Below are 226,066 nucleotides of genomic sequence, written 5' to 3' on the forward strand. Positions count from 1 at the left end.
CCACCCTGGACGCCGAGGGCTGGAAAGGTCTGCTGGGCTTCGCCGCCCGCGCGGCGGCCATCACCTGCTCCCGCGCCGGCGCGGAACCGCCGTACGCGTCCGAACTGGTGGCCCCGTAGCCCGCGTTGAGCCGTCCACCGGCCGCGCGCGGGGCCCGAGCGGCCGTTCCGTCCGACGAGCGGTGCCCCGTGGGGAGTTCCCACGGGGCACCGTGTCGTTCGGGGCGTGCCTCTGTGTCAGGCCTTGCGCGCCCGGGTGGACTTCTTCGCGGGTGCCGCCTTCTTCGTGGCACCGGCCGCCTTCTTGGCCGCCGTGTTGTTGACGGTCTTCACGGCCTTGGCCGTCGCCGTCTTCTTCGCCGTCGAGCCGGCGGCGACCGTCTTCGCGGCCGCTCTGCGCGGGGCCTTCACGGAGGGCGCATCGCTGATGCGGTCGGCGCCGAGGATCTCGCGCAGGAACTTGCCGGTGTGGCTGGTCGAGACCCCCGCGACCTCCTCGGGCGTGCCCTCGGCGACCACGAGACCGCCGCCCGCGCCGCCTTCGGGTCCCATGTCGACGACCCAGTCGGCGGTCTTGATGACGTCGAGGTTGTGCTCGATGACGATGACCGTGTTGCCCTTGTCGACCAGGCCGCCGAGAACCGTGAGCAGCTTGCTGATGTCCTCGAAGTGCAGACCGGTGGTCGGCTCGTCCAGCACATAGACCGTGCGTCCGGTGGACCGCTTCTGCAACTCGCTGGCGAGCTTCACACGCTGCGCCTCACCACCGGAGAGGGTGGTCGCCGACTGGCCGAGGCGGACGTAACCGAGGCCGACGTCGTTCAGCGTCCTGAGGTGGCGGGAGATCGCCGGGACCGCCTCGAAGAAGTGCATGGCCTCCTCGATCGGCATGTTCAGGACCTCGGCGATGGACTTGCCCTTGTAGTGGACCTCCAGGGTCTCCCGGTTGTAGCGGGCGCCGTGGCAGACCTCGCACGGGACGTAGACGTCCGGGAGGAAGTTCATCTCGATCTTGATCGTGCCGTCGCCCGCGCAGTTCTCGCAGCGACCGCCCTTGACGTTGAAGGAGAAGCGCCCGGGCAGGTAGCCCCGCACCTTCGCCTCGGTCGTCTCGGCGAACAGCTTGCGGATGTGGTCGAAGACGCCCGTGTACGTCGCCGGGTTCGACCGCGGGGTGCGGCCGATGGGCGACTGGTCGACGTGCACGACCTTGTCGACGAGGTCGTCGCCGTCCACACGCGTGTGACGTCCGGGGACGTTGCGCGCACCGTTCAGTTCGCGCGCCAGGTGCGTGTAGAGGATGTCGTTGACCAGCGTCGACTTTCCGGAGCCGGACACGCCCGTGACGGCCGTGAACACGCCGAGCGGGAAGGAGACGTCGATGTCCTGGAGGTTGTTCTCCCGGGCGCCGTGCACCGTGAGCCGCCGGGACGGGTCGCGCGGGCGCCGGATGTCGGGCAACGGGATGGACTTCTTGCCCGACAGGTACTGGCCGGTCTGCGACTCGTCGTTGGCGAGCAGTTCCTTCAGGGAGCCGCTGTGCACGACCTTGCCGCCGTGCTCGCCCGCGCCCGGGCCGATGTCGACGACCCAGTCGGCGACCTTGATGGTGTCCTCGTCGTGCTCGACGACGATGAGCGTGTTGCCCATGTCGCGCAGCCGGACCAGGGTCTCGATCAGCCGGTGGTTGTCGCGCTGGTGCAGGCCGATGGAGGGCTCGTCGAGCACGTACAGGACGCCGACGAGTCCGGAACCGATCTGGGTGGCCAGCCGGATGCGCTGGGCCTCGCCGCCGGAGAGCGTGCCGGCCGCGCGGTTCAGCGAGAGGTAGTCCAGGCCGACGTCGACCAGGAACCGCAGCCGCTCGTTGACCTCCTTCAGGACCCGCTCGGCGATCTTCTTGTCACGGGCGTCGAGCCTGAGCTCCCGCAGGAAGTCCGCGCAGTCGCTGATCGACATCGCGGAGATCTCGGCGATCGACCTGTCCATGATCGTGACCGCGAGGACGACCGGCTTGAGGCGGGTGCCCTGACAGGTCGGGCACGGCACCTCGCGCATATAGCCCTCGAAGCGCTCCCGGCTGGCGTCGCTCTCGGCCTCGCTGTGGCGGCGCTTCACGAACGGGACGGCGCCTTCGAACGGCGTCGTGTACACCCGCTCGCGCCCGTAGCGGTTGCGGTAGCGGACCTCGATCTGCGTCTTGTGGCCGTAGAGCAGGGCCTTCTTGGCGCGCTGCGGCAGACCGGCGAAGGGGATGTCCGTCCGGAATCCCAGGGCGTCCGCGAGCGCGCCGATGAGGCGGCCGAAGTAGTCCTTGGTGTGCCCGTGCGACCAGGGGTGGATGGCGCCCTCGTCGAGGGACTTGTCCTCGTCCGGGACGATCAGCTCGGGGTCGACCTCCATGCGGGTGCCGATGCCCGTGCACTCGGGGCAGGCGCCGAAGGGCGAGTTGAAGGAGAAGGAACGAGGTTCCAGCTCCTCGAAGGAGAGATCGTCGTACGGGCAGTACAGGTGCTCCGAGTACATGCGCTCGCGCTCGGGGTCGTCCTCGGGGAGGTCGACGAAGTCGAGCACGACCATGCCGCCCGAGAGGCCGAGCGCGGTCTCCACCGAGTCGGTGAGCCGGCGCTTGGCGGAGTCCTTCACCGTGAGGCGGTCGACGACCACCTCGATGGTGTGCTTCTCCTGCTTCTTCAGCGTCGGCGGGCTGGACAGCTGGATCGTCTCGCCGTCCACCCGGGCGCGGCTGTAGCCCTTGGTCTGGAGGTCGGCGAAGAGGTCGACGAACTCCCCCTTGCGCTCCCGCACGAGCGGCGACAGCACCTGGAAGCGGCTTCCCTCGGGCAGCTCCAGGACCTTGTCGACGACGGCCTGGGGCGACTGGCGCGAGATCGGGCGGCCGCACTCGGGGCAGTGCGGCTTGCCGATGCGCGCGAAGAGCAGACGCAGGTAGTCGTAGACCTCGGTGATCGTGCCGACCGTCGAGCGCGGATTGCGCGAGGTCGACTTCTGGTCGATGGAGACCGCCGGCGAAAGTCCTTCGATGAAGTCGACGTCCGGCTTGTCCATCTGCCCGAGGAACTGCCGTGCGTACGAGGAGAGCGACTCCACGTAACGGCGCTGGCCCTCGGCGAAGATCGTGTCGAAGGCCAGCGAGGACTTGCCCGACCCCGACAGGCCCGTGAAGACGATGAGCGAGTCGCGTGGCAGGTCGAGCGAGACATTCTTCAGGTTGTGCTCGCGCGCGCCACGGACGATGAGACGGTCGGCCACGCCGGTCCGCACCTTTCTTGAGAGAAGCGACAGGGGCGGGGCCCCCGTGCTTTTTCAGACTAGGGGGAGCCACTGACAACGCCGGTCGGATTCCACGGTTCATAACAATCCCGGGCCATCCAGCATGCCCGACGCCGCACTCGACCCTATAGCACGCACATTCGATTTGCGGGTCCGGTCCACTTCCTTCACCCGAAGGAGTGGCACAGTTAGGGTCGGGCCATGATTGATCACGCGCGTGACCTGGCGTCTGTACGTGACGCGACCGACCGGCTGCTGCACGCAGCCGCCACCATGGACAACGCAGCGATGGAAGCTCCGTCACGGCTGCCCGGCTGGAATCGCGGCCACGTCCTCGCCCATCTGTCCCGCAACGCGGACGCGCTCGTGAACGCTCTGCAGGGGCGCCCCATGTACGTCTCCGCCGAGGCCAGGGACACCGACATCGAACGGGACGCCCCGCGTGCCCTGGACGTCCAGCTCGACGACCTGCGGCAGAGCTGCGCCCGCTTCCAGGAGGCCGGCGCCGAGCCCGCGGACTGGTCGCGCACGGTCGAGCTGCGCAACGGGGTCACGGACTCGGCGGCCCGGGTGCCGTTCCGGCGGTGGGTGGAGGTCGAACTGCACCACGTCGACCTGGGAATCGGATACGAGCTGGAGCATCTGCCGGCGGAGTTCGTGGAGCGGGAGGTCGACTTCCTCACCGAGCGGTTCGCGGACCATCCCGCGGTCCCCGGCATCAGCCTGACCGCCCTGGAGGACCCCGGCAGGCTCGTCTGGACCACCGGTCGCAAGGACGCCGGGCCCGTCACCGTGACGGGTCGGTCACACGCGCTGCTCGGCTGGCTCGCGGGACGCACCCGGGGCGAAGGACTGACCGTCGTGGACGAAGGTGTGGCGCTGCCCGTACTGCCCGCGCTGTGATCTCGTCGGTAGGCTGACAGCCATGACGTACAGCGGAACGGTGACGGTCGGCGGCCCGGCGGACGTGCACGAGCTGAAGGACCTGATGATCACCAAGATCGCGGTCGGCCCGATGGACAACAACGCCTATCTGCTGCGCTGCCGGGCCACCGACGAGCAGTTGCTGATCGACGCGGCCAACGACGCGCACACCCTGCTCGGCTCGATCGGCGACGACGGCATCGCGTCCGTGGTCACCACGCACCGCCACGCCGACCACTGGCAGGCGCTCGCCGAGGTGGTGGCGGCCACGGGCGCGCGGACGTACGCGGGCCGGGACGACGCCGAGGGCATTCCCGTCCCGACCGACGTCCCGGTCGCCGACGGCGACACGATCCGTGTGGGGCAGGTGGAACTCACCGCCCGCCACCTGGTGGGGCACACCCCGGGCTCGATCGCCCTCGTCTACGACGACCCGCACGGGCACCCGCACGTGTTCACCGGCGACTGCCTGTTCCCGGGCGGCGTGGGCAACACGCACAAGGACCCGAAGGCCTTCGCCAGCCTGATCCACGACGTCGAGACGAAGATCTTCGACGCGCTTCCGGACGAGACCTGGGTCTACCCCGGGCACGGCAACGACACCACGCTGGGCGACGAGCGTCCGCATCTGCCGGAGTGGCACGAGCGGGGGTGGTGAGCGCCGGGTGGTGAACGCGGGAGCCCGCGCGCCGAGCCTGCTTCGACACATCGCGTGAAGAGCAGGCTCACGCGCCCCGTGTGAACCGTTCGCACGCACCGATGCCGCGCGTGCGCTCCCCGGCCGCACGGCCTCGCGGTCAACTGGAGCCAGCCCGCGCGGGATGACGGCTCCTACGCGGTACGGGTCGCCGGTCCCTCTCTCCCGCCCTCGACCGGCGGCCCCGGCCGTCGCGGTCCCGACGACTCAGGCTTCCGCCCGTGCCGCGCCCGCGAGCGTCGCCACCCGCTCCACCGCGAACGCGTATCCCTGCACCCCGCATCCCGCGATGACACCGTCGGCGCGAAGAGACACGTACGAGTGGTGACGGAACTGCTCGCGCTGGTGGATGTTGGAGATGTGCACCTCCACCACCGGCAGTCCGTCGCAGGTGTTGAGTGCGTCGAGAATCGCGACGGACGTGTGCGAGTAGGCCGCCGGGTTGATCACGACACCGGCGTGGTTCAGCCGCGCCTCCTGGATCCAGTCGACCAGTTCGCCCTCGTGGTTGGACTGCCGGAAGTCCACCGTGGCGCCGTACGCCGCCGCCGTCTTCACGCACAGCGCCTCGATGTCCGCGAGCGTGTCCGAACCGTAGATCTCCGGCTGGCGCTGCCCCAGCAGGTTCAGGTTGGGGCCGTTGAGCACCATGATCGGGGCGTCGGCGAGAGTGCGGGGCACGGTTCCTCCGGTCCGTTCGGGTCTGCCGGCCCTTGAGGGGGACCGTGTCTCGGCCCCCGGTTTATCACGGTGCACCGGACGGACGCGGACCGTACCCTCCGGCCATGACGCGAACCGTCCACCCGCCCAAGCTCGTGCCCGGCGACCGAGTCGCCGTCGTCTCGCCCTCCGCCGGGCTCCCCGCCCTCTTCCCGCGCCCGTACGAGCTGGGACTCCATCGACTGCGCACCGTTTTCGGCCTGGAACCCGTCGAGTATCCGGCCACCCGGAAGATGGGCGCGACCCCCGGGGAGCGCGCCGACGACCTCCACGCGGCGTTCGCCGATCCGGCCGTGAAGGCCGTGTTCGCCTCGATCGGCGGCGACGACCAGATCACGGTACTGCCCCTGCTCGACCGGGAGTTGATACGCACTCACCCCAAGCCGTTCTTCGGGTACAGCGACAACACCAACCTGCACGCCTTCCTGTGGAACACCGGCGTGGTGAGCTATCACGGCGGTTCCGTCATGGTCGAACTGGGCCGTCCCGGGGCGATGGCACCGCTCACCGCGGAGTCGCTGAGGGCCGCCCTCTTCACCACCGGACCGTACGAGGTGAAGCCGGCCGGGTTCTGGACGGACAAGGCGCGGGACTGGGCGGATCCGGCCACCTTCGAGGCGGAACCGGAGACCCGGCGCGGCTCGGGCTGGACCTGGGTGAACGCCGACCGGGTGGTCGAGGGACGCAGTTGGGGAGGTTGTCTGGAGATCATCGGCCGGCTGCTCATGGCCGACCGGGAAGTCTCGCACGATCCGGCGGTCCACGACGGCGGAGTACTCTTCCTGGAGACGTCCGAGGACATGCCGAGCAGCGACGAGGTCTTCCACACCCTGCGCAACATGGGTGAGCGCGGGCTGCTCCAGCGCTTCTCCGCGCTGCTCATGGGCCGGCCGAAGGCCTGGTCGTTCGAGCGTCCCAACAGTTCCGAGGAAGGCGCCCGTTACGCGGCGGAACAGCGGGCGGCGGTACTGCGTGCCCTGAAGATGTACGCCCCCGACACCATGGCGGTGTTCGACGTGGATCTCGGGCACACCGATCCGCAGGTGATCCTCCCCTATGGAGGCGTGATCCGTGTGGACGGCCCCGCCCGGCGCATCATCGTCACCTACTGACCCGACCGGTACCCCGGGCGCACGCCCGTCCCGGGCGCCACATGCGCCGAGCCCCCGCACGCCCCCGTAACCCTTGATCACGGTGGGTAGTTGTCGCGGCATGCATGTTGCACGCAGCGTGAAAACCCCGTCCATGCTCCGGCTCGCGGCGGCCTCGCTGGCCGGGACGGCCGTCGAGTTCTACGACTTCTTCGTCTACGGGACCGCGGCCGCCCTGGTCCTGGGCCCCCTGTTCTTCCCGACACTCTCCCCGGTGACGGGCACGCTGGCGGCGCTCGGTACCTTCGCGGCCGGATTCGTGGCGCGACCGCTCGGTTCCATACTGTTCGGTCACCTCGGTGACCGGCGCGGGCGGCGGCCGGTCCTCGTGGCGTCACTGCTGCTGACCGGAGCCGCCACGGTGGCGGTCGGTTGCCTGCCCACGTACGGAACCATCGGCACGGCGGCTCCCCTGCTCCTTCTGGTTCTTCGCTTTCTCCAAGGCCTGGGGCTCGGCGGTGAGTGGGGCGGTGCGGTCCTGCTGGCCGTGGAGCATGCTCCGGCCGGGCGCCGGGTGCTGTGGTCGAGCTTTCCGCAGATGGGCCCCTCGCTCGGGTTCGTGCTGGCCAACGGTGTGATGCTGGGGCTTTCCGCGACGTTGTCGCAGACGCAGTTCGCAGCCTGGGGCTGGCGGATTCCGTTCTGGGCGGCAGGCGTGCTCGCGGTGGCGGGTCTGTGGCTGCGCGGCTCGCTCGCGGAGAGCCCGCTCTTCCTGGAACTCCACGACCGGGCGCGTGTGCCGTTCGCCGAGGTGGTGCGCGGCCACTGGCGGCTCGTCCTGCTGACGGCCGGCGCGCTCGCGGTGGGGTACGCCGTCTTCTACACCGTGACGACCTGGTCCCTGGTCTTCGCGACGGAACGGCTCGGCGTGAGCCGTACGGTCCTGCTGGCCTGTGTCCTCGCCACCGTGGTGGTGCAGGGTGCCGTCACTCCGTTCCTGGCACTTCTGGGGGACCGCTACGGACGGCGACCGCTGTGCCTCACGGGGTGCACGGGCGTCGTCGTGTGGATGTTCCCGATGATCGCTCTGCTGTCGACCCGCAAGCCGGCGCTGATGTTCCTGGGGTTCCTCGGGGCGATGCTCTCCTTCATCACGATGTTCGCCGTGGTCGCCGCATATCTCCCGGAGTTGTACGAGCCCCGGGTGCGCTGCACGGGTGCGGCGGTGGGCTACAACCTAGGTGGCGTCCTCGGCGGCGCCCTCACCCCGATCGTGGCCACCGCGCTCACCGGACACGCCGGCCGGGTGCCCTGGGGCGTCGCTGCCTATCTGACGACCATGGGCCTCGTCAGCCTGGGTTGCTTCGCTCTGCTGCCGGAGACCCGTCCCGTGCCGGTCGCGGTCGCGGAGCCCGCTCCCGGCTGATCCGCCGGGGGGGGACGGCGCACGGGACGCGGGCCGTCAGCGATCCGGAGACGAGGCCCGCGGGTGCCGGCGAGCGCACGTGAGGGGCGCCCGGCTGTGTGCCGCGCACCCCACACGTGTTGTGCCCGACCGGCGCGGGTCAGGCCTCGATGCTGTGTTTCCGGGTCTTGTCGTCGTCCTTCCCCGCCGCCTCGACCGCTTGCTGCCTCCTGGTGGCCAGCAGGCTGGTGATCGTCGTGACGATCAGAACGGCACAGATCACGCCCAGCGAGGCCGGGATGGAGATCTCGGGGACATGGACCCCCGCCTCGTGGAGAGCGTGCAGCACCAGCTTGACGCCGATGAAGCCCAGGATGACCGACAGACCGTACGAGAGGTGCACCAGCTTCTTGAGCAGGCCACCGATGAGGAAGTACAGCTGCCTCAGACCCATCAGCGCGAACGCGTTGGCCGTGAAGACGATGTAGGGGTCCTGCGTCAGGCCGAAGATCGCGGGGATGGAGTCGAGGGCGAAAAGCACGTCGGTGGTACCGATCGCGAGCATCACGACAAGCATCGGCGTCATGACCCGCTTGCCGTTCTGCGTGATCCACAGCTTGGTGCCGTGATAGCGGTCGGCCACACCGAAGCGGCGCTCGGCGGCCTTCAGCAGCCTGTTCTCCTCGTACTCCTCGTCCTCCTCCTCGGCCCTGGCCTCCTGGATCAGCTTCCAGGCGGTCCAGATCAGGAAGGCGCCGAAGAGGAAGAAGACCCAGGAGAAGGACGCGAGGATCGCGGCTCCCGCGGCGATGAAGACGGCCCGCAGCACCAGGGCGATGAGGACACCGACCAGCAGCACGCGCTGCTGGTACTGCGAGGGCACCGCGAACTTCGCCATGATCAGGACGAAGACGAAGAGATTGTCGACGCTCAGCGACTTCTCGGTGATGAATCCGGCGAAGAACTCTCCGGCCGGCTGACCGCCGCCGAAGACGAGCAGCCCCACACCGAAGAGACCGGCGAGAGTGATCCAGACGATCGTCCAGATGCCGGCTTCCTTGATCGACACATCGTGCGGTTTGCGGCCGATGAAGAAATCGGCCGCGATCAGGGCGGCGAGGCCCACGATCGTCAGGACCCACAGGGTCAGGGATACATTCACTGCGCCTCCGGCAGTACGTCACGGCATAGGTCAGCGTCGTCGCTACCGGAGGTCTCTTCCACCCGCGGGGCGCCGGACGCTCGACGCGCCCGGAGCCTGCGGGCCGACGCCCCGGGATCTGGCCGGATCCGGACTGACGGGTACGCCGCAGCAGGTAGGGAGTACTCCCCTCCGTGTGAACGAGAGTACCCGAATCACCAAGGAACGGTAAAGCGATTGGTAAAAGAAGATCCAAATACCCAGCTCAGGGCGGCTTTACTTACTCTTGGTGAAGAGTCGGTCCCGGATCAGCGATCCCTGCGGCGCGCTTCGGCGACCTGGTCGAGCACCTGGTCGAGCACCTGGCTGCCCCGCGGGACACGCGGCGGCTCGTACGTCCAGGCGTGGCCGACCCAGGGGTCCGCAAGGTGGTCGTCGGGCACCGGCGACAGCCTCAGCAGCGAACGCCACAGCGGGTCGAGCAGCGGTCCGTAGGCGGCCGCGTCCTCCCGGTCGGCGACCATCATCAGATGGACGCCCACGGACGGGCCCTCGTCCGCGAGATAGCGCAGCCGGGTCACGGCCCGGTCGTCGAAACCGTGCGGGAAGTCGTTGACGATCAGCAGTTGTTCGGCCGTGTCCAGGCCAGGTGGCAAGGCGTCAGCTGCACCGCCGCGCACCGCCATCTGCACCAGGTCGACGCGCTCCGTGAGCCTGGTCAGCACGTCGGCCACGCTCGCCGGACCGACGGCCGGCGGGGCGGGGAGCACACCCGACCGCACGAGGGGAGTGAGTGAGCGCGCAGCCGAACCCGCAGGGTCGATGACGTGCACCACGAACTCGCCCGCCGGGTACACGGCGAGCAGCCGTGCCGCGTGCGCCACCGCCACGTCCATGGCCAGACGGCGCAGTTCGTCCTGGTCCACGAGCTCGTCGAGTTGGCCCGAGCGGCCGCTGTCGATCCACAGCCCCCGCTCCAGCGGAAGCCTGATCAGCATGGGGATGCGCAGGTTCTCGCTCTCGGGCAGGTGCAGATCGCCGAGGCGCAGGGCCATGGGGATTTCCATCGGCACCCGGTACCCGTGCCAGACCGGGTTGTCCCAGCGCGCGAACGCCGCGGGCAGGGCGGGCTCGACGACGTCGGACTCGGCGATGAGCTGGGTCAGATCACGGTCGAGGGCGGCTCTGGCCTGGCTGACGAGCTCGGTGTGCTTCGTCTGGGCCGCCTCGCGTGCGACGTGGCCCTGCCCGCCTATACGGCTGCGCGGATCGGACAGGACCTTGTCCAGTTCCTGCTCCATGCGCGAGTCGGCGAAGTCGACGGCGCTGCGGTAGGCGGCCACCGTACGTGCCAGGTCCTCGAACATGCCCCACACCTGGTTGTACAGGCGCTCCTCCATGGACCAGCCGGTCGCGGCGCCCGCGACGGGCTGTGCGGGCTGTCCGGGGTCCGCGGGCGGTGCGGTGGGAGCGGGCGGGGGCGGCGCCCCGGCCGCCCGACCGGGGTGTGTGTAGTTGATCGAGGCGCCCTGCGCGGCGGGCGGCGCAACCGGGCTCGCCGCGCCGGTGACGTCGTACGGGGATCCGTGCTGCGGTGCGCCGGGCGCGCCCTGCTGCGGCGGCACGGTGCCGGAGGCGCCCTGGGATCCCGCGGGGGCCGGCGTCTGCAACGCGCGGTCGCCCTCGGGCAGGCGCGGCGGGGGTGGCGCCACCGAACGGGCCAGGCCCTGCACCACCGCGTCGTTGATACCGCTCGCGAGTTGCGCGGCCCCGGCCAGCCCCTGGTCCGCGAGCAGCGCGGCGAGCCCGCCCGCGTACCCCTGGCCGACGGCACGCACCTTCCAGGAGTCCTGCCTGCGGTAGAGCTCCAGGGCGATGACGGCCGACTCGGAGTCCAGCCCCGTGATCGTGTAGCTGGCGACCTCGGACCCGTCGAGTCCCGTGACCGCGACGAAGGGGGCGGCGACGGCGCCGAACCGCACCGGGCCGCCGGTCCCGGTCGGCAGGGCGAGCAGCACGTCCACCCGGTGCACGCTCTCCGGGAGGGCGTCCAGATCGAACGCGAGGCGATGATCGGCCGCCGCCTGCTTGGAGACCTCAAGGCCGGGCAGCGTGGGCGCGCCCGGGTGGGCCACCCATTCGGTGCCGCGCACCTTGCCCTGCGCGTCGCTGAGCGTCGCCCCCGCCAGCACCGGCTCGCCGGCCGACACCCGGATCTCGAGTCGGGCCTGGGGAAGCGGGTGGTTCTGCCCCCGGACGAGCTCGGCCGTCATCGCCTTGTCCCCCTACGTCGCTTGGTGTCCTGGTGCCCGGCCGGCTACAGGTGCGGAACGATCGACGGCATCAGGTCCTGGAAGGTACGGCCGTTGGCAGGGGTGCCGAGAGCCGTCATCGTCCAGCCCGCGCCCGCCCGGTGCACCTTCGCCATGATCTGTGCCGTGTACGCGCCTCCGCCCGCGAGGGTGTAGCGCGCGAGCTCCTGGCCGCTGGACTCGTCGACCAGGCGGCAGAACGCGTTCTGCACCTCCTGGAAGGTCTGGCCCGTGAAGGAGTTCACGGTGAAGACGATCTGGTCGATGTGGACCGGGACGCGCGCCAGGTCGACGAGGATGGCCTCGTCGTCACCGCCCTGGCCCACACCTCCGACGAGGTTGTCACCGGTGTGCCGCACGGAGCCGTCGTCGCTCACGAGGTGCTGGAAGAAGACCACGTCCACGGGCCGCTTGTCCGCGAACAGCACGGCGGACGCGTCGAGGTCGATCTCCCGGGTGCGCGAACCGAAGAGCCCGCGCCGGGGGGCTGCCTGCCAGCCGAGCCCCATACGCACCGCGGTCAGCGTGCCTCCGTCGTTCTTCTGCAGACTGATGGCCTGACCCTTGGTCAAGTTGACGGTCACGCGCTGTTCCCCTCTCGAGCGGTCCCCTGTTGGCCGCGGACTCCGCGGATGTCCAGAACCCTACGCAGCGGCACTGACACTGCCGAACCCCCGACCGCGCTTTGTGTCGGTGTTGCAACACAGCGCGCGGATCCGGGGGTCCGGCAGGTCAGCGGGATCGTCAGGCGATGCCGGCCTCCTTCATCTGACGCAGTTCCTTCTTCATCTCGGAGACCTCGTCGCGGAGCCGGGCCGCGATCTCGAACTGCAGGTCCGCGGCGGCGGCCCGCATGCGTTCCGTCAACTCCTCGATCTGCGCGGAGAGTTCGACCCCGGGGCGGTCGGTCGGGACCGTCCCCTTCGCCTTGCCCCTGCCCTTGGCCGCCTTCGCGCCCTTCGCCGCCTGACTGCCGAGCGAGGGGACGGGAGCCTTGGCGCCCTTGCCGTCCTTCGTCTTGCGGTAGCCGGTGCCGAGCAGCTGCTCCGTGTCGACGTCCTCCCGCGCGATCTGCGCCACGATGTCGTTGATCTTCTTGCGCAACGGCTGCGGGTCGATGCCGTTCGCCGTGTTGTACGCGACCTGCTTCTCCCGACGGCGGTTGGTCTCGTCGATGGCCTTCTCCATCGCCGGGGTGATCTTGTCGGCGTACATGTGGACCTGTCCGGAGACATTGCGCGCGGCACGGCCGATGGTCTGGATGAGGGAGGTGCCCGAGCGCAGGAAGCCCTCCTTGTCGGCGTCGAGGATCGCCACCAGGGAGACCTCGGGCAGGTCGAGACCCTCCCTGAGGAGGTTGATACCGACCAGGACGTCGTACTCGCCGGACCTGAGCTCGCGCAGCAGCTCGACGCGTCGCAGCGTGTCCACGTCGCTGTGCAGATAGCGCACCTGGATGCCCATCTCCAGAAAGTAGTCGGTGAGATCCTCCGCCATCTTCTTGGTGAGCGTGGTCACCAGGACGCGCTCGTCCTTCTCGGTACGCTTGCGGATCTCGTGGACGAGGTCGTCGATCTGGCCCTCGGTGGGCTTGACCACGACCTCCGGGTCGACGAGGCCGGTGGGGCGGATGATCTGCTCGACCTGGCCGTCCGAGCGCGAGAGCTCGTACTGCCCGGGGGTCGCCGACAGGTACACCGTCTGACCGATGCGCCCCTGGAACTCCTCCCACTTCAGCGGTCGGTTGTCCAGGGCGGACGGCAGGCGGAAGCCGTGCTCGACGAGCGTGCGCTTGCGGGAGGCGTCGCCCTCGTACATTGCTCCGATCTGGGGCACGGTGACGTGCGACTCGTCGATGACGAGCAGGAAGTCCTCCGGGAAGTAGTCGAGCAGCGTGTTCGGCGGGGTGCCGGGCAGGCGGTCGTCGAAGTGCATCGAGTAGTTCTCCACACCGGAGCAGGTCCCGATCTGGCGGAGCATCTCGATGTCGTACGTCGTCCGCATGCGCAGCCGCTGGGCCTCCAGCAGCTTGCCCTGCTTCTCCAGCTCCGCGAGGCGCTCCTCCAGCTCCTTCTCGATGCCGTTGATCGCCCGCTCCATGCGCTCGGGACCGGCGATGTAGTGGGAGGCGGGGAAGACGTACAGCTGCTGCTCGTCGCTGACGATCTCACCGGTGAGCGGATGGAGGGTGGAGAGGGCCTCGATCTCGTCGCCGAACATCTCGATCCGAACGGCCAGCTCCTCGTACACCGGGAAGATCTCGATGGTGTCGCCGCGCACCCGGAAGGTGCCTCGGCTGAACGCCACGTCGTTGCGCGTGTACTGGATGTCGACGAAGCGACGCAGCAGCTGGTCGCGGTCGATCTCGTCGCCGACCTTGAGGCTGACCATGCGGTCCACGTACTCCTGGGGAGTACCGAGGCCGTAGATGCAGGAGACGGAGGCGACCACGACCACGTCCCGGCGGGTCAGCAGCGAGTTGGTCGCGGAGTGCCGCAGGCGCTCCACCTCCTCGTTGATCGAGGAGTCCTTCTCGATGTACGTGTCCGACTGCGGAACGTACGCCTCGGGCTGGTAGTAGTCGTAGTACGAGACGAAGTACTCGACCGCGTTGTTCGGCAGGAGCTCGCGGAACTCGTTGGCCAGTTGGGCGGCCAGTGTCTTGTTCGGCGCCATCACCAGGGTGGGGCGCTGGAGCTTCTCGATCATCCACGCCGTGGTGGCGGACTTGCCTGTGCCGGTCGCGCCGAGCAGGACGACATCCTTCTCGCCTGCCTGGATGCGCTTTTCCAGCTCGGCGATGGCCGTCGGCTGGTCGCCGCTGGGCCGGTAGGGGCTGACGACCTCGATGGGCGCCACCGTGCGTTCGATCTGTGAAACGGGCCGCATGCCATCCACCGTACGACCCCCCACTGACAACGGGGACCGGTCAGCGTCTCTGCGCCGTGCGGTAGCCGCGCTGACCGGCGCGCTCGGGGCTGCGCAGCAGCGTACGCCGTCCGGTGTCCTCCAACTCTGGATGGGCCGGGATCCCGGGCTTGCGCTCGACCGGCTTCCAGACGGGCTTGCCCATGACGATCAGCGGGTCGAACATCACGACGACGCCGGCCAGGCACAGGAAGAGGAGCGGGCCGATCATCAGCGGGGCCAGCAACGCGGCGGGGGATTCACCGGCCGGAGCATGGGGGGAGGTGTGCATGTGGACACGGAGCGCGGCCATGCCCGTGTAGTGCATTCCGCTGACCGCGAACCCCATGACGAGACTCGCGCCGATGCTCCACAGAAAGCCGCGGGCCTGGCCTGCCGCCCAGAGCGCCGCGGTCGCCGCGACGACCGCTATGACGACCGAGGCGGTGACGGTGAGCGTGTTGTACCCGAGCACTCCGTTGAGCCGCATCCCCGCCATGCCCAGGTAGTGCATGGAGGCGATCCCGAGACCGGTGATCGTGCCGCCCGTGAAGAGGGCCACCCCGGTGGCCCCGCGGTAGCCCACGATGAAGACCCCGACGCCGACCATGACGATGGCGACGGCCAGGCTCGCGAAGGTGATCCCCCGGTCGTAGTGGATCGGGGTCTCTTCGACGCTGAAGCCCATCATCGCTACGAAGTGCATGGTCCATACGCCGGAGCCGATGGCAGCGGCTCCCAGGGCGAGCCACCCGACCCGCCAGGACCGGGCGACCAGCATCGATCTGGCGGTGCAGCGCAGACCGAGCGCGCCGCCGAGGCAGGCCATGAGGTACGCCACCACAGGTGTGACGAGTCCGTAGCTGAAGCCGTCGACGGTGTTCTGCATGCGTGACTGCCCCTCCGCCCTGATGCGTCCTGAATCCGGAAATGCCCCCCATCCCCAGAACCGCGACGAACGGTCAGGGCTGCTGAGGCAGAGCGTAAGACCCCCACCGGAACGGTCGAACGATATTCCGGCAAAGAATCACGGTGCTAACGCACTTGTGCGGCCCTTGTGCTCACCCTTGGGCAACTCCAGGCAATCTGTGGCCATCCTGCGCCCATCCTCCTTGACTCTCTGCTGTCACTCTGGTGCTGTCTGTGATCACACGACATGAGGAGCACGCATGCACGCGCGCGTTGCCGCCGCCACGACCACCGCCTTCTTCGGACTCGGCGTGGCCATACTGCCGACTCCGCATGCCGGTGCGACCGGCGGCGACGGACCGGTCGTCGTCGCGCATCGCGGAGCCTCCGCCTACGCACCCGAGAACACCCTGGCGGCCGTGGACCGGGCGGCCGCCATGGGCATCGACTGGGTCGAGAACGACGTCCAGCGCACCAAGGACGGCCGGCTCGTCGTCATCCACGACGCGACGCTGAACCGCACGACCGACGTCAAGCGGCTCTACCCGCACCGGGCGCCCTGGCGGGTGAAGGACTTCACCGCGGCGGAAATCGCGCGCCTGGACGCCGGCAGCTGGTTCGGCCGCCGGTACGCGGGAGCGCGCGTGCCGACGCTGCGGCAGTACCTGGAACGCGTGTCGCGCAACCACCAGAAGCTCGTGCTGGAGATCAAGAATCCGCAGCTGTATCCGGGGATCGAGCGCCAGACCCTCGATCTGCTGAACAACGAGGGCTGGCTGGACGGCGACCACCTCGGGCGCCGGCTCGTAGTCCAGAGCTTCAGCGCCGACAGTGTGCGCAGGGTCCACCGGCTGCGGCCGGGAATCAGGACGGCGTACCTGGGCACGCCCCGGACGGCGGAGCTGCCGGCGTACGCGCGGTTCGCCGACCAGATCAACTCGGCGTACTCGGGACTCTCGCCCCGCTACGTCTCGGCGGTCCATGCGCTGAAGGGCCCGCACGGCGCACCGGTGAAGGTCTTCGCCTGGATCGTGAACAGCGGCGGCGACGCCGAACGGCTGACCGGCTACGGAGTGGACGGACTGATCACGAACGTCCCGGACGTGGTGCGCAGAGCGGTCACCGCATCCTGATCCCGCCGCCCGGGTGCGAACAGGGCCGCAGTCCGTACCCGGGGCGTTGTCAGTGCCGCGCCGTACGGTGGACGCATGGACAGCCATGGGCAGTACGAGCAGCAGCCGGCGTGGGCCGTCGTCGCCACCGACATCGGTCCGCTGCTGCTGGCCGCCACGCGCGACGGGCTGGTGAACGTGGTGTTCCACGCGACCGACCCCGTGCGCGACAGAGCACTGGAAAGGCTCGGGTCCCGGCTCGGCACGGAGCCGGTCGAGGACCCCGGTTCACCGCTCCTGGCCGAGGCGATACGCCAGGTGGCGGCCTACTTCAAGGGTGAGCGGCGCGGCTTCGAGCTGCCGCTGGACTGGTCCCTGACCACCGGATTCAACCGCCAGGTACTGCGCGAACTGGCTTCCGGCGTCCCGTACGGCACGGTGGTGGGGTACGGCGATCTGGCCCACCGGATCGGACAGCCGGGCGCGGCCCAGGCCGTGGGAGTGGCGATGGGCTCGAACCCGCTGCCGGTGGTGGTGCCGTGCCATCGCGTGGTCGAGAGCGACGGTGGCATCGGTGGTTTCGGTGGTGGCCTGGAGACCAAGCGGCAGCTTCTGGCACTCGAAGGGGTGCTGCCCGAGCCGCTGTTCTGAGCGGGGCCCGCTCGGACCCGGAAGCACCCGTCCGCTACGCGTAGTGCCGTGCCTCGAGGACATTGCCGTCCGGGTCGCGGAAGTAGAAGCTGCGCCGGGCCGCGCCCCGGGCACCGAAGGAGTCGTACGAGAAGTCCGAGACGGGAACGGACAGCGCCTCCAGGCGCGCCCGCAGGGTGTCGAAGGCCGCCTCCCCGTGCAGGGACAGGCACACGTGGTTCACCGGATGCCCGGCGCTCCCGTCGGCCCCTGGCAGCATCTTCATCGACGTCGCGAGCGACAGCGGCGCGAGGTCGATGATGCTCTCCTCATTGAGCCGCACCGAGGGGAACGGCACTTTTGCGGCGATGAACTCCGCGAGCCTGAGGGGTTCCAGACCGACCGCCTGCTCGTAGAAGGAGGCGGCGGCGACCGGATCCCGGACCCACAGGACGACATGGTCGAGACGTGGCGAGCTGTCCGTCATGCCCCCAGGCTGGTGTGCTCTGTCTCGGCTTTCAAGGGTTTGGGAGCGTGTGCCGCCCGCCAGAGATGAGGCAGGACCGGAAGACAGGAGGCAGGCCCGTGCTGATGGTGTCCGAAGAGGTACGGGAGGCGCTCGCCGCGCGCCGGCCCGTGGTGGCCCTGGAATCGACGATCATCGCGCACGGGCTGCCCCGCCCGCGCAATCTCCAGGTCGCCCTGGAACTGGAGGACGCCGTCCGGCAGGAGGGCGCGGTACCCGCCACGATCGCCGTCCTGGACGGCCGCGCCCATGTCGGCCTGGACAAACAGCAGGTCGAACGGGTCGCGAACGAGGACGGGATCCGCAAACTGGGGCACCGCGATCTGGCACTCGCGGCGGCGACGCAAGCGAGCGGGGCGACGACCGTATCCGCGACGGCGTCGCTGGCCGCCCTCGCCGGGATCCGGGTGTTCGCCACGGGTGGGCTCGGCGGGGTGCACCGCGAGTGGACGGTCACCCAGGACGAGTCCGCCGATCTGGGGCTGCTGGCTCGGACCAGGATCACCGTGGTCTGCGCCGGTGTGAAGTCGATCCTGGATGTGCCGGCGACGCTGCAGCGACTGGAGACCCTGGGGGTGGCGGTGGCCGGCTACCGCACCGACCGCTTCCCGGGCTTCTACCTGTCGGACTCGGGTCACACGGTCGACTGGAGCCTGGAGTCGCCGGCCCAGGTGGCGGAGGTCATGCGCGCCCAGGACACGCTCCGCGGCCCGCAGTCGGCGCTCGTCGTCGCCAATCCGGTGCCGCGGGAGGAGCAGCTCGATCCCTCTCTCCATGCCCGGGTGCTCGCCGACGCACTGCAGGCGTGCGAGGAGGCGGGCATCACCGGGCAGGCGGTCACGCCGTTCCTGCTCGACCATCTGGTACGGCACACCGACGGCGCCTCGCTGAGCGCCAATCTGGCGGCGGTGCGGGGGAACGTACGGCTCGCCGCTCGGATCGCGGCGGCCTGGGCGGAGGCGTGAGCGGGGCGCTTCTCGTCATCGGGGACGTGGTCACGGACGTCGTCGCCCGCCATCGCGGTCCGCTCGCAACGGGTACGGACACGGCCGCCTCCATCCGGACACTGCCGGGTGGCGCGGGCGCGAACGTGGCGTGCTGGGCAGCCCATTGGGGCAGTCCCGATGTGCGGCTGCTCGGCCGGGTCGGTGCCGACGCGGCCGCCTGGCACGAACGCGAACTGACGGCGGCGGGCGTACGGCCCCACCTCGTCGTCGACGCCGAGGCCCCCACGGGGACGGTGATCTGCCTGGTGGACGCGGGTGCCTCGGCGGAGCGCACGTTCCTCACGGACAGCGGAGCGTCGCTGCGGCTGGCGCCCGACGACTGGTCGGACGCGTTGCTCGACGGGGTGGCCCGACTGCATCTTTCGGGCTATCTGCTCTTCTCCGGGCCGAGCAGGGCGCTGGCGGCTGTGGCGCTCGACGCGGCACGGTCGCGGGACGTACCGGTGAGCCTGGATCCGGCGTCGGCTGGGTTTCTCACCGAGTCGGGAGTGGACACCTTCCTGGCGTTCGCCGAGGGGCTCGATGTGCTGCTGCCGAGCCGGGACGAGGCGTGCCTGCTGACCGGGCTGCCCGACCCGGAGGACGCGGCGGCCAAGCTGAGCCGTCAGGTCCCCCTGGTGGTCGCCAAGCAGGGTGCACAGGGTGCCCTGGTCGCCGCGTCGGGAGCGGTGCGGGCCCGGGTCCCGGCCGTTCCCGTCTCCCCGCGCGACACGACCGGGGCAGGTGACGCGTTCACCGGGGCCTTCCTGGCGGCACTGCTCGCGGGGGCGGAACCGGAGGAGGCGGCCGAGCAGGGGTGCAGGGCCGGAGCCCTGGCGGTGACGACGGTGGGAGGACGCCCACCGGCGCGGACGCCGTAGGAGCCGCTCGCTCGCGCAGGTCCCCTCCCCTACTCCCCCTTGCGTCCCCAGGCCGAGATCATCGGGGACGTCGCCAGATCCATCGTGCCGGAGGCGACATGGGACAGATGGCGGTCGATCTCCTCGTCCGTGGCAAGGCCGGCGGCGACGAGCCGTTCGCGGATCTGACGGACGGTCGCGGCTTCGAGGGCCGTGCAGGCGGGCGAGGCGACGGGGAAGTACGCGTCGGCCTCCACCCGCCGCAGGCCCGCCTCACGGAGCAGACGCGGGAGTCTGCGGCCGTACGACAGGTCGGCGCCGCGCTCGGCGAGGAGGGCGCGGAAGCCCGTGCGCAGGCGGTTGGCGAGCTCCTGTTCGGGACCGTACTCGTCCGGGCAGAGCAGGGGCTGCAGCGCCGGGTCGGCGTCCTCGATCAGGATCCGTCCGCCCGGGCGCAATGCGTCGATCATCGACCGCAACGCCCGCTCCCGGTCCGGGACGTGGACCAGGACGAGCCGGGAGTGGACGAGGTCGAAACCGGCCCCCGGCGGGTCCTCCGCGCCCACGTCATGGGTGCGGACCTCGATCGGGGGGCGGGCGGCCGACACCGCCCACGAGGTGTCGACATCGGTCGCGACGACCTTCCCGGTGGGGCCGACCTTCTTGGCGAGCCAGGAGATCACCGAGGTGCCGCCTGCTCCAACCTCCCAGCAGCGCCAGCCGGGTCCGATACCGAGATCCTCGATGTGACGGAACGTCGTGGGGTCGAACAGGGTGGAGAGCGCGTCGAAGCGCCGGCCCGCCTCGGCCTGCTGGTTGTCGAGGAGATACCCGTCGGTTGGCGTCATGGTGACATCGTCCCAGGCGGGCCGACTGTTCGTGCGGGGAGACGCTCCGGCGGGCCCGCACACGACACTCGCACGAGTGTGCTGTCACCCTGCCGCACCGGACGGATCCCGCAACCCTCGCACCGAAACGGAACGTTCCATTCCCACAGGCTTCCCCGCCGCTCGAGACGGACTGGCAGACTGGCCCGCGAAGGCGCAGAGCGCGACGCGAGGAGATCCACGCAAGGAGATCCAGAATGTCCATGGCAGGGAATCTGCGGAAGGTCACAGGCCTCGACAGGGTCGGCGGCCTCCGCAAGGCGGCGCGGTTGGGGCGGCGCCACGGCCGCGTCGACCTGAGCCATCCCGCCCGGTCACCGCTGGGCTCCGCGGTGGTGAAGTGCGTGACGTACGAGGACGGCGTGCGGGTTCCCGGTGGTGGCGATCTGGTCGAGGACGTGGAGCGGCTGCGCAAGAGCGAGGACGGTTTCGTCTGGCTCGGGCTGCACGAGCCGACGGACGACGAGTTCGCGGGCATCGCCGAGCTCTTCGATCTGCACCCGCTGGCCGTCGAGGACGCGGTGGAGGCACACCAGCGACCCAAGCTGGAGCGTTACGGGGACACGCTGTTCGCGGTCTTCAAGACGGTCTGCTACGTGGAGCACAAGGAACTGACCGCGACCAGCGAGATCGTGAACACCGGCGAGATCATGGTGTTCATCGGCCCTGCCTTCGTCATCACGGTGCGGCACGGCCGGCACGGCTCGCTGGGTCCCTTGCGCGAGGAGCTGGAGGCGCACCCCCACCGGCTCGCCAAGGGACCCGCGGCGGTACTGCACGCGATCGCCGACCATGTCGTGGACGACTATCTGAGCGTCACGGACGCGGTGCAGGAGGACATCGACCAGGTCGAGATGGACGTCTTCGCCGACAACGGCGCTCGGCTCGATCCGGGGCGCATCTACCAGCTCAAGCGCGAACTGCTCGAGCTGAAGCGGGCGGTGGTCCCCTTGGGCCGCCCCCTCCAGGAACTCTCCACCCGCCCGACCCGGGTGATCGACCCGGAGATACAGACGTACTTCCGGGACGTCTCGGACCACCAGCTGCGCGCCACCGAGCAGATAGCCGCGTTCGACGAACTGCTCAACTCGATCCTCCAGGCCCACCTCGCGCAGGTGAGTGTCGCCCAGAACGCGGACATGCGCAGGATCACGGCCTGGGCCGCCCTCATCGCCGTGCCCACCATGCTCACAGGCGTCTACGGCACGAACTTCACGTACATGCCCGAACTGCACTGGAGAATCGGCTATCCGCTGGTGATGGCCGTGATAGCCGTCGGCTGTTTCGCCCTGTACCGCGGGTTCAAGCGCAACGGCTGGCTGTAGGAGGCCGGATCAGCGCACCGTGGCCCTCGAGTAGACGGTCTCCACCCAGGTGGCGAGCTGATCGTCGGTCAGGTGCTGGGCGAGGTCCGACTCGCTGATCATGCCGACGAGACGCTTGTTCTCGATGACGGGGAGCCGGCGGATCTGGTACTCCTCCATGGCCGTGAGCACGTCGCCGACGTCGGCGCTCGCCTCGATCCAGCGTGGCGTGCCCTGAGCCATGTCGGCCGCGGTCACACGTGAGGGGTCGCGGCCCATGGCCACGCAGCCGACGACGATGTCGCGGTCGGTGAGGATGCCGCAGAGCCGCTCGTTCTCGTCACTGATGGGCAGCGCACCGACGTTGAGTTCGCGCATCAACTGGGCGGCTCGGTCCAGGGTCTCGTGTGCGGGGATCCACTGGGCACCACGGTGCATGATGTCTCCGGCAGTGGTCATGGGACACCTCCGATGCCGGACGGCCGGCGCGGCACGGGACGCACCGCATGTCCCGACGCCTTCATTGTCGCCGTCTTCCCGGGCCGACGCACCCGGAGCACCGGGGCGGCAGGGCGCCTCGGCCGCCGGACGCAGGATCACGCCGACGACCGGGAGATCGGGCCGCGGAGCGCACGGTCTTCCGCGGGACGACGCGGATGATCACTGGGGGCCTTGTCGTCCTTCTCCGAACGGTTCAGCCGTTCCACGCGGGGTGCCGCGGGTCGTCGGCGCGGATGAGTACAACGGCGGCGGCACCCGGATCGGTCTCCGCCTCGTAGCGCTCGAAAGCGGGAAGCGTCCACTGCTCCGGCTCCGGGGTCCGCCGCCGGAGCGCGCCGGGCGAGAGAAGGACGTGGACGCTCAGGTCGAAGGGGAACCAGTGGCGCAGGAGGAGGGGGCCATGGAGCAGCAGCAACCCGCCCGGCGGGAGCGGGACATAGGGGCTGCGGGTGGCGCGGTCGGCGACCGGGTCCCACAGATCGGGCAGCACGCGTCCGTCGCCGCCCGGTTCGAGCGGGCCGAACACCTCGCGCCACACAGCGCCGGTGTCGAGCCAGCCGTCGTAATAGGAGTCCGGGTCCTGATGGCCGTGCTCGAGGCGGACGGACGCCGGGCGCAGAAAGCCCTCCGTGCCGACGACGAGCGAGGGCCGGCCCCGTATGCCCAGCACGTCGGAGACCCGCTGGGCCAGATCTCCGGGACGCGCCGCCGGGGCGCCGTCGAAAGCGATGCGCAGCCAGGGGCTGCCGTCGGCGGACTTCAGGTCGAGCAGCCGGTCGGCGAGAAGGTCGCCGAGCCGTTCCCAGGTGATCGCTTCGAGTCGCACAGGGCCCATGATGCCGCGTCGCGAGCACGAACCCGCTGCTCGGCCCCAGGGGATGAACCGCGCAGCTGCCTGTCGACGGGCTCGGCACGGCTCCGGGCCCGCGCGGATCACCCGTCGCGCTCCGCTCGCCCGCCCCCCGGAACGGCAGGGTCCGAGGGCGCCCCGGCCGGGCCTGCCGGGAGCGGCCCGGTCCGGCGTGGTCGGGTGGCGGACGGGTGGGGAATGAAGCGGATATGAGGCCGACCCCAACTCCTCCGCCCTGGGCAGGACTTCTCGTGATCCAGCCGCTCAAACGACGGCACTGCGCCGGGTGCCGGAGAGGGCCGCTGCCCCTGCTGGTGCTGGAGGATGGTGCGCCACGCTGCCTGGACTGCGCGGACCTCGGGCATCTGGTGTTCCTGCCGCGGGGCGACACCGCGCTGACGCGGAGGTCCCGGGAGGCGAGCACGCTCTCGGCGGTGGTGGTGCGCTTCGACCGGCGCCGTGGCCGCTACGAGCGGCAGGGGCTGCTCGTCGAGGAGGAGGCACTCGCACGGGCCGAGGAGCGGTGCCTGGCGGACGCGGAGGCTCGGCGCAGACGCAGGGTGCGGAACGCCCGGCGGCGGGCCGCTCAGGACGAGGTGTTCACGGAGGCGTTGGCCGACGAGATCCGGCGGCTCTTTCCCGGGTGCCCGGCCGATCGGGCCCAGGCGATCGCGGCGCATGCGTCGGTGCGCGGAAGCGGGCGGGTGGGGCGCAGTGCGGCGGGGCGGACGCTGTCGCAGGAGGCGGTCACGGCGGCGGTGCGGGCGTCCGTGCGGCACACGGAGACGCCGTACGACACGCTCCTGATGGACGGGGTGCCGCGGGCCGAGGCGCGGCGGCGCATCGCGAACGGCGTGGAGTCGGTACTGCGTGGGTGGCGACTGCGGCAGGTGGCGTGATGCGGGCGCGGGCGGCGGGACAGCCGGGGCATGCCGGCAGGTTGATCCAAGCAGGTCCGGGACGAGTCGGCGCAGGGCGTTCGGCGTCTCCTGACCGCCGGGCGGAGGGTGTGCGGGTGAGGCGGGTTTGCGTGCGCACGCGCAAGGTCACCGATCTCGTGCTCGTATTCACTTCCGGTGACGGGGTGCGTGGGGAAGGATCTCAGCGTCCGGGGGACCGATGGGGGAGTTGACATGATCGATGGGCCGTATTTCGCACTGACCGTGCTCGGGGTGCTGGGGACCGGTCTGGTGGCGGGGGTGTGCTTCGCGTTCTCGGCGTTCGTGATGCGGGGCCTCGGCTCGCTGCCCCCGGCACGTGGAGCCGCCGCGATGAACGCGATCAACAGGGCCGCGACAACACCGGCGTTCATGATCCTGTTCATGGGCGCGGCGCTGCTGAGCGCCGTGCTCGCCGTGGTCACGTTCGTGCTGTGGCCCGAGGGCACCGTGGAACTGCTGGTGGGCAGCGCCCTCTATCTGGTCGGTGTGTTCGCGGTGACCGCCGCGGCGAACGTCCCTCGCAACGGCGCGCTGCTGCGGATGGACCCGGACGCCCCTGAAACGGCCGTGTACTGGCGCAGCTACGTGCGGGAGTGGACCCTGTGGAACCACGTCCGCACCGTCGCGTCGGCCGGGGCCGCCTTGTCCTATCTCCTCGCCCTCACCTGAGCCACGGCACCGGCCCCGCCTGCCGGCGACTGCCGGGGGGCAGCCGGGCCGGTGGCGTCGTATCGTGGCACGAAACCGCCCCGTACGCGTGTGCAAGGGAGACGGCCATGGCCGATCCCAAGGGTTTTATGACCACACCCCGCGAGGAATGGCCCCGGCGGCCCGTCGAGGAGCGGGTGCGGGACTGGAACGAGGTGTACGTGCCGGGTGCGCTGCTGCCGATCATCAGCCGGCAGGCGAACCGGTGCATGGACTGCGGGATCCCGTTCTGCCACGAGGCGTGCCCACTCGGGAATCTGATCCCCGAGTGGAACGATCTCGTCTCACGGGAGGACTGGCGGGCCGCGAGCGACCGGCTGCACGCAACGAACAACTTTCCCGAGTTCACCGGGCGGTTGTGTCCTGCCCCTTGCGAGGCAGGGTGCGTGCTCGCCATCAACCAGCCCGCGGTCACCATCAAGAACGTGGAGGTGGCGATAGCGGACCGGGCCTGGCAGGAGGGGTTCGCCCCGCCGCGTCCGCCCGACCGGCTGTCCGGGCGCACCGTCGCGGTCGTCGGATCGGGGCCGGCGGGGCTCGCGGCGGCCCAGCAGCTCACGCGGGCCGGTCACACCGTGGCGGTGTACGAGCGTGCCGACCAGGTCGGGGGGCTGCTGCGGTACGGGATACCAGCGTTCAAGATGGAGAAGCGGCACTTGAACCGCCGTCTGGAGCAGATGCGCGCCGAGGGGACGAAGTTCCGCACGTCGACGGTCGTCGGCAGGGACATCGGGGCCGCGGAGCTACGGGCACGCTACGACGCCGTGGTGCTCGCGACGGGCGCCACGGCCTGGCGCGAACTCGATGTGCCGGGCCGGGAGTTGGCAGGCATCCATCAGGCGATGGAGTATCTGCCGCTGGCAGACCGCGTGTGCGAGGGGGATCTGGAGGTCTCCCCGCTGTCGGCGGCCGGGAAGCATGTCGTGATCGTGGGTGGCGGTGACACCGGGGCGGACTGCCTCGGGACCGCGGTGCGCGAGGCGGCCGCCTCGGTGACCCAGCTGGACATCTACCCGCTGCCGGAGGCCGAGCGGGACGAGGACACCGAGCCCTGGCCGACCTATCCGAAGATCTATCGGCTGTCGGCAGCCCACGAAGAGGCGCGGGAGCTGCGGACGGCGCCCGCGGCGGTCGCGGACGCGCGGCTGTTCGCGGCGTCGACGCTGCGCTTCACGGGAGACCCCGACGGTCATGTGCAGGCGCTGCAACTGGTCGAGGTGGACGAGCGGCGCCGCCCGCTGCCGGGAACGGAGCGGACGCTCCCCGCCGACCTGGTGCTGCTCGCGCTGGGGTTCTCGGGACCCGATCGCGGGGACGGGCTGATCGACCAGCTCGGCATCGCGCTCGACCCACGCGGCACGATCGTTCGGGACGACGAGTTCGCCACCAACGTGCCCGGGGTGTACGCCGCCGGGGACGCCGCGCGCGGACAGTCGCTGATCGTGTGGGCGATCGCGGAGGGACGGGCGGCCGCGGCCGCGGTGGACCGCAGGCTGAGCGAGGGCGCGTCGCACCTGCCGGCGCCGATCGGACCGTACGACAAGCCGATGAGGGCGTGAAGGTGCCGTAGGGACGGGCCGGCCACCCATCGGCGGCGCCGGCCGGACGTCGACGGACAGGACGTCGAGACGTACCGCGCCGAGGGGGTGGACGACGGTGTCGGTGAACCGCTCCGCCGCTGCCGTTCCCGTCGCGGCGGCCGGGCAACCACTGCCCCGCCCCACGTGCCCCAGGCCGAGGGCCTGGGGAACGGCGGCTGTGAGGCGCCCGGCGGACCCCTCACAGCCGACGCAGTCGCCCACGGTCCCCGCAGTGCCCTCGTCGGCTACGGCTTGCGGCCCACCGCTCCATAGCCGGGGATGACCCCGTCGTCCTGTCCGGGCACCGCCTCGCCGAGCTCCGGGTGCCATTTGTGGACCACCTCGACGCCGGGTTCGACGAGGTCGAGTCCGTCGAAGAAGTGCGAGAACTCGTCCCGGGAGCGGAGCGCCAGCGTGACGCCGACCGCCTTGAGCTTCGCGATCGCCGCCGCGGACTCCTCCGGGGTGAAGTCGGCGGTGGCATGGGTCATCATCAGAAAGCTGCCGGACGGCAGTTCGGCCAGCAGCCGGTCGACCAGGTCGTGCGCCCCGTCCTCGTCCGAGATGAAGTGCAGGAGTGCGACCAGGGAGAGTGCCACCGGCTGCCGGAAGTCCAGCACCTTCCTGGCCCCTTCGAGGATGGTGCCGGGGTCGCGCACGTCCGCCTGCAGGTACTCGGTCGCCCCCGCGGGCGTACTGCGCAGCAGGGCCGCCGCGTGAGCCAGCACGATCGGGTCGTTGTCGCAGTAGACGACGCGCACGTCCGGCGCGACCTGCTGGGCGAGCTGGTGCAGGTTCGGCTCGGTCGGGATGCCCGTGCCGATGTCCAGGAACTGCCGCACGCCGTTCTGCGCCAGCCAACGGGTGGCGCGGTGCATGAACGCGCGGTTGACCCGTGCCATCACCGGCACCCGTGGGTCCAGGGCGAGCATCTGCCGCCCCATCTCCTCGTCGACGGGGTAGTTGTCCTTCCCGCCGAGGTACCAGTCGTACATGCGCGCGGGATGCGGCCTGCTCGTGTCGATGACGACGGCGTCCTGGGCGGGATCCTGCCCGGTCATGAGGAACTCCGTAAGTCCGTGGGAAGGTCAGTGATCAATTCAGTGCCAAGTCAGTGGTGGGATGAACAACTGCGCTGAGCAACACATGAGTCATGAGAGCAGGAAGTCGGCCACCCCCGCCTTGGCTCCCTCGATGAACGCGGTCATCTCGGCGGATGTGTAGATCAGTGCGGGTCCGTCCGGGTCGGTCGACTGACGGACGGCGATCCGGCCGTCAGCGAGCTTCATCGCCTCCAGGCAGTTGCCGCCGTTGCCTCCACTCCACGGCTTGTGCCAGCCTTCACTGCCCAGTTCGCGGGCGGGCATGCCGTTGTAGACGCGTTTGCGCGGCGTGTTGCGATCCATTACAGCTCCTTGCGGAGATCCTCGAGGATCTCCTTCGTGCGTTGTGCAGTAGCGGCGTGAGCCGCCATGCGGTCCATGACCTCGAGGTGGGTCGCCACCTCGGTACGCGCGTCCAGGTAGACGGCGCCGGTCAGGTACTCGCTGTAGACCATGTCCGGCAGTTCTGACATGGCAAATCGGAACAGGACGAAAGGCCCGTACGTGCCCGGATGCGGGCCCGAGGCGAACTCGAGCACCTGCAGGGTCACGTGCGGCAGGGCCATGACCTCCAGCAGCCGTTCGACCTGGGCGCGCATGACCTCGGCACCCACGACCGGACGACGCAGCGCCGTCTCGTCCATCACGGCCCAGACACGAGGCCCGTTCTCACGTGTCAACAACTCCTGGCGCTGCATACGCAGTGCCACATGGCCCTCGATGTCCTCGGGGCTGGTCTGCCCGATGGCACCCGACTTCAGGACTCCCCGGGCGTAGTCCTCGGTCTGCATGATGCCGGGCACGAAGTGCGGTTCGTACTGCCGGATGAGCGCGGCGGCGCCCTCCAGGCTGACGTACATCGAGAACCAGCCCGGCAGGATGTCGTGGAACCGCTGCCACCAGCCCGGCTTGTTGGAGTCCTCGGCCAGCTGGACGAAGGCCTCGGCCTCCTCGTCGCTCACGCCGTACGACTTCAGCAGCAGCTGGAGGTACGGGATCTTCAGGGCGACCTCGGCCATCTCCATACGGCGGACGGTGGCGGGCGCGACCCGGAGGATGCGCGCGGCCTCCTCCCGCTTGAGGCCCGCCCGTTCCCGCAGGTCCAGCAGACGTCGGCCGAGGACGACCTGACCGACCGTCGGCGCCGACCGCGGTTCACTCACCTCGCACCTCTTCCCGTCCTTCTGTGTTCTGACAGCACCGACGGCGCTGCTCGAAACCTTTCGGCACCGTTGCGCACCGTATCCACGCCGACACCGATGCTGCGCGAACCCACGACGCGGGCACCGGACTCATGAGCCCGGGTGACAGATCCCAACAGGCGTCGCTCGAAGTGCTGTTGCGAGCAGTGTGCCATGCAGCTTCGCGCAGTCACACTGCACTCTGCAATTTTCAGAGTGACTCTTGCCAAGTGTTCACGGCGGGGCGATAGTGGCAAGCGTGATTCCGCCCGCGCCGTTAGGAACAGACGCCACCGCAGACCGGTTCGGACCGGTCGGCGCCACAGGGGTGCGCCCCGGCGCGGCAGCCGAGCGCCGGTTCCGCTTCGAACTGGCCGCCCACCCCGGGTCCGTCGCGCGGGCCCGGCAGCTGACGCGGGCCCGTCTGACCGGCTGGGCCGTGTGCGAGGACACGTGCGACACGGCCGCGTTGGTGGTCTCCGAGCTGGTGACCAACGCGATCGTGCACACCGCGGGTGAACGCGTCGTCTGCGAACTGCGCGACGAGGACCAAGTGGTGCGGATCGCCGTACAGGACGAGGGATGCGCTCCCGGCGAGCCGCACCCCTCTCCTGAGCGCCCCGAGGAGGAGCACGGGAGGGGACTGCTTCTCGTCGCGGCCCTGTGCCGGGCATGGGGAGCCCAGGAAGCGGGGTCAGGGCTCCTGGTCTGGGCCGAGCTCGCACGGGAGGCCGGGCAACCGGCGCCCGACGAGCACTCCCGTCCGGCACAGCCGGCCCGGGACCTGTCGTGTTCCGGCGGCAGGTCCCGGGCGCCCGAGGACCGGGCGGTGCACTACGACCTCGGCTGGAGTCCCAGGAAGCCGCCCACGGGCGGCGAACCGCGGTCCGACCTCGGCTGGAGCGCGAGGCGGCCCCCGGCCGACGGCCGGGGTTCCGAAGCCGAGGCGTCCTGGGGATCGGGGACCGAATGGGTGTGAGTGGTGTGCGGGCCGCCGGGCCCTTGACCACGCGTGTCCTGACCCTGGACTCGCTGGTCCGCCTCAAGCGCGCGCAGCGGATGCCAGAAGCGGCGTCCGGGCGGATCCCCCTGCCCGACGGCATGACGGTTCCGCTCGGCTGCGACGCGGTGGTCGCGCCCTCCCGCTACGGACCCCTGCTGCTTCCCCGGCTCCCCCGGGTGGGCTGTGTGTACGCCGACCGGGCCGACTGGTGGTGGATCGTGCCCTGCGACTCCGATGTCGCACTGGAGTGGCCGGCGCCCGCACGGTATGTGCCGGGTGCGCTCGTCCCGGACGCGCCGGACACCCCCGAGCTCATCCACCGTCCGAAGGACGATGTGCCGTACACCCCGCCGATCCCGCTCTATCTGGCACTGTGCCGGGTCACGGGCACCACTCCGGCGTGGTCGCGCCCGCTCAGCGCCTGACCGCAGGACCGCAGTTCCGTCCGATCGCCACTCATGACGACGGTCTCCCGTCAAAGCGGTCGGGCTGCCGCCCTCCCCGTAGGACCTCGACCCGGCCGCGCGCCGGGAAGACGTGACGCGGGGCAGACGCCAGGCCGGCAGGGGCCGGTGGCCGCGTTCGGCACCCGGGCCGGCCACGAAGGCGAGGATCCCCGCACGGGCGGGCCCGGACCGCGGCGGGCGACTACTTGACCCTGTCCATCCCGGGCACGATCACCAGGAACGCGTCCGTCGCGAGGTCCATGACGACCTCTGCGGGCTGGCCCTCCAGGCGGCGCGCCTGCGCGAACTCCTCCGCGGGCCACGAGCCACGCGGCCCACCGGCCGGAAACCGCTCAAGCACCGTTCGCCCGTTCACCTTGCACCTCCTTGCAACGCCGTCCCTCGGCGTGCCGATCACGGTCGGCTTATGGAGTTAAACGTGAACGCCCTCATGAACAGCTCGTGAAGTGACAGTACTGAGACACATTTGACACTCGGTCACCACGAATGTGCGGTGAATCGCCTGAAATAGACCTCTTTGCCACGCGGTGACGAGCGCCGGATACTCGCCCTCCAACAGCCATGCGAACGCTCGGTACACCGGGACACCGGCCCGGTCGGGGACGGTCAGGTGTCGTACTCCTGGATCCGTCCGCCGTGACCGCGGTCGACGAGCGCGGGCAGCCGCTGCGTCAACTCGCCCACTGTCGCGGACACATCGACGGTCAGCAGCTCGCGGTCGCGCATCAGCACACACCCGTCGACGATCGTGGTGCTGACGTCCGACGCACGGACGCTGTGCACAAGAGTGGCTGCGAGGTCGTGGACGGGCTGGGTGTGCGGTCCGGTCAGATCCACCAGCACGATGTCGGCGCGGTGGCCCGGCGCGATCCTTCCGATGCGGTCGCCGAGCCCCACGGCCCGTGCACTCTGCAACGTGGCGTGGTGCAGGGCCTGCCGGGAGGTCAGCCAGCGCGGATCGCCCTCGGCCGACTTCTGCGCGAGGGAGGTGAGCGCCATGGACTCCCACACGTCCAGCGAGTTGTTCGAGGCGGCGCCGTCCGTGGCGAGGCCCACCGGGACACCGATGGCCCCCAGGGCCCGCACCGGTGTGGTCGTGGGCCAGGCGAACTTGAGATAACCGCGCGGCGCCGTCGCCACGGCCACACGTGCGTGCGCCCGCTCCAGCACGGGCAGGTCCCGGTCCAGGATGCCGGTGCCGTGTGCGATCAGCACGTCCGTGTCGAGGAGTCCGGCGGTCTCCAGGATCTCGACGGGGGTACGTCCGTACCGCGCCAGGCTGGTCTCGGTCTGTTCGAGGTTCTCGGCCGCGTGGATGTGTACGGGCAGACCGTGCTCGCGGGCGAGCTCGGCGGTGGCCGCGAGGTCCGCGTCGCCGACGGTGTAGGGAGCGTGCGGGGCGAGCGCTGTGGTGATGCGTCCGCCTGCGGTCCCCCGGTGCCTCAGCGCGAACTCCAATGACGTCCGGCGGCCCTGTGCGCCCTGGCTGGAGAAGAACGCCTCACCCAGATGGGCGCGGAGTCCGGAGTCGACGACGGCGGAGGCGACGGCCTCCATCGAGAAGTAGTGGTCGGCGAAGCACGTGACACCGGCGCGGATCATCTCCGCGCAGGCGAGGCGCGCCCCCAACTCCACATCCCTGGCAGTGAGGTTGGACTCGATGGGCCAGACGTAGTCGTTGAACCACTCCCCCACCGGCAGATCCTCGGCGATGCCGCGCAGGGCGGCCATCGGGGAGTGGGTGTGGCAGTTGATCAGACCGGGCAGCGCCACCTGCCCACGTGCGTCGATGCACTCGAGGGCGGGCAGGTCCCGGGTGTCCGAGGCGGGTGTCACCGACACGACTGCCCCGTCCCGTACGACGATCGCGGCGTCCTCCGCAAAGCCGATCCGCTCCTGGTCGTCGTGCACGAGGACGGTGCATCCGGTGATGACGAGGTCGGACGGAGGCGACGGCCGATCGGCCGGAGTCGACGTCATCCCGTCACCGTACGACGCGGTCGTATCCCTGGGCGACATGGACCACGCATCCCGCCACCGCCCTGTTCCCTCGCCGGATCCGCGCGCACTCTGGCAGCGGCACAGCCCGCCACCCGGCCTCCGGAAGGAACCCGGCATGCTCCTCGGCACCTGGAACCTGGAGAACCTGTACCGGCCCGGAGGCCCGTACGCCCCAAGGACAAGGCCGCGTACGAGACCAAGCTGGCCGCCCTTGCCGCGGTGATCACGGAACTGGACCCGACGCTGCTCGGGGTCCAGGAGGTCGGGGACCCGGAGGCGCTCGAGGACCTTGCCGGGATGCTGGGCGGCCGGTGGCACGTCACGGTCTCCCGCCATCCCGACGACCGCGGCATCCGGGTCGGCTTCCTCAGCCGTTCGCTGCCGCGGGTGCTCGCCGACACGAACGAGTTCCCCGGACGGCTGCTCCCCGTGCAGGCCGACGACGAGGGGACGACCGCGGCACACGCCGGCCGTGGCCTGCTGGCGGTGGAGGTCGCAGTCGAGGGAGTGACCCTGAAGGCCGCGGTGGCCCATCTGAAGTCCAAGCTGCTGTCCTGTCCGGGCGGCCGGTTCCAGCCGCGCGACGAGGGCGAGCGGGCCCGCTGCGCCGCGTACGCCCTCTACCGGCGTGCCGCCGAGGCGACGCCCCTCCGCGCACTCGCCGACGAGTTGCTCGCGGGCGGGGGCGACAGAGACGACGTCGCCGTACTGGGCGACATGAACGACGAGGTGCAGGCGGCCACCACCCAGATCCTGCTGGGCCCGCCCGGCTCCGAGATCGGCACCCCCGGGTACGAGCACCGGGACCGCGGCGACGCGCAGCGCCTGTGGGACGTGGCGCCGCTCATCCCCGCGGAGCAGCGCTACTCACGCATCACCTCGGGGCGACGCGAACTGATCGACCACATGCTGGTGAGCCACCGAATGGTGCACCGGCTGACGGCGGCGGGCGCCGGCCTGCCGGGCGACAACGCCCCGCGTCTGCCGTCGGTCGGCGCCGACCCGGGCGAGCGGCGGGGGCACCGGGTTCGGACCACGCACCGGTGTGGGTGCGCCTGGACTCGTGAGAGCGGCCGGACCGCGAGGGGCACCCCGATCGGCTCCCTGCCTCCGGTGCCCGGCCGTCCACGCCGTTCGGCGCGCGGTTCCGGTCACGGCGGGGCGTGAGACGTCGTCATGTCGTCGGGACACCCGGTGCGGGCGGCTTCGGCGGTGTGGAACGAAGCCTGGAAGCGGCGTCCCCGGCAGACACAACACCCCGAGCATGTACGGCGGTCCGGGCCTGCGGGAACGGGAGCGGGCCCGAGGGCGTAGCCGGCCCCCGGGCCCTGGAATGCCGCCCATATGGGCACGCCGGCACGCTTGAGGACCCAGGTCAGTCGTCATGTCGCCGCGTCCTGCCTTTGGACCATCGCGCATCGAGCTGCGCGAGCTGGACTTGAACCAGCACTTCGACGTCCCGGGGCCTGGGCCCGGTCGATCCGGCGATCGGCGGCGAATGCTGAGTCTGGAGCAAGAGTCTGAGATTGATCGCGGTCTGCCTCTGCCAATTGGGCTACCGCGGCAGGTAGTTGTGCCGCGGGGAGGACTCGAACCTCCACTGGGACCGCGTCGTCACGACAAGCTTCAGCTTCAGCTTGCGCTCCTCGCGCACCCCGGCCGTCGTTCGTGATGGCCGGGGAGTTCTTGAGGCTACCCGAACAGATAGCCGAACACGGCGTCCCCGACACGCTGGTCGACGACGTCCGCTCCGTTCGCCTCCTCCCGGGCGAACTTGACGGCCTGCTGCAGCCTCTCGACCCGGTCCAGCAGCTCGTTCACACGGCGGGCCGGCAGGGCTCCGGAGAACTTCACCGTCGTCCAGTACCCGACGGGCACGTCCTCGTAGTACACCTCGACCTGTGCCGGGTGCTTCTCGGTGGCCTCCGCCTTCACATGGTTGCGGGGCACCTTCTTCGTGCGCAGCGTCCGCACCGGCTCGGTCTTCCACGCGTCGGTGGACGGGTCCTGCACCCAGGACTCGGAGGCGTCGAGGAGCGGCAGCTTGCGGACGAAGGTGTTGAGGTCGACGAGCTGCTTCTCCAGGAAGAGCAGATAGGCCACGGGAACGTCCGCGACGAGCACCCGCCCGTCCACCTTCACGTCCGCCCTGGCGGTGCAGTTGGCCCAGTCCTTCGTGGCGGTGACGTCGAACAGTCGCGTGAGCGTCTCCGCGGTCCGCCGCAGCACGTCCTCCGCCTGCACCTGGACTCGCGTCGACTCGGGCGGCAACTGCTCGCCCTCTTCGTCCTTCGGCTGGTACGTACGCGAGATGCCGGCCAGCAACGCGGGCTTCTGCAGCCCGTGGTGGGCGGCGGTCAGGTCCTGGTGCGACTTGGACTTGATGCCCTTCTCGACTGCGATGATCTGATTGAGTTTCGCCACGCCCGCGACGGTAGCAGCGTCAACTGAGGTCATTCGAAGGATTTTCCGACGGCGGAGTCCTTCGCGGAGGACAGGGCGTCCGCGAAGAGCTCCCCGGCCGTCCCGATGCCCTCGGCGAGTCTGCCGGGGTGTGCGCCCAGACCCGCCACGATCCCGTCGACGCCCCGCAGTCCCGCCCGCTCCAGCAGCAGTTTCTCGTTGGTGACCCACTCCCCCCTGGCCGCGAGCACGGCGTGGGCGGTCTGTGTCGCGGCCAGCGCCAGGGCGCCGGCCACCTCGGTGAGGCGGCCCTTCGGGGCATGCGCGGCCTTCGCGTACGAGAGCGTGGCACCTGCCGTGCCGTACCAGCGTTCCGGCGCGGAGGCCCGCAGTTTCGGCGGATAGGTGTCCGGGCGGTCGAGCGTGCCCCGCAGTACACGGTTGATCGCCAGCTCGGCCACGACCAGGTAGCTCGGGATGCCGGCGAGGTGGAAGAGCAGCGGCTCCACATGGAAGCGGCCGGCCTCGGCCTCGGCCCACTCGTGCTCCACCACGTCGAGATCGCGGTAGTGGACGTCGACGCGGCGGCCGTCGATGGTCAGCCAGGCGCCGCCGTTGAACACTCCCCCGCCCCAGTCTCCGATCCCGCTGACCTCGCCGGGCCAGCCGACGGCCCGCAGAGCGGCCGGGTCGAACGTCCGGCCCCGGTAGTACACGGCCAGGTCCCAGTCGCTGTCCGGGCGGTGGGTGCCCTGCGCGCGGGATCCGCCGAGGGCGACGGCCCCGACTCCGGGAAGGGCGGCGAGGCGGTCGGCCACCTCGTCGAGGAACGCCTGCTCGTCCACCGGTCTCCCCTCGTCATGGGCACGGAAGGCCCACCGTAGCCCGCAGGCGACCCTGCGTCCGCCGGTTTCGACGGGGCCGGGGCGTCCGTGCGGGCGCGGAAATCGGGATGCGGTGACCGAGCCGAACACGCATCATCGGCGGGTTGTCGTCGGACCGGCGCACGGCCGGTCCGGACCGGTCCTCGACCCCGGGAGCTCTCATGCCGAAACGCATCACCGTGCCCTCCCTGTTTCCCCCGCCCCGCTATGCGCACGCCTCCGTCGTGGAGGCGGGAACCCGGCTCGCGTTCCTCGCCGGCGCGGTACCCCTCGACGCCGACGGAAAGCTCATCGGCGAGGGCGATCCCGTACGGCAGGCCCGGCAGGTGCTCGCCAACCTCGACGAGCAACTGCGCGCGGCCGGCAGCGACCTGGAACACGTCGTGTCGACGGACGTCTACGTGGTGAGCAGCGAGCCCGCCGTGCTCTCCGCGGTCTGGGACGTCGTCGAGGCCTCGGCGCTCAGCACCGGGCCGCATTCGTCGACCCTCATCGGCGTGGCCTGCCTCGGCTACACGGGACAGCTTGTGGAGATCACGGCGACGGCCGTCATCCCCGGAGAGGTCGAGGGGGCCGACGCCTAGCACGCCGTGTCTCGTACCGGAGGTCTCGCGCCGTGCCTCCCGGCCGGTTCTAGGGTTCGGTCGGCAGGCCCGCCGCCTCGGCCGCCGTCCGCAGCACGTCCCGCAGCATCTCGGGGGTGAGCAGTCCCGTGAAGGTGTTGCGCTGGCTGACGTGGAAACAGCCGAAGAGGTCCAGTCCGTCCAGCTGGACCCGGGCCCCGTGCCGGAACACGGGCCGTGGACGGGGCACCGCAAGGCCTGCCTCCGCGAGTGCGGTCAGGGTCGACTGCCACCCGAAGGCGCCGAGCGCGACCACGGATCTCAGGGACGGGCGCAGCAGCCGCAGCTCCTCTACGAGCCATGGCCTGCAGGTGTCCCGTTCCGCGGGGGTCGGCTTGTTCTCGGGCGGTGCGCAGTGCACCGGCGAGGTGACCCGTACTCCGTACAGCTCCAGGCCGTCGTCGGCGGACACGGATGTGGGCTGGGACGCCAGCCCCACGTCGTGCATTGCCGCGTACAGCACGTCTCCGGACCGGTCCCCGGTGAACATGCGCCCGGTCCGGTTTCCGCCGTGGGCGGCGGGAGCGAGGCCGACCACGAGCATCCGGGCGTCGTGCGGTCCGAAACCCGGCACCGGCCGGCCCCAGTACGTCCAGTCGGCGAACGCGACGCGCTTGGTGCGGGCCACCTCCTCCCGCCATGCGACCAGGCGAGGGCAGGCACGGCATCCCGTGATCCGATCGTCCAGCCGGGCGAGACTGCTGAGGTCCATGACTCCACGGTAGGACGTGCCGGTACGGGCCCGGACCCGAGGCGCCCCGTTCGGAAATGCCGTGCGGTCCACGCAGCTCAGGGGACTAAGGTCGGGACCATGGCTTCTGTACGTGCGGACGACGACAGGACGGGCCGGACGGTCGCGGACCGGGAGTCCGGGGTCGGCCTGGACCGCGAGGCGGAGGACCGGCGGGACACCGGCACGAGCGGGACGAGCCGTGCATCCGACGCATCGGGCCCGGAGGACACGGGCCACGGCGCCGCGGGCGGGCAGGCCATGGATGCGAAGACCGCCTCCGCGGTGGCGGCCGCGAAGGCGGCCGGGCCGTCCAACGGCGAGAGTGTGCGCATCGACAGCTGGATCTGGTCCGTGCGGCTCGTGAAGACCCGCTCGATCGGCGCCGACGCCTGCAAGGGCGGCCATGTGCGGGTGAACGGTGAGCGTGTGAAGCCCGCGTACGCCGTCCGCGTCGGCGACGAGGTGCGCCTGCGGCACGAGGGCCGGGAGCGGATCGTCGTCGTCAAGCAGCTGATCCGCAAACGGGTCGGAGCCCCGGTGGCCGTCCAGTGCTACATCGACAACAGCCCGCCCTCGCCGCCCCGCGAGGCGGTGGCCCCGGCCGGCATCCGCGACCGCGGCGCGGGGCGCCCCACCAAGCGCGACCGCCGCGAGATGGAACGCCTTCGCGGCCTCGGAGCGGCACCCGGCGGCTTCGCCGAGGCTCTTCGGACACAGGGCCAGGGCCGGTCGCAGAACCGATCGGCCGGCCGGCGCCCGTCCGAAGGCCGCGGCCGGGCGGACGACCAGGGCGGCGCCGAGGGGCTGTGAGAGCGGGCCACGGAGCGTGGACCGCACCAGGGAGCGAGGCGGCGGGCCGTGCCGGGGCGGTCCGGCCCGGATGTCCCTCTCGCACCGGCACATGAGCGGCCGCAGGCTCGGGGCGGTCATGCCCCGTGTCGTACGGGACGGAGCAGCTCGGCCGTGCGGTGGCGGCGGGCCCAGGCGATCAGGATCAACGGGACGAGCAGCATCAGCGGGGTAGCCGCGTTCTGGCCGTCGAAGACCGTGAGCTGCACGATGAAGGCACCTACCATCAGCGCGGACAGCGCCACCGCCGCGACCGACGACAGCACCGGGATCAGCAGCGCGATCGCCCCGGCCAGTTCCAGTGCGCCGATGATGTACATCCCCGTGCTTCCCCAGCCGATCCTGTCGAAGGACTCGGCGGCCGACGGATGCGCGATCAGTTTGGGCAGCGCGCTCGCGACTGCGTAGAAGAGCGCGAGCGCGATCTGCAGCGCGTACAGGGAGATCTCGGCACGACGGCCGCGGCTGCGCCCGTGGTCCGTGGAGGGGACGGCGGAAGCGGCACGGGGTGCGGTGGTCCCGGACATGGGGTGCTCCTCGGTGATCAGGTGCTCGGTGCTGTCACAGAGGCAGACCCGTGTGCTTGCCACAACTCATCGCCGTCCGCCGCCGTGTTTCCCGGAGACCTCATCCGCCTGCCGCATCCATCGGCACCGCCCGCACCCATATCCGGTCCTCGGTCAGATACCGGTCCACCCTCAGCCCGGCCTCTTCGAGCGCCTCCTCGAAGACCTCTCTGCTCAGCGGCCGGGCCAGGAAGGTCTGCGTCCAGGCCGCGTCGGGGAACTCGTACTCCGCGCGCACCGAGTTGACTCCGTCACCGACCGGCTGCGAGGACACGATCCGCACGGTGAAGCCGCTCGGATCGACACGCTCACGTGGAGTGTCGGTGTGGTAGTCCTCCCCCTCGCGCTGGATCAGCACACACCCGCCGGGCGCCACATGCCGGACGCACGCCCTCAGCAGTCCCCGACGCACCTCCACGTCCCCGGCGTGCACCAGGAACGAGGCGAGCATCACCACGTCGAACGTCTCGTCCAGCTCGAGGGCCTCGATCGGGCTGCAGAGCGTACGCGCGCCACGCACTCGTTCCAGCATCTCCGGTGACTCGTCCACCGCCGTGACCCTGAAGCCGCGCTCCAGCAGCGGATGAGTCATCCGGCCGACCCCGCTGCCCAGCTCCAGGATGCGCGCGCCCCCGGGCACCGCCGCGGAGATGATGTCCGGCTCGTCCCCGATCGGCAGCCGTGAGTACAGCTCGACCGCGCAGCCGTCGGGTGTGATCGCGCCCGGGCCCGTGCCCCCGTAACCGTCCCGCATCGTCACCTTCATGCCCGTCCAACGGACCGCGCTGCGCGCCCCGTTCCCTCAACCCCCTCACTCGATAGAGTGAATGTTCGGGGATGGAACGCATGACCGGGCCGGTCAGAGCACGAACCAGCCGTGCCCCCCGTACCAGTGCCCGCCCGCCCTCAGATGGTCCACCACGGCCCGCTCGACACTGCTCCGTCGCGGCAGGTCCGCCACCGGCAGTTCGGGGTCACCGAAGACGAACCCGACGGGCACGCCGTCGTCCGGCGTCGTCTCCTGGTGCGTGAGCTCGAAGCGGTCCTGGAAGCGGATGATGTTCGAGTCGGCCGGGAGATGGTGCCTGAGCTGCGGGTCCAGCAGCCAGGAGTGGCAGACCGCGATCTCGTACGGCTCCTCGGGGAAGTGCTCGGCGAAGAAGGCACGGGCGAGTGCCAGCGACCGCTCGCAGGCGGAGGGCGTGAGCGGGCCGCGGAAGTCGGGTATGTGCACGCTCAGACACGGGTCCCCGGGCCCCGGTCTCCCGCCCGAGGCCGCGACCGCCTCCCCCGTGCGCTGCCCGAGCCGAGCGCGCTGATACTGCAGCCGTCCCAGCTGGAACAGCTCCCCGTGGAAGTACAGCGCCGTCCACCACGGGAACAGCAGCCCGCCCGTGCCGCGCCGCCGACGGTGCACGGCCATCTGCCGGCCGAGGTCGGCGAGCGTACGGCGGGAGACGTCCTCCGGGACGCCGCGCCCACGGTGGTAGGCGCGCACATGCGGCAGAGCCGCGACGAAGACGTACACATGGAAGAGCCGCCCGAGCGGTCCCGCCGACTCCGGGAACGACGGGGGCTCCCAGCCCTTCCCGATCTCCCCCATGTCCCGCACGAAGCGGGCGGCGCACCGCGCCAGCAGGGCCATCGCCTCGTCGTCCTGCGCGAGCCGGCTCCGGAGCGCGACGAGGTCGTTGATGTCCTCGTGGGGCACCGACAGATCGAGCAGCACGTCGGGCAGCTCGTCCGCGTGAGGCAGCACGGCCTCGCCGGGAGCGTCCTCCTCGCTCTCGAGATCCCTCAGCCACTCGGCGAGCCTCGCGTCCGCCCGCAGCGCCTTCAGCAGCACCATCGCCCCTCCCCCGGGGACCGGTCCCGCGCGCTCCGCGCGATCCATGGGATCCGGTCACCGTTCCCTGGTGAACGTGCACGACGAAGGGTACTTGTCCTGGTGGGAGTAGTGATGTGAATGCGTACGGGCAGTGAGCCGGCGACAGCGCGCAGTGCGCTGCGGGCACGCTTCTGGCTGAGCGTGTGGGGTCTGGTCTGGGCGACCTTCGGAACGATCGCCTTCGCCCTGGTGGGCCGGCCCGGCTGGGCGGCCGCGTGCGGTGTCCTGTGGCTGGTCGTCGCCGTGGACCTGGCCGTGATCCTGCACCACATGCACCAGGGCCCTCACTGGCAGCCGGGCCGCGACGTCCCGCCCTACACTCCGCCGGACCACCGACGGTAGCGGGCCCCGGGGAAGCCCGGGCGCCCACCGAGCGACGACTCGCCGAAGGCGGCGAGCCCGCTACGAGTCGAAGCGTGCCGCCTTCAGGTACTGCGGGTTCGGGTCCAGGGCCGCCGCCAGCCGGAAGTGCCGCTTCGCCTCCTCCGGCCGCGCCTGGCGCTCATAGGTGCGGGCCAGCGCGAAGTGCGCGAAGGCGTTGTCCGGCTCACGCTCCAGCACGATGCTGAACTCCAGCTCGGCGGGACGCAGTTGCGCGGCGGCGAAGAAGGCACGCGCACGCAGCAGCCGCGCGGCGGTGTTCTCCGGATGAGCGGCGATCACGCCGTCGAGCAGTTTCACCGCGCCCCGCGGGTCCCGCGCGGCGAGCAGCTGCTCGGCGGCGCGGAAGTCGATCACATGTGTCTCCGGAGTACGTCCGGTCGGATCGCTGTTCTCGGGCACGGCAAAGTCCTTCCCTTACTGCACCGGTTCAACGCCCCCGATGGTGACCGCTATTCCTGTGAGCGTTGCGCCCTGCGCACGAGATCCACCCATACGTCCCTTACGCTCCGCTCCAGCCGAGGCAGATCCACATCGTTGTCGATCACGATGTCCGCGATCTCCAGACGCTTGTCCCGTGTCGCCTGCGCGGCCATGCGCGCGCGTGCGTCCTCCTCGGTCATGCCCCGCAGTCGCACCAGCCGGTCGAGCTGGGTGGCGGGGCTCGCGTCGACGACGACCACGACGTCGTACAGCGGGGCGAGCGCGTTCTCGGCGAGGAGGGGGACGTCGTGCACGACGACGGCGTCCTCGGGCGCGGCGGCCTCCAGCTCCCGGGAGCGGGCGCCCACCAGGGGGTGCACGATCGCGTTCAGGACGGCGAGCTTCTCCGGGTCGGCGAACACGACGGAGCCGAGCTTGGGCCGGTCCAGGCTGCCGTCCGGCGCGAGGACGCCCGCGCCGAAGGCGTCGGCGACCGCGGCCAGGCCCGGGGTTCCGGGCGCGACGACCTCGCGCGCGATACGGTCCGCGTCGATCAGCACGGCCCCGCACTCCACGAGCAGTCGCGACACCTCGCTCTTGCCGGCTCCGATACCGCCGGTCAGACCCACCTTCAGCATGACGGGAAGCCTACGGCCTGCCACCGACGGCCGGCAGGACAGGTCCCCGCGTTCAGCCGTCGCCCTCGCGTTCCGCCAGGAAGCGCTCGAATTCCTGCCCGATCTCGTCCGCGGACGGGATCTCGACGGGTTCGGCGAGCATGTTGCCGCGGGTCTCGGCCCCCGCTGCGGCGTCGTACTGGTGCTCGAGGCCCTGCACGAGTGCGACCAGTTCCTCGTCGCCCTCCTGGATCTGCCGGTCGATCTCCGTCTGCGTGCGGTAGGCGTCCGTGCGCAGGGTGTGCGCGACGGTCGGCAGGACGAGCCCGGTCGCGGCGGTGATGGCCTCCAGGACCGTCAGCGCGGCGTCCGGGTAGGGAGAGCGGGCGATGTAGTGGGGCACATGGGCCGCGACGCCCAGGACATCGTGTCCCGCCTGCATCAGCCGGTACTCGAGCAGGGACTCGGCGCTGCCGGGCACCTGCGCCTCGTCGAACGGGCTGCTGTGCCCCGGAACGAGGTCGGTGCGGTTGCCGTGCGGGGTGAGGCCCACCGGGCGGGTGTGCGGCACGCCCATGGGGATCCCGTGGAAGCTCACGGACAGACGGACGCCGAGCCGCTCCACGATCTGCCGGACTGCGCCGGCGAAGCGCTCCCATTCGACGTCGGGCTCGGGACCCGACAGCAGCAGGAAGGGCGCTCCGGTGGCGTCCTGGACGAGGCGCACCTCGATCGAGGGCTCCTCGTAGCCGGCCCAGCGGTCGCGCTTGAAGGTGAGCAGCGGACGGCGGGCGCGGTAGTCGACGAGCCGGTCGTGGTCGAAGCGGGCCACGACCTGGTGGGGCAGCGAGTCGAGGAGCCGGTCGACGATCTGGTCGCCGGTCTCACCCGCGTCGATGTAGCCGTCGAAGTGGTAGAGCATGACCAATCCGGCCGACTCCTGGGCGAGCGCCATGTCGACGACGGCCAGGCCCTTCGGCTCCCATGCGTACAAACCCTGCGGATCAAGCACGTAGACCGCTCCTCCTCGTGTTCGCCGTGGTCAACGCCCCGGGGGACACGGGCATTCCCGTATCCCCCGGGAGCGTCACGCCATGGCGCTCCGGCCGGGCCGGATCGCCGCGGCGGCGGGTCGACTCAGGAGGCGAGGACGCGCTGGTGCAGTTCCGTGACGACCTTGCGCGCCGAGGAGATCGCCCCGTGCTGCCAGGCGTCCAGGTAGCTCAGGTAGTCACCGGCGAAGTACACGTTGCCCTGCGGCTTGTTGAGCGGTGCGTACGCCGGGGCGTCGGGGCCGCCGGGCATGGAGTGCCAGGCGCCCTCGAGATGCGGGACGAGCTTCCACTGGTGGGAGAAGGAGGCGGCCAGTTCGGTGCGGTACTTGTCTCCGTGGATCATGACGCCCTGGGCCACGGCGCGTTCCAGGCGTTCGGCCGGGGTGAGCGCCGAGTACACCTCGGAGTGGGCACCCGTGTTGTAGTAGCCGATGATCAGACCGCGGTCGCCGAGATGGCCGTAGGAGGGGTACCAGATGTGGTCCAGGTCCATGTCGGTCTCGGTGATGCCACCGAAGATCCTGAAGTCCTTCTCCCACCAGCGGCTCCTGTACTCGAGGCCGATCTTCGAGGCGTAGGAGGGCTTCACCGCGAGGAGCGCGGTCTGCACCTCGGGACCGAGGTTGTGCGGTGTCCTCGCGAGCAGGTGCGGGGCCACGGTGGCGACACAGTAGTCGGCCTTGACCACCCGGGTGCGGCCGTGCTGGGTGTAGGTGACACGGACGCCGTCACCGGTGTTCCTGATGTCGGTGACCGCCGCCCCGGTCCGGATCCGCTCCTGGCCGATGGCACGGGCGAAGGCCTCGGGTATCCGGTCCATGCCGCCGACCGGCTGGAACATCAGCATCGCCTGGTCGTAGCCGAACTCGAAGGAGAAGTAGCGGCCCACGTTGGAGGCGAAGACCTCGGACAGGGTGGGGACACCGCCGAGTTCGTCGCCGGGGGTGCCGGAGGCGCCCGGATCCACGGTGAAGCCGCGGTGCTCGGTTCCCGCGTACGTGTAGTCGGCACCGAGGGAGCCGTAGCTCTTGAGGAAGGTGAGCAGCCGCTCCTTGTCGTCGGCCGTCAACTCGCCGTCGAGGGCGCCGGCGTTGGTGGCCTTGGAGAGCAGTTCGGATACGTAGCCGTAGACGTCGGCCTTCGCGGTCCGGTACCGGACCGGTGCCGCCATGCCTCTGCCCGGGTTGTAGATGAGGGCGCTGGCGTTGGAGTTGGTGAACACCTCGACGGGCACGCCCAGTTCACGGCAGTAGTCGAGGGTGACCATCCACTGGGCGAGCCGGGCGGGGCCCGCGTTCATGTACTGGCCCTTGCTGAAACGGGCCGTCTGCTCGACGCCGTTGATGTCCGTGAGGCTGTCACCGCCACGGACGGTGAGGTTGCGGCCGCCGACGCGGTCGCGGGCTTCGAGGACCGTACAGTCGTAGCCGGCCTTGCCCAGCTCGTACGCGCAGGTGAGACCGGCGATGCCGGCTCCGATGACGACGACCTCGGCGGGTCTGCCGGATCGCCCCTGAAGGGTGAAGTCGCTGCGGCGGGGCGCCTGGAACGGCGCCTCCTTCTCGGCCGCGTAGGCGGCGGTGGGGGCGAGGCCCAGCGCCCCCATGGTGGCGAACATGGCGCCGGCGCCGCCGGTGAGACCGACGTTCCTCAGGAACGCCCGCCGACTCGTTCCCGACCCGTGCTGAGGCTGTGCCATGGAATGGGCTCCCCTTCCGATCTTGAACGAAGACCGGGGAAGCCTGGCAGTGGGCGGTTACGGCCCATCGGTTGCCGGTGTAACCCACACGTTTCTGCAGAGTCCAGTACGGCCTGTCCGGCGATCGGGCGGACGCCTGCACCAAGGGCCCGCACCCTGAACGGGTGCGGGCCCTTGGCTATCGGCTAGGCAGCCTCAGCGGTGAGCGTCAGCTCTGGCCGCCGGCCAGCTTCTCGCGCAGAGCGGCAAGCGCCTCGTCCGAGGCGAGCGCACCGGAGGTGTCGCTGCCCTCGGAGGAGTACGAACCGCCGGTCGCGGCCGGAGCGGCGGCCTCGCCACCCTCGGCGGCAGCGGCGGCGTCCGCCTCGCGGGACTTGATGACCTGCTGCTGGTGCTGCTCGAAGCGCTGCTGCGCCTCGGCGTACTGGCGCTCCCACTCCTCGCGCTGCTTCTCGTAGCCCTCGAGCCAGTCGTTGGTCTCGGGGTCGAAGCCCTCGGGGTAGATGTAGTTGCCCTGGTCGTCGTAGGACGCGGCCATGCCGTACAGGGTCGGGTCGAACTCGACCGAGGCCGGGTCGGCACCGAAGGACTCGTTGGCCTGCTTCAGCGAGAGGCTGATGCGACGGCGCTCGAGGTCGATGTCGATGACCTTGACGAAGATCTCGTCGTTGACCTGGACGACCTGCTCCGGGATCTCCACGTGGCGCTCGGCCAGCTCGGAGATGTGGACCAGGCCCTCGATGCCCTCGTCCACGCGGACGAACGCACCGAACGGAACCAGTTTCGTGACCTTACCGGGCACGACCTGGCCGATCTGGTGGGTGCGGGCGAACTGCTGCCACGGGTCTTCCTGGGTCGCCTTCAGCGAGAGGGAGACACGCTCGCGGTCCATGTCGACGTCGAGGACCTCGACGGTGACCTCCTGGCCCACCTCGACGACCTCGGACGGGTGGTCGATGTGCTTCCAGGACAGCTCGGAGACGTGGACCAGACCGTCGACGCCACCCAGGTCCACGAAGGCACCGAAGTTGACGATCGAGGAGACCACACCGGAGCGGACCTGACCCTTCTGGAGGGTCGTGAGGAACGTCTGGCGGACCTCGGACTGGGTCTGCTCCAGCCAGGCACGGCGGGACAGGACCACGTTGTTGCGGTTCTTGTCCAGCTCGATGATCTTCGCCTCGAGCTCCTTGCCGACGTACGGCTGGAGGTCGCGGACACGGCGCATCTCGACCAGCGAGGCCGGGAGGAAGCCGCGGAGGCCGATGTCGAGGATGAGACCACCCTTGACGACCTCGATGACGGTACCGGTGACGATGCCGTCCTCTTCCTTGATCTTCTCGATGGTGCCCCAGGCACGCTCGTACTGGGCGCGCTTCTTCGAGAGGATCAGGCGGCCTTCCTTGTCCTCCTTCTGGAGGACCAGGGCCTCGATCTCGTCGCCGACGGCAACGACCTCGTTCGGGTCGACGTCGTGCTTGATCGAGAGCTCGCGGCTCGGGATGACACCTTCGGTCTTGTAACCGATGTCGAGCAGGACCTCGTCCCGGTCGACCTTCACGATGACGCCGTCGACGATGTCGCCGTCGTTGAAGTACTTGATCGTCTCGTCGATCGCGGCGAGGAAGGCTTCCTCGTTACCGATGTCGTTGACCGCTACCTGCGGGGTGGTGGCGGTGGTCTCGGTGCTGCTCGTCATGTGGGAAAGGGCTCCGGTACGGACATTGAAGTCGTAGGCACTGCTTACGCCGGGAGCCCGTTTCGCTCTGTAGAAGCCGGACAGCCAAGGAAGCGCCACCTTTTAAGGACACCGGGTGCCCGGTGGCGCCTCGAGAACCGAGGGGACATACAACAGATGCGAGCGCAGCCTGCTCCGTCTGAGGCGCGCAGGCCCGCAGCGCAACTTGTAGCATACGGGGGCAGCCGGACAGGGTCAATGCGCGAAGGCGCACACCCGGGGCAGACAGCCGCATTTCCGGCACAATCCCCACGCGACACCGGCGTGTACCGGACTACGCCACCAGGTCACACGGGCCGGAGACGCATCGCCGGTGACACCGCGCGACGGGTTGGACGGAAGAGTACGACGAGGGAGCCGATCATCCAAGAGTCCGAACAGTTCGAGCCGGAAGCCACCCGACGCACGGCGGGTGTCACCGAGAGCGCCCGGGCCAACCGGGGCTGGTGGGACCGGAACGCGGACGAATACCAGATCGAACACGGCACGTTCCTCGGCGACGACCGCTTCGTGTGGTGCCCCGAGGGCCTCGACGAGGTCGAGGCCGAACTGCTCGGCCGACCGGACGACCTCAAGGGCAAGGACATCCTGGAGATCGGCGCCGGCGCTGCGCAGTGCTCGCGCTGGCTGGCCGGCCAGGGCGCGCGTCCGGTGGCGCTCGACCTCTCGCACCGGCAGCTCCAGCACGCCCTGCGCATCGGCGGCTCCGTCCCCCTGGTCCAGGCCGACGCCGCCGTCCTGCCCTTCCGGGACGCCTCCTTCGACCTGGCGTGTTCCGCCTACGGGGCGCTGCCGTTCGTCGCGGACCCCGTCCTGGTCCTGCGGGAGGTGCACCGGGTACTGCGTCCCGGCGGCCGCTTCGTGTTCTCCGTGACCCACCCGATCCGCTGGGCGTTCCCGGACGAGCCGGGGCCCGAGGGTCTGTCGGTGTCCGCCTCGTACTTCGACCGCACGCCGTACGTGGAGCAGGACGACGAGAGCCGTGCGGTGTACGTGGAGCATCACCGCACGCTCGGCGACCGGGTGCGGGACATCACGGCGTCCGGTTTCCGGCTCGTCGATCTGGTGGAGCCGGAATGGCCCGCCTGGAACACCTCGGAGTGGGGCGGCTGGTCGCCGCTGCGCGGCGGTCTGATCCCGGGGACGGCGATATTCGTGTGCCAGCGGGGCTGAGCGGGCGGTTCCGGCCAATCCGCGACGAGGGCGGCCGTTCGCGTATGCCCGCGTCGCGGGCAGGGCACAAACGACATGTCGACACGTCGCCCTCGGGGCTGCGGCGTGCGGCGCCATGCGTGGTGGGGGTATGCGCATGCACATCTGCCCGGTCTGCGAGCGGAGCGACAGGATCACGAGGCTCCGCGCCCACTGGAGTGCCCTGCCGCCGCAGGGGCGGGCCGCGGCGCCGCACCTCGCCCGTCCCTCGCTGGACGACGAGCGGTGGGCGGGACCCGTCGGGCTGCTGACCGTGGGCTGCGCCCTGCTGGTCTCCGAGGCATGGCTGGGGTACGTCGGGGTGGCCGGCGGAGGCGTCTGGCTGGTGTCGCTGCGCGACAAGGCGGCCCAGACCGCGAGGCGACGCGCCGAATGGCGCAGAAAGCTGTTCTGCCACCGCTGCGAGCACGTCTTCCTCCCCTGATGCGCCCGCCTGGAACACTGGTGCGGTGATCCGCCACGACGCTCTCGACCGTCTGCCCGTGCGCTCCGCCGTCCCCGCGCTCCGGGACGCGCTGGACGGCCACGGCGCGGCGGTGCTGTGCGCGCCGCCCGGCACCGGGAAGACGACGCTCGTGCCGCTGGTCCTCGCCGGACTGGTCGGCGACGGCCCGGCGCGCCGCGTCGTGGTCGCGGAGCCCCGGCGGATCGCCGCGCGCGCCGCGGCACGGCGGATGGCGTGGCTGCTCGGCGAGAACGCCGGGGACAGCGTCGGCCACACCGTCCGCGGCGAACGGGTGGTGGGGCGGCACACGCGCGTGGAGGTCGTCACGACCGGAGTGCTGCTGCAGCGGCTGCAACGCGACCAGGAGCTGGCGGGCGTCGACGTCGTCGTGCTGGACGAGTGCCACGAGCGGCACCTGGACGCCGACACGGTCGCCGCGTTCCTGCTGGACGTACGAGAGACGCTGCGGCCGGAGCTGCGGCTGGTGGCCGCCTCCGCGACGACGGACGCGCGGGGCTGGGCCGGGCTGCTGGGCGGGGCTCCGGTGGTCGAGGCGGAGGGCGTGTCGTACCCCGTCGAGGTGGTGTGGGCGCCTCCCGCGCGCCCCCTGCGGCCGCCGCACGGGCTGCGCGTGGACCCGGCGCTGCTCGCCCATGTCGCGTCGCTGGTGCGGCGGGCACTCGCGGAGTGCGAAGGCGACGTGCTGTGCTTCCTGCCGGGCGTGGGTGAGATCGCACGCGTGGCGGGGCATCTGGGCGACCTGGGCGGCATCGAGGTGCTCCAGGTGCACGGGCGGGCGCCGGCCGCCGTGCAGGACGCCGTGCTGTCCCCCGGAGCCGGGCGGCGGGTGGTGCTGGCGACCGCCGTCGCGGAGTCGTCGCTGACCGTGCCCGGCGTACGGGTGGTCGTGGACTGCGGACTCACCCGGGAACCGCGAGTGGACCACGCGCGCGGGCTGAGTGCGCTGACGACGGTACGCGCCTCGCAGGCCACGGGCGGACAGCGCGCGGGCCGGGCAGGGCGCGAGGCCCCGGGCCGGGTGTACCGGTGCTGGTCCGAGGCGGAGGACACACGGCTCCCCCGCTTCCCCGCCCCGGAGATCCGGCTGGCTGATCTGACGGCCTTCGCGTTGCAGGCGGCCTGCTGGGGCGATCCGGACGCGTCCGGGCTCGCGCTGCTGGATCCGCCTCCGGGCGGGGCGATGGCGGCGGCGAGGTCGGTCCTGGCGGCCATCGGCGCCGTGGATCCCGAGGGGCGGGCCACGGATCGGGGCGCGCGGATGTCCCGCCTCGGTCTGCATCCGCGGCTCGCCCGGGCACTGCTGGACGCCGCCCCGGAGGTCGGTCCGGAGCGGGCGGCCGAGGTGGTCGCCCTGCTGAGCGAGGAGCCGCCGCGGGAATACGGGGACGACCTGGCGGCGGCGTGGCGGACGGCGCGCCGCGGAGGTGACGCGTACGCGGCGCGCTGGCGGGAGGAGGCGCGCCGGCTGCGGGCCGCGGCGGACGCACCGCGGCGGACGGACACGGACGGCGCGACGAGGGCGCAGGACGACCAGGTGGCCGGTCTTGTCGCCGCCCTCGCCTTCCCCGAGCGGCTCGCCCGGGCCGACGGCGGCTCGTTCCTGATGGTGAACGGCACGCGTGCCGAGCCGGCGGCCGGCTCGCATCTGCGCGGCGCGCCGTGGCTCGCCGTGGCCGTCGCCGACCGGCCCCTCCAAGCGGGGCACGCACGCGTACGGCACGCCGCGGTGGTGGACGAGCACGTGGCCTGCCGCGCCGCCGCCGCTCTGCACACCACGGACGACGAGGTGCACTGGACCGGCGGGGATGTCGTCGCCCGGCATGTCGAGCGGCTCGGGGCGGTCGAGCTGACGGTGCGGCCCCTGCGGGAGACCGCTCCGGCCCTGGTGCGGGATGCCCTTCTCGAAGGGCTGCGGCAGGAGGGGTTCGGGCTGCTGCACTGGTCGCCCGGCGCCCGGCTGCTGCGGCAGCGTCTCGCCTTTCTGCGGCTGCACCTGGGTGCGCCCTGGCCGGAGGTCACCGACGACGCGCTCCACGCGCGCGTGGACGAATGGCTCGAGCCCGAGCTGAGCCGCGCGCGGCGACGCGCCGATCTTGCGCGGATCGACGCCGCAGGGGCCCTCGCCCGGCTGCTGCCCTGGGCCACCGGTGAGGCCGCCCGGCTCGACGAGCTCGCCCCCGAGCGGATCACCGTCCCGAGCGGGTCCGCGATACGCGTCGACTACGCGGACCCCGAGCGGCCCGTCCTCGCCGTGAAGTTGCAGGAGATGTTCGGGCTGCAGGACTCACCGGAGATCGCCGGGGTCCCCGTGCTGGTGCATCTGCTCTCCCCCGCCGGACGCCCCGCTGCCGTCACCGCGGACCTCGCCTCCTTCTGGCGGGACGGCTACCGCGCCGTACGGGCGGAACTGCGGGGCCGCTACCCCAAGCACCCCTGGCCGGAGGACCCGGCCGGTGCGGAACCGACCCGGCACACCAACGCGCGGCTCAGGCGGTGACCGGATCGGGCTCCCGCGCCCTGCCGGGCGCGGCCTCCCCGGGCGCCGGCCACGGGCCTCGACCAGGAGGGACAGCGACAGCAGGCAGACGCCGAGGACGAGGAAGCCCCACGGCAGACGGGACGTCAGCATCAGCACGAGCGTGCGGTTGTGCTTGACGAGGGCGACCGTCGACCTGATGTAGTCCGCGCGCATCTTCACATGGCCCGCGAACGCCGTGACCTTGGCGCGGCCTCCGAGGAGCGTGCCGCCGCGCAGTTCCTCCTTGTGAATCTCCTCGCCGTAGACGGGCGCGCCGGTCACGGCTCCACCCAGAACCTGCGGACCGTGGTGTACCAGCGCGTCGTGCCGGTCTTCGCGACCGATTCGGGGGTGATGCCCCGCACAGGCATGGCCTTGGGGAAGGGGACCTTCGTCCAGGGGATGGTCTGCTCGAAGTGGTAGACCTTCACGCCCCGGAAGGTCCGTGTGGCCTTGTAGTGGATGGGCGCCGTGATGCGTGCCTGCGCGTCGAAGTACTCGTAGTCCCTCTTCTGCGTCAGGAACGGCCACTTGAACTCGATGCCGTCGCGGCGGACGGGATCGCCGTCGACCGACTCGCCGGTCGCGTGCACGGGTTCCTGGGTGTGCGCGTCGAAGATGTAGCGCTCGGGGATCCGGGAGACCATCTTGCCGTCGGGACCCTGCACATAGGACAGGCCGTCCCAGACCACCACGTCCCGGCCGGCCGACTTCTCGATCTTCTTTCCGGCCTCCACATCGCCCTTCAGGGTCTGCACGATGGTGACCTCGGGGACCGTGCGGGACGTCATGGTGCCGTAGTCGAGAAGGGTGGCGTTCCTCGCCTGAAGGACCATGTCCTGGTACTGGTTCGCCGGGACCTCGGCCAGACGCGGAAAGGCGTACCAGCGCAGCAGTGGGGACAGCGCCGTGCAGAACACGGCGAGGGCGAGCAGGATCAAGCCGGCCTTGCGGCGCATCTCGTCGTCCTCCCTGTGCGTGCGGGTGCGGCTGTACGGGCCCGTGCGACCCGGCTTCCGGTCCCGCGCGTCATGGATGGCTGGGGACCGTCGTCAGCAGCGGTTTCGGCGACGTCTTCCCGGTGGGCGCGCCCAGGGCGGTCAGTGTGAACACCAGGGCGAGCGCGGCGGCGAGACCGATCCCCGCCGCGATGAGGGCGCGCATACGGGCCTCCCCGCGACCTTAGCTGATACATCGTCAGGTCCGGCACCGTAGCAACGGTCGCGCGAGATGAGAACAGGTCGTACCTATGAGGGCGGCGCCCCACCAACACGGTGGGGCGCCGCCCTCATAGGTACGACCTGAGCCTATGCGCTGGGACTGGCCGACGGGGTGGAGGTTGCCGCCGCTACGTCCAGTTCGACCGTCACGGTGGCCCCGCCCGCGGTGGTGATGCGAAGCAGGAAGGTGCCGGCCGTGTCGTCGGCGTAGAGCTTCGGGAGCTTCAGCAGACCGTCCGCGTCGGTCGTCAGGCCCGTGAGGGTGCGCACGGTCTTGCCGTCCGCGTCCTTGAAGTAGGGGCCCTTGTCGTTCTCGGTCGGGTCGTCGGCCGACTTGACGAGCGTCGCGGTGGCCGCGACACCGTCCGCGACGGCCCCCTTGTACGTGGCCTTCACCTCGACCTGGTCCGCGAACTCGCCACCGGGGGTACAGGTGAGGGGGGTGTCACCGGTGCGGGCAACGGCGTCCGCCTGGCGTTCGGTGACGGTCACCGGGAAGTCGACACCGGTGGCCGTGCGGCCCGCGACGACGGCGCCGACCTTGAAGTCGCCCGTCCTCGCGCCCGCCACGAGGGCGGGCGCGGTTGCCTTGCCCGCGCTGTCGGTGACGACGGCCGCCACGCGCTCGCCGCCCGCGAAGGTGGAGTCCGTGTCACCGCTGATCGTGAAGCGCACCCGGACCTTCGGCACGGCCTTGCCCGCCTTGGTCACGGCCTTCACCACGATCCTCTGCCCGAACGTGTCGCCCGCCATGGCGGAGAGCGTCCCGGTCCCGCCGTCCGCCAGGTGGTCGACGGTGTCGGTCGGGGTCGGCGACGTCGACGGGGGCTTCGGCTTGCCCGGAAGGGACGGACTAGGGCCGGTGGAGCTCCCCTTGCCCGGCTTGCCGGGGGCGTCGTCGGTCTTCCTCGGCTTCGGGTGAGTACCGGGCTTGCCGTCGCTGCGGTGCGAGGGCAGTGTGCCGGTGCCGTCCGGGATCGAGTGGGTGCCCTTGAGGTAGTACTCGTACCAGGACAGAACGGTGTCGAGGTAGTCCTGCGAGTTGTTGTAGCCGAGTATCGCCGCGTTCATGTCGGACTGGACCCCGAGGTCGCGGTCGAAGCGGCAGAGGTAGTGCGCGGCGGCGAGGGCGGCGTCGTAGACGTTGTTCGGGTCCTCGACTCCGTCGCCGTTGCCGTCGCGGCCCGCCCACGCCCATGTCGAGGGGATGAACTGCATGGGTCCGACCGCGCGGTCGTAGCGGCTGTCACCGTCGTAGACACCGTTGTCGGTGTCCGTGATGTGCGCGAAGCCGTTGCCGTCGAGGACGGGGCCGAGGATCTTCGAGTACGTCGTCCCGTCGGCGTCGACCCGGCCGCCACGGGCCTGGCCGGATTCCACCTTGCCGATGGCGGCGAGGAGTTGCCAGGGCAGATTGCAACCCGGCTTCGACTCGCGGACTTCGGCGGCCGCCTGCTTGTAGGCGTCGAGGACGGTGGCGGGTATGCCCGTCTCCGAGACCCCGGTGACGCCGGTGGCCGCTCCGGCGCTCGGGCTGGGCGACGCGGTGGGGCTGTTGAGCGGCGGGAGGTCGGTGAAGTAGCCGCTGTTGCCCGTCGCCGAGCCGTCGCTGCTTCCGCCGTCGACGGCCTCGGACGTGGCCTGGGCCCCGTTGGGCTTCTTGCCCTGGTCCTCGGTGGCCACACCGGGAGCCTGGGACGCCGCCAGAGCCGCGACCGCGGCCGCGGCCACAGCGGTGGTTGCCGCCCCCTTGCGCAGCCGTCGGCCGAAATGCGCCGCCATTGAGTGAACCCCTCCCGTCGACGACCCCACGGACGTTCGATCGCGTTGTGTGCATTCGACCACGCGCCCGGCGCGGTGACCATGTGACCCTACGACAACTTGAGTCGCCCGGACACCCGTTGGCGCCCGGTTTTCACCAGTTGGTCACGTCCGGTTCGGCGGGGCGTACGAGCAGGACGGAGCGCCCCACCCGTTTCATGCGTACCTCATACTGGACGTCCGTGATCACCGGGTGGTTGTACCCGGGCGACGACTGCCGCGGGGGGCCTCACGTGCCGTTCACTCTCAGTCATGCGGCGGCGGTGCTGCCCGCCGTGCGGGCCGACGGGTCGGGCCGCGGACGGCTGGTGCCCGCGGCCCTCTTCGCGGGCTCGTTCGCGCCCGACTTGACCTATTACGCGGCGAGCGCGGTGTCCGGGGGGATGGAGTTCGGTGACGTCACCCACTCGTTCGCCGGGGTGTTCACGGTCGATGTACTCATCGCGTGGGTTCTGGTGGGGGCGTGGCTGGCCCTGCGGGAACCGCTGGTGGCGCTGCTGCCGCCGGCTCGGCAGGGGCGAATCGCGGCGCTGGTGCGCTGCGGCACACCGCGGCGAGGGCTCTCGTTTCCCGTGGCCCTGTGGTGGTACGTCTCCGCCGTGCTGGGCGCGCTGACGCATGTCGTGTGGGACGCGTTCACCCATCACGACCGCTGGGGGGTGCAGTTGTTCCCCGTGCTGGGGCGGCAGATCGCGGATGCCCCGTTGTACTGGTACCTGCAGTACGGGAGTTCGGCGGTCGCGGCGGTGGTGATCGCGGTCTTCGTGGCGGTCGCGCTGCGTCGGGTGACGGCCGACCCCTCCGCGCTGTCGCGGGTGCCGGCGCTGTCCTGGGCCGACCGGTGGCTCGCGGGAGCGGTCATCGGTGGGTGTGCGGCGGCCGGGGCCGCACAGCGGGCCTCACGGTGGTGGGCCTACTGGGGTGCGACGGCGAAGCCGTGGGAGTTGATCCCGGCGGTCTGCTTCGGCGCGGGCGCGGGTCTCGTCGTCGGGCTGGCGCTCTACACGGTGATGGTCAGGGCGCGTCGTCGTCCGGGCCCTGCCGACCGGGCAGCGGCTCGTAGGGAGCAGGCCCGCCCGGTGTCCCGCTGACCGGCTCGCCGGGTCCGGGGGCGACACGGGAGCGGCGGGCGGCGGCGAGTGCCCGCAGCAGGTCCCGGACCACGGCGAGGACGGCACGCAGGCGCGAGCCGGCCGCGTACTGCTCGGGCGGCCCGGGGCGGCCGGCCGCGTGGTCGCAGGCCGGGCCGGTATCACCCGGCGGTCCCACGAGGGCACCGGGACAGGAGGCGATCGCCGTGCGGACGGTCCGGATGCCCTCCGACACCCTGGTGGTGAACGCGGCGGCGCGCTCGGCGAGGCCAGGTCGGGGCAGACGTGCGGTACTCGCGCCGGGCGCACGGGCGGCGGTCGGGTGCAGGAGAGCGGCGCATACGAATGCCCCTCGGATCGCCGCCCGGCGGGGAAGCGGACGTATACCCATGGGGCATCCTTACGCCCGCGCGGGCGCGGGCGCCGCTTGGCGGGGGCCACGGGAGTGAGGGGCCGGACGGGGCTCCCCGGCGCGTCCACCGGCCCAGATGCGGCACACCCATCGCCCCGCCCCTGGACCGGCACGTACGCCGACCCTGACCGGCGCACCGCCGGATCACCTCCGGGGTCGTCCACCGCCGCGGCGGCCGGCGGGCCCCGGCGGCCGGCCGAAACACGGCCCCGGCCGGCTGTTCCGTGCCGTCAGGGGCCGCCGGGCCCCGGCCGGGTCCCAGTGCTGGCCGCTCGCGGGGCCCGGTCGGTGGCTAGTGCGCCGCCGACTCCCAGTCCTCACCGGATCCCACGGACACATCGAGGGGCGCCCTGAGATGGACCGCGTCCGCCATCTCACGGCGGACGACCTCCTCCACCCGGGCGCGCTCGCCCGGAGCGATCTCCAGCACGATTTCGTCGTGCACCTGGAGGAGCATGCGGGACTTGAGGCCGGCGTCCTGCAGCGCGCTGTCCACCTTCAGCATGGCGATCTTGACGATGTCCGCGGCCGTGCCCTGGATCGGGGCGTTCAGAGCCATCCGCTCCGCCGTCTCCCGGCGCTGGCGGTTGTCGCTGTTCAGGTCGGGCAGGTAGCGGCGGCGCCCGAAGAGGGTCTCCGTGTACCCGGTGGCCCTCGCCTCGTCGACGACACGGCGCAGATAGTCCCGTACCCCGCCGAACCGCTCGAAGTACGTGTCCATCAGGCCACGGGCCTCCGCCGCCTCGATGTTCAGCTGCTGGGACAGGCCGAACGCCGACAGGCCGTACGCCAGGCCGTAGGACATCGCCTTGATCTTGCGCCGCATCTCCGCGTCCACCCCGTCGCGGCCCACGCCGAACACCTGGGAGGCGACCGTGGTGTGCAGGTCCTCGCCGGAGGTGAACGCCTGGATCAGGCCCTCGTCCTCGGACAGGTGCGCCATCACCCGCAGCTCGATCTGGCTGTAGTCCGCCGTCATCAGCGACTCGAAGCCCTCGCCGACGACGAAGCCGCGGCGGATCGCCCGGCCCTCGTCCGTGCGCACGGGGATGTTCTGCAGGTTCGGGTCCGTCGACGACAGCCGGCCGGTCGCCGCGACCGTCTGGTTGAACGTGGTGTGGATCCGGCCGTCCGCCGCGATCGTCTTGATCAGGCCCTCGACCGTGACGCGCAGCTTGGCCTGCTCACGGTGACGCAGCATGATCACCGGCAGTTCGTTGTCCGTCTGGGCGGCGAGCCAGGCCAGGGCGTCCGCGTCCGTCGTGTAGCCCGTCTTGGTCTTCTTGGTCCTGGGCAGGGCCAGTTCACCGAAGAGGACCTCCTGGAGCTGCTTGGGCGAGCCCAGGTTGAACTCGTGCCCGGCCGCCGCGTGCGCCTCCTTCACCGCCTGCTGGACGGCGCCCCCGAACATCTGCTCCATGGCCTCCAGATGCGTGCGGTCCGCGGCGATGCCGTGCCGCTCCATGCGCGCCAGCAGCGCCGAGACGGGCAGCTCCATGTCGCGCAGCAGGTCCGCGGCACCGACCTCGCTCAGCTTCTCCTCGAAGGCCCGGCCGAGGTCGAGGACCGCGCGGGCCTGGATCATCAGCGCCTCGGCCTCGGCGCCGTCGTCCGTGCCGAAGGCGAGCTGCCCGTCGGCCGTCGCGGCCGGCTCCAGCTCGCGACCCAGATACTCCAGCGACAGCGCGTCCAGCGCGAAGGAGCGACGGCCCGGCTTGACGAGGTACGCGGCGAGCGCCGTGTCCATGGCCACGCCCCGCAGGGTCCAGCCGTGCTCGGGGAAGACCCGCATCGCGCCCTTGGCGCTGTGCAGCACCTTGGGGCCGGCCGGGTCGGCGAGCCAGGCGGCGAACGCCTTCTCGTCCTCCTCGTCCAGTTGCGCCGGGTCGAACCAGGCCGCCGCCCCGTCGGCCGCGGCCAGCGCGATCTCCGCGACCGCACCGGTGCCGAGGGCCCACGAGTCGACCGTGGCCACACCGAGCGGCTGCCCGGCGTGCCGCTCGAGCCACGGCTTCAGCTCGCCCGCGCCCAGGACCGAGCCGTCCAGTTCGACACCGCCGGCCGCGACGGGGGTCGCCTCGGCCTCCTCGGCGCCGGGGTCGACGGCGAAGAGCCGCTCGCGCAGCGAGGGGTTCCTGATCTCCAGGGTGTCGAGGACCATCGCGACGGCCTTGCGGTCGTACGGCGCGCGCTCCAGGTCGGTGACCGCCTTCTCCAGCGCCACGCCCCGCTCCAGCTCGGTGAGGCGGCGGTTGAGCTTCACCGACTCCAGGTGGTCGCGCAGGTTCTGCCCGGCCTTGCCCTTGACCTCCTCCACGCGCTCCACCAGTTCCGCGAACGAGCCGAACTGGTTGATCCACTTCGCGGCCGTCTTCTCGCCGACGCCCGGGATGCCCGGGAGGTTGTCCGACGGGTCGCCGCGCAGCGCCGCGAAGTCCGGGTACTGCGCGGGCGTCAGCCCGTACTTCTCGAAGACCTTCTCAGGAGTGAACCGGGTCAGCTCCGAGACGCCCTTCGTCGGGTACAGCACCGTGATGTCCTCGGTGACCAGCTGGAAGGAGTCGCGGTCGCCGGTGACGATCAGCACCTCGAAGCCCTCGGCCTCGGCCTGGGTGGCGAGCGTGGCGATCACGTCGTCCGCCTCGTACCCCTCGACGGCGAAGCGCGGGGCGTGCATCGTGTCCAGCAGTTCGCCGATCAGCTCGACCTGGCCCTTGAACTCGTCCGGGGTCTTCGAGCGGTTCGCCTTGTACTCCGTGAACTCCTCGGAGCGCCAGGTCTTGCGCGACACGTCGAACGCCACCGCGAAGTGCGTGGGCGCCTCGTCGCGCAGCGTGTTCGCCAGCATCGACGCGAAGCCGTAGATCGCGTTCGTCGGCTGGCCGGTCGCGGTCGTGAAGTTCTCCGCGGGCAGCGCGAAGAACGCGCGGTAGGCCAGTGAGTGCCCGTCCATGAGCATCAGCCGCGGTCGGCCGCCGCCGGAGGTCTTCTCGGTCTTCTTCGATGCTGTTTCTGCCACGCACCCGATCCTGCCACGCCCCGCTGACACTCGGACCCGCCCGCGGGCGCCTCCGGTCCGGCGAGCGCCGCGTCCCGGGTGCAGGCCGCCCCGTCGCGGTGCGGGAACCGGTCCCGGCCCGGCGCGGTCGTGCGCGGCCGAACGGCACCCCCGCCGGGCCGCTGCCGGTCGCAGCGGGCGGCCGCACCGGTCGCACGCCGGGACGGATCGGACGGTGCCTGCGGAGACGACGCAGCGGCACGCGGTCACGCGGCCGCACAACGTCACGAACACCGCGAAATCGCACCCCATGACCCGCCGCGCGCGGGCCCGCCCTCCGCACGACCGGGCTGCGCTCCCCGTCACCGCAGCGTGCGAGGATCGGAGGCGTACCTCACACGTGCATGCGAAGGGGAGGGCCGAGATGGCCAGCAAGCCGCCCAAGGGTGACCCGGTCCAGGACGCGCCGCAGGTCGCCGGACCGCAGCACGCCGCGGCGGGGCTGCCCGCGATCGGACACACCCTGCGTGTGGCGCAGCAGCAGATGGGTGTGCGCCGCACGGCACTCACCCTGCTGCGCGTCAACCAGAAGGACGGCTTCGACTGCCCCGGCTGCGCCTGGCCCGAGCCCGACCACCGGCACACCGCGGAGTTCTGCGAGAACGGCGCGAAGGCGGTCGCCGAGGAGGCCACCCTGCGCCGGGTCACCCCGGACTTCTTCGCCGCGCACCCGGTCGCCGACCTCGCCTCGCGCAGCGGCTACTGGCTGGGCCAGCAGGGGCGCCTGACGCATCCCATGTACCTGCCCGAAGGCGCGGACCACTACGAACCGGTCTCCTGGGAGCGCGCCTTCGACATCGTCGCCGAGGAGATCAAGTCGCTCTCGTCGCCCGACGAGGCCGTCTTCTACACCTCGGGCCGCACCAGCAACGAGGCGGCGTTCCTCTACCAGCTCTTCGCCCGCGAGCTGGGCACGAACAACCTGCCCGACTGCTCGAACATGTGCCACGAGTCCTCCGGTTCCGCGCTCTCCGAGACGATCGGCATCGGTAAGGGCAGCGTGCTGCTCGAGGACCTCTACAAGGCGGATCTGATCATCGTCGCCGGGCAGAATCCCGGCACCAACCACCCGCGCATGCTCTCGGCGCTGGAGAAGGCGAAGGCGGGCGGCGCGAGGATCATCAGCGTCAACCCGCTGCCCGAGGCGGGCCTGGAGCGCTTCAAGAACCCGCAGACCCCTCAGGGCATGCTCAAGGGCGCGGCGCTGACCGACCTGTTCCTGCAGATCCGCATCGGTGGCGACCAGGCGCTGTTCCGCCTGCTCAACAAGCTGATCCTCCAGACCGACGGAGCGGTCGACGAGGAGTTCGTCAGCGAACACACCCATGGCTTCGAGAAGTTCGCCGAGGCCGCCCGCGAAGCCGACTGGGACGACACGCTCACGGCGACCGGTCTCACCCGTGAGGAGATCGAGAAGGCCCTCGGGATGGTCCTCGCCTCCGAGCGCACCATCGTCTGCTGGGCCATGGGCCTCACCCAGCACAAGCACTCGGTCCCCACCATCCGGGAGATCGTCAACTTCCTGCTGCTGCGCGGCAACATCGGACGCCCGGGCGCGGGCGTGTGCCCGGTGCGCGGTCACTCGAACGTGCAAGGCGACCGGACCATGGGCATCTTCGAGCGCCCGGCGCCCGCCTTCCTGGACGCGCTGGAGAAGGAGTTCGGCTTCGCGCCGCCGCGTGAGCACGGCTACGACGTCGTCCGGGCCATCCGTGCCCTGCGCGACGGCGAGGCGAAGGTGTTCTTCGCGATGGGCGGCAACTTCGTGTCCGCCTCCCCCGACACCGATGTGACCGAAGCGGCCATGCGCCGTGCCCGGCTCACCGTGCATGTGTCGACCAAGCTGAACCGCTCGCACACCGTCACCGGTGCGCGCGCCCTGATCCTGCCCACCCTCGGCCGCACCGAGCTCGATCTTCAGGGCAGCGGCGAGCAGTTCGTGACCGTCGAGGACTCCATGGGCATGGTGCACGCCTCCCGGGGCCGTCTGGAGCCCGCGAGCGGCCATCTGCTGTCCGAGCCGGCCATCGTGTGCCGCCTGGCCCGCCGGGTGCTGGGTGAGGACAGCACGGTCCCCTGGGAGGAGTTCGAGAAGGACTACGCGACCGTCCGCGACCGCATCGCACGCGTGATCCCCGGCTTCGAGGACTTCAACGCGCGCGTGGCCCACCCGGGCGGTTTCGCTCTCCCGCACGCACCGCGCGACGAGCGCCGCTTCCCCACCGCCACCGGCAAGGCCAACTTCACCGCCGCCCCGGTGGAGTTCCCCGAGCTGCCCGAGGGCCGGCTCCTGCTGCAGACCCTGCGCTCGCACGACCAGTACAACACCACCATCTACGGCCTCGACGACCGCTACCGCGGTATCAGGAACGGCCGCCGTGTGGTCCTCGTCCATCCCGAGGACGCCCGCGCACTGGGCGTGGCGGACGGCTCGTACGTGGATCTGGTCGGCGAGTGGAAGGACGGCGTCGAGCGGCGCGCCCCCGGCTTCCGCGTGGTGCACTACCCCACCGCCCGGGGCTGCGCGGCCGCCTACTACCCGGAGACCAATGTCCTGGTCCCGCTGGACGCCACCGCGGACACGAGCAACACCCCCGCCAGCAAGTCCGTCGTCGTCCGCCTGGAACAATCGGCGACCGACTGAGCGTTTGCTCAGCCACAGCCGAGCGACCGACCCGACGAACGGAGCAGTACCCCATGGGCGAGCAGCACACCGTGAAGTTCCCGCAAGAGATCATCGACGAGTACGCCGCCCTCGGCGTCGACCTGCCCGCCCTCTTCTCCGCAGGCCACCTCGGCACCCGCATGGGCGTCCAGATCATCGAGGCCTCGCCGGAGCGGGTGGTCGGCACCATGCCGGTGGAGGGCAACACCCAGCCGTACGGACTGCTGCACGGCGGCGCCTCCGCCGTGCTCGCCGAGACCCTCGGTTCGGTGGGCTCCATGCTGCACGGCGGCAGCTCCAAGATCGCCGTCGGCGTCGACCTGAACTGCACGCACCACCGCGGAGTGCGCTCCGGCCTGGTCACCGGTGTCGCCTCCCCCGTCCACCGGGGGCGCTCGACCGCTACGTACGAGATCGTGATCAGCGACGAGGAGGGCAAGCGCGTGTGCACCGCCCGGCTGACCTGTCTGCTGCGCGATGTGAACCCGGGCGACGGGGCCCAGGTCCGCTCGGCGGGCTGATCCGCCGAGCCGGTGTCCGCAGCGCCGTTGATCCTGGGCCGGCCGCGTCCTAGCGTCATGACATGGCAACGGGAGGAGTTCCCCGGCCGGGGGTGACCGCGCTGGGGCTGGCGCTCGGACTCGCGCTCCTGGCGGGCGGATCGGTGACCGCCTGCGACAACTCGGGCTCCGGCGGCGGGAGAAGCCCGGGGCGGGCCGGCGTCTCGCCGTCGCCGCGGACCACGCCCGCCCAGGAGCTGTGCGCACGGGTCGTCGGGTACTGGTCGCGCAAGGTGCTGGACAGCGACACGTACGGCGACTACCAGACGATGGGGCTGTCCAACGGGCAGTACGAGATCCTGCGGTCCGTCGTGGACGCCGCGCGAGCCGTGAAACGGCGTCAGGGCGCCGAGGCCGCCGATCAGTTGATCGACCGCCGGGCGCACGAGGGCTGCGCCGACTGGTACCGCACCGGCGGTCCGAGCAACGGACCGTGGCAATGAGCGGCATCGGGCCGGTCGAGCCGGGTGAGGACACAAGCGCCTGGGACGCCCCCGAGCCGGCCAGCTCGCTGCTGCACGATCCGCCGCGCGGACGGCTCGCGCGGCTGTACGACCGGCACCGCCGCGTCGCCCTCACGGCCGCCGCGATCGCCGCCCTCCTCGCGGGCGGCGGCTACCTCTACGCCACACGACCGCGGCAACCCCCGCCCCCACCACCGCCGTACCCCTCCCAGGTGGTCGAGGTCGCCTATCTGAGCTCCGCGGCCACACCCCCGGGCGCCCCGCCCAGGAGCTTCAGCTTCGGTGTGGTGCTGCGCGTGGAGTCCGGGCCGCCCGTGACCGTGAGCCGGATAGCCCAGCCCTATGCCGGTCTTTCCGTCACCTCGCTGCCGCGCCCCCCTTTCCGCACAAAGGCGGGTTCGGCTCGCAAAGTTGTCATCACCATGCATGTGACCGAATGCGGAAAAGTGCCCGAAGAGGCCGGGCTGCCTTTCCTGGACGTAACTCTGCGTAATACGCGCGCAATGCAGGTGCAGAGTTTCATCCTGGGGCCGCGCTATGCGCAAGCGCTCTCGAGTGCCGTGCGTGTCGCCTGCGACGACGATTCCGGGTAATCACCAAAACCGCCGACACTCCTGAACTCAGCGGCGCACGTCCTGCGGGTTCTCACTATGCGGACCGGGCGAATCAGTCGGAATTCTGCTGTTCCACCCGTCCAGTACCGCTCTGCATTACCTCGTGTCATAACAAGAGCGTCACAGCCTTGGTCAGACCCTCCTCGCCGTTCCCCGCCCACGCTTAGAGTCACGGCCAGTCACCGCGCGGTCTGAATGTCACTTCGGCCCAGCGCTCGACTCGGCCACTTCCAGGGGGGAGGGCCGTGCCAGGGAAAGGACTGATCGTGCGTCAACGTTCGCTCATCGCCATCACCGCCGCGCTGGCGGCGGGAGCACTGACCCTCACCGCCTGCGGCTCGCGCGACAACGGCAAGAGCTCGGACTCCGGCAGCGGTGGTGGCACCACCGTCACCATCGGCGTCGACGCGCCACTGACCGGCGACCTGTCCGCGCTGGGCCTGGGCATCAAGAACTCCGTGGACCTGGCGGCCAAGACCGCCAACAAGCAGAACTACGTCAAGGGTGTCACCTTCAAGATCGAGGCCCTCGACGACCAGGCACAGCCCTCCTCGGGCCAGCAGAACGCCAGCAAGCTCGTCGCCGACAACGGCGTCCTCGGTGTCGTCGGCCCGCTGAACTCCTCCGTCGCCGAGTCCATGCAGAAGGTCTTCGACGACGCCAAGCTGGTCGAGGTCTCCCCGGCCAACACCAACCCGGCCCTCACCCAGGGCCCGGACTGGCAGAAGACGAAGGCCCGGACGTACAAGTCCTACTTCCGCACCGCGACCACGGACGCCATCCAGGGCCCGTTCGCCGCGCAGTACGTCTACAACGACTCCAAGAAGAAGAAGGTCTTCGTCATCGACGACAAGAAGACCTACGGCGCGGGCCTCGCCGCCACCTTCACCGAGGAGTTCAAGAAGCTCGGCGGCACGGTCGTCGGCACCGAGCACATCAACCCCGACACCAAGGACTTCTCCGCGGTCGCCACCAAGGTCAAGAACTCGGGCGCCGAAGTCGTCTACTACGGCGGCGAGTACCCGCAGGCCGGCCCGCTCAGCAAGCAGATCAAGGCCACCGGCGCCAAGGTCCCGGTCGTGGGCGGCGACGGCATCTTCGACCCGACGTTCATCAAGCTGGCCGGCGCCAACAGCACCGGCGACCTCGCCACCTCGGTCGGCGCCCCGGTCGAACAGCTCCCCTCCGCCAAGGAGTTCGTGGCGAACTACAAGGAGGCCGGCTACAAGGAGGAGTACGCCGCGTACGGCGGTTACTCCTACGACTCCGCCTGGGCGATCATCGAGGCCGTCAAGAAGGTCGTCGAGGACAACGGCGGCAAGCTCCCCTCCGACGCCCGCGCGAAGGTCACCGCCGCCATGCAGAACGTCTCCTTCGACGGTGTGACCGGCAAGGTCTCCTTCGACGAGTTCGGTGACGCGACCAACAAGCAGCTCACCGTGTACGCCGTCGAGAACGGTGCCTGGAAGCCGGTGAAGTCGGGTACCTACACCGGCTGATCCACACCCGCACCGCTCACGAGCCGCGCGGGGCGCTGTTCCACAGGCGCCCCGCGCGGACTCGCATCCGGCCACATCCGTCGAACATCCGAAAGTCTCGGAGGACATGCGGTGAACGAACTGCCGCAGCAGCTGGTCAACGGCCTGCTACTAGGAGCCATGTACGGGCTGGTCGCCATCGGCTACACAATGGTCTATGGCATCGTCCAGCTCATCAACTTCGCGCATGGCGAGATCTTCATGACCGGCGCCTTCGGCGCCCTCACGGTCTACGCGTACGTACTGCCCGATGGCACTTCCATGTGGGTCGCCCTGCCACTGATGCTCATCGGGGCCGTCCTGGTCGCCGTCGTCGTCGCGGTGGGAGCGGAACGATTCGCCTACCGCCCCCTGCGCAACGCGCCACGACTTGCCCCGCTCATCACGGCCATCGGTCTCTCCCTCGCCCTGCAGCAGGCGGTCTGGGCCTGGTACCCCGAAGCCAAGTCCGCCCGGACCTTCCCGCAGATCGACGGAGGCCCCTTCCACCTCGGCAACGTCACCATCCAGACGGGTGACATCTTCCTCCTTGCCGCGGCCCCCATCAGCATGGCCGTCCTCGCCTACTTCGTCATGAAGACACGCACCGGACGCGGCATGCAGGCCACCGCCCAGGACCCGGACACCGCCAAGCTCATGGGCGTCAACACCGACCGCATCATCGTGATCGCCTTCGCCCTCGGCGCCGTCTTCGCCGCCGTCGGCGGCGTCGCCTACGGCCTCAAGTACGGCCAGGTCGACTTCCGCATGGGCTTCATCCTCGGCCTCAAGGCGTTCACCGCGGCCGTCCTCGGCGGCATCGGCAACATCTACGGGGCCATGATCGGCGGCGTCGTCCTCGGCATCGCCGAAACCCTGGCGACCGCGTACATCGCCGACCTCCCGGGCATGGAGAAGTTCGGCAGCCAGTCCTGGGCAGACGTCTGGGCGTTCGTACTCCTCATTCTCGTGCTCCTGCTCAGGCCACAAGGTCTGCTCGGTGAGCGCGTCGCGGACAGGGCGTGACACCGATGACCACACAGACCACCGCTCCCGACACCCCGAGCGCCCCTGCCCCCGGCGCCCCGTCCGGCCTCGTCGCCATCCCGCCCCACATCGGCCGCGCCCTCGCCACCGCGGGCGGCGCGCTCACCATCGTCTCGACGTTCCTCGCCTGGACGTGGACCACCGACTTCCCCGGCGACCTCACCGTCTACGGCTACCCCGGCGGCCTGCAGGTCCTCGTACTCATCGGCGGCGTCCTCACCACCCTGTTCGGCCTCGCCTCCTACGGCGTCAGGGGGTTGCGCTGGCTCGCCCCCGCCGGCGCCGACGGGGCCCTCAAGTTCGCCGCCCTCACCACCTTCGCCACCGCCTGGTACACGGTCCTGTCCATCAGCATCGAACTCGGCGGACTCGTCAACCTCGAGCCCGGCGGCTACATCGTGGCGGTCACCAGCCTCGCGGCGTTCCTCGGCGCCCTCGCGCTGCCCTTCGAGCGGCCCGAACCCGACCCCATCGACCCCGACGACACCTCCTGGGAGCACTTCAAGCACCAGGCGTCCCACCGGTGGACGACGGTCAGAGCCGCCTTCGCCTCCGGCTCCCCCCGCCCCGTGGCCAAACTGCCCGCCTACGTCGAGATACTGATCATCGTCGCGATCCTGGCCCTGGGCCTGGCCGTCTTCACCTACGGCATCGGCACCGAGTACGACGAACTCTTCGTCGGCTTCCTCATCACCGCGGGCTTCGGCTTCGCCGCCCTCGCCAAGGCGGGCCTGATCAGCCAGGCCTCCGAACTCACCTCCCGGCACCAGAACATCACCATCTGCGGCGCGTTCGTCGCGGCGGCGCTGTTCCCCTTCACCCAGACCAGCGACCAGTACGCGACCCTCGGCGTCTACATCCTCATCTTCGCCACCGTCGCCCTCGGCCTGAACATCGTCGTCGGCCTCGCCGGCCTCCTCGACCTCGGTTACGTCGCCTTCCTCGGCGTCGGCGCCTACGCCGCGGCCCTGGTCTCCGGATCCCCCAACTCGCCCTTCGGCGTGCACTTCCCCTTCTGGGCCGCCGTCCTCATCGGCGCCGCCGCCTCGCTCGTCTTCGGCGTCCTCATCGGCGCCCCCACCCTCCGTCTGCGCGGTGACTACCTCGCCATCGTCACGCTCGGCTTCGGTGAGATCTTCCGCATCACGGCGAACAACCTCGACGGCACCTCAGGACCCGATCTCACCAACGGCTCCAACGGCATCGCGTCGATCCCGAACCTCGACATCCTCGGCCTGGACTTCGGCGCCCAGCACGACGTCGGCGGCTTCACCATCGGACGCTTCGCCAACTACTTCTTCCTGATGCTGATCATCACCGCCGTCGTCGTGCTCGTCTTCCGGCGCAGCGGCAACTCGCGCATCGGACGCGCCTGGGTGGCCATCCGCGAGGACGAGACCGCCGCCCTCGCCATGGGCATCAACGGCTTCCGGGTCAAGCTCATCGCCTTCGCCGTCGGCGCCTCGCTCGCCGGCCTCGCCGGCACCGTCCAGGCCCATGTGACCTACACCGTGACGCCCGAGCAGTACCTCTTCGCCGGCGCCATCCCGCCCAACTCGGCCTTCCTGCTCGCCGCGGTCGTCCTCGGCGGCATGGGCACCATCAGCGGCCCGCTCATCGGCGCCGCACTGCTCTTCCTCATCCCGAACAAGCTCCAGTTCCTCGGCGACTACCAGCTCTTCGCCTTCGGTGTCGCCCTCATCCTGCTGATGCGCTTCAGGCCGGAGGGCCTCATCCCGAACCGGCGCCGCCAACTGGAATTCCACGAAGAGGCGGAAGCGCCCACAGTCCTCGGCAAGACAGGGGCCTGACCACCATGACCACCGACACCACCACCAAGGACGCCACGCCGGACGCCACCGCACCCGGCCAGGTCGTACTGGACGCACGCGGCGTCACCATGCGCTTCGGCGGCCTCACCGCCGTACGCAACGTCGACCTCACCGTCAACAGCGGCGAGATCGTCGGACTCATCGGCCCCAACGGCGCCGGCAAGACGACCTTCTTCAACTGCCTCACCGGCCTCTACGTCCCCACCGAGGGCGAAGTCCGCTACAAGGGCAACGTCCTGCCGCCCAAGTCCTTCAAGGTCACCGCCGCCGGCATCGCCCGCACCTTCCAGAACATCCGTCTCTTCTCCAACATGACGGTCCTGGAGAACGTGCTGGTCGGACGCCACACCCGCACCAAGGAAGGCTTCTGGTCCGCCGTCCTGCGCGGCCCCGGCTTCCACCGCGCCGAAGCGGCCTCCCGCGAACGGGCCATGGAACTCCTCGAGTTCGTCGGACTCGCCGCCAAGGCCGAACACCTCGCCCGCAACCTGCCCTACGGCGAACAGCGCAAGCTCGAGATCGCCCGCGCCCTCGCCAGCGAACCCGGACTCCTGCTCCTCGACGAGCCCACCGCCGGCATGAACCCGCAGGAGACCCGGACCACCGAGGAACTGGTCTTCGCGATCCGCGACAAGGGCATCGCCGTCCTCGTCATCGAGCACGACATGCGCTTCATCTTCAACCTCTGCGACCGCGTCGCCGTCCTCGTCCAGGGCGAGAAGCTCGTCGAGGGCGACAGCGCGACCGTCCAGGGCGACGAACGCGTCATCGCCGCCTACCTCGGCGAACCCTTCGAGGACGCCCCCGGCGACGCGGAGGTCGCCGAGGTGGAGGCCGCCGAGGCGCAGGCCGAAGCCCAGACGGACGCCGCGCCGGGCAAGGAGAACGACCGATGACCGCACTGCTCGAAGTCGAGGACCTCCGGGTCGCCTACGGCAAGATCGAAGCCGTCAAGGGCATCTCCTTCAAGGTCGAGGCCGGCGAGGTCGTCACCCTCATCGGCACCAACGGCGCCGGCAAGACCACCACCCTGCGCACCCTCTCCGGCCTTCTCAGGCCGGTGGGCGGCCAGATCAAGTTCCAGGGCAGATCGCTCAAGAAGACCCCGGCCCACCAGGTCGTCTCCCTGGGACTCGCCCACTCCCCCGAGGGGCGGCACATCTTCCCCCGCATGACCATCGAGGACAACCTGCGCCTCGGCGCGTTCCTGCGCTCCGACAAGCAGGCCATCGACAAGGACATGCAGCGGGCCTACGACCTCTTCCCCATCCTCGGGGAACGCAGGAAGCAGGCGGCCGGCACCCTGTCCGGCGGTGAACAGCAGATGCTCGCGATGGGCCGGGCCCTGATGTCCCAGCCGAAACTGCTCATGCTCGACGAACCCTCCATGGGTCTCTCCCCGATCATGATGCAGAAGATCATGGCGACCATCGCCGAACTGAAGGCCCAGGGCACGACGATCCTCCTCGTCGAGCAGAACGCCCAGGCGGCGTTGTCGCTCGCCGACCACGGCCATGTGATGGAGGTCGGCAACATCGTCCTCTCCGGCACCGGCCAGGACCTGCTGCACGACGAATCCGTGCGCAAGGCCTACCTCGGCGAGGACTGAGCCCTTCCCGGCACGTGTCTGAGGCCCGCGCCCCTCCTCGGGGCGCGGGCCTCACACACGAATACCGGGACTCAGCCCTTCGCGGCCTTCTTCTCATCGGCGTCCTGGATGACGGCCTCCGCGACCTGCTGCATCGACATACGGCGATCCATGGACGTCTTCTGGATCCAGCGGAAGGCGGCGGGCTCGGTCAGCCCGTACTCCGTCTGCAGGATCGACTTCGCCCGGTCGACCAGCTTCCGGGTCTCCAGCCGCAGCGTGAGGTCCGCGACCTCCTTCTCCAGCGTCTTGAGCTCGTTGAACCGGGAGACCGCCATCTCGATCGCCGGGACCACGTCACTCTTGCTGAACGGCTTCACCAGATACGCCATCGCACCCGCGTCCCGGGCGCGCTCGACGAGGTCGCGCTGCGAGAACGCGGTCAGCATGAGGACCGGGGCGATGCGCTCCTCGGCGATCTTCTCGGCCGCCGAGATGCCGTCGAGCTTCGGCATCTTCACATCGAGGATCACCAGATCGGGCTTGTGCTCACGGGCCAGCTCGACGGCCTGCTCACCGTCACCGGCCTCACCGACGACGTGGTAGCCCTCCTCCTCGAGCATCTCTTTGAGGTCGAGCCGGATGAGCGCCTCGTCCTCGGCGATGACGACACGGGTCGTCAGCGGAGGCACGTGCGACTTGTCGTCGTCGGCAACGGGCTGGGGCGACTCGGGGGAGGTCACTCGGGCTCCTTGTCCAGGGCAGGCAGGTACTGCTCCCAAGAGCCTACCTAGCTGCGGTAGGGTGGTCAGGCAGCGGGTCGAGAGTGACCTTCGATTCGCCGGGCCCCGGTAGCCCAATTGGCAGCAGGCAATGGATTCAAAACCCATACAGTGTCGGTTCGAGTCCGACCCGGGGCACCTTTCCTTCGGTTCCAAGGTCGGAATCCACGAGCGGATGTCCACGTTCTCGTGAATATCCGCTATTCCTCTGTGTGGCCATGAGAAGTCGCTCAGGGTGGCCTCATGTACGACATGGGCACACGTAAGGGAGCCCTGGCTCTGGTCGCCCAGGGGCACAGCCTGAACTCCGTCAGCAAGGAAACCGGGATTTCCCGGTATGCGATCCGCTCCTGGCAGACACGCATCGAACCCGGCCCACGCGCGAGCAGCCCCTGCCCGAGCTGCCAGGACGGTCCCGGTGCCCCGGAAAACCCTGCGGCGTACGCCTACCTGCTCGGCCTCTATCTCGGCGACGGATGCATCAGCTCCCACCGCAGAGGCGTCTACTTCCTGCGCGTCGTCCTGGACAGCGCCTGGCCGGGCATCATCGACGCGTGTGAGGAGGCGATGCGCGCGGTGCGGCCGTCGAACAGCGTCGTCCGCGTCCGGAAACAGGGGTGCGTGGCGGTGAGCACTTCCAGCAAACACTGGCCCTGCCTCTTCCCCCAGCACGGTCCGGGCAAGAAGCACGAGCGCCGGATCGTCCTCGAACCCTGGCAGCAGGACATCGTCGACGCCCACCCCTGGGATCTGGTCCGGGGCCTGATCCACTCCGACGGCTGCCGCACCATCAACCGGACGGCCCGTCTCGTCGACGGTGAACGCAGGGCTTACGAGATCCGAGGTACTTCTTCACCAATCTGTCCCGTGACATCGTCCGGCTCTTCACGGACACCCTGGACCGAGTGGGCGTCGAGTGGCGGCAGGCGAACCCGCGCAACATCTCCGTCGCGCGCAAGGCCTCCGTCGCGCTTCTCGATGTTCACGTCGGCCCCAAGCACTGACCGCGTGAAAGGGCCCCTCGGCGGGAGGGGCCCCGGTGTGCGGGTCGGCTACTTGGGGCTGTCGTCCTCGCCGATGTGGTGCACCCGCACCATGTTCGTCGAGCCCGAGACCCCGGGCGGGGAGCCCGCCGTGATGACCACGATGTCGCCCCGCCGGCAGCGGCCGTACTTCAGCAGCAGCTCGTCGACCTGGTCGACCATCGCGTCGGTGGAGTCGACGTGCGGCCCGAGGAAGGTCTCCACGCCCCAGGTCAGGTTGAGCTGGGAGCGCGTGGCCGGCTCGGGGGTGAAGGCGAGCAGGGGGATCGGGGAGCGGTAGCGGGAGAGCCGGCGGACGGTGTCGCCGGACTGGGTGAAGGCGACCAGGAACTTGGCGCCGAGGAAGTCGCCGATCTCCGCCGCCGCACGGGCGACGGCTCCGCCCTGGGTCCGGGGCTTGTTGCTCTCGGTGAGCGGCGGGAGGCCCTTGGCGAGGATGTCCTCTTCGGCGGCCTCCACGATGCGGGCCATCGTCCTGACCGTCTCGACGGGGTAGTTGCCGACGCTGGTCTCGCCGGAGAGCATGACGGCGTCGGTGCCGTCGATCACCGCGTTCGCGACGTCGGAGGCCTCCGCCCTGGTGGGGCGGGAGTTCTCGATCATCGAGTCGAGCATCTGGGTGGCGACGATGACCGGCTTGGCGTTGCGCTTGGCGAGCTTGATCGCGCGCTTCTGGACGATCGGGACCTGTTCGAGGGGCATTTCCACGCCGAGGTCGCCACGGGCGACCATGATGCCGTCGAAGGCGGCGACGATCTCGTCGATGTTCTCGACGGCCTGCGGCTTCTCGACCTTGGCGATCACGGGAAGGCGGCGGCCTTCCTCGTCCATGATGCGGTGGACGTCCCTGATGTCCCTGCCGCTGCGGACGAAGGAGAGTGCGATGACGTCGCAGCCGGTGCGCAGCGCCCAGCGCAGGTCGTCCTCGTCCTTCTTGGAGAGTGCGGGGACGGAGACGGCGACGCCGGGGAGGTTGAGGCCCTTGTGGTCGGAGATCATGCCGCCTTCGATGACGACGGTGTGGACCCGGGGGCCGTCGACGGCCGTGACCTCCAGGCACACCTTGCCGTCGTCGACCAGGATGCGCTCACCGGTGGTGACGTCGCCGGCCAGTCCGGCGTAGGTGGTTCCGCAGGTCTGGCGGTCACCCTCGACGCCGTCCTCGACGGTGATCGTGAAGACGTCGCCGCGTTCAAGGAGTACGGGGCCTTCGACGAATCGTCCGAGTCTGATCTTCGGGCCCTGAAGGTCGGCGAGGATTCCGACGCTGCGGCCGGTCTCGTCGGCGGCCTTTCGCACGCGCTGGTAGCGCTCCTCGTGTTCGGCGTAGCTGCCGTGGCTGAGGTTGAAGCGGGCGACGTCCATTCCGGCGTCGACCAGGGCCTTGATCTGGTCGTACGAGTCGGTGGCGGGGCCCAATGTACAGACGATCTTTGCTCGGCGCATGGTTCGAGCCTAGGCCTTACCCGTCGGTAGAGAATTGGTCCGGCGTGACTACTCAACAACCTTTAAGTGAAGCGCTATTGACAAGTGTTGAATTGTGCGGTGCTGCGCTCCGATGAGCATCCCGGAGAGAAATGCAGAGGCCGAATTCGGGCAGACCGCGAATTCTCGTCACTTCTCGTCACTGCGGGTGACGAGGATTGTCCACCGTCGCGGTGGCGCCATCGTGAACCGGGCGTCGATACGGGCGTGGATGTGCCGGCGCCCGGATTCGAGCGCGAGGGGGTCGGGGCCGCCCGCGGCTTCCGTGGCGTCAGGAGCCGCCTGGCTCATGGACCGGGTGGCGAGTGCTGCGGTGTTGCGGCGGGTGAGGCCGTCGAGGGCGGTGCGCCGGTCGGTGCCGCGGGCCGTGACGGTGATGTCGACGCGGGCGACCTCCGGGTCGATTTCGATGTGGCTTCTCCGCGGACTGCGATGCGCGCGGCGTCGGGGGTGCCCTAGGGGGCGGCGAGCGGCTGAGGTTGGGTTCCACTCTGTCATCGCACGGTTTCCGAGGGGGGCATGTACCGGTCATCAGATCGCAACCTGCGGGGGCTGTTGCGACACGTCATGCGCAAGTCAGAATCTACGCGCGTCGTTGACCAATTCCGAAGGAGAGCGAGACATGCCGTTGAACCGCCGGAAGTTCCTGAAGAGATCCGCCGCGACGGGGGCGGGCGTGGCACTGTCCGGGGCCGCGGCGGCTCCGGCGGCTCAGGCCGCGCCTGCGGCGAAGGGCCCCAAGCGGTACTCGCTGACGGTGATGGGCACCACCGATCTGCACGGGCATGTCTTCAACTGGGACTACTTCAAGGACGCGGAGTACACCGACAAGGCGGGCAACTCGCAGGGACTGGCCCGGATCTCGACCCTGGTCGACCAGGTCCGCGAGGAGAAGGGCCGCTGCAACACGCTGCTGCTCGACGCCGGTGACACGATCCAGGGCACCCCGCTGACGTACTACTACGCGAAGGTCGACCCGATCACGGCCAAGCACGGTCCGGTGCACCCGATGGCGCAGGCCATGAACGCGATCGGGTACGACGCGGTGGCGCTCGGGAACCACGAGTTCAACTACGGCATCGAGACGCTGCGGAAGTTCGAGTCGCAGTGCCGCTTCCCGCTGCTCGGCGCCAACGCGCTGGACGCCAGGACGCAGAAGCCGGCCTTCCCTCCGTACTTCATGAAGAAGTTCCATGTGCCGGGCGCGCCGCCGGTGAAGGTCGCGGTCCTCGGTCTGACCAACCCCGGCATCGCGATCTGGGACAAGGCCTATGTGCAGGGCAAGCTGACGTTCCCGGGCCTGGAGGAGCAGGCGGCCAAGTGGGTGCCGAAGCTGAGGTCGATGGGCGCGGACGTGGTCGTCGTGTCGGCGCACTCCGGCACCTCGGGCACGTCGTCGTACGGTGACCAGCTGCCCTATGTGGAGGACGCGGCCGCCAATGTGGCCCGGCAGGTGCCGGGTATCGACGCGATCCTCGTGGGGCACGCGCACCAGGAGATCCCGGAGCTGAAGGTCACCAACGAGCGGACGGGCAGGACGGTCGTGCTGTCGGAGCCGCTGTGCTTCGCCGAGCGCCTGACGCTGTTCGACATCGCGCTGGTCTTCGAGAAGGGGAAGTGGCAGGTCGAGTCGGTTGCCGCGTCGCTGCGGAACTCCAGCACGGTCACCGACGACCCGAAGATCACCAGGCTGCTCGCCGACGAGCACGCGAAGGTCGTCGCGTACGTCAACCAGGTCGTCGGCAAGGCGACCGAGACGTTGACGACGGTGGAGGCCCGCTACAAGGACGCCCCGATCATCGACCTGATCAACAAGGTCCAGGAGGACGTGGTCAAGGCGGCGCTCGCGGGCACGGAGTACGCCGCCCTGCCGGTGATCTCGCAGGCGTCGCCGTTCTCGCGCACCTCGCAGATCCCGGCCGGCAATGTGACGATCCGGGACCTGTCGGGCCTGTACGTGTACGACAACACGCTGGTCGCCAAGTTGATGACGGGTGCTCAGGTCCGGGCGTACCTGGAGTACTCGGCGGAGTACTTCGTGCAGACGGCCGCCGGCGCGCCGGTGGACGTGGAGAAGCTGACCAACGCGAACGGCCGTCCGGACTACAACTACGACTATGTGTCGGGGCTGCAGTACGAGATCGACATCGCCCAGGCCGCGGGTTCGCGCATCAAGAACCTGACCTACGGCGGTGCCGCGCTGGACGACGCACAGCAGTTCGTCTTCGCGGTGAACAACTACCGTGCCAACGGCGGGGGTGCCTTCCCGCACGTGGCCTCGGCCAAGGAGCTGTGGTCGGAGTCGACGGAGATCCGGACCCGGATCGCGGAGTGGGCGACCACGAAGGGTGTTCTGGACCCGAAGGACTTCGCTTCGGCGGACTGGCGGCTCACCCGGGACGGAGTGCCGCTCTTCTGACACTTCGGCAGTGGCAGCGCGACGGCGCCGGTGGCGGTCTGTGCCCCGGCGCCGTCGGCGTGCGGGCCCTCGCCGGCCGCCCTAGCGTCCGTCGCCCAGCGGGGTGAGGTCCATGGGGCGCCGGGTCGGCGGGATCAGGCCCGGCTGCCGGAGTCCGAAGGTGGTGAAGGCGGTGCGCCGGGGCAGGGGGTAGGGCTCCCTGCCGGTCAGGGAGTTGAGGATGGTGGCGCTGCGCCACGCGGCGAGGCCGAGGTCGGGGGTGCCGACTCCGTGGGTGTGGAGTTCGGCGTTCTGGACGTACACGGAGCCGGTGACGGCGCGGTCGAGGACCAGGCGGAACCGGTCGTCGATGCGGGGGCGTCCGCTGCCGTCGCGGCTGAGCCGGTGTTCCAGTCCGGCGAGGATGCGGCCGAGGGGCCGTTCGCGGTAGCCGGTGGCGAGGACCACGGCGTCGGTGGCGAGCCGCGAGCGGGTGTTCTGCTGGACGTGTTCGAGATGGAGTTCGATCCGGCTGGGGGCGGCGCGCCCGGCGGTGCGGACGTGGACGCCGGGTGTGAGGACGGCGTCGGGCCAGCCGCCCTGGAGGGTGCGGCGGTAGAGCTCGTCGTGGATGGCGGCGATGGTGTCGGCGTCGATGCCCTTGTGGAGCTGCCACTGGGCGGAGACGAGACCGTCGCGCACGGGTTCGGCGAGCGCGTGGAAGTAGCGCGTGTAGTCGGGGGTGAAGTGCTCCAGGCCGAGTTTGGAGTACTCCATGGGGGCGAAGGCCTCGGTCCGGGCGAGCCAGTGGATCCGCTCCCGGCCGACGGGGCGGTGGCGCAGGAGGTCGAGGAAGACCTCGGCGCCGGACTGGCCCGCTCCGACGACGGTGATGTGGTCGGCGGCTAGGAAGGCCGTGCGGTGCCGCAGGTACTCCGCGGCGTGGATGACGGGTGTCCCGGGGGCTTCGACGAGGGGTCGCAGGGGTTCGGGCACATACGGTTCGGTGCCGACGCCGAGGACGATGTTGCGCGTGCGGGTGCGGCCGAGGGCTTCGCCCGCGCCGTCCTTGCCGAGCCGGGTGTAGTCGACCTCGAAGACCTTGTCGGCGCCGTTCCAGCGGACGGCGTCGACCTGGTGGCCGAAGTGCAGTTCGGGGAGGTTGCCGGAGACCCAGCGGCAGTAGGCGTCGTACTCGGCGCGCTGGATGTGGAAGCGTTCGGCGAAGTAGAAGGGGAAGAGCCGGTCGCAGCTCTTGAGGTAGTTGAGGAAGGACCAGGGGCTGGCGGGGTCGGCGAGGGTCACCAGGTCGGCCAGGAAGGGGACCTGGAGGGTGGCACCGTCGATGAGGAGACCGGGGTGCCAGTCGAAGCCGGGGCGCTGCTCGTAGAACGCGGTGTCGAGTTCGGCGAGCGGGTGGGCGAGGGCGGCGAGGGAGAGGTTGAACGGGCCGATGCCGATGCCGACCAGGTCGCGGGGCGCTGGGGGCTCGTGGTGTGGGGGGGTGGTCATCGGGGCGTGCTTCCTTCCACCAGGTTCAGGAGTGCGGCTAGATCGCCGGGCCGGGTGTGGGGGTTGAGGAGGGTGGCCTTGAGCCAGAGTCGGCCGCCCAGCCGGGCGCGGCCGAGGACGGCACGGCCGTCGTGAAGGAGGGTGCGGCGCACCGCGGCGACGGTGTCGTCGGAGACCGCCGCGGGCCTGAACAGTACGGTGCTGATGGGGGGCGGGGCGTAGAGCTCGAAGGCGGGGTGCGCCCGGACGAGGTCGGCGAACTCCTGTGCGTGGGCGCAGACGTGGTCGACGAGGGTGCCCAGTCCGCTGCGGCCGAGAGTCTTGAGGGTGACGGCGATCTTGAGGATGTCCGGGCGCCGGGTGGTGCGCAGGGAGCGTCCGAGCAGGTCGGGCAGCCCGGCGTCGGTGTCGTCGTCGGCGTTGAGGTAGTCGGCGCGATGCCGCAGGGTGTGCAGGTCGCCGGGGTCGCGGACGGCGAGAAGTCCGGCGGCGACGGGCTGCCAGCCGAGTTTGTGCAGGTCGAGGGTGAGGGTGTCGGCCCGCTCGAGGCCGGCGAGCCGGGTGCGGTGGAGGTCGCTGAAGAGCAGTCCGCCTCCGTAGGCGCCGTCGATGTGCAGGCGGGCACCGTGCGCGGCGCACACGTCGGCGATCTCCGGCAGCGGGTCGATGAGCCCGGCGTCGGTGGTGCCCGCGGTGGCGGCGACGAGCAGGGGCCCGGAGAGGCCGGTGAGCGCGGCATCGAGGGCCTCCGCCTGCAGGATGCCGTCCGCGGCGGGGACGACGACGGGTTCGGGCAGCCCGAGGAGCCAGGTGGCACGCCTCAGGGAGTGGTGGGCTCCGGCGCCGCAGACGAGCCGGACTTTGCCGAGGATCTCCCGGGCGAGGAGCAGGGCCAGTTGGTTGGACTCGGTGCCGCCGGTGGTGACCAGGGAGTCGGCGGCGCCCGCCTCCTGGGCGAGGGCCCGCGTCACCAGTGCTTCGAGGGCTGAGGCGGCGGGTGCCTGGTCCCAGGAGTCGAGCGAGGGGTTGAGCGCGCTGGCGGCCAGGTCGGCGGCGGCGGCGACCGCGAGGGGCGGGCAGTGCAGGTGGGCGGCGCACAGGGGGTCGGCGGGGTCGGCGGCGCCTGCGGCGAGGGCGCGTACGACTGTTCGGACGGCGTCCGGGTCTCCCTTGGCCGGCAGTACGTCGCCCACGGCGTCGCGCAGCCGGGCGGCGACCGCTTCGGGTCCGCCCGCGGGCAGGGGTCCGCCCCGGGCCCGGGTGCCGTCCTCGATGGCGTCGAGGACGGCACCGAGCAGTGGCCGCAGGGCGTGCGGACCATCTGGTCCTGAGGCGAGGGGCGGCAGGCTCATGGGACGTCCTCCAGGCGCGGGGGTTGCCCAAGCCTGCACGCGCAAAGGCTGGTCCGGCCCGAAGAGCACAACGATCCGACCCGAAAGGGGGTACTGCCCTGGCGGGGAAGTGCCCGGGGATGGCATATGCGCCGCCGGCCGGCGTCCGTCCGTGGGCGCCGGCCCGCGGACGGCCCGATCACGCCTCGCGGATGCGCAACGCCCTGGCCAGGTCGTCCAGTTCATCGGCGATCTTCCGGTGCAGGGCCGGGACGAGATCTGCCTCGTGCAGGCACTGCTCGCCCCGGCGCAGGGTGTCCGCGTCGACCGCGTAGCGGGGGAAGGCCCAGCGGCCCGCCGCGGTGGCGATGGCCGGTCCCCGGCGGGCGGCGACGGCGGGTGCGTCGGTCCAGTAGCGGTCGACGTACTCCTCGACGAGGTCGGCCTGTTCGGGCTGCCAGAAGCCCTGTGCGGTGGCGGTGAACAGGTAGTTGGACAGCTCGTCGGTGGCGAACATCGCCTCCCAGGCCCGCCGCTTGGCGTCGGCGTCGGGCAGGGCGGCGCGGCAACGGGCCGCGCCCTCCCGGCCGGTGGCGCTTGGGTCGTGGGCGAGCTCGGCGGCGATCGCCGTCTCGTCCACGGCGCCGAGGACGGCGAGGCGGGCGAGGATGCGCCAGCGCAGTTCGGGGTCGAGTTCGGGTCCGCCGGGTACGGTGCCCTCGGCCAGCCAGGCGGCGATGGTGTCGGGGTGGGCGGCGGAGTCGATGAAGTGCCGTACGGCGATCAGGCGCAGCCCGGAGTGGGAGCCGTCCTCGGTGCGGCGGATGAGGTCGCGGCACAGCGCGCTGAGGGTGGCGAGGGCGGCGGCCCGGTCCAGGACGGTGCCCGCCTGCTCGCGCGGGGCCGGTGTGAAGGCGGGCAGGTAGCGGTCGGTGACGTGGCCGGCGGCGAAGGCGAGGACGCCTTCGACGAGGGCCAGGTCGGTTTCGTGGGGCAGGTGGGCCCGGGCGGTCTCCAGGTAGGCGCCGGCGGGCAGGTCCCCGTCGCGCACGGCGTCGCGCAGGGCGTTCCACACGACCGCGCGGGTGAGCGGGTCGGGCAGCCTGGACAGGGCGTCCCGGACGGTCTCGAAGGACTCGGGGTCGAAGCGGACCTTGGCGTAGGTGAGGTCGCCGTCGTTGACCAGGATCAGGGCGGGGCGCTTGCCGAGGGGCTGCGGGGCCGTCTGCGGGATGTCCAGGGCGAGCCGCTCGCGCAGGGCGAGGCCGTCACCGTCGCCGACGGTCTGGTCGTACAGGCCGACGGCGATGTGGTGCGGCCGGCTGCCGTCGTGGTCGACGGTGAGGGAGCAGGTGCCGTCGTCGCTCCGGGTGAGGCGCGGGGTGAGGGTGTCGACGCCGGTGGTGCGCAGCCAGGCGTCGGCCCAGGCGTGCACGTCGCGATCGGTCGCGTCGGCGAGGGAGTCGATGAAGTCGGCGAGGGTGGCGTTGCCGAAGCGGTGGCGGGCGAAATGGTTGTTGATGCCCGCGAGGAAGTCCTTCTCACCGAGCCAGGCCACCAGCTGGCGCAGGGCGGAGGCGCCCTTGGCGTAGGAGATGCCGTCGAAGTTGAGGAGCGCGGAGGCGGTGTCCTCGACCGCTTCGGGGGCCACCGGGTGGGTGGAGGGGCGCTGGTCGGCGTCGTAGCCCCAGGCCTTGCGGGTGACGCCGAAGTCGGTCCAGGTGTCGGTGAAGCGGGTGGCTTCGGTGAGGGTCTGGTAGCCCATGTACTCGGCGAAGGACTCGTTCAGCCAGATGTCGTCCCACCAGCGCAGGGTGACGAGGTCGCCGAACCACATGTGGGCCATCTCGTGGGCGACGACCATGGCGCGGGTCTGGCGCTGGGTGTCGGTGACGGCGGAGCGGTAGACGAACTCGTCGCGGAAGGTGACGAGTCCGGGGTTCTCCATGGCACCGGCGTTGAATTCGGGGACGAACGCCTGGTCGTAGGAGTCGAAGGGGTACGGCTCGTCGAACTTCTCGTGGTAGCGGTCGAAGCACTGGCGGGTGATCTCGAAGAGCTCGTCCGCGTCGGTGTCGAGATGGGGGGCGAGGGAGCGTCGGCAGTGGATGCCGAAGGGCAGTCCGCGGTGTTCGGTGTGCACGGAGTGCCAGGGTCCGGCGGCGACGGCGACCAGGTAGGTGGAGATCAGCGGCGTCGCGGCGGCGCGCCAGGTGCCGTCGTCCTGCTGGGTGGTGACCCCGTTGGCGAGGACGCTCCAGCCCTCGGGTGCACTGACGGTGAGGTCGAAGACGGCCTTGAGGTCGGGCTGGTCGAAGGCGGCGAACACCCGCTGGACGTCGTCCATGAACAGCTGGGTGTAGACATAGGTCTCGCCGTCGGTGGGGTCGGTGAAGCGGTGCATGCCCTCGCCGGTGCGCGAGTAGCGCATGGAGGCGTCGATGCGCAGTTCGTGCTCGCCCGCGGTGAGGTCCTTCAGCGGCAGCCGGTTCTCGGCGAGCGTCTCGGGGTCGAGGGGGTGTCCGTCCAGCGTCGCGGAGCGCAGTTCGGCGGGCTTGAGCTCGACGAAGGTGTCCGCGGCCTTCTGGTCCCCGCCCACCGAGAAGCGGATGACGGTACGGGAGTCGAAGGTCTCGTCGCCGCGGGTCAGGTCGAGTGCGATCTCGTAGCGGTGGACGTCGAGGAGCCGGGCACGGGTCTGCGCTTCGTCGCGCGTCAGTACGGACATGGGGGACATGCTGCCCGATGCCGCCGACGGGGCACAGGGGCAGTCCGGTACCGGCGTCATGTCCGCCGCTCGTACCGCTCCTCCGGGGTGCCGGAGTCCGGTTCGCCCGCGGGGTCCTCCCGCTGGCCCGGGAGGCGTGAGCCCGGGTGGGACAGGGCGGTCGCCCGGGGCGCGACGCACTCCTCGAGCCGGGCCCGCAGGACGCGCACCTCCTGTTCCAGGCTCTGGAAGCGCTGGTGACTGTCGTAGAGGTAGCGGACCTTGGTCCGCAGGGTCCAGGGGTCGACGGGTTTCATCATCAGGTCGGCGACGCCGAGCCCGAAGGCGGCGGAGGCGAGTTCGGTGTCGGGGCCGAAGCCGGTCAGCAGGATGATCGGGATGTGCTGGGTCTGTGCCACGCGCCGCATGTAGCGCACGACGTCGAGGCCGCTGACCTTGGGCATGTGCACATCGAGAAGAAGCAGTCCGACCCTGCCGCGCAGGACCTCCTTGAGGGCGTCGTCGCCGCTGGTGGCGCGGGCCAGCCGGTAGCCCAGCGGGGCGAGGGTGCTCTCCAGCGCGTACAGCGTGTCCTCATGGTCGTCGACAATGAGAATCCTGGCATCAGACGGCATGGCCCGACGTCCCCTCGCTTGGACAACCAGCATATGCCCGAACCGTCTTACCCCGCGTACCTTTGACCTGACAAAGAGTCACCCGACCGACCGGCCACGATACGCCCGGTCGGCCCACAAGGGGGGCCATTCAGCACCAAGTGCCCGGTGGGGTGCCTGACGTCACTCGCCCGAGGAGTCGGTGGGGTCGGTGGTGACGCCGGCGTCGTCCGCGATGCGCTCATGGTGGCGGATGACCTCGGCGATGATGAAGTTGAGAAGCTTCTCGGCGAACGCGGGGTCGAGCTTGGCGTTCTCCGCGAGCCTGCGCAGCCGGGCGATCTGGGCGGCCTCGCGGGCCGGGTCGGCGGGCGGCAACTGGTGGGCGGCCTTGAGATGGCCGACCTGCTGGGTGCACTTGAAGCGCTCAGCGAGCATGTACACGACGGCGGCGTCGATGTTGTCGATGCTGTCGCGTAGCCGGACGAGCTCGGCGCGGACGGCCGGGGCGACGTCGGCGGCGGTGTGGCGGGTGTTCATGGCCGACCACCCTACGGGGCGGGCGCCCGCCGGACAGTTCCCGTCCGCAGTGCGGATCGCCGCGGCGGCGCGGTCTCCGCGTCCGGACATGTCCGGAGGTCGGGCGCCCGCGGCCGGGACCGGCCGCGGGCGCCTTCGTGTCCGCCGGGGACGGTCACAGGGGCCGGTTCACAGGCCGGACGCGGCCCGGGCTATGTCGGCGGCGAACGTCGAGACCTCGGTGTAGACGCCGGGGTAGCCGGCCCGTGCGCAGCCTTCGCCCCAGCTGACGATCCCGACCTGGAGGTACGCGCCGGTGTCGTCCTTGCGGAACATGGGCCCGCCGGAGTCGCCCTGGCAGGTGTCGACGCCGCCCTGCGGGAATCCGGCGCAGATCTCCTCACCGGGCACGAGATCACTGCCGTAGGCCTGCCGGCAGGTGGCGTCGTCGACGAAGGGGACCGTGGCCTTGAGCAGATAGCGCTGCTGGCCGCCGCCTTCCCGGGCCGCGCCCCAGCCGGCGACGGTGAAGTCACCGCGGTTGTAGGCGGTGGTCGTGGCGATCTTGAGGGTGGGCAGGTCGATGGGCTGGGCGAGTTTGATCAGCGCCCAGTCCCTGCCCTTGCCGTTGTAGCCGGGGGCCTGCAGCACCTTCGTCGATCTCACCTTGACCGCGCTGCCGCTCTGCAGGTCGACGACGCCGGCGGTGGCGGTGATGGAGGTGGTGCTGCCCGAGCCGTCCACGCAGTGCGCGGCGGTCAGCACCACGTTCTTGGCGTACAGGGCGCCGCCGCAGCCCATGGACAGCCGCACCATGAACGGGAACTCGCCCTGGGCGGCACGGGTGCCGCCGACGACGGGCCGGGGAGCCGCCTGCGCGGCCGACGGCTGGAGCGAGAGGGCGGCGAGCACGACGGTGAGGGCCGCGAGTGCTCTTGTGAGGCCGCCTGTCTTCTTCAGGAACTTCAACGTCTTTCCTTCCGTGGGGGGTTGGCCGCAGGACGGCAGCACATCAGTACCTGACATGCTCCCGCCAAAGCCTGACGCCATGGTCGGAGAGCCGGGCAGGCGGGACAAGAACCGGTTTCCGGCCACCGCGCGGCGCGGCACGGGCGCCGTCGGCGCGCACACGCCCACCACCGGGAGGAGGCACGCCTACAGTGGAGTCAGTGCTGGCGCCTTCAGGGGGTACGGACGTGGCGAACGGCGGCCCGGTCGAGCACGGATTTCCGCATCTGGACACGGTGCGGGCGGCGATCACCGCGTTGTACAAGCGACTCTCGTACGACACCGTCCGCAGCTTCGCGGTCAGCGTGCCCCCCGCCGACGTGGCGTTCTCCGACCAGGACGACCTGCACCTGGGCGCTCAGCGCGTGGCACACGAACTGGTGCGGCACTACGGACTGCCGGACGCACGTATGATCATCAGCTTTCGCGAGATGACCCATGCCGCGTACGTGGAACTGACCGCGGGCCCGGAGTACTTCATCGAGCTGAACGACCGGTTCCGCGCCCACCGCAGGGACATCGGCGCCGCCCTCGCGCACGAGGTGATGCACGTCTTTCTGCACCGCCTCGATCTGGCCTTCCACGGCACGCGCGACAACGAGATCCTCACCGACACCGCGGCGGCCTACCTGGGGGCGGGCTGGCTGCTCCTCGACGCCTACCGCGAGGACGCGGCCTCGTCGCAGAAGCTCGGCTATCTGACCCCGGAGGAGTTCGGCTACGTCCTCGCCAAGCGGGCGCTGCTGTTCGGGGAGGACCCGGCGATCTGGTTCACCAGCCCGCAGGCGTACACGGCGTACACCAAGGGTCTGGCCCAGGCCCGCCGCGACGAGCAGCAGCCGCCGCTCACGGCGGCCGGCTGGGCGGGCCGCCGCCGCTACGCCAAGGACCGCCGCTACGCCCAGGACCACTGCGACCCCGGCGCGCATCCGGGCGCGCCGTACTCCTTCAGCACGGCCGGCCGGGGCCCGCTGAGCGTCTCCTTCCCCTGCCCGACCTGCCATCAGCGCATCAGAGTGCCCGTGCAGGGGCGGGTGCGGGCGCGCTGCGGGCTGTGCCGGACGGTGCTCGAGTGCGACACCTGAGACGCGGCGAGCACCCATCGGCACCCGCAAGACGGCTTCGAGGTGGCGCGGAACACCTCAAATGTCTTTGCCCGGGGCGCCGTGGACAGGCGAGGGTCGATACATGGACACGCACGAACCGCCGGAGCTGATCACGGCGGTGCACGAAGGAGACGAGGACACGGTCGTACGGCTGCTGCGCTCGGGCGCGAGCCCGGAGTCGGCGGACGCGGAGGGCCAAACGGCCCTGTACCTGGCGTCGGTGGGCGACGCACCGGGCATCGTACGGCTGCTGCTGGCGGCCGGCGCCGACCCCGACCGCCTCAGCGCGGACGCCGACGCACCGCTGTGCGGCGCAGCCTGCGGGGGCCACACCGAGGTCGTACAGGCACTGCTGGCGGCCGGGGCGACGGCGGATCTGGAGGAGGAGTACGGGTTCCGGGCGCTGACGTGGGCGGTGCAACTGGGGCATGCCGACATCGTCCGGGCGCTGCTCGCCGCGGGCGCGGACCCCGACCTGCCCGGCCCCGGGGGCCGGCCGCCGCTGGTGGCGGCCGCCCGGCGGGGCTCCCCGGACTGCGTGCAGGCGCTGCTGACCCACGGGGCGCGGGCCCGGCGGGAAGCACTCGCCGAGGCGCGGCGCTGGTTGCGGCTGGACGTCGCGGCGGAGCTCCGTGCGGGCCTCGAGACGACGCACGGACCCGGCCACGCGTACGACACGCGCCGCTTCGAACAGGAGCCCGGCACGGTGACCGTCGAGGTCACGCTCCTGCGTGACGGGCGGCCCGTTGCGGGGAACGACCAGCAGACCGGACACGCCGTCATAGTGGGCCTCCTGGCGGGCGGGCCCGGCACGACCGAGGGGTGACGGGCAGCGCCTCCCCTCGGAATCGGCCGCGAAACCCCGCGGCACACCGGTCCGTCCACCGGGGGTGCCGTCAGGAACGGACTCCGCGGATGCGCTGTCCCGCCCCGTACACGGCCGTCGGCACCTCGGCGTCCTTCAGCAGTTCCCGCGCCGTCCGCCCCGCCTCCTCCGGGGTCCGGCGCACTCCCCCGTCGGCGCTCGGACCCCGCCGCCACCCCTCCATGACCGTGATCCGCCCACCCTCGACCTCGAAGACCCGGCCGGTGACCCCGGCACTCACGGCGCAGCCGAGCCAGACGACCAGGGGCGAGACGTTCTCGGGGGCCATCGCGTCGAAGCCCGTGCCGGGCGCGGCCATCGTCCGGGCGAACGTGCGCTCGGTCATCCGGGTGCGCGCAGCGGGCGCGATGGCGTTGACCTGCACGCCGTACGGCCCGAGTTCCTCCGCCGCGACCAGCGTCAGAGCGAGGACGCCCGCCTTGGCCGCGCTGTAGTTCCCCTGTCCCACGGCACCCAGCAGTCCGGCGCCGCTGCTGGTGTTGACGACACGGGCACACGGGGTGCGCCCGGCCTTGGCCTCGGCCCGCCAGTGCGCCGCCGCATGTCTCAACGGCAGGAAGTGGCCCTTGAGATGGACCCGCACGACCGTGTCCCAGTCGTCCTCACCGAGGTTGACCAGCATCCGGTCGCGCAGGAACCCGGCGTTGTTGACGAGGGCGTCGAGTCGCCCGTAGGTCTCCAGCGCCGTCGTCACCAGCGACGCGGCACCCTCGTCGGTCGCGATGTCGCCGTGGTGCGCGACGGCCTCGCCGCCTGCCTGACGGATCTCGTCGACCACACGCCCGGCCGGGCTGCCGGCACCGGGCGCGCCGTCGAGTCCGACTCCCAGGTCGTTGACGACGACCTTCGCGCCCTCGGCGGCGAACGCGAGGGCGTGGGCACGGCCGAGACCACGGCCCGCACCGGTGACGATCACTGCTCGGCCGTCGGCGATACCCCGCACGTCGTGTCCTCTCGTCCGAGTGTTCCGTTCGTGCCGCTCCTGTTGACGGATCGACTTGTCGTCAAGTCGTCGCTGTCCGGTCGGCCCCGAGCCGGTGGCCCCTGTGCCGATGTCCCCGAGGTGCCGGGCCTGTTCGCGGCCGCCGCGTCCAGGAACGCCGGCCGCTCCCCTCCCCCGTGGACGAGAAGGCTCGCGCCGGTGATGTACGCGGCGGCGTCCGAGGCCAGGAAGACGGCGGCCCGGCCCACGTCGGACGGCTCGGCGAGCCGCTCCAGCGGAACGGTGCGCGCGACGGCCGCGACACCGTCCTCCCCGCCGTAGTGCAGGGACGACGACTCGGTGCGGACCATCCCGACGACGAGCGTGTTGACACGGACCTCCGGCGCCCACTCCACCGCCATGGACCGGGCCAGACTCTCCAGCCCCGCCTTGGCCGCCCCGTACGCGGCGGTGCCCGGCGAGGGCCGGCCGCCGCTGACGCTGCCTATCATCACCACGGCTCCCCGGGTGCGCCTGAGGTGCTCGTACGCAGCGAGCGAGACGGTCAGCGGCGCGACGAGATTGAGCTCGAGGACGCGGGCGTGCCGTTCGGGGCCTGCGTCGGCGAGCGGCCGGTACGGGGCGCCGCCCGCGTTGTTGACCAGGACGTCGACGCGGGGCAGCGCGTCGAAGAAGTCCCGGACGGCCGCCGGGTCGCATACGTCGAGCGGGGCGAACTCGGCCCCTTCGAGCGGGTTTCGGGGGGCCTGCGGGCACACACCACGACGGCGGCACCGGCGTCGAGGAACGCCCGGGCGATACCGGCCCCGATGCCTCGGGTGCCGCCCGTGACGACGGCGGTCCTGCCGTGCAGACTCCCGGCGGTCCCCTCGGGCGAGTTGTCCATAGGGCCTCCCGTCGGATTGCGCGGACTGCTAGCTTCGAAGAGCACCTAACAAACGTTTGGTGGAAAGGTAGCTGATGTGCCCATGGGTGTCTCCACCTCTCGCCCGGAAATCGGGGTAGCGGTCGTCACGGCCGACTTCCCGCCGGTGAACGCACTGCCGGTGACCGGCTGGTTCGACCTGGCCCACGCCGTGCGGTCGGCGGGCCACGACCCGGAGGTCCGCTGCGTCGTCCTGGCCGCGGAGGGCCGCGGGTTCAACGCGGGTGTGGACATCAAGGAGATACAGGCCGAGGGCCACGGTGCGCTGATCGGTGCCAACCGCGGGTGCTTCGAGGCGTTCGCCGCGGTGTACGAGTGCGAGGTCCCGGTCGTGGCGGCGGTCCAGGGGTTCTGCCTGGGCGGCGGGATAGGGCTCGTGGGCAATGCGGACACCGTCGTGGCGAGCGAGGACGCCGTCTTCGGGCTGCCGGAGCTGGACCGCGGGGCGCTCGGCGCGGCGACGCATCTGGCGCGCCTCGTCCCCCCGCATCTGATGCGGGCCCTGTACTTCACCTCACGCACGGCGACGGCGGCCGAGCTGCACGCGCACGGCTCGGTGTGGCGGGTGGTGCCCAGGGACGCGCTGCGCGCGGCCGCCCTGGAGCTGGCCCGGGAGATCGCCGCCAAGGACGGCGGGCTGCTCCGTCTCGCCAAGGCGGCCATCAACGGCATCGACCCGGTGGATGTGCGCCGCAGCTACCGCTTCGAACAGGGCTTCACGTTCGAGGCGCAGCTCGGCGGTACGGCAGCCCGTGTCCGGGACGCCTTCGGCAAGGAGGACGCATGAGGGACAAGACGATGACCGCCGACGAGGTGGTCTCCCGGCTGGAGAGCGGCATGACCCTCGGCATCGGCGGCTGGGGGTCGCGCCGCAAACCGATGGCCCTGGTGCGGGCACTGCTGCGCTCCCCGGTCACCGACCTCACGGTCGTCTCGTACGGCGGCCCGGACGTCGGCATGCTCGCTGCGGCGGGCCGCATCCGCACTCTGGTCGCCGCGTTCGTCACCCTCGACACGATCCCGCTGGAACCGCACTACCGCGCGGCCCGGGAGAGCGGTGCGCTGGAGCTGCTGGAGGTCGACGAGGCGATGTTCATGTGGGGTCTGCAGGCCGCGGCGAACAGGCTGCCGTTCGTGCCGGTGCGGGCGGGTATCGGTTCGGACGTGATGAGGGCCGCCCCGAGTCTGCGGACGGTCACCTCCCCGTATGCGGGCCGATGGCCGTCGACGGTCGGGGGCGCGGGCGCCGTCCCGGCCCGGCAGGAGGAGTTCGTCGCCATGCCCGCGCTGCGGATGGACGCCGCCCTGGTCCACGTCAACCGCGCGGACCGGCTGGGCAACGGTCAGGACGTCCTCCACGGCGGCCGGGTCCACTCCCGCACGCGCCACCAGCGCTTTCAGCACATGCGCGCCCAGGTCGGCCGGATGGACCCCGCTCAGCCCGCCCCGGCGCCGCCCGACGGGCGTGCGGACCGCTTCGACGATGTAGGCCTCGGCCATGTCGACTCCCTCGCGACGGACGGTGGTTCACAGAGCGCTACTCACGGACGGCGATCCCGTCGAGCACCATCGACAGGTACTGCCGGGCGATCTCCTCGGGGCTGTGGTGTCCGCCGGGGCGGTACCAGGACGCGGCGACCCACACCGTGTCGCGCACGAACCGGTAGGTCAGCCGGACGTCGAGGTCGCTGCGGAACGTCCGGGCGGCGACCCCCCGCTCCAGCGTCGACAGCCATGCCTTCTCGAACTTGCGCTGCGACTCCGCGAGGAACGTGAACCGTTCCTGCGCCACGAGTTGCCGGGACTCCTTCTGGTAGATCGCGACGGCCGCGCGGTGCCGGTCGATCTCCCGGAAGGACTCCGTCACCAGCGCTTCCAGGGTCTCGCGCGGACCGAGTGCGGCGGCGAGGACGCTGTCGTAGCCGTCCCAGAGCTCGTCGAGGAACGTGCGCAGGATCTCCTCCAGCATCGACTCCTTGGAGTCGAAGTGGTAGTAGAGGCTCCCCGCGAGCATCCCGGCATGGTCCGCGATCTTGCGTACGGTGGTGGCGTTGTAGCCCTGCTCGGCGAAGACCTCGGCGGCGGTGTCGAGGAGTTCGCGGCGGCGGGCGGGCGCGGCGGTCACCTGGGGCTTCTTCTTGGTCGGCACGGACCCATTGTGATCCCGGCGGCAGGCCGGCACCGCACCCCTCCAGGGTCTGTCGTTCGGATCAGGTCGGCTGGGAGGGACCGCGCCTTTCGGCCGACGCCGGCATGGTCCGAACGACAGGCCCTAGGCATGCTGACTGCTGACGGCGACGATCTCGCCGGTCATGTAGGAGGAGTAGCCGGACGCCAGGAACACGATCACATTGGCGACCTCCCACGGCTCCGCGTACCGCCCGAAGGCCTCCCGCGCGGTCAGTTCCTCGAGCAGTACGGGCGTGGTCACCTTCGCCAGGTGCGGATGCATGGCGAGGCTCGGCGCGACCGCGTTGACCCGCACCCCGTAGGCGGCGGCCTCGATCGCGGCGCACCGGGTCAGGGCCATCACGCCCGCCTTCGCGGCGGCATAGTGCGCCTGCCCGGACTGGGCGCGCCAGCCGACCACGGAGGCGTTGTTGACGATGACGCCGGCACTCGTCTCCTTCATGGCGCGCAGGGCGGCCCGGACACAGCGGAACGTGCCGCCCAGGGTCACGTCGAGCACCTTCGACCACTGCTCGTCGGTCATGTCGACGAGGGACGCCGTGCCGCCGAGGCCGGCGTTGTTGACCACGATGTCGAGCCGTCCGTGCAGCCGGGCGGCCTTCTCGAACAGGGCGTGCACCTGGGCCTCGTCCGTGACGTCGCAGGCGGCCGCGGCCACGGCGTCCCCGAACTCCCGGCTCAGCTCCGCCTCGTGTTCCTCGAGCCGGCGCACATGCGCGTCGCTGATCAGTACGCGAGCACCCTCCTCCAGGAACCGGCGCGCGGTCGCTCCCCCGATGCCCTCACCGGCCGCCGCGGTGATCACGGCGGTGCGTCCCTCCAGCAGCCCGTGAGCGGCCACGTAGGACGGACTCTCGACGCCTGTCATGGGTCCACGCTAACCTACCAAACACTTGTTAGGGAAGCCCGTCTTCGAAGGGTGCCGCCGTGGACCTCGCCCACTCCCCCGCCGACGAGGCATTCCGCGCCGAGGCCCGGTCCTGGCTCGCCGCGCACGTACCGACGGCCCCGCTCCCCTCCCTGGAGACCGAGGAGGGGTTCGCCGCCCATCGCGCCTGGGAGGCCGAACTGGCCGCCGACCGCTGGTCGGTGGTCTCATGGCCGACCGCGTACGGCGGACGGGACGCGGGGCTCGTACGGTGGCTGATCTTCGAGGAGGAGTACTACGCGGCGGGCGCGCCGGGCCGGGTCGGCCAGAACGGCATCAACCTGCTGGCGCCGACCCTGTTCGACCACGGCACCGAGGAGCAGCGCGCCCGTGTGCTCCCCGCGATGGCCACCGGCGAGGTGGTCTGGGCACAGGCGTGGTCGGAGCCGGAGGCGGGATCGGACCTGGCCTCCCTGACCTCCGGGGCCGTGCGCACGGAGGGAGGCTGGCTGCTGCGCGGCCGGAAGACGTGGTCGTCGCGGGCGGCCTTCGCCGACCGTGCTTTCGGGCTGTTCCGCAGCGATCCGCGGCCCGCGAAGCCCCATCAGGGTCTCATCCACCTCATGTTCGACCTGCGTGCACCGGGGGTGACGGTACGGCCGGTCGGCCGTCTCGACGGTCGGCCCGCCTTCGCCGACCTCTTCCTGGACGACGTCTCGTGCCCGACCGGGACGTGATCGGTGAGCCGGGCCAGGGCTGGCGGGTCGCCATGGCCACGGCGGAAAACGAGCGCGGGCTCACCCTGCGCTCGCCCGGCCGCTTCCTCGCCGCCGCCGACCGGCTGCTGGACCTGTGGCGGGCCGAGGGCAGCCCGGCATGGGCCCGCGACCGGGTCGCCGACGCCCTGATCGGGGCCCGCGCCTACCAGTTGTTCACCTATGCGGGGGCCTCCCGGGCGCTGGAGGGCGAGCCGATGGGCCCGGAGTCCAGCCTGAACAAGGTCTTCTGGTCCGAGTACGACATCGCCCTGCACGAGACGGCGCTCGATCTGCTGGGCGCGGAGGGCGAGTCGGCGCACGGCGACTGGGCCGAGGGCTATGTCTTCTCGCTCGCGGGCCCCATCTACGCCGGCACGAACGAGATCCAGCGCGACATCATCGCCGAGCGCCTGCTCGGCCTCCCGAAGGGCCGCCGCTGATGCGCTTTCTGCCCACCGCCGAGCAGCGTGCCTTCGCCCTTTCGCTGGACGCGCTGCTGACCGCCGCCGGCACCCCGTCGGTCGTACGCTCCTGGAGCGCCGGGGACCACGCACCGGGGCGGGCGCTGTGGTCCCGGATAGCGCGGACGGGGGTCTTTGAGCTGGCCGTTCCGGAGGCGTACGAAGGCGTGGGCCCGCTGCCCGTCGAACTGGCGATGGCCTTCGTGGAGCTGGGGCGCCATGCGGTGCCGGGCCCCGTGGTGGAGACGGTGCTGGCGGCGGCGCTGCTCGCGGATGTGCCCGAGCAGGCACGGCGGTTGCTGCCGGGACTGTGCTCGGGCAGGACCGTGGCCACGGTGGGCGCGCCGTACGCACTGGACGGGGACGTCGCGGACGTCGTGCTCGCGCTCCGGGGCCAGCAGGTGTGGCTCGCCCCCGGCTGCCGGCCGGGGACGCGGACATCGCTGGACCCGGCCCCCCGGCTCGCCACCCCACTGTCCGGTGGCGAACCGCTGGCCGGCGCGGCTCCCGCGCGGGCCCTTGCCTGGGCGCGACTCGCCACGGCCGCGCAGTCCCTCGGGGTGGGCCTCGCGCTCCTGGCCCGAACCGTCGCGTATGTCGGGCAACGTGTCCAGTTCGGCGTGCCCATAGGCGCGTTCCAGGCTTCAAGCACCGGCTGGCGGACACGAGGATCGCCCTGGAGTTCGCACGGCCGCTGGTCTTCGGGGCGGCCCTGACGATGGCCCCGGCGGACGTCGCCGCCGCCAAGGTCGCGGCGGGCGAGGCCGCGTACGCGGCCGCCCGGACCGCACTGCAACTGCACGGCGCGATCGGCTACACCGCCGAGTACGACCTCTCCCTGTGGCTGACCAAGGCGCGCGCGCTGCGCACTGCGTGGGGTACCCCGGCCGAGTGCCGCGCCGTCGTCCTCAGCGGGGCCCGCCCCCGCCGCTGAGGGCCGCCCCCGTCCGTGTGGTCACCTCACGATGCCCTTGGCCCGCGCCTTGGTCAGCCACTTGGGGAACTCGCCCACCAGACGGTCGTACAGCTCCGCGTCGGACACCTTCCGCGGATCCCCACCGGCGTGGAAGAAGCCCGCGTTGTCGACGATGCGCTTGTCCGGCACCGGCAGTTCGTCGAGCCTTCGCAGGAAGTCGAACTGCTTGCTGTCCGCGTCGCCGAACTCGATGAACTGCCAGAACATCGGCAGCCCGGCCGCCTTGCACAGATACCGTTCCGCGGCGGGCCTGCTGACGGGGCCGCCGTCGGTCTGGAAGACGACGAAGGCGGGGTCCGTGGTGCCGCTGTCGAGGTAGTGGTCGATGACGGCGTCCATCGCCAGGTGGTAGGCCGTCCTGCCCATGTGCCCGAGCCCGGCCACGATCCGGTCGATCCGGCCCTGGTGGTCGTCGAGGGAGACATGGGTGACCGCGTCGATGTCCGTCGAGAAGAACACGACCGGCACCACCCCGTCGTCGTCGAGGTGCGCGGAGAGGCCGAGGACCCGGTCGGCGAGCGCCTGCACGCTGCCGTTCTCGTAGTACGGCTTCATGGATCCCGAGTAGTCGAGGACGAGGTGGACGGCGGCCCGCTGCCCGCCGAGACCCTGTCCGGCGAGTGCGACCCCGGCGCTCTTGTACAGGCTGACCAGCGCGGGCGCCGTCTCCTCCATCTTGCGGAGGCTGATGGCGGCCATACGGGCTCCCTGGTGCTGCGGGGACGGGAGCCCGGCATTACGGCAAGGATCGCCCTCGCCGATCACGGTCCGCGCAAGTTCGCTATTTTGTTCGCCGCCGTCCCCACCGGCCCACCATCATCCATTTCTGTTCGAGGAGCCGGCCGTGGCGTCCGAATCAACCGTGACCACCTGCTACCGCCATCCCAAGGTGGAGTCCCATGTCCGCTGCACCCGCTGTGACCGCTACATCTGCCCGGACTGCATGCGCGAGGCGGCCGTCGGCCACCAGTGCGTGGAGTGCGTGAGGGAGGGCGCGCGGTCGATACGCCAGGCGCGCACGGTGTTCGGCGGGCGGGTCACCACGGCTCCCGTGCTGACGTACGTCCTGATCGCGCTCAACGTCCTCGTCTATCTCGGCGAGTTGGTGCGCCCGGCGATCGTGGACCGGTTCGCGATGCTGGGCGCCGTTCTTCGGGGACCGGACGGCGGGCACTATCTGTGGCAGTACCCGTATCCCCCGGAACTGCACGCCGAGGGCGTCGTCGGCGGACAGTGGGAGCGGCTGCTGACCGGCGCTTTCCTGCATCTGCCGCCCACCCAGGGGACCTTCGGGATCCTCCACATCGTGATGAACATGGTGTCGCTGTGGAACATCGGCCGGGTGGTGGAGGCCCAGCTGGGCCGCGTCCGCTATCTCGCGCTCTACCTGCTGTCCGCCCTCGGCGGTTCGGTGCTCGTCCTGCTGCTCGCGCCCGGCTCCCCGACGGTCGGCGCGTCCGGCGCGATCTTCGGTCTGGGCGCCGCGTACTACGTCATGGCCCGGCGCCTCGGCGCCGACATGAGCACCGTCAACCGCTTCATGGCGGGCCTGCTGCTGTGGCTCCTGATCTCCGCCGGTCTCACCTCCTGGCAGGGGCACCTCGGCGGTCTGCTGGCGGGCGCGGTGGTGACGCTGGTGTACGCATACGTGCCCCGGGGCCCGCGCCGCGGCGCGGTCCAGGCGGCCGCGTGTGCCGGGCTGCTGATCCTGCTGGTGCTCCTGACCGTCGGAAAGGTCACCGCACTGACCGGGGGCTGAGCGGGGACTGCGGCCCCGGACGCGCCGCGGCGCCTGCCCTGAGTCCGGTCGGGGACAGGGGGCAGGCGCCGTGCTCAGTTCCGTACGCCTTTGTACGGGACGCTTCATGGGTGACCGTCGGGTCGGACCTGGGGATGCCTCAGACCATCAGCGAGCGATCCGTCGGGCGGATCGGGGCCGGAAGGTCGCTGGCGCCCGTCAGGAAGCGGTCGACGCCACGGGCCGCCGAGCGGCCCTCGGCGATCGCCCACACGATCAGGGACTGGCCGCGGCCGGCGTCGCCCGCCACGAACACGCCCGGCACGTTCGTCCGGAAGTCGGCGTCACGCGCGATATTACCGCGCTCGTCCAGCTCCAGGCCGAACTGCTCGACCAGGCCGTTATCCCGGTCGGTGCCCGTGAAGCCCATGGCGAGGGTCACCAGCTGCGCCGGGATCCTGCGCTCCGTGCCCGGCTTGGAGGTCGGCCTGCCGTCCACGAAGTCGACCTCGGCGAGGTGCAGCCACTGCACCCGGCCGTCCTCGTCGCCCTCGAAGTGGCTCGTGGAGGCCGCGTAGATGCGCTCGCCGCCCTCCTCGTGTGCCGAGGTGACCTTGTAGAGGATCGGGAACGTCGGCCACGGCTGCTGGACCGGGTGCCGCTCGTCGTTCGGGCGGGGCATGATCTCCAGCTGGGTGACGGAGGCCGCACCCTGGCGGTGGGCGGTGCCGACGCAGTCCGCGCCCGTGTCACCGCCGCCGATCACGACGACGTGCTTGCCCTCGGCCGAGATCGGCGAGGTCACGTAGTCGCCCTCCTGCACCTTGTTCGACAGGGGCAGGTACTCCATGGCCTGGTGGATGCCCTTGAGCTCGCGGCCCGGGACCGGCAGGTCGCGTGCGGTCGTGGCGCCCGCCGCGATCACCACGGCGTCGTACCGCTTGCGCAGGTCCGTCGCCTTCAGGTCGCGGCCGACCTCCACACCGGTACGAAAGCGAGTGCCCTCCGCGCGCATCTGCTCGATACGGCGGTTGATGTGCCGCTTCTCCATCTTGAACTCGGGGATGCCGTAGCGGAGCAGACCACCGACGCGGTCCGCGCGCTCGTACACCGCGACCGTGTGGCCCGCCCGCGTGAGCTGCTGGGCGGCGGCCAGGCCCGCCGGGCCGGAGCCGATGACCGCGACGGTCTTGCCCGACAGGCGCTCGGGGGCCTGCGGCTTGACGTCACCGCTGTCCCACGCCTTGTCGATGATCGAGACCTCGACGTTCTTGATGGTGACCGGCAGCTGGTTGATGCCCAGCACACACGCCGACTCGCAGGGCGCGGGGCACAGGCGCCCCGTGAACTCCGGGAAGTTGTTCGTGGCGTGCAGCCGCTCGGAGGCCTCGGTCCAGTCCTCGCGGTAGGCGTAGTCGTTCCACTCTGGGATGAGGTTTCCGAGCGGACAGCCGTTGTGGCAGAACGGGATGCCGCAGTCCATGCACCGGCTGGCCTGCTTGCTGATGATCGGCAGCAGCGAGCCCGGAACGTAGACCTCGTTCCAGTCCTTGACACGCTCGTCCACCGGGCGGGACGTGGCGACCTCGCGGCCGTGCGTCAGGAAGCCCTTCGGATCAGCCATGGGTCGCCGCCTCCATCATCTTCTCGGTGATCTCGGTCTCGGAGAGACCCGCTCGCTCGGCGGCGTCCTTGGCGGCGAGCACTGCCTTGTAGGTGCTGGGGATGATCTTGCTGAAGCGGTCCACGGAGACGGACCACTCGGCGAGGAGCTTCTCGGCGACCGTGGAACCGGTCTCCTCGGCATGCCGGCGCACCACGTCGTGCAGCCACTGCTTGTCGGCCTCGTCCAGCGGCTCGACGGAGGCCTGGTTGCCGGCGTTGACGTTGTCGCGGTTGAGGTCGACGACGTACGCGATGCCGCCCGACATACCGGCCGCGAAGTTGCGGCCCGTCTCGCCGAGCACGACCGCGTGACCACCGGTCATGTACTCGCAGCCGTGGTCGCCCACGCCCTCCGCCACCACGAGCGCACCGGAGTTGCGGACGCAGAAGCGCTCGCCGGTGCGGCCGCGGAGGAACAGCTCCCCGCCCGTCGCGCCGTAGGCGAGGGTGTTGCCCGCGATGGTCGAGTACTCGGCGAGGTGGTCCGCGGCCCGGTCCGGGCGCACGATGACGCGGCCTCCCGACAGGCCCTTGGCGACGTAGTCGTTGGCGTCGCCCTCCAGGCGCAGCGTGATGCCGCGCGGCAGGAAGGCGCCGAAGGACTGACCCGCCGACCCCGTGAAGGTGATGTCGATGGTGTCGTCGGGCAGACCCGCCCCGCCGAACTTCTTCGTCACCTCGTGGCCGAGCATGGTGCCGACCGTGCGGTTGATGTTGCGGATCGCGACCTGGGCGCGCACCGGCTGGGCGTCGGCCTGGGAGTTCGCGGCCAGCGCGTCGGCGGCGAGCTTGATCAGCTCGTTGTCGAGCGCCTTCTCCAGGCCGTGGTCCTGGGCGACGATCTGGTGGCGCACCGCCGCCTCGGGCAGCTCGGGCACGTGGAACAGCGGCTCCAGGTCCAGGCCCTGCGCCTTCCAGTGGTCGACGGCCCGGGTGACATCGAGCGCCTCGGCGTGGCCGACGGCCTCCTCGATGGAGCGGAAGCCCAGCTCCGCGAGGAGTTCGCGGACCTCCTCGGCGATGAACCGGAAGAAGTTCACGACGAACTCGGCCTTGCCGGTGAAGCGCTCGCGCAGCACCGGGTTCTGGGTGGCGATGCCGACCGGACAGGTGTCCAGGTGGCAGACGCGCATCATGACGCAGCCGGAGACGACGAGCGGCGCGGTCGCGAAGCCGAACTCCTCGGCGCCCAGCAGGGCGGCGATGACCACGTCACGGCCCGTCTTGAGCTGACCGTCGGTCTGCACGACGATCCGGTCCCGCAGGCCGTTGAGCAGCAGGGTCTGCTGGGTCTCGGCGAGGCCGAGCTCCCAGGGACCGCCGGCGTGCTTCAGCGACGTGAGCGGGGAGGCGCCGGTGCCGCCGTCGTGACCGGAGATCAGGACGACGTCCGCGTGCGCCTTCGAGACGCCCGCGGCGACCGTACCGACGCCGACCTCCGAGACCAGCTTCACGTGGATCCGCGCCTTCGGATTCGCGTTCTTCAGGTCGTGGATCAGCTGGGCCAGGTCCTCGATGGAGTAGATGTCGTGGTGCGGCGGCGGGGAGATCAGGCCGACACCCGGCGTCGAGTGCCGGGTCCTGGCCACCCACGGGTAGACCTTGTGGCCGGGCAGCTGGCCGCCCTCGCCGGGCTTGGCGCCCTGGGCCATCTTGATCTGGATGTCGTCCGCGTTGACCAGGTACTCGGAGGTCACGCCGAACCGGCCGGACGCGACCTGCTTGATCGCCGAGCGGCGCGCCGGGTCGTACAGGCGGTCCGGGTCCTCGCCGCCCTCGCCGGTGTTGGACTTGGCGCCCAGCTGGTTCATGGCGATGGCGAGCGTCTCGTGCGCCTCCTTGGAGATGGAGCCGTACGACATGGCGCCCGTGGAGAACCGCTTGACGATCTCGGACACCGGCTCGACCTCGTCGACGGAGATCGGCTGCCGGCCGGACTTGAAGCCGAACAGGCCGCGCAGCGTCATCAGGCGCTCGGACTGCTCGTTCACCCGGGCCGTGTACTTCTTGAAGATGTCGTAGCGGCCGGTGCGGGTGGAGTGCTGGAGGCGGAAGACCGTGTCCGGGTCGAACAGGTGCGGCTCGCCCTCGCGGCGCCACTGGTACTCGCCGCCGATCTCCAGCGCGCGGTGCGCGGGAGCGATGCCGGAGGCCGGGTAGGCCTTGGCGTGGCGGGCGGCGACCTCCTGGGCGACGACGTCGATGCCGACGCCGCCTATCTTCGTGGCGGTGCCGTTGAAGTACTGGTCGACGAAGGCCTCGTCGAGGCCGACGGCCTCGAAGACCTGGGCGCCGCGGTAGGAGGCGACGGTCGAGATGCCCATCTTGGACATGACCTTCAGAACGCCCTTGCCGAGCGCGTAGATCAGGTTGCGGATGGCCTTCTCGGCGTCGATGCCGGGCAGGAAGGTGCCCGCCCTGACCAGGTCCTCGACGGACTCCATCGCCAGGTACGGGTTGACGGCCGCGGCGCCGAAGCCGATGAGCAGGGCGACGTGGTGGACCTCGCGGACGTCGCCGGCCTCCACCAGCAGGCCCACATGACTGCGCTGCTTGGTGCGGATGAGGTGGTGGTGGACGGCCGCGGTGAGCAGCAGCGACGGGATCGGCGCATGCTCGGCGTCCGAGTGGCGGTCCGACAGGACGATCAGACGGGCGCCGTTCTCGATGGCGGCGTCGGTCTCGGCGCAGACCTCCTCCAGGCGCGCGGCGAGGGCGTCGCCGCCACCGGAGACCCGGAAGAGACCGGAGAGCGTCGCGGCCTTCATGCCGGGCATGTCGCCGTCGGCGTTGATGTGGATGAGCTTCGCCAGCTCGTCGTTGTCGATCACCGGGAAGGGCAGCACGACACTGCGGCAGGACGCCGCGGTCGGCTCCAGCAGGTTGCCCTGCGGACCCAGCGACGAGCGCAGGGAGGTCACCAGTTCCTCGCGGATGGCGTCCAGCGGCGGGTTGGTGACCTGCGCGAACAGCTGGGTGAAGTAGTCGAAGAGCAGGCGCGGGCGCTCGCTCAGCGCGGCGATCGGCGAGTCGGTGCCCATCGAGCCGATCGGCTCGGCGCCGGCCTTGGCCATCGGCGCGAGGAGCACACGCAGCTCCTCCTCGGTGTAGCCGAAGGTCTGCTGGCGGCGGGTGACCGAGGCGTGGGTGTGCACGATGTGCTCGCGCTCGGGCAGGTCGCCCAGCTCGATCTCACCGGCCTCCAGCCACTCCTCGTACGGCTGCTTCGCCGCGAGGGTCGCCTTGATCTCGTCGTCCTCGATGATGCGGTGCTCGTCGGTGTCGACGAGGAACATCCGGCCGGGCTGCAGGCGGCCCTTGCGGACGACCCTGGCCGGGTCGATGTCGAGGACGCCGACCTCGGAGCCGAGGACGACGAGGCCGTCGTCGGTGACCCAGTAGCGGCCGGGGCGCAGACCGTTGCGGTCGAGCACGGCGCCGACCTGGGTGCCGTCCGTGAAGGTGACGCAGGCGGGGCCGTCCCAGGGCTCCATCATCGTGGAGTGGAACTGGTAGAAGGCGCGCCGGGCCGGGTCCATGGAGTCGTGGTTCTCCCACGCCTCCGGGATCATCATCAGCACGGAGTGCGGCAGGGAGCGGCCGCCGAGGTGCAGCAGCTCGAGCACCTCGTCGAAGGACGCGGAGTCCGAGGCGTCCGGGGTGCAGACCGGGAAGATCCGCTCCAGCCTCTCCTGGGAGCCGAACAGGTCGGAAGCGAGCTGGGACTCGCGAGCGCGCATCCAGTTGCGGTTGCCCTTGACCGTGTTGATCTCGCCGTTGTGCGCGACGAAGCGGTACGGGTGGGCGAGCGGCCAGCTCGGGAAGGTGTTGGTGGAGAAGCGCGAGTGGACCAGCGCGATGGCCGTGGCGAAGCGGCGGTCGGACAGGTCGGGGAAGAAGGGCTCGAGCTGGCCGGTGGTCAGCATGCCCTTGTAGACGATCGTGCGCGCGGACAGCGACGGGAAGTACACGCCGGCCTCGCGCTCGGCACGCTTGCGCAGCAGGAACGCCTTGCGGTCGAGCTCGATGCCCTTGCTCGTGCCGTCCGCGACGAACACCTGGCGGAAGGCGGGCATCGTGGAGCGGGCGGTGGCGCCCAGCAGCTCGGGGGCGACGGGGACATCGCGCCAGCCGAGGACGGTCAGACCCTCGTCCGCGGCGATCGTCTCGATCCGTGAGACGACTTCGGAGGAGTCCGCCCGGGGAAGGAAGGCGATACCGACCGCGTACGCGCCCGCCTCTGGCAGCTCGAATCCGGCCACCTCGCGGAAGAACGCGTCCGGCACCTGGGAGAGGATGCCTGCGCCGTCGCCCGAGTCGGGCTCGGAGCCGGTGGCTCCACGGTGCTCCAGGTTGCGCAGAACGGTGAGCGCCTGCTCGACCAGCGCATGGCTCGCCTCACCGGTGAGGGTGGCCACGAAGCCGACGCCGCATGCGTCGTGCTCGTTGCGGGGGTCATACATACCCTGCGCAGCAGGGCGAGCATCCATGAACGACCAGTTCTGGCCATTCGCGGAATGCTGGGACGGCTGGCGCGGCGTACGCATCGGCTCTCCCGTCGTCGTCATGTGGCATATGCAGGTGCCGAGGGACGACGTTGGCCCTCTGCGTCGGGTGCAAAATTTCGTGCAGGTTACATGATGGAGCGATTCTCGGGAAGCGGGACAGATCATTCCAGCATGCGGACATTGCCGAGGCGTGGCGCGGGTTGCACGTGCGGCAACGGAATCAAAGGGGGCACAAGCGGACAGATCGGTGTCCCTTGACCCAGGGTACGGGGGGCGTCGTCGCCCGAGGTGATGTCGTGCGGCGCAGGCGTCATTGCCCGCGGCGCTTACGGCTCATGCCCGCTGGTTAACCAGTCGAAACCGCCGAGTAACGGCTACTTATACGGCCCCTCGCATAAGTGCCTCGCCATCATCCTACGGCGGTACCGAACAGGCTGCCCAGGGCGTACGTCACACCGGCCGCCGCGCCACCCAGGGCGAGCTGCCTAAGACCGCTGTACCACCAGCTGCGCGCCGTCACCCTGGCCACCACCGCACCGCAGCCGAAGAGCCCGGCGAGGGCGAGCAGCACGGCCGGCCACAGCGCATGGGAGCCGAGCAGATACGGCAGAAGGGGCAGCAGGGCGCCGAGCGCGAACGAACCGAAGCTGGAGACGGCCGCCACCCCCGGGGACGGCAGATCACCCGGGTCGATTCCGAGTTCCTCGCGCGCGTGTATCTCCAGCGCCTGCTCGGGGTCGCGGGAGAGCTGCCGAGCGACCTCGCGGGCCAGTGCCGGCTCCACGCCGCGCGCCTCGTACAGCGCCGCGAGCTCCTCCTCCTCGCCCTCCGGGTGCTTGCTGAGCTCGCGCCGTTCGACGTCGAGCTCGGCCTCGACCAGTTCCCGCTGGGAGGCGACGGAGGTGTACTCACCGGCCGCCATGGAGAAGGCACCTGCGGCCAGGCCCGCGAGTCCGGTGATCACGATGGCCTGCCGGCCGACGGCACCGCCGGCGACACCGGTCATCAGAGCCAGGTTGGACACCAGGCCGTCCATCGCGCCGAAGACGGCGGGGCGCAGCCATCCACCGTTCACATCGCGGTGCGTGTGGTTGTCCCGGTGCGCCTCGTGCAGCGTCGCCTCGGTCTCGATGATGGCCATGCCCGAGCCCCCAGATTGCTGATTGGACTACTTCCACTTTTCGACAACAGCAAAAGTACGTCGAATATTGCCGCGCCGCCAGCAAGGAAAGGCTGGGCTAACCTGCGGCTTTACCTTTTCTTGCTCATACGTGAGGGGCCCTGCACAGATGTCGGTCGGGTGATGCTGCGGCCGGTCAGGCTCGGGAGAACCGCTCGCGTGGCACAGATGCGCAAAGGGGTTTCCACACCCCGGTTCAGGGGGGTGCCTGAAAGGAGAGGCACCGTATGGCCATCGCCTGCATTCCCCCGGCCCCGGCCCCCGGGGAGGCCGCCGGTCTCCGCGAACGGGCGCGCGGCGCACTGCTCGGCCTCGCCGTGGGGGACGCACTGGGCGCGCCCGCCGAGAACATGAAGCCCTCCGAGATCCGCGCCCGCTGGGGACGCATCACCGGCTACGTCGTCGAGGAGCCTTCGGGCACGGACGACACCGAGTACGCGATCTTCTCGGGACTGCTGCTGGCCCGGCACGGCTCGGCACTCACCGTGGCGCACGTGGAGGCGGCCTGGCACGAGTGGATCGCGGACCGGGACGAGGGCCCGTTCCGCGGAGCGGGTTTCAGCGAGCGGGGCACGCTGGAGAACCTCCGCCGCGGGCTCGCGGCGCCCATCACCGCCCAGCATCGGCACGCCTGGAGCGACGGACTCGCCATGCGCGCGGCGCCCTTCGGCGTCTTCGCCGCGGGCCGCCCCGCGGAGGCGGCCCGGCTGGTGGCGATCGACGGCTCGGTGAGCCACGAAGGGGAGGGCATCCACGGCGGCCGGGCGGTCGCTGCCGGGGTCGCGGCGGCGATGGCGGGCGCGTCCACGTCCGCCGTGGCCGCCTCGGCCCTCGCCGTCGTGCCCGAGGACTCCTGGACCGCCCGCTCCCTGCGCCGCGCCGTCGCCCACGCCCACCGCGGGGCCCGCGCGATCCGCTCCGCGGTGGTGATCGGCGGCTATCCCTGGACGGACCTCGCCCCGGAGGCGGTGGCCCTGGCCTTCGGCGCGTACGCGGCGGCGGAGGGCGACTTCACGGAGTCGGTGCTCACCGCGGTCAACATGGGCCGCGACGCCGACACCACGGCGGCCGTCGCGGGCGCCCTCGCGGGCGCGACCTGCGGGATCTCGGCGATCCCCGCTGACTGGGCGGCGGCGATCGGCCCGGCCCGCGGCCGCTGTCTACCGGCCATGGAGGGCCACCACGTGCTGGATGTGGCGGAACTGCTGACGCCCGGCGACGACGGCAGGTGGGGCGCGGAGCTCGCCGGACTGTGGGGCAGGGGGACGGCGGCGGGCACCCGGCAGGGCGGCCGCGCGCGGTCCGACGGTCCGGGCCGCCGCGGCAGGCCCGCGCGGCGCGGCGATCGCGGCGGCCCCGCCCGGCGCGGCGACTCCGTACGGCAGGGCGGTCCCGCGCGGCAGGACGCACGGGACCGGCCCGACCCGGCGGCGTACGCGGAGGCGGCGTTCGTGGAGAGCCCGGACGAGGACGGGGTCGAGCCGTGAGCGGCTCCGACGCTCCCCGCCGTGTCGAGGGCCTCCTGCTCGGGCTCGCCGCCGGCGACGCGGCCGGGTGGCCCGCCGCCCGGCACCGGGCCGCCCGTATGCCCGAGTGGACCCGGCGGCTGACCCGGGAGCTCGACGCCTTCGCCGAGCAGAACGCGACCACGACCCTGCCCGTGCCGATCGCCCTCAACCAGCCGCCGGAACCGCTCAGACTCGGGCCCTCGGACGACGCCGAGTGGGCGGCGTTCGCCGCCCACGCCGTACTGCGGGCGGCGGACGCCGGTGCGTTCGGCGACCTCGATCGCCGGCGCAGCATGCGAGCGGCCATCGACCTGTCCTGGAACACGATCGCCGGAGAGGTCGCCGCGGCGGCCGAACGCGCGCCCGAGGTCGAGTCGGCGCGGGTGACGCTGCGCGCCCGGATCTCCGTGCGCGCGGGGCTCGGCAACCTCGCCACCGGACTGCGCCCGCCCGCCACCGGCCACGACAACCCGCACTACTTCGACGACGCCGCCTGCGTACGGGCCTGTGTCCTCGCCGTGGCGCATCCCGGAGATCCCGGGCTCGCCGCCGAGCTGGCCGAGTTCGACGCCCGCTACACCCAGGACGGCGACGGGGTGCACGGTGCCCGCTCCATGGCCGCGGCGCTCTCGCTCGCCCTGTCCGGGGAGGCGGTGGACACCTGCGTGGCAGCGGCACTCGCCGAACTCCCCGAGGCCACGGAGATCGGCCGCAACGCCCGGCACGCGCTGGAACTGGCCGACGGCGGCGGCGCCTTCTGCGTCGTCCCGCTGCTCGAGCACCAGATCGTCGACCACGTCTACAGCTACGGCATCGCCGCCGCGGAGACGGTGCCGGTCGCCCTCGCCCTGGCGACGGCGGCGGGCGGCCGGATCGCGGAGGCCGTGCCCGCCGCCGCCTGTCTCTCGCGCGTCGCCGACTCCGCGCCCGCCCTGGCCGGCGCGCTCACGGGTGCGCTCGGCGGCGCCGCCGCGATCCCCGCCCCCTGGCGCGAAGCATGCCGAACCCTCTCGGGCTGCGCCCTTCCCCGCCTGAGCGGAACCGACCTCGTACGCCTCGCCGAACTCCTGGAGACGATGGAACTGGCCGTCGCCGGTGGATGATTCGGACATGACGCCCACTTCTGACGAGACGACACCTCTCGACGAACGCATCACCGGCGCCCTCGTCGGCGCCGCCGTCGGCGACGCCCTCGGCGGACCCGTCGAGGGCTACTCCCCCGAGCAGATCGTCGAACGGCACGGCGGTCGCGTGCACGGGATCGTCGGACCCTGGCACGGCGACGCCTGGCGCACGGCCCGCCCCATCGCCCCGTACCACAAGGGCGACGGCCACGTCACCGACGACACCCTGATGACCCACGCGCTGGTGCGGGTCTACGGAACCGTCCGCGACCACCTCGACGCCTACGCGATCGCCCGGCATCTCGTCCCCGACCTGATGACCGGCCGCTGCTGGATCCCGGAACTGGAGGCGGAGGCGATCCCTCTCCAGCGGATCTTCCTGGCGGAGAAGTGGCTGGTGGCGCGGCTGCACTACGGCCATGTCGAGCCGCGCGAAGCCGGCGTCGGCAACATCGTCAACTGCGGTGCCGCGATGTACATGGCGCCGGTCGGACTGGTCAACGCGGCCAATCCGGCGGGCGCCTACGCCGAGGCACTGGACGTCGCGGGGGCGCACCAGTCGTCGTACGGCAGGGAGGCGGCCGGGGTCTTCGCGGCCGCGGTGGCGGCGGCGTGCAAGCCGGGCGCGACCCCCGACTCGGTCGTGGCCGCGTGCCTGTCGCTGGCGAAGGACGGCACACGCGCCGCCATCGAGACGGTCTGCGACGCCGCCTCCCGCTACTCGGACTTCGAGTCCGCACTGCGGCCGCTGCGGGAGGCGGTGGCGCCCTACGACACGGTCGGCCCCGACTACCGGGATCCGTCCCTGGGCGCCCGCCGTCCCTCCCGGCTGCACACGATCGAGGAACTCCCGGTGGCGCTCGGCATGATGGTCGTGGCACACGGCGACTTCCGCCACGCGGTGCTCGGCTCGGTGAACTACGGCCGGGACTGCGACTCGATCGCGACGATGGCGGGCGCGATCACCGGCGCCCTGGGCTCGGAGGTCCCCGAGTACTGGGCGAAGGCGGTCGCGGAGGCGAGCCGTCTCGACCTGCACGCCCCGGCCCGGACGCTCACCGAGGTGACACGGGAGGTCTTCGCCCGCGACGTGTCCCGGCGCCGGGCCCACGAGGCCGCGTTCACCGGGATCGGAGGCTGAGGTGCTCCGACTGACCTGGGTCCAGCCGGAGGACCTGCTCGGGCACGAATTGCGCCAGGCGGAGCAGGAGGGCCGGGCGACATCGGCCGTCGCGGCCAGATGGCGCCGTGCCGGCGGCCCCGAGGCACCCCTGCACGCGGGTGCCTCGGCCCTGCCCGTGTCACCGTATCTGCGGCTGCTGGCGGAGGACCTGCTGGACGAACTCGCCGACCTGCCGGGCACGACGGCGGACGCCGAACCGACGGATCTGGCGAGGATCAGGGCGTTGTGCCCCGACTGGCCCTCCGGGGCGTCGGCGGGCGGGTACCGGCCGCCGGACGAGGCGCGTCTGGAGGCCGCCTGGCTCGGCAGGGCCGTCGGCTGCCTCCTCGGCAAACCCGTGGAGAAGCTCCCCCTCGAGGGGATCCGCCGGCTCGCCGGGGCCACCGGCAACTGGCCCCTGGACACCTGGTTCACGGCACGGGGAGTCCCTTCGGAGCTCCTTGAGGCGTACCCGTGGAACCGTCGCTCCGCCGGCACGTCGCTCGCCGAGAACATCGACGGGATGCCCGAGGACGACGACCTCAACTACCCCCTGCTGAACCTGCTGCTGCTCGGCCGCCACGGCAGGTCCTTCACCACCGCCGACGTGGCCCGGCTCTGGCTCGAGGAACTCCCCGCGGGACGCACCTTCACCGCCGAGCGCATCGCCTACCGCAATCTGCTCTGCGGCATCGAGCCCCCGCGCACGGCCCGCCACCGCAACCCGTTCCGCGAGTGGATCGGCGCACTGATCCGGGCCGATGTGCACGGCTGGACCAACCCGGGCGATCCGGCCACGGCGGCCGAACAGGCCCACCGCGACGCCACCCTCACCCACACCGCGAACGGGGTCTACGCGGCGATGTTCACCGCTGCCACGATCGCCGCGGCGACCACCGGCGCCCACGACGTCCACCACTGCCTGCGTACCGGACTCGCCGTCGTCCCGCCCGGTTCGCGTCTCGCCCGCGCCGTCCGGCACGCCGTGCGGCTCGCCCGCGACACGGAGGACTTCGACACGGTCGTCGACCGGCTCCATGCCGCCCACCGCACCTGCCACTGGGTGCACGCCGTCCCCAACACGGCTCTGATCGCCGCCGCCCTCACCCACGCGGACGGCGACTTCACCGCCTCCGTCTGCCGTGCCGTGTCCGGAGGCTGGGACACCGATTCCAACGGCGCGACGGCGGGCAGTGTCGCGGGACTGCTGGCCGGACGTCCCGGCGCGCTCCCCGACCGCTGGACGACCCCGCTGAAGAACCGGCTGACGACATCCGTCGGCGACTTCAACGGCATCGGATTCGACACCCTGGCCCAGATCACCCACCGGGAGGCCCACCGCTCATGACCGCACCCCTGACCGGCCTGAAGGTCCTGGATCTCGCGACCCTCTTCGCCGGTCCCCTCGCCGCCACCCTGCTCGGTGACTTCGGTGCTGACGTCGTCAAGATCGAGCACCCCGCCCGTCCCGACCCCTCCCGCGGGCACGGCCCGGCGAAGAACGGGGTGGGCCTGTGGTGGAAGCTGCTGGGCCGCAACAAGCGGACGATGACGCTGGACCTCTCGAAGCCCGGCGGCCGCGCGACGCTGCTGAGGCTGGCCGCCGGTGCCGACGTGATCGTCGAGAACTTCCGCCCGGGAACCCTGGAGAGGTGGTCCCTCGGCTGGGACGAACTCTCGGCGGCCAACCCCCGGCTGGTCCTCGCCCGGGTGACCGCCTTCGGACAGTTCGGCCCGTACGCCCGCCGTCCCGGGTTCGGCACCCTCGCGGAGGCCATGAGCGGGTTCGCGGCCATCACCGGGGAGCCGGACGCCCCGCCGACGCTCCCGCCGTTCGGGCTCGCCGACTCCATCGCGGGCCTGGCGACGGCGTACGCGGTGATGACGGCGCTCGCGGCCCGGGACCGCACCGGCACCGGTCAGGTCGTGGACATGGCGATCATCGAACCGATCCTCACGGTCCTGGGACCGCAGCCGATCTGGTACGACCAGCTGGGGCACGTCCAGCAGCGCACCGGCAACCGCTCCCAGAACAACGCCCCGCGCAACACCTACCGCACCGCGGACGGCGACTGGGTCGCCGTCTCGACCTCCGCGCAGTCCGTCGCCGAGCGGGTGATGCGACTGGTCGGCCGCCCCGAGCTGATCGACGAGCCCTGGTTCGCGAGCGGGGCGGACCGGGCCCGGCACGCCGATGTCCTGGACGCCGCGGTCGGCGAGTGGATCGCCGGCCGGACACGCGCCGAGGTGCTCAAGGCGTTCGAGGGGGCGGAGGCCGCCGTGGCGCCGGTGCAGGACGTACGGGAGGTGATGACCGACCCCCAGTACGCGGCGCTGGGCACGATCACGACGGTTCCCGACGACCCCGACCTCGGGGCGCTGCGCATGCAGAACGTGCTGTTCCGGCTGTCCGCCACGCCCGGGGAGATCCGCTGGGCGGGCCGCCCGCACGGCGCGGACACCGAGGCGATCCTGACCGAGCTGGGCCTCACCGGCCCGGAGATCGCCGCGCTCGCGGCGGAGGGCGCGCTGTGACCGCACGTCCGGGCTTCCCCCCTCTCACCTGGCTGTACGCCCCCGGGGATCGGCCGGAGGTGGTCGGCAAGGCGCTGGCCTCCGGAGCGGACGTGGTGCTGATCGACCTCGAGGACGCGGTCGCACCCGACCGCAAGGAGTACGCGCGGGCGGCGACGGCTGAGCGGTTGACCGGGCGTCCTCCGGTGCCGGTCCACGTCCGGGTGAACGCCCTGGACAGCCCCTGGGCGCAGGCGGACCTCGCCGCCCTGGCGACACTGCCCGGCGTCTCGGGACTGCGCCTGCCCAAGGTGACGTCACCGTCGGACGTGGTCCGCGTGGCCGAGCGGGCGGCACCGGCGGACGGAGGGGCGATCGCCCTGTACGCCCTGCTGGAGACGGCCCTCGGTGTGGAGCAGGCGTTCGCCATCGCCACGGCGCACCCGGCCGTGCGGGGCATCGCGCTCGGCGAGTCGGATCTGCGGGCCGACCTGGGCGTACGGGAGGACGCGGGCCTCGACTGGTCGCGGTCGCGCGTGGTGGTGGCCGCACGTGCCGCGGCGCTGCCTCCCCCGGCCCAGTCGGTCTACCCGGACACGAGGGATCTGGAGGGCCTGGCGCGCTCCTGTGCCCACGGCCGCACGCTGGGCTTCCTGGGCCGGGCGGCGATCCATCCGCGTCAGCTGCCGGTCATCGAGCGCGCCTACGCGCCCAGCACGGAGGAGATCTCCCTGGCCGAGGAGATCCTGAAGGCCGCGGCCAGGGAACCGGGCGCGCAGGCCCTGCCCGACGGGCGTTTCATCGACACGGCGGTGGTGCGGGAGGCCTACCGGACCCTGTCCCTGGCCCGCCGAAGGCGCTGAGGCCTCCGAAAGGGCTGAGGCCTGCAGAACGCGGCGGGGCGCCGTATCCGGTGATACGGCGCCCCTGCCCTGTTCGTGTGCGGCTCAGGCCTTCTTCGCGGACTCCGCGTCGTCCGCCCGCTTCGCCTCGGCCGTGGGCCCGGAGGTGTCCGCGGGCCCGTCCTCGTCCCCCGGTCCGGTGTCGTCCTTCGCGGCGGCCTCCGGCTCGTCCTGCTGAGCCTCCGGCTTCTTCTCCAGCTCCACGGATCCGTCGCCGTCACCCGTGACCGGCGCGTCGGCACCCGGTTCCACGACGTCCTCGCGCCCCGGCCGCAGCCGATACGACACGACGATGTACGCCACGGCCAGCAGGAAGACGACCATCGCGGTCCAGTCGTTCAGCCGCAGGCCCAGGACGTGGTGCGCGTCGTCGACGCGCATGTACTCGATCCACCCGCGGCCCACGCAGTACGCGGCGACGTACAGCGCGAAGGCGCGTCCGTGCCCGAGCTTGAAGCGCCGGTCCGCCCAGATGACCAGGAAGCCGACCCCGATGCACCACAGCGACTCGTACAGGAAGGTCGGGTGGTAGTACCCCGGCACCCGGCCGTCCGTCGCCGAGGTGATGTGCAGCGCCCACGGCAGATCCGTCGGCCGTCCGTAGAGCTCCTGGTTGAACCAGTTGCCCCAGCGGCCGATGGCCTGCGCGAAGGCGATGCCGGGGGCGACGGCGTCGGCGTACGAGGGGAGCGTGATGCCCCTGCGGCGGCAGCCGATCCAGGCGCCGACCGCCCCGAGCGCGATCGCGCCCCAGATGCCGAGTCCGCCCTGCCAGACCTTGAACGCGTCCACCCAGTCACGGCCCTCGCTGAAGTACAGCTCGTAGTCCGTGATCACGTGATACAGCCGTCCGCCGACAAGGCCGAACGGCACGGCCCACACCGCGATGTCGGCCACCGTGCCGGATCGGCCGCCCCGGGCGATCCAGCGTTTGTTGCCGAGCCAGACGGCTACGAAGACGCCGATGATGATGCAGAAGGCGTAGCCGCGCAGCGGAATGGGGCCGAGGTGCAGCACTCCGTGCGACGGGCTGGGGATGTAGGCAATTTCCATGGCAGGAACGACGCTACCGTGCCGGACAGGCAGCGCGGCAACCGACCGGGCTACGGGTCCATAACGTAGGACGCCCCCGGCACCATGCGCACCGGGGGCATCACTGGGCGACAGGCGCCTCAGGACTTGTTGGCCGCCTCCACCATCTGCTTCAGCTTGGCCGGGGTCATCGTCTGGTCCCCGTAGATGTTCTTGCCGTCGAGGAGCACGGTCGGTGTACCGGAGAAGCCGCCGCCCTGGAACGCGGTGTTCGACTTCTGCACCCAGCTGTCGTGCGTACCGTCCTTGACGCACTTCTCGAACGTCGGGGTGGTCAGTCCGTCGACCTTGCCCGCCAGCTCGATGAGCTTGTCGTTGTCCGCGAAGGTGTCCTGCGTCTCCTTGGGCTGGTTCTGGTACAGCACGTCGTGGTAGTCCCAGAACTTGCCGGCGTCCTGCGCACAGGCCGCCGCGTTGGCCGCGCGGAGCGAGCCGCTGCCGCGGAGATTTCCGTCGATGAGTGTGACCAGGTGGTATTCGACCTTCAGCTGTCCGGCGTCGGCCAGCTGCCGGACGGTCGGACGGTAGGCAGTCTCGAAGGCCTCGCAGGCCGGGCACCGGAAGTCCTCCCAGACCGTAAGGGTCGATTTGGCGCTGTCCTGGCCGACCGGGATGGCGAGACCGTCCTTGCCCGTCGCGCCGGAGGGCGCGGTCGCGGGGCCGGAGGCACTGCTCTTGCCGCTCTTCCCGGCGTTCGCCGCCAGGACGCCCACCACCGTCGCAAGGCCCAGGACACAGACGATCGAGGCGCCCACGATCAGCGCCCGGCGGCGCTTGTCCGCGGCCCTCCGCTTCTCTCGCTCCACCGCCAGCCGCTCACGGGCGCTGCGCTTTCCTTCACGGTTCTTCTCGCTCACATCCGGCAGAACGAACCGGGGAGGCGCTGCGCGCCTCCCCGGTCCCAGGTCCACCCGTTCGGATGAGTGATATTTCCGTTACGAGCGACTCTCACCCGCACGAGCGACGGCGGCCCGAGTCACGCGTTGCCCCGCACACCCTCGGCCAGCTCACCCGCGAGCGCCCGCACCGCGTCCAGCGCGGCCGCCTCGTCCGGCGCGTCCAGCATCCGCTTGACGAACGCGGAGCCGACGATCACCCCGTCGGCGAAGGCGGCCACCTCGGCGGCCTGCCCGGCGTCGGATACGCCGAGGCCGACGCAGACCGGCAGGTCGGTGGTCGCCCGGGTGCGGCGGACCAGGTCCTGGGCCTGGGTCCCGACCGTCTCCCGGGTGCCGGTGACGCCCATGAGCGAGGCCGCGTAGACGAAGCCGGAACCCGCAGCGGTGATCTGGGCGAGCCGCTCGTCCCTGCTGCTGGGCGCGACCACGAAGACCGTGGCGAGCCCGTGCTTCTCCGCGTGCTCACGCCACAGGCCCGCCTCCTGGACCGGCAGGTCCGGCAGGATGCAGCCCGCACCGCCGGCCTCTGCCAGTTCGGCGGTGAAGCGTTCCACTCCGTACCGGTCGATCGGGTTCCAGTACGTCATCACGAGCACCGGCTTGCCGGTGGCCGCGTGCGCCTCGCGGACCGTGCGCAGAACGTCGGCGATCTTGACTCCGCCACGCAGGGCGACGTCGTCGGCCGTCTGGATGACGGGCCCGTCGAGGACCGGGTCACTGTGCGGCAGTCCCACCTCGACGACGTCGGCGCCGCCGTCGAGGACCGCCTTGACCGCGGCGATGCCGCCGTCGACGGTCGGGAAGCCGGCCGGCAGATAGGCGATGAGCGCGGACCGCCCCTCTGCCCTGGCGGCGGCGAGGGTGTCGGACAGCAGCTGGATGTTCCCGCTCACTTGGCGTCCTCCTCGATCTCCGCGGCCTCGCCTGCGGCGTCCGCGGCGACGGACGCGTCGGTGTCGTACAGGCCGAAGTACCGGGCGGCCGTGTCCATGTCCTTGTCACCGCGCCCGGACAGGTTCACGACGATCAGCCCGTCCCTGCCCAGTTCCTTGCCGACCTCCAGGGCCCCGGCGAGCGCGTGGGCGCTCTCGATGGCCGGGATGATTCCCTCGGTGCGCGACAGCAGGCGCAGGGCCTGCATGGCCGCGTCGTCGGTGACGGCCCGGTACTCGCCGCGGCCGCTGTCCTTCAGATACGAGTGCTCGGGGCCGATGCCCGGGTAGTCGAGGCCCGCGGAGATCGAGTACGGCTCGGTGATCTGGCCTTCCTCGTCCTGGAGCACGTACGACCGGGAGCCGTGCAGGATGCCGGGCTCGCCGGCGCTGAGGGTGGCCGCGTGCTCGCCGGTCTCGATGCCGTGCCCGGCGGGCTCGCAGCCGATGAGCCGTACGGACGCGTCGGGGATGAACGCGTGGAAGAGGCCGATGGCGTTCGAACCGCCGCCCACACAGGCGATGGCCGCGTCGGGCAGGCGGCCGGCCCGCTCGAGCAGCTGCCGCCGCGCCTCCACCCCGATCACGCGGTGGAAGTCCCGCACCATCGCCGGGAAGGGGTGGGGACCGGCCACGGTGCCGAAGAGGTAGTGGGTGTGGTCGACGTTGGCGACCCAGTCGCGGAACGCCTCGTTGATGGCGTCCTTGAGGGTGCGGGAGCCGGACTGCACGGCGACGACCTCGGCGCCCAGCATGCGCATCCGGGCCACGTTGAGGGCCTGCCGCCGGGTGTCGATCTCGCCCATGTAGATGGTGCAGTCGAGCCCGAAGAGGGCGCAGGCGGTGGCGGTGGCCACGCCGTGCTGACCGGCCCCGGTCTCCGCGATGACCCGCGTCTTGCCCATCCGCTTGGTGAGCAGCGCCTGGCCGAGCACGTTGTTGATCTTGTGGGATCCGGTGTGGTTGAGGTCCTCGCGCTTGAGGAACACCCGGGCGCCACCGGCGTGTTCGGCGAACCGTGGCACCTCGGTGAGGGCGCTGGGCCGGCCGGTGTAGTGGACGAGCAGTTCATCGAGCTCACGGGCGAACTCGGGATCGGACTTGGCCTTGTCGTACTCGACGGCCACCTCGTCCACGGCGGCGACGAGCGCCTCCGGGATGAACTTGCCGCCGAACGCGCCGAAATAGCCCTCGGCGCTGGGAACCCGGCCCTCGGGGTCGGGAATGAAGAACTCGCTGGGCATGCGGATACCTCGCTGGGGCCGAAGCCCCGGTCGGGTGGAGTCGGTGGTCACGTCGAAGGCGTGCGCGCCGTCCCCCGGGCCGCCGTCCCGGCGCTGCGCCGGCACCGCGAACCGCCCCTGCGCCGATCCGGCGATCGGCCGTCACGTCGTGGAGGGCGGGATGTCACGGGAACCGGGCGGCGACCGGCGCGGGCGAACCGCTCCGCTCCGTGCCGTCAGGAAGGACGGACGGACCCGGATCCGGTTCGGCGCGGGAGACCTGCGCGCACGCCGAGGCGCCATCGCATGCCGTTGACCTGGCCGGGCTCGTCACCGATGACATACCGCACCCGTCGCCCGTGCACCCGCCGCGCGGGGGCACGGCAGCCGCGCGGCCTGCACCCACGGGCGAGACGGGCATAGGGATCCCTGGTCGCCACGGTGATCGGAAGCATCATCGGCGCCAACACTACCGGGGTACGGCCGTCCGTGAGGCCACCGCTCGGCGGTGGCAACTGGACCTGGCCCGTCCCCGGAGCCATCGTCAGCTCCGGCCGTGCCGCAGCGCCGGGTGGGCACCCGCCGCCACCAGGTCGGCGACCGCCGTCTTCGGGTCGCGTCCGGTCACCAGCGACTCGCCCACGAGCACCGCGTCGGCACCTTCGTTCGCGTACGCGATCAGGTCGTGCGGTCCGCGTACTCCGGACTCGGCGATCTTGACGATCCCCTCGGGGATCTCGGGTACGACCCGCTCGAACGTGGAGCGGTCCACCTCCAGAGTCTTCAGGTTGCGCGCGTTGACACCGATGACCTTGGCGCCGGCGTCCACCGCCCGGTCCACCTCGTCCTCGTCGTGCACCTCGACCAGCGGCGTGAGCCCGATGGACTCCGCCCGCTCGATGAGGGACTCGAGGGCGGGCTGGTCGAGGGCTGCGACGATCAGCAGGGCGAGGTCGGCGCCGTAGGCGCGTGCCTCCCACAGCTGGTACGACGTGACGATGAAGTCCTTGCGCAGCACCGGGATGTCCACCCGGGCCCGCACGGCCTCCAGGTCGGCCAGCGAACCACCGAAGCGGCGCTGCTCGGTCAGCACGGAGATGACGGCCGCGCCGCCCGCCTCGTAGTCCGCCGCGAGCCCTGCCGGGTCGGCGATCGCCGCGAGCGCGCCCTTGGACGGGCTGGAGCGCTTGACCTCGCAGATCACCTTGACCCCCTCGCCGCGCAGGGCGGCGACGCCGTCCCTGGCCGCGGGGGCCTTCGCCGCACGCTCCTTGAGCTCGTCGAGGCTGACGCGTGCCTGCCGCTCCGCGAGGTCGGCACGGACTCCGTCGATGATCTCGTCGAGCACACTCACGCGAGCGGCCCCCTTCCTGACGGTTGATGATTCAAGAAGCCCGATGGGGGTCGGGCTTCGGCCACCGGACCGCCTCGGCGGGCGAAACCGATCGTCACTGCGATGGTATCCGCAGGAGGGCGTAGGCCTCGCATCCGGTTGACGCCGGTCCCACTACCTGGACATTCGTAGATTGATCAAGGGTGTAGCCAGCCACCGAAGGGCAGGTTCCGGACAACCGTGAAGATCAGCAGCAGCGGGACCAGGATCCACAGATGCACCGGCTGGAGTTCGATCCGCACCGGCCGTCCCCGCGCCGCGCGGAGCATCCAGACGACCCACAGCACGGCGAAGAGCGGATAGCCGACGACGGCCAGGGCGTTGTCGTGAAACGCCGTCAGAAAGTCACCGTGGACGAAGGCGTGGGCGCTGCGCAGCCCTCCGCAGCCGGGGCAGTACAGACCCGTGTAGTGCAGCAGCGGGCAGACCGGGTAGTGCCCGGGGGCGTTGGGGTCCACCGTCCCGACGTACGCGAAGGCCGCCACGACACCGGCGAGGGCCCCGGCCGGGACGGCTGTCCGCCGGAACACGGCTGCGGCTCCGGTGTCCGGGCGGGTCGGGGTCGGGATCGGCGATGCGGGGTTCACGCCGGACATTCTGCCCGCCCCGGGTCCACCGTGCGCAACAAGGCGCGAGGCGGCCCCGGCGCTCCTGCGCCCGGGGCCGCCTCGTGTCGACGGCAGGTGGAGGGCTCAGCTCTCCGTCGCGCCCGCGGGCTGGTGCGCCGAGTGGGACGCGGTCTTCGGCTGGCCGAGGCCCATCACACGCATGATGCCGCCGACGACACCCCCGAGGGCGATGATGACCATGCCCGCCCAGAAGCCGACAGGCTGGGCCATCACGGTGAAGGCGCCCGAGACGCAGAAACCGATGAAGGCGATGATGACACCGGTCCAGGCGGCCGGGGTGTGACCGTGGCTGCTGCCCGCCATGACTTGCTCCTCGTTAGCTGAATGTGCATGTGTGAGCCGGACGCTCGGCGCCATTGTCCCGTACCCGCGCCCACGGGGTGGTCTCGGGGTCACTCCTCGGGTGCGAGGAGCAGCCCCCGGGCCTGCGGGGCCCGGCGGTCAAGCTCCCGTCGGGTCCTCGCCCCGGTCGAGCGCCTTCCACAGATCCTCGGGGCGATCCGGGTCGGCGGGCCGGGGGGCGCGCGGCCGGGGGGCACCGTCGCGCTCGTAGCGGCCCGACATCGCGGGCCACAGCCTGCCGTACCAGAGCGCGAGCAGTCCGGCGACGAGGATGAGCGCACCGCCGAACGCCGCGACGTACGGCCAGGCGGTGTGCGTGAGCGCGGTGGCGGTGGCGGAGCTGTCGCCGGCCGCCTGCGCCGCCTGCTCGTCGAGTGCCGAACCGTCGCCGGCGCCGAGCAGTGCTGCGGCGACGGTGCCCGCACCGGACAGCGCCAGCAGCCCGGCGACGAGCAGTCGTCCGGCCCTGCGGACCGCGAAGACGGCGACGAGCGCGGCGAGGCCCACTATGGCGAGGGCCGCGGGCACGCCCGTGACGTCGCTGCCCTTGGCGGTCAGCGGAAAGTGGGTGCCGACCACCTCCACGGTCCCCGCCGACCAGGACTGGCGGGAGGAGAGCAGCGCCACGGCCGCGCCGAGCGCGCCGCACAACAGGGCGAGGGCGAGGCTGCGGCGGCCGGACCCGGCGGGTGCGGCGGCCTCGGAGCGAGGATGAGGTACGGCAGTCACGTACCCACTATCACCCGAACCCCCCGCGGCGCGTCACCCGGGTCCGGTCAAACCCCGTGATCACGCAACCGTTCCTCCGTGACTCTCCCGGGAACAGCGCATGGAACTCCCGGGAACGCCGGAGCGGTCACGGCCACGGCCTGCGGGGGCACCACGGCCCGCACCGGCCGGACGTCAGGGTGAGGTGAGCCGGTTCGCCGTGTGCACCGCGCGGAGGACGGCCGCCGCCTTGTTGCGGCACTCGTCGTCCTCCGAGACCGGGTCGGAGTCGGCGACGACGCCGGCTCCGGCCTGCACGTACGCCGTGCCGTCCCGCAGCAGTGCCGTCCGGATGGCGATGGCGGTGTCGGAGTCGCCCGCGAAGTCCAGGTAGCCGACGCAGCCGCCGTACAGCCCCCGCCGGGACGGCTCGAGCTCGTCGATGATCTGCATCGCGCGCGGCTTGGGCGCACCGGAGAGCGTGCCGGCCGGGAAGCAGGCCGTCAGGACGTCGAAGGCGGTACGGCCCTCGGCCACCCGGCCCGTCACGGTCGAGACGATGTGCATCACGTGCGAGTACCGCTCGACGGACATGAAGTCGACGACCTCGACGGAGCCGGGCTCGCAGACCCGTCCGAGATCGTTGCGGCCGAGGTCGACGAGCATGAGGTGCTCGGCCCGCTCCTTGGGGTCGGCGAGCAGTTCCTCGGCGAGCCCCTGGTCCTCCTGGGGGGTCGCGCCGCGGCGCCGGGTGCCGGCGATGGGGTGCACCATCGCCCGGCCCTCCTCGACCTTCACCAGCGCTTCCGGACTGGACCCGACGACGTCGAAGCCGTCGAACCGGAACAGGTACATGTACGGCGACGGGTTGGTGGTCCGAAGCACCCGGTACACGTCCAGCGCGCTCGCCGTGCACGGTGTCTCGAAGCGCTGCGAGGGGACGACCTGGAAGGCCTCGCCCGCCCGGATGCGCTCCTTGATGTCCTCCACGGCCTCCTGGAAGTCCTTTCCGCCCCACCGCGCCGAGTACTCGGGCAGCTCGGACGGCGGAAGGACGGCGGGCGGCTGGGCGACCGGGCGGGACAGGTCCGCCTCCATCGCGTCCAGCCGGGCCACGGCATCCGCGTAGGCCTCGTCCACGCCGGTGTCAAGGTCGTTGTGGTTGATCGCGTTGGCGATCAGCAGGACCGAGCCCTCCCAGTGGTCCATGACCGCGAGGTCACTGGTGAGGAGCATGGTCAGCTCGGGGAGCCGCAGCTCGTCGCGCTCGCCGGGGCCGATCCTCTCCAGGCGGCGCACGATGTCGTAGCCCAGATAGCCGACCATGCCTCCGGTGAAGGGCGGCAGGCCCTCCTGACGGGGCGTGTGCAGGGCCCCGACGGTGGCCCGCAGGGCGGCCAGTGGATCGCCGTCGACGGGTACGCCCACGGGCGGGGTGCCCAGCCAGTGCGTCCGCCCGTCCCGTTCCGTCAGGGTGGCGGCGCTGCGGACGCCCACGAAGGAGTAGCGGGACCACGAGCGGCCGTTCTCCGCCGACTCCAGCAGGAAGGTGCCCGAGCGCTCCGCGGCCAGCTTGCGGTAGAGCGCGACCGGGGTGTCGCCGTCGGCGAGGAGTTTGCGCGTGACCGGGATGACGCGGCGGTCGGTGGCCAGTTTGCGGAACGTCTCGAGGTCCATGGCGGCAGACCTTACTGATCCGCGGACGGCACGCCGGGACCGGCGTCCTTCAGGAGCACGTCGGCGTCGAAGCAGGTGCGGTCGCCGGTGTGGCAGGCGGCGCCCACCTGGTCGACCTTGACCAGCAGGGTGTCGGCGTCGCAGTCCAGGGCGACCGCCTTCACGTGCTGCACATGACCGGAGGTGTCGCCCTTGACCCAGTACTCCTGACGGCTGCGCGACCAGTACGTGCAGCGGCCGGTCGTCAGGGTGCGGTGCAGCGCCTCGTCGTCCATCCAGCCGAGCATCAGCACCTCACCGGTGTCGTACTGCTGGGCGATGGCGGGGATCAGCCCGTCGGCGCTGCGCTTGAGCCGCGCCGCGATCATCGGGTCGAGGCTGCTGGGCCTGCTGGGGTCGGGCGTGCTGGTCATGCGGACCATTGTGCCGCGCCACGCCGGGCGCCCCGGCCACCGTCCGGTGGGCGGACCGTCCCCCCGGTCGTACGCTGACTCCATGTCGACCCATGCAAAGCGTGAACGACTCCTCCTCGCCGATCTGTTGGAGGCCGAGGGCCCGGACGCCCCCACACTGTGCGAGGGCTGGAACACCCGTGACCTGGCCGCGCACGTGGTGGTGCGCGAGCGCCGCCCGGACGCCGCCGGGGGCATCCTGATCAAGCAGCTCGTGCCACGCCTGGAGAAGGTGATGGAGGAGTTCACCGCGAAGCCGTACGAGGAACTGATCCAGCTCATCCGTACGGGCCCGCCGCGCTTCTCGCCCTTCTCGCTGAAGCAGATCGACGAAATGTCGAACACCGTCGAGTTCTACGTCCACACCGAGGACGTCCGCCGGGCGCAGCCCGATTGGACCGCGCGTGAACTGGACGCCGTTTTCCAGGACGCGCTGTGGTCGCGGCTGGAGCGGACCGCCCGGATGACCGGTCGCGGCGCGCCGACGGGGCTGGTGCTGCGCCGCCCGGACGGGCAGACCGCGGTCGCCCACCGGGGCACTCCGGTCGTGACGGTCACCGGCGAGCCCTCGGAACTGCTGATGTTCGCCATGGGCCGGCGGCGGGTGGCGGACGTGCAGCTGGAGGGCGACGAGGACGCGATCGCGAAGTTGCGGAACGCCGACGAACTGGGGAAGTGAGTCCCTGGGCCCCGGCGGCGGGTTCAGCGGGGAAGTTCGGCGCGCCGCAGGTCGCGGACGCACAGGGCGACGACCCCGCCGAGCCCGCAGACGGCGGCGCTGACGACGAAGACCGGGCCGGTGCCCCATGCCCCGACGGCGGCGGCGGACAGCGGCATGCTGAGCGGTGCGATGCCGAGGCTGACGATGCCGCCGACCGCACTCACCCGGCCCAGGTAGGCGGGGTCCGCCTTCGTCTGCAGCAGGGCGCCGCACAGGGCTCCGCTGAGCCCGGCGAGCAGGCCGATGAGCAGGGCGGTGCCGACGGCGGCGAGCAGGCTCGGCACATAGGCCAGGGAGCCGATCGCGACCGCCCCCAGCAGGATGGCGACGGCGGCGATCCGTCCGGCGTGCGGCAGCCGGCCCCGCACGGTCAGCGTGAGCGCGGCGGCCCCGGCGCCCAGGCCGAACCCGGCGAGCACCCATCCCATCCCTGAGGCGCCCCAGCCACGCTCGTCGGCGAGCAGGGTGAGCCCGATGTTGAGCGGGCCGACGAAACCGAGGTCGCCGAGCGCGATGGCCACGATCAGGGGCGCGAGGACCCGGTGCCCCCGGATGTAGCGCAGGCCGTCGCGTAGGTCGCGCCAGGGCCTCGTTCCGCCGGGCCCTGCGGGCTCCACCGGGGCCGGCTCGCGGACGCGTACGGAGATCAGCAGCGGCACGGAAACGGCGATCAGCAGCCCCGCCAGCGCGAACGCCCCTGCCGCCCCGCCGAGCGCCACACCGAGGCCGCCGAGCGGCGCTCCGACGACGTTGGCGAACCGTATGGCGAGCCCGCGCATGCCCTGGACACGGGCGAGCTGACCGGGTCCGGTGATACGCGCCGGCAGGGCGCCCACGGCGGGCATGAACACGGCGTCGACGGTGCCGAAGACGACGGCGAGCGCCGCCAGCAGCCACAATTCGGGGCGGGTGAGCCACAGCATCGCCGCCACCGCGAGCACGGCCGCGCAGCGCACGGTGTCGCTGCCGATGACGACCCGGCGCGGGCCGAACCTGTCGGCGACCACGCCGCCGCCCAGCATGAGCAGCGTCCGCGGCACCGCGCTGACCGCCGTGACCACTCCGGCCTGGGCGGGCGTGCCGGCCTGGACGGCCGCCCAGGACAGGGCGAGGAAGAAGACGCTGTCGCCCACCATCGAGGCGGTGTAGGCGCCGATCCACCGCAGGACGTTGCCGTCGCGGTGGGCGGGGAGCTCCGGGGCGTGCGGCTCGGCAAAGGGCGCGATCACGGTGGTCAAGACGGTGGCCCCTCTCAGACGCGGAACGGGAATCCGTACATGTGCAGGGCGACGTGCTCGCGCCCTTCGCTCTCGCCGGCCGCCTCGGCGGCACGGCCCTTCGCGTCGTACTTCCTGGCGAGCGCCTCCAGTTCCTGCCGCAGCTCGCCGAGTTCGGAGGCGGTGAGGTGCAGCCACGACTCGTTGTCCACGGCCGCGGTGTTCCACTCGGGGGTCCAGGTGGGGCGTTCGTCGAGGTAGCGCCGGTAGAGGTCGGCCCGCTGGTCGTGGAAGAGCCGTGAGGCCGCCAGGTGGGCCGCGGCCCTGCCCGGTTCGCCGCGGAAGTCCGCGTCGTGGATGCTCACCCCGTCCGAGGCCGCCCGCCACCAGCGTTCCCGGCCGTCCCCGCTCTGCGGCTCGGCCTCCTCGAGCAGCCCGTGTTCGGCGAGTTTGCGCAGGTGGTAGCTGATCAGCGAGACCGCCTCGCCGACGCTGTCCGCGAGTTGGGAGGCGGTGACGGCGCGCTGTGCGCAGACCAGCCGGTACAGGTTCGCCCGCAGCGGATGTGCGAGCGCCTTCAGCGTGCCCACATCCGTGATCCGGCGGTTCTCCTCGCTTGGCATGCCACAACCGTAGATACGAAAGAAAAATTGCACAACAGATTTTGCGCAACTTTCCTTTCGTTTCCGTCGCGCAAGAAGCCCCGGCCACCCGGGGAGCGGCCGGGGCTCACATCGGGCGTGGTGTCACCTCACCGGGTGACCTGCCGCCCGCAGGGTCTCCTTCACCTCGCCGATCCGCAGGTCGCCGAAGTGGAACACGGACGCCGCCAGGACGGCGTCGGCACCCGCGGCGATGGCCGGCGGGAAGTCGGCGGCCGCGCCGGCGCCGCCGGAGGCGATGACGGGGACGGTCACGTGCTTGCGCACGGCCGCGATCATCTCCAGGTCGTAGCCGTCCTTCGTCCCGTCCGCGTCCATCGAGTTGAGCAGGATCTCGCCCGCGCCCAGCTCGGCCGCCCGGTACGCCCACTCGACCGCGTCGATGCCGGTGCCGCGCCGTCCGCCGTGGGTGGTCACCTCGAACGAACCGGACGCCGTGCGGCGCGCGTCCACCGACAGCACCAGGACCTGTCGCCCGAACCGCTCGGCGATCTCGCGGATCAGGTCGGGGCGGGCGATCGCGGCCGTGTTGACGCCCACCTTGTCGGCGCCTGCCCGCAGCAGCCGGTCGACGTCCTCGGCCGTGCGGACACCACCGCCGACCGTCAGCGGGATGAACACCTGCTCGGCGGTGCGGCGCACCACGTCGTACGTCGTCTCACGGTTGCCCGAGGACGCGGTGATGTCCAGGAAGGTCAGTTCGTCGGCGCCCTCGGCGTCGTACACCTTGGCCATCTCGACGGGGTCGCCCGCGTCGCGCAGGTTCTGGAAGTTGACGCCCTTGACGACCCGGCCGTTGTCCACGTCCAGGCAGGGGATGACTCGGACCGCCAGGGTCATGAATCCACGGCTCCTCTTGCTGCTTCTAGCCTCTGAAGGCTTCCAGTTCCACTTCGACCAGGATGCGGGGGTCGACGAAGCCCTCCACGACCAGCAGGGTCGCGGCCGGGCGCACGGAGTCGAAGATCTCCTTGTGGGCCCGGCCCACGTCCTCGACGTCCCGCGGATGGGTCAGATACATCCGGGTCCGGATCACCGAACCGGGACCCAGCCCGAACTCGGCGATCGCCTCGAGTGCGCCGGTGAACGCCACCTTGGCCTGCTCGTACGGGTCGCCTTCCCCGTACAGCACCGAGCCCTTGAAGGCCGTCGTACCGGCCACGAGCACACGGTCGCCCGCCGCGACGGCACGTGCGAACCCGAAGGACTCTTCCCAGGGACTTCCGCTCTGCACGCGCCGTACGGCATCGGACGTCATGACGACACTGCCTCCAAGGCCTCTTCCAGGGTGAACGCCTTCGCGTACAGGGCCTTCCCGACGATGGCACCCTCGACACCGAGCGGGACGAGATCGGCGAGCGCCCGCAGGTCGTCCAGGGAGGAGACACCGCCGGAGGCCACGACCGGGCGGCCGGTGGCCGCGCAGACGTCCTTCAGCAGCCGCAGGTTCGGGCCCTGGAGCGTGCCGTCCTTGGCGATGTCGGTGACGACGTACCGCGCACAGCCCTCCTTGTCGAGGCGCTCCAGCGTCTCGTAGAGGTCGCCGCCGTCACGGGTCCAGCCCCGGCCCCGCAGGGTGGTACCCCGCACGTCGAGGCCGACCGCGATCCGGTCACCGTGCTCGGCGATCACCTCGGCGACCCACTCGGGCGTCTCCAGGGCCGCCGTGCCGAGGTTCACCCGGGTGCATCCGGTCGCCAGGGCGGCGGCCAGGGTCTCGTCGTCCCTGATGCCGCCGGACAGCTCGACCTTGATGTCCATCGCCCCGGTGACCTCGGCGACGAGCGCACGGTTGTCACCGGTGCCGAACGCGGCGTCCAGATCGACCAGGTGCAGCCACTCGGCGCCCGCCGCCTGCCAGGCGAGAGCGGCCTCCAGCGGGGAGCCGTAGGAGGTCTCGGTCCCGGACTCGCCGTGCACGAGGCGGACGGCCTGGCCGTCGCGGACGTCGACGGCGGGGAGGAGTTCGAGCTTGGCCATGGTCTACAGGGTTCCGATCCAGTTGGAGAGCAGCTGTGCTCCGGCGTCGCCGGACTTCTCGGGGTGGAACTGCGTGCCCCGCAGGGCACCGTTCTCGACGGCGGCCACGAACGGCGCGCCGTGCGTCGTCCAGGTCACCTTGGGGGCGAGCAGCAGCCGGCTGCTCGTCTCGAACCGCCAGTCGTGGACGGCGTAGGAGTGCACGAAGTAGAAGCGCGCGTCCGCGTCCAGGCCGGCGAACAGCTCGGAGTCGGACGGCGCCTCGACGGTGTTCCAGCCCATGTGGGGCACGATCTCGGCCTGGAGCGGCTCGACGGTGCCGGGCCACTCGTCGAGGCCCTCGGTCTCCACACCGTGCTCGATGCCGCGCGCGAACAGGATCTGCATGCCTACGCAGATGCCCATGACCGGACGGCCCCCGGACAGGCGGCGGTCGATGATCCAGTCACCGCGCGCCCGCTTCAGACCCTCCATGCAGGCGGCGAAGGCCCCGACGCCCGGCACCAGGAGGCCGTCGGCGTTCATGGCTGCGTCGTAGTCACGGGTGATCTCGACATCGGCTCCCGCACGAGCCAGCGCACGCTCGGCGGAGCGGACGTTGCCGAAGCCGTAGTCGAAGACCACGACGCTCTTCGCAGCGCTCAATTCCACACCTCCAGCCGGAGGACGCCGGCGACGAGGCACAGGCCCGCGCTGATCGAGAGCAACACGATCAGGCTCCTCGGCATCTGCTGCTTGGCGAAGGAGATGATTCCGCCGACGAGGAAGAGGCCGACGACGATGAGGACGGTGGACAGTCCGTTCATGGCTTTACAGCGCGCCCTTCGTGGAGGGGAGGATGCCGGCCGCGCGGGGGTCGCGCTCGCTCGCGTACCGCAGAGCCCGTGCCAGCGCCTTGAACTGGCACTCCACGATGTGGTGCGCGTTGCGCCCGTAGGGCACGTGCACGTGCAGCGCGATCTGGGCCTGGGCGACGAAGGACTCCAGGATGTGCCGGGTCATCGTGGTGTCGTACTCGCCGATCATCGGCGCCATGTTCTCGGGCTCGGTGTGCACGAGGTACGGGCGGCCGGACAGGTCGACGGTGACCTCGGCGAGCGACTCGTCCAGCGGGACCGTGCAGTTGCCGAAACGGTAGATCCCCACCTTGTCGCCGAGCGCCTGTTTGAAGGCTGCGCCGAGCGCGAGGGCGGTGTCCTCGATGGTGTGGTGCGAGTCGATGTGCAGATCGCCGTCGGTCTTCACCGTCAGGTCGAACAGACCGTGCCTGCCCAGCTGGTCGAGCATGTGGTCGTAGAAGCCGACACCGGTGGCGATGTCGGTCCTCCCGGTGCCGTCGAGGTCGATCTCGACGAGGACCGAGGTCTCCTTGGTGGTGCGCTCGATTCTTCCGACGCGTCCCTCGCGAGTCATGCGCTGTACTCCTTCTTCAGTTCACGTACCGCGTCGAGGAACGCGTCGTTCTCCTGTGGGGTTCCGGTGGACACCCGCAGCCATCCGGGCACGCCGTTGTCCCGGACCAGGACACCCCGGTCGAGGATTCCCCGCCAGGCCTCGTGGGCGTCGGCGAACCGTCCGAACTGCACGAAGTTCGCGTCGGAATCCGTCACGTCGTACCCGAGCGCGCGCAGTTCCGCGACGAGCCGGTCCCGCTCGGACTTCAGCTGCTCGACGTACTTCAGCAGAGTGTCGGTGTGCTCCAGGGCGGCCAGGGCGGTCGCCTGGGTGATCGCCGACAGGTGGTACGGCAGCCGTACGAGCTGGACCGCGTCCACGACCGCCGGGTGGGCGGCGAGGTAGCCGAGGCGCAGGCCCGCCGCCCCGAATGCCTTCGACATCGTCCGCGACAGGACGAGGTTCGGCCGGCCCTCGATGAGCGGCAGCAGCGAGTTGCCGTGGCTGAACTCGATGTACGCCTCGTCCACGACGACCATGGAGGGCTTCGCCGCCTGCGCGGCCTCGTACAGGGCGAGGACCGTCCCGGCGGGGACCGCGTTGCCGGTGGGGTTGTTGGGGGTCGTGACGAAGACGACGTCCGGCCGGTTCTCGGCGATCGCCTTCTCGGCCGCGGCGACGTCGATCGTGAAGTCCTCCTCCCGCGGGCCCGGGATCCAGCCGGTGCCGGTACCGCGCGCGATGAGCGCGTGCATCGAGTACGACGGCTCGAAACCCATCGCCGTGCGGCCGGGCCCGCCGAACGTCTGCAGCAGCTGCTGGATGACCTCGTTGGAGCCGTTGGCCGCCCAGACGTTCTCGAGGGCGACCTCGTACCCGCCGGTCTTGGTCAGGTACTCGGCGAGCCTCGTACGCAGCTCGACGGCGTCCCGGTCCGGGTAGCGGTTGAGGTGCCGGGCGGCGTGGCGCACCCGCTCGGCGATCCGCTCGACCAGCGGCTCGGGCAGCGGGTACGGGTTCTCGTTGGTGTTCAGCCGCACGGGGACGTCCAACTGGGGTGCGCCGTAGGGCGACTTCCCCCGCAGTTCGTCCCGTACGGGAAGATCGTCGATTCCGAAGCTCACTTGCTCTCAGGCACCTTCCAGCCGAACCGGGCCTTGATCGCGGCGCCGTGCGCCGGCAGGTCCTCCGCCTCCGCGAGCGTCACCACATGGTGGGCGACCTCGGCCAGCGCGTCTTTCGAGTAGTCGACGACATGGATGCCGCGCAGGAAGGACTGGACGGACAGGCCCGAGGAGTGGCAGGCGCATCCGCCGGTCGGCAGCACATGGTTGGAACCGGCCGCGTAGTCGCCGAGGGAGACCGGCGCCCAGGGGCCGACGAAGATCGCGCCCGCGTTCCGCACCCGGTCGGCCACCGCGGCGGCGTCCGCCGTCTGGATCTCCAGGTGTTCGGCACCGTAGGCGTCGACCACCTTGAGGCCCTCCTCGACGCCGTCGACGAGCACGATCGCGGACTGCCTGCCCGCGAGCGCCGGGCGGATCCGGTCCTCGATGTGCTTGGTGGCCTCGACCTGCGGCTCCAGTTCCTTCTCCACCGCGTCGGCGAGGTCCACCGAGTCGGTGACCAGGACGGCGGCCGCCAGCGGGTCGTGCTCGGCCTGGCTGATCAGGTCCGCGGCGACATGCACCGGATCGGCGGTCTCGTCCGCGAGGACCGCGATCTCGGTGGGACCGGCCTCCGCGTCGATGCCGATCCTGCCGGTGAAGTAGCGCTTGGCCGCGGCGACCCAGATGTTGCCGGGGCCGGTGACCATGGTGGCCGGCGGGCAGGACTCGGTGCCGTAGGCGAACATGGCGACCGCGGTCGCACCGCCGGCCGCGTACACCTCGTCGACACCCAGCAGGGCGCAGGCGGCCAGGATCGTCGGGTGCGGCAGTCCGCCGAACTCGGCCTGGGCCGGGGAGGCGAGGGCGACGGACTCGACACCCGCCTCCTGCGCGGGCACGACGTTCATGATCACGGAGGAGGGGTAGACGGAGCGGCCGCCCGGCGCGTACAGCCCGACGCGGTCCACCGGAACCCACTTCTCGGTGACGGTGCCGCCGGGTACGACCCGGGTGGTGTGCGCGGTGCGGCGCTGCTCGCGGTGGACCAGACGGGCGCGGCGGATGGACTCCTCCAGGGCCGCGCGCACGGCCGGGTCGAGCCCGTCGAGCGCCGCACCGAGGGCCTCGGCCGGGACCCGAACGGACTCCAGGCGTACACCGTCGAACTTCTCGGCGAAGTCGATCAGCGCCGCGTCGCCGCGATGATGCACGGCCTCGCAGATCGGGCGCACCTTCTCCAGGGCGGCCGAAACGTCGAAGTCGGCTCGGGGCAGCAGGTCACGCAGGGCAGGCCCTTCGGGGAGGGCGTCGCCGCGCAGATCGATTCGGGAGATCACAGGGCTAATTCTCTCAGACGGCGATGGCCCGCTGGACAGCCGTATCAATGGCTGATACGGAGCGTGGTCGGCCGCGCGGATTGCGTGGCCACCGGGGCGGTGGCGGGGGGCCCCGCTCGCGCGGCGGCCGACCCGCGCCCGCGCGTGTCGCGGCGTGGGCGACACACCCGGCGCCAGTCGGCAAGGGGGGTGCCCGGCGGCCCGCTCCCGGCCCCGGCACCGGGCTCGAGGTGTCCGCCCGCCGGCGGACCCGCCGGATGCCGGAGTTTGGTCCGGTGTGCCCCGAACGGCCACCCGCTCCACACCGGCGCCGAGATCCGGCCGAACTGCCCGGCGACGCTCGCGACCGCCGGGGCGCAACCGCCGCTCCGGGCGGGCCCCGAAACGCCTCGCCGTCCGCGATCCGGAATCCGCGTTCCGGTACCTGGGATCCGATCGGCCCGGGTCCGCCGCCCCCGGCTCCCGGCCCTCATGCGCGGTGGCGCCGAGACCGTGCGCCGACCGGCCCCGGGCCCCTCGACCTCCGGCGATGCGGTTCCGCGACCCGCCACGGCGGTGTGACGGGCATCCGGGATGGCCGGATCGGGTGACCGACACCCCGCCCGGAAGATCGTCTTCACCGATAGCGTTCGGCCGGTCACACAACGGGCATGAACGGTCGTACGTGACCCGTGAGTAGCCGGGGAGAAGGGAAGGTGCCGTGACCGAGGGTGCCGGCGTCCACGACGGGGACCTGCCGGAGGACCTGACCGCGACAGAGGCCGGGATGTGGCAGGCCTTCCGCAACGGCAGCGAGTACGACCTGCGCAGCGGGGACGCCGCCGCGGACGATCCGCACGGCGGCGTCCCCTGGGGACCCGACCGCTCCGTGCGGGCACGGATCGTGGCCTGGCTGCTCCTGGACGGGCCGCACGCGCTGGCGGGGCGGGTCTCCTCGCTCAAGCTGACCGGTGTGCGGATCACCGACACGCTGGACCTGGCGGGCGGCACGATCGTGCCCTACGTGGAGCTGATGGCCTGCCGGTTCGAGAAGGAGGTCCTCCTGCCGGAGGCCCGCTTCACGACCGTACGGCTGGTGGACTGCTCGGTGCCGCGTCTGGAGGCGGCACGGGTGCAGACCGAGGGTGATCTGCATCTGCCCCGCTGCCGCTTCCACAACGGCGTGCGGCTCACCGACGCGCACATCGGCACCGATCTGCTGCTCAACCAGGCCGTCGTGTACCGGGACCGGCGCGGCCGCTCGATCACCGCGGACGGGCTGACCGTCGGACAGGACCTCCAGGCCGAGATGCTGGAGTCGCACGGCGAGCTGAGCCTGCGCAGCGCGACCGTCGGCGTCTCACTGAGTCTGCGCGGCGCCCGGCTGACCAACCCGTACGGCCGGCTGGCGCTGAACGCCCCGCAGCTGACGGTGGAGCGCTCGCTCTACCTCACCCCGGCGGGCGTCGGCAATCCGCTGCTGACCAGTGGGACGACGCCCGCGCGCGGGACGCGGGTGCAGCGGTTCGAGTGCCGGGGCGGGATCCGACTGGACGACGGGCGGTTCGGGGACGCCGTCGACCTCGAGCAGGCCCTCTTCGCCCTGGAGGACGACCAGGAGCTGTCCCTGCGCCGGATCCAGACCCCGGAGCTGCGCTTCCTGGGCGAGGGACCCGAGCGCGGCAAGGTGGTCCTCTCGGGCGGCCGGATCGTCACCCTCGTCGACCGATGGACGAGCTGGCCGGTCACAGGCAACCTGCACATGGGCGGTTTCACCTACGAGAACCTCGTCCCGCAGGACGCCTTCCCGCTCGCCCGGCGCCTGGAGTGGGTGTCGGCGGCGACCGCCGAGTACAACCCGGAACCCTATGAGCGGCTCGCGACCGTGCTGCGCAATTCCGGGGAGGACGAGGACGCCCGCGAGGTGCTGCTCGCCAAGCAGCGGCGCCGACGCGAGACGCTGCCGCTCGGGGCCAAGCTGTGGGGGTACGCGCAGGACTGGACCGTCGCCTACGGCTACCGGCCCGGCCGCGCGGCGGTGTGGATGGCGGTGTTGTGGGCGGCGACGTCCATCGCGTTCTCGCACGCGAGCCACCCCCCGGTGAACAAGGACGGCCATCCGGCGTGGAACCCCTCCCTCCTCGCCCTTGACCTGCTCCTGCCCGTCATCGACCTCGGCCAGGTCGGGCAGTGGCAGCTGAGCGGCGGCTGGCAGTGGCTTTCCGCGGTGGTCATCCTGCTGGGCTGGATCCTGGCGACGACCATCGCGGCGGGGGCGACGCGCCTGCTGCGGCGGGGCTGAACCGGGCAGCGGCCGGACGGCATACACATAGGGGCCCAACAGCACCGAAACAGCCTTCTTTTACCTACTCTTGACTATTGAGAGTACAACTAACTGCGGATTGGGTTTTCGCCCTGGCGCGTTCCCGACCTGCGGCTTTTCAATGGTCGACACCATGTCACTGCTGCGCGCGTTCATCCGTACGACACGGATGACCCGTTCCTCCTCCCACCTCGCTCCCGGGCTGCCCGCGGACGCCGAGGTGCTGCTCGACGCCCCCGACGAGCACCTCGCACCGGCGCTGGTCGCGGCGGCCCAGGGCGACCACGGCCCGGCGGCCAAACTGCTCGCGACCACACGGGAGAACGCCGAGTGGGAGGACCGCGACCGGTATGTGACACGGCTCGCCGATTTCGCCCGCTTTCGCGACGAATGGTTCGAGGAGTGGTGCGCCGTCTCCCCTGACGACCCGGACGCGCTGCTGGTGAAGGCGGAACTGACCCTGACGCACGCGTGGGAGTCACCCGACCGTGCCGAACTGCTGCGGCTGACGGGCCCGTTGATCGCGACCGCCTGCGAGGGCGATCCGCGCGACCCCGTGCCGTGGCGGATCGCGCTCGACCACGCACGGGGCACCGAAGCGGGCCACCGGGAGTTCGAACGCCTGTGGGGCGAGGCAGTTCACCGCTGCGCGCACCACTACGGCTGCCACGTGGCGGCCCTGCGCTACCTCGCCTCCTCCTGGCACGGATCGCACGGCGAGTGCCTCGACTTCGCCGAGACCGCCGCGCAGGACACGCTGCCCGGCTCCCTCGTGCAGGCGCTCCCCGTGCGTGCGGCCTTCGCCTATCTCGCCTACGGCGGCGGCACGGAGGTGGGCCGCGAACGGCTGGACGCGGCGGCGGACCGGGCGATCGCGCTGTCGGCACGGTACGCGGCCGCCGACCCGTGGCCCGCGGAGGTGCGCAACCTCCTGACGTTCGTCCTGGTCGGGCTGGAGCGCTGGGAGGACGCGATGGCCCAGCTGCGCATGATCGGCCCGTATGCCACCTCGTTCCCCTGGGACCGGGTCGACGACGATCCCCTGGGCCTGTTCCTGCGGCTACGGGAGGGCGTCAGCCGCGAGGTGTCGGCCGGCCGGCCCGCGCGTCCGGCCCGGCCGCTGCTTCCACGAAGTGGGCATGCCGGGCCCACGTCGTCGCGCGGCCATTAGGCTTTCCCGTCGTGACCACCGTCCGGCTCCCGCTCTTCCCCCTGAACTCGGTGCTGTTCCCGGGACTCGTGCTCCCGCTGAACGTCTTCGAGGAGCGCTATCGCGCCATGATGCGCGAACTCCTGAAGACCCCCGAGGACGAACCGCGCCGCTTCGCCGTCGTCGCGATCCGCGACGGCCACGAGGTGGCTCCCAGCACTCCGGGCATGCCCGACCCGACAACCGTGCCCGACCGGGGACCCGCCGCGGGTTTCGGGGCTGATCCGGCCAAGGCCTTCCACAGGGTGGGCTGTATCGCGGACGCGGCGACGGTCCGGGAACGGGCCGACGGCACGTTCGAGGTGCTGGCGACGGGCACCACCCGTGTCCGTCTGCTCTCGGTGGACGCCTCGGGCCCGTATCTGACGGCCGAGTTGGAGGAGCTGCCGGAGGAGCAGGGCGACGAGGCGGGCGCGCTCGCGGAGGGTGTGCTGCGGGCGTTCCGGCAGTACCAGAAGCGGCTCGCGGGCGCGCGGGAGAGGTCGCTGTCGACGGGTGCGGATCTGCCGGACGAGCCGTCGGTGGTGTCCTACCTGGTGGCGGCGGCGGTGATGCTGGACACGCCGACGAAGCAGCGGCTGCTCCAGGCACCGGACACCGCCTCCCGCCTCCGCGACGAGCTGAAACTGCTTCGCTCGGAGACGTCGATCATCCGTAGTCTGCCGTCGTTGCCGGCGTCCGAGCTGACACGGACTCCGACCAGTCTGAACTGAAGCACGACATGTGGGGAACGGCCGGGATGGCGAAGAAGACCAAGAAGCAGCAGCCCGGGGGAACCCCGGCGACGGTGGCGCTGACCTCGGCCGGAGTGGAGTTCACGGTCCACTCCTACGAACACGACCCGTCCCACCCCTCCTACGGCGAGGAGGCGGCGGAGGCGATGGGCGTGTCCCCCGACCGGGTCTTCAAGACGCTGGTGGCGGACGTGGACGGCGCACTGGTCGTCGGGGTGGTCCCCGTGGCGGGATCACTGGACCTGAAGGCGCTGGCGACCGCGGTGGGCGGCAAGCGCGCCGCGATGGCCGACCCGACCCTGGCAGAGCGCACGACCGGGTACGTGCGGGGCGGCATCTCTCCGGTGGGCCAGCGCAAGAAGCTGCGCACGGTGGTCGACGACTCGGCGTCGTCGCACGCCACGATCTGCGTCTCGGCGGGCCGCCGCGGCCTGGAGGTGGAATTGGCCCCCGACGACCTCGCGAGGGTCACAGAGGCGATCCTGGCGCCGATCGCGCGTGCGTGAGCACTCGACGGACGGCCGTTCCTCGGCTAGTACGGAAACATGTCGAAGAGGACACGCAAGCGCAAATGGCGCACGAAGAAGGGTCACGCCAATCACGGCCACCGGCCGTCGTGACCACGTCCCGCAACAAGATCAGCGCCGGGCGGCTCGGCTGAGCCGGCCCGGCGCCTTGGCGCCCCCGGGGGTCACGCCGCGGGCGGCCCCCCGTAGGAGGTCGCGTACGGGTCCGGATCACGCGGGCCGAACAGACCCGTCAGACCGAGGTGCACCACCAGGGCGGCCAGCGGCCACGCCAGCAGCGCCCCCTTCGCGCCCAGCTTCAGGGGCGCGGAGAACGTCACCCCCTTGCCTACGGTCTTGGCGTGGGCGATCACGTTCTGCGTGGGTCCGAGCCAGACCCCGACACGCCAGGCCAGCACGGAGCCGAGCAGTCCGCCCAGAGCGAGCGCCACGACCAGCGGGACCCCGCCGCGCCGACGCGCCAGGAAGACGACGAGGGCGCTGACGGCGCCGAAGGCGAGCGCCAGCAGGGTGAACGTCCCGTCCACACCGATGGCCTGCTCGCCCTCGGTGTCCTTCAGATAGACGACCCAGTTCTTGTCGACCAGATCTCCCACCAGCGGAACACGCGGCGCGAGCCACGCCCACAACAACCCGAGCACCACCCCCGCGAGGGCGACGCACACCGTGATGACAGCCGCCTCCAGCACCTCGGTCTTCATTCCGGGCCCGTCCGTCTTGAACGCGGGCGTGGCTCCGTGCGGGGCGGGTCCGGCTCCCGGAGGGGCGGACACGGCTTGCCACCCGTGATGCGCAGAGTGCGGTGACTGTTCATGCGGCGGCGGGGGAGGAGTCAACGGAGCGGTCACCTTCACATCCTGCCAGTCGTGTCGGTCAAAGGCGTCACCGGACGGCCGCTCGGCGGTACGCCCAGGTCGCCAGGGCGAGCGAAGCCACCCCGACGGCGGCGCACACCCCCAGGTCACCGAGGACGAGCGCCCAGTCCGGATCTCCGCCGAAGGTCCGCGCGAACGCCTCGACACCATAGGTCGACGGCAGGGCGTCCCGCACGAGCTGTACGACCTCCGGCATCCGGTGGGCCGGCAGCACGCCCAGCAGCAGCGCCGCCGACATGCCCAGCTGGCCGAGCAGCGTAGCCAGTTCGGGGCGCGGCGCGAGCAGCCCGAGCGCGGCGCCGAGCCCGGACAGCGCGGCCCCGGCCAGCGGGATCACCGCGAGCAGTACCCACAGATGGGCGAACGGCAGCCCGAAGAGCACACACCCGAAGACGGCGGTCACCACCGTTCCGGGCACGGTGAAGGACGCGTACGCCCCGGCCGCCCCCAGGACCACCGCGGAGGCGGGCACCGGCAGCGTGGCGTAGTGGTCGAGTCCACCGTTCGCGCGCAGCTGGCCGAAGTACTGCGCCAGCAGGTTCAGCCCGACGTAGGCGACCACGAGCACGGACGAGCCCGCCACCACCGACCGCGCGTCGTCCCCGCCGGACACGACCCCGCGCAACATGACCATGATGCCGATCGACTGGAACGTCGCCACGAACAGCAGCGGGATCCGTGCGACCCGGGCCCGGGAGAGCTGCGCGCGGTACACGGCGGCCAGGGACGGCCACAGCCGCGGCCGCGGCCCGAGGACCGCGGTTTCCTCCGCGTCGTCGTCGGCCACCCTGACGCCGGGCAGAACCTCGGCGGGTACGACACTCACGTCGCGCTGCTCCTCTTCGTTGCTGCCGCCCCGCCCGGCACGGACGCGGCGCCCCTTCCGCTCCATACGGACCCGGCGACCCGCGCGCTCATGCCTTCACCAGCCCCTGGGTGCTCCCGCCGAGCGCCAGGTAGACGTCCTCCAGGCTGGGGGTGGCCAGTGTGAAGTCGTCGAGGGCGGCGAAGGCGGCACCGCCCGTCACGGTGGCGACGGCCGCACGCGCCTCCTCGGGGGCCATCCGCAGCGACCACCGCCGGCCGGACTCCACGGCGCGGGCGCGCAGTGCCGCGACCTCGGGCACCTCGAGCGGCGCCTGCTCGCGCCACACGAGTTCGACCCGCACCTCGCCCGCCACGCGCTCCTTGAGGCCTGCCGGCGTGTCGCAGGCGATGACACGTCCCCGGTCGAGGACGGCGACCCGGTCGAGAACGGTCTCCGCCTCGATGACGTTGTGGGTCACGAGCACGACGGTGCTCCCCCGCTCGGCGCGCCGCCGGTTCACGGCGGCCCACACGGCCCGCCGGGCGACGGGGTCCATCGCGGTGGTCGGCTCGTCGAGCACGAGCAGCGGACGGTCCCCCATGAGCGCGGCGGCGAAGCACGCGAGCCGGCGCTGGCCGCCGGAGAGCTTGTTGAGCGGTCGTGAGGCGATCGATGTGAGACCGAGTTCCGCGAGCACGTCGTCCCGCTCCTCGCGCGCCCGACGCACCTCGAGACCGCGCAGCCGCCCCGTCGTCTCGGCGGCGAGCGAGACGGTCAGCTCGTCGAGCGCGGTGGACTCCTGCCCGAGATAGGCAAGGATCCGCGCCGCCCGCTCGGGGTGGCGCACGATGTCATGTCCGAGGATCTCGATACTGCCGCGGTCGGGACGCATCAGACCGGTCAGCTGGCGTACGAGGGTGGACTTTCCGGCGCCGTTCGGCCCGAGCAGCCCGAAGATCTCACCGCGGCGGATGTCCAGCCGTACGTCGTCGGTGGCGCGCACCTCGGGGGACCCGGGCGCGCCGCGTCGGCCGCGTACCGCCGGATAGGTCTTGGCCAACCCCCGCACGGCGCACACGACGGCGCCACTCTGCCGTTGTGCCTGTGCGGTGCGCGTACTCACAAGGGACGAGGGTACGGGGTACCGCCGGTCGCCCGGCTCCCGGGGCCCGTCGGCCCCGCGTGCTTCAGGGCCCGGCAGGTGAGTGCTCCGTCGCGGTGCGCTGGTCGATCTCCCTCCAGAACCCGGCCCGGATGGCGTACCGGTCACGCTCGTCGATCTGGTCGTCCTTGTGCGCGAGCAGCCCGAACCGCGCCGCGTAGCGCAGCAGTTCCCCGTCGATGCGGTGCGGCACACGCGGATACATGCCCGACAGCTTCTGCAGCTGCGTCTGGTCGGCGAGTCGCCCGATCCACCGCCGCGCGAACACCTGCCCCACCTCGTAGGGGTCCCCGCCCACCGTGGTGATGTCCTCCTCCCGGTCCGCCCAGCGCTGCTCCGCGGTCGTCAGCTGCGCCAGTGTCGGCAGCGAGACGGCGTCCGGCGGCTCGGCGGCGACGGGCCGGTCCACCCAGCCCTTGTCGGAGGACCACCGCAGGGTGGCCCCGGCGGGCTGCTGCACGGGGGGCGCGCCGTGCGCCCTCAGGGTCGCCAGGTCCTTCGGGGTGGGGACGCCCTTGGGGGCCGACACCCGCTCCTGGGTGCCGTTCGGCGAGGCGGACGCCGTGACGTGCTCGGGCTGGGCGGCGGGCCGCTCCGCGGTGGTGGCGAGCGCGGACTCGGGCAGCGGAGCCGACAGGATCGCGGCGATCTCCGGGCGCGGCGCCGGCGGGGGCGCGCACACCCCGCCCAGTTCCTTGGCCCGCACGGCCTTGGTGATCCAGGTCCGGTCGAGCACACGCCGCTCGTCGGCCTCGGCGACCAGGTCCTCGGACTGGTTGTAGTCGCCGTCGGCCGCCTGGACGGCCCACAGGTGCACGGCGACCCCGTGCTCCTTCGCGGCCATCATGCCCGGCAGCAGATCCCCGTCGCCGGTGACGAGCACGATGTCCGAGCAGGCGCGGTTGCGGGCCAGCTCGGTCAGTTCCGCGTGCATCGCGGCGTCGACGCCCTTCTGCGCCCACCGTCCGTCGCTGCGGGTCAGCGCGCCCAGGCGCACGGTCACCCGGGGCATCACTCGCAGCCTGCGGTGCTCCGGCTGCGGCACCCGGTCGGGGGCGCCGTCGAACCAGTAGATGCGCAGCAGCGGCCGTTCGGTGTCCGACTCGGCGCGTTCGCGCAATCCCAGGATGAGAGCCGCGTGGTCGACGGTGATCCGGGACCTCGAGGGCTCCCCGGCGAGCAGACTGGCGGCAGCCCCGAGCAGATACCCGGCGTCCACCAGGACGATGCAGCGGTCCACGCGTTCCACCCTCTTTCCGGGAGGTTTGCTTCGGGCTTCCTTCGAGTCTGCCCGACCGCCGGGAGGTTAACGGCCCGAACTCGATCTTCGGCGTGGCGGAATGCGGTCACGGCCCCTCCACTGCCTTTGTCACGGACGGTAATTGCACGAAATGCGTTCTTTATCAGCCTATGTGAATCTGGTCCCGGCCCTGGCCCCTAGATCCCCCACAGGAGGCATCACCATGGCCAAGAACAAGAACCGCAAGCAGGCCGGCACGCAGAGCCGCTCCTCGCAGCCCGAGCAGGCACAGGATCAGTCGCACAGGCCCGCTTCGGAGTCGCACGATTCCCCGGTGTCGCAGGTCCAGGGCAGCCCCGCGGATGTCGCCCGTAAGAAGCAGAAGAGCTTCGGCCACAACTGAAGCCTGCGCCAGGGCCGTTGAAGCCCCGGAACATAAAGAGGGGCGCACCCGTGGACGGGTGCGCCCCTTGGGCGCAGCGGCTCGGCTCACCGGGCCGCGGTCGCCTCGCCGCCGGCGGTCAGCCGGCCAGGCAGGAAGGGCCGAGCAGAACCTTCAGATCCCCGTAGAGCGCCGGATCCGGCTTGACCCGGTGCCGGTCCAGGCGCAGGACGGTCGTCTTGCGCGGGCCCTGGAGCTTGATGCGGACCTCGCTGTCGCCCTTGTGCTGGCTGAGGATCTCACCGAGCCGGCTCACCATGGGAGGGGTCACCCGGGTCGCCGGGATGGTGAGCACCACGGGCGCGTTGGTGCCCGCGTTCGACAGGTCGGGGACCATCAGCTCCATCGCGACCAGCCGGGGCACGTCCTCGCGCTTGTCGAGGCGGCCCTTGACGAACACGACGGCGTCCTCGACGAGTTGGGTCGACACAAGTTGGTAGGTCGCCGGGAAGAACATGCACTCGATGGAGCCCGCGAGGTCCTCGACCGTCGCGATCGCCCACGCGTTGCCCTGCTTGGTCATCTTGCGCTGCAGGCCGGAGATGATGCCGCCGATGGTCACGACCGCACCGTCAGCGTGCTCACCTCCGGTGAGCTGGGCGATGCCCGCGTCGGCCTTGTCGGAGAGCACGTGCTCCAGGCCGAAGAGCGGGTGGTCGGAGACGTACAGACCGAGCATCTCCCGCTCCTGGGCGAGGAGATAGGTCTTGTCCCACTCCTCGTCCGTGAACGCGACGTCGAGGCCGAAGCCGGGCTCGTCGCTCTGCTCCTCACCGAGACCGCCGAAGAGGTCGAACTGCCCCTCGGCCTCCTTGCGCTTGACCGCGACCACGTTGTCGATCATCGGCTCGTACTGCGCGGTGAGCCCCTTGCGGGTGTGCCCCATCGTGTCGAAGGCGCCCGCCTTGATCAGCGATTCCGTGGTGCGCTTGTTGCACACCACCGCCTCGACCTTGTCCAGGTAGTCCGGGAAGGTGGCGTACTTCCCCTTGGCCTTGCGGCACTTGATGATCGACTCGACGACGTTCGTACCGACGTTGCGCACGGCGGAGAGGCCGAAGAGGATCACGTCGTCGCCCTGGGCGGCGAAGTTCGACTCCGACTCGTTCACATTGGGCGGGAGCACCTTGATGCCCATGCGACGGCACTCGTTCAGATAGACGGCCGACTTGTCCTTGTCGTCCTTGACCGAGGTGAGGAGCCCGGCCATGTACTCGGCGGGGTAGTTCGCCTTCAGATAGGCGGTCCAGTACGACACGAGGCCGTACGCGGCCGAGTGGGCCTTGTTGAACGCGTAGCCGGCGAAGGGGACCAGTACGTCCCACAGGGCCTGGATGGCCTCGTCGCTGTAGCCGTTCTTGCGCGCGCCGGTCTGGAAGATGGTGAAGTTCTTCGCCAGTTCCTCCGGTTTCTTCTTGCCCATCACGCGGCGGAGGATGTCGGCCTCGCCGAGCGAGTAGCCCGCGATGATCTGGGCGGCCTTCTGCACCTGCTCCTGGTAGACGATCAGGCCGTAGGTGACGTCCAGAACCTCCTTGAGCGGCTCCTCGAGCTCCGGGTGGATCGGCGTGATCTCCTGCTGGCCGTTCTTGCGCAGGGCGTAGTTGGTGTGCGAGTTCATGCCCATCGGGCCCGGGCGGTACAGGGCCGAGACGGCGGAGATGTCCTCGAAGTTGTCCGGCTTCATCAGACGCAGCAGGGAGCGCATGGGCCCGCCGTCGAACTGGAAGACACCGAGGGTGTCACCGCGCTGGAGCAGATCGAAGGTCTTGGGATCGTCCAGCGGGAGGCTCAGCAGGTCGATGTCCGCGCCCTTGTTGGACTTCACCATCTTGACGGCGTCGTCCATGATCGTCAGGTTGCGCAGACCGAGGAAGTCCATCTTCAGCAGGCCGAGCGACTCGCAGCTCGGGTAGTCCCACTGGGTGATGGTCACGCCGTCGGTGTGCCGCACCCAGACGGGCACATGCTCGGTGATGGTCTCGCTGGACATGATCACACCGGCCGCGTGCACACCCATCTGCCGCACCAGGCCCTCGACGCCCTTGGCGGTGTCGATGACCTTCTTCACGTCCGGCTCGTTCTCGTACATCCCGCGGACCTCGCCCGCCTCCGAGTACCGGGGGTGGCTGGAGTCGGTGATGCCGGACAGCGGGATGCCCTTGCCGAGGACGTCGGCCGGCATGGCCTTGGTGATGCGGTCGCCCATCGCGTACGGGTAGCCCAGCACGCGCGCGGAGTCCTTGATCGCGTTCTTGGCCTTGATGGTGCCGTACGTGCCGATCATGGCGACCTTGTCGGCGCCGTACTTCTCCGTCACGTACCTGATCACCTCGACGCGCCTGCGCTCGTCGAAGTCGATGTCGACGTCGGGCATCGAGATGCGCTCGGGGTTGAGGAACCGCTCGAAGATCAGGCCGTGCGGGATCGGGTCCAGGTCGGTGATGCCCATGGCGTAGGCGACGATCGAACCGGCCGCGGAACCACGGCCGGGACCCACCGCGATGCCGTTGTTCTTGGCCCACATGATGAAGTCGGCGACGACGAGGAAGTAGCCCGGGAAGCCCATCGAGATGATGACGTCCATCTCGTAGTCGGCCTGCTTCTGGCGGTCCTCGGGGATGCCGCCGGGGAAGCGGCGCTCCATGCCGCGGCGGACCTCCTCCTTGAACCAGGTGACCTCGGTGTAGCCCTCGGGGATGTCGAACTTGGGCATGAGGTCACGCTTCTCGAACATGCCCGTCGTGTCGACCATCTCGGCGACGAGGAGCGTGTTGGCGCAGCCCTCCTGCCAGGCGTCCGAGGAGTCGACGGCGTACATCTCGTCGGTGGACTTCAGGTAGTAGCCGGTGCCGTCGAACTTGAAGCGGTCCGGGTCGGAGAGGTTCTTGCCCGTCTGGATGCACAGCAGGGCGTCGTGCGCTCCCGCCTCGTGGGCGTACGTGTAGTGCGAGTCGTTGGTGACCAGCGGCGGGATGCCGAGCTTCCTGCCGATCTCCAGCAGGCCGTCGCGGACCCGGCGCTCGATCTCGATGCCGTGGTCCATGAGCTCCAGAAAGTACTTGTCCTTGCCGAAGATGTCCTGGTACTCGGCGGCGGCCTTCAGCGCCTCGTCGAAGTGGCCGAGGCGCAGCCGGGTCTGCACCTCGCCCGAGGGGCAGCCGGTGGAGGCGACGATCCCCTCGGACCACTGGGAGATCGTCTCCTTGTCCATACGCGGCCACTTCTGCAGCCAGCCCTCGGCGTACGCGTCCGAGGACAGGCGGAAGATGTTGTGCAGGCCGGTCCTGTTCACCGCCCACATCGTCTTGTGGGTGTAACCGCCGGAACCGGAGACGTCGTCTCTCTTCTGGTGCGGCTGGCCCCATTGGATCTTGCGCTTGTTGCGCCGGGACTCGGGCGCGACGTACGCCTCGATGCCGATGATCGGGGTGATCCCGGCCTTCTTCGCGGAGTGGAAGAAGTCGTACGCCCCGTGGAGGTTGCCGTGATCCGACATGGCGATGTGCGTCATGCCCATCTCGTTGCACGCGTTGAACATGTCCTTCAGCCGCGCGGCACCGTCCAGCAGCGAGTACTGGGTGTGGACGTGCAGGTGCGTGAACGGCGGCTTCGACACGGCTTCGGCCTCCAAGGAGAACGGACGTCAACGGGGGTCCGACAGGCTGCGGACAGTCTGGGGGACAGCGTCGAAGTCTATGCCTCGGCACTGACACCCGACGGCCTTCCACGCGTACCTTCATCCGGGGGACACGGACCACGCACCCGCACCTTCGCGCGGCGGGCACCGGCCGTGCGCCCGTATCTTCATGCGACGGACACGGGCCTGACCGCCCGTGTCCTCGTGCGAGGGTCACGGGCACTCCCGCGTACCGTCGTCCGTTGGAAGGGGACGGACGCCCCGTCCCACACGTCACGCACCACCTGCACCTGGAGGCACCCAGCGATGTCGGTCCCGCAGCTCAGCGCCGAGCAACGCGGCGAGGAGATCCTCGCCGTCTTCGACACCGCCTTCGGCGAGCTGCTCGCCGCCGACCCGGCCGCGTTCCGCGTGAAGTTCCGCAAGATGGCGGCTTCCGCGTTCGCGTTCTACCGGGGCACGGCGTGCCTCTTCTACCACGACCTCGACTCCGAGAAGCGCGGCGGCCCGTACCTGGACGACCGCACCTCCCGGGTGTGGATCCACGGCGATCTGCACGGCGAGAACTTCGGCACGTACATGGACTCCACGGGCCGCCTGATCTTCAACGTGAACGACTTCGACGAGGCCTACGTCGGCCCCTTCACCTGGGACCTGAAGCGCTTCGCGGCCTCCATGGCGCTGATCGGGTACGCGAAGGCCCTCAGCGACGAGCAGATCACCGAGCTGGTGACGATCTACGCCGCGGCCTACCGCGAGCGCATCCACGCCCTCGCGACCGGCGCCAAGCGGGACGAGGTGCCGCCCTTCACGCTGGACACCGCGCAGGGCCCGCTCCTGGACGCGCTGCGCGACGCCCGCTCGCTGACCCGCTTCGGACTGCTGGACTCGATGACGGAGATCCGCGAGTTCGAGCGGCGGTTCGCGCCCGGCGGTGGCTCCATCGAGCTGGACGCCGCCACCCGCTACAAGGTGCTCGCCGCCTTCGACGGCTATCTGGAGACGCTGCCGGAGTCGTCCCTGGCGCGCCCGGACTCCTACCGCGTCAAGGACGTGGTCGGCCGCCGCGGCATCGGCATCGGCTCCGCGGGCCTGCCGTCCTACAACATCCTTCTCGAGGGCAACAGCGACGCCCTGGAGAACGACGTGGTGATCTACATCAAGCAGGCCCAGACCCCGGCCGTCTCCCGTCACATCAGCGACCCGGCGATCCGCGACTACTTCCAGCACGAGGGCCACCGCACGGTGATCTCCCAACGGGCCCTGCAGGCGCACGCCGACCCGTGGCTGGGCTGGACCGAGCTGGACGGCTCGGGCCAGCTGGTCGCCGAGGTGTCGCCGTACGCCGTGGACCTGGACTGGGGCGACATCGACGACCCGGAGGAGATCGCTGCGGTCGTCGCCGACTTGGGCCGCGCCACGGCGGCCATGCACGCGGCGGCGGACGACCAGTCCGGCGAGTCCCTGGTGCCCTTCTCCACGGAGCGGGCCATCGACGCCGCGATCGCCGCCGACGAGCCGGGCTTCCCGGAACTGCTGACCGACTTCGCCCACGAGTACGGGGCACGCGCGCGTACCGACCACCAGATCTTCGTGGACCTGTTCCGCAACGGCCGGATCCCCGGCCTGCGGCCCTCCTAGCCGAAAGGGCGCACAACGCTCCCGTAACACCTGGCCCCCCTTTAAGGGCCCCTTACGGGAGCGCATGCGACACTCTCACCGCTATGGACATATCCGGGACCCAGCTCAGAGCCGTGCGCGCGGCGCTGTTCACGGCCGTGGTCGTGACGCTCAGCACCGCGTCGCACGTGCTGCTGTCCGAGGTCCCGCTGCCGATGGGGACGGTCGCCGCGATCGCCGGCGCCGTCTTCGTCGTGGCCTACGCGCTGGCGGGCCGCGAGCGCGGCTTCGGGAAGATCGCGGCCCTGCTGGTGCCCCTGGAGCTCACCGCGGACACGGTGTTCACCGCGGGCCAGCACGCCTGCTACGGCAGGGCGGGCGGCCCGGTCACCGGTCCACTGCGCTCGGTCGGCCTGGACGTACTGTGCAGCGGCGGCACCGTGGGCACACCGCTGACCCGGGTCACCGGCACCGGCACCGACCGGGTCGCGGCGCTGCTCGCGCAGGCGGATCCGGCCACCGCCTGGCTGCTGCTCGCCGCGCATGTCGGTGTGGGGCTCCTCGCGGCCGCCTGGCTGCGCAGGGGCGAGCGGGCGCTGGCCGACCTGCTGCGCGCCGCGGCCGCCACCACCTTCCGGCCGCTGCTGGTCGCCGTCGCCGCGGTCTCGGTGCGGCTCTCCCCCCGCACGCCGGGCCCCGCGCCCCGCCCACCGCGCCGTCACCACGCGTACCCGCCTGTTCGTGCACTCCCTGGGACGGCGGGGTCCCCCGCGCTCGGTCGCCTTCGCCTGAACCACCCGAGCACCGGAAGACCCCCACCCATCCCGCGCACCGCACGTGCGCACATCCCCATGGAGAGCACCCGATGAGCAAGCGCAACGCCCAGGAGGCGAAGACGGCGGCCCGTGAGCGGCTGCGTCAGGAGCGCGAGCGCCAGGCCAAACGCGACAAGGCGAAGCGTCAGGTCATCGTCGCCGCCTCGGTCGTCGCGGTCCTGGCCGCCGCCGGCGGCATAGGTTACGCCGTCGTCCAGAACAACAAGCCCGGCTACTGGGAGGCGGCCAAGGACGACAAGCTCGTCAAGCCGGCCAACACCAGCGGCACCAACGGCACGACCGTCGTCATCGGCAAGAGCACCGCCCCGAAGACCCTCGAGATGTACGAGGACCCGCGCTGCCCGATCTGCGCCCAGTTCGAGCAGACCGTCGGCGCGACCGTGAAGAAGGACGTCGACGACGGCAAGTTCAAGATCCAGTACTTCGGCGCCTCGTTCATCGACAACAACTCCCAGGGCGAGGGTTCCAAGAACGCCCTGAGCGCCATGGGCGCCGCACTGAACGTGAGCCCCGAGGCCTTCCTCGAGTACAAGACGGCGCTCTACTCCAAGCAGTGGCACCCCGACGAGACCGACGACAAGTTCAAGGACGACAGCTACCTGATCAAGGTCGCTGACACCGTGTCCGCCCTCAAGGGCAATGCCGCCTTCCAGAAGGCCGTGAAGGACGGCACCTACGACAAGTGGGCGCTGGACATGTCCGACGTCTTCAACAAGAGCGGTGTGCAGGGCACTCCGACCCTGAAGATGGACGGCAAGACGATCACCGGCTCCGACGGCCAGAACGCGCCCATGACCGTGGCGGAGTTCACCACGGCGATCGACAAGGCGACCCAGGGCTGACCCCCGGCCCCGGCGGTCCGGCCCCGGGGTCCGGAGGACAAAGAGCGGGCGAACTTTCCATGTTCGCCCGCTCTTTATGCGTACCGGTCAGTAATCTGATCGGCCGTGACCAGTCGATACAGATCATCCGAGAGTGGCAATTCCCTCTCCCCGCGCCGCCGTACGGTCGTCAAGGCCGCTGCCGCCACCGCCGTCCTGGGTGTTCCGATCGCCGCCGCCCTCCCGGCCCGTGCCGCCACCGACGCGCCCGCCTTCCTGCACGGCGTGGCCTCGGGCGACCCGCTGCCGGACGGCGTTCTGCTGTGGACCCGGGTGACGCCCACCGCCGAGGCACTGCCCGGATCCGGGACCGGCCCGGACACCGAGGTCGGCTGGGTCATCGCCAGGGACAAGGCGCTGACCGACATCGTCGCCAAGGGGTCCGTCACCGCCACCGCCGCCTCCGACCACACGGTCAAGGCCGACGTTCGCGGTCTCGCGCCCGCCACGGACTACTGGTTCCGCTTCTCCGCCGGCGACACCGACTCCCCCGTCGCCCGCACCCGCACGGCCCCGGCCGCGGGCGCCACGGTGCCCGGACTGCGTTTCGGCGTGGTCTCCTGCGCCAACTGGGAGGCCGGCTACTTCTCGGCGTACCGCCACCTGGCCGCCCGCGGCGACCTGGACGCGTGGCTGCACCTGGGCGACTACATCTACGAGTACAAGAGCGGTGAGTACGGGACCCGCGGCACGGTCGTCCGCCCGCACTCCCCGGCCCACGAGATCATCACGCTCGCCGACTACCGTGTCCGGCACGCCCGTTACAAGACCGACCCCGACCTCCAGGCCCTGCACCACAAGGCGCCGGTCATCGCGATCTGGGACGACCACGAGTTCGCCGACAACGCCTGGTCGGGCGGCGCGGTCAACCACGCCGAGGGTGCCGAGGGCACCTGGACCTCCCGCAAGGCGGCCGCCAAGCAGGCGTACTTCGAGTGGATGCCGGTCCGCCCGGCGGTCGAGGGCACCACCTACCGCCGGCTGCGCTTCGGCAGGCTCGCCGACCTCTCGCTGCTCGACCTGCGCTCCTTCCGCTCGCAGCAGGCGTCCACGGCGAGCGGTTCGGTCGACGACCCGAACCGCACCATCACGGGACGCGCGCAGCTCGACTGGCTGAAGGCGGGCCTGAAGTCCTCGGACACCACCTGGCGGCTGGTCGGCAACTCGGTGATGATCTCGCCCTTCGCCGTCGGCTCGCTCACCGCCGACCTGCTCAAGCCGCTGGCGAAGCTGCTGGGCCTGCCGCAGGAGGGCATCGCCCTCAACACCGACCAGTGGGACGGCTACACGGACGACCGCCGGGAACTCCTCGCCCACCTGCGGGACAACGCCATCCGCAACACGGTCTTCCTGACCGGCGACATCCACATGGCGTGGGCCAACGACATACCCGTCGACGCCGGTACGTATCCGCTGTCCCCCTCGGCCGGCACCGAGTTCGTGGTCACATCGGTCACCTCCGACAACCTCGACGACATCGTCAAGGTCCCCGAGGGCACCGTCTCCGCGCTGGCCTCACCGGTCATCCGCGCGGCCAACCGGCACGTCCAGTGGGTGGACACCGATCGCCACGGTTACGGAGTCCTGGACATCACCGCCGAGCGGGCGCAGATGGACTACTACGTCCTGTCCGACCGCACCAACCCGAACGCCACCTCCTCGTGGGCGCGTTCGTACCGCACCCGCAGCGGCACGCAGAAGGTGGAGCGCACCTACGACCCGGTGTGATCCTCGCCCCGCGCGATGTGATCCAGGCAGGCAAGTCCGCTCACAGGCTGTCGAGGAAGCCGAGCGCCACCCGCCAGGTGGCCTCGGCCGCCTCCTCGTCCCAGTCCGGCAGACCGGGGTCGGTGTAGAGGTGGCCGGCGCCCGCGTAACGGTAGATCTCCACGTCGGCTCCCGCTCTGCCCATCTGCAGGTACCAGGCGCTCAGCCAGTCGTCCGTCTCGAACGGGTCGGGCTCCGCGACGTGCAGCTGGACCGGCAGGTCGTCCACCGAGGCGGTCGGCGCGATGTCCGAGGTGCCGTGCAGCAGCAGAAGCCCACGGGCCTTGCTGTCGCCGAGAGCCAGGGTCTGCGCGGTGGCGGCGCCCAGTGAGAACCCCGCGTACACGAGCTCTCGCTCCGAGTACGGCGCAGCGGCCAGGACGGCTCGCTTGAGCAGCTCCTCCTTGCCGATCTCGTCCTTGAACGCCATGCCCTCCTCGACCGTCTCGAAGGTGCGGCCGTCGAACAAGTCGGGGGTCCACACCTCGTGCCCGGCGGCGCGGAGCCGGTCGGCGGCGGCCCGGACGGCCGGCCGCAGTCCGTACGTCGAGTGGAAGAGCATGATGTTCATGAGTCCATCGTGCCAGCCGTTACGGACCGTGCCGTGGCCGGCGTGTTCCGGGGTGGATCCGGGTCACATGTTCATCATGGCTTCGTGCGGTTACGTTCGAAGGCATGGAGAACGTACTGCGCCCGGTGATCGTCGTCGGCGGCACGGTCGTGCTCACACTGCTCATCGGGTGGGGCACGGACATCCTGCTGCGCAAGGCGAACGGCCGGCACCCCGAGACGCCCCTGTGGGGCCTGCTCCGTCGCGGCCGCATCCCCTACCAGCTCGTCCTGTGCGCCGCCCTGCTGAGAGGTTCCTACGACGAGGCGAAACTCCTCGAGGAGCATCGGGTCGGGGTCGGCCGGACCCTGACGCTGGTGCTGATCGGTGCGGCCGCGTGGCTGGTGATTCGGATCGCCGCCGCGATCGTCGAGACCTCGTACACCCGCTACGCCCGCGCCCACCACGATGCGGCCCGGGTCCGCCGTGTGCGCACCCAGGTGTCGCTGATCATGCGGGTGGTGGCGGCCGTGGTCGGCGTGATGGCGGTCTCCGCCATGCTGCTGACGTTCCCCGCGATGCGCGCGGCCGGCGCCTCGCTGCTGGCGTCGGCCGGCATCCTCGGCATCGTCGCCGGTGTCGCCGCGCAGTCCACGCTCGCCAACCTCTTCGCCGGTCTGCAGATCGCGTTCGGCGACATGGTGCGGCTCGGCGACACGGTCGTGGTGGACGGCGAGTGGGGCACGGTCGACGAGATCACGCTCACCTTCCTCACGGTGCGGACGTGGGACGAGCGCCGGATCACCATGCCGGTGTCGTACTTCACCTCGAAACCGTTCGAGAACTGGTCGCGCGGCAGCCCGCAGATGACGGGCATCGTCTACTTCCACGTCGACCACGCCGCGCCCGTGGAGGCGATGCGCGAAAGGCTCCGCGACATCCTGCGCGAGTGCCCGGCCTGGGACGGCCGCGCCCTCGGTCTCCAGGTCACCGACACGACGCCCAACACCATGCAGGTACGGGCGCTGGTGACGGCGAAGGACCCGGACGACATCTGGACGGTCCGGGTCACGGTCCGCGAACAGATGATCCGCTGGCTGACGGAAGAGCACCCCTACGCACTGCCGCGGGTCAACACGGCGGACGCGGTGCCCCCGCCCGGCGCGAACGGCCACAGGTCGCCCGAAGCGGCCCGCAGGGCGTACGAGTCGCGGACGAGCCGGGGCTGAGGCGCCGGGCCGTCAGTGCCCCCGTTCGGCACCGCCGTTGACCTGGATCACCTGTGCGGTGATGTGTCCCGCTCCGTGGGACGCCAGCCAGTGCAGGGTCTCGGCGATGTCGCCGGGCGTCCCGGCGCGGCCGGTCGACGTCTCCGCGATGAGTCGTTCGCGCCGCGCCGGGTTCATCGCGTCGCCGAAGAACCCGGTGTCCTCGACATAGCCGGGCGCGACCACGTTCACCGTGATCCCGCGCGGTCCCAGTTCGCGGGCCAGATCGAAGGCGTACGGGTGCAGCGCCGCCTTGGACCCGGCGTACGCCCCGCTGCCTGAGCCCCGGTAGGCGGCGATGGAGCTGAGGAACAGCACGCGCCCGCCGGGCGAGGCGAGCCGCTCGCGCAGGGCCTCCGTGAGCAGGGTCGCGGTCAGCACGTTCAGCCGGAAGTTGACGGTCCAGGTGTGCGCCACGGCGTCGAGCACGTCCTCGGAGCCGGCCGCGGGCTCCAGATTGCCCGCTCCGCCCGCGCTGTTGACGAGGACGTCCACGGTGCCGAGCTCGTCGGCCACGAAGCGGGCGACCCCGCGCACCGCGCCGGGGTCGCTCAGGTCGGCCGCGTAGGTGAGCGCGCCGGGCACCTCGGCCTTCTCCAGCACCTCCGCACGCCGGCCGAGGAGCAGCACCCGATCCCCGTCCGACGCGAACGCCCGCGCCGCCGCCAGCCCGATCCCCGTGCCGCCACCACTGATCACCACATTGCGCGCCATGATCCGATCGTACAAAGCCGGGCATCCGCGGGACGGTTGTTTCCCCCGGGCACCCGGGACGCGTCGCCGGCCCGGCGCGGCGGTCAGCGCAGGCTGCGCACGTCCAGGTGGCGCAGCACCCGGTCGACGACCTCCGGGTCCGACCCCGGTTCGCTGCGGGCCGCCAGCACCTCGTGCCGGGCCGCGCTGAGCATCTCACCCTGGATCCTGCGCAGCCGTTTCAGCCGCTTGGCACGCTGCTGGTGCGCCTCGCGCCGCTCCTCGTCCGCGAGTTCGGGGCTGATGCGCACCCCGATGTCGGAGGCCCGCCGCAGCAGTTGCTCGGACAGTTCCTCCGGGAGCTCCTCGACGTCCTCGATCTCCTTGAGCCTCCGCTTCGCCGCCTTGGCCGCGCGGACCGCAAGCACCCTCTCGAACTCCTTCTCCTTCACCGTGTCGGCCCGCACCCCCAGCCTCCGCACCAGCCACGGCAGCGTCAGCCCCTGGAGCACCAGCGTCGCCATGATCACTCCGAAGGCGATGAACACGATCTCGTCCCGGTCGGGGAAGCGCGACCCGTCGTCCATCGTCAGGGGAATGGCGAGGGCCAGCGCCACCGAGGCCACGCCGCGCATCCCCGCCCACCACATCACGACGGTCTCCCGCCAGGACATGGGGATGTCCTCGTCGTAGTCCCGCATCGCGTGCATCCGCTTGGTGAGCCAGGTCGCGGGCAGCAGATACACGAGCCGTACGACCACCACGACGCCGACGATCGCCGCGGCCCAGACGAGCATCCGGTCCCACCGCCCGGACGCCGTCCGGATCGCCTGGTGCAGCTCCAGCCCGATCAACCCGAACGCGATCCCGGTGACCAGGGTGTCGACCACCTCCCAGAACGTGTGCCCGGCCAGGCGCATCAGCACGTCGTCCGGGTCCCGGGCCTCGGCGAGGAACAGCGCGGTCACGAGCACGGCCAGGACACCGGAGCCATGCAGCTCCTCGGCCAGGACGTAGGCCGCATACGGCACCAGAAGCGTCAGGCCGACCTGGAGGGTGGCGTCGTTGAGCAGGTCCAGCAGCTTGCTGGCGGCCCAGCCGAGCACCAGGCCGACGACCAGGGCGACGATCGCGGAGAGCACCAGTTCCAGCGCGGCGTCCGGGAACGAGAACGTTCCGCTGACGGCGGCGGCGATCGCGACGTGGTAGAGCACGATCGCCGTCACGTCGTTGAAGAGGCCCTCCCCCTCCAGGATCGAGACCAGCCTGCGGGGCAGTCCGAGCTGCCCCGCCACGGCGGTGGCCGCGACCGGGTCGGGCGGCGCCACCAGCGCACCGAGGGCGACCGCGGCGGCGATCGGCAGCCCCGGCACGATCGCGTGGGCCACCGCTGCGACGCACACCGTGGTCACGAACACCAGGGCCACGGCCAGCAGGAAGATCGGCCGCTTGTTGGCCGCGAACTGGCGCCAGGAGGTCCGGCGCGCCGCGGCGTACAGCAGCGGCGGCAGCAGTGCGGGCAGGATGAGCTCGGGCGGGATGTTGACGTTCGGCACGAAGTCCAGCAGTGCCAGCACGATCCCGAGCAGCGTCATCAGCACCGGAGCGGGTACTCCCAGCCGGTCCCCGACCGGGACGCTCACCACGGCCCCGAGCAGCAGCAGGAGCATCAGGGCCAGTTGATCCACGGTGAGCGCTCCGGCGGTTCGACGTTCACACGGCAGACCCCAAGCCTGCCATGTCGACCTCCCGCGGGGCTCTTCGGCGCTCCCCGTCTACAGCGGGCGCCGCATCGACCGGTGCGGTATCCCGGCGTCCGGGAACTCGGGCCCGTACGCCTCGTAACCGAGCCGCTCGTAGAACCCCAGCGCATGCGTCTGCGCGTGCAGGTCCACCGCCGTCAGGCCACGCGCGCATGCCGCGTCCTCGATCGCCCGGACCAGCGCCGCACCGACGCCGAGGCCGCGCGCCTCCCGGGTCACGGCGAGCCGGCCGAGGGACCCCACGGACGGGTCACCGCCGTTCTTCGCCGCGGCCGCCTCCCCGAACAGCAGGCGCCCGGTGCCGAGCGGCATGCCGTCGTCACGCACGGCCAGCACATGGACCGCGTCGGCGTCGTGGACGTCGTACTCGATGTCCTCGGGAACGCCCTGCTCCCTCACGAAGACCTCCTTGCGGACCGTGAAGCACGCCTCACGGTCGGCGGGGTCCTCGGCTGTCCGCACCACGTACGCCGCGGTCATGCCCAGCTCTCCTCACGTACCTTGTCCAGCGCCTTCTGGAGGTCGGCGGGGTAGGCGCTCGCGAACTCCACCCACGCCCCGTCCCCCGGATGCTCGAAGCCCAGGCGCACGGCGTGCAGCCACTGACGGGTCAGTCCGAGCCGCTTGGCGATCGTCGGGTCCGCGCCGTAGGTCAGGTCGCCGACACACGGGTGCCGGTGGGCGGCCATGTGGACGCGGATCTGGTGGGTGCGCCCGGTCTCCAGCTTGACGTCGAGCAGGGAGGCCGAGCGGAAGGCCTCGATCAGGTCGTAGTGAGTCACGGACGGCTTGCCCTCGGCCGTGACCGCCCACTTGTAGTCGTGCGTGGGGTGGCGTCCGATGGGCGCGTCGATGGTTCCGCTGGTGGGGTCGGGATGGCCCTGGACGAGCGTGTGGTAGCGCTTGTCGACCGTGCGCTCCTTGAACTGGCGCTTGAGCGACGTGTACGCGTGCTCCGACTTGGCCACGACCATCAGGCCCGAGGTGCCCACGTCGAGCCGGTGCACGATGCCCTGGCGCTCGGCGGCACCCGAGGTCGAGATGCGGTACCCGGCGGCGGCCAGACCGCCGATCACGGTCGGGCCCGACCAGCCTGGGGACGGATGCGCGGCCACGCCGATCGGCTTCACGATCACGACCACGTCCTCGTCGTCGTGCACGATGTCCATGCCCTCGACGGGTTCCGCCACCACCTGCACCGGCGCGGGCGCCTGGGGCATCTCCACCTCGAGCCAGGCCCCGCCGCTCACCCGCTCGGACTTGCCGACCACCGCGCCGTCGACCTGGACCTTGCCGGCGGCGGCCAGCTCCGCCGCCTTCGTACGCGAGAAGCCGAACATCCGGGAGATGGCGGCGTCGACGCGCTCGCCCTCCAGGCCGTCGGGTACGGGCAGGGTGCGGATCTCGGGAAGCGTGCTCACCCGTCGAGTATGCCGGACGGGTCGGACAGCCCCGTACGAGAGCCTCGGACGCTCAGTCCTTGTGGACCGTTCCGTCCGGATCGAGGCCGCGGAAGGAGAGCAGCACGATCAGGATGCCGCCGCACACGATCGACGAGTCGGCAAGATTGAAGACGGCGAAGTGCTTGGGCGCGATGAAGTCGACGACTGCGCCCTCGAAGACGCCCGGCGAGCGGAAGATCCGGTCGGTGAGGTTGCCCAGGGCGCCGCCGAGCAGCAGGCCGAGCGCGACCGCCCACGGCAGGCTGTAGAGCTTGCGTGCGAGGCGGGCGATCACCACGATCACGGCGGCCGCGATCACGGTGAAGATGATGGTGAATGCCTCGCCGAATCCGAAGGCGGCGCCCGGATTGCGGATGGCCTCGAGCTTCAGCCAGTCGCCGATGACCTCGATCGGCGCGTGGTGCTCCAGCTTCGCGACCACGACCAGCTTGCTGACCAGGTCGAGGGCGTAGGCGAAGGCGGCGACCCCGAAGAGGACCGCGATGCGGCGCCTGCCCTTCGGGCGGTCGGCGACGCCGGACCCCGCCTCGTTCGCGCCGGAGCCGTCCGCCTGGGCCCGTTCCTCGGACTGCTCCGGCCCGGCCCCCGACGCGTCTGGGATGTCCGGCGTACCGATGATGCGCTCCGCCTCTGCCACGTCAGTCCCTCAACCTAGGTGCCCTCACTGAGGACGAGAGTACGGCACCACCCGGCCCCACCAGGCGTTGAGGAGAGGATCACTACCGGCGTTCCTGCTTCTGCTTGCACTCCACGCACAGCGTGGCCCGTGGAAAGGCCTGCATACGGGCTTTGCCGATGGGGTTCCCGCAGCTCTCGCACAGTCCGTAGGTGCCGGCGTCGAGACGGTCCAGGGCCCTTTCGGTCTGCTCGAGCATCTCGCGCGCGTTGGCGGCGAGCGCCAGCTCGTGCTCGCGTGTGATGTTCTTCGTGCCGGTGTCCGCCTGGTCGTCGCCGGCGCCGTCCCCGGAGTCGCGCATCAGCCCCACCACCGCCTGCTCGGACGCGTCGATCTCACCGCGCAGCCGCATCGCCTCGGACTGGAGCTCCGCGCGTGCCTCCGCCACCTCCTCGGGAGTCCATGGGTCCTCACCGGCGCGCACCGCCAGTTCGCCGGGCTCCAACGCGGCGAACCTCGCCTTGGGGACCGCGGTGGGGTTCGTCGCCGCTGTGGCCGTGCCAGGAGTCTTCTTCGCAACCACCGTCGTGGCTCCCGTCTGCTTGGCGACCTTTCCCGCGGCCGCCTTCTTGGCCGTGCTCTTCTTGGCCGCGCTCTTGGTGGGGGTGCTCTTCGTGGTGCCGCCCTTACCGGCGGCGCTCTTCGAGGCCGTGGCCTTGGCCGTCTTCCCGGCGACGGCCTTCTTGGCGACGGCTTTCTTGGCCGGCGCCTTCTTGCCCGGTGCCTTCTTGGCGACGGGCTTCTTCGACGAAGCCCCTTCGGCGACGGCGCTCGCCGCCGCCCTCTCGGCGACGGGCTTCTTCGCCGCTGTCGCCTTCTTCACCACGGTGCTGGTCACCGCTGCCTCCTTGGCGCCGGACTTCTTCGCTGCCGACTTCTTCGCGGTGGTGGCGGTCACCGCTCTCTTCCTGTCGGCCGCCGACTTCTTCCCCTCAGGTCCCTCGGGACCGCCTTCCTCCTCTCCTCGGCTCTTCCTTACGGCCGCTTTCCTCGGCGCCACCGGGTTCCCGGCGGCACCGGCCCGGACCTGCTTCCCGGAGGCCGGCTCCTTGCCCGCGGGCCTCCTCCCGGCGGCCGGTTTCGTGCCTGCCGTTCCGGAAGCAGACTTCCCACCGGCCGTCCCGGCAGTCGACGGCTTCGCGGTCGCCTTCTTCGCAGCCGTGCCGCGGGGGGCGCCCGCGGCGGCGGCCTTTCCCGAAGCCGCCCTCCGGGCGGCCGGCCTGCCGGCGGCCGTCCGGGTTCCGGAGGTGCCAGCGTTCTCAGCGCTCCGGACATTCCCGACATTCCCGACGGGCGACTTCCTGGTCCCGGACTTCACCGACACCTTCCCCGCCCCACCTGTCGAGGCGGAGGCGGCCGCCTGTACAGCAGGTGCCCGTCCGACCCCGGGCTTCCGGCCCGCCCGCGCCCGACCGGCGGAGGCCTTCGCGCGGCCTCCCCGCGGGCCCGCCGCGGCTTCGCGGTTCGCGGCCGCCCGCTGCCGGGCGGCCCTCTCCGCGGCACCCGCGGGCTCCCTGCCGACCCCGGCGACACCGCCCACGGTTGCCCCTAGCCTGCGGACCAGTCCGGCCGTCCGGCTCAGCGCCGCGTGGGCGCTGTTCCTCCCGCGCACGTCAGGGGCCGCCGACACGCCGGAGCCTGCCGCACCGGCGGTTCTGCCGGTCGGCGACTGCTGTACGGCGGTCTTCTTCGCCACCATGGCCGCGGCCCCTTCACATATTGTGATCTTGCGCGCGAATCGTGCTGGGACGATAAATCGACTTCTGGTCCGCGGCAACGGGGCACGCCACCGAAATCGCCCGCCGCACGCGAGCCGCACGGCGAGCCTGCATCCGTTGTGCCCAGCTCTCCGCTGCGTAATCCGCCGCGCCCGGCGTCCCGGGATCCGGACAGCGGGGGTCGCGCCATTCGGGTCACCTGCGGGCCCGTCCCGCGCCCTGCCTCCGAGGGAGCAAAACCGGTCGGCCGACGTCGGTGCGGCGCCGTACACTGGGCGGAGCGAAAAGCGTGGATGGGGACGAGTAGCGCCGTACGCAGCCAGGAGCGACCCGGGGACGGTGGAAGCCCGGGGGCGAGCGCGACGTGAAGATCACCCCGGAGCCGCCGGAAGAAAGCCTCGGACAGGGGTCCCGCCCCAGGTCGAAGGCCGCTAGAACCGGCATCGCGACCCCAATGAGGGGGTCCACCGGTGCATGCACGCACCGGAGGGCCAAGGAGGGTGGTACCGCGGGAGCGCGCCGCACACGGCGTTCGGGGAAGGCAGACGATTCCCGGCTCTCGTCCCTCCGACGGAAGGCAGCACGTCCGCCGGAGGAAGATCGATGACGCAGTACCGCCAGGTGCCCGCCCAGGTCGACCTGCCCGCGCTCGAGCACGCGGTGCTCGACTTCTGGCGCGAGCAGAAGATCTTTGCCAAGAGCCTGGAGCAGTCCGAGGGCCGCCCCGAGTGGGTGTTCTACGAAGGCCCGCCCACCGCCAACGGCATGCCCGGCGCCCACCACATCGAGGCCCGCGTCTTCAAGGACGTCTTCCCTCGCTTCCGCACGATGCGCGGCTACCACGTGGCCCGCAAGGCCGGCTGGGACTGCCACGGCCTCCCGGTGGAGCTGGCGGTGGAGAAGGAGCTCGGCTTCAGCGGCAAGAAGGACATCGAGGCGTACGGCATCGCCGAGTTCAACGCCAGGTGCCGCGCGTCCGTCCTCCGGCACACCGACGCCTTCTCCGAGCTGACCACCCGCATGGGCTACTGGGTCGACCTCGACGAGGCCTACGTCACGATGGAGCCTGAGTACATCGAGTCCGTCTGGTGGTCGCTGAAGGAGATCTTCAACAAGGGCCTGCTGGTCCAGGACCACCGCGTCGCCCCCTGGTGCCCCCGCTGCGGCACGGGCCTGTCGGACCACGAGCTTGCGCAGGGCTACGAGACGGTCGTGGACCCGTCGGTCTACGTCCGCTTCCCGCTCACGTCCGGTCCGCTGGCCGGCGAGGCCTCGCTCGTGGTGTGGACGACGACGCCGTGGACGCTCGTCTCCAACACCGCGGTCGCCGCCCACCCCGACGTCACCTACGTCGTCGCGACCGACGGCGAGGAGAAGCTCGTCGTCGCCGAACCGCTCCTCGGCAAGGCGCTCGGCGAGGGCTGGGAGTCAACGGGCCGTTCCTTCACCGGCGCCGAGATGGAGCGCTGGACGTACCAACGGCCCTTCGAGCTGGTGGAGTTCCCGCAGACCCCGGGCGGCACCCACTACGTGGTGAACGCCACCTACGTCACCACCGAGGACGGCACGGGTCTGGTCCATCAGTCCCCCGCCTTCGGTGAGGACGACCTCAAGGTCTGCCGCGCGTACGGCCTGCCCGTGGTCAACCCGGTGCGCCCCGACGGCACCTTCGAAGAGGACGTCCCGCTGGTCGGCGGCGTCTTCTTCAAGAAGGCGGACGAGCGGCTCACCGAGGACCTCCAGCAGCGCGGCCTGCTCTTCAAGCACATCCCGTACGAGCACAGCTACCCGCACTGCTGGCGCTGCCACACCGCGCTGCTGTACTACGCGCAGCCGTCCTGGTACATCCGCACCACGGCCGTCAAGGACCGCCTTCTCGAGGAGAACGAGAAGACCAACTGGTTCCCGGAGACGGTCAAGCACGGCCGGTACGGCGACTGGCTGACCAACAACATCGACTGGGCGCTGTCCCGCAACCGCTACTGGGGCACGCCGCTGCCCATCTGGCGGTGCGAGGAAGACCATCTCACCGTCGTGGGCTCCCGTGCCGAGCTCGGCGAGCTGACCGGCACCGACCAGTCGGCACTCGACCCCCACCGCCCGTTCATCGACGAGGTGACCTTCGGCTGCCCCCAGTGCGGCGGGACGGCCACGCGTGTGCCCGAGGTGATCGACGCCTGGTACGACTCCGGCTCGATGCCGTTCGCGCAGTGGGGCTACCCGTACAAGAACAAGGAACTGTTCGAGTCCCGCTACCCGGCGCAGTTCATCTCTGAGGCCATCGACCAGACCCGCGGCTGGTTCTACACGCTGATGGCGATCGGCACGCTGGTCTTCGACAAGTCGTCGTACGAGAACGTCGTGTGCCTGGGCCACATCCTCGCCGAGGACGGCCGCAAGATGTCCAAGCACCTCGGCAACATCCTCCAGCCGATCCCGCTGATGGACCAGCACGGCGCGGACGCGGTGCGCTGGTTCATGGCCGCGGGCGGCTCCCCTTGGGCGGCCCGGCGCGTCGGCCACGGCACGATCCAGGAGGTCGTCCGCAAGACGCTGCTGACCTACTGGAACACCGTCGCGTTCCAGGCCCTGTACGCCCGCACCTCGGGCTGGGCCCCGAGCGAGGCGGACCCGGCCCCGGCCGACCGCCCGGTGCTGGACCGCTGGCTGCTGTCCGAGCTGCACGCGCTCACCGACCAGGTGACCGGGGCGCTGGAGTCGTACGACACCCAGCGCGCGGGCAAACTCCTGTCGGCCTTCGTCGACGACCTGTCGAACTGGTACGTCCGCCGCTCGCGCCGGCGCTTCTGGCAGGGCGACAAGGCGGCGCTGCGCACGCTGCACGAGGTCCTCGAGACGGTCACCAAGCTGATGGCGCCGATCACCCCGTTCATCACCGAGCGGGTCTGGCAGGACCTGGTCGTGCCGGTGACCCCCGGCGCCCCCGAGTCCGTGCACCTGGCCTCGTGGCCGCAGGCGGACCTGGCCGCGATCGACCCGGAGCTGTCCCGGCAGATGGTGCTGGTGCGCCGTCTCGTGGAGCTCGGCCGCGCGACGCGCGCGGAGTCGGGCGTCAAGACGCGCCAGCCGCTGTCCCGTGCGCTGATCGCGGCGGCCGGCTTCGAGACCTTGGACCCGGAGCTGCACTCGCAGATCACGGAGGAGCTGAACGTCGAGGCGCTCGCCTCTCTCGCCGAGGTCGGCGGCTCGCTCGTCGACACGACGGCGAAGGCGAACTTCCGCGCCCTCGGCAAGCGTTTCGGCAAGCGCGTGCAGGAGGTGGCGAAGGCCGTCGCGAACGCGGACGCGGCGGCGCTGTCCCTGGCCCTGCGGGAAGGCACGGCGTCGGTGGAGGTCGACGGGGAGACGGTCACACTCGCCCCCGACGAGGTGATCATCACGGAGACCCCGCGCGAGGGCTGGTCAGTGGCGTCCGACTCCGGCGCTACGGTCGCCCTGGATCTGGAGATCACCGAGGAGCTGCGCCAGGCGGGTCTCGCCCGTGACGCGATCCGGCTGATCCAGGAGGCCCGCAAGAACAGCGGCCTGGACGTCGCCGACCGCATCGCGCTCCGGTGGACCGCGACCGAGCCGGCGGTCATCGCGGCCCTGAGCCGGCACTCGGACCTGATCGCCGAGGAGGTGCTCGCCACGGACTTCGCCCAGGGCGAGGCGGATGACAGCTACGGCGCGCCGTTCGCGGACGAAGGCCTCGCCCTGACGTTCCGCCTGCGCAAGGCGTAGGACACATACGAAGGCCCGCGCCTGCCGGAAAAATCATGGCGGGCCCGGGCCTTCGGCGTGGTGTGCGTACGCACAACCGCTCCCACGCCCGAACGCAGGCCGCAGTGCCCCCGAACGCGCGTAGCACAAGGGCGGGGCTCCGGATGAATCCGGAGCCCCGCCCTTAGTGTTGCCGACGCCTATGGCGTTCTTGCCGTCAGTTGTCGTCCTCGTCGATGAGGAACCCGCGCATCGGCGAGGGAGCCTGGCCCATCGGCGACGGGCCCTGCGGCCGGACCGGTGCCATCGGCTGGGTCATCGCCGGAGACATCTGCTGCTGACCGCCGTAGGACGGAGGGGCAGGTGCCGGAGCACCGCCCATCGTCTGGTTGCCGCCGTACGACGGGGCGCTCGCACCCGCCGGAGCCATCGACGGCGCCGCCGGCGAGGGCAGGGAGGCCGTGGCCGGGGTCCGCGGCGGGGCCAGCGAGTCGTCCGCCTGGGTCTCCAGCTGACGCAGCTGCGACTCCAGGTACGACTTCAGCCGCGTGCGGTACTCGCGCTCGAAGCCGCGCAGGTCCTCGACCTTGCGCTCCAGCGTGGCGCGGGCGGACTCCAGGGAGCCCATCGCGACACGGTGCTTCTCCTGCGCGTCCCGCTCCAGGGCGTCGGCCTTGGCACGGGCGTCGCGCTCAAGACCCTCGGCGCGGCTGCGGGCCTCACCGACGATCTTGTTGGCCTCGGAGCGGGCCTCCGCGATCGCCTGGTCGGCGGTCTGCTGGGCCAGCGAGAGGACACGCGCGGCACTGTCGCCGCCGGGGCCCTGACCGGGCATGCCGGGACCACCCATGGGACCGCCCATCGGGCCGCCCATCTGCTGCGGCATCGGGGGCTGGCCCATCGGAGGCTGACCCATGGGGGGCTGCCCCATCGGACCCTGACCCATGGGGCCCTGACCCATCGGACCCTGACCCATCGGACCCTGGCCCATCTGCCCCTGACCCATCGGACCCTGGCCCATCGGGCCCTGGCCCATCTGCCCCTGACCCATCGGGCCGGGACCCTGCGGACCGCCCTGCCCACCGGGGCCGGCAGGCAGCTGCGGTGCACCGCTGGGCAGCTGGGGCGGTCCACCCATGGGGCCACCCATCTGCTGCTGCGGCGGGCCCGATATGCCGGCGGGCACGGGACCGCCGGGACCGCGCATGCCCTGCGGCTGGTCCGGCGCCTCCGGAGGCTTGCGCATGTTCTGCTGGTTCTGCGCGGCGGCACGGGTGGCGGCGGCCAGCTTGGCCCGCAGATCCTCGTTCTCCCGGAGTAGGCGGGTCAGTTCGGCTTCGACCTCGTCGAGGAAGGCATCGACCTCGTCCTCGTCATAGCCTTCTCGGAGGCGGACGGTCGTGAACTGCTTGTTCCGCACGTCCTCGGGGGTCAACGGCATCTCTTCACCTCAACGTAGTCATCGGCAGTCGGCAAGACCGTATCGTCCACATTCACCTCGCGAGATTCCCCACGATGGAGATCAGGATGTAGACGATGATCATCAGAACGAAGAAGGACAGGTCGAGCGCCACGCCCCCGAGACGCAGCGGCGGGATGAACCGCCGCAGAAGCTTCAACGGTGGATCGGTGACAGTGTAGGTGGCCTCCAGAACGACCACCATCGCCTTGCCGGGTTGCCATGAGCGGGCGAACTGGAAGACATAGTCCATGACCAGTCGGAAAATCAGCACGACGAGGAAGCACATCAGCACGATGTAGACAACCTCCAGGAACACGCCCATGATCCGTGCTTCCCTCTCCCCTGTTTTCCCGCGCTCTTTCCGGTGGTGCGTCTCAGCTCTGGTTGAAGAACCCGCCCTCTGCGATGCGGGCCTTGTCCTCCGCTGTGACATCGACGTTAGCAGGCGACAACAGGAACACCTTCTGCGTCACCCGTTCGATGCTGCCATGAAGACCAAACACCAAACCGGCCGCAAAGTCGACAAGTCGCTTCGCATCTGTGTCATCCATCTCAGTCAGATTCATGATCACCGGCGTGCCCTCACGGAAGTGTTCCCCGATGGTACGGGCCTCGTTGTACGTCCGGGGGTGGAGCGTGGTGATCCGGTACGGCTCTCGTTCGGACACGACCTTGGGCATGATCACCGGCGCGTTCTTCTCCATACTCTGGCGTTCTTGTGTGATGGATGCCACGGGGGCGATGCGAGCCGGACGCCCCGATTCCGCGGGAAGCGAAGCGGGTTGCGGCGCCGGTTCACGCTGCGCCGGCGGCTGCACCATTCGCACCGATTCGTCCCGTTGGGGCTGATGCGCCTGGTGTGACTGGTGTGACGGCTCGTGCCGCCTGCGGTCCCTCTCCGGCTCCGGGTCGAGTTCGGGCTCGAAGTCGTCGTCGGGGTCGAATCCCCTGCCGTCGTACCCATCGTCCTCCACGAGGCCGAGGTAGACCGCCATCTTGCGCATCGCGCCGGCCATGCTCTGAGTCCTCCGCTCTGTGGTGGATCGGCTGACGACCGCCAAGTGCCCGCGATCCACGAGGTCGTTACGCCCGCTAGCAGCGTTAATGACCATATTTTCTGCTGTGGTCCGACTTCTTGGCGACGTTACCCGAGCCTGGGGCGGACTCCGAGTACCGCGGTACCGACGCGCACATGTGTCGCCCCGGCCGCCACGGCCTGATCGAGGTCCGCACTCATTCCTGCCGAGACCATGGTTGCAGCCGGATGGGCTCGGCGCAGGTCGGTCGACAAATCCATCAACCGCTCGAACGCCGCCTGTTGACGCCCCGCGTACTCGCCGGTGAGCGGCGCGACGGTCATCAGTCCGTCCAACCGCAGCCCTTCGGCATCCGCGACGAGGTCGCCCAACTCTTCGATTCCCGCGGGTGCCACACCGCCACGCGCGCCCCGCCCGCTCGCGTCCGCGTCGAGCGCGACCTGGATGAGGCAGCCGATCTCGCGCCCGGCCCGCACGGCCTCCCGCGACAGCGACGTCACCAGCCTGGATCGGTCGACGGACTGCACGAGATCCGCGTAACCGACCACGGATCGCACCTTGTTGGTCTGCAACTGACCGACGAAATGCCACGTAAGCGGCAGATCCGAGCAAGCCGCCGCCTTGGGCGCCGCGTCCTGGTCGCGGTTCTCGGCGACGTGGCGGACCCCGAGCTCCGAGAGAATCCGCACATCACTCGCGGGATAGGTCTTGGTGACCACGATGAGGGTCACCTCTTCCCGCTTGCGTGCCGCCGCTGCGCACGCGGCCGCGATGCGGTCCTCGACTTTCGCGAGGTTCGCCGCGATCTGGTCTCTACGGTCCGTCATGCCCATCAGTCCAGCCAGACATATCCCGCGAGTCGCCCGGTGGTGCGGTCGCGGCGGTACGAGAAGTGATCAACCGACTCCAGCGTGCACACCGGCGACTGCACCCGGTCGTGCACCCCGAGCCGTTCGAGCTGCGCATGCACTCCGGCGCTCACGTCGACCGCCGGAGTGCCCCAGCTGGTCTCGGCGTGCGCCGTCGGTTCGACGGCCGACACGTCGGCGCGCATCGACTCGGGCACCTCGTAGCACCGGCCGCAGACCGCGGGCCCCGTGCGGGCGACGATCCGGGACGGCTCGGCGCCCAGTTCCGTCATCGCCCGCACCACGGCCGGGACGACCCCGGCGACCATGCCGGGTCGGCCCGCGTGCGCGGCGGCCGCGACCCCGGCGACGGGGTCGGCGAGCAGAACGGGGGTGCAGTCGGCGGTGAGCACGGCGAGTGCGAGACCACGCCGGACGGTGACGATCCCGTCAACCTCGGGCACCGGCTTTTCACCCCAGGGTTCGTCCACCACCGCCACGTCCGCTCCGTGCACCTGGTTCATCCAGACGACCCGGACGGGGTCGAGCCCCAGCGACTTCGCGGCCAGCTCGCGGTTGGTGCGGACGGTGCCGGGGTCGTCGCCGACCGCACCGCCGAGATTGAGCTCCTCGTACGGAGCGGCGCTCACCCCGCCCCACCTGTCGGTGAAGGCGAAGTGCGCGCCGCTCACGGTGTCGCGCTGTCCTATCACTTCAGGAAGTCCGGTACGTCCAGTTCCTCGGCCGCGCTGTCCGAGTAGCTGCGCGACTGCGGGATCGGCGGCGGGGTGACCGGGAGCTCGCTCACCGGCTCCGGAGCGGGCTCCGGCGCCTCCTTGGGCGTGACGCTGCCGAGCGAGCCGAAGGACGGGCGGCCCTCGGCCGGACGGGCCGGCGTGGGCTCCTCGCGCCTCGCGGCGGACGAGCCGAGGACGTTGTCCCGCTTGGCGGGGGGCTGGCCTCCGTCGAAGCCCGCGGCGATGACCGTGACCCGCACCTCGTCGCCGAGGGCGTCGTCGATGACGGCACCGAAGATGATGTTCGCCTCGGGGTGCGCGGCCTCGCTCACCAGCTGGGCGGCCTCGTTGATCTCGAACAGACCGAGGTCGGAGCCGCCCGAGATGGACAGCAGCACACCGCGCGCACCGTCGATGGAGGCCTCGAGCAGCGGCGAGGAGATCGCCATCTCGGCCGCGGCCACCGCGCGGTCGTCACCGCGGGCCGAGCCGATCCCCATGAGGGCCGAACCGGCCTCGGACATGACGGACTTCACGTCGGCGAAGTCGAGGTTGATCAGGCCGGGGGTGGTGATGAGGTCCGTGATGCCCTGGACACCGGAGAGCAGGACCTGGTCCGCCGACTTGAAGGCGTCGAGGACGGAGACCTGGCGGTCCGAGATGGACAGCAGCCGGTCGTTCGGGATGACGATGAGGGTGTCGACCTCTTCGCGGAGTTCGGCGATGCCGTCTTCGGCCTGGTTGGCGCGGCGCCGTCCTTCGAAGGTGAACGGCCGGGTGACCACGCCGATGGTGAGGGCTCCGAGGGAGCGTGCGATGTTGGCCACGACGGGCGCGCCGCCGGTGCCGGTGCCGCCGCCTTCACCGGCCGTCACGAAGACCATGTCGGCCCCCTTGAGGACCTCCTCGATCTCCTCGCGGTGGTCCTCGGCGGCCTTGCGGCCGACGGCCGGGTTGGCTCCTGCGCCGAGTCCGCGGGTGAGTTCGCGGCCGACGTCGAGCTTGACGTCGGCGTCGCTCATCAACAGGGCTTGCGCGTCGGTGTTGATGGCGATGAACTCGACGCCCTTGAGGCCGACCTCGATCATCCGGTTGATGGCATTGACACCACCGCCGCCGACACCGATGACCTTGATGACTGCGAGGTAGTTCTGCGGTGCTGCCACGTCGAAGGCCTCTCGCCTCGAATTACGTTGCCGTCGTCCCGCGGCTGCCCCGCGGCTCGCCGGCAGATGCCGAATGGGACGGTCCGAACGCCGACCCGAACCCTAACCCTGAAGTTTAGGGTTACCAGTGTGCCTGTTCCTTGGACTCTTCCGAACAGGACACTAAGTCGACAAGTGGCGCACGTTCAACGAACACGCCGAACCTCCCGTTTTTCTTTTCACCCTATGTGATCAGCCGTAGCGCTGCCCAACCAGGGTGCTGGCCTGCACGGACGGCCGTCAACTCCCCGATGACGCAGGGGCGCTGGGAACACTTACGTCGAAGTGCCGGGCGCCGGAGGCGGCTTTCACCAGCGCGCTCAGTGCGACCGCCTTGGCGCGGCCCTTCTCGCTGCTGCCCCACTCGACGGTCCGTCCGCCGCTCAACTTCAGCGAGATGGAGTCATAGGAACGGACCGTGACGGTCCGCATGTCCCGGGCGACGGCGGCGGGAACGTCCTGGACGACTCGGGCCGCCGCACCGATCAACCGCCCGGTACCGAAACGCGTTGTGGTGGCCGAACGCTCCCCGGTCAATTCCAGAGCGGGGACGCCCTTCGGAGGGGCGGAAACGGTCGCGAACCGTACGCCTTCCCGGTCCACTTCGGTGAACTTTCCGCCGTCTCCCAGGATCAGAACCGGGGTGCGTTCGGTCACTTTCAGCCCGATTCCATGGGGCCAGGAACGGGAGACGTCAACCGAGTCGATCCTGGGCAATTTCCGGCGCAGGCGCGCCTCGATCGCATCGGTGTCGAGGGAAATCAGCGGCGTACCGAGCCGGACACCGGCGGCCTCGCGCACCTGCGCCCGGGTCAGCACATCCGTCCCCGTGACGGAGACGCGCTCCACACGCAACCACGGGGAGCCGTACAGCAGCCAGATGGAGCCGCCGCCCGTCAACACCACGGCAAGGAAAAGGATGATGAGCATACGGCGCCGGTGAACACGGGGCGACCGGGGCGGGCCGGACTCCAGCTGCTGCCGTTCGCCGCGCTCGGCGGTCATCTGTCCGGCCACGCGCCCTCCTTCTCCCTGGGTCGGTTCTCCCGCGGCCGAAAGCCGCGAGTACCCCCACCGCGACGGCTCACTCGCCGTCCTGTGCGCCCGTTGTCAGCGGGCGGCCCGTGCCGAGGCGATCGCCTCGTACACCATGCCGACGAGCAGTTCGTCGGCGTCCCGGCGGCCGAACTCGGAGGCCGCGCGGGACATCTGGTACAGCCGATGCGGGTCGGCGAGCACGGGCACCACGTTCTGCTGGACCCACTCGGGGGTCAGCTCCGCGTCGTCGACCAGCAGTCCGCCGCCCGCCTTCACCACCGGCTGGGCGTTCAGCCGCTGTTCGCCGTTGCCGATGGGCAGCGGGACGTATGCGGCCGGGAGCCCGACGGCGGAGAGTTCGGCGACGGTCATCGCGCCCGCACGGCAGAGCATCATGTCGGCCGCGGCGTACGCGAGGTCCATCCGGTCCACGTACGGTACCGGGACGTAAGGGGGCATCCCCGGCATCTGATGGACGCGCGGCAGTTCGTTCTTCGGGCCCACCGCGTGCAGGATCTGGATCCCGCACTGCTGCAGATACGGAGCGACCTGCTGGACCACCTCGTTGAGCCTGCGGGCGCCCTGCGAGCCGCCGGAGACCAGCAGCGTCGGCAGGTTCGGGTCGAGCCCGAAGGCGGCACGGGCCTCCGGACGCACCGCGGCGCGGTCCAGAACGGCGATGGAACGGCGCAGCGGGATGCCGATGTAGCGGGCGCCACGTAGCTTGCTGTCGGGGGTGGAGACGGCGACCTGGGCCGCGTACCGCGAGCCGATCTTGTTGGCCAGACCGGGGCGCGCGTTGGCCTCATGGATGACGATCGGCACACCGAGCCGCTTGGCCGCCAGGTAACCGGGCAGGGCGACATAACCGCCGAACCCGACGACGGCGTCCGCCTTGGTCCGCTCCAGGATCTGCTCGGCCGCCTTGATCGTGCCGCGCAGCCGCCCGGGGACCGTGATCAGCTCGGGGGTCGGCTTCCGTGGCAGAGGCACGGCCGGGATCAGCGCGAGTTCGTAGCCCCGCTCGGGAACGAGCCGCGTCTCCAGACCGCGCTCCGTGCCCAGTGCCGTGATTCCCACGGTCGGATCCTGCCTGCGCAGGGCGTCCGCGAGGGCGAGCGCGGGCTCGATGTGGCCGGCGGTCCCCCCACCGGCGAGTACGACATGCACCGAAATTCACCGCTCTCCGGACGAGCGCGCCGCCGAGGCACGCCGTCGCATCGTGTTCCATCTCCGAGGCCCCGAAGGGCCTCCCGCCCGCTTTCTACCAAAGCGAGGTTGCCGCATCGCAAGCGCCGCCCGCGCAGCGGGGTCGTCGCGCGCGAAGGCGATCAGCAACCCGATGGCGAACATGGTCGGCAGCAGGGCGGATCCCCCGTAGGAGAACAGCGGGAGAGGGACGCCGGCGATCGGCAGCAGGCCGAGCACCGCACCGATGTTGATCACCGCCTGAGCGGTGATCCAGGTCGTCACGCCTCCCGCGGCATACCTCACGAAGGGGTCCTCCGTGCGTCCGGCCACGCGGATACCCGCATAGCCTAGAGCCGCGAAGAGGGCGAGCACCGACAGCGTCCCCGCGAGGCCCAGTTCCTCACCGGTGACGGCGAAGATGAAGTCGGTGTGCGCTTCGGGCAGTTGGCCCCATTTCTCTACACTCGCACCAAGGCCGGAACCGAAGATTCCACCGGAAGCCAGGGCGTAGATGCCGTGCACGGCCTGCCAGCAGTCGACCGGGCCCGACTGGGCCTCGGTCGCCCCGATGCAGGAGAGCCGGGCCATGCGGTTCGGGCTGGTCTTGATCAGGATCACGCCGATCGTTGCCGCGATGGACAGCACCGCGACGAACAGCCGGGTGGGGGCCCCGGCCAGCCACAGCAGCCCGAAGAGGATCGCGGTCAGGATGATGGCCGTGCCCATGTCGCCGCCGAGCATGATCAGCCCGAGCAGCAGGAACGCCACCGGGACGAGCGGCACGAGCATGTGCTTCCACTGTCCGAGCAGCCGCTTGTCCTGCTTGCGGGCGATCAGGTCGGCGCCCCACAGTACGAGGGCGAGCTTGCCGAACTCACTGGGCTGGATCTGGAAGGAGCCGCCGAGCGAGATCCAGTTCTGGTTGCCGTTGACCGACATCCCTATCCCGGGCACCTGCACCAGTGCCATCAGGAAGACAGCACCCGCCAGTATCGGGTACGCCAGCGCCCGGTGGAGTTTCACGGGCATCCGCGACGCGACGAGCAGCAGCACGGCGCCGATGGAGGCGGCGAGGAACTGCTTCCGGAAGAAGTACGACCCCGGCAGCGACATCTGCAGCGCGGTGATCTGCGAGGCCGAGTAGACCATCACCAGGCCCAGCACGGTGATCAGCAGGCTTCCGCCGAGGATCAGGTAGTAGGCCGTGAGCGGGCGGTCCCAGGCCCGCCGGGCCCGGGTGACGAGACGGACCGCGGAGTTGTCGCGCGAGAAGCGGGGACCGGTGGGCCGCCCGGCCGGCCGCTGCACCGCACGGCTACTGGATGCCACCGGTCACCTCGCTGCACGGAGCGGTGCCGCCGGCGGGCAGCCGCCCGCGAAAGACCGACCACGATGGCGTCGTCACGCGTCCCTCCCAGGGATCCCGGGCGCGCCCGGAGCGACCGGGGCCCGCCGTCAGGCGCCCGCGGTCCCGAGTTCGCGTACGGCCTCCGCGAACGCGTCCCCGCGCTTGTTGTAGTTCGCGAACATGTCCATGGAGGCGCAAGCGGGAGCCAACAGCACCGTGTCCCCGGAGTGCGCGAGCCGTCGCGCCTCCTGCACGGCCGCACGCATCGCCCCAGTGTCGGTCCGGTCGAGGTCGACGACGGGTACTTCCGGGGCGTGTCGCGTGAGGGCTTCACCGATCAGCGCGCGATCCGCACCGATGAGCACCACACCGCGAAGCCGCTTCGCCGACCTGGCGACCAGTTCGTCGAAGGTGGCCCCCTTGGCGAGCCCGCCGGCGATCCACACGATCGACTCGTACGCCGCCAACGAGGCTTCCGCCGCATGGGTGTTGGTGGCCTTGGAGTCGTCGACATAGGCGACCCCGTCCACGTCCGCCACATGCGCGATGCGGTGGGCGTCCGGGGTGAAGGACCGCAGCCCCTCCCGTACGGCCCCGGCGGGCACCCCGAAGGCGCGCGCGAGGGCCGCCGCGGCAAGGGCGTTGGCGACGTTGTGCGGAGCCGGCGGGTTCACGTCGGAGACCTCGGCCAGCTCCTGTGCGTTCTTCTGCCGGCCCTCGACGAAGGCTCGATCGACCAGGATGCCGTCGACGACGCCGAGTTGGGACGGAGCGGGCGTGCCGAGGGTGAAGCCGATGGCCCGGCAGCCCTCCTCGACGTCCGCCTCGCGCACCAGGTCCTCGGTCGCCTTGTCGGCGACGTTGTAGACGCAGGCGACCCGATTGCCCTCGTAGATACGGCCCTTGTCGGCGACGTACGCCTCCATCGAGCCGTGCCAGTCGAGGTGGTCGGGCGCCAGGTTGAGCACCGCGGCGGAGTGGGCGCGCAGCGACGGGGCCCAGTGCAGCTGATAGCTGGACAGCTCCACCGCGAGGACGTCGTACTGCTCCTCGCCGAGGACGGCGTCCAGCAGCGAGACCCCGATGTTGCCGACGGCGGCCGTGCGCAGGCCCGCCGCCCGCAGGATCGAGGCGAGCATCTGCACGGTGGTGGTCTTGCCGTTGGTCCCCGTGACAGCGAGCCAGGGGGCCGCGTCGGGGCCCCTCAGCCGCCAGGCCAGCTCGACATCGCCCCAGACCGGTACACCGGCCTCGGCCGCCGCCGCGAACAGCGGCTTGTCGGGCCTCCAGCCGGGCGCGGTGACGATGAGGTCGGTGCCTTCGGGCAGGGTGGCGCCGTCGCCGAGCCGGACCGTGATGCCGAGCGCCTCCAGCTCGGCGGCCTGTGCCCGGGCCCGCTCGTCGTCGCCGTCGTTCACGACCGTGACGCGAGCGCCGAGCCCGTTGAGCACCTTGGCCGCCGGGACGCCGGAGACGCCGAGGCCGGCGACGGTGACGTGCTTCCCCTGCCAGTCGGTCACTTTTCCGCTGCCCATCCCGCGTAGAAGATGCCAAGACCCACGATCACGCAGATTCCCTGAATGATCCAGAAGCGGACCACGACCAGGACTTCGGACCAGCCTTTGAGCTCGAAGTGGTGCTGGAGTGGCGCCATGCGGAAGACGCGGCGGCCGGTGAGGCGGAACGAGCCGACCTGGATGACGACCGACATGGTGATCAGGACGAAGAGGCCGCCCAGCAGCGCGAGCAGCAGCTCGGTGCGGGAGCAGATCGCGAGGCCGGCCAGCGCGCCGCCGAGGGCCAGCGATCCGGTGTCACCCATGAAGATCTTGGCGGGCGAGGTGTTCCACCACAGGAAGCCGAGGCAGGCGCCCATCAGCGCGGAGGAGACCACGGCCAGGTCGAGTGGATCTCGTACCTCGTAACAGGCGGCCGGGTTGGTCAGGGTCGCCGCGTTGGCGCAGGACTCCTGGAACTGCCAGACGCCGATGAACGTGTACGCGCCGAAGACGAGCACGGAGGCGCCGGTGGCGAGGCCGTCCAGACCGTCGGTCAGGTTCACGCCGTTCGACATCGCGAGGATCATGAACAGCGCCCAGATCACGAACAGCACCGGGCCGATCGTCCAGCCGAAGTCCTGGACGAAGGAGAGCTTGGTGGACGCCGGGGTGTTGCCGCGGGCGTCGGCGAACTGCAGTGCCAGTACGGCGAAGGCGATACCGACGATCAGCTGGCCGGCCATCTTCGCCTTGGCCCGCAGACCGAGCGAGCGCCGCTTGACGATCTTGATGTAGTCGTCGAGGAAGCCGACCAGGCCCATGCCGGCCATCAGGCCCAGCACCAGCACACCGGAGAAGGTCGGTGTGGCCGCCTTGTCGGTGGTCCAGCTCGTGATCACCTTGGACAGGAAGTAGGCGGCGATCGTCGCCAGGATGAACGCGATGCCACCCATGGTCGGCGTGCCGCGCTTGCTGGCGTGCTCGCGCGGGCCGTCGTCGCGGATGTACTGCCCGTAGCCCTTGCGGGCCAGCAGCTTGATCAGCAGTGGAGTGCCGATCAGGGTGAGGAAGAGGCCAATGACTCCTGCGAACAGGATCTGCTTCATCATCGGGCGGCAACCTCACCCTCGGCACCGGTCTCGAGCAGCGCCTGGGCCACACTCTCGAGCCCGACCGACCGGGACGCCTTCACGAGTACGACGTCTCCTGGGCGCAGCTCGCTGCGCAACAGGTCGATCGCCGCCTGTGCGTCGGACACGTGCACCGACTCCTCACCCCACGAACCCTCGTTATATGCGCCCAGTTGCAGCCAGGACGCTTCCCTGCCCCCGACCGCGACGAGCTTGCTGACGTTGAGCCGGACGGCGAGCCGCCCGACCGCGTCGTGCTCGGCGAGCGCCTCGTCCCCGAGCTCGGCCATCTTGCCGAGCACCGCCCACGTACGACGTCCCTTGCCCATCGCCACGAGCGCGCGCAGTGCGGCTCGCATGGACTCGGGGTTCGCGTTGTAGGCGTCGTTGACGACCGTCACGCCGTCCGGGCGCTCGGTGACCTCCATCCGCCAACGGGAGAGGGTGCCCGCCTCGGAGAGCGCGGTTGCGATCTCCTCCGCGGACATGCCCAGCTCATGGGCGACGGCGGCCGCGGCGAGCGCGTTCGACACGTGGTGCTCACCGTACAGGCGCATGGTCACATCGCTGCACCCGGAGGGTGTGTGAAGGCTGAAGGCCGGCTGTCCACTGTCCGTGAGTCTCACGTTCTCGGCGCGAACGTCCGCTTCGTCGGACTCTCCGAAAAGGACCACCTTCGCCGCCGTACGGGACGCCATGGCCCGCACGAGCGGATCGTCCGCGTTGAGCACCGCGATGCCGCCCTCGTCCTTGGAGGGCAGGCTTTCGACGAGTTCGCCCTTTGCCAGCGCGATCTGCTCACGGCCGCCGAACTCGCCGATGTGGGCGGTGCCGACGTTCAGCACCAGCCCGATCCGCGGCGGGGTCAGACCCGTGAGGTAACGGATGTGCCCGATCCCCCGCGCCCCCATCTCCAGCACGAGGAACCTCGTCTCCTCGGTGGCGCTGAGGGCCGTGAGCGGCAGCCCGATCTCGTTGTTGAGCGAGCCGGGCGTCCACACCGTCGGCGCCTTGTGCTGGAGCACCTGGGCGATGAGGTCCTTGGTGCTGGTCTTGCCGGCGGAACCGGTGAGGGCGACCACGGTCGCCCCCAGCCGCCGCACCACGTGGCGCGCGAGGGCGCCGAGGGCCGCCTGCACGTCGTCCACGACGATCGCGGGCACGCCGACGGGGCGGGACGCCAGCACGGCGGCGGCGCCCGCCTCGACCACCGCCGGGGCGAAGTCGTGCCCGTCCACGTGCTCGCCGACGAAGGCGACGAAGAGGCCGCCGGGCTCCACCTCACGGGAGTCCCGCACGACCGGCGCGGTCACCTGGACGGACGGGTCCGGTATGTCATGCATCTGCCCGCCGACGACTGTGGCGATCTCGGCGAGGGAGAGGGCGATCACAAGTTCATCCCTGGGTCTTCTGGATAGCTTCGCGAAGCACCTGGCGGTCGTCGAAGGGACGGACCACCCCGGCGATGTCCTGGCCCTGTTCGTGGCCCTTGCCCGCGACCAGCACGGTGTCCCCGGGCCGCGCACGGGCCACGGCGGCGGCGATGGCGGCGGCCCGGTCCTCGAAGACCTGCACCTCGCCCCGTTCGTGTGCGGGTACGGAGGCCGCACCCTCCAGCATGGTCGCGAGGATCGCGAGAGGATCCTCGGAGCGCGGGTTGTCGGAGGTCAGCACGGCCGTGTCGGCGAGCCGGGCCGCGGCGGCGCCCATCGGGGCGCGTTTGGTGGTGTCCCGGTCGCCGCCGCAGCCGAGCACGATGTGCAGTTTGCCCTCGGTGACCTTGCGCAGGGCGCGCAGCACCGATTCGACGGCGTCGGTCTTGTGGGCGTAGTCGACCACCGCGAGGTAGGGCTGCCCGGCGTCCACGCGCTCCAGGCGGCCTGGGACGCCCGGCACGGCGGCGATGCCGTCGGCGGCGGTCTGCGGGTCGATGCCGGCCGTGGCGAGGGCGACGATCGCGGCGAGGGTGTTGGCCACGTTGAAGGGGCCCGGGAGCGGCGACTTGGCGGAGATGCGCAGGCCCTCGGGACCGAACACGGTGAAGGCCGAGTCGAGCCGGCCGATCCGGACGTCCTCGGCGCGCCAGTCGGCGTCCGGATGGCCCTCGGCCGAGTACGTGACGACCGGGACCCCGGCCTCCTTGACGAGCCTGCGGCCGTACTCGTCGTCGAAGTTGACGACGCCGATCCGGCTGCGCTTCTCGGTGAACAGCTGCGCCTTGGCCCGGAAGTAGTCCTCCATGTCGGAGTGGAACTCCATGTGTTCCGGGCTGAGGTTGGTGAAGACCGCGACGTCGAAGACGCAGCCGTCGACCCTGCCGAGGACCAGCGCATGGCTGGAGACCTCCATGGCGACCGCCTCGACCCCGCGCTCGCGCATGACCGCGAACAGGGCCTGCAGGTCCGTGGCTTCGGGCGTGGTGCGCTCGGACTTGATGCGCTCGTCGCCGATGCGCATCTCGACCGTGCCGATGAGGCCGGTGCTGCGGGTCGTGCGCAGCCCGCCCTCGACGAGATAGGCGGTCGTGGTCTTGCCGGAGGTACCGGTGATGCCGATCTGGAGCAGGTCCCGTCCCGGGTGGCCGTAGATCGTCGCCGCCAGTTCGCCCATCCGTCCGCGCGGATCGTCGGCGACCAGGACAGGCAGCCCGGTGGCGGCGGCGCGCTCGGCGCCCGTCGGGTCGGTCAGCACGGCGACCGCGCCGAGACCGGCGGCCTGGGTGACGAAGTCGGCACCGTGCAGCCGGGCGCCCGGGAGCGCGGCGTACAGGTCGCCCGGGCGGACCGCGCGCGAGTCATGGGTGATGCCCGTGACCTCGGCGGGGTTCTCCGGTGCGGTGGCACCCAGCTGGCCGGCGAGCTCCGCGAGGGATGTGGCGGAGACCTGAACCGGTCGCGGCGGCCCCGGATACGTCACGGAAGCGCCTTTCTGGGAAGTGGGGGACTGATCAGCGTGTGGCACGGCGGTGAGCGTACCGGGCGTGCCCCCACCGGAGCGAAAAGGGAGCCCGCGCGCAGCGCGCTCCGGCGCCGGCGGTGGTGGGAGGCAGGTGGGCGAAGGCGGGGCGTGGTTCCCGGGATCGGGGGTGATCGATGTCACGAGCTGGTTCCTGGTGGTCTTCCCGTAGTGCTGATCATGGCGAGAACGTGACGGGCAGCTTCGCGGCCGCGGCCCCGGTGGGTGGGACCTGGAGGGTCTTCAGGGCGAACTCCATGACCTGCTTGAAGACGGGTCCGCAGATCTGACCGCCGTAGTAGCTGCCCTTGGTGGCGTTCTGGATGGCGCAGTAGACGGTCACCCGGGGGTTGTCCGCGGGGGCGAACCCGGCGAAGGAGGAGGTGTAACCGCGGTACTTGCCGGTGGCCGGATCCACGCGGTTCGCCGTACCCGTCTTACCCGCGACCCGGTAGCCGGGGATGCGGGCCGCGACGCCCGTGCCCTCCCGGTCGTCCACGACGGACTCCAGCATCTGGGCGAGGGTCTTCGCCGTTCTTTCGCTGACGACCCTGGACTCCTGCGGTTTCGCGGCCGGTGTGAAGCGGCCGTCCGCGCCCTTCGTGCCGCGCACCAGGCTCGGCTCGACGCGGACGCCGCCGTTGGCGATGGTCGAGTAGACGGAGGCGGCCTGGACCGCGTTGATCGACACGCCCTGGCCGAAAGGAATCGTGTACTGCTGCGACGTCGACCATTTCTCGGGCGGCGCGAGGATGCCTCTCGTCTCACCGGGGAAGCCCAGGCCGGTGGAACTGCCGATGCCGAATTTGCGCAGGTACGAATACAGGACCCGGTTGGCCTCCGGCTGCGTCTTGCCGAGCTGGCCGGTCGCCAGGATCGTACCGATGTTGCTGGACTTGGCGAGGACCCCGTTCAGCGTCAGGTTCCAGGTCTCGTGGTCGACGTCGTCCTGGAAGAGGCGGTCGCCGCGGTGCAGCCGGTTGGGCACGACGACATGGGTCATCGGGGTGGCGACGTTCTCCTGCAGCACGGCGGCCATCGACATCACCTTGGCGGTGGAGCCGGGCTCGTAGGCGTCCTGGACGGCCGCGTTGCCGAGGGCCGCGGCATTGGCCTTGGACAGGTCGTTGGGATCGAAGCCCGGCGAGTTCGCCATGGCGAGGATCTGGCCGGTGCGGGTGTCCTGCACGACCACATAGCCGCGGTCCGCATGGGACGTCTTCACCTGCTGGGTGATGGCGTTCTGGGCCGCCCACTGGATGTCGCGGTCGATGGTCAGCTCCACGTCGGAGCCGGCCACGGCGGGCGTCTCGGCGGAACCGGCGGTGGGCACGAGCCGGCCGCCGGACTGCGCGTAGCGGATCTTGCCGTCCTTGCCCGCCAGATCCTCGTCCAGCTGCTGCTCGATGCCGCCGCCGCCCTTGCCGTCGGCGTTGACCCAGCCCAGTATCCCGGCGGCGAGCTCGCCGTTCGGGTAGACGCGCTTGTTGGTGGGCTCGGCGAGGACGCCGGCGAGGACGTTGACCGTCCCCTTGTCGCTCCTGGCCTTGTCGGCGAGCGTGTTCTTCAGGTCCTTGATCTGGTTCCACACCTGCGGGGTGCGCCGGCGGGCCAGCAGGACGTAGCGGGTGTGCGGGGTCCTGAGCTTCTTCGCGACCAGGGCGGCGTCCTGGTCGATGATCGGGGCGAGCAGCGCGGCGGCCTGCTCGGGGGCGTCCGGTGTCCCGGTGGCCTTCGCCGTGAACAGCGTCGGGTCGGCCGTGATGTCGTACGCGTCCACGCTGGTCGCGAGCTCCACCCCGTTGCGGTCCGTGATCTCGCCGCGTACGGCGGCCAGCGTCCGGCCCACATAGCGGTTCTGATCGGCCTTGGCGGCGTATGCGCTCGCGTCCACGGCCTGCACCTGGAGCAACCGTACGACGAAGACGAGCAGGACCAGGGTGAGGGCGAGGCCGACCAGGCGCAGCCGGGGGCGCGGGTTGCCCAGCCTGATACGCGGGGCGGGCACGCGGGCCGGGGCGGGGCGGCGTACGGGTCGGGCACCGGAGCCCGGGTGACGCCGTGCGTCCGGGCGCACGGGACGAGCGGGCCGCGCGGGGCCGGGCACGCGGCGGCGCGGCGGTTCCCTGTCGGACACTTCCGTCACCTGCCGGGGGTCTTGGAGGGGTGTGCGGGCGCAGTGGAGGACGCGGGCGGAGCGGAGGGGGCGGCCGGGGCCGTGGTGGACGCGGGCGCGGAGGCCGTCGCCGCACGCCGGGTCGACGACGGCGACGGCGCCTTGCTCGGGCCGGAGCCGATCGCCATGGGCGGGCGCACGGCCGCGGGGCTCGCCGCGGACTGCTCGGCCGCGGCCGAGGGGACGCCCTTGACGGTGCCGTCGGGGTTCAGGAAGGCGGGGTCGCCGCCCGGGACCATCCCGAGCTCGTGGGCGCGGCGCTGGAGCGCGTCGGGTGCCGAGTAGGTGTCCACGTCCCGCTGGAGGGCCTGCTCCTCGTCGGTGAGGTTCTTGGTCTGCCGCTGGAGGTCGTCGAGCTTGAACGCGCCTTCGCTCAGCGCGGAGTTCAGCACGAGCAGCACGATGAGCCCGCCGCCCAGCAGCACGACGACGAGCAGCACGAAGGGGGTCCGTGCGGCACCGGCGGCACCACCGGTGGGAATCAGCCGCGCGAGCCGGGCGGCCCGCCCTCTGAGTCGGGGTTTCGCGCTCACACACCCTCCCGCCGCACCGCCATGCCCGTACGCCTCCTCTTCGGCCACCGCGGCTCCCGGGGCGGTCCGGTGGAGCCGGCGAGCGGCTCCGTCCGGGCCGGGGCCTCGGGCCGGGGCGGGATCTCCTCGGTGGCCCGGCCGCCCGCAGGCACGCCGCTCCTGGTCACTCCCACCCCTTTCGTCCGGCTCACTCGACATCCTCACGGATGCGCTCGGCGCCGCGCAGACGCGCCGGGGCCGCCCGGCGGTTCTCGGCGACCTCCTCCTCGGTGGGAAGTTCGGCACCGCGGGTGAGCAGCTTGAGCCGGGGCTGGTAGCGCTCGGGGACGACCGGCAGACCGGGCGGCGCGGTGGTCGCGGCGCCGGCCGCGAAGACCTGCTTGACCAGCCGGTCCTCGAGCGAGTGGTAGGACAGGACGGCGATCCGGCCCCCGACCGCGAGCGCCTTCACGGCCGCCGGTACGGCCCTCTCCAGGACGGCGAGTTCGCCGTTGACCTCGATGCGCAACGCCTGGAACGTGCGCTTGGCGGGGTTCCCGCCGGTCCGCTTGGCCGCCTGCGGCAGTGCGTTGCGGATCAGCTCCACGAGCCGGGCACTGGTGGTGAACGGCTCCTTCTCGCGCTCGCGCACGATGGCGGACACGATCCGCTTGGCCTGCTTCTCCTCGCCGTAGGCCCGCAGGATCCGCACGAGTTCGCCCGCCGGATAGGTGTTGAGGACCTCGGCGGCACTCAGGCCCGTCGTCTGGTCCATCCGCATGTCCAGCGGGGCGTCCTGCGCGTACGCGAAGCCGCGTTCGGCCTCGTCGAGTTGCATGGACGAGACGCCGAGGTCGAAGAGGATGCCCTGGACGCGCGGGACACCCAGCCGGTCGAGCACGCCGGGAAGTTCGTCGTAGACCGCGTGCACGAGGGTGGCGCGCTCCCCGAACGGTGCAAGCCGCTCCCCCGACATGCGCAACGCCTCCTTGTCGCGGTCGAGCCCCACCAGCCGGGCCTTGGGGAAGCGGGTCAGCAGTGCCTCGCTGTGGCCGCCGAGCCCGAGGGTGCAGTCGACGACGACGGCGTCCGGCTCGGCGAGGGCCGGCGCCAGTATGTCCAGACACCGCCCGAGCATGACGGGCACGTGTCGACTCTCGCTCAAGGGGGCCTCTCAGATCCGGCACGACCGGGTCCGCACCACCGGGTCCCCGCCCGCTCTCGAGGGGGAGGGCCTGCCGGCGCCGAAAGCGTCAGCCGACCGGGAGCGGGAGGAGGCCGAGCCGTACGTACGCGCCGCGCACGTGGGGAGCAGCCGGCGCGCAGCCGGTGTCTCCGGGGGGGAACAGTCCGCAGGAAGTGCATCTCGCCTCCCGCTTCGCGTCACTTTAGTCCACCCTGTCTTGCGGTCAACCAACTGCCCTGCGCGTCGCGCCCCAGGGCGTCATGGCGGGGCGGTTCGAGGGGAATCACCCGTCCGGCAGCGGTTCCGGCGGAGGTCCCCCGACTGTGTGGGTTACCTCACAACAAGCCCACGTGGCGTTCTTTGTCCGCTCTCACAGCAGGCCCCGATCGTCCGTGACCAGTAACGTCATGGGTATGACGACTTCCGCATCCGTTCCCGCCGGTCCCGAAGGCGCCATAGTGGGCACCGTCACCGATCGCCTCGTCGACGCCAACGAGCAGTACGCCGCCGCGTTCACGGATCCCGGGATGGACGCCCGCCCCGTGCTCCGCGTCGCGGTCGTGGCGTGCATGGACGCCCGGCTGGACCTGCACGCCGCACTCGGACTCGAACTGGGCGACTGCCACACCATCCGCAACGCGGGGGGCGTCGTCACCGACGACGTGATCCGCTCCCTCACCATCAGCCAGCGGGCGCTGGGCACCCGCAGCGTCGTCCTCATCCACCACACCGGCTGCGGCCTCGAGTCCCTGACCGAGGAGTTCCGGCACGATCTGGAGATGGAGGTGGGCCAGCGTCCCGCCTGGGCGGTGGAGGCCTTCCGCGACGTCGACCAGGACGTACGGCAGTCGATGCAGCGCGTGCGCACCTCCCCGTTCCTGCTGCACACGGACGACGTGCGCGGCTTCGTCTTCGATGTGAAGACGGGCCTGCTGCGGGAGATCGATCCCGCGTAAGGGGGCGCCGGCACCCGTCGCGCCACCACGCCTGTCCCCCTCGCGAACGTCCATTCGGTCGAAAAACCACGGCTTCGGTGGGCCAAAAAGGCCGTAAGGCCGACATATCGCGGCCAGTTATCCACAGGCGAGTGACACGAACCGGTAACGGCAACAAGAATGCGGGGGTGGCATCACGCGGAACCTTTCGCGCGTGGTGTCCGTGTTTCGGGGTGGGCCGGTCCGCATCGCAGAGCGTCGGCCCGGAGCAATAACGGGCCGAGGAGGGCCGGGTGACGACCTATGACGATCGAGCGAGCCTTACTGATCTGACCGCCACTGTGGAGCGTGTCCGCAGTTCGGTGGAAGGAGTGATCGAGGGCAAGCCAGAGGTCGTACGCCTTTCGCTGACTGTGCTGCTCGCCGAGGGGCATCTGCTGATCGAAGATGTCCCGGGCGTCGGCAAGACCATGCTCGCGAAGGCGCTGGCGCGCTCCATCGACTGCTCGGTGCGCCGTATCCAGTTCACGCCGGACCTGCTGCCCTCGGACATCACGGGCGTGTCCATCTGGGACCAGCAGCGCCGGGACTTCGAGTTCAAGCCGGGCGCGATCTTCGCCCAGATCGTGATCGGGGACGAGATCAACCGCGCCTCGCCCAAGACGCAGTCCGCGCTCCTGGAGTCGATGGAGGAGCGCCAGGTCACCATCGACGGCAAGACATACGAACTGCCGAGCCCCTTCATGGTGGTCGCCACCCAGAACCCGGTGGAGATGGAGGGCACCTATCCGCTGCCCGAGGCCCAGCGCGACCGCTTCATGGCCCGTGTCTCCATCGGCTACCCGAGCGCGGAGGCCGAGCTGCAGATGCTCGACATCCACGGCGGGGTGAATCCGCTGGACGACCTTCAGCCGGTGGCGCACGCCCACGACATCGTGAAACTGGTGGAGGCGGTCCGGGGCGTCCATGTCGCGGAGGCGGTCCGCCGCTACGCCGTGGACCTCGTCGCCGCCACCCGCACGCATCCCGATCTCAGACTCGGCGCCTCGCCGCGCGCCACCCTGCACCTGCTGCGCGCGGCGAAGGCGTCCGCGGCCCTCAGCGGCCGGGAGTACGCACTGCCCGACGACGTCCAGGCGCTCGCCGTGGCGGTCCTGGCCCACCGTCTCCTGCCCACGGCACAGGCCCAGCTCAACCGCCGGACGGCGGAACAGGTCGTCGAGGAGATCCTGCAGCGCACCCCGGTGCCCGCGGCGCCCCAGCAGTCCGGTCTCACCATGGGCCGCGGCTACGGCCAGCAGCCGCCCCGGAGGCTGTGATGGCACACGGGGGGACGGCGCGCACCGAGGACGAGGACAAGGGCGGGCTGCGCACCACGCTCGCGGGACTGACCACGCGCGGCCGCTCCTTCCTCGCCGCCGGGATCGCCGCCGCGATCTGCGCGTATGTGCTCGGGCAGAGCGATCTGCTCCGGGTCGGTCTTCTGCTGGCGGTGCTGCCCCTGGTGTGCGCCTCGGTGCTGTACCGCACGCGCTACCGGGTCGCGGGCAGCCGCCGGCTCTCCCCCTCGCGTGTGCCCGCGGGCTCCGAGGCCCGGGTCCATCTGCGGATGGAGAACGTCTCGCGGCTGCCCACCGGGCTGCTGATGCTCCAGGACCGGGTGCCGTACGTGCTCGGGCCGCGCCCCCGTTTCGTGCTGGACCGGGTGGAGGCGGGCGGGCGGCGCGAGGTGTCCTACCGCGTGCGCTCGGACCTGCGCGGGCGTTATCCGCTGGGACCACTCCAGCTGCGCCTGAGCGACCCCTTCGGCATGTGCGAGCTGACCCGTTCCTTCTCCACCTACGACACCCTGACGGTGATCCCGCGCGTGGAGCCGCTGCCGCCCGTGCGGCTCTCGGGTGAGGCCAGGGGCTACGGGGACGGGCGGCAGCGCTCGCTGGCGCTGGCGGGCGAGGACGACGTGATCCCGCGGGGTTACCGGCACGGCGACGATCTGCGCCGGGTGCACTGGCGCTCCACCGCGCGCTACGGCGAGTTGATGGTGCGCCGCGAGGAGCAGCCGCAGCGGGCCCGGTGCACTGTCCTGCTGGACACCCGGGCCGTCGCCTTCCGGGGCTCGGGCCCCGACTCGGCCTTCGAGTGGGCGGTCGCGGGCGCGGCGTCCGCGCTGGTGCACATGCTCGAACGGGGTTTCTCGGTACGGCTGTTGACCGACACCGGCAGTTCGGTTCCCGGTGAGGGCGCGGACGGGTTCGCGGGCGCGAGCCAGCAGTCCGCCGACGCGGCCGGCCTGATGATGGACACGCTCGCCGTGATCGACCATTCGGACGGCGCGGGCCTGTCACGCGCGTACGACCTGCTGCGCGGCGGGAACGAGGGGCTGCTGGTGGCCTTCTTCGGCGACCTCGACGAGGAGCAGGCCACGGTGGCGGCCAAGATGAGCAGGCGCAGCGGCGGGGCGCTCGCCTTCCTCCTGGACAGCGCCTCCTGGGGGCGCGAACCGGACGATGCGCCGAGCGCGTCCGACCGGAGCGAGGATCGGCTGCGGCTGCTGCGCGAGGCGGGCTGGACCGCGCTCGCGGTGCCCAGAGGTGTCCAGCTCGCGGAACTGTGGCGTGAGGCGGACCGGCAGCGCACGGGCGTGGGCGCCGTGAACGGCGCGGGGGAACGGTCATGAGCGGACGGGCCAGGCTGGCGCTGTGTGCCGCGGCGGCGACACTGATGGCGTCGTGCGCCCTGCTGCCGCTCGTGTCCCCGGCGACCTGGATCCTCCAGGTCGTCTTCCTGGTCGCGGTGCAGACCGGTGTGGGCGCGCTGACCCGGCGGGTCCCGCTGGCACGCCCGCTGACCATCGCCTGCCAGGCGGTGGTCACCCTCCTGCTGCTCACACTGGTCTTCGCCCGGGACCAGGCCATCGCCGGGTTCCTCCCCGGGCCCGAGGCCTTCCGCCACTTCGGGGAGCTCCTGCAGTCGGGCGCGGACGACATCGGACGGTACGCGATCCCGGCGCCCCTGACCCCGGGGATCCGGCTGATGGTCGTCGGCGGGGTCCTGGTGATCGGGCTGCTGGTCGACGCGCTGGCGGTGACGTTCCGCGCGGCGGCCCCGGCCGGACTGCCCCTGCTCGCGCTGTATTCGGTGGCCGCGGGACTCTCCGACGGCGGCACCGACTGGCTGTGGTTCCTCGCGGCCGCCGCCGGGTATCTGACGCTGCTCCTGGCCGAGGGCCGCGAGCGGCTCTCCCAGTGGGGGCGGGTCTTCAGCACCGCTCCCCGCTCCTCGGACCGGGACCCCGGACACGCCGTCGCGCCCGCCCGCACCGGCCGCCGGATCGGCGTGGTCGCGCTGGGTGCCGCCCTGGTGGTGCCGCTCGCCCTGCCCTCGCTCTCCGGCGGACTGCTGGACGGCACAGGTACGGGCGTCGGCACGGGCATCGGCAACGGCAACGGCAACACGATCTCCGCGGTCAACCCCCTGGTGTCGCTGCGGGACAGCCTGAACGTGGACCAGGACCGACAGGTCATGGCCTACCGCACCAACACGGACGACACCCAGGACATGTATCTGCGGATCGTGGCCCTGGACGAGTTCGACGGCACCACCTGGAAGCCCGCCCAGCGCCACATCACGGGGGTGCCGGACACGTTCCCCACACCCGCCGGCCTCGCGGGCGGCGTCCGCCGTACGGAGATCGAGACGCAGATCTCGGCGGCGGACTGGTACGCCCAGGACTGGCTGCCGATGCCCTACCCGGCGACCGATGTGAAGATCAAGGGCAGCTGGCGGTACGAGCCGGTGGGCCGGACGCTCGTCGGCGACCACGGGCAGAACACCCGCGGCCTGCAGTACGACGTCAAGAGCCTGATCGTGCAGCCGACCGCCGAGCAGCTGGCCTCGGCGCCGGAGCCCCCCGCGACATTGGAACGCGAGTTCACCAAGGTGCCGTCGTCGGTGCCGGGGGTGGTGGCCCGGACGGCCCGCGAGGTGACTGCGGGATCGTCCGACCACTACGAGGAAGCGGTCAAGCTCCAGGACTACTTCTCGCTCAACGGCGGCTTCACCTACGACACGGATGTGCAGGTCGGCAACGGGCCGAACGCGATCGCGCGGTTCCTGCGGGACAAGCGCGGCTTCTGCGTGCACTTCTCCTTCGCGATGGCCACGATGGCTCGGACCCTCGGGATACCGGCACGCGTCGCGGTGGGCTTCACACCGGGCTCACCACTGCCGGACGGCTCGATGTCGGTCGGTCTGCGGGACGCGCACGCATGGCCGGAGCTGTACTTCGAGGGTGTGGGCTGGACCCGTTTCGAGCCCACCCCGAACCGCGGATCTGCACCCTCGTACACGCAGTCGGACGCACCCACCGGGCAGGTGCCGGCGGTCCCCCGCCCGTCCCTGTCCTCGTCCACGGCGCCGTCCACCGCGCCGTCGGCGAGCCAGAGCTGCTCGGCACAGGACCGCAGGATGGCGGAGTGCCCGAGCCAGTCGGCGAGCGCGACGGTCTCCTCCGGGGACGACGGACCTCCGTGGTACCGGATCCTGGAATGGACGCTGCTGGGCCTGGTCGTGCTCGCCGTGCCACTGGCGCCGATGCTGTGGCGTCTGCGCAGACGTGCCGTACGGCTGGCCTCGGCCCGGCATGCGTCGTCCGCGGGGCCGCCCCCCGTACCCGGCGAGGCCGGCGGGAGCCACACCGATGAGCTCGGCATGACGGTGCTGCCCGGCGAGGGACTCGTGAGCCGGGGGACCGAGGTGGCCGTGGGACACACCCTGGCCGTGTGGCGCGAGCTCACGGACACGGCGTGGGACTACGGCATCCTGCCGGACGACGCGCTGACCCCGCGCAGGGCCGCCGAGCGCATCGTGCGCCTCGGCCGGCTGGACCCGCCGGCGGCCGAGGCGGTGCACCGGGTGGCCGGAGCCGTGGAGCAGGTGCTCTTCGCCCCGGAGCCGCGCGCCCAGGCCGGACTGGTCGACGACGCGCGCACGCTGCGCAAGGCCCTGCGGTCCACGGTCAGCGGGTCGACTCGGTTGCGCGCGGTCGTGGCACCGCGCTCGGCCAGGCGTGCGGTGTGGGCCGCGGCCGACCGCTGGATGGATCTCAGGGCCCGTTGGGCGGCCCGCTGGGCGGCCCTGACGCGACGCCCGTCGGGCCAGCAGAGCGGCTGACGAGACGGGCCCGACCGCCCCGCTTCGGGGTGGGCGGGCCCCGCTCGCCCATGAGGGCCCAGGGCGGGCTCGAAGGGTCTGTACGCCCCATCCGGACCGGGCGCGCTCGTACGTCGGCTCTCGGCCGGAAGCGTCAGTCCTCGGCCGGGCCGCACGACCGTGGGATTCCCGGAATGGCAGGAAAGAAGTGCCCACGGCCGGACGGACGCCTCTGCCGCGCCCGCCGGGCGCCTTACACCAGCGGACTCGGGGCTGGACCGGCGCCGCATTCCCGGGCCCATGGCTGGGCAGGCGCCCTGCCGCCGAACTCACCGGGCGGCGCACTGCCGAGCCCGTGGCTCTCCGGGGCCCGCACTCACGGGCTCGACGCTCGACGGGCGCCGTACGGCGTACTCCCGCGGCTCGACGGACGCCGCACACCCGCCTCCGCGGCCCCCGGCCAGGCGTCCCCGATCGTCGCAACCGGCCGCGTGCCCACCGTGGCGTCCTGGCCCCGGCCTGCCGCTCGGGGCCTCGGGACATGCTTCAAGGGGGCGCCACCTCACCGGTGGCCGCCCCCTTGTGCGAAAGTCTTCTGCCGCCGCCCGAGGGCTAGTGGCCCTGCTCGTCCCGGCGCCGCTGCCAACGCTGCTCGATACGGTCCATCATGGAGCGTCGCTGCCTGACCTGCCTGCGGGCGCCCGGCGCCCCCTGCTCGCCCGGCTTGGGAGCCTTGCGCCAACCGGTCACGACGAGCACCGCACAGCCCAGCATGACGAGGAAGCCCACCACGCTGATCCAGATCTGCTTCGCGACCATTCCGGCCATGAGGAGCGCGATACCCACCAGGAAGCCCGCGGCCGCCTGGTAGACCCGTCGCCGGGTGTACGTACGCAGCCCGCTTCCCTCAAGCGCTGTCGCGAACTTGGGATCTTCGGCGTACAGCGCTCGCTCCATCTGCTCGAGCATTCGCTGCTCGTGCTCCGAGAGCGGCACGGAGTCCTCCTCATCGTGCAGTCGCCGGGGCGACCGGGGGTCCCCTTCAGGATAGGCAGGGAATCGCCCCCTTGAAACCCGCCCCTCTACGCCAATTGGCCAACCGGAACCCGCCATGGCCGTCCCGGCTCACTGAGGATTCCATTCCCCAGCGGCCGACCCGTCATGCCGGGCGGTCTCCCTCGATCATACGGCGCGGACCGCTCGATCGGGGGGCCTGTGGCGTACTCCATCTGCCGCCGAGCCCCTGATCAGCGGGGCGCCGTCATTTTTGAAGTGCGTTCGCCCCAGGGGCGCTCGGGCCGTTGCCGAGAGCCCGTCCGTACTCAGGCCCCGGCCGTCCCTCGGGTCTCGCCGAGGACATGGAGTTGCGTGGCGACGGAGTGGAAGGCGGGAGTCTCGGCGACCGCAGCCTCCAGCTTGAGCAGCGCCTCCAGCGCCCCCGGTTCGGTGTCCACCAGCACCCCGGGCACGAGGTCGGCGAACACCCTGACCCCGTGGACGGCTCCCACACGCAGGCCTGCCTCCTCGACGAGCGCGGTCAGCTGCTCGGCGGTGAAGCGGTGCGGCACCGGGTCGCTCTCGCCCCAGCGGCCGTTCGGGTCCTGAAGCGCCTGCTTGGCCTCCTTGAAGTGCCCGGCGAGGGCCCGCGCGAGGACGGCGCCACCGAGCCCGGCGGCGAGGAGGCTGAGGACGCCCTCGCCGCGCAGGGCGGCGACCACGTTGCGGACGCCTTCGGCGGGGTCGTCCACGTACTCCAGAACGCCGTGGCACAGCACCACGTCGTAGCCGCCGCGCTCGACCACGTCGAAGAGACCGTGGGCGTCGCCCTGGACGCCCTGCACCCGGTCGGCAACACCGGCCTCGGCGGCTCTGCGTTCCAGCGCGAACAGGGCGTTCGGGCTGGGATCGACCACCGTGACGCGGTGACCGAGGCGCGCGACGGGCACCGCGAAGTTGCCGCTGCCGCCGCCGGTGTCGAGGACGTCCAGCGCGTCCCGCCCCGTGACCTTGACGCGACGGTCGAGGGCGTCCTGGAGGACATCCCAGACGACGGCTGTACGCAGAGAGGCGCGCGGGCGCAGCGGGTCCGACACGGCAGTTGACTCCTCGGCGCGGCACCGCCTGGTGCAAGGCGGAGCGATCGGACGGCCCTCCCACCCCGGTACCAGGTAGAAAGGCTGCAGGCGCTTCCACCCTATTGCCTCAGGAGCCGTGACCGGCGGCCTGTCCACCGGCCGAACAACGTGCCGTCCCCACCGGGCGCCCCTGCGCCCCGCACCGGCCCTCCGTCGCCACTGGGGCCGCCGCTGCGGGCGGCTCAGCCCGCGTCCGGCATCTCCCGATCCTCCTCCCGCCGCGGCTGCGGCAACACCGGCTGGAGCACGAGCATGCGCTCGACCAGTCGCAGGAACATGGCCACGTCGCGGATCAGGTCGTCCGCGTCGCGGGTACCGGCGGCGCCCTGTATGCCCGCCTCGGCGCGGGCACGGCGGGAGGCGCCGGAGGCGAACAGCGCGCTCCACTCGGTCAGTTCGGGCGCGATCTCGGGGAGTACCTCCCAGGCACTCCTGATCCTGGCGCGGCGTCGCGCCGTGGGCTCCGGGCGGCCGCGCGCGGCGAGCACCGCGGCCGCCGTGCGCAGGGCGGCCAGGTGGGCCGTGGCGTAGCGCTCGTTGGGCGTGTCGAGGACGGCCGCCTCGTCGAGTGCGGCGTGGGCCTGGGCGAGCAGGTCGAGGGCGGCGGGCGGGGCCGTGGCCCGGCGCAGCACGGGGTGCACATCGCTCGCCGGGCCGGTCAGTGAGGGGGCAGGGCCGGTGGCGCGACGCCGGCGTGCGGCGGCTGCGTGGTGACTGGCCATGACGAACCTCCTGTCGTCTGTGTGACGGCACTGTCGCCGTATGTGCCCATCGTGAGGTATGGCACTGACAATCCCTTCTGACCTGGACTTTTGCTTCGCTCAGCAGTTCGGGGTAAGTTTTTGCACTGACCAGTCAGTTCAAAGCGGGCACCGTGACCGGTGGCCCGCCGGGGGAAGAGGGGGCAGGGAGATGCAGGGGCAGAAGACGGCTCCCGGCGTCGCCGTCACAGCCGCGGACCTCGGGCTGAAGGGCCCGCGCGGCTGGGTGTTCCGGGGCGTCGGTTTCGACGCGCCGCCCGGATCGCTCATCGCCGTGGCGGGCCCCTCCGGCTCCGGCCGGACCTCGCTGCTGCTCGCCCTCACCGGGCGCATGAGGCCGGGCGAGGGCCGGGCGACGGTCGGCGGGCACCGGCTGCCCAAGGAGATGTCCGCGGTCCGCCGGATCAGCGCGCTCGCGCATGTGCCCGGCGTCGCCGATCTCGATCCGGCCCTGACCGTGGGCGAGCACCTGCGTGAACGGGCCCTGCTGGAGGCCCGTTTCGGCGACTCCCTGCGTGCCCTGCTGCGCCCGCGCGCCGAACGGGCGGCCCGGGCGACACGGCGGATCGACGCCGCCCTCGCCGCCGCCGGTCTCGACCCGGCGTCGCTGCCGAAGGGCTCCCGCACGGCCGTACGCGACCTGGAACGCCTGGAGGCCCTGCGGCTGTCCGTGGCCCTGGCCCTGATCGGCCGTCCGCGCCTGCTGGCCCTGGACGACACCGATCTCAAGCTCTCTGCCTGCGAACGGGCCGCCGTCTGGTCCCTGTTGCGGTCGCTCGCCGAAGCGGGGACGACGGTGGTCGCCGTCTGCGCCGAGGCCCCTCGGGGAGCGGTCGTGGTGTCGGCCTCTCCCGATCGCGGCCGACGGCGCGGCGCGGAGGACGGCGCCCGAGAAGCCGTGACCGAGGGAAGGGACGGGCGCGGGGCGGCCGGCCCCACTCGGCCGGAAGCGGCCGGTGAGCCGGACGCGGCCGGCAGGACCGCCCGGGACGAGCAGGGCACGCACCGGGAGTCCGACGGCGACACGCGGGACCCGCGGCACGAACCCGCCTCCGACGGGCCGTCCGGGGACGGCGATGACGACGACAAGGAGACGGCGGATGCGCTCGCCGAAACTGGCCGCGCTTGAGCTCAGGCGGTTCGGCAGGGGAAGGCTGCCCCGCGCGGCACTCGTCGCGCTCATGCTGCTGCCGCTGCTGTACGGCGCCCTGTACCTGTGGTCGTTCTGGGACCCCTATGGGCGCCTCGACCGCATCCCCGTGGCACTCGTGAACGGCGACGACGGGGCGACCGTGGGCGGCCGACGGGTGGCCGTGGGGGACGACCTCGTCAAGGGGCTGCGGCGCAGCAACACCTTCGAGTGGCACGAGGTGAGCGCCGCCGAGGCCCGGCAGGGCGTCGAGGACGGCACGTACTACCTGTCGCTGACCATGCCGGCCGACCTCAGCGCGCGTGTCGCCTCCAGTTCGGGCGGCTCCCCCGAGACGGGGGCGCTCCAGGTGCGTACGAACGACGCGAACAACTACATCGTGGGACAGATCTCCAGGACGGTGTTCAACGAGGTGCGGACTGCCGCGTCCACCAAGGCGTCCCGGTCGTTCCTCGACAGGATCTTCATCTCGTTCTCGGACATCCACGGGGCGACGGTGAAGGCCGCCGAGGGGGCCGACCGGCTCACGAACGGGATCGGCAAGGCGGAGAAGGGCTCCAAGGACCTCGCCGACGGGCTCGAGGAGGCCAAGCGGGGCAGCGGCCACCTGACCAGCGGCCTGAAGAAGCTCCACAAGGGTGCGGGAGACCTCCAGGACGGCGCGCAGCAGGTCGCGGAAGGAACCCGCAAGCTCGCTGACCGGGTCGACGGCGCGGCCGACCAGGTGCGCCCCTTCCTGAAGAAGAACGGCCCGCAGATCGCCGACACCGCGACCCTGGTGGCCGATTCGGCGGGCGTGATCAGCGATCACCTCCAGGCGTTCGTCACGACGGCGCCCGTCGCGGAGAGCGGCACCCGCACGGCCTCGCAGACGCTGGACGCGGTCTACGCCAGGCGCTGCGCGGGGCAGCTTCTGGACGACCCCGCGTGCGGCGACCTCAAGAAGGCGAAGGACGCGGCGGCACAGGCGGCGCGACTGGCCGCGGACGTCAACACCGTGGTGCAGGACTACCACGGCGACATGACGGCCCTGCAGAAGGACCTCACGACCCTTCAGAAGCAGGCCCGGGCGCTCGCCGAGGCGGCTCCGCACCTGTCCGGCGACCTCGGCCACGCGGTCGCCGAGATCAACGCGCTCGACAAGGGGGCCGCCGCGGTCGCCAAGGGAGCGGGCACCCTCCACACCGGCCTCGGTACGGCCGCCACCGGGATGGCGGACCTGGACGCGGGCGTCGGCGAACTGAGGACCGGCGCGATCGACCTCAACGGGGGCATGTACAAGCTCGGCGACGGCTCCGGCGAGCTCGCCGGCGGACTGCACAAGGGTGCGGGACGGATCCCCGACTACGGCGAGCAGGACCGCGACCGGCACACCCGGGTCATGTCCGACCCGGTGCGGCTCGTCTCCGAGGATCTGCACAAGGCCCCCAACTACGGCACCGGCTTCGCCCCGTACTTCATCCCGCTGTCCCTGTGGGTGGGCGCGATGGTGGCGTACATGCTGATCCCGCCGCTGAACCGGCGCGCGCTGGCGGCGGGGGCCCCGGCCTGGCGGATCGCGTCGGCGGGCTGGCTGCCGGTGGCCGCCGTGGGTGTGCTGCAGACGACCGCGCTGATGGCGGTGCTGCACTGGGCGATCGGCCTGCGGATGGTCCACGCTGCGGGGACGATCGGGTTCCTGTTCCTGGTGGCGGCCTGCTTCGCGGCGCTCGTGCAGTGGCTGAACGCACGCTTCGGAGCGGCGGGCCGGATTCTGGTGCTCGCCCTGCTGATGCTCCAGCTCACGTCCGCGGGCGGCACCTACCCCGTGCAGACCAGTCCCGGCTTCTTCAACGCGATCCACCCCTTCCTGCCCATGAGTTACGTCGTCGAGGCGCTGCGCAGGCTCATCACGGGCGGGGGCCTCGGACCCGTGTGGCAGGCCTGCGCCGTCCTCGTGGCGTTCACCGCGGGCGCCCTGGCGCTCACCGCCCTTTCGGCCCGCCGCCGGCAGGTGTGGACCCTCGACCGTCTGCATCCGGAGCTGAGTCTGTGACGAGCGCAACCGGGCCCGTGTCCTCGGATGTGGCGGGTGCTGTGAGAATCAACGGCATGGAACGCAGCACCACCGCAACGGGCGGCGGCTCGAGCCGCCGCGAGGCGACCCGCCAGAAGCTCTACGAGGCGGCCGTCACCCTCATCGCGGAGCAGGGGTTCTCCGCCACCACCGTGGACGAGATCGCCGAGCGTGCCGGCGTCGCGAAGGGCACGGTCTACTACAACTTCGCGAGCAAGTCCGTCCTCTTCGAGGAGCTGTTGCGGCACGGCGTGGGACTGCTCACCGAGTCCCTGCGCGATGCGGCCGAGCAGACGGACCTGGCAGGCGGCACCAAGGTGGACGCCCTGGACGCGATGATCCGCGCGGGGCTCGGCTTCATCGCCCGCTACCCGGCCTTCACGCAGCTGTACGTGGCCGAGTTGTGGCGCACCAACCGCGCCTGGCAGTCCACGCTCATGGTGGTGCGGCAGCAGGTGGTCGCGGTCATCGAGGACGTGCTGCGCGCGGGTGTGGCGAACGGCGAGTTCAGCGACGAGATCGACGTCCCGCTGACGGCGGCCGCGCTGGTCGGCATGGTCCTCGTGGCCGCCCTGGACTGGCAGTCGTTCCAGCCGGAGCGTTCCCTGGACGACGTCCATGCTGCGCTGTCGCGGCTGCTCCAGGGACGGGTGAGCGGCAGCCGCTAGCACATCCGGCATACCGAAGCACCGGTCCGGGCGGCCGCGTCCCCCGCCTGCCGCCACGAACCGGTGCTCCGTCGTACTCCCCCGTCGGACCCTCGCTCGATCAGTCCCCGGGCCCCCCGTGTCTCGCTTCCGCCGAACCGGGTCGGCGGAAGGAGCGGCAAGGGCGGGCTCCGTTCCGCCGCCCCGTGTCGGCGGTGCCGAAGCCGCGTCCCTCTCCGTGCCTCCACTGTCTCGTTCGCGCAGGTCGGGTCCCATCCGCGCGGGTACTCAACTCATCGGCTAGGTACGGATACTCAGCACTGGGCACTCACCCCCAGGCGGCCGCGGCCCCCGCTGGTGCCGGCCGTCTCCGCGCCACCGCTCCCCGCGCCAGGGCGAAGCCGCTCGACGGCCCGGTGAACGCGCTGGTCACAGGCCCGTGGACGGGCTGTCGGCGGCGGCCGATAAAGTCACCGACATGGCACGGATTGCGGTGATCGGCGCCGGCACGGGCGCGATGGCGGCCGCTGCCCGGCTGGCCGTCGCGGGCCACCGGGTGGTGGTGTACGAGCGCACGCGGACGTACGGCGGCGCGGTGCGCCGTCTCTCGCGTGACGGTTTCTCCTTCGACACCGGCCCGGGCCTGCTGCCGCTGCCCGCGGTCTACCGCGATCTCTTCGTCAAGACCGGCCGGGAGCCGCTCGAGGACTGCGTCGAGCTGGTCCAGGTGGATCCCGCCTCCCGGCACCTCTTCGCGGACGGCACGGAGGTCTCGCTGCCGAACGCGTCGCGCGCGGGAGTGGTGTCGGCGCTGGACGCGGCGCTCGGCGCGGGTGCGGGCGGCCGCTGGGGCGACTTCCTGGTGCGGGCCCGCGAGGCATGGGACCGCACCCGCCGGCCGCTCCTGGAGGAGCCGCTGTGGCCCGACTGGACGGCGCTCGCCGAGCGTGAGCCCTATCCGGCGGTGCCGCACAAGAAGCTGCTGCGCACCCGCCGGGCCGGCACTCTCGCGGAGATCGGCGCCTGGGAGCTGCGCGACGCACGGCTGGCGGCCCTGCTGGAGAGCCATGCCCTCGCCCACGGTCTGGATCCCCGGACCGCTCCGGCGAGCGCGGCCGTGCTGCCGTACATGGAGCACGCATTCGGCACCTGGTATGTGCGCGGAGGCATACGGGAGCTGGCACGCGCCCTGTACGAGCGCTGCCTGGCCCGGAAGGTGGAGTTCGTCTTCGGTGCCGAGGTCGCCGGGATCGTCGAGAAGGACGGCCGGGCGGCCGGGCTCGAGCTGGCCGAGGGTTCCGTGGTGGAGTCGGACCATGTGGTGGCCGGAGTGGCGCCCGCGGTCCTCGACCGGCTCCTGCCCGGCACGACGGCGGCGCGGGGATCGGGCGAGGTCGCACCGCAGCGGGGGATGCCCAGCCGGCTGACGGTGCTGCTGGCACTGCGCGGCGGTCGTCCCGAGGAGGCCGCTCACCGGACGGTGGTCCACACCCCCGACCGCGAGGGCGAGCTGGACCGGATCTTCGCCGACCCCGCGGGGCCTGCCGCGACCCCCACGGTGACGGTGCTGCGCCCGGACGACTCCGCGTCGGCGCCCGGCGGGCACGAGGCCGTCACACTGACGGTGACGGTGTCCTCCGGCCCGGCCGTGTCCGAGCCCGATGTGGACCGGATCCTCGAAGCCGCCGGGCGCGCGCTGCCGGATCTTCGCGACCGGCTCCTGTGGCGCGAGGTGCGCACCGCCGCCGACATCGCCGAGGACACCGGCGTGCCCGGCGGGGCGGTCCCGGCACCGGCCCTGGCCGCGGCCGGCGGTCGTCTGCTGCAGCCGTCCAACACCACTCGTGTGCCGGGCCTTCTCACGGTCGGCGGCTGGTCCCACCCGGGCGGCGGCCTGCCTCACGCCGGCATGTCGGGTGCGCTGGTCGCCGGACTGATCGTGGAGGGACCCGGCTTCCGGGGTTCGCAGTGAGGAGGCCGGCGGGCGCGACCGCTCAGAAGCGGTACTGCTCGTCGTAGCCGTGCGGTTGCGCGGTGCCGTTGCCCTGCTGCTGGTACGGGTACTGCTGCTCCGGCGGAAGCTCGCCGCCGTACGCGTCCTCGGTGGTGCGCTGCTGGGGGACCCAGACGCCGCCGGGCGGGGTCTCGCCGTAGGTGCCCGTGGCGTACTGGTCCTGGCCGTACGCCTGCTGGCCGTACTGCTGCTGGCCGCCGTAGGACGGATCGTACGAGCCGTCGTAGGTCTGCGTGCCCTGGTACGGGTCGGAGTAGCCGGCGTACTGCTGCTGGCCGTTGTCGTATCCGTACTGCTGCTGGCCGTACCCGGCGTAGCCGTCGTACGCATAGGCCTGCTGGTCCTGGGCCTGTCCGGCATCGGCGTAGGACGGATCGCCCGCGGCGGCGGCGTACGCCTCGTGGTTGTAGACGCCGTAGGAACCGGTGTCCTCGGGCAGGGGCTGCGGCTCGTACACCGCGGTCCCCTGGGCCGGGGTCTCCGCGGGCTGCTGCTGGGCGAAGACGTTGTCGTGGGCCTCGTCGTATCCGTCGTCCTGACGGTAGGTTCCGCCGGCGGTCGACTCGACGTCGGACTCCTCCGCCGCCTCCTGCTCCTCGTGGACCGGTTCGCCCCGGCGGCGCTTGCTGCCGCCCTCGGCGCCCTCGCGCGGGCGGTTGCCGACCGCCCAGCCGGCCGCGAAGCCGCGGCGGAAGGAGAGCGTGACATAGGTCTGCCCGACCGCGAACGCGGCCGCGCCGAGACCGATGACGACCACGGAGGGGATCAGCACGCCGAAGACGACACCGAGGAAACCCACGAAGGCGAGCAGACGCCAGCGCAGCCGCGCCTTGTACTGCAGCAGCACCTCACCCAGCAGCCACAACGCGACGATGCCGAACGCGATGTAGAGGACCGTCCAGCCCATGTACGCCCCTCTCCCAGTGGCCGCTACGCAGTGTGTCGTATGCCGGTGCGACGGGTCTAGGCCTGCTGCGGATGGTGCAGACCCAGATTTTCGTAGATCTCCAGCGTCGCCGTGGAGTTGTTGAGTGTAATGAAGTGCAGTCCGGGGACTCCCTCGGCCAGCAGCCTCGCGCAGAACCCGGTGGCGACCTCGATGCCAATCGAGCGTACAGCCGCGGGATCGTCCTTCGCTGTGAGGATCCGCTCTTTCAGCCCCGCGGGGATGGCGGCGTTGCTCAACTGCGGCAGCCGCTCCAGCATCCGCACACTGGTGACGGGCATGACCTCGGGGATGACCGGGGTCGCACAGCCCGCCTGCGCGACCCGGTCGCGCAGGCGCAGGTACGACTCCGGCTCGAAGAACATCTGTGTGATCGCGTAGTCGGCGCCGGCCCGGCACTTGGCGACGAAGTGGGCGACATCCGTGTCCCAGTCCAGCGAGCGTGGATGCATCTCGGGGAACGCCGCGACGCCCACGCAGAAGTCGCCCGACTCCTTGATGAGGTGGACGAGTTCGGCCGCGTAGGTCAGACCGCTCGGGTGCGCCACCCAGTCGCCCATCGGGTCGCCGGGCGGGTCGCCGCGGACGGCGAGCATATTGCGGATCCCGGCGTCCGCGTACTGGCCGATGATGTTGCGCAGTTCCGCGACGGAGTGGTTGACCGCGGTGAGGTGGGCGACCGGGGTGAGCGTCGTGTCGGCGACGATCTGCTGGGTCTCCTTGACGGTGCCCGCACGCGTGGAACCGCCGGCACCGTACGTGACGGAGACGAAGTCCGGGGCGACCGCCTCGACCCTTCGCAGCGCGCTCCACAGATTCCGTTCGCCCTTGGGGGTCTTCGGCGCCGAGAACTCGAAGGAGTACGTCGTCTTGCCGGTGGCGAGGATCTCGCGCACCGTCCGCGCGCGATCAGTCCTCGTGGACGGGGTTCCAAGGGCCATAGTCGCAGGTTAGCCAGGGAGCGGCGGTCCCCCAACGGAATGCTGGAAATTTGCCCGAATTGTCGACTTGTTGTCCACCCCTCGGACAGACCGGCCGAGTCAGACGGTACGCAGCCGCTTCGCGAACTGCGACGCCGCCGCGCCCGGGTCGTCCGCATCAGTGATGGCGCGCACCACGACCACCCGGCGGGCACCCGCGTCCAGGACCTCGTCCAGGTTGTCCAGGTCGATGCCGCCGATGGCGAACCAGGGCCGCTCGGTACCGAGGGCGGCCGTGTGCCGGACCAGGCCGAGTCCGGGGGCGGGACGGCCGGGCTTGGTGGGGGTAGGCCAGCAGGGTCCGGTGCAGAAGTAGTCCACACCGTCCTGGACCGCTGCGGCCTCGGCCTCCGCCTCGCTGTGCGTGGAGCGGCCCAGGAGGACGTCGTCGCCGAGGAGCGCGCGGGCCGCGGGTACGGGGAGGTCGCCCTGACCGAGGTGCAGGACGTCGGACGCGGCGGCGTGCGCGACGTCGGCGCGGTCGTTCACCGCGAGCAGTTTGCCGTGACGCGAGCAGGCGTCGGCGAAGACCTGGAGGTGCTCCAGCTCCTCCGCCGCCTCCATGCCCTTGTCGCGCAGCTGCACGATGTCGACGCCGCCGGAGAGGACCGCGTCGAGGAATTCGACGAGGTCGCCCTGCCGCTTGCGGGCGTCCGTGCACAGGTAGACGCGGGCGTCGGCGAGCCGGGCGGTGCGGCCTGTGTCGGGCACGGTGGGTCCCCCGTGGTCGGTGGCGTACGGGCCGCGGTGGGCAGAATCGCCCAGGGCCGTGGCCCGGGGACCGCGGCCCGTACGCCGGACGGTTGTTCTCGGATCGGGTCAGACGGCGAGCGCCTGCGCGCGGCGCTTCACCTCCGTGCCGCGATTCTCGCTCAGAGCCTGCGCGGGGGTGCCGGGCAGGGTCGGGTCCGGGGTGAAGAGCCACTCGATCATCTCTTCGACCGTGAAGCCGTCGTCCCGCAGCAGCGTCAAGGTACCGGACAGGCCCTTGACGACCTTGTCCCCGTCGATGAAGGCGGCGGGGACGTGCAGTGCACGGTTCTCACCACGGCGTACGGCGATGAGCTGGCCCTCCTTGACCAGCTGCCGCACCCGGGTCACCTCGACGGCGAGTGATTCGGCGATGTCGGGGAGGGTGAGCCAGGCAGGGACGAGAGCATCGATCTTTGCGTCAATCTCGGTCACGGGATCAAGCGTGCCATCCCGGACCGACAGTCGGAAAGCGGGGCGCCTCCACCGGGGGCGCGATTGCCTCCTGCGGTGGATACGGAAGGCCTCTCACCTGGGGCTTCGCACGGACCGCCGGACACGGTCACGCCGTGGCCTCCTTCAGCGGGCGCGACGGGTCGGACAGGAGTTCGGGATCCATCGGGGTGCCCGCCTCGATCAGACGGCGCCCCTGGGCCAGGTCACGGGGGCGGCCCACGGCCAGGAGACCGACCAGGCGCCCCCCGCGCAGCCAGCAGACGGCCCAGGCCGCGCCCTCGGGGTCACCGCGCCACACCGTGGTGTCGGCGGCCGCGTGGTGACCCACGTACTGGACGAAACGGCCGAACTGCTCGGACCAGAAGTACGGCACCGGGTCGTACGCCATCGGCGTCTCCCCGATGATGTTCGCGGCCACCGTGCGCGGGCCCTGGAGGGCGTTGTCCCAGTGATGGACCAGCAGACGCTCCTCGTAGCGGCCCGACGGGAAGGAGGCGCAGTCGCCGACCGCGTACACGTCGGGCAGCGAGGTGCGCAGATGGTCGTCGGCCAGTACCTCGCCGTGGACCCCGAGGGCGATGCCCGACTCGGCGAGCCATCGCGTCGCCGGACGGGCCCCGATGCCCACGACCACCGCACCCGCGGGCACCCGCGAACCGTCGTCGAGCACCACGGCCCCGGGCTCGATGCGCTCCACGCGCGCGTGGATGCGCAGCTCGGCGCCGCTGTCCGCGTACCAGGCCGTCATCGGCGCGGCCACGTCCTCGGGCAGCGCCCCGGCGAGCGGCCGGTCGGCGGCCTCCACCACGGTGACCGCGCAGCCCGCCTCCCGCGCGGCGGTTGCGAACTCCGCGCCGATCCAGCCGGCACCCACGACCACGACGTCGTGCTGCTCGGCGAGGACCGGCCGCAGCCGCTCGGCGTCGTCCAGCGTGCGCAGCAGATGCACGCCGGGCACACCCTCCGTACCGGGCAGCCGGATCGGCTCCGCTCCGGTCGCGAGGACCAGGACGTCGTACGGCACGGGACCCTCGGTGGTGTCCAGCTCGTGGTCGTCGGGGCGGACGCCGAGCACTTCGCAGCCCAGCCGCAACTCGATGTCCAGGGCCGCGAAGTCGACGTCGAAGGCGGAGCCGTCGGCCTTGCCGAGCAGCACGGCCTTGGACAACGGCGGTCTGTCGTACGGCGGGTGGGGTTCCGCGCCGATCAGCGTCACCCGGCCCCCGAAGCCCTGTTCCCGCAGGGCGACCGCGGTCTGCACCCCGGCCATGCCCGCGCCCACGACGACGACCCGCCGTGCCGAATCGCTCCGCGCCTGCGTCTGCTCGCTCACCTGATCACCATAGACAACTGACAATCCGTCAGTCAGCGTGCGTGCCGGGTGACCTCTTCCACAACGCTCGTCCCGTCGCCCGTTCGCGACTCCCATTGCCACGACTCCTCCAGCCTCAACCGCCCGTCGGGAAGCTCCACGATCCGGGACTCGCAGTGCCCGGACGACGTGATCCCGTCGTGCGTGAGCTGGACGTACCGGAAGTCGAGGCGGTCACCGCTTCGTGTACCCACCAAACGGCCGCGTACGACGTCGCCACCCGCGTATTCGGCCCAGATCCCGCCGTCCTGCTCGTGGTACGTGAACCGGGTGCCGGTCCCGACCTGTCCGGGTGCCTGGTCCGCCACAGGGGCGAAGGCCAGTCCTTCGAGCGATGGGACCATGTACGGAGGCTCCTTACTGAGGCAAACAGCACCGGATAGGGTGGCCAAGGTAAAGCACTCGCGGGAGCCCGGACGCACCGGGCTGAGAGGGAGGCTGGCGGCCTCCGACCGTACGAACCTGATCCGGGTCATGCCGGCGAAGGGAGGGGGCTCGACGCCCATGTCTCCTACACCCACATCCGACGTCCTCGTGGTCGGGGGCGGAATCATCGGGCTGGTGACCGCCTGGCGGGCGGCCCTGCACGGGCTCTCCACCGCAGTGGTGGATCCCGAGCCGGGCGGTGGTGCCGCCCAGGTGGCCGCCGGGATGCTCGCGGCCGTCACCGAACTGCACTACGGGGAGCAGACGCTGCTCGGCCTCAACCTCGAGTCCGCCCGTCGCTACCCCGACTTCGCCGACGAGCTCGCCGAGGCGTCCGGCCGGGACCTCGGCTACCGCCGGTGCGGCACGCTGGCGGTGGCGCTGGACGCCGACGACCGTGCCCACCTGCGGGAACTGCACGCGCTTCAGCAACGGTCCGGCCTCGCGGCGGAGTGGCTGAACGGACGCGAGTGCCGTCGCCTGGAGCCGATGCTCGCGCCCGGTGTGCGCGGCGGTCTGAGGGTCGACGGAGACCACCAGATCGACCCGCGCCGGCTGGCCGCGGCCCTGGTCGTCGCCTGCGAGCGGGCCGGGGTCGTCTTCCACCGGACGTGGGCCGAACGGCTGACGGTGGTGCGCGACCGTGCCGCAGGCGTCCGGACCGCCGACGGCGACGACCTCGCCGCCGGGCAGGTGGTCCTGGCCGCCGGCAGCCTGAGCGGACGACTCGCGGGCGTCCCTGACGAGGTCCTGCCACCCGTGCGGCCGGTGAAGGGCCAGGTGCTGCGACTGACCGTGCCCGAGCGGTACGCGCCGTTCCTGAGCCGTACCGTGCGTGCCGTCGTCCGCGGCAGCCATGTCTACCTGGTCCCGCGCGAGAACGGGGAGTTGGTTGTCGGCGCCACCAGCGAGGAGCTCGGCTGGGACACGGCGGTCACCGCTGGCGGTGTCTACGAGTTGCTGCGGGACGCGCACGAGCTGGTCCCCGGCATCACCGAGCTGCCGCTCACCGAGACCCGTGCCGGTCTGCGCCCGGGCTCCCCGGACAACGCGCCGCTGCTCGGGCCCACGAAGCTGGACGGCCTGCTGCTGGCCACCGGGCACTACCGCAACGGCGTCCTGCTCACCCCCGTCACCGGCGACGTCATGGCCCACGTCCTGACCACGGGCGAGCTTCCCGACGAAGCCCGCCCCTTCATCCCCACGCGGTTCGCCGCGGCACTCACGGAGCAGCCCGCATGAACATCTCGGTCAACGGCGAGCCCCACCGGATCGCCCCCGACACCGCGCTCGACGCCGTGGTCCGGATCCTGACCACGGCTCCCTCGGGCGTGGCCGCCGCCCTCAACGAAACCGTCGTCCCGCGCACACAGTGGCCCTCGACGCACCTCTGCGAGGGGGACCGCGTCGAGATCCTCACCGCCGTCCAAGGAGGCTGACCATGGCCGACGACCCCTTCGTCCTCGGTGGTACGACCTACTCGTCCCGGCTGATCATGGGCACCGGCGGTGCGCCGAGCCTGGATGCGCTCGAACGGGCGCTGGTTGCGTCCGGCACGGAGCTGACGACGGTCGCCATGCGGCGCGTCGACGCCTCGGTGCACGGATCGGTCCTCTCCGTGCTCGAGAAGCTGGGCATCCGGGTGCTGCCCAACACCGCGGGGTGCTTCACCGCGGGCGAGGCCGTGCTCACCGCCCGTCTCGCCCGTGAGGCGCTCGGCACGGACCTGGTCAAACTGGAGGTCATCGCCGACGAACGGACCCTGCTGCCCGACCCCATCGAGCTGCTGGACGCCGCGGAGACACTGGTCGACGACGGTTTCACGGTGCTGCCGTACACGAACGACGACCCCGTCCTCGCCCGGAAGCTGGAGGACGTCGGCTGCGCGGCGATCATGCCGCTCGGCTCGCCGATCGGCTCCGGGCTCGGCATCCGCAACCCGCACAACTTCCAGCTGATCGTGGAGCAGGCGCGTGTGCCGGTCGTCCTGGACGCGGGAGCGGGTACGGCGTCGGACGTGGCGCTCGCGATGGAGCTGGGGTGCGCGGGTGTGATGCTCGCCTCGGCGGTCACCCGGGCCCAGGAACCGGTGCTGATGGCGGAGGCGATGCGGCACGCGGTGGACGCGGGGCGGCTCGCGCTCAGGGCGGGCCGCATCCCCCGCCGGCACTTCGCTCAGGCGTCGTCCCCCACGGAGGGCGTCGCCCGTCTGGACCCGGAGCGGCCTGCCTTCTGAGGACCGGCGCACACGGCCCCGTACAGGTGCGGCGAGCGTCACAGGTCGGCTGCAGTCGCACCCCGGCTCCGCCGTATCCGTCGGGCGGGTCGTTATGCCCTCGTAGACTCACCTGCGTGGATACGACCCTTCACGACCCTCTCGTCGGGCATGTGCTCGACGGCCGCTACCGCATCGACGCCCGTATCGCGGTCGGCGGGATGGCCACGGTCTACCGGGCCGTGGACACCCGCCTCGACCGCGTCCTGGCGCTGAAGGTGATGCATCCGGCTCTGGCCGCCGACGGCTCGTTCGTCGAGCGCTTCATACGCGAGGCCAAGTCGGTCGCGCGCCTCGCCCACCCGAACGTGGTGCAGGTCTTCGACCAGGGCGCCGACGGCTCCTACGTCTATCTGGCCATGGAGTACGTCGCCGGCTGCACCCTGCGCGACGTGCTGCGCGAGCGCGGGGCGCTGCAACCGCGCGCCGCCCTGGACATCCTCGAGCCGGTGCTCGCCGCCCTGGGCGCCGCCCACCGCGCCGGATTCGTGCATCGCGACATGAAGCCGGAGAACGTCCTCATAGGGGACGACGGCCGGGTCAAGGTGGCCGACTTCGGGCTCGTACGGGCCGTGAACACCGTCACCAGCACGACGGGCGCCGTCCTCGGCACGGTCTCCTATCTGGCCCCGGAGCAGATCGAGCACGGCACGGCCGACCCCAGGGTCGACGTGTACGCATGCGGGGTCGTCCTCTTCGAAATGCTCACCGGCGGCAAGCCGCACTACGGGGACTCCCCCGCCCAGGTGCTCTACCAGCACCTCAACGAGGACGTGCCGCCGCCGTCGGCCGCCTTTCCCGGTCTGTCCGTCGAACTCGACGATCTGGTCGCCTCGGCGACCGCGCGCGACCCCCGGCTGCGACCGGGCGACGCGGTGGCCCTGCTCGGACAGGCCCGCGAGGCGCGCGGCGCGCTCACCGCCGAGCAGCTGGAGGCGGTACCCCCGCAGGCGATCACGCAGCAGCACAACAACGCGCAGGACCGCACGAGCGTCGTACCGCGCACTCCCGTCGCGCCGGACGGCGAGGCCCGGACGGCGGTGATCAACCGCACGAGCCGGCTCGAGATGCCTCCGCCCGGGCCAGCCGCCGCACGCCGCGGGCGCCCCCGGCGCGGGGTGTTCGCGGTTGTTCTCGCCGTGCTGGTGCTGTTCGGCGTGGGCACCGGCGTCTGGTACATCAACTCCGGTCAGTTCACCAGGGTCCCCCCGCTGCTGGCGAAGACCGAGGCCGAAGCCCGTGACCGGCTCGGGCAGGCGGGGCTCGAGGTCAAGCAGGTCAAGCACGCCTACAGCGACACGGTCACGCGCGGCACGGTGATCAGCAGCGACCCGGCGACGGGCGCCCGGATCCGCTCCCACGACTCCGTCACACTGACCGTCTCGGACGGCCCGGAGACGGTCGAGGTACCGGATCTGAGGGGCGTCCGGCTGGAGAAGGCGCAGGAGCAGCTCACGCAGCACGGGCTCGTCGCGGGCATGGTCACGGGCGCCTTCAGCGAGGACGTGCCCAAGGGCTTCGTGATCGGCACGGATCCGGAGGCGGGCACCGAGCGCCACGGCGGCTCGGCGATCGCGCTCAACGTGAGCAAGGGCAGCCCCGTGGAGGTTCCCGATGTCACGGGCAGCTCCGTCGACGACGCCACCGCGCAACTGCGCGACGCGGGCCTGGAAGTGAAGATCGCGGACACCCGGATCATGTCGGCATTCGAGGCCGGACAGGTCGCCGAGCAGTCGCCGGGCGCGGACAAGGAGGTCGGCGAGGGAGACACCGTCACGCTGACGATCTCCAAGGGCCGCGAGCAGGTGGAGGTCCCGGACGTGGTGGGCGACGGCGTCGACGACGCGAGGAGGGCCCTGGAGGAAGCGGGCTTCCAGGTCGAGGAGGACCGGGGGCTGCTGGGCTTGTTCGGCGAGACGGTCAAGAGCCAGTCCGTCGAAGGCGGCGACAAGGCGCCCAAGGGATCGACGATCACGATCAAGATCCGCTGACGGCGAGCCACGGGACGCATGACACGCTTGAAGGGTGAGAACTCAGCCTTCCCGTGGCCCGCTCGGCATGTCCGGTGCCGCCCGCAATCCCGTCGGCGGCCATGTCCCCGTGGCCGGCGGTCTGAACTCGGTCGGACTGGCCTACGCGCGTGACCTCGGGGCGGAGACCGTGCAGGTCTTCGTCGCCAATCCGCGGGGCTGGGCGACGCCCGCCGGCAGTCCGCGGCAGGACGAGGAGTTCCGTGCCGCATGCGCCGCCGGATCGATCCCGGCGTACGTCCATGCGCCGTACCTGATCAACTTCGGCTCGCACACCGAGGCGACGGCCGAGAGGTCCGTGGAGTCCCTGCGGCACTCGCTGCGCCGGGGCCGGGAGATAGGGGCACTGGGCGTCGTCGTGCACACGGGCAGCGCGACCGGCGGCCGGGACCGGGCCGTCGCCCTCGCCCAGGTGCGCGAGCGCCTGCTCCCTCTGCTGGACGAGCTGACACACGACGACGACCCCTTCCTCCTGCTGGAGTCGACCGCGGGCCAGGGCGCCTCCCTGTGCTCGCGGACCTGGGACTTCGGACCGTACTTCGAGGCCCTCGACGCGCACCCCAGGCTGGGCGTGTGCCTCGACACCTGCCATGTCTTCGCGGCCGGGCACGACCTGACCGGGCCGCACGGGATGCACCAGACGCTGGACCTGCTGGTGGAGACGGTGGGCGAGGGACGGCTTCGGCTGATCCACGCGAACGACTCGATGGACCTGGTCGGCGCCCACAAGGACCGCCACGCGAACATCGGCGCCGGGCACATCGGTGAGGAACCGTTCCGGGCCCTGATGACCCATCCGGCGACCGAGGGCGTGCCTCTGATCATCGAGACGCCGGGCGGCAAGGAAGGGCACGCGGCGGACGTGGAGCGCCTGAAGAAGCTGCGGGAAGGCTGAGAGCGAACGACCGTGGGAATACCCCCGTGGGGTATACGGTTCTGTGTGGCGACGGGAAACGCAGCCGGACATCGGGGGCCGCCATGCAGCACGAGGCACACACCGACCACGTAGCGCAGCCCACTCCGGCCCATGACGGGCACGGCCACGGCACGGGCGGAGCGACCTGGCAGGCGGCCGCGCGCGCCACCCTGCACTGCCTCACCGGATGCGCCATCGGTGAGGTGCTCGGCATGGTGATCGGCACGGCGGCGGGCTGGGGCAACGGCCCGACCATGGCCCTCGCGATCGCGCTCGCCTTCGTCTTCGGCTACTCGCTCACCCTGCGCGGCGTCCTCGGGGCGGGCGTCGACCTCCGGACCGCCGTGCGCGTCGCCCTCGCCGCGGACACGCTCTCCATCGCCGTGATGGAGGTGATCGACAACGGCGTGATCGTCCTGTGGCCGTCCGCGATGGAGGCCCATCTCGGCGATCTTCTCTTCTGGGGCTCGCTGGCGGTCTCGCTCGCCCTCGCCTTCGTGCTCACCACGCCGGTCAACAAGTGGATGATCGGCCGCGGAAAGGGCCACGCGGTGGTGCACCGCTACCACGGCTGACCCGACGGCCGGCAGGTCAGAGCTCGGGGCCGTCCCCGGGCTCCTCCTGGTAGGAGTAGCGCTGTTCCTTCCAGGGGTCGCCGAGGTTGTGGTAGCCGCGCTCCTCCCAGAAGCCGCGGCGGTCGGCGGTCATGTACTCGACACCGCGGACCCATTTGGGGCCCTTCCAGGCGTACAGATGGGGAACGATCAGACGCAGCGGGAAGCCGTGTTCCGCGGTGAGCAGCTCGCCGTCCTTGTGGGTGGCGAAGATCGTGCGGTCCGAGGCGAAGTCGGCGAGGCGCAGATTGGAGCTGAATCCGTATTCCGCCCAGACCATGACATGGGTGACCGTGGGCGCGGGCGGCGCGATCTCCAGGACCGTGCGCGCCGGCACACCGCCCCATTCCGCCCCGAGCATGCTGAACTTCGTGACGCAGTGCAGATCGGCCACGACGGTCGCATACGGGAGCGACGTGAACTCCTCGTGGTTCCAGCAGTGCTTCTCGCCGTCGGCGGTGGCTCCGAAAACCCTGAACTCCCAGCGCTCGGGGCGGAACTTGGGGACGGGGCCGTAGTGGGTGACCGGCCATCCCCGCTGCAGTCGCTGTCCCGGCGGAAGCTCGGATCCTGCCGCTTCTCGAGTTTCGCGCTCCACCGGATGACCCATGACTCCATCCTGACAGACCGCGGAGGGTGCACATGACCAGCCCATACCCGAATCGGACAACTCGTACTAAGCGTGGACTTACTGGACGCGTTCGGATGCCAGTGCAATCATGCGGCGCAACCCGCCAGTTTCCGCTTGGAAGGAGCCCGCGCGATGCAGGGCGATCCGGAGGTCATCGAATTCCTCAACGAACAGCTCACCGGTGAGCTGACCGCGATCAACCAGTACTTCCTGCACGCGAAGCTGCAGGAGAACTACGGCTGGTACAAGCTCGCCAAGCACACGCGGGACGAGTCGTTCGACGAGATGCGGCACGCCGAGGTGCTCACCGACCGCATCATCTTCCTGGAGGGCCTGCCGAACTACCAGCGGCTCTTCCATGTCCGGGTGGGACAGAGCGTGAAGGAGATGTTCGAAGCGGACCGGCAGGTCGAGGTCGAGGCGATCGACCGGCTCAGGCGCGGGATCAAGATCATGCGGGAGAAGGGCGACATCACGTCCGCGAAGATCTTCGAGTCGATCCTCAAGGACGAGGAGGATCACATCGACTACCTGGACACCCAGCTGGACCTGGTGGAAAAACTCGGTGAGGCGCTCTACATCGCACAGGTCATCGAACAGCCGGACAGCTAGCCGATGGCCGGAGAGTCAGGCGGCCTCTTCCAGACCGTCGAGACCGTCCTGGCCGTCCACGGCGGAGAGGACCGGCCGGCCCCGGTCGGCGAGCTCACGGCGCGGGCAGGCCCCGCGGCCGAGCAGCGACTGGATCCGCCGTACGCACGAACCGCAGTCCGTGCCCGCCTTGCACGCCGACGCTATCTGCCGGGGGGTGGAGGCGCCGTCCTCCGCGTGCTGCTTCACCTGCTGCTCGGTGATGCCGAAACAACTGCAGACGTACACGCGGTTCACCTCCCGACGGGGTATCCGAGGTCGCGCCATCCCGATCGATCGGTGAGGCAAACCTAACCTTACCCGTCCCGGAGTGACGGCAAAAGGCAGGTGGGGCGCCGATCGCATGTGATCCGCGCCCCACCTTCGGGTTCATGGCAGTCCGAGCGGCTACTGGTCGCGGTACATCTCGGCGACGAGGAACGCCAGGTCCAGCGACTGGCTGCGGTTCAGCCGCGGGTCGCACGCCGTCTCGTAGCGCTGGTGCAGATCGTCGACGAAGATCTCGTCGCCGCCGCCCACGCACTCGGTGACGTCGTCGCCGGTCAGCTCCACATGGATGCCGCCCGGGTGGGTGCCCAGCGACTTGTGTACCTCGAAGAAGCCCTTGACCTCGTCGAGCACGTCGTCGAAGCGGCGGGTCTTGTGCCCCGAGGCCGCCTCGAAGGTGTTGCCGTGCATCGGGTCGGTCACCCAGGCCACCACCGCCCCCGACGCCGTGACCTTCTCGACCAGCTCGGGAAGCCGGTCACGGATCTTGTCGGCGCCCATCCTGACGATGAAGGTCAGCCGGCCCGGCTCGCGCTCCGGGTCGAGACGCTCGATGTACTGCAGCGCCTCCTCGGCCGTCGTCGTCGGGCCGAGCTTGATGCCGATGGGGTTGCGGATCCGGGAGGCGAACTCGATGTGCGCGCCGTCCATCTGCCGGGTGCGCTCGCCGATCCACACCATGTGGCCGGAGACGTCGTACAGCTGTCCGGTACGCGAGTCGACCCTGGTCAGCGCCGACTCGTAGTCGAGCAGCAGCGCCTCGTGCGAGGAGTAGAACTCGACGGTCTTGAACTCCTCCGGGTCCGCCCCGCAGGCGTGCATGAAGTTCAGCGCGTTGTCGATCTCCCGCGCCAGCTGCTCGTAGCGCTGCCCGGACGGCGACGACTTCACGAAGTCCTGGTTCCAGGCGTGCACCTGGCGCAGGTCGGCGTAGCCTCCGGTGGTGAAGGCGCGGACGAGGTTGAGCGTCGAGGCGGAGGCGTTGTACATCCGCTTCAGGCGCTCGGGGTCCGGGACCCGGGCCTGCTCGGTGAAGTCGAAGCCGTTCACGGAGTCGCCGCGGTAGGTCGGCAGCGTCACGCCGTCACGGGTCTCGGTGGGCTTCGAGCGCGGCTTGGAGTACTGGCCGGCGATCCGGCCGACCTTCACCACCGGCACCGAGGCGGCGTACGTGAGCACGGCGCCCATCTGGAGCAGGGTCTTGAGCTTGCTGCGGATGTGGTCGGCGGACACGGCGTCGAAGGCCTCGGCGCAGTCGCCGCCCTGGAGCAGGAACGCCTCGCCCCTGGCGACGGCTCCCATCCGGGCGCGCAGCTGGTCGCACTCGCCCGCGAAGACGAGCGGCGGATACGACTCGAGGTCCGCGATCACTGCGCGCAGAGCCTCGGGGTCGGAGTACTCGGGCTGCTGCGCCGCGGGCAGGTCTCGCCAGGTGTTGCCAGCGCTTGCGCTGGTCTTAGCGTTCACGGTCACCCCTCAACATTACGGGGTGACGTGACGGCTCCCGGCCCACGCCCAGAAAGTGAGACGACGGATACGCTCCGTGGACACCGGCGGCCGACCCCGCGCCTTGCCCGAGCGGCCTCCCCACCCGCGCGCCCCGGGGTGCCGCACCGCCGCGCGGCGACCGCGCCCAGCCCGCATCCCCCTCGGCGCGCCGCGCGATGGGGTAGGGTCGCCGCATGTTCGCGCACTCGAACCAGAACTGGTGGTGGACCGCTCGTCCGGCGGCCCACTGACTGCGCGTATCCCACGACTTCGCGAAGGCCGCCCGGGGGGCGGCCTTCGGCGTTCGTGCGACCGGGGCCGTTCCTCCTCACGACAGACGGAAGAGGAACCATGGACCTCACACGACTCCTGCACGACGAGCGCCCGTTCGCCCTGCTGCGCCGCCGTACGCCCGGGCGCGACCACAACACCGTGGAGCTGCTGATCGGCCGCGTCGACGCCTACGAGCGACTCGCCGATCTTCCCGACGAGGCGCTGGCCCTCGTCCCGTACCGCCAGATCCGCGAGCGCGGCTTCGACGTCCGCGACGACGGCACGCCCCTGCTGGCCCTGCGGCCCGAGGAGTCCTACGAGCTGCCCCTCGACGACGTCCTGGATCAGCTGCCCCGGCACGACGTCCGGGTGGAGGACGGCGGCTTCGACGTGCCCGACGAGGAGTACGCGCGGATCGTCGGCCGGGTGCTGGGCGAGGAGATCGCACGGGGCGAGGGGGCGAACTTCGTGATCCGGCGGACGTACGAGGGGACAGTGCGGGGATTCGGCCGCTCCGACGCCCTCGCACTGTTCCGGCGGCTGCTGATCGGCGAGCGTGGCGCGTACTGGACCTTCGTGGTGCACACCGGGAACGGGGGGTCTTCACCGGAAGGGCGCGGGCGGGAGACGAACGGGCGGACGCTGGTGGGCGCGAGCCCCGAGGTGCACGTGCGGATGTCGGGCGGACGGGGCGGGCAGCAGGCGCCGGCGGCCGAGGGCGCCGACGGGGGACGGACCGGCGGGACCGTCGTGATGAACCCCATCAGCGGAACGTACCGCTATCCCGTGGACGGCCCGACGGCCGAGGATCTGCTCACCTTCCTCGCGGACGGCAAGGAGATCGAGGAGCTGTCGATGGTCGTCGACGAGGAGCTCAAGATGATGTGCACGGTCGGCGACATGGGCGGGGTCGTCGTCGGACCGCGCCTGAAGGAGATGGCCCACCTCGCTCACACGGAGTACGAGCTGCGCGGCAGGTCGACCCTCGACGTGCGCGAGGTGCTGAAGGAGACCATGTTCGCGGCGACCGTCACCGGCTCACCCGTGCAGAACGCCTGCCGCGTGATCGAGCGCCACGAGAGGGGCGGCCGTGGTTACTACGCGGGCGCGCTCGCGCTGCTGGGACGGGACGCGGGGGGCGCCCAGACCCTCGACTCCCCCATCCTCATCCGGACCGCCGACATCGACGCCGACGGACGGCTGCGGGTTCCGGTGGGCGCCACCCTCGTACGCGGCTCGGACCCCGCGAGCGAGGTGGCGGAGACCCACGCCAAGGCCGCCGGGGTGCTGGCGGCGCTGGGCGCGCGCCCGGCACGGCCGCGCACGGATCGCGAACGCCCCGGGCTCGGCGACGATCCGCGGGTGCGGGCGGCGCTCGACGGCAGGCGCGGCCGGCTCGCCCCGTTCTGGCTGCGGATGCAGGAGCGGACCGCGGACCTCACAGGACACGCGTTCGTGGTCGACGCCGAGGACACCTTCACCGCGATGCTCGCCCATGTCCTCCGGTCGTCCGGGCTCGAGGTGACCGTGCGCCGGTACGACGAGCCGGGGCTGCGGGAGACGGTGCTCGCGCACGAGGGGCCGCTGGTCCTCGGGCCCGGGCCGGGCGATCCGTCGGACACCGCCGATCCCAGGATGCGGTTCCTGCGGGAGCTGACGGCACAGGTCGTCCGGGACCACCGGCACGGGGTGCTCGGTGTCTGCCTGGGCCATGAGCTGATCGCCGCCGAGCTGGGCCTGGAGATCGTGCGCAAGGAGATCCCCCACCAGGGCGCGCAGACCGAGATCGATCTCTTCGGCCGGCCGGAGACCGTCGGCTTCTACAACAGCTTCGTGGCGCACTGCGACGACGAGGCGGCCGCCGAGCTGGCCGCGCACGGTGTCGAGGTGAGCCGCGGCACGGGCGGCGAGGTGCACGCACTGCGCGGGCCGGGGTTCGCCGGTGTCCAGTTCCACCCGGAGTCGGTGCTGTCGGTGAACGGCGCCGCCGTCGTACGGGAGCTGCTGGGTCAGTCGGTGGACCTGGGCACCAGGACGTTCTCGGAGCGGCGGCCTGCGGTGTAGTCGAGGACGTTGCGCACCGTGGCGTCGACGATCTGGGTGACGGCGTCCGCGGTGTAGTACGCCTGGTGCGAGGTGACCAGGACGTTCGGGAAGGTGACGAGGCGGGCCAGGGTGTCGTCCTCGACCGGCTCCAGGGACTTGTCGAGGAAGAACAGGCCCGCCTCCGCCTCGTACACATCGAGGCCGACCCCGGTGAAGCGGCCCGCACGCAACTCGGTGACCAGAGCCTGGGTGTCGATGAGGCCGCCCCTGCTGGAGTTCACGAGGACGGCGTCGTCCTTCATGGCCCCCAGGGCGGCCGCGTCGATGAGATGGGTGGTCTCCGGCATCAGCGGGACATGCAGGCTGACCAGGTCGGACCGGGTGAGCAGTTCCTCCTTGGAGACGTACTGGAGGCCGAGCGCGGCACACGCCGGGTTCTCGACGACGTCCCAGCCGAGGAGCCGCATGCCGAAGCCGTGGGCGATGCGGGTGAACGCCTCGCCGATCTTGCCGGTGCCCAGTACACCGGCGGTGCGCCCGTGCATGTCGCGGCCCATCAGGCCGTCGAGACGGAAGTCGAAGTCGCGGGTGCGGTTGCCGGCCCGGACGATGCGCCGGTTGACGGCCATGGCGAGAGTCCAGGCGAACTCGGCGACGGAGTAGGGCGAGTAGTAAGAGACCCGGGCGACCGTCAGGCCGATGCCTTCGGCGACCGGGAGGTCGATGTTGTTGAAGCCGGTGGAGCGCTGGGCGATCAACCGCGTGCCGCCGGCCGCGAGGGTCTGCAGGACGCGACTGCCGAGTTCGCAGTTGACGCTGGTGCAGACGACCTCCCGGCCGACGGCGATGGGCGCCGTGTCCTCGTTGAGGAAGACATCAAGGCAGCGGATGTCGTGATACCCCGCGAAGGCCTTCTCGAGCAGGGGCTTCTCGTCGGCCTGCACACCGAACGCGAGGATCTCCACGGGGCCCTCCGGCGATATGACCAGGATTGCCTGACAGCGGTGAATATACGGGGGTGCGGACGCGGGTGTGCTCGCGGGGGCACCCCCGAAGGACGATCGCCGGGGAACGGCGACCGTAGGCCCCTGGTACCGCCGAAGCGTCAGCCGAAGAAGACGCCGACCTCGTCGTACAGCTTCGGGTCGACCGTCTTCAGCCTGGCCGTGGCCTCCGAGATCGGGACCCGGACGATGTCGGTGCCCTGCAGGGCGACCATCTTGCCGAAGTCGCCGTCGCGGACCGCCTCGATGGCGTGCAGGCCGAAGCGGGTGGCGAGCCAGCGGTCGAAGGCGCTGGGCGTACCGCCGCGCTGGACGTGCCCGAGCACGGTCGTACGGGCCTCCTTGCCGGTGCGCCTCTCGATCTCCTTGGACAGCCATTCGCCGACGCCCGAGAGACGGACGTGCCCGAACGAGTCCAGCGAGTCGTCCTTCAGCACCACGTCCCCGTCCTTGGGCATCGCGCCTTCGGCGACGACCACGATCGGCGCGTACGAGGCCTTGAACCGGGACGTCACCCAGGCGCACACCTGGTCGACGTCGAAGCGCTGCTCGGGGATGAGGATGACGTTGGCCCCGCCGGCCAGCCCCGAGTGGATCGCGATCCAGCCCGTGTGGCGGCCCATCACCTCGACCACGAGCACCCGCATGTGCGACTCCGCCGTCGTGTGCAGGCGGTCGATCGCCTCGGTCGCGATGTTGACTGCGGTGTCGAAACCGAAGGTGTAGTCCGTGGCCGACAGGTCGTTGTCGATGGTCTTCGGCACAGCGACGACCTTGATGCCGTACTCGTCCGCCAGCCGGCCCGCGACGCCCAGGGTGTCCTCGCCACCGATCGCGACGAGCGCGTCGACCTCCTCCTTGGCGAGGTTCTCCTTGATCCGGCGGATGCCGTTCTCCTCCTTGAGCGGATTGGTCCGCGAGGAGCCGAGGATGGTGCCGCCGCGGGGCAGGATGCCGCGCACCGCCGGGATGTCGAGCCGGACGGTGTCTCCTTCCAGGGGACCCCGCCAGCCGTCCCGGAAACCGACGAAGTCGTAGCCGTACTCCTGCACGCCCTTGCGTACGACGCCCCGGATGACGGCGTTGAGCCCGGGGCAGTCGCCGCCTCCGGTCAGTACTCCGACCCGCATTGGAAATGTCCCTTCGCCGCGGTTGCCTGATGCGAGTCACGCTAATGGTGATCCACGTCACTTCGGCATGGCGCGGAGAGTCAATTCCGGTGAAATGTAGGCCAGTTGATCACCGCCAATTCACCCGAAAGTGGGAGCGCGCAGCACGGTTCACTCACCGTCGAGCCCTCGCTCGATCGCGTAGCGCACCAGTTCCACCCTGTTGTGCAGCTGGAGCTTGCCCAGGGTGTTCTGGACGTGGTTCTGCACGGTGCGGTGCGAGATGACCAGGCGTTCGGCGATCTGCTTGTAGCTCAGGCCCTTGGCGACCAGCCGCAGCACCTCGGTCTCGCGGTCGGTCAGCCGCGGTGCCTTCGGTTCGTCCGCGTCCGCGGCGGGCGCCGGTTCGGAGGCGAGCCGGCGGTACTCCCCGAGGACCAGTCCCGCGAGACCGGGGGTGAACACGGGGTCGCCGACCGCCGTGCGGCGCACCGCGTCGATCAGCTCCTCCGTGGACGCCGACTTCAGCAGATAGCCCGTGGCACCCGACTTCACCGCCTCCAGCACGTCCGCGTGCTCACCGCTCGCCGACAGCACGAGGACCCGCAGCGCCGGATCGGCACCGACGAGTTCCTTGCAGACCTGGACGCCCGGCTTCACGGGCAGATTGAGGTCCAGGACGAGGACGTCGGGCACTGTGGCACGGGCGCGGCGCACCGCCTGCTCCCCGTCGCCCGCGGTGGCGACGACGTCGAAGCCGGCCTCGGCCAGATCACGTGCGACGGCGTCCCGCCACATGGGGTGGTCGTCGACGACCATGATCCTGGTCGGCTCCCGCCGCGCCTCGGTCACGTCCCCCCTCATCGCCCCTCCGCCCGCGTCACCCCTGCGACCGGCGGTCCCGGTGGCGTCCCTGTCCGCCCGGCTCCTCGCGCCCTGCCCGGCAGCCCCGGCGCGGCCGCCCGGCAGCCGCCGGCCGGTTCCGCCGTCGCCGGCCGCGCCGCCCTTCGCCCGGCCGCCGGACGATCCCCGGCCGGCCGCTGTGCTCCCGTCATCGCGTCTCCGCCTTCCCCCATGAGCCCTCCGGGCCCTTCGTGTCGTTCGGGCCGTCCGGGTCCTTCGCACCCTTCGGCACCTTCAGTTCCACTTCCGTGCCCTGGCCCGGAACCGAGATCAGCTCGGCCGTGCCGCCGATGTCGCGCAGCCGGCCGCGGATCGACTGGGCCACTCCCAGCCGCCCCTCTCCCTCCGCCTGGGCGAGCCGCCCCTCCGGGATGCCGGGCCCGTCGTCGCGTACGGTCACGACGACTCCCTGCGGCTCGTCCTCGACCAGGATCCAGGCGCGGGCCCCGTCCCCGGCGTGCTTGCGGACATTGTCCAGAGCGGCCCCGACGGCCGCGGACAACTCCCGCGCGGCGGCCGCAGCGAGCGGCACGGGCGAGCCCGGCGCGGACAGCGTCACCCGGGCGCCCGCGTACGGGGCCAGCAGGGCACGCAGATCGAGCGGGCCCTCCTCGGCGTCCGGTTCCTCGACCGCCCGGACGACCGCGCCGAGCGCGGTGTCCTCCGAGGCCCGTGAGAGGGGCAACAGGCCCCCGGAGACCAGACTGCGCAGGGCGACCTCCTGCTCGCCGGCCAGCCGGCCCAGCTCCGCGGCCTCGCCGCCGAGAGCGGTGCCGCGCCGCTGCACCATGGCGAGCACCTGGAGCACACTGTCGTGGATGCCCCGGGCCAGCCGCTCCCGCTCGCGGGTCGCCGCCTCGATCTCCAGGGCACGGGCGAGGGTGCGCTCCGAGGCACGGGCCACCTCGACGACGTACCCGATGGCGATGGAGGCGACCCAGACGAGGACCACGTTGTGGATGGTGTCGCGGGCGGGTGCGCCGCGCTCGACCAGGTTCGCCGCGGCGACCAGGGTGGAGGCGAGGGCCGCCCACCGCCAGCCGCCCTTGACCGCGAAGGCGAGCACCGACCCGGCGGTCCAGATCGACGGCAGGGTGGGGCCTCCCGCGAGGATCCGCTCATGAGTGTCGGCAAGGGGGGTGAGGAGGATGCCGGTGAGCGCGATCGTCAGGTCGGCGGCCAGGAACCGCTTGGTGCAGCTCGCGGCGTTCGCCACGCTCGGGAGCGTGGCCAGCGTCCAGCCGCACAGCACGGCGTAGTACGCGATGGCCAGCCAGGGCCGGGCGAAATGGCCGTAGGCGGTCGCGAAGAGCCCGATCGCGTACAGCATCGTCAGAACCCGGTACGCCGTCAGCGCACGCCACAGCGGCTGCTCGACCGACATCCGGATGACCCGCTCGCGCTTGGCCATGTCCCCCCTTTGTCGTTCACCTGGGCGGCGCCCCCGCCGGAGCGCCCCCTCGGTTCACTCCCCCCGACCCGGACGGACGCGTCTAGGAGTCCGGCCGTTCCCTCACGGCGCCCTTCCGTTCCTCCTTGTGCGCCTGCTCCGCTTCCTTGTGCGCCTGCTTCTCCGCCTTCGCCGCCTCCGCGATCTGCCGCTTGGCGGCCGTCGCGTAGATGTCGACGTACTCCTGGCCGGAGAGCTTCATGATTTCGTACATGACCTCGTCGGTCACCGCGCGCAGCACAAAGCGGTCCTGCTCCATGCCTCGGTAGCGCCGGAAGTCCAGGGGCTTGCCGATACGGATGCCCGGGCGCATCAGCTTGGGCATGACCTTGCCCGGCGGCTGGATCTTCTCCGTGTCGATCATGGCGACCGGGATCACGGGCGCGCCGGTGGCCAGCGCCACACGCGCGAGACCACCGGGCTTGCCGCGGTAGAGACGCCCGTCGGGCGAGCGTGTGCCCTCCGGGTAGATGCCGAACAGCTCGCCTCGCTCCAGCACCTCGATGCCGCTCTTGATCGCGGCCTCGCCCGCGCCGCGTGCACCGGAGCGGTCGACGGGGAGCTGCCCCACGCCCTTGAAGAAGGCGGCGGTCAGCCGGCCCTTCAGACCGGGTGTCGTGAAGTACTCGGCCTTCGCGATGAAGGTGACCTTCCGGTCGAGCACCGCGGGCAGGAAGAAGGAGTCCGAGAAGGACAGGTGATTGCTCGCCAGGATCGCCGGGCCCTCGGCGGGAACGTTCTCCAGGCCTTCCACCCAGGGCCTGAAGGCAAGCTTCAGCGGCCCTCCGATGGATACCTTCATCGCGCCGTACAACAACCGACTGCCTCCTGTGTGTGTCGAACAGACCTTAACCCGGTCCTTTCGCAAAGAGGCCGACGGCCCTGGTCGGTGTCAGTGCGGTCGCGTACGGTGAAGTACCTGCAATCGACGTGCCCAGCCCCTTTCATGAACAGGAGACCGACGTGCCGGTCCTCCCTGGAGCCGAGCCGTACCGCCACGACGGCGGGGAGGTCGGCGTCCTCCTCTGCCATGGCTTCACCGGTTCCCCTCAGTCGCTGCGCCCCTGGGCGGAGTATCTCGCCGAGCGCGGCCTCACCGTCTCGCTGCCGTTGCTGCCCGGACACGGCACACGCTGGGAGGACCTGCAGCTCACCGGATGGCACGACTGGTACGCGGAGGTGGACCGCGAGCTGCGGGCCCTCGGCGACCGCTGCGCGCAGGTCTTCGTGGCCGGCCTGTCCATGGGCGGCGCCCTGGCCCTGCGGCTCGCCGCCAAGCACGGCGAGGCCGTGAGCGGCGTGGTGGTCGTCAACCCGGCGAACAAGGTGCACGGCCTGTCGGCGTACGCCCTTCCGGTGGCCCGCCACCTCGTCCGGGCGACGAAGGGCATCACCAGCGACATCGCCAAGGAGGGCAGCACGGAGCTCGGCTACGACAAGGTGCCGCTGCACGCGGCGCACTCCCTGCGCTCCTTCTTCCGCGTGGTCGACGGGGAGCTGCCGCAGGTCACGCAGCCGCTGCTGCTTCTGCACAGTCCGCAGGACCATGTGGTGCCGCCGGCCGACTCGGCCCGGATCCTCGGCCGCGTCTCGTCCACGGACGTGACGGAGATCGTGCTGGAACAGAGCTACCACGTGGCGACGTTGGACCACGATGCGGACCGGATCCACGAGGAGAGCCACTCGTTCATCGGCCGGCTCGCGCCCAGTGTCGGTAAGGAAGGGACGTCCGCAGGTGGCTGAGCACGACTCCGACCGCGAGGATCGCGAGCCGGACGAGAAGGGCGTGCCCTTCGACGAGGACGCCGCCTGGGCGGCGATCGTCGCGGGGTACGGCGACGAGCCCGCGGACCCTCCCGGTTCGAAGCCGTTCAAGCCGATCGAGGATCTGGCGCTGCCCGCCATGGAGCCGAACGGCAAGGACGGGGAGCAGACCGAGGAGAAGGGCGAAGGAGACGGGGAGCGGGGCGAGGGAAAGGACGAGCCGGCCAGGCCGCTGGGCAGCTCGATCTCCTTCGCACCCGGCGTGGGCCCGCGCGACTACGCACCGCGTGAGCCTTCCGAGGACGACTTCGACGATGACGACGAGGGCCACTTCGTCCCGCCCGAGCCGCCCCCGCTGCCCACGGGCGACACGACGGCGAAGTTCGCCTGGCTCGGAGTGGTCGGCGGTCCGATCCTGCTCCTGCTGGCCGTGCTGCTCGGCTGGGAGATGACCTGGTGGCTCACCACGCTCGGCGTCGGCGGCTTCCTCGGCGGCTTCGCGACACTGGTGGCGCGCATGAGGACGGACGACGAGGACGGCGACGACCCCGGCCGCGGTGCGGTGGTCTGACCGGCTCTACGGCGCGGGAACCCTGAGGGCGGCAAGGACCGGGAAGTGGTCCGAGGCCGCCCTCAGGTCCGTCTCCGTCACCCCCGGGTGGCCGAGCGGCACGCCGCAGCCGAGGATCTCGACCCCGCTCGTGGCGAAGAGGGCGTCGATGCGCTGGTAGGGGTCGGTGGGCGTCCAGGTGTACTCCGCGCCCCACGGGGCGGTGGCCCATCCGTCCTCAAGACCGCTCGCCAGCCGTGCGAAGGTCGGACCGTCCGGGCGTTCGTTGAGGTCGCCGCCCACGATCGCGTGCTCGACACCCATCCGGGCGACCCGCTCGAGCACCATTCCGCCCTGGGCGTATCGCTCGTTGCGCTCCAGGCTCAGATGAAAGCTGACGAGGCCGAGCCGGACACCCCCGAACCGTACGACTCCCGTGGCGAGGCCCCGGCGGTGCAGCCCGGGGGTGAGCGGCAGGAGCACGTCCTCGGTGCGCTCCACCGTGGCGCGCAGCGAGCAGAGGATCGCGGGTCCCGCCGCGGTACCGCCGCCCGTGAGGATCACCAGGTCGGAGGCCGCCGCGAGCCGCGCGAGCTTCTTGCGCCAGCGGAAGAAGCGCGGGGCCTCCTGGATCAGCACCACATCGGGCTCGCAGGCTCGGATCACCCGGGCGAGCGCGTCGGTGTCGTCCCGCATCGACCGGATGTTGTAGCCGAGGACCCTGACGACGGCCGAACCGTCGGGTTCGGTGCGGGAGTTGGGCAGAAGCGGAGTCGAGGGCGCCATGCCGATCAAGATAGCCCGTACCCGGTCGGAGAATCGCGGGCGGGCCGGGCCCGGTCGTCGAGAACGACGGCGCCCGCCTCCCCGGTGCCGGGGGAGGCGGGCGCCGTCGAGTGAAGGGGGCGGCCCCTACATGATCGGGTCGGGCTCCCGGGCCAGGTCGGCGGCACCGACCAGGCCCGCCTCGTTGCCCAGCTGGGCGGCGATCACTTCGGCGACCGGGCGCCAGTTGCCCCCGACCAGCCAGCGCTTGTACGACTTGCGGATCGGGTCGAGGACGAGCTCGCCCTCGTCCGAGAGACCGCCGCCCACGATGAACGCGGAGGGGTCGAAGAGCGAGGCCAGGTCGGCGAGGCCGGCACCGGCCCAGCGGGCGAGCTCACGGTAGGAGTCCACCGCGACCGGGTCGCCCTGGCGGGCGGCCATGGAGATGTGCTTGCCCTCGATGCCGTCCGGGGTGCCGTCACCGAGCGAGAGCAGCAGTTCCGCGCTCTCGGGGGTGGCGTTGGCACGCTGCTTCGCGTACCGCACGAGGGCGCGGCCCGAGGCGTACTGCTCCCAGCAGCCCTGCGAGCCGCAGCCGCACAGCAGGCCGTCCGGGACCATCCGGATGTGGCCGAACTCCGCCGCCACACCGAAGTGGCCGCGGCGGAGCTTGTTGCCGATGATGATGCCGCCGCCGAGGCCGGTGCCGAGCGTGATGCAGATGACGTTGCGGTGGCCCTTGCCGGCGCCGAACTTGTACTCGCCCCACGCCGCGGCGTTCGCGTCGTTCTCCACGACCACCGGGAGGCCCACACGGGCCTCGACCTCCGTCTTGAGCGGCTCCTGCCGCCAGTCGATGTTCGGCGCGAAGTACACCGTCGAACGCTGGCGGTTGACGTATCCGGCGGCACCGATGCCGACGCCGACGATCTCGTGCCCCGCGCGGGCACCCTCGACGGCTGCGGCGATGGCGTCCACGATGGCTTCCGGCGTACCCGGAGTCGGCACCTTGTGCGTGGAGAGGATGTTGCCTTCCTCGTCGACCACACCGGCCGCGATCTTCGTTCCACCGATGTCGACGCCGATGGTGAGTCCCATGAATCCCTCAGTTTCGGTCGAGCCCCGCTACGGCCAACCGTACCCGAGGGTGCTGACGGGCGTCGGGGCCCTCCCTGCGCTCCGACCACCCGGTACTGCCCTAGTCGAGGTCGATGCGCTCCCCCGGACCCTGGTCGCCGTCGGGACCGGAGTCGCGTGAGGTGCGGTCGGTCCAACGCCTTTCCTGGGCCTCGACGGCCGAGCGATAGGCGGCGAGCAGCTCGGAACCGGCCGCGGCCAGGTGGTCGAAGATCTCGGGATTGCGCTCGATGACCGGTTCCACGGCGGCCTTGGCCTGCTGCACGGCCTGCTGGACCATCTGCTGGGCCGCGCCCGAGGCCGCGGCGCCGAACAGCGGTGTCTGCAGCCCGGACAGCTTGTCGGCGACGGCGTCGACGAGCTTGCGCAGCTCGTCGGCGGCCGAGCCCGGGGGCCGGCCGTACTGGGCCCGGCGGCGCGCCTTCTCCGCGGCGAGGTCTTCGGCGCACGCCGTCGCCCAGGCGTCGGCGTCGGTCGCCCGCTCCCGCGGGTTCTCGGATTCGCTCGCCCAGGAGGGACCCCCACCGACGGCGGCGTCCTGAGCGGCGTCGGACGTGGGGCGCTCTTCGCTCATGGCGGACTCCTGACTGGGGTACGTACTCCCGACGTTACCCGAACGGGGGTACGTGATTCAGCGCGTGCCCGCCCGGCCGTCCCCGGCGCCCGGACGGGCGCCGGTCCGGACCGGTCACACGGAGCGCGGCCACAGCTCCGGGTCCGGAGCGAAGCGGATGCGCAGTTCTTCGTCGCGCAGGGCGGCGCCGGCCACGGTGCAGCGGCGCAGGGCGGACGGCAGCGGAACGATCCGCCGGAAGGAGCCCGCGGTCACGACGAGTTCGTCGCCGCGCCGTACGAGCTCGAGTTCCTTGCGTATCGCGCCGGGCAGCGGGATGTGCCATACGAGCACTCCGTCCTCGGCGAGCCGGTCCGCCACGGGCCACTCGACCGGGTCGGGCGCGGGATTGACCCCGGGAGGCAGGAGCGAGCCCAGGTCGTCGGCGCCGCGCGGGTCGCGGCCGAGATGCGGGAGGGGGTGCACGTCGTAGGTCCCCTGCCACTCCTCCAGGGCCTTGCGCTGCTGGGCGGCGAGGCCGGCCGGCCAGCTGTCCTGGCCGTGGTCGGGCAGGACTCGGTTGGCGATCAGGAGCTCGGGCCGCAGGGCGCGCACGGCCAGGCCCGTGACGGCGGTGCGGACCGCGTCGGCCCCGGCCGGTCCCGGCTCGGCCACCAGCCACACGCTGGTGGCGCGGTCGGCGACCACGGCCTCGACCGCGGCCAGCTCGCCGTCCCAGCGGGCGGCGGTCTCGTACATCCACTCGGCGGGCATCGGGACGCCCGCGAGCCGGCCGAGAACGGGGCGCAGGGCGCGCGCGGCCTGCCGCTCCGGCGGGAGCAGACGGCGCAGATAGCGCCGGAGTTCCTCGGGCAGGGCGAGCAGGCCGAGCGCCCGCGGGACGGGGGGCAGATCGACGACGAGGAGGTCGTACGCCTCCGAGAGGGCGGCGTCGCGAAGGGCGCGCAAGAAGGCGAGTTCCTCGGCGCCGGGGAGCGGGGTGACCTCCTCGGCGTCCAGCCGGGCGGCGCCGAGAAGGTCGAGCGCACCGGCAGCGCGGTCCTGGAATGCGACGAGGTCCTCCCGGAACCCGGCGGCGGCGTCGGGGCGCCAGGCGGTGAGGCCGGGGGCGGCCTCGACGGGTTCGGCGCCGGTGGGGACACCGAGGACCGCACCGAGGGTGTCGGTGCGGTCGGCGCCGAGCACGAGGGTGCGGTTGCCCCGGCGGGCGGCCTCCAGCGCGGCGGCCGCGGCGACGGTGGTGCGGCCGGAACCGCCCGGGCCGGTGATCAGGATGGTGCGCATGAGGGTGCACGCTACCGGGGCCCGGCCAAAGGGCCGGGCAGGACATGGGTGAGCCCGCACACGCGGCACCGCCCCGCGGCGCACCGGTGCGCCGCTCCGGACCGGGCGGCCTCGCCCCCGGCCGCCGGGCCTGTTAGGCCTGCTCTCCCGACTCCACCCTCTTCTTCAGCCCTGCCAGCGCGCGGTCGATGATGACCTTCTCCGCCTTGCGCTTGATCATGCCGAGCATGGGGATCTTGACGTCCACGGTCAGCTGGTAGGTGACCTCCGTGCCGCCCGGGCCGGCCGGCTTCAGGAGGTAGGAACCGTCCAGGGAGCGGAGCATCTGGGACTTGACCAGCGTCCAGGAGACCTTGCTGTCACCCGTCCAGGTGTACGCCAGCGTCTGGTCGTCCTTGATCGCGCCCGCGTCCATCACGAGGCGCACCTGCTCGGCGCGGCCCTGCTGGTCCTTCGCGAGCACCTCGGCCTCCTTCACCTCACCCGTCCAGTCCGGGTAGCGCGCGAAGTCGGCGATCACCCTCATGACGTCGGCCGGGGCCGCCTCGATCGTGATGCTCGAGCTGGTGTGTTCCGCCATCGACGTGGCTCCTCCAGATGCGGTCCGGTGAGGGAGGGTGGTGCGCACGTGCGCACGTGTGTGCAGCGTGAAGGCTACCGCGCACCGGCCGCGCGGCCACCACCCCTCCTGCCGTCCGGCCGCCGGCCGCTCACCACTCCAGCGCCCAGGGTTTCCCGCTGCCCGCGAAGTGCCCGACGTTCACGCACTCCGTGACCCCGATCCGCATCCTGCGCACCAGCGGCTGGTGGACATGGCCGAAGAGCGAGTAGCGCGGACGCGTGCGGCGGATCGCCTCGAGGAGCGCCCGGCTGCCGCGTTCGAAGCGGCGGGCAACGGTGTCGTAGACGAGCTCCGGCACCTCCGGCGGGATATGGGTGCACAGCACGTCCACCTCGCCCACGGCCTCGATCTTCGCGGCGTACTCCTCGTCGCTGATCTCGTAAGGGGTACGCATCGGGGTGCGCAGGCCCCCGCCGACGAAGCCGAAGGTCCAGCCCCCGATCTCCACCCGCTGGCCGTCCAGCACGGTCGTACCGGGTGCGGCGTACTCCGGCCACAGGGGCGGCATGTCGACATTGCCGTAGGTCGCATACGTCGGCGTGGGGAACGCGGCGAACAACTGTGCGTACTGTCGGCGGATCGCCTTCTCGACGACCGCCGGACGGTCCGTGCCGACGCCGGCCCACAACTCGGCGCCGAACGCCCGCGCCTCCTCGAAGCGGCGGGCGGTGCGCAGTTCCACCAGCCGGTCGGCGTTCTCCTTGCCGAACAGGTCCGGGAAGATCCCGCGCGAGTGGTCGGCGTAGTCCAGGAAGAGGACCAGGTCGCCCAGGCAGATGAGCGCGTCCGCCCCGTCGCCCGCCCTGGCGAGGTCGCGCGCATTGCCGTGCACGTCGCTGACCACGTGAATGCGCGTCCTCGGGTTACCGCCCGGTGTGGGAGCCATGACGATCAAGCGTAAGCGTGTGCGGCAACTGTGAACAGTGGCCGCCGGACCTGCGGATACTGGCCAGTCGGGAAAAGCGTGGACTACTGTGCGCAATGGAACGTCAACACATGTGACGCACGGAACATCTCGTCATGACCCCCTGTCGGAGAGGCCATACCGGCGGGTAACGTCCGGGCCGCCAGTCGTGCTCAGGGTTTCAACCAACGACTCCGTAGCAAGAACCCTGCGCACTGCCACGAGCCTTGGACCGCACCGTCGTACTACACAGAGTCGTGGCGTCGGTGCCCTATGAGGAGCAGCAGTCTTGCGCGAGTTCAGCCTTCCGGCTTTGTACGAGGTCCCTGCCGACGGCAACCTGACCGACATCGTCCGCAGAAACGCCGCGCAGCACCCCGATGTCGCCGTCATCGCCCGCAAGGTGGGCGGCGCCTGGCAGGACGTCACGGCGACCGCCTTCCTCACCGAGGTGCGGACCGCCGCCAAGGGGCTCATCGCCTCCGGCGTGCAGCCGGGCGACCGGGTGGGACTGATGTCCAGGACCCGGTACGAGTGGACGCTGCTCGACTTCGCGATCTGGAGCGCGGGCGCGATCACCGTGCCGGTGTACGAGACCAGCTCGCCCGAGCAGGTGGAGTGGATCCTCGGCGACTCCGGTGCGACCGCGTGCATCGTCGAACTCGGCACGCACGCCGCGGCCGTCGAGTCGGTGCGGGACCGGCTGCCCGCGCTCAAGCACGTCTGGCAGATCGAGGCCGGCGGTGTGGAGGAGCTCGGCCGCACCGGCACAGACGTCAGCGACGCCATGGTCGAGGAGCGCAGCTCGCTCGCCAAGGCCGACGACCCGGCGACCATCGTCTACACCAGCGGGACCACCGGCCGCCCCAAGGGCTGTGTGCTCACCCACCGCAACTTCTTCGCCGAGTGCGGGAACATCGTCGAGCGGCTGCGCCCCCTGTTCCGGACGGGCGAGTGCTCCGTCCTGCTCTTCCTGCCGCTCGCGCACGTCTTCGGACGTCTGGTGCAGATCGCGCCGATGATGGCGCCCATCAAGCTGGGCTGCGTGCCCGACATCAAGAATCTCACCGACGAACTGGCGGCCTTCCGCCCGACGTTGATTCTCGGTGTGCCGCGGGTCTTCGAGAAGGTCTACAACTCGGCGCGCGCCAAGGCGCAGGCCGACGGCAAGGGGAAGATCTTCGACAAGGCGGCGGACACGGCCATCGCCTACAGTCGCGCGCTGGACACCCCGTCCGGCCCGTCCCTCGGGCTCAGGATCAAGCACAAGACCTTCGACAAGCTGGTCTACAGCAAGCTGCGGGCGGTGCTCGGCGGCCGGGGCGAGTACGCCATCTCCGGCGGCGCCCCGCTCGGCGAGCGGCTCGGCCACTTCTTCCGCGGCATGGGCTTCACGGTGCTGGAGGGCTACGGGCTGACCGAGTCCTGCGCGGCCACGGCGTTCAACCCCTGGGACCGGCAGAAGATCGGCACGGTCGGCCAGCCGATGCCGGGCTCCGTGATCCGTATCGCGGACGACGGCGAGGTGCTGCTGCACGGCGAGCACATCTTCAGGGGTTACTGGAACAACGAGGCGGCGACCGCGGAGGCGCTGGCCGACGGCTGGTTCCACACCGGTGACATCGGCACCCTCGACGAGGACGGCTACCTCAGGATCACCGGCCGCAAGAAGGAGATCATCGTCACCGCCGGCGGCAAGAACGTGGCCCCTGCCGTGATCGAGGACCGCATCCGGGCGCACGCGCTGGTCGCGGAGTGCATGGTGGTGGGCGACGGGCGGCCCTTCGTGGGTGCCCTGATCACCATCGACGAGGAGTTCCTCGGCCGCTGGGCCACCGAGCACGGCAAGCCGGCCGGTGTCACCGCGGCGTCGCTGAGCCAGGACCCGGATCTGCTCGCTGCGATCCAGGACGCGGTCGACGACGGCAACGCCGCGGTGTCGAAGGCGGAATCGGTGCGGAAGTTCCGCATTCTCCCCTCCCAGTTCACCGAGGAGTCGGGCCACCTCACGCCGTCCCTGAAGCTCAAGCGCAGTGTGGTGGCGAAGGATTACGCGGACGAGATCGAGGCCATCTACCGCAAGTAGCGGGCCCGGATGATCTCATGTCATGACGCGGTGTCCTCGGCGAGGACCCGCGTCATGGTGCGTTCCGCGAACGCGGTGATGGTGAGGAACGGATTGACGCCGATCGAGCCGGGCACGAGCGAGCCGTCGGTGACGTACAGCCTGGAGTACCTCTTCACACGGCCGTAGTCGTCCGTCGACCGGCCGAGGACGCAGCCGCCGAGCGGGTGGTACGTGAAGCCGTCGGCGAAGGCCTTGCCGGCCGAGCCGAAGAGGTCGTACCGGTAGATCGTGGCGTTGGCGGCGTTGATCCGGTCGAACAGGTTCTTGGCCATCCGCACCGAGACGGCGCTCTGTGCGGCGCTCCAACCGAGCCTCGCGGAGTCCGTGGCCCGGTCGTACGTGAAGGACGCCCGCTCCGGGTTCCCGGTGATCGCCAGATAGAGGCTGATCCAGTGATCCAGGCCCATGGGCAACGGGGCGATCTCGGCGAAGACGGGGTTGGCCGTGTTGGCCCAGTCGTCGATGCCCAGTACGGGGATGGTGGACTCGTCGGCGCCGACCGTGTCCCAGAGGTGGTTGGCCCGGCCCAGCATCACATTGCCGTTGGTCCCCCAGCCGGTCCCGACACTCTCGTCGAGTGCCGGCAGGGCTCCCGTCTCCCGTGCGCGCAGCAGCAGTTCGGTGGTGCCGAGGCTGCCGGCGCCGAGGAAGAGATAGGTGCAGGAGTACTGACGGGAGCCGACCACCGCGCCCGCGGTGTCGATCCGGTCGGCGGTCAGCAGATACGAGCCGTCTGCCGATCTCCGTATCTCTCTGACCCGTTCCAGGGTGTTGATGGTGACGTTGCCGGTGCCGAGGGCGGAGGCCAGGTAGGTCTTGTCGAGGGTGCGCTTGCCGTGGTTGTTGCCGTAGATGACCTCGCCGGCCAGTGCGGACCGGGTGACCGCACCGGCCGCCTCGCGTCGCATGTAGCCGAAGTCGTAGACGTTCGGCACGAAGGTGGTCCTCAGACCGGCGTTGGCGGCCGCCTTCCGCGAGGTACGGGCGAACCTGTACCAGTCGGTCGACTCGAACCAGGCGGGGTCGACGGTGTTGACGCCGAGCATGGATCGGGCACGCGGGAAGTACGTGGCGTACATCTCGGCGGTGTCGACGGTGGGGAACTGCGCGCCGAAGTACGCCGGGTGCGGGGCGACGGCCATGCCCCCGTTGACCAGTGAGCCGCCGCCGACGCCCCGTCCCACGTACACCGACATGGCGTCGAAGTGCACACGGTCCAGGACACCGGGGTAGCGGCCGATGGCCTTGTTGACGACGTCCAGCCACAGGAAGGTGGCCAGGGGAGCCTCGGTGCGCGTGCGGAACCACATGGATCTCCGGTCCGGCGCACCGGTGGAGCAGAACACCTTCCCGTCGGGGCCGGGCGTGTTCCACAGGCGGCCCATCTCCAGGACCAGTGTGCGGATCCCCGCCTGCCCGAGGCGCAGGGCGGCCACGGCCCCGCCGTAACCGGATCCGACCACGATCGCGGGGGCGGTGTCGACGGCGTCGGGCTCGGCGGCCGGGGCGGACTGCAGGCCGATCCTGGTGAACCCGAGCGCGGCGGCCGTCCGGAGAGCGGCCATACCCAGTACATGACGTCTCGTCATATGACGATGTGTCAGTTCTTCTGTCATGGCCGCAGCATGCGCGGATTATCCGGTTCCGGCCAGTGCCTGTCCGGCGACATCCGCCGGACAGGCACCGTCCCGCGGAGGGTTCAGCGCTTGAGCGTGAAGGTGAAGTCGCCGGTGAGCCTGCCGCTCAGCCGGACCGCCGAGACGAGTTTGCCCTCCGTGACCAGCCTTTCGACCTCGGCCCGTGAAAGACCGCAGCCTTCGGCGATCAGTCGCACCGGCCGCACGGGAATCCGTGCCGCAAAGCGGACCGAGATGTCGATCACCTCACGGTCCAGGTGATCCGATCCGCCGGTGTCGAGGCGCCAGGCGTTGTCCCAGTCGAGGGCGATGCGGTTACGGCGCCGCACGACCGGGTCCTGGAGCAGCTCGGCCGTCAGGCCGGGGTCGTTGTCGTGCAGCCGGTCCAGCAGCTCAGGAGGCACCGACCGCACATGCGTGCGTTCCAGCACCGTGAGCTTCGCCGTCTCCCCGCACCCGGTACAGAGCACAAGGAGCCAGACGTCGATGAGCTTGTGGTGTGCGTTGACGCGAAATTTACCGCTTGCCCGGAAGCGCTCGGACGCGCACGCATGGCAACGGCGGAGAACGAGCGGCAGGCAGGTGGGCATGACCACCCAGTGTGTGAGCACCGAAGTACACCGGTTTCAGTGAGAAGTCCGCAGCAGAAAGGAGCGCGGCGCACATGCGCGACGCGCGACAGATCAGCGTTCGGGGGGTCTCACACGGTGTACAACGGCACGTCCTTGGCCAGACGACTGGGTTCGGCAGCACGGTAATGGCGCTCAGCTGCGTGCTTCCACCGGTTTTCGAGCACGTCACCGGCACGCCCCGGGAGCCGGGGGCCCTGTCGCCGCCGAGGTGTGTCACCGACGAACGCGGCACTCACTCCGGACGACAGCCCCCGGTGCACCGGCTCTCAGAGCAGCGTCTGGAGCTTCTCCGCCAGCAGGTCCCAGCGCCACTTCTCCTCGACCCACTGCCGGCCCCGCTCCCCCATGCGCCGGCGCAGCTCGGAGTCGCCGAGCAGTGTGACGATCCGGTCCGCGGCCTCCTCTGCCGAACCGCCCCGCACCACCCAGCCGGTCTCGCCCTCGAGCACCGCGTCCGGGGCACCGCCCGAGTCGCCGGCGACCACCGGCAGGCCCGTCGCGGAGGCCTCCAGGTACACGATGCCGAGGCCCTCCACGTCCAGGCCGCCCCGCCGGGTCCGGCACGGCATCGCGAACACGTCGCCCGCCCCGTAGTGGGCCGGGAGCTCGGGCCACGGAACCGCGCCCGTGAAGTGGACGGCGTCGGCGACCCCGGTGTCGTGGGCCAGCCGGCGCAGTTCCTTCTCGTAGGACCCGCCCCCGACGATGAGCAGGACCGTGTCCGGCTCCTTGGCCAGGATGCGCGGCATCGCCGAGATCAGTGTGTCCTGGCCCTTGCGCGGGACCAGCCGGGAGACGCACACCACCACGGGGCGATCCGTGAGCCCGAGGCGGGCGCGGACCCGGTCGCCGCCCGAGTCCGGGCGGAAGGTCTTCTCGTCGACGCCAGGAGGCAGCTGCACCATGCTCGCGGCCGCCTGCGGCGTCAGTGCGGAGGCGATTCGGGAACGCGTGTACTCACCGAGGTAGGTGAGGGTGTCCGTGGACTCGCCGATCCGGCGCAGCAGGCTTCGGGCAGCGGGCAGCTGGGCCCATCCCGCCTCGTGGCCGTGCGTGGTCGCCACCAGCCGTTGCGCCCCGGCGCGCCGCAGTGCCGGCGCCATCAGCCCGAGCGGGGCGGCCGCCCCGAACCACACCGACGTGCATCCGTGCTCCCGCAGCAGTCCGGCCGCGCGCCGGGTCACCGCCGGAGTGGGCAGCAGCATCGTGGTCCGGTCGCGTACGACGGCGAACGGCTGCTCGGCGTCGAAGGCCGCGGTCGCCTCGGTGCCCTCGCGGCCACGCTTCCAGGTGGAGGCGTAGACGACCAGCCGCTCCGGATCCAGACGCAGCGCCATATTGTGCAGGAACGCCTGGATACCACCCGGACGGGGCGGAAAGTCGTTGGTCACGATGAGGGTCTTGTGCATCGTCGTCGACACTACCGAACGGGATGTGTCACCGTACTCACAGCTCCGCACGGCCGCGCTTCATCGCCGTCGCACTGTGCGGCGGGAGATCATGGTCCCGCACCACAGGCGACACGGAACGGGCAGGACAGGGGCTCAGGTGGACATGGCGGGCACACGGCGGTTCCCGGTCTGGCTGCTCACCACATGGGCTCTGACCAGGCTGGCCCTGCTGCTCTTCGTCTTCAAGGTGTTCGTCTTCCCCGGCCCGGACGTCACCAGCGACGTCTCGGTGATCTACCACGGCTGGTACGACACCCTGCGCACCGGCGCGTTCCCGCACGACGACGTGACCTGGCAGTACCCGCCCGCCGCCGCGCTGGCCGTGCTCTCCCCCGCGCTGCTGCCCTTCCTGGACTACGCACAGGCCTTCTACGTCCTCGCCTTCCTCGCCGACCTGGCGGTCCTGTGCCTGCTGCTGTACGCGGGCCGACGGCCGCACAGGACCGTGCGCGGGGCCTGGGTCTGGGTGGTCGGCGTCGCCCTGCTCGGCCCGACCGTGTACGCCCGCTACGACCTGATGGTGACGGCGGTGGCGGTGGCCGCGCTGCTCGCGGGCGCCCGCAGGCCGCGGGTGATGGGGGCACTGGTGGCCGTGGGCGCCCTGCTGAAGGTGTGGCCGGCGCTGCTGCTGGCCGGTGCCGTCAAACGCCGGGCATGGGTGTCGGCCGCGGCGACGGCCGGCGCCCTCGCCCTGCCGGTCGCCCTGACGATGCCCGGCGCCTTCGGCTTCCTGACCTCCCAGCGTGACCGCGGCACGGAGGTCGAGTCCCTGGGCTCGCTGGTCTTCCATGTGGCGCGGCACTTCGGCTGGAAGGGCCAGGTGCTGCTCAACTACGGCTCGGTGGAGTACCTCGGGCCCTACGTCGACTGGGTCAGCTCGGCCGCCCTCTTCCTGACCGTGGTCGCCTTCGGATGGCTGCTGCTGTGGCGTGTCAGCGTCCGCCGGATGCCGCCGCACGCGCTCGCGGACGCCGCCTTCGTGGCCGTGCTGCTGTTCACCGTCACCAGCCGGGTGATCAGCCCGCAGTACATGGTGTGGCTGGTCGGGCTCGCGGCCGTCTGCCTGTGCTCCCGCGCGAGCCGGATGGCGCTGCCCGGCGCCCTGGTGGTGGCCGCCTGCCTGGCCACAGTCCTGGAGTTCCCGGTCTGCTTCGCGAACGTCGTCGCCGGCGACGGACTCGGCATCACCCTGCTGTTCGTGCGCAACGGTCTGCTGGTGCTCGCCACGCTGACCGCCGCACGGACGCTGTGGCGCGGCACGGTCTCGCACCCGGCCCCGACAGTGCCGCCTCAGGCCACCCGCACCCAGGAGACACTGACGCCCTCCTGACCGTGCGGGACCTGCCGCGGCGGGCCGGGCGGGGAAGCGCACGGCCGCGCGGGGCGAACGTGCGGCCCGTCGGCCCCAACCGGACGAATCCTCAGCCCAGTTGGGCTCTCAGATACGCCTGCCACTGACGTGTGAACGCCTCCGGCGTCGTCCCGAGCACCTTCCGCATCGCGCCCTCGACCGCCCCCGGCCGCTCGCGATGGTCGCCCACCATTCGGTAGAACTCGTTCAGGCGGACCTCGCCCCAGCGGTCGGCGATCATTCGGCAGGCCATCCAGCCGCCCTCGTACGCCTGGGCCAGCTTCCCCGGGTCCCCGGAGAAGGCGAAGTCCGCGTCCTTCGGCAACGCGGCCGGGACATGGCCCAGCGCGATCGCGCGGTCGAGTTCGGAGGCCACCTGACCGGGCGGGCGGCCGGTGCCGCGATAGCCGACCCAGTCGGCGTAGCCCTCGGAGAGCCACAGGGGGGTGGCCGCCGTGGTGTGGGCACGGGTGGCGACATGGGTGGTCTCATGGCTGAGAACGACCTGTTTGCCCAGGTCGCCCAGGACGCCGTATGCCTCGGGGTTGACGATGATCCGGTCCGCGGGCGCCTTCCCGGCGCCCCCAGCCTCGCCGGTGGTGACCGCGGCGATCCCGCGGTAGCCGGACGCCGGGGCACCGAGCAGCCCGGCCATCCCCTCCAGCGTTCTCGGCACGAGCACCACCACGTGCCGAGGCCAGTCGGTGCCCCATGCGTCGGTGACGGCGGGCACCGCACGGTCGGCGAGGTCCGCGTAGGCCCGCAGGACACTGTGCGGCTGCCCGACGCCGAGCACCAGACTGTGCGACCCGCGGACCGCCTCGACGGCTCCCTGCTCCCACAGTTGCTGGTTGGCCTTCCGGGCGGGTTCCTCGGAGCCGACGACCCAGCGGCCGTCGCTGCGGGTCAGCCGCAGCACACGGCTCGCGGTGACCGGCGCACGGTCGTAGCCCTTGATTCGGTAGCGCAGTTCGGCGTCGGCGGTGGCTCGGTCGCCGGTGCGGTGCAGCGCGGTCAGCCGGTAGGACCAGGCGGCCAGCGGTATGTCACGGAGGTTGTCGAACTCGGCCGGGCCGACGGCGGGTCGGCCGTCGGCGGCACCGGACGCCGCCTCGGTCGCCAGGAACGCCGAGCGGTCCCCTTCCAGGATCGCCGCCGCCCGCCGGTCGAGCACCTGCTGCACTGCGGCGCTCTGGGCGTCCGTCCCGGAGCCGCCCGAGCAGCCGATAAGTCCGGCGAGGAGCACCACACACACCGCCACGCCCCCCGGCACACGTCTGCGACCAGCCACCTCACGATCGTACGCGTCGGTCGGACGGTGTATCGCCGCCTCGTTCAGGGTCGGATGACCGAGGAGACGGGCATCATCCCGACCGGGTCGTAGCGCACCGCGGCCCCGGGATGGGGCGCGTGGATGACCCTGCCGTTGCCGACGTACATCGCCACATGGCTGGCGTCGGCGCGGTAGACGACCAGGTCTCCGGGCCGGGCCTGGGAGAGCGGGACCCGGCGGCCGGCGTGGCGCTGCGCCTGCGAGGTGCGGGGCAGCCCGATTCCGGCATGGGCGTACGACCACTGCATGAGGCCCGAACAGTCGAAGCTGCGCGGCCCGCTGGCACCCCATACATACGGCCTGCCGAGCGCGGAGCGGACCGCGGCGACGGCGGCTGCGGCCCGGGGACCCGGTGGCACGGCGTCGGCGAGGTCGGGCATGCCGCCGCCGGAGCGGGACACCCGCTCGTAGGCCGCCCGCTCCTCCGGCGGCAGGGAGTTGAGCATGCGCTGCGCCGCGGCGAGCTTGCGCTCCACGTCCTTCTTGTGCCGGGCGACGGCCTTGCGGGTCTTCTCCAGCGCGGCGAGCTCGTCCGCCACCACCGTGCGCTCCTCGGCCAGTTCCCGCAGGGCGCCGCGCAGTTCCCTCAGCTGCCCGGACTGGCGGGCGCCGATCCGGTCCAGTGCCGCCGCCTTCTCGAGGTAGTCGGCGGGATTGTCGGAGAACAGCAGCTCCAGGGAGGAGGCGAGGCCGCCGGAGCGGTACTGGGCCCCTGCGAGGGTGCCGAGCGCGTCCCTCATGGAGTTGACGCGATCCTGCTGGCGGGCGATCCGGTCCTGGGCCCGGCCGACCTGTCGGCGCAGCGAACCGGCGCGTTCCCCGGCCGCGTTGTACGCCTCGGTGGCCTGTTCGGCCTCCAGGTAGAGCCGGTCCACGGTGGCCCGGTGATCGCGAGGCGCGGCGTGCGCCGGTACGGCACCGAGGGCCGCGGCAGCCGCGGCGGCGGACACGACGGCGGCTGTGGCGCCACGTCCCCGGCCGAGGCCGGATGGTGCAAGGCGGCGATGGGACCCCACGTCCGGTCGCACTCCCTTCCGCTGACGACCCCCACCGCTCGGCGGGGGAAACGCGGCAGACAGTAGCCGGGCGATCACGCCTGGAACAAAGGGCGCGATGTGCACACACCATGCGAAACCCCGCCCTGACGCAGGTCATAGGCGGGGCACAGGGTCAGCGGGAGCCGCTGGAATTCCCTCGTTCGGGCGGGTGTGGACCGCCCGGGAAGGCGGTCAGATCCGGACGCCGAACTGGAACGGCATGTTGCCGATCGACTCGTAGCGAACCGAGGCACCGGTGTGCGGGGCGTGCAGCACCTGGCCGTTGCCCGCGTAGAGGCCGATGTGGTGCAGGTCGCCGTAGAAGAGGACCAGGTCGCCGACCCGGAGGTCGCTCTGGCTGTAGATACGGGTGCCCGCGTTGGCCTGGGCCTGGGAGGTCCGCGGTATGGAGACACCGGCCTGGGCGTAGGCCCAGGAGGTCAGGCCGGAGCAGTCGAAGGAGGACGGGCCGGAGGCGCCGTAGACGTAGGGCGAGCCGATCACGCTCTGCGCGGCGGCGAAGGCCGCTCCGGCCCGGCCGGAGGCCGAGGCGGTGGAGCCGCTGAGGGCGTTGCGCATGCTGTCGCGGCTGGCGCGGGCCTGGTCGGCCTGGAGGGCCGCGCGCTCCTGCGCGGTGAGGCTGTTGAGCAGCTTCTGCGCGTCGGCGAGCTT

At 71.1% G+C, this 226,066-nt stretch carries 198 protein-coding genes, 1 tRNA gene, 10 pseudogenes and 1 riboswitch (1 of these 210 running past the window's edge); of the genes and pseudogenes, 81 read left to right on the top strand and 128 right to left on the bottom strand.

All coding sequences use genetic code 11. The features are described 5' to 3' along the window. Positions 1-119, top strand: partial view of a carbohydrate kinase family protein gene (locus ADL25_RS41400; RefSeq protein ID WP_059133107.1) — the 3' portion only. It extends 793 nt beyond the left edge of the window; only the last 119 of its 912 coding nucleotides appear in the window; its start codon lies beyond the left edge, outside the window; its stop codon occupies positions 117-119. 117 nt (positions 120-236) lie between these two features. Here ADL25_RS41400 and uvrA read toward each other — a convergent pair whose 3' ends face one another. Further along, positions 237-3,272: an excinuclease ABC subunit UvrA gene (gene uvrA, locus ADL25_RS41405; protein ID WP_059133108.1), complete on the bottom strand. Its 3,036-nt coding sequence runs from the start codon at positions 3,270-3,272 to the stop codon at positions 237-239. Between the two features lie 222 nt (positions 3,273-3,494). Here uvrA and ADL25_RS41410 point away from each other — a divergent pair, with 222 nt between their 5' ends. Both ADL25_RS41410 and ADL25_RS41415 read left to right on the top strand, forming a co-directional pair. Further along, positions 3,495-4,196, top strand: coding sequence for a maleylpyruvate isomerase family mycothiol-dependent enzyme (locus tag ADL25_RS41410; RefSeq protein WP_059133109.1), 702 nt, complete (start codon positions 3,495-3,497; stop codon positions 4,194-4,196). Between the two features lie 22 nt (positions 4,197-4,218). Beyond that, on the top strand, positions 4,219-4,875 hold the full coding sequence (locus ADL25_RS41415) for an MBL fold metallo-hydrolase (RefSeq protein WP_059133110.1): 657 nt from the start codon (positions 4,219-4,221) through the stop codon (positions 4,873-4,875). Positions 4,876-5,121: 246 nt separating this feature from the next. On the opposite strand, the gene aroQ is transcribed toward ADL25_RS41415, so the two are convergent. Further along, positions 5,122-5,595: a type II 3-dehydroquinate dehydratase gene (gene aroQ / locus ADL25_RS41420; RefSeq protein ID WP_059133111.1), complete on the bottom strand. Its 474-nt coding sequence runs from the start codon at positions 5,593-5,595 to the stop codon at positions 5,122-5,124. A 104-nt stretch (positions 5,596-5,699) separates the two neighbouring features. Between aroQ and ADL25_RS41425 the strand changes: the two genes are divergently transcribed. Together ADL25_RS41425 and ADL25_RS41430 are read left to right on the top strand one after the other, a co-directional pair. After that, a complete protein-coding gene (locus ADL25_RS41425; RefSeq protein ID WP_059133112.1) occupies positions 5,700-6,746 on the top strand; it encodes a S66 family peptidase in 1,047 nt (348 codons plus the stop codon). 133 nt (positions 6,747-6,879) lie between these two features. Beyond that, on the top strand, positions 6,880-8,151 hold the full coding sequence (locus ADL25_RS41430) for an MFS transporter (protein WP_059133113.1): 1,272 nt from the start codon (positions 6,880-6,882) through the stop codon (positions 8,149-8,151). A gap of 139 nt (positions 8,152-8,290) precedes the next feature. Here the strand turns inward: ADL25_RS41430 and ADL25_RS41435 are convergent, their stop codons facing one another. The 5 genes from ADL25_RS41435 to ADL25_RS41455 form a co-directional block, all read right to left on the bottom strand. After that, positions 8,291-9,292, bottom strand: a complete 1,002-nt coding sequence (locus ADL25_RS41435) for a TerC family protein (RefSeq protein ID WP_059133114.1) — start codon at positions 9,290-9,292, stop codon at positions 8,291-8,293. A 287-nt stretch (positions 9,293-9,579) separates the two neighbouring features. Further along, entirely contained in the window at positions 9,580-11,544 is a 1,965-nt protein-coding gene (locus ADL25_RS41440) for a TerD family protein (protein ID WP_059133115.1), read from the bottom strand. A gap of 44 nt (positions 11,545-11,588) precedes the next feature. Beyond that, complete coding sequence (locus tag ADL25_RS41445) at positions 11,589-12,167, bottom strand: TerD family protein (RefSeq protein ID WP_059133116.1); 579 nt, start codon at positions 12,165-12,167, stop codon at positions 11,589-11,591. 160 nt (positions 12,168-12,327) lie between these two features. After that, positions 12,328-14,472 carry an excinuclease ABC subunit UvrB gene (gene uvrB / locus ADL25_RS41450; protein WP_059133117.1) on the bottom strand — a complete coding sequence of 715 codons (2,145 nt, stop codon included), beginning with the start codon at positions 14,470-14,472 and terminating at the stop codon, positions 12,328-12,330. Positions 14,473-14,512: 40 nt separating this feature from the next. Then, a complete protein-coding gene (locus ADL25_RS41455) occupies positions 14,513-15,379 on the bottom strand; it encodes an MHYT domain-containing protein (RefSeq protein ID WP_059133118.1) in 867 nt (288 codons plus the stop codon). A 280-nt stretch (positions 15,380-15,659) separates the two neighbouring features. Between ADL25_RS41455 and ADL25_RS41460 the strand changes: the two genes are divergently transcribed. Next, on the top strand, positions 15,660-16,532 hold the full coding sequence (locus tag ADL25_RS41460) for a glycerophosphodiester phosphodiesterase (protein ID WP_059133119.1): 873 nt from the start codon (positions 15,660-15,662) through the stop codon (positions 16,530-16,532). Between the two features lie 75 nt (positions 16,533-16,607). Further along, positions 16,608-17,162 (top strand): methylated-DNA--[protein]-cysteine S-methyltransferase, encoded by a 555-nt coding sequence (locus tag ADL25_RS41465; protein ID WP_059133120.1) that lies wholly within the window; start codon positions 16,608-16,610, stop codon positions 17,160-17,162. A gap of 34 nt (positions 17,163-17,196) precedes the next feature. Here the strand turns inward: ADL25_RS41465 and ADL25_RS41470 are convergent, their stop codons facing one another. Continuing rightward, entirely contained in the window at positions 17,197-17,628 is a 432-nt protein-coding gene (locus tag ADL25_RS41470; protein WP_059133121.1) for a VOC family protein, read from the bottom strand. Positions 17,629-17,732: 104 nt separating this feature from the next. On the opposite strand from ADL25_RS41470, the gene ADL25_RS41475 reads away from it, so the two are divergent. Both ADL25_RS41475 and ADL25_RS41480 read left to right on the top strand, forming a co-directional pair. Further along, a complete protein-coding gene (locus ADL25_RS41475; protein WP_181923334.1) occupies positions 17,733-18,632 on the top strand; it encodes a pseudouridine-5'-phosphate glycosidase in 900 nt (299 codons plus the stop codon). Continuing rightward, entirely contained in the window at positions 18,629-19,534 is a 906-nt protein-coding gene (locus tag ADL25_RS41480; RefSeq protein WP_234381266.1) for a carbohydrate kinase family protein, read from the top strand. Before ADL25_RS41475 ends, ADL25_RS41480 begins: the two co-directional genes overlap by 4 nt. Before the next feature lie 29 nt (positions 19,535-19,563). On the opposite strand, the gene ADL25_RS41485 is transcribed toward ADL25_RS41480, so the two are convergent. After that, positions 19,564-20,361 (bottom strand): methyltransferase domain-containing protein, encoded by a 798-nt coding sequence (locus ADL25_RS41485; protein WP_059133123.1) that lies wholly within the window; start codon positions 20,359-20,361, stop codon positions 19,564-19,566. Between the two features lie 236 nt (positions 20,362-20,597). Between ADL25_RS41485 and ADL25_RS41490 the strand changes: the two genes are divergently transcribed. Then, positions 20,598-21,725, top strand: coding sequence for a magnesium and cobalt transport protein CorA (locus ADL25_RS41490; RefSeq protein WP_059133124.1), 1,128 nt, complete (start codon positions 20,598-20,600; stop codon positions 21,723-21,725). A 9-nt stretch (positions 21,726-21,734) separates the two neighbouring features. Here ADL25_RS41490 and ADL25_RS41495 read toward each other — a convergent pair whose 3' ends face one another. Both ADL25_RS41495 and ADL25_RS41500 read right to left on the bottom strand, forming a co-directional pair. Further along, positions 21,735-22,163: a CBS domain-containing protein gene (locus ADL25_RS41495; RefSeq protein ID WP_059133125.1), complete on the bottom strand. Its 429-nt coding sequence runs from the start codon at positions 22,161-22,163 to the stop codon at positions 21,735-21,737. Positions 22,164-22,398: 235 nt separating this feature from the next. After that, positions 22,399-23,040: a hypothetical protein gene (locus tag ADL25_RS41500; RefSeq protein WP_059133126.1), complete on the bottom strand. Its 642-nt coding sequence runs from the start codon at positions 23,038-23,040 to the stop codon at positions 22,399-22,401. A gap of 224 nt (positions 23,041-23,264) precedes the next feature. Between ADL25_RS41500 and ADL25_RS41505 the strand changes: the two genes are divergently transcribed. The 3 genes from ADL25_RS41505 (at position 23,265) to ADL25_RS41515 (ending at position 26,263) form a co-directional block, all read left to right on the top strand. Then, entirely contained in the window at positions 23,265-23,954 is a 690-nt protein-coding gene (locus tag ADL25_RS41505) for a DUF2293 domain-containing protein (protein ID WP_079050958.1), read from the top strand. A 234-nt stretch (positions 23,955-24,188) separates the two neighbouring features. Continuing rightward, positions 24,189-24,665 carry a DUF1772 domain-containing protein gene (locus ADL25_RS41510; protein ID WP_059133127.1) on the top strand — a complete coding sequence of 159 codons (477 nt, stop codon included), beginning with the start codon at positions 24,189-24,191 and terminating at the stop codon, positions 24,663-24,665. Between the two features lie 107 nt (positions 24,666-24,772). Then, positions 24,773-26,263 carry a glutamate synthase subunit beta gene (locus ADL25_RS41515; protein WP_059133128.1) on the top strand — a complete coding sequence of 497 codons (1,491 nt, stop codon included), beginning with the start codon at positions 24,773-24,775 and terminating at the stop codon, positions 26,261-26,263. Between the two features lie 266 nt (positions 26,264-26,529). On the opposite strand, the gene ADL25_RS41520 is transcribed toward ADL25_RS41515, so the two are convergent. The 3 genes from ADL25_RS41520 to ADL25_RS41530 all read right to left on the bottom strand — a co-directional run bounded on the left by ADL25_RS41520 (position 26,530) and on the right by ADL25_RS41530 (position 28,550). Beyond that, entirely contained in the window at positions 26,530-27,345 is an 816-nt protein-coding gene (locus tag ADL25_RS41520) for an SAM-dependent methyltransferase (RefSeq protein ID WP_059133129.1), read from the bottom strand. A gap of 90 nt (positions 27,346-27,435) precedes the next feature. Continuing rightward, entirely contained in the window at positions 27,436-27,690 is a 255-nt protein-coding gene (locus ADL25_RS41525) for a DUF397 domain-containing protein (RefSeq protein ID WP_059133130.1), read from the bottom strand. Beyond that, positions 27,690-28,550: a helix-turn-helix domain-containing protein gene (locus ADL25_RS41530; protein WP_059133131.1), complete on the bottom strand. Its 861-nt coding sequence runs from the start codon at positions 28,548-28,550 to the stop codon at positions 27,690-27,692. The genes ADL25_RS41525 and ADL25_RS41530 overlap by 1 nt, the downstream gene beginning before the upstream one ends. 268 nt (positions 28,551-28,818) lie before the next feature. Here ADL25_RS41530 and ADL25_RS41535 point away from each other — a divergent pair, with 268 nt between their 5' ends. Further along, positions 28,819-29,547: an ATP-binding protein gene (locus ADL25_RS41535; protein WP_059133132.1), complete on the top strand. Its 729-nt coding sequence runs from the start codon at positions 28,819-28,821 to the stop codon at positions 29,545-29,547. Beyond that, on the top strand, positions 29,538-29,996 hold the full coding sequence (locus ADL25_RS41540; protein WP_059133133.1) for a hypothetical protein: 459 nt from the start codon (positions 29,538-29,540) through the stop codon (positions 29,994-29,996). Before ADL25_RS41535 ends, ADL25_RS41540 begins: the two co-directional genes overlap by 10 nt. Positions 29,997-30,219: 223 nt before the next feature. Here the strand turns inward: ADL25_RS41540 and ADL25_RS48675 are convergent, their stop codons facing one another. Both ADL25_RS48675 and ADL25_RS41545 read right to left on the bottom strand, forming a co-directional pair. After that, positions 30,220-30,393, bottom strand: a complete 174-nt coding sequence (locus ADL25_RS48675; RefSeq protein ID WP_107116843.1) for a hypothetical protein — start codon at positions 30,391-30,393, stop codon at positions 30,220-30,222. A 251-nt stretch (positions 30,394-30,644) separates the two neighbouring features. After that, positions 30,645-32,018: an amidohydrolase gene (locus ADL25_RS41545; RefSeq protein WP_059133134.1), complete on the bottom strand. Its 1,374-nt coding sequence runs from the start codon at positions 32,016-32,018 to the stop codon at positions 30,645-30,647. 136 nt (positions 32,019-32,154) lie between these two features. On the opposite strand from ADL25_RS41545, the pseudogene ADL25_RS41550 reads away from it, so the two are divergent. Next, positions 32,155-33,106, top strand: a pseudogene (locus ADL25_RS41550) (endonuclease/exonuclease/phosphatase family protein). A 625-nt stretch (positions 33,107-33,731) separates the two neighbouring features. On the opposite strand, the gene ADL25_RS41555 reads toward ADL25_RS41550, so the two are convergent. Then, entirely contained in the window at positions 33,732-34,463 is a 732-nt protein-coding gene (locus ADL25_RS41555; RefSeq protein ID WP_059133135.1) for a hypothetical protein, read from the bottom strand. A 29-nt stretch (positions 34,464-34,492) separates the two neighbouring features. Then, complete coding sequence (locus ADL25_RS41560; RefSeq protein ID WP_059133136.1) at positions 34,493-35,287, bottom strand: nucleotidyltransferase domain-containing protein; 795 nt, start codon at positions 35,285-35,287, stop codon at positions 34,493-34,495. Positions 35,288-35,487: 200 nt separating this feature from the next. Here ADL25_RS41560 and ADL25_RS41565 point away from each other — a divergent pair, with 200 nt between their 5' ends. Then, a complete protein-coding gene (locus tag ADL25_RS41565; RefSeq protein WP_059133137.1) occupies positions 35,488-35,910 on the top strand; it encodes a RidA family protein in 423 nt (140 codons plus the stop codon). Positions 35,911-35,959: 49 nt separating this feature from the next. Here the strand turns inward: ADL25_RS41565 and ADL25_RS41570 are convergent, their stop codons facing one another. Continuing rightward, entirely contained in the window at positions 35,960-36,661 is a 702-nt protein-coding gene (locus tag ADL25_RS41570) for a uracil-DNA glycosylase (protein ID WP_059133138.1), read from the bottom strand. A gap of 279 nt (positions 36,662-36,940) precedes the next feature. On the opposite strand from ADL25_RS41570, the gene ADL25_RS41575 reads away from it, so the two are divergent. After that, a complete protein-coding gene (locus ADL25_RS41575) occupies positions 36,941-37,492 on the top strand; it encodes an RNA-binding S4 domain-containing protein (protein WP_079050969.1) in 552 nt (183 codons plus the stop codon). A gap of 116 nt (positions 37,493-37,608) precedes the next feature. Here ADL25_RS41575 and ADL25_RS41580 read toward each other — a convergent pair whose 3' ends face one another. From ADL25_RS41580 to ADL25_RS41590, 3 genes are all read right to left on the bottom strand, one after another. Then, on the bottom strand, positions 37,609-38,058 hold the full coding sequence (locus ADL25_RS41580) for a DoxX family protein (protein WP_059133284.1): 450 nt from the start codon (positions 38,056-38,058) through the stop codon (positions 37,609-37,611). Between the two features lie 100 nt (positions 38,059-38,158). Then, a complete protein-coding gene (locus ADL25_RS41585) occupies positions 38,159-38,863 on the bottom strand; it encodes a class I SAM-dependent methyltransferase (RefSeq protein ID WP_234381268.1) in 705 nt (234 codons plus the stop codon). Between the two features lie 93 nt (positions 38,864-38,956). Next, positions 38,957-39,943, bottom strand: coding sequence for an acyltransferase domain-containing protein (locus ADL25_RS41590; protein WP_059133286.1), 987 nt, complete (start codon positions 39,941-39,943; stop codon positions 38,957-38,959). 120 nt (positions 39,944-40,063) lie between these two features. On the opposite strand from ADL25_RS41590, the gene ADL25_RS41595 reads away from it, so the two are divergent. Then, entirely contained in the window at positions 40,064-40,327 is a 264-nt protein-coding gene (locus ADL25_RS41595) for a DUF6343 family protein (protein ID WP_059133139.1), read from the top strand. Between the two features lie 60 nt (positions 40,328-40,387). Here the strand turns inward: ADL25_RS41595 and ADL25_RS41600 are convergent, their stop codons facing one another. The 5 genes from ADL25_RS41600 to rpsA form a co-directional block, all read right to left on the bottom strand. Continuing rightward, entirely contained in the window at positions 40,388-40,768 is a 381-nt protein-coding gene (locus tag ADL25_RS41600) for a tetratricopeptide repeat protein (RefSeq protein WP_059133140.1), read from the bottom strand. A gap of 50 nt (positions 40,769-40,818) precedes the next feature. Continuing rightward, the gene (gene coaE / locus ADL25_RS41605; protein WP_059133141.1) at positions 40,819-41,427 is read right to left on the bottom strand and encodes a dephospho-CoA kinase; all 609 of its coding nucleotides are present in this window, start codon (positions 41,425-41,427) and stop codon (positions 40,819-40,821) included. A gap of 52 nt (positions 41,428-41,479) precedes the next feature. Further along, a complete protein-coding gene (locus ADL25_RS41610; RefSeq protein WP_059133142.1) occupies positions 41,480-42,418 on the bottom strand; it encodes a PAC2 family protein in 939 nt (312 codons plus the stop codon). 125 nt (positions 42,419-42,543) lie between these two features. Continuing rightward, on the bottom strand, positions 42,544-44,160 hold the full coding sequence (locus tag ADL25_RS41615; protein ID WP_059133143.1) for a flavin monoamine oxidase family protein: 1,617 nt from the start codon (positions 44,158-44,160) through the stop codon (positions 42,544-42,546). Between the two features lie 208 nt (positions 44,161-44,368). After that, positions 44,369-45,859 (bottom strand): 30S ribosomal protein S1, encoded by a 1,491-nt coding sequence (gene rpsA / locus ADL25_RS41620; RefSeq protein ID WP_059133144.1) that lies wholly within the window; start codon positions 45,857-45,859, stop codon positions 44,369-44,371. 237 nt (positions 45,860-46,096) lie between these two features. Between rpsA and ADL25_RS41625 the strand changes: the two genes are divergently transcribed. From ADL25_RS41625 to hrpB, 3 genes are all read left to right on the top strand, one after another. After that, on the top strand, positions 46,097-47,071 hold the full coding sequence (locus ADL25_RS41625) for a class I SAM-dependent methyltransferase (protein WP_079050960.1): 975 nt from the start codon (positions 46,097-46,099) through the stop codon (positions 47,069-47,071). Between the two features lie 130 nt (positions 47,072-47,201). Continuing rightward, entirely contained in the window at positions 47,202-47,534 is a 333-nt protein-coding gene (locus tag ADL25_RS41630; RefSeq protein WP_059133145.1) for a hypothetical protein, read from the top strand. A gap of 25 nt (positions 47,535-47,559) precedes the next feature. After that, on the top strand, positions 47,560-50,073 hold the full coding sequence (hrpB, locus tag ADL25_RS41635) for an ATP-dependent helicase HrpB (RefSeq protein ID WP_059133146.1): 2,514 nt from the start codon (positions 47,560-47,562) through the stop codon (positions 50,071-50,073). Here the strand turns inward: hrpB and ADL25_RS41640 are convergent. The 3 genes and pseudogenes from ADL25_RS41640 to ADL25_RS41645 all read right to left on the bottom strand — a co-directional run bounded on the left by ADL25_RS41640 (position 50,063) and on the right by ADL25_RS41645 (position 53,096). Beyond that, positions 50,063-51,053 (bottom strand): annotated as a pseudogene (locus ADL25_RS41640) (DUF3068 domain-containing protein). The gene hrpB and the pseudogene ADL25_RS41640 sit on opposite strands and share 11 nt — an antisense overlap. 70 nt (positions 51,054-51,123) lie before the next feature. Further along, positions 51,124-51,258, bottom strand: a complete 135-nt coding sequence (locus ADL25_RS48680) for an SPW_0924 family protein (RefSeq protein ID WP_107116844.1) — start codon at positions 51,256-51,258, stop codon at positions 51,124-51,126. A gap of 143 nt (positions 51,259-51,401) precedes the next feature. Further along, positions 51,402-53,096, bottom strand: coding sequence for a lytic transglycosylase domain-containing protein (locus ADL25_RS41645; protein WP_059133147.1), 1,695 nt, complete (start codon positions 53,094-53,096; stop codon positions 51,402-51,404). Between the two features lie 272 nt (positions 53,097-53,368). On the opposite strand from ADL25_RS41645, the gene ADL25_RS41650 reads away from it, so the two are divergent. Next, on the top strand, positions 53,369-54,226 hold the full coding sequence (locus ADL25_RS41650) for a DUF4184 family protein (RefSeq protein ID WP_059133148.1): 858 nt from the start codon (positions 53,369-53,371) through the stop codon (positions 54,224-54,226). On the opposite strand, the gene ADL25_RS41655 is transcribed toward ADL25_RS41650, so the two are convergent. Next, a complete protein-coding gene (locus tag ADL25_RS41655) occupies positions 54,150-54,617 on the bottom strand; it encodes a hypothetical protein (protein ID WP_059133149.1) in 468 nt (155 codons plus the stop codon). The genes ADL25_RS41650 and ADL25_RS41655 overlap by 77 nt on opposite strands. A gap of 313 nt (positions 54,618-54,930) precedes the next feature. After that, a complete protein-coding gene (polA, locus tag ADL25_RS41660) occupies positions 54,931-57,657 on the bottom strand; it encodes a DNA polymerase I (protein ID WP_059133150.1) in 2,727 nt (908 codons plus the stop codon). A 403-nt stretch (positions 57,658-58,060) separates the two neighbouring features. On the opposite strand from polA, the gene ADL25_RS41665 reads away from it, so the two are divergent. The 9 genes from ADL25_RS41665 (at position 58,061) to ADL25_RS41705 (ending at position 68,004) form a co-directional block, all read left to right on the top strand. Then, positions 58,061-60,340 (top strand): FdhF/YdeP family oxidoreductase, encoded by a 2,280-nt coding sequence (locus tag ADL25_RS41665; RefSeq protein WP_059133151.1) that lies wholly within the window; start codon positions 58,061-58,063, stop codon positions 60,338-60,340. A gap of 53 nt (positions 60,341-60,393) precedes the next feature. Next, the gene (locus ADL25_RS41670) at positions 60,394-60,882 is read left to right on the top strand and encodes a hotdog fold thioesterase (RefSeq protein WP_059133152.1); all 489 of its coding nucleotides are present in this window, start codon (positions 60,394-60,396) and stop codon (positions 60,880-60,882) included. 62 nt (positions 60,883-60,944) lie between these two features. Beyond that, positions 60,945-61,364: a hypothetical protein gene (locus tag ADL25_RS41675; RefSeq protein ID WP_234381270.1), complete on the top strand. Its 420-nt coding sequence runs from the start codon at positions 60,945-60,947 to the stop codon at positions 61,362-61,364. Continuing rightward, positions 61,361-61,978, top strand: a complete 618-nt coding sequence (locus ADL25_RS41680; RefSeq protein ID WP_059133153.1) for a hypothetical protein — start codon at positions 61,361-61,363, stop codon at positions 61,976-61,978. The genes ADL25_RS41675 and ADL25_RS41680 overlap by 4 nt, the downstream gene beginning before the upstream one ends. 287 nt (positions 61,979-62,265) lie before the next feature. Then, positions 62,266-63,498, top strand: coding sequence for a branched-chain amino acid ABC transporter substrate-binding protein (locus ADL25_RS41685; protein ID WP_059133154.1), 1,233 nt, complete (start codon positions 62,266-62,268; stop codon positions 63,496-63,498). Positions 63,499-63,609: 111 nt separating this feature from the next. After that, the gene (locus ADL25_RS41690) at positions 63,610-64,542 is read left to right on the top strand and encodes a branched-chain amino acid ABC transporter permease (protein WP_059133155.1); all 933 of its coding nucleotides are present in this window, start codon (positions 63,610-63,612) and stop codon (positions 64,540-64,542) included. A gap of 5 nt (positions 64,543-64,547) precedes the next feature. Beyond that, a complete protein-coding gene (locus ADL25_RS41695; protein WP_059133289.1) occupies positions 64,548-66,374 on the top strand; it encodes a branched-chain amino acid ABC transporter permease in 1,827 nt (608 codons plus the stop codon). A gap of 5 nt (positions 66,375-66,379) precedes the next feature. Next, positions 66,380-67,291 (top strand): ABC transporter ATP-binding protein, encoded by a 912-nt coding sequence (locus ADL25_RS41700; RefSeq protein ID WP_059133156.1) that lies wholly within the window; start codon positions 66,380-66,382, stop codon positions 67,289-67,291. Further along, positions 67,288-68,004 carry an ABC transporter ATP-binding protein gene (locus tag ADL25_RS41705; protein WP_059133157.1) on the top strand — a complete coding sequence of 239 codons (717 nt, stop codon included), beginning with the start codon at positions 67,288-67,290 and terminating at the stop codon, positions 68,002-68,004. Before ADL25_RS41700 ends, ADL25_RS41705 begins: the two co-directional genes overlap by 4 nt. A 71-nt stretch (positions 68,005-68,075) precedes the next feature. Here the strand turns inward: ADL25_RS41705 and ADL25_RS41710 are convergent, their stop codons facing one another. Next, positions 68,076-68,726, bottom strand: a complete 651-nt coding sequence (locus ADL25_RS41710; protein WP_059133158.1) for an ANTAR domain-containing response regulator — start codon at positions 68,724-68,726, stop codon at positions 68,076-68,078. Positions 68,727-68,828: 102 nt separating this feature from the next. On the opposite strand from ADL25_RS41710, the gene ADL25_RS41715 reads away from it, so the two are divergent. Both ADL25_RS41715 and ADL25_RS51300 read left to right on the top strand, forming a co-directional pair. Continuing rightward, positions 68,829-68,903 (top strand) — tRNA-Leu (locus ADL25_RS41715). A 105-nt stretch (positions 68,904-69,008) separates the two neighbouring features. Further along, a pseudogene (locus ADL25_RS51300) lies at positions 69,009-69,769 on the top strand (transcriptional regulator). A 48-nt stretch (positions 69,770-69,817) separates the two neighbouring features. On the opposite strand, the gene pyk reads toward ADL25_RS51300, so the two are convergent. Together pyk and ADL25_RS52510 are read right to left on the bottom strand one after the other, a co-directional pair. Continuing rightward, a complete protein-coding gene (gene pyk, locus ADL25_RS41725) occupies positions 69,818-71,254 on the bottom strand; it encodes a pyruvate kinase (protein ID WP_059133159.1) in 1,437 nt (478 codons plus the stop codon). A gap of 342 nt (positions 71,255-71,596) precedes the next feature. Next, a pseudogene (locus tag ADL25_RS52510) lies at positions 71,597-71,791 on the bottom strand (SIMPL domain-containing protein); the annotation flags it as partial. Between the two features lie 124 nt (positions 71,792-71,915). Between ADL25_RS52510 and ADL25_RS41735 the strand changes: the two are divergent. After that, positions 71,916-73,712: a bifunctional metallophosphatase/5'-nucleotidase gene (locus tag ADL25_RS41735; protein ID WP_059133161.1), complete on the top strand. Its 1,797-nt coding sequence runs from the start codon at positions 71,916-71,918 to the stop codon at positions 73,710-73,712. An 81-nt stretch (positions 73,713-73,793) separates the two neighbouring features. Here ADL25_RS41735 and ADL25_RS41740 read toward each other — a convergent pair whose 3' ends face one another. From ADL25_RS41740 to ADL25_RS41765, 6 genes are all read right to left on the bottom strand, one after another. Then, positions 73,794-75,203 carry a lysine N(6)-hydroxylase/L-ornithine N(5)-oxygenase family protein gene (locus tag ADL25_RS41740; RefSeq protein ID WP_059133162.1) on the bottom strand — a complete coding sequence of 470 codons (1,410 nt, stop codon included), beginning with the start codon at positions 75,201-75,203 and terminating at the stop codon, positions 73,794-73,796. Beyond that, on the bottom strand, positions 75,200-76,555 hold the full coding sequence (locus tag ADL25_RS41745) for a pyridoxal phosphate-dependent decarboxylase family protein (RefSeq protein ID WP_059133163.1): 1,356 nt from the start codon (positions 76,553-76,555) through the stop codon (positions 75,200-75,202). The genes ADL25_RS41740 and ADL25_RS41745 overlap by 4 nt, the downstream gene beginning before the upstream one ends. A gap of 178 nt (positions 76,556-76,733) precedes the next feature. Further along, positions 76,734-79,271 (bottom strand): aminopeptidase N, encoded by a 2,538-nt coding sequence (pepN, locus tag ADL25_RS41750; protein WP_059133164.1) that lies wholly within the window; start codon positions 79,269-79,271, stop codon positions 76,734-76,736. A gap of 47 nt (positions 79,272-79,318) precedes the next feature. After that, entirely contained in the window at positions 79,319-79,876 is a 558-nt protein-coding gene (locus ADL25_RS41755) for a response regulator (RefSeq protein WP_059133165.1), read from the bottom strand. A 162-nt stretch (positions 79,877-80,038) separates the two neighbouring features. After that, on the bottom strand, positions 80,039-80,395 hold the full coding sequence (locus ADL25_RS41760) for a chorismate mutase (protein WP_059133166.1): 357 nt from the start codon (positions 80,393-80,395) through the stop codon (positions 80,039-80,041). A 168-nt stretch (positions 80,396-80,563) separates the two neighbouring features. After that, complete coding sequence (locus ADL25_RS41765) at positions 80,564-81,343, bottom strand: S1 family peptidase (RefSeq protein WP_234381271.1); 780 nt, start codon at positions 81,341-81,343, stop codon at positions 80,564-80,566. Between the two features lie 227 nt (positions 81,344-81,570). On the opposite strand from ADL25_RS41765, the gene ADL25_RS41770 reads away from it, so the two are divergent. Both ADL25_RS41770 and ADL25_RS41775 read left to right on the top strand, forming a co-directional pair. Continuing rightward, positions 81,571-82,467, top strand: coding sequence for a hypothetical protein (locus ADL25_RS41770; protein WP_059133167.1), 897 nt, complete (start codon positions 81,571-81,573; stop codon positions 82,465-82,467). A gap of 103 nt (positions 82,468-82,570) precedes the next feature. Then, the gene (locus tag ADL25_RS41775; protein WP_059133168.1) at positions 82,571-83,314 is read left to right on the top strand and encodes an ankyrin repeat domain-containing protein; all 744 of its coding nucleotides are present in this window, start codon (positions 82,571-82,573) and stop codon (positions 83,312-83,314) included. Between the two features lie 70 nt (positions 83,315-83,384). Here the strand turns inward: ADL25_RS41775 and ADL25_RS41780 are convergent, their stop codons facing one another. After that, positions 83,385-84,317 carry an SDR family oxidoreductase gene (locus tag ADL25_RS41780; protein ID WP_059133169.1) on the bottom strand — a complete coding sequence of 311 codons (933 nt, stop codon included), beginning with the start codon at positions 84,315-84,317 and terminating at the stop codon, positions 83,385-83,387. Then, positions 84,287-85,203 (bottom strand): annotated as a pseudogene (locus ADL25_RS41785) (SDR family oxidoreductase). Before ADL25_RS41785 ends, ADL25_RS41780 begins: the two are co-directional and overlap by 31 nt. Before the next feature lie 82 nt (positions 85,204-85,285). Here ADL25_RS41785 and ADL25_RS41790 point away from each other — a divergent pair. Both ADL25_RS41790 and ADL25_RS47430 read left to right on the top strand, forming a co-directional pair. After that, the gene (locus ADL25_RS41790; protein WP_059133170.1) at positions 85,286-86,029 is read left to right on the top strand and encodes an enoyl-CoA hydratase family protein; all 744 of its coding nucleotides are present in this window, start codon (positions 85,286-85,288) and stop codon (positions 86,027-86,029) included. Then, positions 86,026-86,589, top strand: a pseudogene (locus tag ADL25_RS47430) (CoA transferase subunit A); the annotation flags it as partial. The gene ADL25_RS41790 and the pseudogene ADL25_RS47430, both read left to right, overlap by 4 nt. Here the strand turns inward: ADL25_RS47430 and ADL25_RS47435 are convergent. The 3 genes and pseudogenes from ADL25_RS47435 to ADL25_RS41805 form a co-directional block, all read right to left on the bottom strand. After that, positions 86,587-86,742, bottom strand: a pseudogene (locus ADL25_RS47435) (acetyl-CoA C-acetyltransferase); the annotation flags it as partial. The pseudogenes ADL25_RS47430 and ADL25_RS47435 overlap by 3 nt on opposite strands. A 37-nt stretch (positions 86,743-86,779) precedes the next feature. Then, positions 86,780-87,391, bottom strand: a complete 612-nt coding sequence (locus ADL25_RS41800) for a TetR/AcrR family transcriptional regulator (RefSeq protein WP_059133172.1) — start codon at positions 87,389-87,391, stop codon at positions 86,780-86,782. Positions 87,392-87,514: 123 nt separating this feature from the next. Beyond that, entirely contained in the window at positions 87,515-88,300 is a 786-nt protein-coding gene (locus tag ADL25_RS41805; RefSeq protein WP_059133173.1) for an SDR family oxidoreductase, read from the bottom strand. A gap of 59 nt (positions 88,301-88,359) precedes the next feature. Here ADL25_RS41805 and ADL25_RS41810 point away from each other — a divergent pair. Both ADL25_RS41810 and ADL25_RS41815 read left to right on the top strand, forming a co-directional pair. Next, positions 88,360-89,498, top strand: a pseudogene (locus tag ADL25_RS41810) (acyl-CoA dehydrogenase family protein). Beyond that, a pseudogene (locus ADL25_RS41815) lies at positions 89,498-90,453 on the top strand (acyl-CoA dehydrogenase family protein). Before ADL25_RS41810 ends, ADL25_RS41815 begins: the two co-directional pseudogenes overlap by 1 nt. A 21-nt stretch (positions 90,454-90,474) precedes the next feature. Here ADL25_RS41815 and ADL25_RS41820 read toward each other — a convergent pair. After that, positions 90,475-91,194, bottom strand: a complete 720-nt coding sequence (locus ADL25_RS41820) for a vWA domain-containing protein (RefSeq protein WP_059133174.1) — start codon at positions 91,192-91,194, stop codon at positions 90,475-90,477. 145 nt (positions 91,195-91,339) lie between these two features. Here ADL25_RS41820 and ADL25_RS41825 point away from each other — a divergent pair, with 145 nt between their 5' ends. Beyond that, the gene (locus ADL25_RS41825) at positions 91,340-92,254 is read left to right on the top strand and encodes a rhomboid family intramembrane serine protease (protein WP_059133175.1); all 915 of its coding nucleotides are present in this window, start codon (positions 91,340-91,342) and stop codon (positions 92,252-92,254) included. Between the two features lie 139 nt (positions 92,255-92,393). Here the strand turns inward: ADL25_RS41825 and ADL25_RS41830 are convergent, their stop codons facing one another. From ADL25_RS41830 to ADL25_RS41840, 3 genes are all read right to left on the bottom strand, one after another. Further along, positions 92,394-93,857, bottom strand: a complete 1,464-nt coding sequence (locus ADL25_RS41830; protein ID WP_059133176.1) for a glutamate synthase subunit beta — start codon at positions 93,855-93,857, stop codon at positions 92,394-92,396. After that, on the bottom strand, positions 93,850-98,445 hold the full coding sequence (gene gltB / locus ADL25_RS41835) for a glutamate synthase large subunit (RefSeq protein ID WP_079050962.1): 4,596 nt from the start codon (positions 98,443-98,445) through the stop codon (positions 93,850-93,852). The genes ADL25_RS41830 and gltB overlap by 8 nt, the downstream gene beginning before the upstream one ends. 370 nt (positions 98,446-98,815) lie before the next feature. Continuing rightward, positions 98,816-99,547: a VIT1/CCC1 transporter family protein gene (locus ADL25_RS41840; RefSeq protein ID WP_059133178.1), complete on the bottom strand. Its 732-nt coding sequence runs from the start codon at positions 99,545-99,547 to the stop codon at positions 98,816-98,818. A 266-nt stretch (positions 99,548-99,813) separates the two neighbouring features. Here ADL25_RS41840 and ADL25_RS41845 point away from each other — a divergent pair, with 266 nt between their 5' ends. The 6 genes from ADL25_RS41845 to ADL25_RS41870 are packed head-to-tail and all read left to right on the top strand — an operon-like array spanning position 99,814 to position 106,757. After that, positions 99,814-101,073 (top strand): ADP-ribosylglycohydrolase family protein, encoded by a 1,260-nt coding sequence (locus ADL25_RS41845; RefSeq protein ID WP_059133179.1) that lies wholly within the window; start codon positions 99,814-99,816, stop codon positions 101,071-101,073. Then, positions 101,070-102,197 (top strand): ADP-ribosylglycohydrolase family protein, encoded by a 1,128-nt coding sequence (locus ADL25_RS41850; protein WP_059133180.1) that lies wholly within the window; start codon positions 101,070-101,072, stop codon positions 102,195-102,197. The genes ADL25_RS41845 and ADL25_RS41850 overlap by 4 nt, the downstream gene beginning before the upstream one ends. Positions 102,198-102,204: 7 nt before the next feature. Then, the gene (locus tag ADL25_RS41855; RefSeq protein WP_059133181.1) at positions 102,205-103,359 is read left to right on the top strand and encodes an ADP-ribosylglycohydrolase family protein; all 1,155 of its coding nucleotides are present in this window, start codon (positions 102,205-102,207) and stop codon (positions 103,357-103,359) included. Position 103,360: 1 nt separating this feature from the next. Then, positions 103,361-104,728, top strand: a complete 1,368-nt coding sequence (locus tag ADL25_RS41860) for an ADP-ribosylglycohydrolase family protein (RefSeq protein ID WP_059133182.1) — start codon at positions 103,361-103,363, stop codon at positions 104,726-104,728. Continuing rightward, positions 104,725-105,915 (top strand): CaiB/BaiF CoA transferase family protein, encoded by a 1,191-nt coding sequence (locus ADL25_RS41865; protein ID WP_059133183.1) that lies wholly within the window; start codon positions 104,725-104,727, stop codon positions 105,913-105,915. The genes ADL25_RS41860 and ADL25_RS41865 overlap by 4 nt, the downstream gene beginning before the upstream one ends. Beyond that, positions 105,912-106,757, top strand: a complete 846-nt coding sequence (locus tag ADL25_RS41870; RefSeq protein WP_059133184.1) for an HpcH/HpaI aldolase/citrate lyase family protein — start codon at positions 105,912-105,914, stop codon at positions 106,755-106,757. The genes ADL25_RS41865 and ADL25_RS41870 overlap by 4 nt, the downstream gene beginning before the upstream one ends. Before the next feature lie 84 nt (positions 106,758-106,841). Here ADL25_RS41870 and lgt read toward each other — a convergent pair whose 3' ends face one another. The 11 genes from lgt to hisI all read right to left on the bottom strand — a co-directional run bounded on the left by lgt (position 106,842) and on the right by hisI (position 116,104). Continuing rightward, a complete protein-coding gene (lgt, locus tag ADL25_RS41875; protein ID WP_059133185.1) occupies positions 106,842-107,849 on the bottom strand; it encodes a prolipoprotein diacylglyceryl transferase in 1,008 nt (335 codons plus the stop codon). A gap of 119 nt (positions 107,850-107,968) precedes the next feature. After that, complete coding sequence (locus ADL25_RS41880) at positions 107,969-108,745, bottom strand: DsbA family protein (protein WP_059133186.1); 777 nt, start codon at positions 108,743-108,745, stop codon at positions 107,969-107,971. 119 nt (positions 108,746-108,864) lie between these two features. Continuing rightward, positions 108,865-109,680, bottom strand: a complete 816-nt coding sequence (gene trpA, locus ADL25_RS41885) for a tryptophan synthase subunit alpha (RefSeq protein ID WP_059133187.1) — start codon at positions 109,678-109,680, stop codon at positions 108,865-108,867. Further along, a complete protein-coding gene (gene trpB / locus ADL25_RS41890) occupies positions 109,677-110,963 on the bottom strand; it encodes a tryptophan synthase subunit beta (protein ID WP_059133291.1) in 1,287 nt (428 codons plus the stop codon). Before trpB ends, trpA begins: the two co-directional genes overlap by 4 nt. Before the next feature lie 215 nt (positions 110,964-111,178). Then, positions 111,179-111,400 carry a tryptophan biosynthesis modulator TrpM gene (trpM, locus tag ADL25_RS52515; protein WP_079050970.1) on the bottom strand — a complete coding sequence of 74 codons (222 nt, stop codon included), beginning with the start codon at positions 111,398-111,400 and terminating at the stop codon, positions 111,179-111,181. 86 nt (positions 111,401-111,486) lie between these two features. Further along, complete coding sequence (gene trpC / locus ADL25_RS41895; RefSeq protein ID WP_059133188.1) at positions 111,487-112,296, bottom strand: indole-3-glycerol phosphate synthase TrpC; 810 nt, start codon at positions 112,294-112,296, stop codon at positions 111,487-111,489. A 176-nt stretch (positions 112,297-112,472) separates the two neighbouring features. Beyond that, on the bottom strand, positions 112,473-112,931 hold the full coding sequence (locus tag ADL25_RS41900; RefSeq protein WP_079050964.1) for a DUF2752 domain-containing protein: 459 nt from the start codon (positions 112,929-112,931) through the stop codon (positions 112,473-112,475). A gap of 96 nt (positions 112,932-113,027) precedes the next feature. Beyond that, positions 113,028-113,267: an HGxxPAAW family protein gene (locus ADL25_RS41905; protein ID WP_059133189.1), complete on the bottom strand. Its 240-nt coding sequence runs from the start codon at positions 113,265-113,267 to the stop codon at positions 113,028-113,030. 138 nt (positions 113,268-113,405) lie between these two features. Further along, positions 113,406-114,035, bottom strand: coding sequence for a TIGR02234 family membrane protein (locus ADL25_RS41910; protein ID WP_059133190.1), 630 nt, complete (start codon positions 114,033-114,035; stop codon positions 113,406-113,408). 174 nt (positions 114,036-114,209) lie between these two features. Next, positions 114,210-115,691, bottom strand: a complete 1,482-nt coding sequence (locus ADL25_RS41915; RefSeq protein WP_059133191.1) for an anthranilate synthase component I — start codon at positions 115,689-115,691, stop codon at positions 114,210-114,212. 11 nt (positions 115,692-115,702) lie between these two features. Next, positions 115,703-116,104 (bottom strand): phosphoribosyl-AMP cyclohydrolase, encoded by a 402-nt coding sequence (hisI, locus tag ADL25_RS41920; RefSeq protein ID WP_059133293.1) that lies wholly within the window; start codon positions 116,102-116,104, stop codon positions 115,703-115,705. A gap of 82 nt (positions 116,105-116,186) precedes the next feature. On the opposite strand from hisI, the gene ADL25_RS41925 reads away from it, so the two are divergent. After that, on the top strand, positions 116,187-116,822 hold the full coding sequence (locus ADL25_RS41925) for a TIGR03085 family metal-binding protein (protein WP_059133192.1): 636 nt from the start codon (positions 116,187-116,189) through the stop codon (positions 116,820-116,822). A 23-nt stretch (positions 116,823-116,845) separates the two neighbouring features. On the opposite strand, the gene ADL25_RS41930 is transcribed toward ADL25_RS41925, so the two are convergent. From ADL25_RS41930 to hisD, 10 genes are all read right to left on the bottom strand, one after another. After that, entirely contained in the window at positions 116,846-118,102 is a 1,257-nt protein-coding gene (locus ADL25_RS41930) for an MFS transporter (RefSeq protein ID WP_059133193.1), read from the bottom strand. A 14-nt stretch (positions 118,103-118,116) separates the two neighbouring features. Further along, a complete protein-coding gene (locus tag ADL25_RS41935) occupies positions 118,117-118,704 on the bottom strand; it encodes an ArsR/SmtB family transcription factor (RefSeq protein WP_059133194.1) in 588 nt (195 codons plus the stop codon). Between the two features lie 123 nt (positions 118,705-118,827). Continuing rightward, positions 118,828-119,583 (bottom strand): imidazole glycerol phosphate synthase subunit HisF, encoded by a 756-nt coding sequence (gene hisF / locus ADL25_RS41940; RefSeq protein WP_059133195.1) that lies wholly within the window; start codon positions 119,581-119,583, stop codon positions 118,828-118,830. A 25-nt stretch (positions 119,584-119,608) separates the two neighbouring features. Continuing rightward, the gene (locus ADL25_RS41945) at positions 119,609-120,001 is read right to left on the bottom strand and encodes a RidA family protein (RefSeq protein ID WP_059133196.1); all 393 of its coding nucleotides are present in this window, start codon (positions 119,999-120,001) and stop codon (positions 119,609-119,611) included. After that, positions 119,998-120,723 carry a bifunctional 1-(5-phosphoribosyl)-5-((5-phosphoribosylamino)methylideneamino)imidazole-4-carboxamide isomerase/phosphoribosylanthranilate isomerase PriA gene (gene priA / locus ADL25_RS41950; protein ID WP_059133197.1) on the bottom strand — a complete coding sequence of 242 codons (726 nt, stop codon included), beginning with the start codon at positions 120,721-120,723 and terminating at the stop codon, positions 119,998-120,000. Before priA ends, ADL25_RS41945 begins: the two co-directional genes overlap by 4 nt. 3 nt (positions 120,724-120,726) lie before the next feature. Continuing rightward, positions 120,727-121,374: an imidazole glycerol phosphate synthase subunit HisH gene (gene hisH / locus ADL25_RS41955; RefSeq protein WP_059133198.1), complete on the bottom strand. Its 648-nt coding sequence runs from the start codon at positions 121,372-121,374 to the stop codon at positions 120,727-120,729. Next, complete coding sequence (locus tag ADL25_RS50115; RefSeq protein ID WP_059133199.1) at positions 121,365-121,529, bottom strand: hypothetical protein; 165 nt, start codon at positions 121,527-121,529, stop codon at positions 121,365-121,367. The genes hisH and ADL25_RS50115 overlap by 10 nt, the downstream gene beginning before the upstream one ends. Before the next feature lie 4 nt (positions 121,530-121,533). Continuing rightward, a complete protein-coding gene (gene hisB / locus ADL25_RS41965; RefSeq protein ID WP_059133200.1) occupies positions 121,534-122,136 on the bottom strand; it encodes an imidazoleglycerol-phosphate dehydratase HisB in 603 nt (200 codons plus the stop codon). After that, on the bottom strand, positions 122,133-123,242 hold the full coding sequence (locus tag ADL25_RS41970; protein WP_059133201.1) for a histidinol-phosphate transaminase: 1,110 nt from the start codon (positions 123,240-123,242) through the stop codon (positions 122,133-122,135). The genes hisB and ADL25_RS41970 overlap by 4 nt, the downstream gene beginning before the upstream one ends. Further along, complete coding sequence (gene hisD, locus ADL25_RS41975; protein WP_059133202.1) at positions 123,239-124,564, bottom strand: histidinol dehydrogenase; 1,326 nt, start codon at positions 124,562-124,564, stop codon at positions 123,239-123,241. The genes ADL25_RS41970 and hisD overlap by 4 nt, the downstream gene beginning before the upstream one ends. Positions 124,565-125,264: 700 nt before the next feature. On the opposite strand from hisD, the gene ADL25_RS41980 reads away from it, so the two are divergent. The 4 genes from ADL25_RS41980 to ybaK all read left to right on the top strand — a co-directional run bounded on the left by ADL25_RS41980 (position 125,265) and on the right by ybaK (position 129,316). Continuing rightward, positions 125,265-126,845: a hypothetical protein gene (locus ADL25_RS41980; RefSeq protein ID WP_059133203.1), complete on the top strand. Its 1,581-nt coding sequence runs from the start codon at positions 125,265-125,267 to the stop codon at positions 126,843-126,845. A gap of 142 nt (positions 126,846-126,987) precedes the next feature. Further along, the gene (locus tag ADL25_RS41985; protein ID WP_079050965.1) at positions 126,988-128,037 is read left to right on the top strand and encodes a hypothetical protein; all 1,050 of its coding nucleotides are present in this window, start codon (positions 126,988-126,990) and stop codon (positions 128,035-128,037) included. Positions 128,038-128,048: 11 nt separating this feature from the next. Next, complete coding sequence (locus ADL25_RS41990; RefSeq protein ID WP_059133204.1) at positions 128,049-128,789, top strand: LON peptidase substrate-binding domain-containing protein; 741 nt, start codon at positions 128,049-128,051, stop codon at positions 128,787-128,789. Between the two features lie 26 nt (positions 128,790-128,815). Continuing rightward, complete coding sequence (gene ybaK, locus ADL25_RS41995) at positions 128,816-129,316, top strand: Cys-tRNA(Pro) deacylase (RefSeq protein WP_059133205.1); 501 nt, start codon at positions 128,816-128,818, stop codon at positions 129,314-129,316. Positions 129,317-129,501: 185 nt separating this feature from the next. Here ybaK and ADL25_RS42000 read toward each other — a convergent pair whose 3' ends face one another. The 4 genes from ADL25_RS42000 to ADL25_RS42015 form a co-directional block, all read right to left on the bottom strand. After that, positions 129,502-130,185, bottom strand: coding sequence for a DUF2567 domain-containing protein (locus tag ADL25_RS42000; RefSeq protein WP_059133295.1), 684 nt, complete (start codon positions 130,183-130,185; stop codon positions 129,502-129,504). A gap of 34 nt (positions 130,186-130,219) precedes the next feature. Then, the gene (locus tag ADL25_RS42005; protein WP_059133296.1) at positions 130,220-131,038 is read right to left on the bottom strand and encodes an ABC transporter permease; all 819 of its coding nucleotides are present in this window, start codon (positions 131,036-131,038) and stop codon (positions 130,220-130,222) included. Between the two features lie 88 nt (positions 131,039-131,126). Next, positions 131,127-132,098, bottom strand: coding sequence for an ABC transporter ATP-binding protein (locus tag ADL25_RS42010; protein WP_059133206.1), 972 nt, complete (start codon positions 132,096-132,098; stop codon positions 131,127-131,129). A 109-nt stretch (positions 132,099-132,207) separates the two neighbouring features. Beyond that, the gene (locus ADL25_RS42015) at positions 132,208-133,422 is read right to left on the bottom strand and encodes an NYN domain-containing protein (protein ID WP_059133297.1); all 1,215 of its coding nucleotides are present in this window, start codon (positions 133,420-133,422) and stop codon (positions 132,208-132,210) included. A 223-nt stretch (positions 133,423-133,645) separates the two neighbouring features. Between ADL25_RS42015 and ADL25_RS42020 the strand changes: the two genes are divergently transcribed. Further along, entirely contained in the window at positions 133,646-133,825 is a 180-nt protein-coding gene (locus ADL25_RS42020; protein ID WP_059133207.1) for a hypothetical protein, read from the top strand. 118 nt (positions 133,826-133,943) lie between these two features. On the opposite strand, the gene dnaE is transcribed toward ADL25_RS42020, so the two are convergent. Beyond that, on the bottom strand, positions 133,944-137,483 hold the full coding sequence (gene dnaE, locus ADL25_RS42025; protein ID WP_059133298.1) for a DNA polymerase III subunit alpha: 3,540 nt from the start codon (positions 137,481-137,483) through the stop codon (positions 133,944-133,946). Positions 137,484-137,810: 327 nt separating this feature from the next. Here dnaE and ADL25_RS42030 point away from each other — a divergent pair, with 327 nt between their 5' ends. From ADL25_RS42030 to ADL25_RS42045, 4 genes and pseudogenes are all read left to right on the top strand, one after another. Then, positions 137,811-139,145 (top strand): DUF2252 domain-containing protein, encoded by a 1,335-nt coding sequence (locus ADL25_RS42030; protein ID WP_059133208.1) that lies wholly within the window; start codon positions 137,811-137,813, stop codon positions 139,143-139,145. 83 nt (positions 139,146-139,228) lie between these two features. Beyond that, positions 139,229-139,916: pseudogene (locus ADL25_RS42035) on the top strand (hypothetical protein). Between the two features lie 73 nt (positions 139,917-139,989). Further along, positions 139,990-140,802 (top strand): DsbA family protein, encoded by an 813-nt coding sequence (locus ADL25_RS42040; RefSeq protein ID WP_059133209.1) that lies wholly within the window; start codon positions 139,990-139,992, stop codon positions 140,800-140,802. A gap of 105 nt (positions 140,803-140,907) precedes the next feature. Further along, positions 140,908-142,569 carry an alkaline phosphatase D family protein gene (locus ADL25_RS42045; RefSeq protein ID WP_059133210.1) on the top strand — a complete coding sequence of 554 codons (1,662 nt, stop codon included), beginning with the start codon at positions 140,908-140,910 and terminating at the stop codon, positions 142,567-142,569. A gap of 40 nt (positions 142,570-142,609) precedes the next feature. Here the strand turns inward: ADL25_RS42045 and ADL25_RS42050 are convergent, their stop codons facing one another. Continuing rightward, positions 142,610-143,179: a dienelactone hydrolase family protein gene (locus ADL25_RS42050; RefSeq protein ID WP_059133211.1), complete on the bottom strand. Its 570-nt coding sequence runs from the start codon at positions 143,177-143,179 to the stop codon at positions 142,610-142,612. Between the two features lie 104 nt (positions 143,180-143,283). Between ADL25_RS42050 and ADL25_RS42055 the strand changes: the two genes are divergently transcribed. Then, positions 143,284-144,387, top strand: coding sequence for a mechanosensitive ion channel family protein (locus ADL25_RS42055; protein WP_059133212.1), 1,104 nt, complete (start codon positions 143,284-143,286; stop codon positions 144,385-144,387). Between the two features lie 12 nt (positions 144,388-144,399). Here the strand turns inward: ADL25_RS42055 and ADL25_RS42060 are convergent, their stop codons facing one another. From ADL25_RS42060 to ADL25_RS47445, 6 genes are all read right to left on the bottom strand, one after another. After that, a complete protein-coding gene (locus tag ADL25_RS42060) occupies positions 144,400-145,140 on the bottom strand; it encodes an SDR family NAD(P)-dependent oxidoreductase (protein ID WP_059133213.1) in 741 nt (246 codons plus the stop codon). 83 nt (positions 145,141-145,223) lie between these two features. After that, positions 145,224-146,807, bottom strand: coding sequence for a Na+/H+ antiporter (locus tag ADL25_RS42065; RefSeq protein WP_059133214.1), 1,584 nt, complete (start codon positions 146,805-146,807; stop codon positions 145,224-145,226). An 87-nt stretch (positions 146,808-146,894) separates the two neighbouring features. Further along, entirely contained in the window at positions 146,895-147,362 is a 468-nt protein-coding gene (locus tag ADL25_RS42070) for a GNAT family N-acetyltransferase (RefSeq protein ID WP_059133215.1), read from the bottom strand. Beyond that, positions 147,359-148,303, bottom strand: a complete 945-nt coding sequence (locus tag ADL25_RS42075) for an RluA family pseudouridine synthase (protein WP_059133216.1) — start codon at positions 148,301-148,303, stop codon at positions 147,359-147,361. Before ADL25_RS42075 ends, ADL25_RS42070 begins: the two co-directional genes overlap by 4 nt. Before the next feature lie 52 nt (positions 148,304-148,355). Further along, entirely contained in the window at positions 148,356-148,982 is a 627-nt protein-coding gene (gene lspA / locus ADL25_RS42080; protein WP_059133217.1) for a signal peptidase II, read from the bottom strand. A gap of 82 nt (positions 148,983-149,064) precedes the next feature. Next, on the bottom strand, positions 149,065-149,919 hold the full coding sequence (locus ADL25_RS47445; RefSeq protein ID WP_308119795.1) for a TraR/DksA family transcriptional regulator: 855 nt from the start codon (positions 149,917-149,919) through the stop codon (positions 149,065-149,067). A gap of 1,423 nt (positions 149,920-151,342) precedes the next feature. Here ADL25_RS47445 and ileS point away from each other — a divergent pair. Next, positions 151,343-154,483 (top strand): isoleucine--tRNA ligase, encoded by a 3,141-nt coding sequence (ileS, locus tag ADL25_RS42090; protein ID WP_059133218.1) that lies wholly within the window; start codon positions 151,343-151,345, stop codon positions 154,481-154,483. 196 nt (positions 154,484-154,679) lie between these two features. Here the strand turns inward: ileS and ADL25_RS42095 are convergent, their stop codons facing one another. From ADL25_RS42095 to rsmH, 16 genes are all read right to left on the bottom strand, one after another. Further along, complete coding sequence (locus ADL25_RS42095; protein WP_059133219.1) at positions 154,680-155,903, bottom strand: DivIVA domain-containing protein; 1,224 nt, start codon at positions 155,901-155,903, stop codon at positions 154,680-154,682. A 52-nt stretch (positions 155,904-155,955) separates the two neighbouring features. Beyond that, a complete protein-coding gene (locus ADL25_RS42100; RefSeq protein WP_059133220.1) occupies positions 155,956-156,246 on the bottom strand; it encodes a YggT family protein in 291 nt (96 codons plus the stop codon). 52 nt (positions 156,247-156,298) lie between these two features. Beyond that, positions 156,299-156,940 carry a cell division protein SepF gene (locus tag ADL25_RS42105; RefSeq protein ID WP_059133221.1) on the bottom strand — a complete coding sequence of 214 codons (642 nt, stop codon included), beginning with the start codon at positions 156,938-156,940 and terminating at the stop codon, positions 156,299-156,301. 128 nt (positions 156,941-157,068) lie between these two features. Beyond that, entirely contained in the window at positions 157,069-157,788 is a 720-nt protein-coding gene (locus tag ADL25_RS42110) for a YggS family pyridoxal phosphate-dependent enzyme (protein WP_059133300.1), read from the bottom strand. 5 nt (positions 157,789-157,793) lie between these two features. Beyond that, complete coding sequence (gene pgeF, locus ADL25_RS42115; RefSeq protein ID WP_059133222.1) at positions 157,794-158,522, bottom strand: peptidoglycan editing factor PgeF; 729 nt, start codon at positions 158,520-158,522, stop codon at positions 157,794-157,796. Continuing rightward, entirely contained in the window at positions 158,519-159,712 is a 1,194-nt protein-coding gene (gene ftsZ / locus ADL25_RS42120; RefSeq protein WP_059133223.1) for a cell division protein FtsZ, read from the bottom strand. Before ftsZ ends, pgeF begins: the two co-directional genes overlap by 4 nt. A gap of 279 nt (positions 159,713-159,991) precedes the next feature. Continuing rightward, positions 159,992-160,768 carry a cell division protein FtsQ/DivIB gene (locus tag ADL25_RS42125; RefSeq protein ID WP_059133224.1) on the bottom strand — a complete coding sequence of 259 codons (777 nt, stop codon included), beginning with the start codon at positions 160,766-160,768 and terminating at the stop codon, positions 159,992-159,994. A gap of 93 nt (positions 160,769-160,861) precedes the next feature. Further along, a complete protein-coding gene (gene murG, locus ADL25_RS42130; RefSeq protein ID WP_059133225.1) occupies positions 160,862-161,959 on the bottom strand; it encodes an undecaprenyldiphospho-muramoylpentapeptide beta-N-acetylglucosaminyltransferase in 1,098 nt (365 codons plus the stop codon). Positions 161,960-161,965: 6 nt separating this feature from the next. Continuing rightward, a complete protein-coding gene (gene ftsW / locus ADL25_RS42135; protein ID WP_059133226.1) occupies positions 161,966-163,288 on the bottom strand; it encodes a putative lipid II flippase FtsW in 1,323 nt (440 codons plus the stop codon). A gap of 147 nt (positions 163,289-163,435) precedes the next feature. Then, positions 163,436-164,863 carry a UDP-N-acetylmuramoyl-L-alanine--D-glutamate ligase gene (gene murD, locus ADL25_RS42140; RefSeq protein ID WP_059133227.1) on the bottom strand — a complete coding sequence of 476 codons (1,428 nt, stop codon included), beginning with the start codon at positions 164,861-164,863 and terminating at the stop codon, positions 163,436-163,438. Next, a complete protein-coding gene (gene mraY, locus ADL25_RS42145; RefSeq protein ID WP_107116849.1) occupies positions 164,845-165,933 on the bottom strand; it encodes a phospho-N-acetylmuramoyl-pentapeptide-transferase in 1,089 nt (362 codons plus the stop codon). Before mraY ends, murD begins: the two co-directional genes overlap by 19 nt. Further along, positions 165,933-167,348 carry a UDP-N-acetylmuramoyl-tripeptide--D-alanyl-D-alanine ligase gene (locus ADL25_RS42150; protein ID WP_059133229.1) on the bottom strand — a complete coding sequence of 472 codons (1,416 nt, stop codon included), beginning with the start codon at positions 167,346-167,348 and terminating at the stop codon, positions 165,933-165,935. The genes mraY and ADL25_RS42150 overlap by 1 nt, the downstream gene beginning before the upstream one ends. 4 nt (positions 167,349-167,352) lie before the next feature. Beyond that, on the bottom strand, positions 167,353-168,873 hold the full coding sequence (locus ADL25_RS42155) for a UDP-N-acetylmuramoyl-L-alanyl-D-glutamate--2,6-diaminopimelate ligase (protein ID WP_059133230.1): 1,521 nt from the start codon (positions 168,871-168,873) through the stop codon (positions 167,353-167,355). Positions 168,874-169,090: 217 nt separating this feature from the next. Then, positions 169,091-171,049 (bottom strand): peptidoglycan D,D-transpeptidase FtsI family protein, encoded by a 1,959-nt coding sequence (locus tag ADL25_RS42160; RefSeq protein ID WP_402524309.1) that lies wholly within the window; start codon positions 171,047-171,049, stop codon positions 169,091-169,093. 5 nt (positions 171,050-171,054) lie between these two features. Then, the gene (locus ADL25_RS42165; RefSeq protein WP_059133232.1) at positions 171,055-171,621 is read right to left on the bottom strand and encodes a hypothetical protein; all 567 of its coding nucleotides are present in this window, start codon (positions 171,619-171,621) and stop codon (positions 171,055-171,057) included. Positions 171,622-171,808: 187 nt separating this feature from the next. Continuing rightward, positions 171,809-172,765: a 16S rRNA (cytosine(1402)-N(4))-methyltransferase RsmH gene (rsmH, locus tag ADL25_RS42170; protein ID WP_079050967.1), complete on the bottom strand. Its 957-nt coding sequence runs from the start codon at positions 172,763-172,765 to the stop codon at positions 171,809-171,811. A gap of 434 nt (positions 172,766-173,199) precedes the next feature. On the opposite strand from rsmH, the gene ADL25_RS42175 reads away from it, so the two are divergent. From ADL25_RS42175 to ADL25_RS42190, 4 genes are all read left to right on the top strand, one after another. After that, on the top strand, positions 173,200-173,742 hold the full coding sequence (locus ADL25_RS42175) for a beta-class carbonic anhydrase (RefSeq protein WP_059133233.1): 543 nt from the start codon (positions 173,200-173,202) through the stop codon (positions 173,740-173,742). Between the two features lie 272 nt (positions 173,743-174,014). After that, positions 174,015-175,040, top strand: coding sequence for an AAA family ATPase (locus tag ADL25_RS42180; RefSeq protein ID WP_059133234.1), 1,026 nt, complete (start codon positions 174,015-174,017; stop codon positions 175,038-175,040). Then, a complete protein-coding gene (locus ADL25_RS42185) occupies positions 175,040-176,398 on the top strand; it encodes a DUF58 domain-containing protein (protein WP_059133235.1) in 1,359 nt (452 codons plus the stop codon). Before ADL25_RS42180 ends, ADL25_RS42185 begins: the two co-directional genes overlap by 1 nt. Beyond that, positions 176,395-178,893 carry a transglutaminase TgpA family protein gene (locus ADL25_RS42190; protein WP_059133236.1) on the top strand — a complete coding sequence of 833 codons (2,499 nt, stop codon included), beginning with the start codon at positions 176,395-176,397 and terminating at the stop codon, positions 178,891-178,893. Before ADL25_RS42185 ends, ADL25_RS42190 begins: the two co-directional genes overlap by 4 nt. A gap of 591 nt (positions 178,894-179,484) precedes the next feature. Here ADL25_RS42190 and ADL25_RS42195 read toward each other — a convergent pair. The 3 genes from ADL25_RS42195 to ADL25_RS42205 all read right to left on the bottom strand — a co-directional run bounded on the left by ADL25_RS42195 (position 179,485) and on the right by ADL25_RS42205 (position 181,729). Then, positions 179,485-179,868 carry a DUF3040 domain-containing protein gene (locus ADL25_RS42195; RefSeq protein ID WP_059133237.1) on the bottom strand — a complete coding sequence of 128 codons (384 nt, stop codon included), beginning with the start codon at positions 179,866-179,868 and terminating at the stop codon, positions 179,485-179,487. Between the two features lie 326 nt (positions 179,869-180,194). Continuing rightward, positions 180,195-180,965 carry a methyltransferase gene (locus ADL25_RS42200; RefSeq protein WP_059133238.1) on the bottom strand — a complete coding sequence of 257 codons (771 nt, stop codon included), beginning with the start codon at positions 180,963-180,965 and terminating at the stop codon, positions 180,195-180,197. A gap of 224 nt (positions 180,966-181,189) precedes the next feature. Then, positions 181,190-181,729, bottom strand: a complete 540-nt coding sequence (locus tag ADL25_RS42205) for an SAV_6107 family HEPN domain-containing protein (RefSeq protein ID WP_059133239.1) — start codon at positions 181,727-181,729, stop codon at positions 181,190-181,192. 190 nt (positions 181,730-181,919) lie between these two features. Here ADL25_RS42205 and ADL25_RS42210 point away from each other — a divergent pair, with 190 nt between their 5' ends. From ADL25_RS42210 to ADL25_RS42225, 4 genes are all read left to right on the top strand, one after another. After that, a complete protein-coding gene (locus ADL25_RS42210; RefSeq protein WP_059133240.1) occupies positions 181,920-182,897 on the top strand; it encodes an ATP-binding cassette domain-containing protein in 978 nt (325 codons plus the stop codon). Beyond that, entirely contained in the window at positions 182,869-184,953 is a 2,085-nt protein-coding gene (locus tag ADL25_RS42215) for a YhgE/Pip family protein (protein ID WP_059133241.1), read from the top strand. Before ADL25_RS42210 ends, ADL25_RS42215 begins: the two co-directional genes overlap by 29 nt. A gap of 56 nt (positions 184,954-185,009) precedes the next feature. Then, positions 185,010-185,642 carry a TetR/AcrR family transcriptional regulator gene (locus ADL25_RS42220; protein ID WP_059133302.1) on the top strand — a complete coding sequence of 211 codons (633 nt, stop codon included), beginning with the start codon at positions 185,010-185,012 and terminating at the stop codon, positions 185,640-185,642. A gap of 457 nt (positions 185,643-186,099) precedes the next feature. Beyond that, positions 186,100-187,593 carry a phytoene desaturase family protein gene (locus ADL25_RS42225; protein WP_059133242.1) on the top strand — a complete coding sequence of 498 codons (1,494 nt, stop codon included), beginning with the start codon at positions 186,100-186,102 and terminating at the stop codon, positions 187,591-187,593. Between the two features lie 22 nt (positions 187,594-187,615). On the opposite strand, the gene ADL25_RS42230 is transcribed toward ADL25_RS42225, so the two are convergent. From ADL25_RS42230 to ADL25_RS42255, 6 genes are all read right to left on the bottom strand, one after another. Further along, entirely contained in the window at positions 187,616-188,542 is a 927-nt protein-coding gene (locus ADL25_RS42230; RefSeq protein ID WP_059133243.1) for a hypothetical protein, read from the bottom strand. A 56-nt stretch (positions 188,543-188,598) separates the two neighbouring features. Then, positions 188,599-189,522 carry a methylenetetrahydrofolate reductase [NAD(P)H] gene (gene metF / locus ADL25_RS42235; protein ID WP_059133244.1) on the bottom strand — a complete coding sequence of 308 codons (924 nt, stop codon included), beginning with the start codon at positions 189,520-189,522 and terminating at the stop codon, positions 188,599-188,601. A gap of 99 nt (positions 189,523-189,621) precedes the next feature. Then, the gene (gene thiE / locus ADL25_RS42240; RefSeq protein WP_059133245.1) at positions 189,622-190,272 is read right to left on the bottom strand and encodes a thiamine phosphate synthase; all 651 of its coding nucleotides are present in this window, start codon (positions 190,270-190,272) and stop codon (positions 189,622-189,624) included. Positions 190,273-190,380: 108 nt separating this feature from the next. Further along, positions 190,381-190,746 carry an Rv2175c family DNA-binding protein gene (locus ADL25_RS42245; RefSeq protein ID WP_059133246.1) on the bottom strand — a complete coding sequence of 122 codons (366 nt, stop codon included), beginning with the start codon at positions 190,744-190,746 and terminating at the stop codon, positions 190,381-190,383. Positions 190,747-190,873: 127 nt separating this feature from the next. Continuing rightward, the gene (locus ADL25_RS42250; protein WP_059133247.1) at positions 190,874-192,100 is read right to left on the bottom strand and encodes an NAD(P)/FAD-dependent oxidoreductase; all 1,227 of its coding nucleotides are present in this window, start codon (positions 192,098-192,100) and stop codon (positions 190,874-190,876) included. A 32-nt stretch (positions 192,101-192,132) separates the two neighbouring features. Further along, positions 192,133-192,483, bottom strand: a complete 351-nt coding sequence (locus ADL25_RS42255; protein ID WP_059133248.1) for a hypothetical protein — start codon at positions 192,481-192,483, stop codon at positions 192,133-192,135. Positions 192,484-192,533: 50 nt separating this feature from the next. Next, positions 192,534-192,645: riboswitch (TPP riboswitch) on the top strand. On the opposite strand from ADL25_RS42255, the gene thiO reads away from it, so the two are divergent. The 6 genes from thiO (at position 192,644) to ADL25_RS42285 (ending at position 198,361) form a co-directional block, all read left to right on the top strand. Further along, positions 192,644-193,807, top strand: coding sequence for a glycine oxidase ThiO (gene thiO, locus ADL25_RS42260; protein WP_059133249.1), 1,164 nt, complete (start codon positions 192,644-192,646; stop codon positions 193,805-193,807). (Overlaps the previous riboswitch by 2 nt.) After that, entirely contained in the window at positions 193,804-194,004 is a 201-nt protein-coding gene (gene thiS, locus ADL25_RS42265; RefSeq protein ID WP_059133250.1) for a sulfur carrier protein ThiS, read from the top strand. Before thiO ends, thiS begins: the two co-directional genes overlap by 4 nt. A gap of 2 nt (positions 194,005-194,006) precedes the next feature. Beyond that, on the top strand, positions 194,007-194,801 hold the full coding sequence (locus ADL25_RS42270; protein WP_059133251.1) for a thiazole synthase: 795 nt from the start codon (positions 194,007-194,009) through the stop codon (positions 194,799-194,801). A 116-nt stretch (positions 194,802-194,917) separates the two neighbouring features. Next, a complete protein-coding gene (pknB, locus tag ADL25_RS42275; protein WP_059133252.1) occupies positions 194,918-196,831 on the top strand; it encodes a Stk1 family PASTA domain-containing Ser/Thr kinase in 1,914 nt (637 codons plus the stop codon). Between the two features lie 67 nt (positions 196,832-196,898). Continuing rightward, positions 196,899-197,765, top strand: coding sequence for a deoxyribonuclease IV (locus ADL25_RS42280; protein WP_059133253.1), 867 nt, complete (start codon positions 196,899-196,901; stop codon positions 197,763-197,765). Positions 197,766-197,848: 83 nt separating this feature from the next. Continuing rightward, positions 197,849-198,361: a DUF4396 domain-containing protein gene (locus ADL25_RS42285; RefSeq protein ID WP_059133254.1), complete on the top strand. Its 513-nt coding sequence runs from the start codon at positions 197,849-197,851 to the stop codon at positions 198,359-198,361. Positions 198,362-198,377: 16 nt separating this feature from the next. On the opposite strand, the gene ADL25_RS42290 is transcribed toward ADL25_RS42285, so the two are convergent. Next, on the bottom strand, positions 198,378-199,010 hold the full coding sequence (locus ADL25_RS42290) for a sulfite oxidase-like oxidoreductase (RefSeq protein WP_059133255.1): 633 nt from the start codon (positions 199,008-199,010) through the stop codon (positions 198,378-198,380). Positions 199,011-199,163: 153 nt separating this feature from the next. Here ADL25_RS42290 and bfr point away from each other — a divergent pair, with 153 nt between their 5' ends. After that, entirely contained in the window at positions 199,164-199,643 is a 480-nt protein-coding gene (bfr, locus tag ADL25_RS42295) for a bacterioferritin (RefSeq protein ID WP_059133256.1), read from the top strand. 15 nt (positions 199,644-199,658) lie between these two features. Here the strand turns inward: bfr and ADL25_RS42300 are convergent, their stop codons facing one another. Together ADL25_RS42300 and ADL25_RS42305 are read right to left on the bottom strand one after the other, a co-directional pair. Then, a complete protein-coding gene (locus ADL25_RS42300) occupies positions 199,659-199,919 on the bottom strand; it encodes a (2Fe-2S)-binding protein (RefSeq protein WP_059133257.1) in 261 nt (86 codons plus the stop codon). A 150-nt stretch (positions 199,920-200,069) separates the two neighbouring features. Continuing rightward, complete coding sequence (locus ADL25_RS42305; protein WP_059133258.1) at positions 200,070-201,422, bottom strand: class II 3-deoxy-7-phosphoheptulonate synthase; 1,353 nt, start codon at positions 201,420-201,422, stop codon at positions 200,070-200,072. 209 nt (positions 201,423-201,631) lie between these two features. On the opposite strand from ADL25_RS42305, the gene ADL25_RS52520 reads away from it, so the two are divergent. Both ADL25_RS52520 and ADL25_RS42310 read left to right on the top strand, forming a co-directional pair. Further along, positions 201,632-201,688, top strand: coding sequence for a trp operon leader peptide (locus ADL25_RS52520; RefSeq protein WP_079050971.1), 57 nt, complete (start codon positions 201,632-201,634; stop codon positions 201,686-201,688). 100 nt (positions 201,689-201,788) lie between these two features. Further along, on the top strand, positions 201,789-203,774 hold the full coding sequence (locus tag ADL25_RS42310; protein ID WP_059133259.1) for an anthranilate synthase family protein: 1,986 nt from the start codon (positions 201,789-201,791) through the stop codon (positions 203,772-203,774). On the opposite strand, the gene ADL25_RS42315 is transcribed toward ADL25_RS42310, so the two are convergent. The 5 genes from ADL25_RS42315 to ADL25_RS42335 form a co-directional block, all read right to left on the bottom strand. After that, complete coding sequence (locus ADL25_RS42315) at positions 203,720-204,721, bottom strand: 2-hydroxyacid dehydrogenase (RefSeq protein ID WP_059133260.1); 1,002 nt, start codon at positions 204,719-204,721, stop codon at positions 203,720-203,722. The genes ADL25_RS42310 and ADL25_RS42315 overlap by 55 nt on opposite strands. A 140-nt stretch (positions 204,722-204,861) precedes the next feature. Continuing rightward, positions 204,862-205,890, bottom strand: a complete 1,029-nt coding sequence (locus ADL25_RS42320) for a 6-phosphofructokinase (RefSeq protein WP_059133261.1) — start codon at positions 205,888-205,890, stop codon at positions 204,862-204,864. Positions 205,891-206,040: 150 nt separating this feature from the next. Then, positions 206,041-206,733: a response regulator gene (locus ADL25_RS42325; RefSeq protein ID WP_234381272.1), complete on the bottom strand. Its 693-nt coding sequence runs from the start codon at positions 206,731-206,733 to the stop codon at positions 206,041-206,043. A 187-nt stretch (positions 206,734-206,920) separates the two neighbouring features. Continuing rightward, positions 206,921-208,183, bottom strand: coding sequence for a MacS family sensor histidine kinase (gene macS / locus ADL25_RS42330; RefSeq protein ID WP_059133262.1), 1,263 nt, complete (start codon positions 208,181-208,183; stop codon positions 206,921-206,923). A gap of 82 nt (positions 208,184-208,265) precedes the next feature. Beyond that, positions 208,266-209,024, bottom strand: coding sequence for a lysophospholipid acyltransferase family protein (locus tag ADL25_RS42335; protein ID WP_059133304.1), 759 nt, complete (start codon positions 209,022-209,024; stop codon positions 208,266-208,268). A 161-nt stretch (positions 209,025-209,185) separates the two neighbouring features. On the opposite strand from ADL25_RS42335, the gene ADL25_RS42340 reads away from it, so the two are divergent. Together ADL25_RS42340 and ADL25_RS42345 are read left to right on the top strand one after the other, a co-directional pair. After that, positions 209,186-209,965 carry an alpha/beta hydrolase gene (locus ADL25_RS42340; RefSeq protein ID WP_059133263.1) on the top strand — a complete coding sequence of 260 codons (780 nt, stop codon included), beginning with the start codon at positions 209,186-209,188 and terminating at the stop codon, positions 209,963-209,965. After that, entirely contained in the window at positions 209,958-210,557 is a 600-nt protein-coding gene (locus ADL25_RS42345) for a hypothetical protein (RefSeq protein ID WP_059133264.1), read from the top strand. The genes ADL25_RS42340 and ADL25_RS42345 overlap by 8 nt, the downstream gene beginning before the upstream one ends. A 6-nt stretch (positions 210,558-210,563) precedes the next feature. Here the strand turns inward: ADL25_RS42345 and ADL25_RS42350 are convergent, their stop codons facing one another. The 6 genes from ADL25_RS42350 to ADL25_RS42375 all read right to left on the bottom strand — a co-directional run bounded on the left by ADL25_RS42350 (position 210,564) and on the right by ADL25_RS42375 (position 215,807). Then, positions 210,564-211,322 carry an endonuclease/exonuclease/phosphatase family protein gene (locus ADL25_RS42350; protein WP_059133265.1) on the bottom strand — a complete coding sequence of 253 codons (759 nt, stop codon included), beginning with the start codon at positions 211,320-211,322 and terminating at the stop codon, positions 210,564-210,566. A 126-nt stretch (positions 211,323-211,448) separates the two neighbouring features. Next, on the bottom strand, positions 211,449-212,402 hold the full coding sequence (locus ADL25_RS42355) for an ROK family glucokinase (RefSeq protein ID WP_059133266.1): 954 nt from the start codon (positions 212,400-212,402) through the stop codon (positions 211,449-211,451). Positions 212,403-212,502: 100 nt separating this feature from the next. Beyond that, positions 212,503-213,015 (bottom strand): DUF5304 domain-containing protein, encoded by a 513-nt coding sequence (locus ADL25_RS42360; RefSeq protein WP_059133267.1) that lies wholly within the window; start codon positions 213,013-213,015, stop codon positions 212,503-212,505. Positions 213,016-213,129: 114 nt separating this feature from the next. After that, positions 213,130-214,299 (bottom strand): ArsA family ATPase, encoded by a 1,170-nt coding sequence (locus ADL25_RS42365; RefSeq protein WP_059133268.1) that lies wholly within the window; start codon positions 214,297-214,299, stop codon positions 213,130-213,132. A gap of 133 nt (positions 214,300-214,432) precedes the next feature. After that, positions 214,433-214,879, bottom strand: a complete 447-nt coding sequence (locus tag ADL25_RS42370) for an SRPBCC family protein (RefSeq protein ID WP_059133269.1) — start codon at positions 214,877-214,879, stop codon at positions 214,433-214,435. A gap of 130 nt (positions 214,880-215,009) precedes the next feature. Further along, positions 215,010-215,807, bottom strand: coding sequence for a metallophosphoesterase family protein (locus ADL25_RS42375; protein ID WP_063805860.1), 798 nt, complete (start codon positions 215,805-215,807; stop codon positions 215,010-215,012). Positions 215,808-216,114: 307 nt separating this feature from the next. On the opposite strand from ADL25_RS42375, the gene ADL25_RS42380 reads away from it, so the two are divergent. Further along, entirely contained in the window at positions 216,115-217,911 is a 1,797-nt protein-coding gene (locus tag ADL25_RS42380; protein WP_059133271.1) for an AMP-dependent synthetase/ligase, read from the top strand. 20 nt (positions 217,912-217,931) lie between these two features. Here ADL25_RS42380 and ADL25_RS42385 read toward each other — a convergent pair whose 3' ends face one another. The 3 genes from ADL25_RS42385 to ADL25_RS42395 form a co-directional block, all read right to left on the bottom strand. Next, on the bottom strand, positions 217,932-219,518 hold the full coding sequence (locus ADL25_RS42385; protein WP_059133272.1) for a GMC oxidoreductase: 1,587 nt from the start codon (positions 219,516-219,518) through the stop codon (positions 217,932-217,934). A gap of 134 nt (positions 219,519-219,652) precedes the next feature. Next, positions 219,653-220,201 carry a DUF1062 domain-containing protein gene (locus ADL25_RS42390; RefSeq protein ID WP_059133273.1) on the bottom strand — a complete coding sequence of 183 codons (549 nt, stop codon included), beginning with the start codon at positions 220,199-220,201 and terminating at the stop codon, positions 219,653-219,655. A 287-nt stretch (positions 220,202-220,488) separates the two neighbouring features. Beyond that, the gene (locus ADL25_RS42395; RefSeq protein WP_059133274.1) at positions 220,489-221,631 is read right to left on the bottom strand and encodes a glycosyltransferase family 4 protein; all 1,143 of its coding nucleotides are present in this window, start codon (positions 221,629-221,631) and stop codon (positions 220,489-220,491) included. Positions 221,632-221,770: 139 nt separating this feature from the next. Here ADL25_RS42395 and ADL25_RS42400 point away from each other — a divergent pair, with 139 nt between their 5' ends. Continuing rightward, the gene (locus ADL25_RS42400) at positions 221,771-223,003 is read left to right on the top strand and encodes a glycosyltransferase 87 family protein (protein WP_416070655.1); all 1,233 of its coding nucleotides are present in this window, start codon (positions 221,771-221,773) and stop codon (positions 223,001-223,003) included. Positions 223,004-223,094: 91 nt separating this feature from the next. Here ADL25_RS42400 and ADL25_RS42405 read toward each other — a convergent pair whose 3' ends face one another. From ADL25_RS42405 to ADL25_RS42415, 3 genes are all read right to left on the bottom strand, one after another. Beyond that, entirely contained in the window at positions 223,095-224,315 is a 1,221-nt protein-coding gene (locus ADL25_RS42405; protein ID WP_059133275.1) for a hypothetical protein, read from the bottom strand. A 44-nt stretch (positions 224,316-224,359) separates the two neighbouring features. Then, positions 224,360-225,373: an NlpC/P60 family protein gene (locus ADL25_RS42410; RefSeq protein WP_059133276.1), complete on the bottom strand. Its 1,014-nt coding sequence runs from the start codon at positions 225,371-225,373 to the stop codon at positions 224,360-224,362. A 213-nt stretch (positions 225,374-225,586) separates the two neighbouring features. Beyond that, on the bottom strand, positions 225,587-226,066 hold a 480-nt coding region (locus tag ADL25_RS42415; RefSeq protein ID WP_199839306.1), incomplete at its 5' end, for a C40 family peptidase.

It is taken from the genome of Streptomyces sp. NRRL F-5122, from assembly GCF_001507435.1.
GTDB lineage: Bacteria > Actinomycetota > Actinomycetes > Streptomycetales > Streptomycetaceae > Streptomyces > Streptomyces lannensis.

What these genes read in the sequence shown, in the direction of transcription:
- ADL25_RS41410 (WP_059133109.1), top strand. Translation starts at nt 3,495, where the DNA reads ATGATTGATCACGCGCGTGACCTGGCGTCTGTACGTGACGCGACCGAC.
- ADL25_RS41415 (WP_059133110.1), top strand. Translation starts at nt 4,219, where the DNA reads ATGACGTACAGCGGAACGGTGACGGTCGGCGGCCCGGCGGACGTGCAC.
- ADL25_RS41425 (WP_059133112.1), top strand. Translation starts at nt 5,700, where the DNA reads ATGACGCGAACCGTCCACCCGCCCAAGCTCGTGCCCGGCGACCGAGTC.
- ADL25_RS41430 (WP_059133113.1), top strand. Translation starts at nt 6,880, where the DNA reads ATGCTCCGGCTCGCGGCGGCCTCGCTGGCCGGGACGGCCGTCGAGTTC.
- ADL25_RS41440 (WP_059133115.1), bottom strand. Translation starts at nt 11,544, where the DNA reads ATGACGGCCGAGCTCGTCCGGGGGCAGAACCACCCGCTTCCCCAGGCC.
- uvrB (WP_059133117.1), bottom strand. Translation starts at nt 14,472, where the DNA reads ATGCGGCCCGTTTCACAGATCGAACGCACGGTGGCGCCCATCGAGGTC.
- ADL25_RS41455 (WP_059133118.1), bottom strand. Translation starts at nt 15,379, where the DNA reads ATGCAGAACACCGTCGACGGCTTCAGCTACGGACTCGTCACACCTGTG.
- ADL25_RS41460 (WP_059133119.1), top strand. Translation starts at nt 15,660, where the DNA reads ATGCACGCGCGCGTTGCCGCCGCCACGACCACCGCCTTCTTCGGACTC.
- ADL25_RS41465 (WP_059133120.1), top strand. Translation starts at nt 16,608, where the DNA reads ATGGACAGCCATGGGCAGTACGAGCAGCAGCCGGCGTGGGCCGTCGTC.
- ADL25_RS41470 (WP_059133121.1), bottom strand. Translation starts at nt 17,628, where the DNA reads ATGACGGACAGCTCGCCACGTCTCGACCATGTCGTCCTGTGGGTCCGG.
- ADL25_RS41475 (WP_181923334.1), top strand. Translation starts at nt 17,733, where the DNA reads ATGGTGTCCGAAGAGGTACGGGAGGCGCTCGCCGCGCGCCGGCCCGTG.
- ADL25_RS41485 (WP_059133123.1), bottom strand. Translation starts at nt 20,361, where the DNA reads ATGACGCCAACCGACGGGTATCTCCTCGACAACCAGCAGGCCGAGGCG.
- ADL25_RS41490 (WP_059133124.1), top strand. Translation starts at nt 20,598, where the DNA reads ATGTCCATGGCAGGGAATCTGCGGAAGGTCACAGGCCTCGACAGGGTC.
- ADL25_RS41495 (WP_059133125.1), bottom strand. Translation starts at nt 22,163, where the DNA reads ATGACCACTGCCGGAGACATCATGCACCGTGGTGCCCAGTGGATCCCC.
- ADL25_RS41500 (WP_059133126.1), bottom strand. Translation starts at nt 23,040, where the DNA reads ATGGGCCCTGTGCGACTCGAAGCGATCACCTGGGAACGGCTCGGCGAC.
- ADL25_RS41505 (WP_079050958.1), top strand. Translation starts at nt 23,265, where the DNA reads ATGAGGCCGACCCCAACTCCTCCGCCCTGGGCAGGACTTCTCGTGATC.
- ADL25_RS41510 (WP_059133127.1), top strand. Translation starts at nt 24,189, where the DNA reads ATGATCGATGGGCCGTATTTCGCACTGACCGTGCTCGGGGTGCTGGGG.
- ADL25_RS41515 (WP_059133128.1), top strand. Translation starts at nt 24,773, where the DNA reads ATGGCCGATCCCAAGGGTTTTATGACCACACCCCGCGAGGAATGGCCC.
- ADL25_RS41520 (WP_059133129.1), bottom strand. Translation starts at nt 27,345, where the DNA reads ATGACCGGGCAGGATCCCGCCCAGGACGCCGTCGTCATCGACACGAGC.
- ADL25_RS41525 (WP_059133130.1), bottom strand. Translation starts at nt 27,690, where the DNA reads ATGGATCGCAACACGCCGCGCAAACGCGTCTACAACGGCATGCCCGCC.
- ADL25_RS41540 (WP_059133133.1), top strand. Translation starts at nt 29,538, where the DNA reads ATGGGTGTGAGTGGTGTGCGGGCCGCCGGGCCCTTGACCACGCGTGTC.
- ADL25_RS41545 (WP_059133134.1), bottom strand. Translation starts at nt 32,018, where the DNA reads ATGACGTCGACTCCGGCCGATCGGCCGTCGCCTCCGTCCGACCTCGTC.
- ADL25_RS41565 (WP_059133137.1), top strand. Translation starts at nt 35,488, where the DNA reads ATGCCGAAACGCATCACCGTGCCCTCCCTGTTTCCCCCGCCCCGCTAT.
- ADL25_RS41570 (WP_059133138.1), bottom strand. Translation starts at nt 36,661, where the DNA reads ATGGACCTCAGCAGTCTCGCCCGGCTGGACGATCGGATCACGGGATGC.
- ADL25_RS41575 (WP_079050969.1), top strand. Translation starts at nt 36,941, where the DNA reads ATGGATGCGAAGACCGCCTCCGCGGTGGCGGCCGCGAAGGCGGCCGGG.
- ADL25_RS41580 (WP_059133284.1), bottom strand. Translation starts at nt 38,058, where the DNA reads ATGTCCGGGACCACCGCACCCCGTGCCGCTTCCGCCGTCCCCTCCACG.
- ADL25_RS41585 (WP_234381268.1), bottom strand. Translation starts at nt 38,863, where the DNA reads ATGAAGGTGACGATGCGGGACGGTTACGGGGGCACGGGCCCGGGCGCG.
- ADL25_RS41595 (WP_059133139.1), top strand. Translation starts at nt 40,064, where the DNA reads ATGCGTACGGGCAGTGAGCCGGCGACAGCGCGCAGTGCGCTGCGGGCA.
- coaE (WP_059133141.1), bottom strand. Translation starts at nt 41,427, where the DNA reads ATGCTGAAGGTGGGTCTGACCGGCGGTATCGGAGCCGGCAAGAGCGAG.
- ADL25_RS41615 (WP_059133143.1), bottom strand. Translation starts at nt 44,160, where the DNA reads ATGGCACAGCCTCAGCACGGGTCGGGAACGAGTCGGCGGGCGTTCCTG.
- rpsA (WP_059133144.1), bottom strand. Translation starts at nt 45,859, where the DNA reads ATGACGAGCAGCACCGAGACCACCGCCACCACCCCGCAGGTAGCGGTC.
- ADL25_RS41625 (WP_079050960.1), top strand. Translation starts at nt 46,097, where the DNA reads ATGCGCGAAGGCGCACACCCGGGGCAGACAGCCGCATTTCCGGCACAA.
- ADL25_RS41630 (WP_059133145.1), top strand. Translation starts at nt 47,202, where the DNA reads ATGCGCATGCACATCTGCCCGGTCTGCGAGCGGAGCGACAGGATCACG.
- ADL25_RS48680 (WP_107116844.1), bottom strand. Translation starts at nt 51,258, where the DNA reads ATGCGCGCCCTCATCGCGGCGGGGATCGGTCTCGCCGCCGCGCTCGCC.
- ADL25_RS41645 (WP_059133147.1), bottom strand. Translation starts at nt 53,096, where the DNA reads ATGGCGGCGCATTTCGGCCGACGGCTGCGCAAGGGGGCGGCAACCACC.
- ADL25_RS41655 (WP_059133149.1), bottom strand. Translation starts at nt 54,617, where the DNA reads ATGGGTATACGTCCGCTTCCCCGCCGGGCGGCGATCCGAGGGGCATTC.
- ADL25_RS41665 (WP_059133151.1), top strand. Translation starts at nt 58,061, where the DNA reads ATGGCCAGCAAGCCGCCCAAGGGTGACCCGGTCCAGGACGCGCCGCAG.
- ADL25_RS41670 (WP_059133152.1), top strand. Translation starts at nt 60,394, where the DNA reads ATGGGCGAGCAGCACACCGTGAAGTTCCCGCAAGAGATCATCGACGAG.
- ADL25_RS41675 (WP_234381270.1), top strand. Translation starts at nt 60,945, where the DNA reads ATGGCAACGGGAGGAGTTCCCCGGCCGGGGGTGACCGCGCTGGGGCTG.
- ADL25_RS41680 (WP_059133153.1), top strand. Translation starts at nt 61,361, where the DNA reads ATGAGCGGCATCGGGCCGGTCGAGCCGGGTGAGGACACAAGCGCCTGG.
- ADL25_RS41695 (WP_059133289.1), top strand. Translation starts at nt 64,548, where the DNA reads ATGACCACACAGACCACCGCTCCCGACACCCCGAGCGCCCCTGCCCCC.
- ADL25_RS41700 (WP_059133156.1), top strand. Translation starts at nt 66,380, where the DNA reads ATGACCACCGACACCACCACCAAGGACGCCACGCCGGACGCCACCGCA.
- ADL25_RS41705 (WP_059133157.1), top strand. Translation starts at nt 67,288, where the DNA reads ATGACCGCACTGCTCGAAGTCGAGGACCTCCGGGTCGCCTACGGCAAG.
- pyk (WP_059133159.1), bottom strand. Translation starts at nt 71,254, where the DNA reads ATGCGCCGAGCAAAGATCGTCTGTACATTGGGCCCCGCCACCGACTCG.
- ADL25_RS41735 (WP_059133161.1), top strand. Translation starts at nt 71,916, where the DNA reads ATGCCGTTGAACCGCCGGAAGTTCCTGAAGAGATCCGCCGCGACGGGG.
- ADL25_RS41740 (WP_059133162.1), bottom strand. Translation starts at nt 75,203, where the DNA reads ATGACCACCCCCCCACACCACGAGCCCCCAGCGCCCCGCGACCTGGTC.
- ADL25_RS41745 (WP_059133163.1), bottom strand. Translation starts at nt 76,555, where the DNA reads ATGAGCCTGCCGCCCCTCGCCTCAGGACCAGATGGTCCGCACGCCCTG.
- pepN (WP_059133164.1), bottom strand. Translation starts at nt 79,271, where the DNA reads ATGTCCCCCATGTCCGTACTGACGCGCGACGAAGCGCAGACCCGTGCC.
- ADL25_RS41755 (WP_059133165.1), bottom strand. Translation starts at nt 79,876, where the DNA reads ATGCCGTCTGATGCCAGGATTCTCATTGTCGACGACCATGAGGACACG.
- ADL25_RS41760 (WP_059133166.1), bottom strand. Translation starts at nt 80,395, where the DNA reads ATGAACACCCGCCACACCGCCGCCGACGTCGCCCCGGCCGTCCGCGCC.
- ADL25_RS41775 (WP_059133168.1), top strand. Translation starts at nt 82,571, where the DNA reads ATGGACACGCACGAACCGCCGGAGCTGATCACGGCGGTGCACGAAGGA.
- ADL25_RS41790 (WP_059133170.1), top strand. Translation starts at nt 85,286, where the DNA reads ATGGGTGTCTCCACCTCTCGCCCGGAAATCGGGGTAGCGGTCGTCACG.
- ADL25_RS41805 (WP_059133173.1), bottom strand. Translation starts at nt 88,300, where the DNA reads ATGACAGGCGTCGAGAGTCCGTCCTACGTGGCCGCTCACGGGCTGCTG.
- ADL25_RS41820 (WP_059133174.1), bottom strand. Translation starts at nt 91,194, where the DNA reads ATGGCCGCCATCAGCCTCCGCAAGATGGAGGAGACGGCGCCCGCGCTG.
- ADL25_RS41830 (WP_059133176.1), bottom strand. Translation starts at nt 93,857, where the DNA reads ATGGCTGATCCGAAGGGCTTCCTGACGCACGGCCGCGAGGTCGCCACG.
- gltB (WP_079050962.1), bottom strand. Translation starts at nt 98,445, where the DNA reads ATGCGTACGCCGCGCCAGCCGTCCCAGCATTCCGCGAATGGCCAGAAC.
- ADL25_RS41840 (WP_059133178.1), bottom strand. Translation starts at nt 99,547, where the DNA reads ATGGCCATCATCGAGACCGAGGCGACGCTGCACGAGGCGCACCGGGAC.
- ADL25_RS41845 (WP_059133179.1), top strand. Translation starts at nt 99,814, where the DNA reads ATGGCCATCGCCTGCATTCCCCCGGCCCCGGCCCCCGGGGAGGCCGCC.
- ADL25_RS41855 (WP_059133181.1), top strand. Translation starts at nt 102,205, where the DNA reads ATGACGCCCACTTCTGACGAGACGACACCTCTCGACGAACGCATCACC.
- ADL25_RS41865 (WP_059133183.1), top strand. Translation starts at nt 104,725, where the DNA reads ATGACCGCACCCCTGACCGGCCTGAAGGTCCTGGATCTCGCGACCCTC.
- lgt (WP_059133185.1), bottom strand. Translation starts at nt 107,849, where the DNA reads ATGGAAATTGCCTACATCCCCAGCCCGTCGCACGGAGTGCTGCACCTC.
- trpB (WP_059133291.1), bottom strand. Translation starts at nt 110,963, where the DNA reads ATGCCCAGCGAGTTCTTCATTCCCGACCCCGAGGGCCGGGTTCCCAGC.
- trpM (WP_079050970.1), bottom strand. Translation starts at nt 111,400, where the DNA reads ATGATGCTTCCGATCACCGTGGCGACCAGGGATCCCTATGCCCGTCTC.
- ADL25_RS41900 (WP_079050964.1), bottom strand. Translation starts at nt 112,931, where the DNA reads ATGTCCGGCGTGAACCCCGCATCGCCGATCCCGACCCCGACCCGCCCG.
- ADL25_RS41905 (WP_059133189.1), bottom strand. Translation starts at nt 113,267, where the DNA reads ATGGCGGGCAGCAGCCACGGTCACACCCCGGCCGCCTGGACCGGTGTC.
- ADL25_RS41915 (WP_059133191.1), bottom strand. Translation starts at nt 115,691, where the DNA reads ATGGACCTCGAGACGTTCCGCAAACTGGCCACCGACCGCCGCGTCATC.
- hisI (WP_059133293.1), bottom strand. Translation starts at nt 116,104, where the DNA reads ATGACCAGCACGCCCGACCCCAGCAGGCCCAGCAGCCTCGACCCGATG.
- ADL25_RS41925 (WP_059133192.1), top strand. Translation starts at nt 116,187, where the DNA reads ATGTCGACCCATGCAAAGCGTGAACGACTCCTCCTCGCCGATCTGTTG.
- ADL25_RS41935 (WP_059133194.1), bottom strand. Translation starts at nt 118,704, where the DNA reads ATGCCAAGCGAGGAGAACCGCCGGATCACGGATGTGGGCACGCTGAAG.
- hisF (WP_059133195.1), bottom strand. Translation starts at nt 119,583, where the DNA reads ATGACCCTGGCGGTCCGAGTCATCCCCTGCCTGGACGTGGACAACGGC.
- ADL25_RS41945 (WP_059133196.1), bottom strand. Translation starts at nt 120,001, where the DNA reads ATGACGTCCGATGCCGTACGGCGCGTGCAGAGCGGAAGTCCCTGGGAA.
- priA (WP_059133197.1), bottom strand. Translation starts at nt 120,723, where the DNA reads ATGGCCAAGCTCGAACTCCTCCCCGCCGTCGACGTCCGCGACGGCCAG.
- ADL25_RS50115 (WP_059133199.1), bottom strand. Translation starts at nt 121,529, where the DNA reads ATGAACGGACTGTCCACCGTCCTCATCGTCGTCGGCCTCTTCCTCGTC.
- hisB (WP_059133200.1), bottom strand. Translation starts at nt 122,136, where the DNA reads ATGACTCGCGAGGGACGCGTCGGAAGAATCGAGCGCACCACCAAGGAG.
- ADL25_RS41985 (WP_079050965.1), top strand. Translation starts at nt 126,988, where the DNA reads ATGGTCGACACCATGTCACTGCTGCGCGCGTTCATCCGTACGACACGG.
- ybaK (WP_059133205.1), top strand. Translation starts at nt 128,816, where the DNA reads ATGGCGAAGAAGACCAAGAAGCAGCAGCCCGGGGGAACCCCGGCGACG.
- ADL25_RS42020 (WP_059133207.1), top strand. Translation starts at nt 133,646, where the DNA reads ATGGCCAAGAACAAGAACCGCAAGCAGGCCGGCACGCAGAGCCGCTCC.
- ADL25_RS42030 (WP_059133208.1), top strand. Translation starts at nt 137,811, where the DNA reads ATGTCGGTCCCGCAGCTCAGCGCCGAGCAACGCGGCGAGGAGATCCTC.
- ADL25_RS42040 (WP_059133209.1), top strand. Translation starts at nt 139,990, where the DNA reads ATGAGCAAGCGCAACGCCCAGGAGGCGAAGACGGCGGCCCGTGAGCGG.
- ADL25_RS42050 (WP_059133211.1), bottom strand. Translation starts at nt 143,179, where the DNA reads ATGAACATCATGCTCTTCCACTCGACGTACGGACTGCGGCCGGCCGTC.
- ADL25_RS42055 (WP_059133212.1), top strand. Translation starts at nt 143,284, where the DNA reads ATGGAGAACGTACTGCGCCCGGTGATCGTCGTCGGCGGCACGGTCGTG.
- ADL25_RS42060 (WP_059133213.1), bottom strand. Translation starts at nt 145,140, where the DNA reads ATGGCGCGCAATGTGGTGATCAGTGGTGGCGGCACGGGGATCGGGCTG.
- ADL25_RS42070 (WP_059133215.1), bottom strand. Translation starts at nt 147,362, where the DNA reads ATGACCGCGGCGTACGTGGTGCGGACAGCCGAGGACCCCGCCGACCGT.
- ileS (WP_059133218.1), top strand. Translation starts at nt 151,343, where the DNA reads ATGACGCAGTACCGCCAGGTGCCCGCCCAGGTCGACCTGCCCGCGCTC.
- ADL25_RS42095 (WP_059133219.1), bottom strand. Translation starts at nt 155,903, where the DNA reads ATGCCGTTGACCCCCGAGGACGTGCGGAACAAGCAGTTCACGACCGTC.
- ADL25_RS42100 (WP_059133220.1), bottom strand. Translation starts at nt 156,246, where the DNA reads ATGGGCGTGTTCCTGGAGGTTGTCTACATCGTGCTGATGTGCTTCCTC.
- ADL25_RS42105 (WP_059133221.1), bottom strand. Translation starts at nt 156,940, where the DNA reads ATGGCCGGCGCGATGCGCAAGATGGCGGTCTACCTCGGCCTCGTGGAG.
- ADL25_RS42110 (WP_059133300.1), bottom strand. Translation starts at nt 157,788, where the DNA reads ATGACGGACCGTAGAGACCAGATCGCGGCGAACCTCGCGAAAGTCGAG.
- murD (WP_059133227.1), bottom strand. Translation starts at nt 164,863, where the DNA reads ATGGGCAGCGGAAAAGTGACCGACTGGCAGGGGAAGCACGTCACCGTC.
- mraY (WP_107116849.1), bottom strand. Translation starts at nt 165,933, where the DNA reads ATGAAGCAGATCCTGTTCGCAGGAGTCATTGGCCTCTTCCTCACCCTG.
- ADL25_RS42175 (WP_059133233.1), top strand. Translation starts at nt 173,200, where the DNA reads ATGACGACTTCCGCATCCGTTCCCGCCGGTCCCGAAGGCGCCATAGTG.
- ADL25_RS42185 (WP_059133235.1), top strand. Translation starts at nt 175,040, where the DNA reads ATGGCACACGGGGGGACGGCGCGCACCGAGGACGAGGACAAGGGCGGG.
- ADL25_RS42190 (WP_059133236.1), top strand. Translation starts at nt 176,395, where the DNA reads ATGAGCGGACGGGCCAGGCTGGCGCTGTGTGCCGCGGCGGCGACACTG.
- ADL25_RS42205 (WP_059133239.1), bottom strand. Translation starts at nt 181,729, where the DNA reads ATGGCCAGTCACCACGCAGCCGCCGCACGCCGGCGTCGCGCCACCGGC.
- ADL25_RS42210 (WP_059133240.1), top strand. Translation starts at nt 181,920, where the DNA reads ATGCAGGGGCAGAAGACGGCTCCCGGCGTCGCCGTCACAGCCGCGGAC.
- ADL25_RS42215 (WP_059133241.1), top strand. Translation starts at nt 182,869, where the DNA reads ATGCGCTCGCCGAAACTGGCCGCGCTTGAGCTCAGGCGGTTCGGCAGG.
- ADL25_RS42220 (WP_059133302.1), top strand. Translation starts at nt 185,010, where the DNA reads ATGGAACGCAGCACCACCGCAACGGGCGGCGGCTCGAGCCGCCGCGAG.
- ADL25_RS42225 (WP_059133242.1), top strand. Translation starts at nt 186,100, where the DNA reads ATGGCACGGATTGCGGTGATCGGCGCCGGCACGGGCGCGATGGCGGCC.
- ADL25_RS42230 (WP_059133243.1), bottom strand. Translation starts at nt 188,542, where the DNA reads ATGGGCTGGACGGTCCTCTACATCGCGTTCGGCATCGTCGCGTTGTGG.
- metF (WP_059133244.1), bottom strand. Translation starts at nt 189,522, where the DNA reads ATGGCCCTTGGAACCCCGTCCACGAGGACTGATCGCGCGCGGACGGTG.
- ADL25_RS42255 (WP_059133248.1), bottom strand. Translation starts at nt 192,483, where the DNA reads ATGGTCCCATCGCTCGAAGGACTGGCCTTCGCCCCTGTGGCGGACCAG.
- thiO (WP_059133249.1), top strand. Translation starts at nt 192,644, where the DNA reads ATGTCTCCTACACCCACATCCGACGTCCTCGTGGTCGGGGGCGGAATC.
- thiS (WP_059133250.1), top strand. Translation starts at nt 193,804, where the DNA reads ATGAACATCTCGGTCAACGGCGAGCCCCACCGGATCGCCCCCGACACC.
- ADL25_RS42270 (WP_059133251.1), top strand. Translation starts at nt 194,007, where the DNA reads ATGGCCGACGACCCCTTCGTCCTCGGTGGTACGACCTACTCGTCCCGG.
- ADL25_RS42280 (WP_059133253.1), top strand. Translation starts at nt 196,899, where the DNA reads ATGTCCGGTGCCGCCCGCAATCCCGTCGGCGGCCATGTCCCCGTGGCC.
- ADL25_RS42285 (WP_059133254.1), top strand. Translation starts at nt 197,849, where the DNA reads ATGCAGCACGAGGCACACACCGACCACGTAGCGCAGCCCACTCCGGCC.
- ADL25_RS42290 (WP_059133255.1), bottom strand. Translation starts at nt 199,010, where the DNA reads ATGGGTCATCCGGTGGAGCGCGAAACTCGAGAAGCGGCAGGATCCGAG.
- bfr (WP_059133256.1), top strand. Translation starts at nt 199,164, where the DNA reads ATGCAGGGCGATCCGGAGGTCATCGAATTCCTCAACGAACAGCTCACC.
- ADL25_RS42310 (WP_059133259.1), top strand. Translation starts at nt 201,789, where the DNA reads ATGGACCTCACACGACTCCTGCACGACGAGCGCCCGTTCGCCCTGCTG.
- ADL25_RS42320 (WP_059133261.1), bottom strand. Translation starts at nt 205,890, where the DNA reads ATGCGGGTCGGAGTACTGACCGGAGGCGGCGACTGCCCCGGGCTCAAC.
- ADL25_RS42325 (WP_234381272.1), bottom strand. Translation starts at nt 206,733, where the DNA reads ATGAGGGGGGACGTGACCGAGGCGCGGCGGGAGCCGACCAGGATCATG.
- macS (WP_059133262.1), bottom strand. Translation starts at nt 208,183, where the DNA reads ATGGCCAAGCGCGAGCGGGTCATCCGGATGTCGGTCGAGCAGCCGCTG.
- ADL25_RS42335 (WP_059133304.1), bottom strand. Translation starts at nt 209,024, where the DNA reads ATGAAGGTATCCATCGGAGGGCCGCTGAAGCTTGCCTTCAGGCCCTGG.
- ADL25_RS42350 (WP_059133265.1), bottom strand. Translation starts at nt 211,322, where the DNA reads ATGGCGCCCTCGACTCCGCTTCTGCCCAACTCCCGCACCGAACCCGAC.
- ADL25_RS42355 (WP_059133266.1), bottom strand. Translation starts at nt 212,402, where the DNA reads ATGGGACTCACCATCGGCGTCGACATCGGTGGAACGAAGATCGCGGCC.
- ADL25_RS42360 (WP_059133267.1), bottom strand. Translation starts at nt 213,015, where the DNA reads ATGAGCGAAGAGCGCCCCACGTCCGACGCCGCTCAGGACGCCGCCGTC.
- ADL25_RS42365 (WP_059133268.1), bottom strand. Translation starts at nt 214,299, where the DNA reads ATGCGCACCATCCTGATCACCGGCCCGGGCGGTTCCGGCCGCACCACC.
- ADL25_RS42370 (WP_059133269.1), bottom strand. Translation starts at nt 214,879, where the DNA reads ATGGCGGAACACACCAGCTCGAGCATCACGATCGAGGCGGCCCCGGCC.
- ADL25_RS42375 (WP_063805860.1), bottom strand. Translation starts at nt 215,807, where the DNA reads ATGGCTCCCACACCGGGCGGTAACCCGAGGACGCGCATTCACGTGGTC.
- ADL25_RS42385 (WP_059133272.1), bottom strand. Translation starts at nt 219,518, where the DNA reads ATGGCCGCTCTCCGGACGGCCGCCGCGCTCGGGTTCACCAGGATCGGC.
- ADL25_RS42395 (WP_059133274.1), bottom strand. Translation starts at nt 221,631, where the DNA reads ATGCACAAGACCCTCATCGTGACCAACGACTTTCCGCCCCGTCCGGGT.